We start from the raw sequence: 223,731 nt of genomic DNA on the forward strand, positions 1-223,731 counted from the left end.
GAGTTCGGATCCGATCTATCAGCGCTATTCCTTCGCTCACGGCCTGATCAAGGAGGCCGGTGCCCTGGCGCTCGGCTATTTCAACGAGCTGGACAGCCTGACGGTGAAGAGCAAAGGCTTGCAGGATGTCGTCAGCGAAGCCGATTTGCAAACCGAACTGCTGATCAAGAAACGCATCGCCGAATCCTATGCCGACGATGGTTTTTTCGGCGAGGAGACCGGGCCGAGCGGCATCGGCGACAAGCGCGGCATCTGGGTCGTCGATCCCATCGACGGCACCCAACCCTTCCTGAGCGGCATGTCGTGCTGGTGCGTGTCGATTGCGTTCGTCTATGATGGCGAGCTGCAATTCGGGCTCGTCTATGCGCCCAAGGACGACGAGCTTTTCGCCGGTGGATTGATGGCACCGGCCACGCTCAACGGGAGGCCGATCGCCCCTCACAAGGGCAACGCGCTCAGCGATGGCGTGGTCAGTGTGGGCTACAACAACCGCATCGAGCCCAGCGAGGTGCTGGCGGTGCTGGCGCGGCTGCTTGAGGCCGGTGGCATGTACCAGCGCAACGGTTCGGGCGCGCTGTGCCTGTGCTACGTGGCCTGCGGGCGCCTGCTCGGCTATGTCGAATCCCACATCAATTCCTGGGATTGCCTCGGCGCCATCGCCATCATCCGTGCGGCCGGCGGCCAGACCAGTGATTTCCTCGTGGATGACGGCCTGGTGAAGGGCAATGCCATCATCGCGGGAGGGCCGGCGATCTATCCGGCTCTCGCGCAACTGCTTGGTTGAAGGCAGATCCAGGCCGCTTGCTGCTGCGGCCTGGACCGAATGTCACCCGAGCACCATGGCGGTGAAGGGATAGACATAGGCCTGCAGGGTCACGAAAAGGCCGACCAGGCAGGCCAGGATGATCGAGTGCAGGAATACATAGCGCAGGATCGTGCCTTCATGGCCGTACCAGTTGGTGGCAGTTGAGGCCACGACGATCGACTGCGCATCGATCATCTTGCCCATGACGCCGCCGGAGGAGTTGGCGGCGGCCATCAGCACGGGTGACAGGCCCAATTGCTGCGAGGTGATCTTCTGCAGATTGCCGAACAGCACGTTGGAGGAGGTGTCCGAGCCTGTCAGCGCCACCCCGAGCCAGCCGAGCAGCGTTCCGAAGAAGGGATAGAACACGCCTGTGGCCGCGAAGGCGAGGCCGAGGGTGGCGTCAACGCCGGACAGGCGCGTCAGCGTGCCGATGGCGAGCATGGCCGAGATGGTAATCAGCGAGATCGAGCACACCTTGATGGTGCGGCCATATTCGACGATCAGCCGGGCGGGCGAGAACCCCATCAGCAGGCCGGACACGATGGCGGCCAGCAGCATGCCCGTGCCGGTGAAGGAGAGATAGGTGAAGGCGAACACCGCGCTTTCGGGCGTGGGCTTGGCGACTACGGGGGCGACCTTGTTGATCTGGTTGTGCAGCTCCGGCACCTGGTAATTCCAGGAGAAGATGGCGTTGGCCCAGGTCTTGAAGGCGCCGGTGCCCCAGACCAGCATGAAGATGCACACCAGGATCCAGGGAAGCAGGGCGCCCCAGAGCTGGGCCTGCGTCAAGGGCTTGCGATCGGCCTCCGTACGGGCCCTTGCAAGGTTCGCCGACGGATCGTTGCTGCGGAGCGCCGGCGACAGCCACAGCTCCCTCGGCTGCCAGACCTTCAGGAAAAGGATCAGCGAGCCCATCGAAACGAGCGAAGCCCCGATATCGACGATCCAGGGATTGATATAGTTGGAAATCAGGAATTGCGGCACGGCGAAAGAGATGCCCGTGACCAGGATCGCGGGCCACACCCCGATCATGCCGCGCCAGCCCGCGAAGGCGCCGATCACCCAGAAAGGGACGATCAACGAAAACAGCGGCAATTGCCGGCCGACCATGGCCCCGAGCACATAGGGATCGAGCCCGGTCACCGACGCAAGGCCCTGGATCGGCGTGCCCAGGGCGCCATAGGCGACCGGTGCGGTGTTGGCGATCAGAGAGAGGCCGGAAGCCGCGAGTGGCGAGAAGCCCAGGCCGATCAGGATCGCTCCGGTGATGGCGACGGGCGTGCCGAAGCCGGAAGCTCCTTCAAAAAAGGCGCCGAAGGAGAAGGCGATCAGCAGCAATTGCAGGCGCCTGTCTTCGGTGACGCCGCCGATCGCCCGTTGCAGCAACTCGAAGCGGCCGCTCTCGACGGTGATGCGGTAAAGATAGATCACGTTGAGAACGATCCAGCCGATCGGGAAGAAACCGGTGACGACGCCGAGCAGGGACGCCCGGATCGACAGGCCCGCGGGCATGGTAAAGATGAATATCGTGATGAGATTTGCGACGATGAGCGCGATCACCGCCGCGATATGAGCCTTGACCTTGCCGCTCGCGATCAGAACTAGCAAAGTTACCGCAGGGATGGCGGCTGCGATGGTGGACAGTACTTCGTTGTCGAGAGGGTTGTAAGTCTGGTTCCACATGTGATGGCTTCCCGATGACGACTTTTATCGTTGGGTATGCCACGCGGAAGTTCGGCCGATTTGACCGGAAAATCAAGATAGGTGCTCGGACGCGGCCCTGCCCATCTACGCAGGGCCGTGCGGCCGTTCAGTCCTAAGACTTCACGCGCACATAGCTGCCCGGTGCGTCGCCGAGGGGTTTGCGGCGCCCGCCGGGTTTGCGCTTGTCGGCGGGGACCTCCTCCGGCGCCTGCTTCTTGAGCCAGGTCAGCCAGTCCGGCCACCAGGAGCCGGGATGTTCGGTGGCAGCCTCCAGCCAGTCCTCATAGCGGCCCGTCGGAGGACCGCCGAGCCAATATTGATACTTCTTGCGGGCAGGTGGATTTACCACGCCGGCAATGTGCCCGGAGCCGGACAGGACATAGCGCACCGGCCCCCCAAAGGCCTGGGCTCCAGTGAAGACGGAATTGGGCGGGGCGATGTGGTCCTCGCGCGTCGCCAGTTCATAGATCGGGATCGTCACCTTCTTCAGATCGAGGGTCTCGTCACCGACCACCATCCGTCCGCGCGTGAGATTGTTCTCCAGATAGCAGTTGCGCAGATAGAACGAGTGGTTCTTTTCGGGCATGCGGGTGGCATCCGCATTCCAATAGAGCAGGTCGAAGGGTGTGGGCTGCTTGCCGCGCATGTAATTGTTGACGAGATAGGGCCAGATCAATTCCTGGCTGCGCAGCATGTTGAAGGCGGCGGCCATCTTGGAACCGGGAAAATAGCCGTGCTCGGCCATCATCTTCTCGATCCACTGGATATGATCCTCGTCGGCGAAGACCTTGAGATCGCCGGCCTTCTCGAAATCGACCTGCGTGGCGAACAGGGTGGCCGAGGTGATGCGCGTGTCGCCCTTGGCGGCCAGCCAGGCCAGCGTTACCGCGAGCAGCGTGCCGCCGACGCAATAGCCGATAGCGGAGACTTCCTTCTCGCCGGTGATCTTGCCGATTTCGTCGAGCGCCGCGATCGGGCCTTCCTTCATATATTCGAAGAAGCCCTTGTTGCGCTGCTTCTCGTCCGGGTTGACCCAGGAGATGACGAAGACGGTCAGGCCCTGGTCGACGCACCATTTGATGAAGCTCTTTTCGGGCGTCAGATCGAGCACGTAGAATTTATTGATCCAGGGCGGGCAGATCAGGATGGGCCGCTTCAGCACGCTGGACGTCGTCGGTGTATATTGCAGCAGTTCCATGGTGGCGTTGCGGAACACCACCTTGCCCGGCGTGGTGGCGAGATTGACACCCACCTCGAATTTCGAGGTGTCGGACTGGCGGATCTTCAGCTCGCCTTCGCCGGCATCGATGTCCTCCTTCAGCATCTCCAGGCCGCGCACCAGATTTTCGCCATTCTCGGCCAGTGTGTCGCGAATGAGCGAAGGATTGGTGGCGATGAAATTGCTCGGCGAAATCGCGGCCGAGACCTGCCGCACGTAGAAATCGGCCTTGTGGCGCATACGAGGCTCGAGTCCGTCGGCATCGTGCACCAGCTTTTCCGCCCAGCGGCTGGTGATCAGATAGGCCTGCTTGAGCAGGTCGAAATACTGGTTCTGGCTCCATTCGGGATCCCGGAAGCGGGCATCCTTGGGGTCGGGTTCCGCCACAGGCTTGGCGTCCTCCCCGGCCATGCGCTGCAGCGAGGAGGCCCAGAGGGACATGAAACCGCTGGCGAGGCTGGTCTGGGCCTGCAGGGCGCGCTGCGGATCGGACAGCCAATACTGGGCCAGGTGACCGATGGAATTGACCGCGTCGGCGACTTCCTCGCTGATGTCGCTCTTGACTCTGCCATCCTCCCGCGGGCGCAGATAGGCCGCGAGAGCCTTGCCGCCTTCCTCCACCGCGCGACCCATATTGCGGGCGAGCGTCTCGATATCGACCGGGCCGAAGGATGCCAGGGACTCAGCCGAGAGAAGCGGGTTGGAGTGTTTTTCGTTCTTCATCGCATCCGATCTTGGCTCTTAGGGCCCTTCATTAGAACATGTTTTTCCCTCCTGTGAATGCTTCTTCGCATCGCTTTGTGAACCATGCCGTCGATTTCATCGATTTTCCCTGTTTGCCGATGGGCCGGCGCTCTATAAGAGGGGGGAGAAATTGCGAGAACGTCATGCGGATCCATTCCTTCCTCGTCGTCGCCGCATTGGCCGGCATCGGGCTTGCCAGCTGTGCCGGAGGCTCCGGCCAGACCAGCAAACGCTTCGGGCTGACATCGGGTCCCTTGCCGACACCTCAACCCTTCGTGACGCAATCCCGCGCGAGCCAGCCCAATGTCTATCCGCGGATCGGCGCTCTGCCGCCGCCGCGCAGCGACCAGATTCTCTCCATGAGCGAGCGCAAGGCGCTGGAGGCCAGCCTGCTGGCGACGCCAGGGCGGCAGCCGAGTCCCGAGGAACTCAAGGCGCGTGCGCAAGCCAATCGCAAGGTGGCCCAGAAGCGCGTGCCGCCATCCCAGCGCAAGCATGTCGGCTTCTTCCCGCCGCAATGATTGGTATCGCGTTGCCGTAGATCGATTTTTCGGGGCGGGCGCAGATTTTTGGCATTTCTTTTGCCATCATTCATCGAAATGATTTAGAGCTTCGGTCCCCGCAACCCTGAATGCGCCGTCGCGCGAAAGCACCGTCATGTCCGACTTTTACTCAACCCGACGTTTGCCGCCCTATGTCTTCGAGCAGGTCAACCGGGTGAAGGCGGCAGCACGCGGGCAGGGGGCAGACATCATCGATCTGGGCATGGGCAATCCCGACCTGCCCACTCCGAAATTCATCACCGACAAGCTGATCGAGACGGCCCAGAAGCCGCGCACCAATCGCTATTCGGCGTCCAAGGGCATTCCGGGCCTGCGCAAGGCTCAGGCCAATTATTACGCCCGCCGCTTCGGTGTGAAACTCAATCCAGACACGCAGGTCGTCGCCACGCTCGGCTCCAAGGAAGGCTTCGCCAATATGGCGACCGCCATCACCGCGCCCGGCGACGTGGTGCTGTGTCCCAATCCGTCCTACCCGATCCACGCCTTCGGCTTCCTGATGGCGGGCGGCGTCATCCGTTCCGTGCCGGCCGAGCCGAACGAGGATTTCTTCCGCTCGGCCGAGCGGGCGGTGAAGCATTCGATCCCCAAGCCTATCGCGGTGATCGTCTCCTATCCCGCCAACCCGACGGCCTGCGTGGCCAGCCTCGATTTCTATCGGGACCTGATCGCCTTCGCCAAGGCGAACGACTTGTTCGTGCTCTCGGACCTCGCCTATTCGGAAATCTATTTCGGCTCGGAGCCGACACCGTCCGTGCTGCAGATTCCTGGGGCGATGGATGTCGCCGTCGAATTCACCACCCTGTCCAAGACCTTCTCGATGGCGGGCTGGCGCATGGGCTTTGCGGTGGGCAATGAGCGGCTCTGCGCCGCGCTCGCTCGCGTGAAGTCCTATCTCGATTACGGCGCCTATACCCCGATCCAGGTCGCTGCCGCCGCGGCGCTGAACGGACCCGAGGACTGCATCGCCGAGATGCGCGAGACCTATCGCAAGCGCCGCGACGCGCTGGTCGAGAGCTTTGCCCGCGCTGGGTGGGACGTGCCGATCCCGCCGGCCTCGATGTTCGCATGGGCGCCGATCCCGCCCAAGTTCAAGGAGCTGGGCTCCGTGGAATTCTCCAAGCTGCTGATCGAGAAGGCGTCCGTCGCGGTGGCGCCGGGAATTGGCTTTGGCGAGCATGGCGACGATTTCGTGCGCATTGCCTTCGTTGAGAACGAGCAGCGCATCCGTCAGGCGGCGCGCAACATCCGCAAGTTCATGGACGGTGCCGACCAGACTTTGCACAATGTGCTGCCGCTGACGAAATCGGCATGACGGGTGCTTTGGTGTGCCGGTCTTCTGACCGAGCGTGAGATTCCAAGCCGTTCCGAAGAGACTGACCCAATAAAGGCAAACCGAGCAGCGAAAAGCTCTCTCTTTGTCATGCCCTGGTTTTATCCCGGGCCACTGATACCGCTACCACCTAAGATTACGGCTCTGAATTGCCGCGACGAAGCCCGGCAATGACAAAAAGTCGAGTTCTATGGCTCAGTCTCTGAAGACCGGCACAACGATACCTAAAAATGCATGGCTGACAGGCAGTAAAAAGACGACTGCCTGTCTTTCCCTCGTCGATTTCAAATGGTAAACGATCGCGCCAACCCAGCTCCGGCGGCACGGATTCCAGCCCCCCGAAGCCGGATCGATTCCGCTTTTACTGATTGAGAGTTGGCAATGACACGCATCGTTGATTCATCGCTTTTCCCTGAAGCGCTCACCTTTGACGATGTGCTGCTGACGCCCGGGCACTCCGAGGTGCTCCCGGCCCAGGCCGACATCCGTTCGCGCGTCACTCGTTCCATCTCCGTCAACCTGCCGCTTCTGGCTTCGGCGATGGACACCGTCACCGAGGCGAACATGGCGATCGCCATGGCGCAGAATGGCGGCATCGGCGTGATCCATCGCAATCTTACCCCCGAAGAGCAGGCCGAGCAGGTCCGCCAGGTCAAGCGTTTCGAGAGCGGCATGGTGGTGAACCCGATCACCATTCCGCCGGAGGCGACGCTGGCCGATGCGCTCGCCCTGATGAAGCGCCATCGCATCTCCGGCATTCCGGTCGTCACCGGCGCGGCACCGGGCGTCCCGGGCATCCTGGTCGGCATCCTCACCAACCGCGACGTGCGCTTTGCCGACAAGCTCGACCAGCCGGTGGCCGAACTGATGACTAAGGAGCGCCTGGTCACCGTGAAGACGGGCGTGGCCCAGGAAGAGGCCAAGCGCCTGCTGCACCAATATCGCATCGAGAAGCTGCTGGTGGTCGATGAGGATTATCGCTGCGTCGGGTTGATGACCGTCAAGGACATCGAGAAGGCCACGCTCCATCCCAATGCCTGTAAGGACGAGCAGGGGCGCCTGCGCGTCGCCGCTGCCTCCACCGTCGGCGATGGCGGTCATGCCCGCTCCGAAATGCTGATCGATGCCGGGGTCGACATGATCGTGGTCGATACCGCCCATGGCCACTCGCAGAAGGTGCTGGATGCGGTCTCGCGTATCAAGCGCCAGTCCAATTCCGTCCAGGTGGTGGCCGGCAATGTGGCCACCGGCGAGGCGACCCGGGCCCTGATCGGGGCAGGCGCCGATTCCATCAAGGTCGGCATCGGCCCGGGCTCGATCTGCACCACCCGCATCGTTGCGGGCGTCGGCGTGCCGCAGCTCACCGCCATCATCGACTCCGCCAACGCAGCCCGCGAGCACGACGTGCCTGTCATCGCCGATGGCGGCATCAAGACCTCGGGCGATTTTGCCAAGGCGATCGCCGCCGGCGCCTCCGTCGCCATGGTTGGCTCGATGCTGGCCGGCACTGACGAGACCCCCGGCGAGGTCTATCTCTACCAGGGCCGTTCCTACAAATCCTATCGCGGCATGGGCTCGATCGGCGCCATGTCCGCCGGCTCGGCCGATCGTTATTTCCAGGCCGACATCAAGGATTCGATGAAGCTGGTGCCGGAGGGCATCGAGGGGCAGGTCGCCTATAAGGGGCCGGTCTCGGCCGTGCTGCACCAGCTCGCCGGCGGTCTGCGCGCCTCGATGGGCTATGTCGGCGCCGAGACGATCACCGATTTCCAGGAACGCGCCAAGTTCGTGCGCATCTCCAATGCGGGCCTGCGCGAAAGCCATGTCCATGACGTGACCATCACCCGCGAGAGCCCGAACTATCCGGGACGGAATTGATCCTTCCCGGGGGGCGCGGACAACAGCCACATTGAACCACGTTCAATGTGGCGGCGACGTCCGCCTCTTGTTTTTTACAAATGCCACGTTTCCAAGAGCGGGCAAGAGTCCGCGCTCCAGGTGATCCTTGACCCCCTCCGCCCGTCTGTCCGCCGCCATCGAAGTCCTGGCCGATATCGAAGCCCGCCGCCGTCCCGCCGCCGATGCGCTCAAGGATTGGGGGCTCTCGCATCGCTTCGCCGGTTCGGGCGATAGGGCGGCGCTGGCAGGACTGGTCTATGACACCCTGCGCCGCCGCGCTTCGGCACGCTGGCTGATGGACAGCGAGACACCGCGCGCCTCGCTGATCGGCATGCTGGTCCTGCAGCGCGGCGAAACGGTCGAAACGCTCGACACACTGTTCACCGGCGAGCGCTTTGCACCGGAGCCGCTGACGGCGGGCGAGCGCAAGGCCTTGGCCGGACGCAAGCTCGAGCAGGCGGCGCCCGATATCCAGGCGGATGTTCCGAACTGGCTGTGGTCTTCCTTCGAGGCGGCCTTCGGCGAGGACGCCATTGCCGAGGGACGGGCTTTGGCCGAGCGCGCGCCGGTGGATCTGCGCGTCAACACGTTGAAGGCTTCGCGGGACAAGCTCCTCGCCGAACTCGAGCCGCTCCACGCCAGTGCGACACCGCTGTCGCGCTGGGGCGTACGCGTGCCGCTCGGCCCTGACGGCCGCAGCCCGGCCATCCAGGCCGAGGAGAGCTTCCAGAAGGGCTGGTTCGAGATCCAGGACGAAGGTTCGCAATTGGCCGGCCTCGTCGCGGCCGCCAAGCCGGGCGAGCAGGTGCTCGATCTGTGCGCCGGCGGCGGCGGCAAGACGCTGGAATTCGCGGCGGCCATGGAGAACAAGGGCCAGATCTTCGCCACCGACAGCGACAAGCGCCGCCTAGCCCCGATCCACGATCGGCTGACCAGGGCAGGCGTTCGCAACGTCCAGGTCCGCACACCGCGAGGAGGCCTGGCAATCGACGACCTCGATGGCCGCATGGATCTGGTGCTGGTGGATGCGCCCTGCTCGGGAAGCGGTACCTGGCGCCGCAACCCGGATACGAAATGGCGCATGCGCCCCTCGAGCCTGGCCGACCGCCAGAAGGACCAGGCCGCGGTGCTGAGGGCAGGGGCCAGGGCGGTGAAACCGGGTGGGCGCCTGGTCTTCGTCACCTGCTCCGTGCTGCCGGAGGAGAACGATGCCTCGGTGAAGGCCTTCCTGGCCGATCATGCCGATTTCACTGCCGCGCCTTTGCCGGAACTGGCCAAGGGCGCCGGGCTCTCGGCCTTCGCGCGTTTCGGTTCGTCGGGCGGCACCGGCCTGCAGCTCTCGCCCCATCGCTCCAGCACCGATGGCTTCTTCATCGCCCTGCTGCATCGGAAGTGATCTCTCGGTGGGGAGATGGGCGCCACGGCACCGTCTCGTCCTTGTTCGACTGGTCGCGATGCGTAGGATGGCGTGAGTGCGCTGGCGGAGCGGTGGGCATGACAAACAGGGCTGGCCATTTTTTACTGGGTCTTGTGCTCGCTGCTTGGTTTGCCGCTGCACAGAGCGCGTGGGCGGGCAACGGGGGGCAAGCGCAGGCAGACGAACCGGCTGCGGCGGGTGAGACGCCCATGTTGAAGCTCATAGGCGAATTCCGCGCTCTGCCGTTGTTGAAATTCCTGGAGGCCCTCCGACTGCTTCATGCTTCGGAAACGGCGGAAGCGGCCGATTTTTCGATCACCGCGACCGGGCGGCAGTTTGCCTGGCAGTATGAATACCGGACCCCCTATGAGGAGAAACAGGCCGGGGCCTGCATCGTCACGGGACCGCTGGCGGTGCCGCTCGGGCAGAGCGTCGATGTCATGGTGACTTCCGAGGACGTCATCCACGAATGGAGCGTTCCGGCTCTCGGGATCGAGGTTGACGGCATTCCCGGCCGGCTGAACGTGGCCAGGCTGGACACTTCGAGACCGGGGCGTTTTATGGGAGGTGCCACGAAAACCTCCGGCAAGGGGTTCGAGGCCATGACCATCGAAGTGAAGGTTATGCAGCCGGAGGCGTATGCAGGCTGGGTGCGCGAGAACCTGGAAGCGAAGGGGATGTGCCAGGCAGGTCCGCGCGGACTGAGCCTCACGGTAGTCATGTTCACTGTCGATTTTGCATAAAACTCGCCTTTGATAGCTCTATTATTTTGCGAATTCGCAATAAAACGTCATTCCCTCGGTTGCATCGAAAGCTCCGGTCGACTACCTCCCTGCCATGACACACAGCGCCATCCTCATCATCGATTTCGGTTCTCAAGTCACCCAGCTGATCGCACGCCGCGTGCGAGAAGTCGGGGTGTACTGCGAGATCCATCCCTTCCAGAGCGCCGCCGAGGCTTTCGAGAAGCTGAAGCCGAAGGGGGTGATCTTCTCCGGCGGGCCAGCCTCGGTGACGACGGCGGGCAGCCCCCGCGCGCCGCAGGCGGTGTTCGATTCCGGCGTGCCGATCCTGGCGATCTGCTATGGCCAGCAGACTCTCGCGACCCAGCTCGGCGGCCAGGTCGAGGGCGGCCATGCCGCCGAATTCGGGCGCGCCGATGTCGAGATCCTGGAGGCGAGCCCGCTGTTCGAGGGCTTCTGGGAGCCGGGCAAGCGCTATCCGGTGTGGATGAGCCATGGCGACCGCGTCACCCAACTGCCCGCCGGTTTCAAGGTGGTCGGCACCTCCGAGAACGCCCCCTTCGCCATCGCGGTGAACGAGGAGCGGCGTTACTACACCACCATGTTCCACCCGGAGGTGGTGCATACGCCCGATGGCGGCAAGCTCCTGAAGAACTTCGTGCAGAAGATCGTCGGCATCGAGTCGGACTGGACCATGGCGGCCTATCGGGCCGAGATGATCGAGAAGATCAGGCTGCAGGTTGGCAAGGGCAGGGTGCTTTGCGGCCTGTCGGGCGGCGTCGATTCCTCCGTGGCGGCCGTGCTGATCCACGAGGCGATCGGCGACCAGCTCACCTGCGTCTTCGTCGACCACGGCCTGATGCGGGCCGGGGAAGCCGAGCAGGTCGTCGGCCTCTTCCGCGAGCACTACAACATTCCCCTGGTGCATGTGGATGCGTCCGAGCGCTTCCTCGGCGAGCTTGCCGGCGTCACCGATCCGGAAGTGAAGCGCAAGACCATCGGCCGCCTCTTCATCGAGGTCTTCGAGGAGGAGGCCCGCAAGATCGCAGGAAAAGGTGAAGGACCGGCCGAGTTCCTGGCCCAGGGCACGCTCTATCCCGACGTGATCGAGAGCGTCTCCTTCTCCGGCGGCCCCTCGGTGACGATCAAGTCGCACCACAATGTCGGCGGCCTGCCCGAGCGCATGAACATGAAGCTGGTGGAGCCGCTGCGCGAGCTTTTCAAGGACGAGGTCAGGGCGCTCGGGCGCGAGCTCGGCCTGACGGAAGCCTTCGTCGCGCGCCATCCCTTCCCGGGGCCGGGCCTCGCCATCCGCATTCCCGGCGAGATCACCCGGGAAAAGCTCGACACGCTGCGCGCGGCCGACGCGATCTATCTCGACGAGATCCGCAAGGCCGGCCTCTACGACAAGATCTGGCAGGCCTTCGCCGTGCTGCTGCCGGTGCGCACCGTCGGCGTGATGGGAGACGGCCGCACCTATGACAGCGTCTGCGGCCTGCGCGCCGTGACCTCGGTCGACGGCATGACCGCCGATTTCTTCCCCTTCGACATGAACTTCCTCGGCCGGGCGGCGACCCGCATCATCAACGAAGTGAAGGGCATCAACCGCGTGGTCTACGACGTGACGAGCAAGCCGCCCGGGACGATCGAGTGGGAGTGAGGGGCGTGGGATACCCTGGAGGGTGTTGGAGGGAAATAGCGTCGGAAAAATAGGGGGTTACGGGCTGGCCCGGGGACTATCTGCGGCAGATTGTCAATTGGGTTGCCTCGCTTTGCTAAGCTATTGATTTTTCGAGGAACGCCTCTCGCATGGCGAAAACTAGCTGGCGGCAGCAAATTTTCTTGACGGTGTTTCTGACGGTAGTTTATGGGCTGCAAAGAACGACGGACAAAACTACCGTCAGGTTGAATTGTTGGGCGTGACGGTAGTTTTCCAACCAACGCCGCACGCCATTTTCCGTTTGAACAAGAGGATGTCCGTTCGGATTTGTCCCTGACCCGCGCCGTAAACCGTCAGGCGCCTAGCGCAACGGCTCACCGTCAATGACCCGGCTCTCGAGCCACCTGCTAATCGATGGCAGTTGGCCGCAATTTCTGCGGATGTTTGGCGTTTCGCGCGTTCGCCTCTAGACACTTGCGCAGAGAAACGTGTATTCGTGTATCTGTGTATCCGTTTCGAGGAGCGAGATATGGCGCTCAAGGATTTAATTGCACAGAGGTCGGCTCTGGCTGAAGACGCGATCGAGCAGATCATCAAAAACTACGTCCGCTATGACCCGGACGAGAGGGAAATAGCCTTCACCCCCGAATTCGCCTCATTGGGCAACAAGGGGAAAATCCTCGTGTATCTAGTGGCAATCGAGGGTTGGAGCTTTGTCGTGGACAATCCGGTGGTGACGGAAACGAAACCCGCCGATCTGGAGGACAAGCTTGGTATTCCCGGCGGCAGTCTACGGCCCACGCTGAAAGACCTTAAGGATCGCCATCTAGTGGTATCCAAAGGGGCCGGCTATTCCGTGCGCGCTTCAAGTCTTAGCGCTATCCAACGGGAGTTGGACGCGCGCGCCGGGGATGCGCCCGCGCCTGTCCGAGGCCGCAAGACCACGAAGAAGGCGAAGACCACCGCGACGGATTCGATTGAGAAGTTGGCCAACGGCAACCCGGGCGAAGCAGGCGGGACGCCGGCGACCAAGGAACAAAAGAAGCGAAAGAGCGCCAGTGGCGGTGATCTCAAGCAGACTTTCAGTGGATGGATTGCCGAGGGCTTCTTCGACAAGCCAAAGACTCTCGCGGACGTTCAGGCCCGCTTCCATGAAGAGGCCATTCTGATTCCGCGCACCAGCATCCCAAAATACCTCTTGGCCGGTGTGCGAGATAAGGCGCTTTCGCGCAACAAACAGGACGTCAACGGCAAGCATTTGTGGGTGTATCAAACGAAGGCCAAGGGCTAGAGAATTGTGCAACGCTTCACATCAAGCCTCTTGTAGCTTGCCTTGCACTTTGAACTAATTCTCATTGGTCCCTACTTAATGGCGAGTTGAACTTTGGGGGAAGAGCATGACGGCTGTTGATCCTGAATTGCAGGCCATGCAGACTTTACTGAGTGCGCTCGAACCACTGGCGGCAGACGCCAGGGAGCGTGTGATTACTTGGGTCATAGGTCGCTACGACATGCCGCCGATGCGCTCACGAAAGACCGGCCACAAGGATGAGAACGAAGGGTCTGATGACGGCAGCGTCCAGCAACAATTTACGCCTGCCAACGGCACCGTCAGCTTCAATTCTCTGGCCCAACTTTTCGCGGCGGCGGATCCCCAAACGAACGGGCAAAAGGCTCTTGTAGTAGGCTATTGGCTCAAGAAGAGCGAAGGCATCGACGATTTCGAGTCCCAAAGTATCAATACTGAACTCAAGCATCTTGGGCACGGCGTCAGTAATATTACCGCTGCCCTTGAAGAATTGAAATCGACAAAACCGGCACTGGCGATCCAGCTTCGCAAATCCGGAACCAGCAGACAGGCCCGTAAGAAGTTCAGGATCACACACGAAGGTCTCAAGGCAGTGGACACGATGATCTGCGGAAAGGCCTGACCTTGGATGCTTCGCGCCTAGCCGCGGCGATTTCGCCTCTCGTGAGCACAACGCTTGCGACAGAGCTTGTCGCCGATTTCATCAAAATCAGACAGGACGCCGCGACCCAGACGCTTGAACGGGCTTCACCCGGCAAATTCGTTGAGACGCTGGTCCAGTGCCTTCAGCATATCGCCACGGGCAAGTACGACGCGAAGCCAGAGGTGGACGCCTACTTCAGCAAGCACGTCGAAGGCCAAACCAAACTGCCAGAGGACCTGAGAATCTGCGCAGCACGGATTGGCCGCGCGATGTACACTCTCCGCAACAAACGGAACGTCGCGCACAAGGGAGCGGTTGAGCCCAACACCATTGATCTGGCTTTCGCGCACGCTGCCAGTTCGTGGGTGCTCTCCGAGCTTCTGAGGCAGGCCTCAGGCCTGACCGCACAAGAGGCGGGCAACCTTATCGCTTTGGTCCAAGCTCCAGTCGGCACACTTGTGGAAGAGATCAGCGGAACTCGGATCGTCTTGGCGGACGTCTCCGTGCGAGTCGAGTTGCTTCTCTTGCTGCACAGCCACTATCCCGATCCACTTGGCGTGAAAGATGCCTTGAGTAGCCTCAGCCGCCGTGGGGCGACCACTGTTCGCAACCGGCTACGCGACCTTCATAACGAAAAGCTGGCGCACGGAAGCGCAAAGGGCGGATACCGCCTGACCCAGAGTGGCTATCTGGCTGCTGTGGAAGAGATTCGTCGCCTGCTTGCGGCTCGGGCCGCGTAGATGTCGCTACGGTAAGGAATGGCCCTGGGTCGATGGTGCCGACGAGGTAGGGATCCCTCGCTAAGGGGATCTCATGCGATTCCGACGGTAGTTTTTGGCCTTATTAATGGTGCGGTACTGATCGCGGGCACGACGAAAATCGATCGATTGATGTCGATAGTCGCCGGAAGCGGGAAATTCCCCAAACTGCCAAATTCTCCTTTGAAATCAAAAGCCATGTACATCTGACGGTTCGGGCGACGGGAGTTTTCGGGGCGAAGAAAATCTTTGTGCTTACAAATTAGTGCAGCATGCCTGATGAGAACAATCGAGTGGGAGTGAGGGGAAACGGCTGCGATAGGCGGCTTGATGATGTGCCCTGACGACGATCCCCAGCCAAGCTGCCAGGAGCAATCACATGCTTATTCGCCTGCCTGGCCGTTGCCACCGTGCGCGGCGATGAACATGGCGACGGCCGACCGGCAATAGGATTCAATTTCGGTGTCGTCCTCTGCTCTCGCCTCATCGAAGCGTGCGATAATCAGGAGATCGGATCCTTTGAAAAGCGCGGCAAACAAGCGGGCGGACCGGCGAGGATCGGGCACGTTCAGAACCGCCTTCGCGTGCAGCTGACGCAACAGGGCCTCGATTTGCGCGATGACATGGGCGGGGCCGGCTTCGTAATGGAGCTTGCTTAACGATTTTTGATTCGTCTTGTCGGCCATGACCATGGCTTCGACACTGCGGACGTCCGGGCTCAGCAGCGTGCGAAGCAGGGATGATCCCGCCGCCATGAGCTGATCTTCGGCCGATCCCTCGACGCCTTCAAAAAGAGCCTGCGGCGCGAACTGATGGCAGCGGGCCGCCATGGCCGCGCTGAACAGCGCCTCCTTGTTCTCGAAGTGCCGATAGATGCTGAGCTTGGATATCTTCGCCCGCTGGGCGACCTTGTCCAAGGTCGTCGCTTGAAAACCCAGTTCCACAAAGAGTTCGTACGCTGCGTCGACTATCGTTTGGCCAAGCGCCTCGTTGGCAGGCCGGCCGCGCCGGCCCTGGCTGTTTTTGGTCACGGCATTTCCAGTACTTGACAGTATCCTAATGTTTGCATTACGATACCACTCAGTATCTGAAATGTGCAAGCCAGTAGGTGGGTTTCAATCATGTCCTCCAAATCCGGGGCGCCGGCGATATCGACTGCGGCATCGTCCGGTCGGTCAACACAGTGATGGGCGACTTTCTCGCCGATGCCGAAGCCCTGCTCGCTGCCTGTCTCGAGCGCGTATCGCTCTACGATATCACGTGTCAGGCCCAACCCGACCCCCTCTCTCTACAACTCGGAGCCCATCACCATGGATGACGTCATCATCATCGGCGGCAGCTTTGCCGGTCTCGCCGCCGCCCTGCAGCTCGGCCGCGCCCGCCGCAAGGTCACCGTTCTGGATACCGGCCTGCCGCGCAACCGCTTCGCCGGCCGCTCGCATGGTCTCCTCGGTCACGATCACAAGCCGCCGCTGGACATCCTGGCCGAGGCGCGGCAGCAGCTGGCGCGCTATCCCACCATCAAGCTAGTCAATGCCCGGGCCGACGGCATCTCCGGCGTCATCGACGATTTCTCCGTCCTCACTGCCGATGGTGAAAGCCTCAGCGCGCGCCGCCTGATCCTGAGCTATGGCGTCGCCGACCAGATGCCTGATCTTCCGGGCTTTGCCGAAGGCTGGGGCAAGTCGATCGTGCCGTGCCCCTATTGCGACGGCTTTGAAGTCGCCGGCCAGCATTGGGGCCTCGTCTGGTCCGGCCGGCAGTCGCACAATCAGGTCAGGCTGTTCCACGATTGGACTGACAGGTTGACGGTCTTCGCCGATGGTCATGACATTCCGCCCGATATCCGGGCCGACCTGGCGCGCCGCAACACACCAGTCGTCGATGGCCGGATCATCGAGATCGTCAATCACGGGGGCCATGACGCCACCGTCAAGCTCGATTCCGGCTCCAATGTCGCGGTCGACATCCTGTTCGCGCATCCGCGCAACAAGCCGTCAGCAAGCCTGCATCAATCACTGGGCCTTGCCACGGTCGATACGCCCCTCGGCATCATCCTCAAGGTCGACGAGCGCCGCGAAACCAGCATACCCGGCATCTACGCCGCCGGTGACCTCGCCAACCCCCTTACGCCGCCATCGGTCACCCTGGCATCATCGCACGGCGCGATAGCGGGTATCTTTGCCCAGCAGTCGATGCTGGTTTGACAGCGCGGATTGGAGGATGAGCATGGCCGTCGAACCGGACAGTGCGGGCGTGCGCTTCCCTCCGCCCTTCGTCTATCTGGGAGCGCTGCTGTTGGGGCTGGCGGCGGAGCGGTTCGTCTCCCTGCGCTCTTTCGGCATCGACTGGCGGTTGCTGGTCGCGGCGGGCGCGCTGTTGTTCGTTGCAGGCGCGGCGTTGATGCTTGCGGCGGCGGGGCTGTTCCGGCGGCTGGGCACCAATGTTCCGCCGTCGCAGCCAACGACCCTCATCGCAACGACCGGTCCTTATCGGTGGACCCGCAATCCCATGTATCTCGGCATGGCGGTCATCTATACTGGCCTTGCGATCGGCTTCGACGGGCCGATCGCCTTGGCCTTGCTTCCGGTGGTGCTGATCGCGATCCAGACGCAGGTGATCGCCCGCGAGGAGCGCTATCTCGAAGCGAAGTTCGGCGACGACTACCGCCACTACAAGACCGAGGTTCGCCGCTGGCTCTGACTATTCCGCCGCTGCCGCCCGCGGGGCCTTCCGACAAACCGGCATCGACTTCCTTGCCGCGCCCCTTTCCGGGAAAAGTTCAGCAAGTGAGGCGCGACATTGCACCTTGAACCGTGCAGTCGCGCCCTCGGAGCGGGGGGCAGGTGCCCGGTTTATGCTGCCGGGAGTGTCCAGTTTGCACTGCCGGCGGTATCCAGTTCACCTGCAAATGGAGAGGGATGGTGCTGCCGCGGCGCCGGCTTGGCTGATCAGGCGGCGCGCGTCAGCGCGGCCTTGTTGGCGCTGAGGAATTCTTTCATAGAGACCGGCTTCCCGCCCCAGAGCGCTTCGACGGTATCGGTGAGCAAGGCGGCCTTGCCGGCGCGGGCGAACCGTTCGAACGGCAAGAGGAAGTTGTCGACGACGAAATCCGGCACGCCGGCGGCCTTGGCGCCGCCAGCGAGCTGCTCGTCGCTTACTTCGACCACGCTCAGCGGCTTGCCGGTGACTTCGCTGGCGAGTGCGCCAATCTCGGCATTGCTCAACGCCTCGGGGCCGGTGACCGTGTAGGTCTTGTTCTCGGCGCCCCTGAGCAGTGCACCCGCGGCGGCATGGGCGCAATCGAGACGGGCCGCATGGTTGGTCTTGCCGCCACTCGCGGAGGTGAACCACTGGCCGGATGCGAGATTGTTCGGCAGGGTGCCCAGCAGGTTCTCCATGTACCAGCCCATGCGCACGATGGTGTAGGGGATGCCTGTGGCCTTGATGGCGTCCTCTGTGCCGAGGTGCTCATGGGCGAAGGGGATCTCGGAGGGCGCCTCCGGATTGGGCATCGAGGTGTAGAAGATTTCCTTCACGCCCGCTTCCTTAGCCGCTTGCACGGCAGTGAGATGGGCCGGGAGGCGGTCGCCGATCTGGTCGGTGGAGATGATGAGGAAGCGGTCAACGCCCCGGAGCGATGCGACGAGACCGGGTTTGTCGGTAAAATCTGCATGCCGCACCTCCACGCCGGAAAGCCCTGCGAGCTTTGCGGGATCGCGCGTGCCGGCGACGATCTTGCCGGCATAGTCGCGGCTTTTCAGCGCCTCGATCACGAGCCGGCCAAGCTTGCCGCCCGCGCCCGACACGAAGAGGGTGGGAAGGGACATCATATACTCCATAATCAGGTTGATTGTTTGTCTCGTTTTGAGAGCAGCTTTAGGTTAGTAACCATCGCTGAAGAGACAAGACGGCAGTTTTCGGTCCCATAGTTACCTTCGGAGAACCACCATGCGGCCAGGGCTCAGCTTCAAGGAGAACATGCAGGAAGCGCGCCGGACCTATCCCGACGCGAGCCAGTGCCCCGTGCGCGGCGTGCTCGACCAGATCGCCAGCAAGTGGAGCGTGCTCATCCTCTCGGCGCTGGCGGAACGGCCTTATCGCTTCGGGGAATTGCGACGCGATATCGGCGACATTTCCCAGCGCATGCTCACCCAGACGCTGCGCGACCTGCAGGCCGACGGATTGATAGAGCGGACTGTGTTCCCGACCACCCCGCCAAGCGTCGAGTACAAGCTCTCGCCATTGGGGCGCAGTTTTCTCCTGCCGCTTTCGGCGATGGTGGACTGGGCCTTCGAGCACTTCCCGGCGATCGACAAAGCCCGGGCGGAGTTTCGGAAGGAAGCTTGAGGGGGCGTCCACGCAGGAGGTCCCGCAACTGATCGGTGGGGTTGAAGCAGAGGGGGCATTCCCATCGCCATCGGACCTGGAAAGAACGCTTAATTTGGGCCGAAGAGCAAAGCCGGAAAGCAAGTAAGGCGCGGGGGCGGGCGCAAGATCGGGTTTCGGCTGCCATCGGTAAACCGCCGAGCATCGAATGGCGTCATAGCACAGAGCCGAGTGCGGACGAGTCATACAAGCGCATCCTTGATACATTAGCATTGACTAATTCATTAGTCTTTGCTAATTAATTGCGCATGAGCGAAGCGACCATGATCGATGCCGTGATGCGGGCCCTGGCGGATCCGACGAGGCGAGCCGTGTTCGAGCGGATCGTCGGATGCGACGAGATCACCGTCGCGGAACTGACGCAGGGAAGCGGCGTCACGCAGGGGGCGGTTTCCCAGCACCTCAAGGCGTTGAAACAGGCGGGGCTCGTCGCTGAACGCCCGGAAGGGCGGAAGGTCTATTACCGCGCCGAGCCCGGCGGCCTCGAACCGCTGGCCGACTGGATGAGCCATTACAGCCTGTTCTGGCGCCAGCGCTTCGCCAATCTCAGAACCCTTTTGAAGGAGATCGATCCGTGAATGATCAAGCCCTTAAGCCGGATACGCAGGCGATCGTGGTCGACGAGATCTTCCCGCATGCACCCGAAACCATCTGGAAGGCGCTGACCTCGGGCGATCTCATCGCCCGCTGGATGATGGCGCCCGCCGATTTCGCCGCGGTGGAAGGACAGCGTTTTACCTTTCGCACCACGCCGGCCGGCGCCTGGGATGGCGTCATCCATTGCAGGGTGCTGGACGTAAAGCCGAACGAACGCCTCGCCTATGCCTGGCAGGGCGGTGACGAGAGCAATGCTGGCTACGGATCGCGCCTCGACACGGTGGTGACCTGGACGCTGGAGGCCGCCAAGGGCGGGACGCGGGTCCGCCTCGTCCATTCCGGCTTCGTCATGCCCAGGAACGAGACTGCCTTCAGGAATATGCGCGAGGGCTGGAAGAAGGTCCTGCGCAACCTCGGCACCGTCGTGGCTGGCAGCAAGGATTGAGGCGAGGGGAACGAGATGAACAAGGCCTATACCGGCGGATGCGCCTGCGGCGCGATCCGCTACGAGATCACCGCCGAACCGGTGTTCAGCAATGAATGCCAGTGCCGCGACTGCCAGCGCGAAAGCGGCACGGGCCACCAGTCCCATCTGACCTTTCCGCGGCAGAATGTGACCCTGTCCGGGGAAGGCCGCCCCTGGGACATGGTGGCCGACAGCGGCGTCAGGAAGACCCGCTATTTCTGCCCTACCTGCGGATCGCCGGTCTATCTGACCTTCTCGTCCATGCCGCAATTCTTTTCAGTCCGCGCTGCGAGCCTCGACGAGCCAGACCGCTACAAGCCGCAGGCGGTGACCTATACCAGCGGGGGATATGCCTGGGACCATCTCGATTCAGCCCTGCCGAAATTCGAGAAGATGCCGCCGCGCTGAGCGTGGCGCTCGTCAGGTGGGTCGATCTCCAGATCGACCATCGTGGAAACGCCGAGCTTGCCAGAAGGGAAATGCCGATCTGGAGATCGGCACACCGCGCAGCATTATGATGACGGCTATCAGCCGCTTTACAACCAAACACGATGCAGTTGACCATTGTTCTCTTTTTGTTCTAAGCACTAAGAGTGCCGATGGAGAACGCGAGGTCATCATGCAATTGGCGTTTGACTTCTATGGCGAGCTACCGCGGGGGCCGGTACGGGGCGAGAGATTGTTCTTCGCGGTGTTTCCCGGCGCGGAGGACGCTTTCCGGATCGAACAGTTCAGGCGGAGTTTTTTCGAAGCGAACCATTTTCGCGGCAGCATGTTGCGACAGGATCGCTTTCATGTCTCGCTCCACCATATCGGCGACTTCAAGCGTCTCAAGTCATCGCGTAGCTACGCCGCGGAGTTGGCCGGCGAACTCGTCCATTTGCCTGCTTTCGAGATAACCCTCAACGCACTCAAGAGTTTTGGTGCGTTCCCGAAGCCGGGTAGGGCCCTGCGCTATCCCCTCGTCCTGCTTGGAGAAGGGCCGGGTCTGGTCGAACTTCATGAAACATTAGGCGCGGCCATGACCAAGGTCGGCATCCGCGCCTTTCCTGACTTCACGCCGCATCTGACCTTGTCCTATGGCGAACGTTCAGTTTTGGAACAGCGGATCGACCCGATCCCCATTCACATCGCAAGTTTTTGCCTGGTTCACAGCAGGGTGGGGAAGACGGAATATCGCATCATCAAGCGCTGGCCGCTCCTGGAACCCAAGCCGCTCCTGCATTGACCCAGCGTGAGGAACCCTGATGCCGCCCGTCACCGTCGATCCCGCCAAGGTCCATGAATTCGCGGATGCCGAGAGCTTCTACGCCTGGCTCCGCGACCATCACGACAGCGAAAGCGAAGTCTGGATCAAGATCCACAAGGTGGGCTCGGGCCTTGCCTCGATCACGCCCAAGGAGGCGATCGACGTCGTGCTCTGCTGGGGCTGGATCGACGCGGTGCGCAAGGCCCTCGACGAGCGCAGCTTCCTGCAGCGCTATACGCCGCGCGGTCGCAGGAGCATCTGGAGCCGGATCAATGTCGACAATGTCGCCCGGTTGGTCGCCGAGGGGCGCATGACCGAACATGGGCTGAAGCAGGTGGAGGCCGCCAAGGCGGACGGCCGCTGGGATCGGGCCTATGAGAGCGGCAAGGATCTCAGAATTCCCGCCGATCTCCAGGCCGCGATCGAAGCCGAGCCGGATGCGCTGCAGATGCTGGGCACGCTCAGCGCGCAGAACCGTTTCGCACTCGCCTTTCGCATGCACAACACCAAGACCGAGGCCGGGCGGAAGAAAAAGATCGAGACCTTTGTCGCCATGCTCAAGCGCGGCGAGACGATCCATCCGCAACCGAGGAAATGAGGCGGCAGCGCCTGCGGATGTAGGACCGGGCCGAGTATGACGGGTCGAGCTCTAGGCGATCCCGTATCAGATCGGCAGTGCCTCGACCACGACACCGCTCTCGGCAACGACGACGCCACCCCGCAGCACCAGCTTGCGGGGCGGGCGGTTGATCACGGCCTCCTCGACGCTCGGCGTGTCGATCACGACGAGATCGGCCGGCGCGCCTGGTGCCAGGCCGTAACCCGCAATGCCGAGCGCCTTGGCCGGCTCGAGGGTGGCGAGGTCCAGCGCCAGGCGCAAATCCTGATTGGTGTAGAATTCCTGCCGGGCCGCGACGATTGCGGCCCGATCGAGCATGTCGCCATTGCCGAAGGGCGACCAGCAGTCGCGGATATTGTCGGACGCGGCGAAAAGGGTGACGCCGTGGCTGCGCAGCGCCTTCACCGGCGGCACCGGCACGGCGGCCGGGCTCGAGGTCATGATCGCCACGCCGGCGCGCGCCAGGACATCCGCGGTTCGGGCGAAGCTCTCGGGCGACAGATCGCCCAGCGCGAAGGCGTGGCTCACCACGACGCGCCCCTGCAGGCCGAGCGCCTCGGTGCGGCTGGCAATGTCGCGCAACTCGGAGCCACCGGTTTCGCCGCCGTCATGCAGATGGATGTCGACCCCCTTGCCGTGTTTTTCGGCGAGGGCGAAGACGATGTCGAGCTGGCCTGGCACGTCATGGTCGAAACCAGCGGGATCGAGCCCGCCGATCAGGTCGGCACCGGCGGCGAGGGCGGCATCGAGGAGGTCGGCCGCACCGGGCTCGCTCATGACGCCGCTCTGGGGAAATGCGACGATCTCGATGTCGACCCAAGGCCTCCATCGTTCCCGAACGGCGAGCAGGGCCTCCAGATTGGCGAGTTTCACGTCATTGTCGATGTCGACATGGCTGCGTACCCGCGTGGTGCCGTTGGCGACGAGGCGTCGCAGAAGGTTGGTGGCGCGCGCCTCGACGGGCAGAGGCACGGCATGCCGGGCGACACGTTCGGCGGCGATACGCTCGCGCACGCTTTCGCCCGGCACATGCGGCACCAGCGGAGCGCCCATATGGGTCTTGTCGAGGTGGATATGGCCATCGATGAAGGCCGGAAGCAGCAGGGCTCCGGCAAGATCGCGCCGATCCGGATCGCTCGATCGGGGGCGGGGCTCCTCGATCGAAGCGATATGCCCGTCGGCGATGAGAACATCCGCCCGGCGTCCGTCCGGCAGGGTGGCGTCAGCAAGCAGCATCACATCAGTCCGAGGCGTTTGGCGGCAACGTAGTTGTAGAGGGGATCGCGATAAAGCTTGAATTCCTCGGAGGCGGAGAAACTGAGGCTGAGATCGTGCTCGTCGTCGTGCCTGATGGCTTCGGCGAAAATCTCCGGCCAGTCCGGCACTTTCTGCCGCCGCCATTCTTCGACATGTTCGGCCGCCGGAAAGTCGGGAAAGCCGATCTTCGGTATGAGCGAGGCGATGGCCTGCCAGAAGCGCCGCATCGGCACGGTCGGGTCTGGCGACCGCGGCGCCATCATGCGCAGCCAATGCGTGCCGGTGAGGGCATGCAGGAGGGAAAAATCGCCCGTCGCGGCGAAGAGCGCCAGCGACAGGCGGGCGAAGCGGTCCATGGTATCGGGGCCGATGGCCAGCATGTCGTGAACGGGCGCGAATTCCGGCTTGGCGGCGACGGCGCGCATATTGTGCCAGAGCAGGTCGCATTCTGTGACGATATGGCGAAAGGAGGAAGGCCTATACATGTAGGCCAGCACTTCGACAGGGTCATCGGTTGTACCGGCTTCACCCCGGCCCGTGCCGAGATCGAGATAGGTCGCGGCCCAATAGGCGAGGGCGATGGCGGTTTCCTCGTCATTGTCCGTCAAGGTGGCGTAGGCCATGCGCATGAAGGCATGCATGGCGCTGGCGGCAAAGCCGTCGAACAGGACCGGCAAATAGAGCCGGGCGGCCGGCGTGGCACCGAGCCGCCGGACCTCTCCCTGGAAGAACTTGCGATAGTCACCTTCCCGTTCGCGATCACCCAGGGCGTCACGCCAGTTTTCCCGGGAGATCGTCTCTTTGGGAGCGGGCACGGGGACGAGGCCGTTCTGGACGCGGTAGATCTCGCAGAATTCTTCCAGTCTCCGGTCATCGGCGCCCATGCGCTGCATGGCGACCAGGATCATCGGCAGATGATTGGCGAGCCTATAGGGGAATTCGGCGCTCCACTGCTGCGACCAGCCGATGGCACGGGCGAGCGCATCGTCCTTCCTGTCCGCTTCTTGCGGTGCCGACATCGAACCCTCCCCATCCGGTCCTGCTCTGCGGGGCATGAGGAACCTTTTGGTTGCTCGCGGCCGCAGCTGGAATCTACCCTGTCCGCGCGGGGCAGAAAAGGGCTGGATGCAACAAACCAAACAAAATTATGTAATAATTTGTTCGATATTGCGAATGTTCGGCGCCGCCTTCTCATCAAGTTGCGAAAATATGTTTGAGTGTGCTCGAATTTCTCACATTCTGATTGCGCGTAAAAAATGCAATGATAGCCTCCCGGTTGCGAGGGTGTAACGAAGGGGATCCACGATGAACATGACGGCAAAATGCTGCTCTCTCATGCTGGCGGGATTTCTGGTGTTTGCGGGAGCGGCGCAGGCCCAGGAGCGTTTCGAGGGCGTCACGCTCAACCTGGCATCGCAGAACGACCAGTTCGCGGTGATCCTGGCCGCGATGGCGCCGGATTTCGAAAAGGCCACCGGCGCCAAGGTCAATGTCGAGATCCTGAGCTATCCGGAATTGCTGACCAAGATCACGGCCGATTATGTCGGCCATACCAAGGGCTACGACATCGCCACCACCGACATCGTCTGGTCGGGGCAGTTCGCCGAGGCCGGCTACACCGTCGACCTCACCGACTGGATCAAGCGTGATGCTGCCGAGATCAAGGTGGACGACATCTATCCCAGCCTGATGAAAGGCCTGGGAGGTTACAAGGGCAAACAGATCGCCTTTCCTTTCGCCGGCTATGCCAATGTGCTCGCCTATCGCAAGGACCTCTACGAGGCCGCCGGCCTGAAGCCGCCGGCGACGATGGAAGACTATATCGCCGCTGCGATCAAGCTGACAGATCCGGCGAAGAAGACCTTCGGCTTCGTCGCCAACGGCCAGAAGGGCCCCGCCGTAGCGCAAGACTGGATGCAGTACAATTTCCAACTCGGCGGCTCGATCCTGGGGCCTGACGGCAAGCCCACGCTCAATTCGGCGGCCAACCTGCAGAGCGTCATCGATTACAAGAAGCTGTTTGACAAGGCGGCACCGCCCGGCGCGGCCGATTATGACTGGGGCGCGCGCGAGGAGAGTTTCCGCCAGGGCATGGTTGCGAACATGCAGACCTGGTCGATCGGCGCCGCCGGCTACGACAATCCCGAGATCTCCAAGGTGGTCGGCAAGGTCGGCATCATGCTGACGCCGGCTCGGACCGGCAAGCAGCCGGAATACGGCATCGGCGGCTGGGGGCTCGGCATCAATGCCGACATCGACAAGCGCAAGCAGGAGGCGGCCTGGGCCTTCATCAAATGGATCACCAGCCCGGCCGTGCATAAGGAATTCAATCTGCGCGGCGCCGGCAGCTATCTGCGCAAGAGCGAGATGACCGACAAGGACCTCCTGGCGAAGTTCCCCTTCCTGCCCGTGCTGGCCACCTCCTTCGAACATGGCAATGTCGATTTCCGGCCGCGCATTCCGCAATATCCGGAATTGCAGGATCTGATCGGCTCGGCCGTCAACGGCGTGCTGGTCGGCAATGCCGATCCCAAGACGGCCCTGGACGAGGCGCAGGCCCAGGCGGAAAAGCTGTTCTGAACCGCTGGTTATCCGGGTGCGCGGATGCTCCGTCCGCCTCTTCCTTTCCGCAAACGGAGGGGTTTCAAGCGCGGACGGGACCTCCGCGCACCCGGGAAAAACGCCCTTACAGCCTGTTCAAGCAAGGTTGCATTGCCATCGAGGGCGGCGCGATCATGCTGGCGCCTGTCTTGTCGCCGACGATTCCGGAGAGCCTGGATTTGGAAAGCAGTTCAACGAGTCTCGCGAGAAGCGGCTCTCCAGCGAGGGCGCGGCCCCGGCGCCTGTCCTACGCACGCAAGCGCCAGCTTTTCCTGATCCTGCTGGCGGCTCCCGCCATACTCTATGTGCTGGCGATCGCCGTCTGGCCGATGGCCCAGGGGATCTTCTATTCCTTCCAGGAATATAGCCTTGTCCGCCCGGCAGGCCGGCGTTTCGTCGGGCTCGACAACTACATCGCCCTGTGGAGCGACAAGACCGCCCGACAGGCGTTGATCAATACCTTCGTCTTCACCATCGGTGCTGTTACGATAGAATTCGTCTTCGGGCTCGGCATCGCCCTGCTGCTCTGGCGGGACGATTTGTTCAACCGCATCGTCCTCGGCCTGTTGCTGATCCCGGCCACGGTGACGCCGCTGGTCGTCGGGCTGATCTTCAAGGCCATGCTCAATGCCGACTACGGCGTGCTCGGTTATTTCCTGGCCGAAGCAGGTATCTCCGGGCCCAGAGGCCTGCTCGCCGATCCGCTGCTCGCTTTGCCGACCCTGATCGCCGTCGACGTCTGGGAATGGACGCCCCTGATGGCGCTGATCCTGCTGGCGGGCCTCAAGTCCCTGCCGACGGATATCCTCGAGGCGGCGCAGGTCGACGGCGCCACCAGCGCGCAGCGCTTCGCCCTGATCATCCTGCCGCTCCTGCTCCCGGCGGCCTTCCTGGCCCTGGTGCTGAGAATGATGGATGCCTTCCGTGTCTTCGACATCATCTATGTCAGCACCAGCGGCGGGCCGGGCGACGCCACCACCACGCTGATGATTCATGGGGTCAAGCAGGGACTGGAATTCTTCAATATCGGCCGTGCTTCGGCCGTGAGCAATCTGATCACCGCCTGCATCGGCGTGATGGCGGTGATGTTCATCTTCCTGGTCAGGCCGGCGAGGAATCGCAATGCGTGAGGCCGCTGCCGATAGGGGATTATGGGCAAGGCGCGCCGCCCTGGTCGTCATTCTCGCCATCGCGCTCTTTCCGATCGTCTGGCTGTTCGCAACCGCCTACAAGCCGGCGAGGGACATCTTCACCACGCCGCCGCAGCTCTTCTTTGAGCCGACCTTCGCGAATTTCGAAAACGTCTTCCGGCTGTTCGACCTGTGGTCGCTGGTGAAATCGAGCCTGATCATCTCGATCGGCTCGACCTTGCTTTCGCTGCTGCTGGGCGTTCCCGCCGGCTATGCCCTGGCCCGCTCGAAGAATCCGAAAGCTGTGTGGCTCGCCTATTTCTTCCTGGCCATCCGCACCGTGCCCCCGGTGGCAACCCTGATCCCCTTCTATCTGATGATGCGTGATATCGGCCTGCTCGGCACCTGGTGGGCGGTGATCCTGCTCAACACGGCCCTGAACAGCGCCTTCGTGGTGTGGATGATGTTCTCCTATTTCCGCGCCTCGCCGGTCTCGATCGAGGAAGCGGCGCTGACGGACGGCAGCAATGACTGGAGCACCTTCCTGTTCACGGCCCTGCCGTCCGTTGTGCCCGGCATCATCGCCAGCGCCATCTTCTGCATCATGTTCTCCTGGAACGACTTCCTCTATTCGATGTTCCTGACCCGGGCCGACAGCAAGCCGATCTCGGTGGCGCTGCTCTCGGCCTATGGCACCAAGGACATTTCCTGGGGCACGCTCGGCGCGCTGGCGCATTTCTCCACTCTTCCCATCGTCTTGATGATGATCCTGCTCAACCGCTATTTCGTGCAGGGCCTGACCAAGTCGGCCCATTGAAGGTTCTGCCATGGCCGCAATCAGCTTTTCCCAGGTCAGCAAAGCCTATGCCGACGGGCATCTGGCCGTGAACAAACTGGATCTCGACATCGCCGACGGTGAGTTCCTGGTGCTGGTCGGCCCGTCGGGCTGCGGCAAGTCCACGGCCTTGCGCATGATCGCCGGTTTGGAGACCATTACCGGCGGCACGCTCTCGATCGGCACGGAGGTGGCCAACGACCTGTCGCCGCGCGAGCGCAACGTGGCGATGATCTTCCAGAGCTATGCGCTCTATCCGCATCTTTCCGTCGCCGACAATGTCGGCTTCGCCCTCAAGGTGCGCGGCGAGAAGCGCGAGGTGATCGAGGAGAAGGTGAAGGCCGCCGCCGCCATGCTTGAGCTGGACAAGCTGCTTTCCCGCCGTCCCGGGCAGTTGTCCGGCGGCCAGCGCCAGCGCGTCGCCATGGGGCGGGCGATCGTGCGCGAGCCCGCCGCCTTCCTGATGGACGAGCCCTTGTCCAACCTCGATGCCCGCCTGCGCGGCCAGATGCGCGCCGAGATCGCCCGCCTGCAGCGGGCAAGCGGGGTCACCACGGTCTATGTGACGCATGACCAGGTCGAGGCGATGACCATGGGCGATCGCGTGGCCGTGATGAATGCTGGCGTGCTGCAGCAATTGGCGCCGCCCCGCGAGCTCTACGACCGGCCTGTCAATCTGTTCGTCGCCACCTTCATCGGGGCGCCGCCGATCAATCTGCTGCCTGGCCGGCTGCGCCGAGGCGGGCAGGGGATGGAAGTTGCTCTGCCGGGCCTCGTTTTGCCCTTGCCGGCTGCTTTCGTGCAGGAGAGGCCCGGGCTTGCGAGCCAGGGTGATCGCGAGGTGGTGGTCGGCATCCGGCCGGAGAACCTGTTCCTGACCGACAGCGAAGGCGAGGCGCTTTCCGCCCGCATTGCTTTTCAGGAGGATCTGGGGGCGAGCCTGCTCATCCATGTCGATCTCGTCGAGCCCGGGACGGACGCAGAGCAGAGGCGCGCAGGGCTGGACGAACTGGACGAAAGCGCGCCGGTCGCAATTTCCACCCGCATGCGCATCAGCGCGCCCGTCAGTACGAGGCGCAAGGCCGGCGATGCCGTGAAGATCGGGATCCAGGCCGACAGCCTGCATTTCTTCGATCCGGCAAGCCAGCTGGCGATCCGCTGAGATCATCGGAAGCCATCTTGGCAAGGTGCTCGCGCTTGGCGGCTTTCCCAACCATGCCTATCTATGATTTAAGCTCGTCATTGCGAGCGCAGCGAAGCAATCCAGTTTTATGGTAGGCGGTTTCTGGATTGCTTCGCCACGCTCGCAATGACGGAAATATTGCCGGCCAGGCGGCCATACATCGTTTGGCCTCCGGCTTCATTGACAGGACCTCTTCTTTGTTCACAGGCATCATTCAGGGCGTCGCCACCATCGACGCCGTCAAGGACCATGACGGCTTGCGCACTTTCACGCTGCGCTTTCCCGAGGGCTTCAGCGAAGGGCTCGCCATTGGCGCCAGCGTCTCGGTGGACGGTGTCTGCCTGACGGTGACTGAATTGCTCTCGGCGCAGACGGCAACCTTCGATGTGATGCTGCAGAGCCTGAAGATCACTACTTTGGCCGACTATGTCGCCGGCGATCGCGTGAATGTCGAGCGGGCCGCCAAGGACGGAGCCGAAATCGGCGGCCATCCGATTTCGGGGCATGTCGATTTCTCCACCACCATCGAATCCGTGGGCACCTCGGAAGGCAACAAGGTCATCCGCATCGCCATCCCGCCGGATTTCGTGCGCTACGTCTTCGCCAAGGGCTATATCGCCATCAATGGCGCCAGCCTGACCGTGTCCGAAGTCGACAAGAAGGAAGGCTGGTTCGAAGTCTGGCTCATCCCCGAAACCCGTCGCATGACCGTGTTCGAGGACAAGCGGGCCGGCGACCGACTCAATATCGAGATCGAGCGCGACACCCAGGTGGTGGTCGATACCGTGCGCGATGCCGTGCAGGAGAGCCTGGGACGCCTGCAGCCAGTGCTGGAAGCCCTGCTCGCGGAAAAGGGCCTCAACCTCGAGGATTTCATGCAGGTTCCGCGCCAGATCGGCAAGGGCTGAGGCTCGAAGGGGCGGACAGTGTCTAACATCGTGCCCTTCGGTGGGAGAAAGCAAGACGGAGCGGACTCTGAAGGAGAGACGCAACGGCGGTTCGAGCTCCAACTCTTCATCAAACATCCAAGCACCGATCCAGCGGAAATCACGGCTGCGGTCGGACTTGAGCCGAAAATCCAGAGTCGGGTTGGAGATGCGCGTAAGACTCCAAAAGGCGCGCCACTGCCGGGCGTCTACCCGGACACCAGTTGGCGCTATAGCGAGCGGCATCATGTCGAAAAGCAATGGTTCGCCAGTCGTGTCGAAGAACTGGTTGATCGCCTCCTTCCCCACAAAGCCTTTCTGCTTAGCCTGAGGGAAAGTGGCGGCAGGACGTGGATCATCGTCGAGTTTCTTGGCGATGGCTACTTCGGCGATGAAATTCCGCTGCGGACATTGGCTAAATTAGTCGAGCTTGGCCTAGATTTCGGCATCGAGGTCTTCGCTGTTCCTCAAAACTGAAGCTTTCGCACCCGTCATCGCCCCATACCCAGCACCACGGCGCCCCCGGTCATGCCCGCGCCGGCCGCGGAAAGCAGCAGCTTTTCGCCCGGCCTGAACGGTTCGGCCTGATGGGCGAGCGACAGCGACAGCGCGATCGTGGCCGCCGAGGAATTGCCGTAATCCTTGATGCTGCGCACGGTTTTTGCTGCATTGAGCCCGAGTTCGGCCGCGACGGCATCGAAGATGCGGGCATTGGCCTGATGTGGCACGAAACGATCGATGTCCGCGGCCGTCAGCTCCGCGCGCGCCATGGCCCGTTCGGCGCTGCGGCTCATCATGTGTATCGCCTGCGAGAACACCGCCTTGCCGTCGCGCATGGTCATCAGGAAGTCCTGCGGGGCGATATCCGGGGCGAAGGGGCGATTGCTGCCGCCGGCCGGAACGGAAATCAGGTCGTATTGGCTGCCGTCGGAGGCAAGGTCGATGCCGAGGAGGCCGGTCTCTTCGTCGCGCGAAGGGCCGAGCACGAGGGCTCCCGCGGCATCGGCGAACACCACGGCGCTGGCGCGTTCTTGCGGATTGATGCGGCGGCTGAGGATGTTGGCGGCCACCACCAAGACGGCCTTCTCCTGGGTTCGCACGAAACCGTCTGCCAAAGTGAGGGCATAGAGGAAGCCCGAGCAGGCGCCGGCGAGATCGATGGCGCCCGTTTTCGGCAGCCCCAACCGATGCGCCAGCAGAGGCGCCGAGGGCGGCAGCAGATGATCGGGCGTCGAGGTCGCGAGCAGGACGAGCCCCACCGCATCGGGCGCAATGCCGGCATCCGCCAGGGCTGCGGCACCGGCCCCGGCGGCTAGGCCGCTCAGCGTGTCCCCGGCGCCAGCCCAATGGCGATGGCGGATACCCGTCCGCCGCTCGATCCATCCGGCCTCCAGGCCGAGGCTCGCCTCGATCTCGGCATTGCCGACCCGGCGTTCCGGGACGTGATGGCCGAAGCCGAGCACGCGGCTCGAACGGCAGCGGGTCATCGGCCGTCGCCGGCGACCAGGTCCACCGCCTCGTCGATGGTCGCATAGGCGCGGTCGAGATCGTCCGGCGTGACGCAATAGGGCGTCATCAGATAGATCACATTGCCGAGCGGGCGGATGAGCAGGCCGCGCGCCTTGAAGAAGGTGCGCAGCCGCGGCCCTGCATCGGAAAGATAGCCACTGGAGGGGGCATTGATCTCCATGACCGCGATGGTGCCGCATTGCCGGAGGTCGGCAAAACGCGGATCGCCCCGAAAACGCTTCAGGCGGCGGCCGTGTCCGGCGGCCAGGGTGGCGATACGTTCGGCAACCGGCTCGGAACGCCAGATGTCGAGATTGGCGCATGCCGCCGCGCAGGCAATGGGATTGGCGGTATAGGAACTGGAGTGGAAGAAGGTGTGGCTGCGGTCATCCGACAGGTGCGCCTCGAAGATCTCCGCCGTGCACAGGGTTGCGGCAAGCGGCACCGCACCGCCCGTGAGGCCCTTGGACAGACAGAGGATGTCGGGCGTGATGCCGGCCTGCTGGCAGGCGAAGAGCGAACCGGTGCGGCCCCAGCCTGTCATCACCTCGTCGGCGATCAGGAGGACGCCGTGCCCCTCTGCGATCCGTTTCAGTTCGGCGAGAACCCAGGGGGCATAGATGCGCATGCCCCCGGCGCCCAGCACCAAAGGCTCGATCAACAGGGCGGCGATATCGCCTTGCCGACAGAGGCGTTCGAAAGCATCGAGCGTGCTTTGTTCCTGCCCGGCGGCGGGAAAGGGCAGGCTGTCGACCGAGAACAGCAAGGGGCCATAGGCCGCATTGAAGACCCCGCGTTCGCCGGCCGACATCGTGCCGATGGTGTCGCCGTGATAGCTGTGCTCCATCACCACGATGCGGGAACGGGGCATGCCGCGATTGTGGAAGAAGCCGAGCGCCATCTTCAAGGCGACCTCGACGGAGGTCGAGCCGCTGTCGGAATAGAAGACATGGGCGAGGCCGGACGGCGCGAGTTCGATGAGCCCTCTGGCGAGCGTTTCGGCCGGCTCATGGGTGTAGTCGGCGAAGATGATCTGGTCGAAGCGTTCGCTGGCCTCCCGGATCGCCTGCATGATGCCGGGATGCCGGTGGCCATGGGTGATCACCCACCACGAGGAGATCGCATCGAGCACGGCCTGCCCGTCCTCCTCATAGAGGAAAGCGCCTTCCGTGCGGGCGATCCGGCGCGTCACCGGATCGAGCCGATGCTGGGTGAAGGGATGCCAGACCGGCGAGGGCAGGGATTTCAGCATGAGGCAAGCCCCTTCTTGATAGTGGATAGGTCGATCCAGTTCGGGAAGCCGGCATGCAGTCCGTCGGCAGTCAGGGGATCGAGTTTCGGCAGCCGGCCCAGGCTCCGGACATTGCCGAGGTCGGCAATGATGGATTGACTGTCCGGCTGCTCGTCGCCGATGAAGACGAGGCCGAGGAGGGGAATATCCCGGCGACGCATGGCTTCGAGCGACAGCAGCGTGTGGTTGATGGTGCCGAGCGCCGTGCGGGCGCAGAGGATCGCCGGATAGCGCCAGCGCGCGAAGACGTCGGCGAACACGGTCCAGCGTGTCAGCGGGACCAGCAACCCACCGGCACCCTCTATGACGAGGGGGCTGGCGACCGGCGGCGGATTGAGCATATCGGGATCGAGTTCCATGCCGTCGATGGCAGCCGAGAGATGCGGCGAAGCCGGCGTGGCGAGCCGGTAGGTCTCGGGCAGGATGCGCTCTTGTGGAAGCTTGCCCAGGCGCTGCACCGTCTCGCTGTCGGTCTCCTCATCGAGGCCCGATTGCACCGGCTTCCAGTAGCTGGCGCCGAGGGCATGGCTGAGGCCGGCCGAGAACACCGTCTTGCCGATGCCGGTATCGGTGCCGGTGACGACGATGCGTGGATGAGCCTTACTGATCATGGCACAGCTCCCGGGAGCTTCGTTTCATCAATTGTCCACCATCACCATCGCGAGGTGCTCGACCATTTGGGCGATAACCTCCTCGTCGACATTGGCCGTGATGGAAATGCGCAGGCGTGCCGTGCCGGCCGGCACCGTCGGCGGGCGGATGGCCCGGATGTCGAAACCGGCCGCCTGCATCCGCTCGGCGATGGCGAGGCAGCGCTCATTGTCGCCGATGACGACGGGCAGGATCTGCGAGCCGCTGCCTGCGATGCCGAGCCGCTCGGCCAGGAGCCGGTTGGCGAAGGCGATCAGTGCCAGTTCCCGCTCGCGCCGTTCCGGTTCATCCGCCAGCGCGCGGAGCGCCTCCCGCACGAGTGCGGCCTGGAACGGCGAGGGCGCGGTGGCATAGATGAAGGGCGCGGCGTGATTGACCAGGACGTCGCAAAGCACCGCGCTGGCGCCGATGAGCGCCCCCGAGGAGCCGAGCGCCTTGCCGCAGGTATGCAGCACCACGACATTGTCACGCCCCTCCAGGGCGGCGGCAAAGCCGCGCCCACCGAGCCCGTGAACACCGGTGGCGTGGGCCTCGTCCACATAGAGGAAGCCATCGTGGGCATCGGCCAGCGCCATCAGTTCCGCCAGGGGCGCGATGTCGCCATCCATGGAATAGAGGCTCTCGACCACGATCCAGGGATGGCCGCTGCCGCCGCCCGCCCGCCAGGCACGGATGGCCTGTTCGACGGCGGCGACGTCATTATGCGGCACGGCCACCGCCCGCGCGCGGCCGGCGGCGATGCCGGCATGGGCGCTGGCATGGATGAGCGCGTCGTGGACGATGAGATCGCCGCGCTGCGGCAAGGTGGAGAGGGCGGCGAGATTGGCGGCGTAGCCGCCATTGAAATAAAGCATGCGCTCCGAACCGAAGAACCCGGCGGCTTCGACCTCCAGGGCTTCGTGCTCGGGATGGTTGCCGCGCAGCAGGCGCGAGCCGCCGGCACCGGCGGGCACGCCGCGATCGACGGCGGAGACGACGGCTTCGCGCAAGCGCGATGACGACGCCAGGCCCAGATAATCGTTGGAGGTGAAATCGACACCGCTTTGCGGCGCCAGGACGCGCCGCCGTCCCTTGCGCTCGAACTGGCGGAGCCTTGCCGCATAGCGCGCCAGCCGGGGCGGTTCGCCCGGCAATGCCACGCTCATGGCGCTTCCTCCATTGGCGCCGCCGTCAGGCCGAGGCGACGCATCAGGCTGGTGTCCTTGTCGTCGCCCGGGTTGGCGGCGGTGAGCAGCGTGTCGCCGACGAAGATAGAATTGGCGCCGGCGAAGAAACACAGCGCCTGCATCTCGTCGCTCATCGCCGTGCGGCCGGCGGTCAGGCGCACATGCGAGGCCGGCATCAGGATGCGGGCGAGGGCGATGATGCGGATGAACTCGATCGGATCGACCGGCGGGGCATCCGCCAGCCGGGTGCCGGGTACGGGGATGAGCATGTTGATCGGCACGCTCTCCGGCGCCTCGGGCAGGTTGGCCAGGGTTACCAGCATGTCGATGCGGTCATCGACCGCCTCGCCGAGACCGAGAATGCCGCCCGAGCAGACCTTGATGCCAGCTTCGCGGACATTGGCCAGCGTATCCAGCCGCTCGGCGAAGCTGCGGGTGGTGATCACCTCGGGGTAGAAGCGCTCGGAGGTATCGATATTGTGGTTGTAATAATCGAGGCCGGCCTCGGCGAGCGTCCCGGCCTGCTGGGGCGACAGCATGCCGAGCGTCATGCAGGTTTCCATGCCGAGCGCCTTCACGCCTTCCACCATGGCGACAAGCATGGCCATGTCGCGCTGCTTGGGGCCGCGCCAGGCCGCGCCCATGCAATAGCGCGTGGCACCGCCCGCCTTGGCCTGCCGCGCTTCCTCGATCACCCGCTGCACTTCCAAGAGTTTGGAAGCCTTCAGCCCGCTGTCGTGATGGGCGGACTGGCTGCAATAGCCGCAATCTTCCGGACAGCCGCCGGTCTTGATGCTGAGCAGCTTGCTGAGCTGGATGCGGTTGGGATCGAAATGCCGGCGGTGGACGGTCTGGGCACGGAACAGCAGGTCGTTGAACGGCAGGTCATAGATCGCACGCGCATCGGCACGGTTCCAGGCCAGGGGGATAGCGCTGTCAGCGCCCGAACCGAGGATACCCGCTGTGGTTTCACGGCTCTGAACTCTCGATACCTGATCGTGCATATCGTCTCCTCGCATGACCACTCACGGATCCCATGGGGGAGACGCGAGTCTGGGAAGGAGAGGCAGCCAAATACCGGGCGCCTCAAATTATAGATAAAATTTGAAATCTATCTATCTAAAATCATCATAAGGTTGCGAATAGAGGATGCATCTGTTTTTATCATAGATAATCTATGGAGCTGCCATGGCTGAAACCGTCGCCGAGCGCATCGCGCGCACCCTGGCCGAACGCATCGTGCGGGGAGAACTGGGGCCTGGCACCCCGCTCCGGCAGGACAGGATCGCGGCGGAGTTCGAGGCGAGCCATGTGCCCGCCCGCGAGGCCTTCCAGCTGCTGCGCGCCCAGGGGCTCGCCGTCAGTGAGCCCCGGCGCGGCATGCGGGTGGCACCGCTCGACCGCAAGGCGGCGCAGGAAATCGTCGAGATCCGGGCGAACCTTGAAGTGTTGGCCGTCAGCCAGGCCATTCCCTGGCTGAATGCGGTGAGCTTGGAGCGAATGGAGCAGGCTCTTCGGGCAGGCGACCGGGCCGAGACCATCGAGGAGTGGGAGTTGGCCAACCGCGCCTTCCACCGTGAGATCGTGGCGCCCTGCCGCATGCCCCGGCTGCTGGCCATGCTGGACGGACTGCAGCTAGCCAACTCACGCATCATCTTCGCCGCGACACGCACGGCCGGTTGGCGGCCCGGCACGAGTCACGCCCACCGGCAGATCCTCGATGCCCTGAGGCAGCGCGACGCCGGCCGCGCGGCCACCCTGCTGCAGTCACATATCCGCGGGCTGGAGCAGGTCAGGGGAGGCGGGTTGGTTTCCATGCCCTGACCGCCAGGCCATGACCCTCCCGTGCGGGCTCATAAAGCCGCAGGGTCTTGGCCGAGACGCCCAGCGCCGGTATGAATCACCCCTCGCTGGCTGACCATCCTCTTATCGAGACGGCCCCAAGGGCAAGGTCAAGCCTGCCGGCTCTCCATCACGCCGCGCCGTCTTCCTCGACCTTGAGGATGACGGCATCCTTGGCATCGACGGCTCGCCCGTCGCTGGTGCGGATCTCGAGCTGGATGGCCTGTCCGGTCTCGCGTTCCACCAGCCGCGAATGCGGCTCGCCGGGTGCGAACAGATGCGCCTCGCCGAACTTCCGCAGGGCGACCATCACCGGGAAGAGATCCCGGCCCATCTCGGTGAGGTGATATTCCTGGTGTGCGCCGCCATCCGTCGCCGGCACGGCCTTGAGAATGCCGCGGGCGATCAGCGTCTTCAGCCGTTCGGACAGGATGTTCTTGGCGATGCCGAGACTCTTCTGAAACTCGCCGAAGCGCGTCAGCCCGTCGAAAGCATCGCGCACGATCAGCAGCGACCACCAGTCGCCGATCACATCGAGCGATCGCGCGCTCGGACAATAGTCCCCGGTAAGGCTCTTGCGCTTGACCATCGTCTCGTTTGTTTCCGGATGCTTTCCCCAATTTCGGTTGCATCATAAAACCTCATCGCCTATGAGGCAATGGTTTCATTATTAAACCTATTTGAGGTGGAGTTGCCATGCCCTCGGACGTGGAATTGGGGTCCTCCTGCACTGCCGCATTGAAGGCCGGCGCGCCGCAGCCTTCCGCGCTGCTGTCCCGCTCTCTCATTCTGCTTTTTGCGGTGGCGAGCGGCCTTGCCGTCGCCAATGCCTATTTTGCCCACCCGTTGCTCGACGTCATGGCGGACGATCTCGGCCTGTCGCGTGCCACCGCCGGCCTCATCGTCGGCGCGACCCAGCTCGGTTATGGTATCGGTCTCATCCTGCTGGTGCCGATCGGGGATCTGGTCGACCGGCGCAAGCTGGTCATCGGGCAGTCGCTGCTGTCAGTGCTCGCTCTCGTCTCGATCGCCTTTGCTTCGAGCGCTGCCATGCTGCTCGCTTCGATGGTCGTGATGGGCCTGCTGGCCGTGGTCACCCAGGCTTTCGTCGCCTATGCCGCCAGCCTGGCACAGCCATCGGCACGCGGCGAGGTGGTCGGTATCGTCACCAGCGGCATCGTGCTCGGCATTCTTCTGGCCCGCACCGTCGCCGGCGCGCTCACCGATCTCTCCGGCTGGCGCACCGTCTATGTCGTCTCCGCAGCTGCCACGCTCGCCATCGTCCTGGCCTTGTGGAAGATGCTGCCGGCGCAACAGCGACCAGCGCAGCGCCTGGCATACCCCAAGCTGATCGCCTCTCTCTTCAGCCTGTTCGTGCAGGAGCCGGTGCTGCGGATCCGCGCCATTATCGCCATGCTGATCTTTGCCGACATCACCACGCTGCTGGCGCCGCTGGTGATGCCCCTGAGCGCGCCGCCCTTTTCCTTCTCGCACAGCGTGATCGGCCTGTTCGGCCTAGCCGGCGCTGCTGGAGCTCTCGGGGCGTCCTGGGCGGGACGCTGGACCGACAGGGGCCATGGGCAGCGCGTAACCGGAATCGCACTCGGCCTGATGCTGCTTGCCTGGCTGCCGATCGGATTATTGCCCTATTCAATCCTGTGGCTGGTCCTCGGCGTTCTCGTCATCGATTTCGGCCTCCAAGCCGTGCATGTCACCAATCAGGGCATGATCTACCGCATCAGGCCGGAGGCGCAGAGCCGGCTGACGGCCGCCTATATGGTGTTCTATTCGATCGGCAGTGCCGTCGGCTCGTCGTCCTCGACGATGGTCTATGCCTATGCCGGCTGGACCGGCGTCAGCCTGCTCGGCGCTGCCATTGCGGCGACCACCCTGGTGTTCTGGGCGGCAACCCTGCGGGCAACCCCCAGGGAGGCGACGCAGGCGATCAATGCCGCTGAGTAATGGTGCGCGATCGAGGGGTTCAGGCCGAATGGCGCCGCTTCAGCTTGCCAAGCAGCGACGTCATTTCCCTGAGGGCCTGCAACTCGCCGCTGTCCTGGGCAACGGCGCAGCCCCTATCCCAGACGGTGATCGCCTCCGGCGCATTGCCTGCCTTGGCATGGGCGGCACCGAGCTGCTTGTAGGCGGCGGCATAATCCGGTTTCAGGGCGATGGCTTGCGTGAGGTGCATGATGGCTCCGGCCGGGTCGCCTTGTTCCAGCCGGGCGCGGCCGAGCGTGAAGCGCGCAAGGGCATTGTCGCGGCCGGAGGCAATCTGCTGTTCGAGGCGGGCGATCAATCCGCCTGCGTCGGCCATGGCTGAGGCTCCTCGCTCGAGAGTGTCGGCCATCCCGAAAGCGGGGTCGGCCGGTGATATTGCCGCCGGTGCCAGAGCAGCGGGGTCGCCTCCTTCACCAGCTTCGTTTCGACAACCGCGCCGGCGATGACGAGATGCGTGGGGATCGACATGCTGCCGATCAATTCGCACTCGATGGAAGCGGCGGCCGAGGACAGGCGTGGGGCGCCGGATTTCCAGTTCTGCCAGTCACCGACGCTGAAGCGGTCTATGTCGCCGAACTTGCCGGCGAAGGCATCGGCGATGGTTTCCTGGTTGCTGGCGAGCATCGCCACGGAAAAGCGGCCGGTGGCAAGAATGAGCTCAGCCAGGCGGCATGTCCGATTGATCGAAACCAGAACGGAAGGCGGGTCTGCCGAAAGGGATAGCACGGCCGTTGCCGTACGCCCCTGGCGTTCGCCCTGCCAATGAGCGGCGACGACGCACACCGTCGCCGCCAGGTTCGACATCGCCTCGGCGAACTCCGACCGGTCGATGGGAGACCGCTGCGGCGATGTCCATGCCATCGGGGTGACGGGGGCGGAACGGTCGATCTCACGCATGATACCTTCTCCCGCTCTGCCCGACATGCCCCGGCCAGTGGTCAAAGCGCAGCCAGATTAGCTTCGGCGAATTCGTAATTGGCCAGCTTGTCGAGGAAGTTCGCGACGTAATCGGGGCGACGGTTGCGGAAGTCGACGTAATAGCTGTGCTCCCAGACGTCGAGGCCGAGCAGGGGCGTGCCTTCGCCGGTGGCGAGCGGATTGGAGCCGTTGGGCGTCTTGGTGACCTTCAGCTTGCCGTCCTTGCCCGCGACGAGCCAGGCCCAGCCCGATCCGAACTGCGTAGTCGCCGCGGTCTTGAAGGCTTCCTTGAAAGCCTCGGTGCCGCCGAAATCGGCATCGATCCTGGCCTGCAGCTTGCCGGGAATGCCGCCGCCATTCGGGCTGAGCGCCTGCCAGAAGTGAATATGGTTCCAATGCTGTCCGGCATTGTTGAACACCGGTGCCGCCTCCGGCCGGTCCTTGACCAGGGCGATGATCTCCTCAAGCGTCTTGCCCGCGAGCGCAGGATCCTTTTCCACGAAACCGTTCAGGGCCGTGACATAGGCCTGATGATGCTTGCCGTGGTGGAGCTCCAGCGTTTCCTGGCTCATGCCGCGTGCGGCGAGGGCATTGATGCCATAGGGCAGGGCGGGCAGCGTGAAGGCCATGGTCTTTCTCCATCCTTGAGGACCGCGCCCGCCATCCACGGACGCGCAATCCATTTTCAAAGTTTTTTCTTTGAAAAACGAAATGCCTCATATGTCAAGCCGACGGTTGGAAAATCACCAGGCTTCGCCTCGGCATGGCTTCGGAAGTCCGACGCGCAGTCTATTCGCCCGCATCACGCAGGGCTGTCCGGCAGCAGGCGCATTATGTCCTCGAATATCTCCTGCCATTCGGCTTCGGTCATCTGCACGAATTGAAAGCTGTGCAGGAAGAAGAGGCCCTCGGAGGCGAGAAAGGCGAGGCGCGCGTTGCGTCCTTCGGGAGAAGAGGGATCGATAGCCGTCAGATAACGGCGGTACCAGGCCCGGGTATCGGCCAGCTGGTCCGGGCTCTGGATCAGGGTTGCCAGCATGGCGGCCGAACGGGAAGCATCTTTTTCGTCCGTATGGCGATTGGCCTCGACATAGGCCCGCACCATGGCGAGAGGACCTGGCTGTTTGGCCGCGATCCGGGCGACCTCGGCGTCGAAACCTGCAGTCCAACGCTCCAGCATGGCTTTGAGCAGGCCGTCCTTGCTACCGAAGCAATATTGCACGCCGCCCTTGGTGATGCCCGCTTCCTTGGCAACCGCATCGATAGTCAGGCCGGCGGGGCCGGTGCGCGCCACCACGGCTTCGGCCGCATCGAGAACCTTGTTGCGATCGATGCTGCGGGGCCGGCCGAGGCCACTTCTCTCTTTTGTTTCCATACGTATGTATTTATATTGACCGGGTGGGGTGGGCAAGCGGTCCGCTTTGCGCGGACAAGTTTCATTCAACGCTGAACTCGATCATGGCATATCACAATCGCTGGCTGGTTCTCGCAATCGTTTCGAGTGCCCTGTTCCTCATCGTCGTCGACCTGACCGTGCTCTACACGGCGTTGCCGCGGCTGACCCATGACCTGGCGGCGACCGCCTCCGAAAAGCTCTGGATCCTCAATGCCTATCCACTGGTCGTCGCCGGCCTGCTGCCGGGCTGCGGCACGCTGTGCGATCGCATCGGCGCCAAGCGCCTGTTCATGGCCGGCCTGATCGCCTTCGGGGCGGCCTCGCTGCTGGCGGCCTTCGCACCCGGTTCGGCCGTGCTGATCGCCGCCCGCGGCTTGCTGGCCGTCGGCGCGGCTATGATGATGCCTGCCACCCTTGCCATCATTCGCCTCACCTTTTCCAGCGAGAAGGAGAGGGCCTTCGCCATCGGTGTCTGGGCAGCCGTTGCCTCGAGCGGCGCGGCTTTCGGACCCGTGCTCGGCGGCCTGCTGCTCGAATTCTTCTGGTGGGGTTCGGTCTTCCTGATCAACGTTCCCGTGGTGATCGGAGCGTGGCTAGCGGCTTGGCTTGTGCTGGAAAACCGTCCGAGCCGTGCCACCCATCCTTGGGACCTCGTCGGCTCGCTGCAGATCATGGTCGGACTGATCGCCGCGGCCTATGCCATCAAGGAAGTGGGCAAGCGTTCGCCGAGCTGGGAGGCCGCCCTCGCGGCTGGGCTCCTTGCCGCTCTGGCATTCTTCCTTTTCAGGCGGCGGCAGCGCCGGAGCGAGATGCCGCTGATCGATTTCGGCCTGTTCCGCAATCCCGAATTCGCCGCGGGCGTCATCGTCGCCACCGTATCATCGGCGGCCCTGATCGGCGTGGAACTGGTGTTCAGCCAGCATCTGCAACTGGTGCGGGGTCTGTCGCCGCTGCAGGCAGGCCTGCTGCTGCTTCCCGTTCCCCTGGCATCGATCGTGGCGGGGCCATTGGCGGGCCTCGCTCTGCCGCGACTCGGGACCCGTCACGTGCTGTGGATGTCGCTGACACTGGCGGGTGGCGGTCTCGCCGCCTTCCTGCTGACACATGATGGAACGGCGGCGCTCTGGCTGACGGCGCTGAGCGCCATGGGGTTCGGCGTCGGGGCGTCGATGTCGGCCGCGTCCAGTGCGATCATGGTCAATGCGCCGGAGGAGCGGGCCGGCATGGCCGCCTCGATCGAGGAGGTTTCCTACGAACTCGGCGGCGCGCTCGGCGTGGCCGTGATGGGCACCATCATGTCGGCGATCTACACGGCAATGCTGGTGCTGCCGTCCGACTTGCCGGTTGCCGGTGCGGTGCGCGACAGCCTGGACGAGGCCCTGCTCGCGGCCGAAGGACTCCCTTCGCCCTCGGCCGACACGCTGGTGCGGCTGGCACGCGCGGCTTTCGAGCAGGCCTTTCTCGGCGTGATCGCCGTCTGCTCGCTGCTCTTCCTGCTGACGGCCCTCGTCGTCGGCCTGATGGGGCGCCGCCGGGATCGGATGGGTGACCGTCAACCGATCGGTTGACGATCAGGCCTGTTCTCCGGCTTCGCGGCGTCGACCTTCTGCTCGCGCAACTCGAACCACATGGCATTGAGAATGGCGAAGGAGCAGGCAAGGCCGACCCCGAGCATCCAGGAAAAGTACCACATGGACCGACCTCCTCAGTAGGCGTTGGGATTGCGGCCGATCGAGTCGGCCGTGACAGGGCCGCGCATCACGCGGAAGACCCAAGTGGTGTAGGCCAGGATCAGCGGCAGGAAGACCGCCGTCGCCAGCAGCATGACGAAGAGCGTCATGTGACTGGAGGACGCGTCCCACACGGTGAGGCTGACCTTGGGATCGAGCGAGCTCGGCAGCAGGAAGGGAAACAGCGCCAGGCCAGCCGTGGCGATGATGCCGATGATGCCGAGGCTGCTGCCGGCGATCGCGAGTTTACCCATGCGGGCCGACAGGCCGGCAAAAGCCACCAGCGGGCCAAGCAGGCCAAGGGTCGGCGCGGTCCACATCCAGCCGTGGCTATGGAAGTTGGCGAGCCAGCGCCCCGTTTCGAGCGCGACCGACTTGCCGAGCGGATTGGATGGCCCGAGCGGGTCCTGCTGGCTGGTGACGACATAGCCGTCTATGCCATAAGCGATCCACACACCGCCGAGGGCGAACAGCGCCAGGGTTGCCAGCGCGGCAAGACGGCCATAAGAGCGCGCTCGCTCCGTCATCGGCCCCTGCGTGCGGGCCGAAATCACGGTCGCGCCATGGGTGACCAGCATGGCGAGGCTGACCAGCCCGGCGAGCAGCGGGAAGGGCCTCAGGAGACCGAAGAAGGTGCCGCTATAGGACGGGCGTAGCGTGGCGTCGAGGCCGAAGGGCACGCCCAGCAGCACATTGCCGACGGCGACCCCGAAGATCAGGGCGGGCACGAAACCGCCGAGGAACAGGGCGCAATCCCACAAAGTGCGCCAGCGCGGGTCCTGGAGTTTGCCGCGGAACTTGAAACCGACGGGCCGCAGGATCAAGGCCAGCAAGATGGCGATCATTGCCAGATAGAAGCCGGAAAAGGACGTGGCATAGAGCGCCGGCCAGGCTGCGAAAATCGCGCCGCCGCCCAGGATCAGCCAGACCTGGTTGCCTTCCCAGGTCGGCCCCATCAGGTTGATGAGGATGCGGCGTTCCTCGTCGGTGCGGGCGGCAAAGGGCAGCAGGGCCCCGATGCCGAGGTCATAGCCATCCATGATGGCAAAGCCGATCAGGAGCACGCCCAGCAGGGCCCACCAGATCAGGCGCAGGGTTTCATAGTCGAGAGGGATCGTGTTCATGATTGCGTATCCTGATCTGGCTCAGCGCGGCGCGCGGGCGAAGGCGGGCTCGGGCAGGGGGCCTGCGCCCGCCGGCGCTTCGTCCAGTACGCTATGTTCGGACGGTCCCTTGCGGATGGCCTTCACCATCAGGAAGACCATGACGATGAGCAGGCTCGTATAGAGCGCCAGGAAGAAACCGAGGCTGATGACGAGATCGGTCAGGGTGAGGCCGGAGGCGGCGTAGAAGGTCGGCAGCACGCCCTCGATCGCCCAGGGTTGCCGGCCATATTCGGCGACCAGCCAGCCCGCTTCGATCGCCACCCAAGGCAGGGGCAGACTCCACAAGGCCACACGCAGGAAGGCCCGGTTCTCGCCGAGGCGGTGCCGGCAGCTCATCAGGAAGGCGAGGCCGAAGAAGGCGATGAAATAAAAGCCCAGTGCCACCATGACCCGGAAGCTCCAGAACAAGGGCGCAACGCCGGGTACGGTATCCAACGCCGCGCGCTGGATTTCCTCCGGCGTGGCGTTCTGGATATCGGGGCGGTAGCGCTTGAGCAGCAGGGCATAGCCGAGATCCGGCCATTGCTTGGCGAAGGCCTCACGGGCTGCCTTGTCGTTCGGGTCCTTGCGGATGGCGTCGAGGCTGGCCGAAGCCTGGATGCCGTTGCGGATGCGGAGTTCCGCATGCTCGACCAGAGGCCGGATACCCGGCAATTCCTTGTTCAGGCTGCGGGTGGTGATCAGGCCCAGTACCCAGGGCACCTTGACCTCGTAGCGGTTGCCGTCCTTGCCGGGCAGGGCGAAGAGCGTGAGGCCGGCCGGTGCGGGTTCGGTCTCCCACATGGCCTCGATGGCGGCGATCTTCATCTTCTGGTGCTCGGTGGCGACATAGCCGCTCTCGTCCCCCAGGACGACGACCGACAGGGCCGAGGCGAGGCCGAAGCTCGCCGCTACCACCATGGAGCGGCGGGCGAGCTCGCGGTGGCGTCCGCGCAGCAGGAAGAAGGCGCTGATCGCCATCACGAACATCGAACCGGCGACATAGCCGGCGCTGACCGTGTGCACGAACTTGGCCTGGGCGACCGGATTGAAGATGACCGCGACGAAATCGGTGATCTCCATACGCATCGTGTCGGGATTGAAGACCGAGCCGACCGGGTTCTGCATCCAGCCATTGGCGATCAGGATCCACAGGGCCGAGAAATTCGCGCCCAGTGCGACCAGCCAGGTAACGGCCAGATGCGCCACCTTCGACAGACGGTCCCAGCCGAAGAAGAACAGGCCGATGAAGGTCGCCTCCAGGAAGAACGCCATCAGGCCTTCGATCGCGAGCGGCGCACCGAAGACATCGCCGACATAGTGGCTGTAATAGCTCCAGTTCATGCCGAACTGGAATTCCATCACGATGCCGGTGGCGACGCCCATGGCGAAGTTGATGCCGAACAGCGTGCCCCAGAACAGCGTCATGCGACGCCAGATCGGGTTGCCGCTCATCACATAGACGCTCTCCATGATGGCCATCAGGAAGGAAAGGCCGAGCGTCAAGGGCACGAAGATGAAGTGATACATGGCTGTCGCTGCAAATTGCAGTCGCGACAGATCGACGATGGTGAAATCAATCATAGACGCCAAACCCGGTCCAATACTGGCATTGCGCCAGTTTCAAGTTTCTCTAAACGGGCAGCCCGCGTCGGGCATTGATCGAAATCAATGCCCCGAGCTGCCCACGGCGGCTAAAGATGGTGGAGATTGTGCTTCGGTCGGTTTTGCTTTTTCAAGACAAAATCTAAGGTGTGCAACACTTTGTGCAAGAAGAGCGATAGATAACTGGCGTCATTGGTAAACTATCGAAGTCAATATTGCTTGGAAGTTCAAATGAGGGGCGCGTGCAACAGGTGAGCGAGACATCCACCCCGGGGATCGCAGGAGGGGCGAGCGGGCAAGGTCGTTCCACGCTCACCAGCCTCGCGCGCAGTGCAGGGCGAGGACTGGCGATCGCGACCATACTGCCGCTCGCCTCCGGGGCCCTCCTGGTCGCTCAGGCCTACCTGCTGGCTTCGGTGCTGCATCGGGCCGTGGTGGAGGGCGAGAGCGTTGTCGCGCTGGCCGGTCCGATAACCTGGATTGCCATGCTGATCGTCTTGAGGCTGGGCCTGGCAGCTCTGGGAGAGCAGGCGGGCATCACTGCCGCCGAGAGCATCAAATTCAATTTGCGCAACCGGCTTGCCGCGAAATTGTCGGCAAGCTCGATCGAGTGGTCGGCATCCCGCTCATCCGGCGCCTTGAGCGCGGCGGTCGTCGACCAGGTCGAGGTGCTTGACGGCTTCTTCGCCCGCTTCCTGCCCGCGAGCATACAGGCGACCGTGCTGCCGCTGGCTTTTGCCGCCGCGGTCCTGCCGGTCGACTGGCTGGTCGGGCTGCTGTTCCTGCTGACGGCACCGCTCATTCCCCTGTTCATGGCGCTGGTCGGCTGGGGAGCGGAGGCGGCGACCAGGGCCCAGGCCGATGCGCTCGCGCGGCTGTCCGGGCATTTCGCCGATCGCCTGCGCGGCATGACCACGCTGAAGCTGTTCGGGCGTGCCGAGTTCGAGACCCGCGACGTCGAACGGGCGAGCGAGGATCTGCGCCGCCGGACCCTGCGGGTGCTGCGCATCGCCTTCCTGTCCTCCGCCGTGCTGGAGTTCTTCGCGGCCCTCGGCGTAGCCGGCGTGGCGCTCTATGTGGGCCTGACCTATCTCGGGTTTGTGGACCTGCGCGGCTCCTCCCTCACATTGCAGGCCGGTCTGTTCTGCCTGCTGATGGCGCCGGAGGTCTATCAGCCGCTGCGCCTGCTCGCCGCCCATTACCACGACAGGGCTTCCGCCAAGGCAGCCATCGCCGAGATCGAGACGCGCTTCGCAGGTTCGCCGGAAGCCGGTGCCGCCGCTGAGCGATCCGTTCATCTTCCCATGTCGTCCGGCGGGCTGCCGCTCCGGGTCGAGCACCTGACCATCCAGGTGCCCGAGACCGACCGCGTCCTGCTCGACGATGTCTCGTTGGAGATCGGCGCCGGCCGGCATCTGGCGCTGTTCGGCGAAAGCGGCATCGGCAAGTCGAGCTTGCTGGAAACACTGGCTCGCCTCAGGCCGGGAGACGGCATCCATATCGCCGGATTCGACCTCGCAACGATCGACGAAGCCAGCCTGCGGGCGGGCGTCGCCTTCATCAGCCAGCGCTCGCGCCTCTTTCATGGCTCGATCGCCGACAATATCCGGCTGGGCAAGCCTTCCGCCTCGGCCGCGGAAATCGCGCGCGCGGCGGAGCAGGCATGCGTTCGGGATTTTGCCTCGAAACTGCCGGAGGGGCTCGACGCCCCGGTCGGGGAAGGCGGCGTCGGCCTGTCGGGCGGGGAGGGACATCGCGTGGCGCTGGCCCGTCTGTTCTTGCGCGATCCCGGTCTGATTCTCCTGGACGAGCCGACCGCGCATCTGGATGCCGCCACGCAGGCTCGCGTGCTCGACGCGCTGCTCGATTTCGCAAAAGGGCGCACCATGATCGTCGCGACCCATTCGCCCGCCGTGGCCGCCCGGCTGAATGAAGCCTGGCGGCTGGCCGGCGGCAAGCTGCTGCCGATGCCCCATCCCCAGGCCGGCAGGCTGCAGAAACAGCCGAGGTGGACCGCATGACCGCCTTGCTGTCCTTCTGGCCGCTGTTTCGCCAGCATGTCGGCCGCATGGGATTGGCGCTGACCTTGTCCGTGCTCACCCTTGCCGCCGGCGTGGCCTTGCTCTGGGTCTCGGGCTGGTTCCTGACGGCGGCGGCTCTCACCACCGCGGCGGCGAGCTTCAATCTGTTCGGTCCGTCCTCCCTGATCCGGGGCCTGTCCCTGGTGCGGATCCTTTCGCGCTATGGCGAAAGGCTGGTCGGGCACGACGCGACCTTGCGCCTTCTGTCCGCTCTCAGGGGCTGGCTGTTCGCGCGCCTGTTTCCCCGCATTCCCCTGCCTTCGCGCGATCTCAGGCATGGCGATCTCGTCAGCAGGCTCACGGCCGACGTCGATACGCTCGACACGGTCTTCCTGACGGCGTTCGGCCCCATCCTCACGGCCTTGCTGATCGGGACCGCCATGACGGCCGGGCTTTTCGTTCTGCTGCCGGCCGCCGCTCCCATTTACGCAACGGCGATCATCCTCGCTCTTGCCGGCGTTCCGGCCGTGCTGATCCTGTTCTCGCACCGGCTGGGTGCGGACCTGGTGGAAGCCTCCGCCGCGCTGCGTATCGCCATGCTGGATCGCATCGATGGCCATGCCGATCTGGTCGCTTTCGGGGCGGTCGCGGCCGCGAGACAGGAATTCGAGGCAGCCGCCAGGCGGCTCGCCCGCGCCCGGCGTCGCTCGGCGCGGGCCGGCCTGGCGGCCGCAGCGGCCGTCCAGCTTCTGGCCGGGCTCGCCCTTGTCGGCGTGCTCTGGTGCGGCATCGACGCTCTGGGGCGGGCCGAGATCGGCGGTCCTCTGCTCGTCGGGCTGCTGCTTGCGGTGCTCGCCAGTTTCGAGGCGACGGCCATGCTGGTGCGCAGCGTCGCCAAATTCGGTGCCGCCTTGGCGGCGGCCGAGCGGGTACGGGCGATTGCGCAGATGGCGCCGGCGATCAACGATCCCCAACGGCCGGTTACGCTGCCGGGCGGCACGCTTGCCGTAAACCGGGTGACGTTCGGCTTCGATCCGGCGCGGCCGGTGCTGCGCGACCTCAGCCTCACCATCGCAGCCGGCGAACGCGTGGCGATCGTTGGCGAGAGCGGCAGCGGCAAATCGACCCTGCTCGCCTTGCTGCTCAGGCTGCACGATCCCCAAGCCGGATCGATCGCCATGGGCGGCACGGATATCCGCACCGTGCGCCAGGCCGATCTGCATGCGCGGATCGCCCTGCTGAGCCAATCCTCCCCCGTCTTTCTGGGGTCGGTGCGCGACAATTTGCTGATCGGCAGGCCGGAGGCGAGCGACGCCGAACTCTGGTCGGCGCTGGAGGCCGCACGGATCGCCGATTTCATACGGAGCCTCCCCGAAGGGCTCGATGCCTTCGTCGGAGAAGCCGGGCGCACTCTGTCCGTGGGGCAGGCACGGCGGCTCTGCCTCGCCCGTGTCCTGCTGTCACCGGCCGAAATCCTGGTCTTCGATGAGCCGACTACCGGCCTCGATCGTACCATGGAGGCGGATTTTCTCGCCGATCTCGCAGTCGCCGCCAAGGGACGCAGCGTCATCCTCGCCACCCATGCTGAGATCCCGGCGGGAGCGTGCGACAGGGTGCTCACGCTCGCCGACGGTCGCCTGGTACCGATGTCACTAGCAGGCGGTTGACCGCAACTGCTCAGGCTGTATGCCGATGCCGGCAATGTCGGCGAGCCGGTCCTCGTGCAGAATTTCCACCAGATGGGCGTCCGGCAGCCGGATCAGGCCCTGCATCTTCAGCCTGGTGAAGCAGCGACTGACGGTCTCGATGGTCAGGCCGAGATGGTCGGCGATATCGGTACGCGACATGGCCAGCTGCAGCGCCCGTCCACCGCGGGGCTGGCGATTGGCCCGGGCATCGAGCATGAGCAGGAAGCCGGCCAGCTTTTCGAGCGGCGCCAGCCGGCCGAGCATGAGCTGACTGTCGTGGGCCTGGCGCAAGGCCGCCCTGGTCATGCGATGGAGCCGGTCCCGCAGGCTCGGAAATTCGCCCATCAGCAGCTCGATCTGGCGGATGGGAAAGGAGCACAGTTGGGAGGCGACGACGGCTTCTGCCGATTGGGAATGGACGTGGTCGTCGACCAGGCCGAGATAGTCGCCCGGCAGCAGGAAACCGGTGATCTGGCGCCTGCCGTCCGGCAGATCGGTGAAGAGCCGCAGCATGCCGGATGTCAGGCTATAGACCTTGCGGCAGGGATCGCCCTGGCGCAGCAGCGTCTGGTTGGGCTGGAGCGCCGTCGGGCTCATGATGCCTTCGAGACGATGAAGATCGTCGTCGGCCATGGCCGCGCAGAGAGCCTGATGCCGAACGTCGCACTCGCGGCAGGCTCCGCAGGCCTTGCGGACAAGCGTGAGAGAAGAGCGGAAACCGGCTGCTGCGCCCATGATGGAACCAATCGCGTTGCGACCACGTCCTTGGGGTAGCAGGCGGGTGGAAACCGGGCGACTGGACATTTCGTCCAGTGGGACCACCCGTCAACCGCCGCCGAGGCCGGCATCGCGACCGCGCACTGGTCGCATGCGACAGCCTGCCTCATCCGGGTCGCCGAGGCGATCGAGGACTGACACGTTTTTGCGATTTGGCTGAATCGCCAAGAGGCGTAAAGACAGCTCGAAGCAAGGGGCCAGAGCTGCGAGGCGTTTTCATTGAAAACCCCGTTTTGCTCCAGAAAGGATCAGGCGTCATGGCCGATACACTCATCCGGGGCGCACGCATCATCGACGGCACGGGAGCGCCCTGGTATCGCGGCGATGTACTGATTTCGGGCGGTGCCATCGTCCGCATCGGCCAGGACCTCAAGGCCGACAACGGCACCGCGGTCGTCGATGCGGCTGAGCGCTATCTCGCACCAGGCTTCATCGACGCCCATTGCCATGACGACCTTATCTTCCTGCGCGAGCGGGACCGGCCGGAAAAGGCGTTGCAGGGCGTCACCAGCATCGTTGTCGGCAATTGTTCCTTCTCGCTCTATCCGGCGGTTCCGGCGTCGCGCGAAAACCTGCGGCTGCATTTTTCCGGCCTGCTCGGCGAGACCCTGGATAGCGAGATCTTCGAGGACCTCGACGGATATCGCCGGGCACTGACGGGGGAGGGCATCGCGCTCAACCTGGTATCGCTGGTCGGCCACGCGGCGCTGCGCCTTGCCGTGATGGGGCACGATCGTCGCCCGGCCGGAGCGGCCGAGATCGAGGCGATGTGCACGCTGCTCGCCACCCAGCTCGACCAGGGGGCGGCGGGCCTTTCGCTCGGCCTCGTCTATCCCCCGAGCGCCTTCGCCGAAGAGGACGAGCTCTTTGCCCTTGGAAGCACCGTGCGCAGCCGCGGCAAGGTGCTGGCCGCCCATGTCCGTTCCTACGAGGCCGGGCTGCTGGACGCGATCCAGGAGTTCGGCGCTATTCTCAGGCATTCCGGCTCGGCCGGCCTGCTCTCGCATCTGCAATCGGCCGGGCGGCCGAACTGGGGGCAGATCCCGGCGGCGATCGAAGTGCTCGAAGGCATGCGCTGCGAAGGCATCGACATCAGCTTCGACATGTATCCCTATCCGGCCGGCAGCACCTGGCTCCTGCAATTGCTGCCGCCTGCCGCCATGGATGGCGGGCTCGACGGCCTCAAGGCCCGCCTGCGCAATCCCGAGCAATTGGCGGTTTTGCGCGAATGGGTCGAACAGGGCGGCCCGGCCTTCCACGGCCAGAGCAAGGTATCGCTGATCGGTTGGGGCAATGTCCGCCTGTCGGCGGTCGGCACCGCCGAGCTCAAGCATCTGGAAGGCCTCGACATGGAAAAGGCGGCCGGGCAGCTCGGCGTCACGCCTTTCGACCTGATGCTGCGTTTCATCGAGGAGGATGACGGCCAGACCGGCATCATCCTGTTCCAGCTCGACGAAGACGATCTGCACGCAGCCTGCTGCCACCGGCTTTACATGGCGGGCTCCGATGGCCTGCCTCGGCCAGGCTCCAAGCCGCATCCGCGCGCCTTCGGCACCTTTCCGCGCATCGCCGGGCCGCTCAGGCGCGAGAAGAACTGGTTCAGCCTGGAAGATGCTGTGCGTCGCATGACTTCGGTCGCAGCGCAGCGTTTCCAGCTCGGCGACCGCGGTTTGGTGCGTCCGGGCCTTGCCGCCGACCTCGTGCTGTTCGAGGACGCCATCACCGATCGGGCGACCTTCGAGAACTCGACTCAGTTGCCGACCGGCATCTCCCATGTCTGGGTGAACGGAGGCGCTGTGGTGGCCGAGGGCCGTCAGACAGGCGAACGGCCGGGCAGGGTGCTTTAAACGCAAGCCGCCCGGCGACGCCGCTCCTGCTCTATGTCCGCGCCGATCGCTGCAGAAGTGGCGGACATAGGAGATAGAGCAGGGCGCCCGCCAGCCAGGCCCAGCCATTCCAGCTGGTTAGGGAAGCCGCATAGATCGCGGTAAAGAGCAGCGGGCCGATGATAGACGTCAGGCTGGTAAGGGCGGACAGCGACCCCTGCAACTGGCCCTGCCTGCCTTCTCCGGCCTCCCGCGACAGCATTGCCTGCAAAGCGGGGGCGCCGATGCCTCCAGCCGCCAGCGGAACCATGATGACGAAGGCCATCCAGCCTTGCGAGGCGAAGGCCAGCAGCACATAGCCGAGCGCGTCGGCAGACATGCCGAGAATGACGGCTCGGTGTTCCCCGAGCCGCCGCGCCAGGGGACCCGTCACGACTCCTTGCGCGACGGCATGGAGAATGCCGAAGACAGCCAAAGAAAGTCCGACGGCATCCGTATCCCAGTGGAAACGGTTTTCGCCGAAAAGGACCCAGATCGAGCCGGGCACCTGGCCGACCAGCTGCATGACGAAGAACACCGCCATCAAGGCCATCACCGCCGGCAAGCCACGCACCCAGCGGAAAGAGGCAATGGGATTAAGGGCAGCCCGGGAGAGCGGACGGCGCTCGCCTCGATGGGTTTCCGGGAGAAACAGCAGGGCGAGCAGGCCGTTCAGGCCATTCAGGGCGGCAGCCATGAGGAAGGGGGCGTGCGGGGAAAGGCCGCCGAGCAGGCCGCCGAGGGCGGGTCCGCCGACGAGGCCAAGCCCGAAGAATGCGCTCATCAGGCCGAAACGCCGCGCACGCTGTTCTTCCGGCGTGATGTCGGCGATCGCCGCGCCGGCCACGGCCGCCGTCGCGCTGGTGATGCCGGCGAGGGCGCGCCCGACATAGAGGATCCACAGAACCGGCGCTGTCGCCATGATGGCGTAGTCGATGGCCGCGCCGGCCAGCGAAGCCAGCAGCACCGGACGGCGGCCGAACCGGTCCGACAGGGCGCCGAGGGCTGGCGCGCACAGGAACTGCATCAGGGCATAGGTCGCCAGCAGCACGCCGTAATGTCCGGCCACCGCATCGGCATGGACGAGATTGCGCAAGAGCTCGGGTAAGACGGGCATGACCAGGCCAATGCCGACGGCATCGAGGGCCACGACGCCGAGTATGAGCGGGAGAGCAAATCTGGTTGTCATCGGCGCACCCCGGTCCATTCGATCATAATTTATCATTGATAAGCGGAACCATAGAACTTATCACCGATAAATAGTCAAGCCGGCCGCGATGGATCCGGCTTACTGAATCGGGATCGGTGAGGTAGTTCTGCATGGCCGCATCGCCGGGGCCGGAGGCCGGCGCCTTCTCGAGGCGATGCCGGGGAAGGACGTTATGGCGAAACTGCAGCGCGAAAAGGTCATCCGAGCCGCACTGGATCTCTTGAACGAGGTCGGCGTCGACGGCCTGACCACCCGCAGGCTGGCCGACCATCTCGGCGTGCAGCAGCCAGCCCTCTATTGGCATTTCAAGAACAAGCGGGCTCTGCTCGATGCCCTGGCCCATGCCATGCTCGCCGAACGGCACACGCATGCGGTGCCGAAGCCGGGTGAAGATTGGTGTTCTTTCGTCACCAACAATGCCCGCAGTTTCAGGCGGGCCCTGCTTTCCTATCGGGACGGCGCACGCATCCATGCCGGCACCAGGCCCAGCGGTGCGGAAACCGCAAATGCCGAGGCGCAATTGCGCTGCCTGACCGAGGCGGGGTTCACCATGGCCGACACCACCTACGCGCTGATGACCATCAGCTATTTCGTAGTCGGTTCGGTGATGGAGCAACAATCGGCGCAAGCGGATGGAGTCGAGCGCGGCGAGACGCGTTCCGCGGCCGCGGTGTCGCCCCTGCTGGCTGAGGCGATGGAGACCTTCGACCGGGATGGGTCCGAGGTGGCGTTCGAACGGGGATTGAGCTTCATCATTGCCGGCATGAGGGAGAGATTGCAGCGATGAATGCGATCGAGCAGGGACGTGCCTTGCGCAGGCTGCGCATGCTGAAAGGCATCAAGCAGAGCCATCTGGCCGAACTGTTCGGCGTGGACCAGGCCAGCATTTCCCGTTGGGAAAGAGGCATCATGCCGCTCGGGCAGGATCGTTGGGTGGCGGTCCTGGGTCTTCTTGCCGCTACGCCGGTTCCGGCGGAAGATGCCGCCTTGAAGCGCCTGGTGGCATCGTCGACCGCCAAGGTCCATCTCATCTGCGACCATAGCCATTGCCTTCTGGCGGCGTCCCTGCCGCGGCAGGCGGAATGGCATGTCGATCTGCCCGAACTGCTCGGCAGGTCGCTGCTCCCCTATGCCTCTGATGAAATCCTGGCGGCAGAGGAGAGGCTTGCTGCCCGGGGCTGGCATGAAGGCTACCTGGCGTCGCTGACGCTGGAGACGGGCGCCAATGGCGATCCCGTCCTGCCGATCGAGCCGAGCCGTGTGCTGTGGGAACGCGTGAGGCTGGCGGACGGCAGCGCCGGGCGGCTGGTCACCACCGTCACCTGATCGGCGCCTGCATATTTTATGCGTGGCCGGCGCAGCTTGCGATCGTTAGTCGTCGGTGCCGGATGCCAATAGCGGATAGTTCACCATGACGATTTTGGTAACGGGCAGTGCCGGACATCTGGGCGAGGGTCTGATGCGCACCTTGCGGGCGGCGGGCCGGCCTGCCATCGGCCTCGACCTCAAGGGCTCGCCCTTCACCGATATTGTCGGCTCGATCGGTGATCGCACATTTGTGGAGCGCCACCTGCCGGGCGTGCGCACGGTTCTCCACGCGGCGACGCTGCACAAGCCGCATGTGGCCACCCACGGCTACCAGGACTTTCTCGACGTCAATGTCCAGGGGACGCTGGTGCTGCTCGAGGCGGCCGCTGCCGCCGGCGTGGAAGCCTTCGTCTTCACCAGCACGACCAGCGCTTTCGGCTCTGCCCTGACGCCAGCGGCGGGTGAACCGGCCGCCTGGGTCACCGAGGACGTAACTCCGATCCCGAAGAACATCTATGGCGCCAGCAAGATCGCGGCGGAGACCTTGTGCGAGCTTTTCGCCCGCCGCCATCGCCTGCCGGTCATCGTGCTGCGCACTTCGCGCTTCTTCCCGGAAGCCGACGACGATCCCGAGATGAGACAGCGCTACGGCACGGACAATGCCCAGGCCAACGAACTGCTCAACCGCCGCTGCGACATCCAGGACGTGGTCGACGCCCATCTGGCGGCGGCGGACAGGGCGCCCTCGCTCGGTTTCGGCCGCTACATCATCTCTGCAACCACGCCGTTCGGCCCGGGCGACTGCGCGGCGCTGCGGACGACCGCACCGGCGCTCGTGCACCGTCTGTTTCCCGATTGCGCCGAACTCTATGCCGCCAAGGGTTGGAGCTTGTTTCCGCAGTTGGATCGCATTTACGTCAATGCTCGGGCACGGGCCGAACTCGGCTGGCGCCCGCGCTATGATTTCCGGCATATGCTCGACTGCCTGCGCGAGGGGCAGGATTTCCGCAGCTCCCTTGCAGGTCTGGTCGGCAGCAAGGGCTATCACGACACAGTGTTCTCGGAAGGGCCTTATCCGGTTCACGATTGATGGCCGGACAGGCAGGTTTTCCGGAAGCGCCGATGACCGCGCCTCTGGAAGAACGCTTCTGCCGGGGAACTACAGGCCGGCGAGCCAGGCCTTGGTCTGCTGGACATCCGCCTGCGTCAAGCCATGGCCGGCCGGCAACGTCTCGTGGCGCACGGAGGCTCCGCGTTCCCTGAGAACATCGGCCAGTGCGCCGGCGTTGGCGGCAGGCACGATTGGATCGGCGGCTCCGGAGAGCATCAGCACCGGCTTGCCGCCCAGTTCCGCCGGTGGCGGCGAGCGCAGGGGAGTCATCGGCCTGAGAAGCACCGCGCCGGCCAGGGCCTGCGGATGCAGCAACAGGAGCGCAGCGGCGATATTGGCGCCATTGGAAAAGCCCAAAGCGACGGGTGCCCCGAGGCCATAAGCCTCACTTGCCTCGGCAATGAAGCCAGCCAGGTCGGAGGCCCGCCGGCGCAGGTCCTCTTCATCGAACACACCTTCGCTCAGTCGCCGGAAGAAGCGGGGCATGCCGTTTTCCAGCACCTTGCCGCGCGGAGAAATGAGGGCCCGGCCGGGAGCGACCAGTTCGCCGAGGCCGATGAGATCGTTTTCGTCGCCGCCCGTCCCGTGCAGGAGCAGGAGAGGGGGGTGCTGCCTGTCCTGTCCGGGAACGAAGCGGTGGATATGCGATAAGTTGGATGTCGTCGTCATGATGATTGTCTCCTCGGATCGAGGGTGGTGGGAACTTAAACGGGACGCATCTAGGGCGCGCTTTGCCCGAGGCGGGGCAGGGAGGCTTCCAGAGCCGAACGGCGGGCTTCCAGGAAGGGAGGAAGTTTCAGGGTTTGGCCGAGCTCGGACGCAGGCTCGTCCACGGCAAAACCGGGAATATCGGTCGCGATCTCGAACAGAACATGCCCGGGTTCGCGGAAATAGACCGAGCGGAAATAGTTGCGGTCCTTCTGCTCCGTGGTGCGGATGCCATGGTTTTCGGCAAGCTTACGAACCATTGCCGCTTCCTCGGCATCATCGGCCGCGCGAAAGGCGATGTGATGTACGGAGCCGCCGCCGAGGCGAGCCGGCAGGTAGCCGCTGGCCTCGCGAATGTCGATGATGCTGCCGGCGCCGCCGTCTGGCACGCGATACCGCACCAGGCTGCCCTCGCGGCCGATTTCGCTGAAACCGAAGATGTCGGTGAGGACGGCACCGGTCGGAGCCGCCTGCGCAAGCAGCAGGTTGACGCCATGGAAACCGCGGATAGCGGCATCGGCAGGAATGCCGGCGTCGGTCCAACCGGTCTCATTCTCGATACCGGGCACGGCGGCGAGCGCGAGGCGCATGCCGTCCGGGTCCTGGAAGGACAGCACGGGGTCGCCAAAACGCCGGGTCAGCGGCTGATGGGCGACGCCGTTCTCGACGAAGCGCTGCGTCCAATAGGCGATCGAGCCCTCCGGCACCCGGAACACTGTTTCCTGCGTCTCGCCGAGACCGATGCGGCCCGGCGCGACATGCTCCCAGGGAAAGAAGGTGAGGATGCTGCCAGGATGGCCGGCCTCGTCGCCGTAATAGAGATGATAGGTGCCGGGATCATCGAAATTCACGGTCTTCTTGACCAGCCTAAGGCCAAGTATCCGAGTGTAGAAATCGAGGTTTCGCTGGGCGGGACCCGCAATGGCCGTGACGTGATGGATGCCTTTGCTGCTCATGGCGAAATTCCTTCCGGTGGGGATCGCTGGTTCCTTCGCCACCGAGATAGGCCCGATATGCCGGGAATTTCCATTGCGCCGATGCAATGAGATGGTTGGCATCCACGGTATTGAATTGTCGATATGAAAGGTAATATAGGTGCTGGATGGGTCGGAGGCGTCGCTGGGGAATTTAAGGTGGGGGACGGTTTTCCGAATTTGGCGTGGGACGATTTGCGCCTTGTAAAGGCGATCGCCGATACCCGTAACCTGCCCACGGCGGCAGCGCGCATCGGTATTGATCACTCGACCGCTTTCCGGCGGCTGCGCCAGATCGAGCAGACGCTGGGGGTCACCCTGTTTGAAAAGCACCGTACGGGCTACACGCTGACATCGGCGGGCGAGGAAGTGGCCGGGCTCGCCGACCGTGTCGACGAGGATATCGTCTCGGTGCTGCGCCGGCTCGCCGGCAGCGAACTCGACCTTGCCGGCGAGTTGCGCATAACCACCAACGACACCCTGCTGGTCGAACTGCTGACGCCGCTGTTGGCCCGGTTCGCGGAAGCCTATCCGGGTATGCGGCTCGACGTGGTCCTGTCGAATGCCGCGCTGAATCTTTCCAAGCGCGATGCCGATATTGCCATTCGTGCGTCCGATGCGCCGCCGGACACGCTGGTCGGCCGGCGCGTCGCCCGTATCGGCTGGGCTCTCTATGGCAGGGCGGAAGATTTTCCCGAGCCTGGCCTGCCGGATCTGGAAGCGCTGCATGGCCGGCGCTGGGTGGCACTCGGTGACAATCTCGCCACGCTTAAGGCCGTGCGCTATGTCAAGGCTCACGTCGCGCCGGAGCGCATCGTCTACCGCGTCAACTCGGTGCTCGGCCTGGCCGAAGCCGTCGAGGCCGGCATCGGTATCGGCCACCTGCCCTGTTTCATCGCCGGAACCCGGCCGGGGTTGCGGCGTATTGGATCGGTCAATCCGGAATTCGGGGCGGATCTCTGGCTGCTCACCCACCCTGATCTCCGGGACGCCCCGCGCATACGAGCGTTCCTCAATTTCATTGCGGCGGAGATCGTCCGGCGCCGCGCCTTCATCGAAGGGACCTAGAACCCACGTCGTGATTTGGCCGAGACATTGGACTCCAGAGGCTGAACACCCTCCGTTTCCTGCATTCGCAAACGCAGTCGTCGTGCTAGAGCAAAGTGCAATTTCTCCGAATTGCACTTTGCTCTCTAATTCCTTGTTTTGACGCGTTTTCTTAATCGAAAAGTCTATCAACTTTTCTGGAAAACGCTCTAGGTCCTCGTCATCGAGACGCCGCCATCCGCCAGCAGGGCCGTCCCCGTCACGAAGCTCGACAGGTCCGAAGCGAGATAGAGCGCGGAACGGGCGATCTCCTCGGGGCTGGCCAGGCGCTTGAGGGCGTGCAGCCCTTCGATGAAGGCGCGTGCCTCCGGGGTGTTGGAGACGCTTCGCCCCATTGGTGTATCGGTCCCGCCCGGCAACAGGGCGTTGGCGCGAATGCCCCTGGCGCTGTATTCGCTGGCGATTACCTGGGTGAGGCCGATCAGGCCGGCCTTGCTGGCGGCGTAGGCGGCCATGCCGGGAAAGCCGACGGTGTAGCCGACGAAAGTCGAGGTGAACACGAGGGTTCCGCCACCACGCGCCAGCATGGCGGGGATCTGGTGCCGCGCCGCCAGGAAGGCACTGGTCAGGTTGATCTCAATCGTATCGCGCCAGCTTTCCGAGGAAATATCGGTCAGCGGCGCCATTTCTCCGGTGGTGCCCGCATTGTTGAAGGCGATGTCGAGCCCGCCGAAATGCCGCTGAGCGGCATCTACCAGGGCAAGCTGGTGGTGCTCGTCCTGGATGTTGCCGGCGAGCGCGACGGCCTTGCCGCCGGCAGCGGCGATGTCCGCAGCGACCTTGCCGAGGGCATCGCGGCGGCGTCCCGACAGGACGACCGCAGCACCTTCGGCGGCAAACAGGCGCGCCGAGGCTTCGCCGATACCCGAACTGGCGCCAGTGATGATGGCAACCTTGTTTTCAAGCGTAGACTTCATTTCCCGAACCTCCAATTCGCTTGGGAGGTTCTTGTTCTCCAGGCATGAGCTGATCGCGACCCGTTTCCTCTGGTCTCGCTGTTTTCAGCCATTCCCTGTTTCCTGGGAAATCGCCAAGCGGGATAGCGGCCGCTAAAAGTCTCCATCCATCCGCATATCTGCCCGGACGCGGGCAACGTCTGAGAATGAACCCATGATCTCCTTTCCCTTCGGCCGCAGACGCCTCGCCGCTGTCCTGCTTGCGAGTCTTGCAGCTGGATTTCCCGCGGCGTCGGCGCTGGCCAGCGGGCGCCTGCCGCCGCTTCCGCTTCCTGCCCAGCACTTCGCCAGTTTCGAGGCCTGCCTCGAACATTTGGAGGCCGTGCAGCGCGCCGACATGGCCGGGGTGGCCGAGGGAGCGGTTGCCGATGGCGAGAACCGCACGCGCCAGAAACTGGTCGACAGCGAGGGTATCGTGCGTGTCGGCGCGCAGACCGCGCGCTACCGGGCTCGCGTCGGCAACCAGTTCCGCGTCACCGATCGCCAGAAGGGAATGATCGAAACGACCTTCAGCTATGAAGAGACCGCCCTCGAATGCCAGGGTGGTGAACTCACGGGGAACGCGACTTCGGGCTATATGCTGCCTGGCATTGAGCAATTGCCCGCTGCGGCCGAGCATCCGTAAGCCACAGACTGAGCCGATGGCGATGTCTTGCGCGCATTCGGCAACCGCGCCTCTGATGAGGCGCAGTCTGCATACCGATCACTGGCGCAATGTTGCTCCGTCGGCTGCCTTGCTCGCGGCTTCCTCTCTCGAGGCCACATTGAGAACGCGCAGCAGCAACGAGACGTGGTTGCGAACCGTAAAGGGGGAGATGGCCAGCGCCCGGGCGATCTCCTTGTTCGACTTGCCCTGGACGATCAGGTCCAGAATGTCCTGCTGGCGCGGCGTGAGCATCGGCGTCAGGTGCAGGCCCTGGTCCGGGCCGGCCCAGCTTTCGAGCGCTGCCATGACCTGTTCGGCCGCAACCAGCTTGCCGTCGGAACCGCCAGGCTGAGCCGTCAGCAGAAAGATCGTGGCATTGGGAAGGTGCCGGCGCAATTGCGCCAGGGCATCCTCGCCATCCATTTCAATGATCGCCATGACGGCGCGGCGGATTTGGACGGGAGGGGCGGAGGAGGAAGACGTCAAAGCAATGTGTCTCAATCGAAATGTCCCAGTCATCGCGGGCGAATTTCCTGGCGGCTGCCGGACCTGCGACCTTGCTTGGTCTCCTTCTGTCACGCCCGCACATGGCTGTCTGTTCCGCGCGTGACTCCGGAACAGGCGCGCCTTCTTGCCGTCGCCGCCCGCAGCGCAGGCGGGCAACCGATGGCTCAATCGTCGTTTTCGGCCGTGAGTTCTTCCGGCCGAAGACCGGATTGGCGCTCTCCCCGGCGCAGCCGCAAGCCCGGCCCCTGGCCGTCGTCGTCCAGGAACTGGATGCCGGCCTCCTCGAAGGCGAGCCGCATGGCTGCCAGGTCCTGTCTCTGCGGCATCCGGCCGCCCTTTTCGAACTCGGCGATGATGACTTTGGGCACGCCCGACCGCTTCACCAGATCGGCGACATCGAAATCCAGGAGGGCACGGGCGGCGCGGCTGAGGGAAGGGGTGAGGGACATCATGAACGCCTCATACAGATGAACAGGCCGATATCTGGCAACAGCCGGCCTTAACAGGAGATGTAGGAAGCAGCGAGGCGTTCAGCCAGTTCATCCGCCAATATTGCAGGGAAGAGTTTCCGTACCGGAGGCGATTTCTGAATCGGATCGGATGCTGTAGAGGAGAGCCCCGATTTCAAGGAAGGACACTCCCATGGTCAAGCGTCTCCATCCCGGCCCGCGTTTTTGCAAGGCGGTCGTCGCCAACGGCATTGTCACCACGGCCGGCATCACCGCCGCCGACACCAGCGGCGACACCGCGGCACAGACCGCCGACATCCTGGCGCAGATCGACGGCCTGCTGGCCGAAGCCGGCAGTTCCAAGTCGAACCTGCTCACGGCCAGCATCTGGCTGCGCGACATCGCTCATTTCTCCCAGATGAATGCCGTGTGGGACAAGTGGGTCGACATGGACAACCTGCCTGTCCGCGCCACCGTGGAGGCCCGCCTGGCCGCGCCGGAACTCCTGGTCGAGATCCAGGTCACCGCGACGGCCTGATCGCCCTTCCCAAGGCGCACTTTGCAATGACGAGTGCGCCTTCCTCTTCGAGCTGCGAAGGCCTCGGCGGTCCGAGCTATACCTGCAGCTCGGTTTCGAACGAGACGACCACCTCCCCTTCACGCTTCACCCGCGCAGAAAAGGCGTAATGCGAGAGAGCCCGGGATGCCGAAAGGCTTTCGACCTCGAAGAGCAATTCGCTGGCGGCGGAGACCAGCTTGAGAGCAGCGATATCGGTCCGGACCACGGAATAGTCGACCTCCCGCCCCACGATGTGGTGGAGAAGACGGGTCACCACCTGGGTGATGGTTTCAGCGATGATCGCAATCGGCCAAGCCGGATAGTCGAGGAAGTGACCGGCGCATCGGACTGGTGGGAGAGGCTGGCTGCGCGCTGTGAGCACTCTGCCGCGGGGTTCCTGAAACGTCAGGGCAATCGGATGCCGGTAAGGCGATCCGTCCGGAATGAAACGCTGCTCGGTTCGAAAGTCCTCGAACAAGCGGGCGAAGACCGGAGCCGACAGAGCCTGATATTCGCAATGAAGATGAGCGAAGGGCCCATCATCGCCTCCGACGACGGCCTGCGCCGCAAGCGACCGTCGATCTTGCTTCAAGACCTCCGAAAGGGCCTGGAACTCGCGGCCTGTTCCCTGGTATCGCGCATCGGAAAGCTTGCTGTAGCGTGCCTTGGTGGCCAGATAATAGATCCGCTCAGCCCCCGACCGGGCAGCTGCGGCACATGATCCGAGAATGGCCAGATGCCGGCCGATTTCGGCTGAGGCAATCGGCCCGCGTTCATAGCCGATCGCCTGTTCTGACGCGAACGCGCCATGGATAGTACCATCTTCTCCTTCTTCAAGGTCTCCAAAAGCAAAATAAGGTGCTTGCACGGCGATCCGCTCGCATATGTTCGCTATATTCAATCTGCGCACAGGATACCTACATCATATATTTTGTTTTTGATGTCGATTCGATAGCTACCGCTGCTACATTGCAACTTGATAACATTTGAATTGTAGGTATTCAAAATATTTCAGTTCACAATGCTAGAAAGTATTCTTGCTGCGAAAGTTTGTAAGGCGCAGATGGGCTTGCAAAGTTGCTGTTCCCACACTTATCGGCTCAACGCGTCTTTGCGATTCTTGGCATGACCGCCAAATCGCAAAGCGCTTCAGCTCCGCGCCACACGGGCGAAGGCATTTGCGGACATCCATTCGCCATTCTCGATCGGACAGCCCAGGAAGGCGCTGAAATAACGCTTCATGTCTCTCCTGTCGCTCGCCTCGGGATGTTCGGCCAGCATGCGCCAAGCCTGCATGATGTGGCCATGCGTGAAAATGACGATGCGATCGAGACCAAGCGCTTCGATATGGCGGGCTGCGGCGCGCACGCGCTCCAGCATCTGGGTGAATGATTCGGCGCCGGGGCCGTCGATCCGCTCCGGATCGGCGAGGTCCCAATAGGCCTCTACCAGCGGGCGACGCTGCTCCATCGTGGTGTTGGCGCAGCGGATAGGCGACAGATAGGTGAATTCCTGCACCGGCCAGGTTTCAATCGGCACCGCTGCAAAGCGCTCTGCCGTCGGGGCTGCGGTTTGGCGTGCTCGCAGATAAGGCGACACGACGATCAATTCCGGGGCACGTTCGAACGTGGCCGCTATCTGATGCGCCTGCTGCCAGCCCGTGTCGGTCAGCGGCGCCGATGAGGCGTCCTTGCTCGCCGCTCCCGCATTGGCAGTGCTTTCGCCATGGCGGATCAGCCAGAGCTCACGCGCCATGCCGCCTCCAGGAAACCGACAAGCGAACGGCCCTCACTCGAACACCTCGAATGGACGCCGCAGCCGATCTTCCCGGGTAACCTGGCGGGCGTTGAGCTTGAGTTCACAGCCACCGCAAATGTCCGGGCGAGCCGTGAAAGCCTTGGATGACTTGTCCTCGGCATCCGGAGCCCATTGTGAGGCGGGATTTCCCAAGGCAGGCGCCTTGCCGGCCGCAGGAGCCGGCTTCTTGTGCCGGGGTTGCTCCACCCTCAAATCCGGCAGTGCGAATTCCTCTGCCAGGACGGAGGTGCCCAGCAGTGGCAGGAGGAGGAGAGCGGTACAGGCGGACAGCTTCATTGGGGAGCCCCAGCGTCAGGCATTGCCGGCAGGACAAGGTCGATGAGTCGACGGCAATATCCCAACATAACATGCTCCCGACAAGGGAGGAGGGGCTGGCCGGCAGATCCGCTCCTCTGCTGCGGCTGTGGCTATTGCTTTGGCTCCGGCCTTGTGGCTTGCTTCGCCACGAGAATTGACAAGGAGCGACCAATGCCTGATCCGACACTCTGGGGACTGTTCGTTCTCGCATCGGTCACGCTGCTGCTGACACCTGGGCCGGCAGTGTTGTTCATCGTGGCGCGCTCGGTCGAGCGAGGCAAGGTCGCGGGCCTGGTTTCGGTCCTCGGCATCCATCTCGGCACCATCGTCCATATCGTCGCCGCGGCCGTCGGGCTGTCAGCCTTGGTCGTTTCCTCCACCCTGGCCTTTTCCGTGGTCAAATATCTGGGCGCGGCCTATCTGATCTGGATCGGCATCCGTACGCTGCTGGCGCCGGACCTGCCGCCGGAGATCTCTGCCAAATCGAACAAACCGCTGCATCGGCTCTTTCAGGAAGGCTTCATCGTCAACCTGTTCAACCCGAAGACCGCGATCTTCTTCCTGGCGTTCCTGCCGCAATTCGTCGATCCGGGCCGCGGCGCCCTGCATTGGCAGATTCTCGTGCTCGGCTTCACCTTCATGGGGCTCGGCATGCTGAGCGATGCCATGTTTGCACTGGCCGCCGGCGCGGCTGGGGATTTCCTGCGCCGGAGCCGCCGGTTCCTGCGGTTCCAGCGCTGGTTCGCTGGCCTGTCCTTCATCGGCCTCGGCGTAACGGCGGCGCTGGTCTCGCGGAAATAGGAATACCTCTGCCCGCGGCGGGCCACGTCGCGTGACACCTTCAACGGGGCGGATGGCTCCTTGCCGGCGCCATTGCCAGGGCCTCGCGGAGATGATCGGCGAGCAACGCGGCCGCCCGTGTCGGGCTGGGTCCGGCGTGTAACCGGATCTCGGCACCGGGCAGGGCGGGCAGACCATCCCGCGGCGACAGGCCGCGCAAACTGTGCGGCAGAAAACTCGCTTTCACCACCGTGACCGCCAATCCCTGGGCCGCAACGGCCTCCACCGTAGCCAGGTTGTGCGAGACGAAAGCCAGTCGCCACGGACGCCGGACGGCATCGAGGGCCTCGATTGCCCACTTGCGGAAGAGACAGCCCATTGGGTAGAGCGCCACGGGGAGAGGATCGATCAGCCAAGCCTCGTGCGACGCGCTGGCGGCCCAGACCGGTTGTTCGCGCCGCAGCAATTCGCCGTGTTCATGCCCCTCGGCATGCATGGCGATGACGAGATCATAGCTTTCGCCGAGGCGGCCGAGCATAGTGCTGGTCAGGCCGGTTTCCATCTCGATGTGAATGCGGGGATAGAGCGTGAGGAAGCGCGCCAGCATGGCGGGCAGAACGTGGCTCCCGTAATCGTCCATCACGCCCAGGCGAACGCGCCCCTCGATCCGATGCTCGCGAAGCTTGCCGACCGCCTCCTCGTTCAGGGCGAGGATGCGGCGTGCATAGGCAACCAGGCTTTCACCGGCCTGGGTCAGTTCGACCATGGTGGTGTTACGCCGGAACAAATCGGCAGCGACCCGCATTTCCAGGCGCCTGATCTGCATGCTCACGGCAGATTGCGTGCGATTGAGCCGGGCCGCTGCCCGCGTGAAGGAGCGGTGGTCGGCCACGGCCAGGAAGGCTCTCAATAGATCGGGATCGAGCATCGGTAACGTCATCACACATCATGATGATGTTCATCAATCAAATGCAATTCCCTTATGAGACTGGCTTCCGCTAGCCTGCGCTCGCAACGATCAACAGGGGAGCAGGGCGATGTGGGGTGTTCTGGCGGCCGTCCTGTCGAGCGGCATCGGGGGCACCGCCGTGGTCGCCACGCGTTCGCTTTCCCAAACGATCGATCCGATTACGCTCGGCGCCCTGCGTTTCGGTCTCGGCTTTGTTTTTCTCCTGCCGGTCGCGTGCCTGCGCCGCGAAGCCTGGCCGCCGCGGCGCGACTGGCCGGGCGTGGCCGGACTGGGCTTTCTGTTCTTCGGGCTCTTTCCGATCCTGTTCAATGCCGCGCTTTATTTCACCACGGCCGCGCGCGGCGCCATTGCCCTCTCGGCCCTGCCGGTCCTGACCATGCTGGCGGCCGCGGCGCTGAGAGCAGAGGCCATGACTTCACGCAAGGTGCTGGGCGTGCTGGTCACCATGACCGGGGTGGCACTGGCGCTGCTTTCGGGTCTCTCCGAAGCGCCTGCCGGCGCCTGGCGCGGTGATCTCCTGATGCTCGGAGCAGCGCTCGTGATGGCACTCTACACAATCTGGTCCCGGCCTTTTATCGCCCGTTCAGGCTCCGTTCGCTTCACCCTGGTGGCGATGGGAATCGGTGCCCTCTGCCTCGTTTTGGGGGCGGCGATCGGCGGGGGATTAGCGAATATTCGCGGGCTTCCGCCGGAAGCCTGGCTGGCTGCCGCCTATCTCGGCATTGCCGGCAGCGCGCTGGTCTTCTTCCTGTGGTCCTTCGCAGTCACCCATACGACGCCGACTCTGGTGGCGATCGCGGTGGCCGTCAATCCGATCACCGCCAGCCTTGCGGGGGAGTTCTTTCTCGCAGAAAGACTGGGCTGGAACTTCGCGGCGGGCCTCTTGCTGGTCTGCCTCGGCATTGTCATCGCGGCAACCAAGCCCGGCTTGCGTCCGGAAGGATCGTTCAGCGAGAAACGTCGGTTTCGCCTCCGAATACGACCCCGCGATTGAATTGGTAATTATAACCCGCATGCGCCCCGAAGGTGGAGCCGAGATCCGAGGAGGACCGGCTGGCGCCGTCCGTACTCCATTTCGACCTTCCCTGGGACAGGCCGCCATGGCCGCCGACATAGAACCCCGTCCAGTCATGAGGCCCGGGCGCCTTTTTGGCATCCAGGGGCGGCGGGGCGAATTTGTTCTCCTTGGGAGCAAAGCCGTCGGCAAGGGCGGTGCCGGTCAACAGCAGCAACGCGCCGGCAGCGATAGCAGGGATCTTCATGGTCGACTCCGGCAATTCGGCAGGTTGACCACTGAATCTACAGAAGAATGCGACCGAATGAAGATCATATCCGCTTCAGAGGCAGGTCGAAGAGCCATGGCAACAGCGCGCGTTCAGACCCAACGCCAATAGCTTCAGGCCCGACGATGGAGACGCAGGGGTTTGGTCGCTGCGCGCACCACGGTGCCCTTCGCCTCGAGATCGAGCTGAACGGCTTTCAGCCACCAGCCGGCTTTCGCTCCGCCGGGAAAGAGATCCTGCGACAGCAAGGGCAGCAAATGCTGCTTGGCTTCGGCTACGGTCAGGCCAGGCGAGATATCCGGCAAAACGGCGAGGAGTGCCGCTTTCATCGCCTCATATTTCGCTCTGTCGACGCGAACGACATGGCCGGGCGAAATCACGTTCTGGATCGCAATCCTCTCAACCAGCATAATGACCAACCCCGCCTTTCACATAATCGATCTTCGGCGCCCGAAAGCCCATGGCGATCCAGGCCAAAAGCAGCTTCCACATGAAACGGCCCGAATGCGAGGCATAGCTGGGCATGTCGCCTTCTCGGTCAAAGCCGCCCTGCCGATCCCCTGTCATCACGCGCATTTGCGGAGCGGGTCGATCGCTGGCGGCGAAGCGTTGCCTGTAGAGGCTGAGCCAGTGCCCGTTTTCGAATTCGAGAAACATGGGAGCGTTGCAACACTGCGCCAGAACACGCCTGGTCTTGGCGGCAGGTGTCAGGCGATATTCGCGCAGCAACTCGGCTCCCCTGACGTAACGAATCCGGTCCTTCCGGTAGAGCACGAAGGCGGTGCCCCCATCGTCCTCTGCCATGTTAGGCGCTCCCGGCAGAGCCTCGATCCGTTTCCGTGCGGTACGGCAACTCGTGCATTGACAAATGGCGGTGACGATAGGGGAATCGACCGTCTCGAGTACGACACGTCCGCACTGACAGGTGAAAGGGCGAACCCTTCCAGGTGAACGCGCCATGGTCAGCCCTCCAACATTGCCCTATAATTAGACTGTACCGTCTAGTTTGATTTGTCAATCCATATGGTCTATTCGCAAACCGGTGCTATCCAGCGGCAGGGGGCATGGCTACCATGAGCAACGGTGCAAGAATTCGGGTCGAGCGTACGCGCAAAGGTATCGTTGCGGCCGCAACCGAACTCTTCCTTAAGCATGGCTTCTTGGCCACCAACATGGACGAGATCGCCGCGACGGCCGACGTGTCCAAGCAGACCGTCTATGCCCATTTCCAAAACAAGGAGACCCTGTTCCTCGAAATAGCGAACGGCATGACGGGGCAGGCCGGCGACGAATTGCAGGAACAGGTGGCGGATCCACCCGACGACCTCCCGATTGAAAAGTTTCTGCTCAGGTTCGCTGATCTGCAGCTTGCCTTGGTGATGACGCCACGCCTGCTGCAATTGCGGCGCTTGGCGATTGCCGAGGCCGAGCGCTTTCCCGACCTCGGCAAGGTGCTGTACGAGCGCGGCCCGATGCGCTCGATCAACCGGCTGGCGACGATATTCGCGCGCTATGTCGAGTTGGGCCTCATCCAGACATCTGATGTTCGCGCCGCCGCCGCCTTCTTCAACTGGCTGGTGATGGGGGGGCCGGTCAACGACGTTATGCTCCTGGGCAATGGTGCGATACCAAAGCCGGAAGTGCTGCGGGCCCATGCCAGGGAGGCGGTTCGCATCTTCCTTGCTGCCTACCGGATCGACGCCGGGGGGAAAGCTCAGCCGACATGATCCCCATTCCGTCTCAGCCGCGCCGGTGCGTGATCCAGCCGCCCCAGAACAGGCTCGAAAAGAACAAGGTCGGTTCCTCAAAACCGGCCTGCGTCAACAACCCACCGACCTCCTGGTCCGAAGCGGGCGGATCGGCGCCCTGGCGGATCTTGCCCAGCTTTGCCTCGATCTCTGCAGCCGTTGCGCCATGCATGCGCCAGCGTTCCCCCCAGGCGGAGAGGAAGAGCGGCCTGCTTTCATAAGCATGGCGATTGCCCGCCAGGATCAGCGGCGCCTTGGGCTTGAGGCGTTTGGCCAGGGCGTCCAGAACGCTTTGCTTGGCTGCCTCGCCGGGCAGATGGTGCAACACCCCGATCAGGGTCGCGGCATCATAGATCGGCTCCTCGGGCAGGGCCGCGACCTCGCCCAGCACGGGCGCCGTTCGTGCCGTGAGACCCGCTTCGCCGACCGCGGCCATGGCGAGTTCGAGCATGGGGGCCGAAGGGTCCACGGCGGTGAAGTGCCAGAGACGCTCGAGGCGGGCGGCCGAGACGATTTCGCGGGCGGTGCCGCCGGCGCCCGCCACCAGAATCCGTGCCGGCCGGCCTGGGCCGAGGTCGGCGGCGAGCAGGCAGGCAGCAAGTTCGTGGCAGGCATCGTAGCCTGCCAGGGCTATCCGGCTCTGGACCGCATATTCGGCCGCCCTGCCGGCATCGAACTTTCCGGCGGCGTTCCCAGTCTTGGTCATGGTCTTCTCCCTGGACATCGCTCCTTTGCTCGGGAGGAGAGATGCCGGGAAGGCCGGTTCTTATGCTGGTATAAAAGCTGACTGCCGCCGGCTTGGGTCAGTTTTTGGCGAAACTCTCGGCGAGCCAGGCGTGCATCATCGCATAGGACCTCGCCGCGGCCTTGGCATCGTAGCGGCAATTGCCCGTCTTGCCGGTGGCCTCGGTTTCGGTGAAGCAATGCACGGCGTGGCCGATCTCGACGAACTGCCAGTCGGCCGGACTGCCTCGCATCTCCTCGGTGAATTTGGGTACGTCCGGCATGGTGGCGCTGTCGTCAGCCCCATTGATGGCGAGCACGCGCGCCTTGATGGACTTGGCCAGCGTCGGATCGTCGGTGCCGAGGCCGCCATGGAAGGAGATCACGGCCTTGGCGTCGGAACCGCTGCGCGCCAGGTCGAGTACGGCGCTGCCGCCGAAACAGAAGCCGATCGCCGCCAGCCGGGCCTGGTCGATCGGCGCGTTGGTGGCATTGGCCTTCAACTGCTCGAAGGCCTTGTCGATACGCTTGCGCATCAATGCGCGATTGCCATAGAGCGGCCCGATGGCAGCCTTGGCTTCATCGTCGTTCTTGGGGCGGACACCCTCGCCATACATGTCGGTGAGAAGGATGACGTACTCCTTGCCGGCGATCTTCTTGGCCTTCTCGACGGCGGTGTCGCCAACGCCGTACCAATTGGGCACCATGACCAGGCCGGGCCGTTTGGCTTTGGCGGCGTCGTCATAGATCAGCATGCTCTTGAACGTCGTGCCGTCCAGGGTCCAGTCGACGGGCTTGACCACCATCTTGGCAAGGGCGGGCGTGGCAACGAAAAGCGCGAGTAAAGGCAGAACGAAACGGGCAAGGCGCATGGGAGGTCCTCTTGGCGGCAGATGAAACCCTGTCGGGCCATCATGCTACCAGAGCGGGCCGGCTTTCAAACCTGGCGGGCAATGGTCCCGATCACATTGACGAGAAGCCGGGCGGCGGTCAGCGCCGACAAGCCGCTCCCGTCGGCGGGCGGATAGAGTTCGACGAGATCGAAACCCGCAATCCTGGCTCGCTGGCCGAGACCCGCGATCAGGTCGATCACCTGGGTGTAGCTGAGGCCGCCAGGCGTGCGGGCCGCCACCCCCGGCATGAGGCCGGGATCGAGGCCGTCGCAATCGAGGCTGATAACGACCTTGGCTCCCGCGGGAACGAGCTCGAGAGCGGCCTCGATGCCCCGGACGTGAATCTCGCGGGCGGTCACCATGCGGCTGGCATAGGCTCGAGCCGCTTCGATTTCCGACAGGCGAGCACTGCCGACGCCACGCATGCCCACCTGCACCATGCCGGCCACATGCGCCATCTCGCTGGCGCGGCGCATCGGGCTGGAATAGCCGTAACGTTCCCCGTGCACTTCGTCGCGCCAGTCGATATGCGCATCGATCTGCAGGATCCAGATCGGGCCGTGGTCGGCGAACCCAGCAAGGAAGGGAATGGGGACGGAATCGTCGCCGCCGATGAGGAGAGGGACGGCGCCCGCCGCCAGTATCGCGCGTGTCTTCGCCTCGATTCGGCCGCGGTTCGCGGCATTGTCATGCATGACCGTTTCGATATTGCCGATATCGACGCAGGAAGCAGGCTTGCCAGCGAAGAGCGGACCACCGAGGTCGAAATCCCAATGCTCGGCCAGACCGGCATCCTCCTGGCTGGCGACACGAATAGCATCCGGCGCCAGGGCATAGGGACTGCTGTCCTTGCCGGGATAGGTGCTGCCATGGCCGGCTCCGAAGATCACCATCGCGGGCTCGCGGTCGCCGGCAAGGTGTGCGGGAAAATCCAGGAAGGTGGGTGCGGCGGTCATGGGACGCGATCCTGTCGGCAGCAATTCAGGAAACGGAGGCCTCGACGATTTCGAGCGGGAATCCGGTCTGCTTGATGGTCTTGGTAACGATATAGGTGAAATAGCGGTCGATGCCGATCTCGGCCTCGAGCAAGGCGTCGATCAGGCGCTGATAGGAATCGATGTCGGTGGTGACCACGCGCAGGAGATAATCGATGCCGCCCCCGACAGCGTCGCAGGCGACGACGGCCGGCTCTCTGATCACGGCGGCTTCGAAACGCTGGAAGTCCGCCTGGCGATGGCTCTTGAGCGTGATCTCGACCAGCACGGTGGCAAAGCGCCCGAGCCGGGCCGCGTCGATGACGGCACCGTAACGGGCGATCACGCCGGCTTTTTCCAGACGGCGCAGCCGTTCCCAGCACGCAGCCGCCGACAGGCCGGCCTCGACGGCGAGGTTCAGCTTGGTGATGCGACCATCGCGCTGCAGGGCCGCGAGGATCTTCAGATCGATCTTGTCGAGTTTCAACATGGCGCCGGCGAATGGATTGGTATAATACGGATAGGCTCGGATATTGTATCAGGACAATTTCATGTCATTCTCCAATTCTGACCGGTCCGCGCGATTTGTCGAGTCGCGCGCGCCTCTGGCGGCAGCAGCAGAATGGCGGCCAGTCCTACCGCGCCGCAAGGGCGTGACCAAGCACAAGCTGCTCACCGACCTGATCATTGCCGATGTCGAGGCCGAGGTCCTGAAGCCGGGCACGCGCATGCCGACCCATCGCGATCTCGCCCACGCCCTCAAGGTTTCGGTGCAGACGGTCAGCATCAGCTATAAGGAAGCGGAACGGCGCGGGGTGTTGCGCGGCGAAGTCGGGCGGGGCACCTTCGTGCGGGACCGGGTGACCGAGCGGGCCGAGCGCTTCATGCTGGATCGCTCTCCCGGCCAGACGGCCGACCTCTCCATCATCCGCGCCGTCTATACGGAAGCCCATGAGCGCGCCTCGCGGCAGGTGATGGCCCGCCTGGGCGACGGGGACAACAGCGCTTTCATGCGCACCTGCCGCCCGATCGCCGGGCTCGACCGGCATCGCGCCGCGGCCAGGCTCTGGCTGCGCGGGCTCGGTGTGGAAGCGGAATCCGAACGCATCCTGATCACCAATGGCGCGGCTCATGGCCTCTTCCTGGCCGTGGCCTCGGTCGTCCATCCCGGTGACCTGGTGCTGACCGAAAACCTGACGGATCACGGCATCATCGGCCTGGCGTCGCTATTGGGCTTCACCCTGCGCGGCTTGCCGACGGATGCCGAAGGCATTCTGCCGGAGGCCCTCGAAGCCGCCTGCGCGGCGGGAGGCGTCAAGGCACTTGTCCTCATTCCCTCGCTGGGAAACCCGACCAGTCATGTGGCCGGCGCCGAACGCCGGCGTGCGATTGCCGACATAGCGGGCCGCTATGGCCTCTTCGTGATCGAGGACGAGGTCTACAAGCCCCTGCTCGACGAGCCCTTGCCTTCGATCGCCCAGATGTTGCCCGAGCTTGGCTTCTTCGCCACCTCGATGACCAAGTCGGTGATGACGGGACTGCGAGTCGGCTATCTCGTGGTGCCGCCGGCCTATTCGATCCGTGTCGGCAGCATCATGCGGGTCACGAGCTGGAGCGCCACCAATCTGCCGGCGGAAATCGCCTCGCTGTGGATCGAGGACGGCACGGCGCAGGCCCTCATCGGCCTTCAGCGCCAGGAAGCCCGGGCCCGCCAGGCCATCGTGGCCCAGGTGCTCGGCGACATCGTCGCCTCCAGCCATCCCCTCTCGCTTTGCGCCTGGCTGAAAGTGCCCTCGCGTTGGACGGAGGAGGGGCTGGTGCGCGCTCTTGCCCAGCGCGCGATCGCTGTGACGCCCTCCGATCCCTTCGTTGCCGGCGAGGTGGGCGGCGGCGGGATTCGCATCTGTCTCGGCGGACGGCTGTCGCACGCCGCCCTGGCGGAGACGCTCGCATCGGTCCGGGCCACCTTCGAACAACTGCCGCCTGTCTTCGACGCACGCCTGATCGCCTGATCGCGTCTGTATCATTACAATATAATAATTGACATGATTTTTGTATCGTAACACCATCCCTCCCAAGCCAGGAGGGGTGGGTTCGATGCCGGTTTCGGTCACCATCGACGAGATCAAGGCCGCCCAGGCGCGGATCGCGAGGCATGTGGTGCGCACGCCGCTGCGCCATGCGCCTTCGCTCTCGCATAACAATTCGCCGGTTCACCTCAAGCTGGAAACGCGCCAGACCACCGGCTCGTTCAAGCTGCGTGGCGCAACCAACGCGGTGCTCTCTCTCGAGACAGCGCCCACACGCGGGGCAACGGGGGTCGTCACCGCCTCGACGGGAAACCACGGCCGAGCGGTCGCGCATGCGGCCAAGGCTCGCGGTATCCGGGCCGTAGTGTGCATGTCCCACCTCGTGCCGGAAAACAAGGTCGAGGCCGTCCGCTCGCTCGGCGCCGAGGTGCGTATCGTCGGCCACTCTCAGGACGACGCGCAGGAGGAAGTCGACCGGCTGGTGGCCGAGGAAAATCTGGCTGAAATCCCGCCTTTCGACCACCCGGCCGTGATTGCCGGGCAGGGAACGATCGGGCTCGAAATCATAGAGGACATGCCGGAGGTCGAACTCGTGCTGGTACCGCTGTCGGGCGGCGGACTGGCAGGCGGGATCGCGGCAGCCGTCAAGGCGCTCCGCCCCCGGACCAAGGTCGTCGGCATCTCGATGGCCCGGGGGGCCGCCATGCATGCCAGCCTGCTGGCCGGCAAGCCGGTTCAGGTGGAGGAGTTGCCGACACTGGCGGATTCGCTCGGCGGAGGCATCGGGCTCGCCAATCACTACAGTTTCGCCCTGTGCCGTGATTTCCTCGACGAGGTCGTCCTGCTGACCGAAGAAGAAGTGGCGACCGGCATCCGACATGCCTTCACGGCGGAAGGCGAAATCGTCGAGGGAGCCGCAGGCGTGGGTGTCGCCGCTCTGCTGGCCGGCAAGGTCAAGCCGTCGGGGCCGACCGCGGTGGTGGTTTCCGGCCGCAATATCGACCTGGGCTTGCATCGCCGCATCGTCGAACAGGGAGTGGCGGCATGATCGTGCTGACCGAAGCCGAATTGCGCCATTGCGTGGCGCTCGATGCCGATGCCGTCGATTGCGTCGAGCAGGCTTTCCTGGCACTCGCCACCGAAGCGGTGGCGATGCCGCCGATCCTGCGGCTCGACATCCCCAAGCATCGCGGCGAGGTGGACGTCAAGACGGCCTATATTCCCGGTGTCGAGGGCTTCGCCATCAAGATCAGCCCCGGCTTCTTCGACAATCCCAAGCTCGGCCTTCCCAGCCTCAACGGCCTGATGGTGCTGCTGAGCAGCCGGACGGGTCTGGTCGAAGCCCTGCTGCTCGACAATGGCTATCTCACGCAGATCCGGACCGCCGCTGCTGGGGCAGTCGCCGCCCGCCACCTCGCACGGGCCGATGCCCGGACTGCCGCCATCATCGGAGCCGGCGAGCAGGCCCGGCTGCAACTCGAAGCGCTCCGCCTGGTCCGGCCGATCGATCGGGCTCGGCTCTGGGCTCGCGATGCCGCCAAGGCTGTGGCTACGGCCGAGGAGCTGTCGCAGCGCCTGGGCATCCCAGTCGCGCCGGCTGCCAGCGTCGAGGCGGCCTGCGCCGGGGCCGATATCATCGTCACCACCACACCGGCCAAGAGCCCGGTGCTCAAGGCCGAATGGCTGTCACCCGGCCAGCACGTCACGGCAATGGGCTCGGATTCCGAACATAAGAACGAAGTGGATCCGGCCGTCTTCGGCAGGGTGGTCTATGTCGCCGACAGTCTCGCGCAGACAAGGCGCCTCGGCGAACTGGCCCATGCCATCGAGGCGGGAACCGCGGACACCGATGCAATGTTTGCCGAACTGGGACAGGTGATCGCCGGTAAGGCGAAGGGGCGCCAAAGCGATGCCGACATCACCCTTTGCGACCTGACAGGCACCGGGGTGCAGGACACCGCCATCGCCACACTCGCTTTTCGCCGGGCCACCGCCGCCGGCGTTGGCCAAGCCTTCGAGACGACTGGAGCCAGGCGCGTTTAGGTGAAAACGCTTTCTATCTCCAGCCCCTGTTTGGACGCGTCTTTGCGGTTGGGGGGCCTTCCACCCCATCGCAGAGCATTACTGCAGAAAGTGACGGAATGATCGCTCCCACGCTTAATTTCAGCCGCGAGGAATATGCCGGGCGCCTGGCCAGGACACGCGCGGCCATGGCCCAGGCCGGCATTGATCTTCTTGTCGTCACCGACCCTTCGAACATGCACTGGCTTACCGGCTATGACGGCTGGTCCTTCTACGTGCACCAATGCGTTCTCGTCGCGGGCGAAGGAGAGCCGGTCTGGTTCGGCCGGGGACAGGACGCCAACGGCGCCAAGCGCACGACCTGGCTCAGCCACGACAATATCGTCGGCTATCCCGATCACTATGTGCAGTCCACCGAGCGCCATCCGATGGACTACCTGTCGGGCATCATCGAGCAGCGCGGCTGGGCCAAGGCCACGATCGGCGTCGAAATGGACAATTACTGGTTCAGCGCCGCGGCCTATGCCTCGCTGGTCCGGCATTTGCCCAATGCCCGCTTCAAGGACTGCCTGTCATTGATCAACTGGCAACGGGCCATCAAGAGCCCGACCGAGATCGACTATATGCGCAAGGCCGGCCGCATCGTAGAGGCGATGCATCGGCGCATTCTCGACAAGGTCGAGCCCGGCATGCGCAAGAGCGATCTCGTCGCCGAGATCTATGACGCCGCCATCCGGGGCGTCGACGGCTTCGGCGGCGATTATGCCGCCATCGTGCCGTTGTTGCCGTCGGGCGAGGAGGCCTCTGCGCCGCATCTGACCTGGAACGACCTGCCGATGAAAGCCGGGGAGGGCACCTTCTTCGAGATCGCCGGCTGCTACCGACGCTATCACTGCCCGCTGTCGCGCACCGTCTTCCTCGGCAAGCCGACCCAGGCGTTTCTCGACGCCGAGAAGGCAACCGTGGAGGGCATGGAGGCCGGGCTCGCCGCGGCCAGGCCCGGCAACACCTGCGAAGACATTGCCAACGCCTTCTTCGCCGTGCTGAAGAAATACGGCATCGTCAAGGACAACCGCACCGGCTACCCGATCGGCCTGAGCTATCCGCCCGATTGGGGCGAGCGCACCATGAGCCTGCGGCCGGGAGACCGCACGGAGCTGCGTCCCGGCATGACCTTCCATTTCATGACGGGTCTCTGGCTCGAAAACATGGGGCTGGAGATCACCGAGAGCATCCTGATCACCGAGAACGGCGTGGACTGCCTCGCCAATGTGCCGCGCCAGCTTTTCGTGAAACCATGAACGCCGATCCGATCCTGCGCCCGTCCCCCATCAGCGCCAGCGTCGATTTCGACGCCGATGGCATCCAGCACGGCCATCTGCGCCTGCCCTGGAGCCGGGACGATTCCGCCTGGGGATCGGTGATGATTCCGGTCACGGTGGTGAAGCATGGCGAGGGGCCGACGGCCCTTTTGACCGGCGCCAATCACGGCGACGAATATGAGGGACCGATCGCCCTGTTCGACCTCGCCCGCACGCTGCGGGCGGAGGCGGTGAGCGGGCGCGTCATCATCGTGCCGGCCTTGAACTATCCCGCCTTTCGGGCCGCCAAGCGCACCTCGCCGATCGACAAGGGCAATCTCAATCGCAGCTTCCCCGGGCGCCCGGACGGCAGCGTCACCGAGAAGATCGCCGACTATGTCACGCGGTCGCTATTGCCTCTGGCCGATATCGTGCTCGACTTCCATTCCGGCGGGCGGACGCTGGATTTCCTTCCCTATGCCGCAGCGCACGAATTGCCCGACAAGGCGCAGGAAGACCGCTGCTTTGCCGCTGTGGCCGCCTTCTCGGCACCCTGGTCGATGCGCATGATCGAGATCGACGCGGTCGGCATGTTCGACACCACGGCCGAGATGGCGGGCAAGGTCTTCGTCACCACCGAGCTCGGCGGCGGCGGCACCGCGACGGCACGCTCGGCCGGCATCGCCAAGCGCGGAGTCGCCAATCTCCTCAGGCATGCCGGCATCCTGGCGGGACGGCCTGAACTCGGCGAGACGCGTTGGCTCGATATGCCTTCCTCGGATTGTTTCGGTTTCAGCCCGGAAGAGGGGCTGGTCGAGTTCCTCAAGGATCTCGGCGAGCCCGTGGCCAAGGGAGAAGTCTTCGCTCGTATATATCCGCTCGGCCACACCGGCCTCGCCCCCTACGAGCATCGGGCAGCGCTGGATGGTCTGCTGGCGGCCCGCCATTTCCCCGGCCTCGTCAAGGCCGGTGACTGTCTCTCGGTGATCGCAACCACCGCGGAGAATGCCTGACAATCGACAACGACCTGCCGGACCCAACCAGGCAGGCAATCATACCAGACAGGAGAATGAGATGATGAAACTGCCCCGACTTGCCGGCCTCGCCGGATTGGTTCTCGTCATGAGCGCCGCCAGCGTTCAGGCCACCACTCTCGAGGAGGTCAAGAGCAACGGCTTCGTCCGCGCCGTCACGGCCAACGAGGTTCCCTACGGTTTCACCAAGGAAGACGGCACGGCCGCCGGCATTGGTCCGGAGGTGGCCATCGCCGTCCTCAAGAAGATGGGCGTCAGCGAGATCGCCTGGACGGTCGCGCCGTTCGGTACCCTGATCCCGGGCCTCAAGGCGCGGCGCTATGATTTCGTGGCGGCCGAGCAGAACATCTCCCCCGACCGCTGCAAGCAGGTCTCCTTCACCGAGCCGAACTCCAGCTATGGCGAAGGCCTCCTGGTCAAGGCCGGCAATCCCAAGAAGCTGACGACCTATGCCGACATCGCCAAGGATCCCTCGCTCAAGGTTGCGGTGGTGTCGGGTGCCAACAATATCGACTTTCTGCGCGCCGTCGGGGTCAAGGACAGCCAGGTCGTCTTCATCCAGGCCAATGCCGACGCCATCGCCACGGTGAAGAGCCGGGCCGACGCCTATGCTGCCACCGAACTGACGGTAGCCAGCCTGGCCAAGGGCCAGACGGAGGTGGAACAGGTCAAGCCCTTCACCGATCCGGTCGTCAATGGCAAACCGGTGCGTAACTATGGCGGCTTCGCCTTCCGTCCGGAGGACAAGGACCTGCGCGATGCCTATGACGCCGCCCTGGTGGAGTTCCGCAAGAGCGACGAGTACAAGGCGATCCTCACCAATTACGGGTTGAGCGAGGCCAGCATCAAGGCCGCGGCCGAAAAGAAGGTCGCGGATCTCTGCGCAGGCAAGTAGCCGGCGCTGGGTCGACACACAGTGTCGGGGTGGGTGGGGTGACCTTTTCACAAAATGAGAGGTCACAATCGTCAAAACTAGCGGCTTCTCACCCCGCACCGGCCTTCAGGCCGATCCTCCCCCTGCAGGGGGAGGTAAGACCATGCCAAGCCTCGAGCAACCGACGAGGGAGCCTCATGCATTGGATCTCCTATCTGCCCGCCCTCGGCCGGGGCGCGCTGATCACCGCCGAGATCACCCTGGCCTCGCTGGCCATCGGCGCCTTCCTGGCCTTCCTGGCCGGGATCGTCAGGGTCGAGGGCGGGCGCATCCTGTCCATCATCGCGCTTTGCTATACCGAGTTGTTCCGCGGCACCTCGCTCCTGGTGCAGCTGTTCTGGTTCTATTACGCCCTGCCTCTGGTCGGCTTTTCCTTCTCGCCGGTGTCCACCGGCATCCTGGTGCTCTCGATGCATGTCGGCGCCTATGGCTCGGAGATCGTGCGGGCCGGCCTCAAATCGGTGCCGCAACAGCAGCATGAGGCGGCCCGGGCCCTGAATTTCGGCCCGGTGCACAAATTGCTGCACATCACGCTGCCGCAGGCCATCGTCGAAATGATGCCGGCCTTCGGCAACCTCGCCATCGAGACCTTGAAGCTCTCCTCGCTGGTGTCCTTCATCTCGATCGCGGACATGACCTTCCGGGCGCAGACCCTGCGCAACCTGACGCAGGACAGCACCACGATCTACACCCTCACTCTCGTCGGCTACTTCCTGATGTCGCTGGTGATCATGGTTGCCATGCGCTTCCTGGAACGCCTGGCGCGTCGCGGCGCTGCCTTTCCGAAGGCGGTGCAATCATGATGTACGGCTTCGAATGGGACCCGTCGACACCGCTGACCTACGCGCAGTCGATCCTGCCGATCCTGCTCATCGGCCTCACCGTGACGCTGCAGGCCGCGGCGGCAGGCTTTGCCATCGCGCTGGTGCTCGGCCTCGTCTTCGCCCTGATGCGGCGCAGCCGCTTTGCCGTGGTGAGCTGGGGAACCGCCTTCGTCGTCGAATTCCTGCGCGACACGCCCCTCCTGGTACAGCTCTTCTTTCTCTATTACGTCCTGCCCGACTACGGCATCGCCTTGCCGGCTTTCCTGACGGGCGCGATCGCGCTCGGCCTGCAATATTCGGCCTATACCTCGGAGGTCTATCGCGGCGGTATAGAGGCAGTGCCGCGCGGCCAGTGGGAGGCCGCCACCGCGCTCAACATGTCACGCTGGCAGCTCTACCGGAACGTCATCATCCCCCAGATGGTGCCGCGCATCCTGCCCACCATGGGCAATTACCTGATCGCCATGCTCAAGGAAACGCCGGTGCTCTCGGTAGTGACCGTGCTGGAAATGCTCGGCCTCGCCAACATGATCGGTGAAAATACCTTCGAATATCTGGTGCCACTGAGCATGGTCGGCATCATCTTCCTCATCCTTACCCTGGTCTGTTCCGCCGGTGTCCACCGGCTGGAAAGGGCCTTGCCGAAAGCCGGGATACCGATGCGATGACCGCGAACGCCCAATCCGACATCATCCGCTTTTCCAATGTGACCAAGCGCTTCGGCACCCTGACGGTTCTGCATGATTTCGATTTCACCGTCGCGCCGGGCGAGAAGGTCTCGCTGATCGGCCCGTCGGGGTCGGGCAAGACCACGGTGCTGCGCATCCTGATGACGCTCGAGCCCTTTCAGGACGGCACGCTGGAGCTTGGCGGCATCGGCTATCACGAACCCGGCGGCCACGGCCCCTTCAAGGCCAGCGAGCGGCATCTGCGCCAGATCCGCACGCAGGTCGGCATGGTGTTCCAGAGCTTCAACCTGTTCCCGCACATGACCGTGCTGCGCAATGTGGTGGAGGCGCCCATTGCCGTGCTCGGCCTGAAGCGGGAGGAAGCGGAATGCCGGGCCCTCGATCTGCTCGGCATGGTCGGCATGGCCGACAAGAAGGACCATTTTCCCAGCCAGCTTTCCGGCGGCCAGCAGCAGCGCGTCGCCATCGCCCGCGCCCTCGCTATGCGGCCCCGCGTGCTGCTGTTCGACGAGCCGACATCCGCGCTCGATCCCCAGCTCGTCGGCGAAGTCCTCGGCGTGATCCGCTCGCTGGCCAGCGAGCACGATCTCACCATGCTGCTGGTCACCCACGAGATGCGCTTTGCCCGCGAAGTTTCCGATCGCGTCTGCTTCTTCGACAAGGGTCGTATCGTCGAGCAGGGGGAGCCCGAGCGCATCTTCTCTAGTCCGGAACAGGCGCGAACGCGCGAGTTCCTGCAATCGGTGCTGTGAAGCGGCCTTCGTTTGACGTGCGTCATTGCGAGCGAAGCGAAGCAATCCAGGGCCAAGGGGTATCGCGTTTCGGGCTCCTGGATTGCTTCGCTTCTATCGCAATGCCCCTGGCAGATCGATTGAGCGAAACGCCCCAGACAGATGCCGATATTCTGTCGGCGCGACCCGGCAAATACCGAGGCTTTGACGGCGAGGGCAGGGGGGAAGCGAGACATTCTCGCGGCGCCTCGCGCTAACCTTCAGGACATGACGCCACCGGATTTTCTTCGATGACCGCCACTGCCTTGAAACACACCGGCCATCCCGCCCTCGGCCGGCTCAACGACCGACGACTGCTCAGGGAACTCGCCTATGTCGACGGCCGCTGGGTCCAGGGCCGGCAAGCTGCGAGCTTCGAGCTGCGGGATCCCGGTTCGGGTACCGTCCTCGCCCATGTCGCCAGCCTGGGCGCCGAGGAAACGGGCCGGGCGATCGACGCCGCCGCGAGAGCCTTTCCGGCCTGGAAGGCCCTGACACCCCAGGAGCGGTCTGCGCGCCTGCGCACCTGGCACCAGCTCATCCTTGCCGCGCGCGAGGATCTTGCCCTGCTGATGACGCTCGAACAGGGCAAGCCCCTGGCCGAAAGCCGCGGCGAGATCGACTATGGCGCCTCCTTCGTCGAATGGTATGCGGAAGAAGCCAAGCGGGTGAACGCCGAGAGCGTGAGCAGCCACCTTCCCGGAGCGCATATGCAGGTTTCCCGCGAGCCGCTCGGCGTGGCCGCCCTGCTGACGCCCTGGAACTTTCCTTCGGCCATGGTGACCCGCAAGGCGGCGGCAGCCCTGGCGGCCGGCTGCACGATCGTGCTTCATCCTTCATCCTATACGCCGCTCTCCGCACTGGCGCTTGCCGAGCTCGCCGAACGGGCGGGCTTGCCCGCGGGCGTCTTCAACGTCGTCACGGGCGAGGCGGCTCCGATCGCCCGGCGCCTGTGCGAGGACACCCGCGTTCGGGTGGTCAGCTTCACCGGCTCGACCGAGATCGGACGCCTCATCGCGGCCCAGTGCGCGCCGAGCGTCAAGCGCCTGGTGATGGAACTTGGCGGCAATGCGCCTCTCATCGTCTTCGATGATTCGGATCTGGATCGCGCAGTCAAAATTGCGGTCGATGCGAAATTCGCTACGTCCGGCCAGGACTGTCTCGCGGCCAATCGCATCTTCGTGCAGCGCTCGCTCTATCCGGCTTTCTGCGAGGCTTTCACTCGCCGTGCCCGGGAACTCAAGGTCGGACATGGTCTCGAAGAAGAAACCGACATCGGCCCGTTGATGCATGAACGTGCCGTTGCGCGTACCAGGGAGCGCATCGCCGAGGCCTTGCAGCGGGGCGCCCGCAAGTTGACGGGCGGAGACATTGCGCCCGGATCGCTTTTCGTGGCGCCGACCGTCCTCGCCGACGTCCCCGACGAGGCCGCCATCATGCAGGAGGAGGTCTTTGCGCCGGTCGCCAGCATCACGCCCTTCGATGAGGAGGACGAAGTGGTGGCGCGTGCCAATGCCACGGAATATGGCCTCGTCGCCTATGTCGTCACCGAGAATGCCGGCCGGGCGCTGCGCCTCAGCAGTGCGCTCGACTATGGCATGGTGGCCGTCAACCGCGTGAAGCTGACCGGCGCACCCATCCCTTTCGGCGGCGTCAAACAATCCGGCATGGGGCGCGAAGGTTCACGCCACGGCCTCGAAGCCTTCACCGATCTCAAATATACCTGTCTCGACCTCGCTTGAAAGGAGCTGCCATGCTCGACCGCGCCGTTTCCGACAATGAACTCAACGCCTGGGATCGCGACCACTTCTTCCATCCCTCGACCCATATGGCCCAGCATGCCCGCGGCGAGACACCGAACCGCATCATCACCGGCGCCGAGGGGGTCTACATCACCGACCGCAACGGCAAGAGCAGTCTGGATGCCTTTGCCGGCCTCTATTGCGTCAATGTCGGCTACGGCCGCACCAAGATCGCCGAGGCGATCGCCGAACAGGCGGCGCAACTGCCCTACTACCATGCCTATGTCGGCCATGGCTCCCAGCCGTCGATCACCTTGGCCAAGATGATCATCGACCGAGCGCCGAAGGGCATGAGCCGGGTCTTCTTCGGCCTGTCGGGTTCGGACGCCAACGAGACCAACATCAAGCTGGTCTGGTACATCAACAATGTGCTGGGGCGGCCTGACAAGAAGAAGATCATCTCGCGCTGGCGCGGCTATCATGGTTCGGGCCTCATGTCGGGCAGCCTTACCGGCCTTGCCGCTTTCCACAACCTGTTCGACCTGCCCAAGCCGCCGATCCTGCACACCGAAGCCCCGTATTATTTCCGCCGGGAGGACCGCTCCCAGAGCGAGGAGCAATTCGCCGATCATTGCGCGGCCAAACTCGAGGAACTGATCCTGGCCGAAGGGCCGGATACGATCGCCGCCTTCATCGGCGAGCCCGTACTCGGTACCGGCGGCATCGTGCCGCCACCCCGGACCTATTGGGAAAAGATCCAGGCCGTTCTCAGCAAATACGACATCCTCTTGATCGCCGACGAGGTCATCACCGGGTTCGGCCGGCTCGGCTCGATGTTCGGCTCGGATCACTACGGCATCAAGCCTGACCTGATCACCATCGCCAAGGGCTTGACCTCCGCCTATGCCCCGCTTTCCGGCGTGATCGTCTCGGAAAAGGTCTGGCGCATTCTCGAGAAGGGTTCGGACGAGTTCGGCCCGATCGGCCATGGCTGGACCTATTCTTCCCACCCGCTCTGCGCGGCGGCAGGCGTCGCCAATCTCGAACTCGTCGACGAACTCGATCTGGTCGCCAATGCCGGCAGCGTCGGCGCCTACTTCAAGCAGGCGCTGACGGATGCGCTCGGCGCACACAACCATGTCGGCGAGATCAGGGGCGAGGGATTGATGGCGGCTGTCGAACTCGTCAAGGATCGTGACGACCGCATCTTCTTCGACGCGTCCGAAAAGGTCGGGCCGCGCGTGGTCGCGGCCATGCTGGAGAACGGCGTGATCGGCCGCGCCATGCCGCAAGGCGACATCATGGGCTTTGCGCCGCCGCTCTGTCTCACGCGCGAGGAAGCCGACATCGTGGTGTCGGCGGCTGCCAAGGCCGTGAAATCGGTGCTGGGGTAAGAGGTCATCCCGTGCGCGCTGCGGCATGCAATGCTGCAGCGCAGACGCGGGATCGCGTTGAATTGCGCTTTTCTCGTCTTGCGGTCCCGGATCTGCATCGCACCATTTCATGCTGCAATGCGTCCGGGATGACGCTCACGCCGGGAACTGATAGCCCGGCGTCGACTTCGACAGCGCGATCTCCTCGGCGTCCATTTCCGCCTCGATGCCGTCGAACAGAGGCGTCGTCATATAGCGCTCGCCGGTATCGGGCAGCATGCAGAGGATGACGGAGCCTGCGGGCGCCTTCTCGGCAATCTGGCGGGCGACGCCGAAGGTGGCTCCGGCCGAAATGCCGACGAAAATGCCTTCCTTCTGGGCCAGGGCCTTCGCCCATTTCACGCCCTCGGCACCGGCGATCGGAACGAGTTCGTCATAGAGATTGTTGTCGATCGCTTCCTGCAGCACCTTAGGAATGAAGTCCGGCGTCCAGCCCTGGATCGGATGCGGCTCGAAGGCGGGGTGGCCGACGGCGGGCGAGCCATCGGCCGTCCGTTCCTGCTTCTGGCCGCTGCCGACCAGCTGGGCATTGGCGGGCTCGCACAGGACGATGCGCGTCTCCGGCCGCTCCCGGCGCAAGACGCGCCCGACCCCGACGGCGGTACCGCCTGTGCCATAACCGGTGACGAAGACATCGAGCCGCTTGCCGGCGAAATCGTTGATGATCTCGCGCGCGGTCGTCGCCTCATGGATGGCGGCATTGGCCTCGGTCTCGAACTGATGGGCCAGGAACCAGCCATTGGCCTCGGCCAGTTCCACCGCCTTGCGATACATGCCGAAGCCCTTCTGGGCGCGCGGCGTCAGCACCACCTTGGCGCCGAGCATGCGCATGAGCTTGCGGCGCTCGATGGAGAAACTGTCCGCCATGGTGACGACCAGCGGATAGCCTTTCTGCGCACAAACCATGGCAAGGCCGATGCCGGTATTGCCGCTGGTCGCCTCGACCACGGTCATGCCCGGCTTCAGCGCGCCGGTGCGCTCGCCATGCTCGATGATGCTGAGCGCCAGCCTGTCCTTCACCGACGCGGCCGGATTGAAGAACTCCGCCTTGACATAGATCGTGGCGTGATCAGGGGCCAGGTTGTTGATCTTGATGACGGGTGTGTCGCCCACCGTCTCCAGGATGCTTTCGAAAAGGCGGCCGCGGCCGGATGTGGTTCTGGACTGGGGCTGTTGTGTCATCTCGCCTGTTCCTTGGCTTTTCGGTTCGTCACATTTTGCAAGCGCGTAATAGCATCAAGGCGTGAGCCGCTCGTGAAGGGGATGGCAAGGTCGGGAAATCGGCGGAGCCACCCAGGCACTTGGCGGTCCCGTCGGAAAAACGGCCGGTCGCCAATATCCTGCACCACCATATCCTCACCTTCAATATTTCAACGGGAGAGCCGTCACTCCGTTCCCGTTGCAGACAAGGTGGGGCCAGCTCTAACCGCCACTCGCGACCGCATCCGCGCAATCGGCCAGCAGCTCGACGCCCCGCTTGATCTGGCGCACATCCAGGCTGCCATACCCCATCACCAGGCCGGCCCGATCCGGCTTTGTCGAGCTGCTTTCGGCATAGAGCGGCGACAGAGGGTGGAGACCGAGGCCGGCCTGACCGGCTTTCCGGATCAGTTCTCCCTCTAGTGCCGCCGGAATATGACGGAACCAGGCGATGATGTGAAGGCCCGCCTTGGCGCCTTCCAGGACCAGCCTGTCACCAAAACGATGTCGCAGCCCATCGAGCAGGGCGTTGCGGCGTTCGGCCATCCGCCGGCGAATGCGCCGGATATGGCGTTCATAGGCCCCGTTCTCCAGGAGGGTGGCGAGAGCTTCTTGCTCCAGAGCCGGGCTGTGCCTGTCCATGATCTGCTTGGCCCGGGTGAAAACGGGGGCCAGGTTGGAAGGGACTACCAGATAGCCGATGCGCAGGGTTGGCGACATGGTCTTCGAAACCGTGCCGAGATAGAGAACGTTCCGGCCGTCGCCCAGGCCGTAAAGGGGCGGCACGGGATTGATGTCGTAGCGATACTCGCTGTCGTAGTCGTCCTCGATGAGATAGGCATCGCGCTCCTGGGCCCAGGCGAGCAGGCGGTGACGCCTCGCGATCGACAGTACACTGCCGAGGGGAAACTGGTGCGAAGGCGTAACATAGGCCAGCCGCGCCGCGACGTGGGCGAGCCGCGAGGTGTCCAGCCCGTCCTGATCGGCCGCAATCGGTGTGATCCTGGCACCGGCCGCCCTGAAAATATCCCGCGCCATCGGATAGCAGGGGTCCTCGATCACAGCGCCATCACCTGGGTCCAGCAGCAGGCGGGTGCAAAGATCCAATCCCTGCTGGGAGCCGTTGACGACGATGATCTGCTCGGCATCGCAACGCAGCGTACGAGCGCGCCAGAGATAACCCTGGAGGGCTCGCCGAAGCCGGTGGGAGCCTGCCGGATGGCCATAGGAAAGGCGATCCTGCCTCTGCGCGAGCGCTCCCAACAGGGCGCGCCGCCAGATCGGCGTGGGAAAATCCGACGCGGCAAGATCGCCGTAGCGAAAGTCGATGGCCGGCCGGGTTGCGGGCGAGAGCGAGGCCGGCTGCAGGGCCAGGCGCTCGCCATAGCCCGACAGGGGAAGGGGAACCAAGCCTGCCGGTGTTGGCGAGGTCGGCGGCATGCGGTCCAGAACGGCGGCCACTTTCGGCCTGGCGCCTCGCCGGCTGAGGATGAAACCTTCCGCCGACAACTGCTCATAGGCCGATGTGACGGTCGCGCGCGCCACGCCGAGTTCGGAGGCGAGGGCGCGCGAGGACGGCAGGGCGCTACCATCCCCATAGGTTCCCGCCAGAATCTGGGCCCGCAGCGCCTCATAGATCTGCCTGGCTCCCGGACCTCGCGCCTGCCGGTTCTGCGCCATCACAACTGGCCTAGCAAAAATCATACAAACTGGACGTTCTTGTTAAGCCAGTTTGCTCCTATTCTGACACGAAACCAAGCCGAGTTTCACAAGCTGAATTCCTGCGAGCCCTTGCGATGTACATACCGCCCGCCTTCCGTGAAGACGATCAGGCCATCCTCCACCGCCTGATGCGGGATACGCGCCTGTGCACGCTGGTGACCGCGACTGCAGCCGGCCCGATCGGCACACCCTTGCCTCTGTTCTTCGATCCGGACGAGGGAGAGCACGGCACCCTCTATGGCCACCTCGCACGGGCCAATCCGCAATGGCGGGCCGAACCCATCGGTGATGCCATGGCCATCTTCATGGGCGCCGACGCCTATGTCTCGCCCAGCTGGTATGCCGCCAAGCAGGAACATCACAAGGTCGTACCGACCTGGAACTACGAAGCCGTCCACGCTTACGGGCCGGTCGAATTTTTCGAGGATTCCCAGCGTCTGCTCGAGGCCGTCACCCGCATCACGGAGTTGCATGAGGGGACGATGACCACCCCCTGGCAGGTCGGCGATGCGCCGCCTGCCTTCATCCAAGCGCAACTGCGCGGTATCGTCGGTGTGCGCCTCTCAGTCAGCCGCCTGGAAGGCAAGCGCAAGCTAAGCCAGAACCGACCGGCCGCCGATCGGGCCGGCGTGGCTCGCGCTCTCGCCGAGAGCCCCGACCCCGGCGATCGCCGGATTGCCGCGCTCATTCCCCTCGATCCCGCCTGATGTGACGGCTCGCTCCGAGACTGGACGCTTGAAATGAACGAACACCACATGGACGCCGCCGACAGCCATGAGCCGGTTGTCAACGCCGCAGGGACGACCGAACTCGACGAAACGGACATCGCCCGCTTCGGTCCCGATCCGCAGACGAATTTTGCCGCCAACCTCGCCGCCGTGCAGCACAGGATCGAGACGGCCAGCCTGCGGGCGGGCCGGCAGCCGGCCGCGGTGCGCCTTCTTCCCATCACCAAGACCGTGCCGGCCCGCGTTCTGCGGCTCGCCTTCGCGGCCGGTATCCACGATTTCGGGGAAAACAAGATCCAGGAGGCGCTGAGCAAGCGCGATGACCTTGTCGACCTGCCGATCGCCTGGAGCATCGTCGGGCATCTGCAGACCAACAAGGTGAAATATCTCGCCCGCTTCGCCCGCGAGTTTCATGCCCTCGACAGTCTGCGGGTCGCCGAGATGCTGGACAAGCGCCTGGCCATCGAGGACCGTTTCCTCGACGTCTATGTCCAGGTCAATACATCGGGCGAGGACAGCAAGTTCGGCTTGCATCCCGATGCGCTGCTCGATTTCGTCGTTCGACTCGAAGGCTTTGCGCGCCTGCGCCCCCGCGGGCTGATGACATTGGCCCTGTTCAGCGACGACATGGCCCGCGTGCGCCCCTGCTTTCGGCTGCTGAGGGCGCTGCGCGATCGAGCGGTGAAGCGCAGTGCGGCCTTGACCGAGCTCTCCATGGGCATGTCCGGGGATTTCGAAGCCGCGATCGAGGAGGGGGCCGACGTGGTTCGCGTCGGCCAGGCCATCTTCGGCAAACGCCCGACCGCCGACGGGCATTATTGGCCCGGTTTTGCTCCAGGTTAAGGGAACCTCGCTGCTCCATGGCCGGAGGCGATCACCTCCAGGCCCTTGCTGTGGAGTGCGTGGTCAAATGGTACGGCAGGTAACCGAATCTACACCGCTCGGGTCGTGAATCCGTCTATCTCAAGACGGAGTTCGAACATGCCCGCAGCGCCCGCCATCGCCCAGACCTATAGGGGGCCATTTGCCGAAGAATTGGCCAAGCTTCAAAAATCCAACCCGATTGCCGATCCCAAGCGCTGGGAACAAGCCAAGCATGATGCGATCGAATTTCTGACCGATTGGGGTGACCAGGTGGCCGAACTCGGCTGGAGTGCCGATGACCTCTTCGGCCTCCATCCGACCGCGCCTCTCGCACGCTATGATGTGATGGGGCTGATCTGGCTGCTGCAGGGGCAGGCTGTTAGCGGGGTCACCGAGCGTAGCGCCAGTACCGGTGCAACGACGTTTTACAGGGCGGTGCGATAGGCTTGGACAGCGAGAAACGCGGTGAGGGTCCGCTGGAATCACGCCGAAGTCACAGGCTGTCGACACACTCGCGCCCGTCAACGGCCTTTCCGATAGGAGAGTCCGGTTGACGATAGTACCCCAATAGAACTCGCCCGGCGCATGGAGCGTCGGGCTTTTTTGTCGGCTGCCTCGGTCGGCGACATTGCGAGCGTGCAGCGATCACCAGCGGTGATGCCGGCCACCATGCCTGCGCCAGCCTTCATGACGACCGCGCCACCAGCCTCGATGCAAGCCATTGTCATGGTGCCGGCGCCAGCCGTGCTTCCTCCAGCCATACCAGCCGATCTGCTCGGCCTGCGTTACGCCGGGAGTACCCGGATGAACCGGAGCAAGGGCAGACGATGGCGCAACGCTGGCCGACAACGCGCCGACGGCAATAAGGGCAGCAAGAAGCATCTTTTTCATTGAACATCTCCAGTCGGATATGACGGCACTGACATTCCGTTACGTAATCTGAATGGATGCTGAATGAATTTCACTCTTCGGGCGCAATCGCCTTGCTTCTCGGTTCTTTGAAGAGCGCGAGCGAATTTCGATGCGGAGAATTCCCACCGGCAGCGGCCACGGGGTTCCTGTCTTATTTCGTTGCGGGCTTGCCGAACCAGGCTTCAAGGGCAGTCTCGAGGCCCGCGGCGCTTCCATTCCCGGCCCAGGCCACATGCCCATCGGGCCGGATCAACACGGCGGTTGGAGTTTGGACCGCGCCGACCACCGGAAGCTCGCATATCCCCTCGAATTTCGCCTTCACCAGCTTGACCCGATCTGCCCAGGCCTCGATGTCGTGGCTGCCCGTCTCGCCGAGATTGAGCAGCACGGGCCGGGCCTCGCGCAGAAGATCGAAGACCCGCATCGGTCCTTCGGCCCCCACAAGGTCGAGATCGGGCATGCGGCGGCCAAGCAAGGGATGTCCCTCGCCGAGGTCGTAGCGAATGTCGAGGCCGGACATCACGGCGCAATACCATCTGCGCGGCTCATCCATTTGCATCGCGGCCGCCATCATGTCGCGCAAGGCATTCGTGCGTTCATCGCCGCGATTGAGCGCCGTGAGTGCCAAAGTGTGCTTCAGCAGGGCCGCTCCCACCGGATGGCGTTCGGCGTGATAGGTATCGAGCAGGTCGTGCGGCGAGATGCCCTTGATCACCTGCGCCAGTTTCCATCCGAGATTGACCGCATCCTGCAGGCCGATATTCAGACCCTGTCCGCCAACCGGAGAATGCACATGGGCGGCATCGCCGGCCAGCAATACCCGTCCCTGCCGATAGGAGGACGCCTGCCGCGCAGCGTCGGTGAACCTGGACAGCCAGGTGATGTCATCGACCCCGAAATCCGATCCGTAGGCCGCGACGAGCGCCTTGCGAAGTTCGTCGATTGTGGGTTTGCTGCCCCGTTCGAGGCGCGGCTCCGTCACCACGCCGCGGATCCGCTTGCCGTCTTCCAACCTGCCGAGGGCATAGACACCCCTTGTGCCATGGCGCATACCCAGCGCTGGCTCCTCGGCCATGTCGGCTTCGAAAATCAGGTAGCTGATATCGGGGGCCCATCCGGGGAAATCTATGCCCGCCGTCTTGCGGACAAGGCTGCGACCGCCATCGCATCCGGCAAGGTATTTTGCCCGCATCGTCCGGCCGTCGTTCAAGCCGATGGTGACGCTGGTGTCGTCCTGCGTGAAGCCCGTCACCTCACAGCCGCGATAGACCGGCACCGCCAGTTCACCGATCCAGTCGGCGAGAATGCGCTCGATCTTGGCCTGCCAGAGCGCGAGCGTGTAGTTGTGACGGGTCAGCCGGTCGCTGGCATCCAGAACGGTTCCGGCAAACGGCACGACCCGATGTTTTTCGCCCTGTGAAACGAAGCGGTCGGCGATGCCGCGCTGGTCCAGCACCTCGATCGATCGCGGATGCAATCCGCTTGCGCGAGAGCCCTCGACATCCTGATTCACGCGCCGTTCGACAATGGCGACATCGACGCCCGCCAGGGCCAGCTCACCCGCCAGCATCAATCCGGTCGGGCCACATCCAGCGATAACCACATCATGTCCGGATGAGCTCATCTGCCACCTCCTCAATCACGGTTGGGGCCCGTTTTCTACGCGATGACCTGCGTCTTGAAGCAAGAGGGGTGGGCGCCCTATATCAAGAGTGGAGGGGAGCGGTATTCGCCTGACAAAGACAGGCGGCCTGCAGATCGAGGCCGTTTCAACGTCCCCCGATGATGGGCAGGGCAACTGAGGGGCGCCGAGCGGGAGTCTCCTGCCCGCCGACGCAGCGACAGTATCTCCTGTCAGGCTCACGCGGTAAAATCGGTCGAACGGGAGACCTCTTCCCAAGCCGCCATTTCCGCCTTCATCGCTTCGATCTTATCTTGGACGAGCTTGAGCGCATCGGCCCCGAGATAGAGCCGGACAGGCGGGTTCTCAGCCGAAACCAGCTTGAGCAGCGCCTGTGCCGCCTTGGCGGGGTCACCCGGCTGATTGCCGCTTTTGGCCCGCCGGGCAGCGCGGATCGGGTCCATGATCGCATCGTAGTCGGCAAGGCTGCGCTCGGAGCGGACCATCGAACGCCCAGCCCAGTCGGTGCGAAACTGGCCCGGCGCCAGCGCCGTCACATGAATGCCAAGCGGTTTCACTTCCTTGCCGAGGGCTTCGGAGATGCCTTCGAGGGAAAACTTGCTGCCGCAATAATAGGTAATGCCCGGCATAGTGATGAAGCCGCCCATGGAGGTGACATTGACGATATGGCCGGAACGCCGCGCCCGCATGCCTGGCAGCACCGCCTTGATCATCGCGACCGCGCCGAACACATTGACATCGAACTGGCGGCGCATCTCGTCCAGCGACGATTCCTCCAGGATGCCCTCATGGCCGTAGCCGGCGTTGTTGACGAGGACGTCAATCGGACCAATTTCGCTCTCCGCTCGGGCGACGGCCTTCGGCACGGAATCGAAATTCGTTACGTCGAGGAGCATGGCGTGCGCGCGATCGGGTGCGAGTGCCAAGAATGTCGATGCCGCGTCCGCATTGCGGACCGTGCCGATCACGCGGTGGCCGGCTGCGAGCGCGCCTTCGGCGAAGGCTTTGCCCAACCCCGAACTCACGCCCGTAATGAGAAAAGTCTTGTTGCTGCTCATGGAGCCTCCTTTTTGCAGCGTGCCATCTGGCTCGCGGTTTTGTATCTAGATCTTAATTATATATCATGATATAAATTTTCAAGCAGTGTTCGAAACAGGGAATTGAACGGTCATGGCCGAAACGGAGCGACAGCCCCTCAGGGAAAGGAACCGGCAGCTTGCTCGCGAAGTCGTGCTCGACGCGGCCGAGCGGCTGCTTGAGAGGGGAGAAACGGCGGACTTCTCGATGCGCGCGCTGGCGGCCGAGGCGGGCGTAGGGTTCGCAACGCCCTTCAATCATTTCGGCAGCAAGAATGCGATCATGCAGGCCCTTTCGGCCCGTCTGATCCAGCGAATGGCGGCGCAGTTCTGCGAGGAGGCGGCCGACGGAGACGCGATCGACCATGTGTTGGTGATGGGACGGATCAGCGTCGCGCTTCTGCTGGAGAAGCCGGATGTTCACAAGGCGGTGGTGGGATCGCTCGGCGTCGCCAATTCCGAGCCAGGGCCCGTCCGGCAGAACTCGCGGGAACTCTGGTCGCTTGCATTGGGGGATTACGTCGGGGTGGCCACCGAGATGAAGGCGCTCGCCCAGAGCGTGCTGGCGGACCAGCTTGCCTTCACTTTTCGGGGTTGCGTCTCGTTCTGGATCGCAGGCGAACTTCAGGGCGAGGACCTCGCTATCGCCTTCCGGTCCGGCGCTTCCGCGCTTCTTCTCGGCTTCGCCAGCCCGTCGCGTCGCAAAGACCTTGTCGAGCAGATCAAGCGTCTCTAACATTCCGCTGGACGAGGTTTCGTCGCGTGTCGGTTCGAAGGACTTGACAGCCATCCTACCAGAAGGTAGGTGGAGTCATGGGCAATTTATCGACCACCGCCGATGACATTCTGGCCTGCGCGCGATCCTTGATCATCGCCGGCGGCTATAACGGCTTCAGCTACGCTGACATCGCGGCCGTGGTCGGGATTCGCAAGGCGAGCATCCATCACCATTTCCCAAGCAAGGTCGATCTGGTCCGAACACTGGTTGCCCGGTATCGGGAAGAGGCTGAAGCAGGGCTGGCAAATCTCGAAGGTCAAGTGTCCGACCCGCTCGAACAGATTCGGTCCTACACCGGCTATTGGGAAGCCTGCATCGCAGATGCCAGCGCTCCGTTCTGTCTCTGCGCGCTGCTGGCTAGCCAACTCCCGGTCCTGCCCGAGGAAATAGGCGTGGAGGTCCGGGCGCATTTCCGTTCCCTGTCGCAGTGGCTGGCATCCGTATTGGAGCGCGGCGCGCAGCAGGGGCGACTGCGACTGACGAGTTCCGCTCATGACGAGGCCGAGGCGTTCATGGCGACGGTGCACGGCGCGATGCTCTCGGCACGCGCCTATGGCGATCCGGCGATCTTCGGTGTGGTGACAGGCCCCCACCTGCGGCGTCTCGCGCTGCGGACGGACTGAGCCGCCCTTTATCGCTGAAACGATCGGAATCGCCCCATCCAGCGATCCGGTTCGGACTTTCAAAAGATCCTCTAGAGTTCGCCCTGCATATCTACCTACTAGTTGGAAGCCTATCATCATTTAAACTTTAGGAGACTGAGATGTTTGGAATCTCTCCCATTGGCTGGGTGCATACGCTCGGCAGCCTGCCCGCGATTCCGCTCGCCCTGTATATGTTCGTTCGCTACGGACGGATCGTGCCGCGCTCGACGGCCGGCATCGTTTATTTCGTTTCGATGCTGATCGGTGCGGCAACAGTGTTCCTAGTCGCCCATCAACCGGTGAGCTACGTCATCGGTGCATCAACCATCGCATTGCTGGTCGCCGGCTATGGTGTCGGGCGTCTTCATTGGCTGGGGCGTACCGGGCGATTTATCGAGACGGTCTGCTTGAGCCTGACCGTATTTCTGCTGATGGTGCCAACCGTCACCGAGACCCTGCGCCGCGTGCCGGACGGCCATCCCCTCGTCACCGACTTGAAGTCGCCGCTCCTCCTCGGGGCTCAGGGCAGCCTTCTTGTCATGCTGATCATAGGCCTGACGGCCCAGATCATCTACCTTCGCAGATCGGGGAGGGGTGCGGCGGGACAATCCTATTGACGGGACAGCCATCGCAGATGGGCGATGGCCAAGGATGCCGGTGGGCAGGGGCATGCCATCGATGTCCCATTAACCATGCTTCGGCAGTGCCCGCTATGGCGCGATCCATACCGTCATTTTTCAGAAACCGTTCATCTTTGTCTCGCTAGCTTGCTGCCAGAGCTGGGGGCGGCTTCTCTAGGACAATATTAATGAAAAAACTTATTTGCGCCGCCGTTCTTTGCATTGCGGCACTTGGCGGGACAACTCTTTCTGCTTCGGCTGCCCCGCGGCATGACTGGCGACATCCGGGTTTTGATCGACACCACCACCGGCCGGTATGCAAGATCGTCAAGACGAAGACCTTCAAACATGGCCGGCCGATCTGGGTGACGCGGCGCGTTTGCCGATAGGAGTATCTGCAAAGCACCAATGCAAACAAAACCCCTCTGGCCTCAGGGCCAGAGGGTGGCCGGGGGAATGGGCCGACGCTGCAGGTGGGCATTGGATCGCAGGCGGCCACCGTCATGTTGCCGGCGTGGATGAAAGGCCGGCAGGCTGCAATTGCAGCCCGCCTGCTTGGAACCAACGCCGGGCGAGACTGTTTAGCAGTAACTTTGACGTGACGCTGACATGCCCTTCTTGCCGGGCGACCGGCGGTATTGAGAGACTTGCATCATGAATATTTCGTCCAGATTTCGTACGATCGTGGCTGCGCTTGTCGCTACGGCGGGAGTCGGCCTCGCGAGTTCCGCACAGGCCGACAGCGGTACGATCCGCTTCTACGTCTACAAGGCTGCCTTCTTTGTCGGCGGCTCGGGAGGCGAGGGCACTTTGACCTTCCACGGCCGCCGCTATCCCATCTCCATCGGCGGTGTCTCGGGTGGCCTCGCCTTCGGGGCTTCCAAGACCTATTTCCAAGGCCGCGTGCGCAACATTCAGCGTGTCCGAGACGCGACAGGGGTCTATGGCGCGGCGGGTGGCGGTGGTGCCGTCGGCAAAGGGGCGCAAGTGATCGTCATGACCAATGGAAAGGGCGCCCAGCTCGAACTTCAAGGCAGGCAGGTTGGCTTGCAGGTCAACGCCGATGTCACCGGCCTTGCAATCTCGCTCAAGTAAGGGCGATTGAGTGGCTGAAGGCGGCCGTATCGGAGGACGGCGGGTATGTTCCCCTTCGCGTTCCGTGTCGGCCGCCAGCTTTGTTCGCGATAACCCGCGAGCCTATTGCGGCCCGCGCAGCGTAGCCCGCCCTCCCGTTCAGCCTTAGCGCGGGCTTACGACGCCATGGTGGAATAGGCTCCGGGCGGTGTCGACGATGGTTTCTTCACGGGCCCGCGGACGCCATCCCAGAACTCGCCTGGCTTTCTCGCTGGTACTTCTGCGAATTGGCGTGCCTGTCGCCTGTTCCTTCTGTGGTGTCTGTATCTTCGCAGCGAGATTGCCCAGGTTTTCCTTGAGGATGCGGGCGATATCGAACAGCGTGACGACATCGCCACTCACCCCAATGAAACGCTGTCCTTTTGCCGCTTCCGCCATCATCGCGAGGATGTGGAGATCGGCTAGATCGCGGACGTCGACCATGCCGAAATTCAGGCCGGGCAGGGGCGCAGCCCCTTCAAGGATCTGCTTGATGAAGGCGACGGAAGCGGAAATATCGGGCCCCAGAACCGGCCCGAAAACGCCGACCGGATTGATGACCGACATTTCGAGGGAGCCACCCTCCCTGTCGATGAAATCCCAGGCCGCCCGCTCGGCAAGGACCTTGGATTTGATGTAGGGCTGCATGCCCGGGCCGTTCGGATCCGTCCAATCCTCCTCGTTGAAGACCTTGTCATAGGTCGTGTGGCCGTAGCCGATCGCCGCAAACGAGGAGGTCAGCACGACACGCTTGACGCCGGCGTCCCTCGCGGCGCGCAGAACTCGCAAGGTACCATCGCGCGCGGGTACGATCAGTTCGTCCTCGTTCTCTGGCGCAGTCTGCGGAAATGGGGATGCCACATGCAGAACATAGTCACATCCGGCGACGGCGGCGGCCCAGCCACGGTCGTCGGTCAGATCCGCCTGGCTGAAGGAAAGTCCCAGACCGGGTTCGACACCGCCGTTGCGCACCATCGTCCGGACATCGGTTTCACGCTGGACGTTCCTCACAGTTGTTCGAACCTGATGACCTTCGCTCAAAAGCCTCGCAACGAGGTGACTGCCGACAAAACCCGAACCGCCGGTAACCAATATCTTGCCCATGGCACTACTCCGATCGTTTTCTTTACTGCAACATCGAGCTGTAATATGAAAATGGCAAGTAGGATGAATTTTCGGACCTAGTATGAAAAATCAAACTATAGAGCCACGAATCTATGACGAAGATGAATGCGCCGGGTGCAGAGGCCCGGACGCGATCGATATTCTGCGTTTCCAGCGAGCCATTCGCGCCATCACGGGCAAGTGGAAGATCGAGATCGTTTGCATCCTGGTCGAAGGGCCGTTGCGTTTCGGTGAGTTGCGGCGACGCCTTCCGGGGATCACCCAGCACATGCTGACCGAGCAGCTGCGCGATCTGGCCAACAACGGCATCGTGATCCGCAATGCCTTTGCAGAGATTCCGCCACGCGTGGAGTACGAACTGTCGCAGGCCGGGATTGATTTGATGCCGACGCTGCGGGAGATGCGAGACTGGATGCTGAAATATGAGCATCAACTGACGGCTTCCTGATTGCTCCGCTCTCACGGGTCCGGCTGCCGCGGCGCCCTCACTCGTCGAATGGAGCGTTCAGGACGAAATCCACCACCGAGGGAGCTCTGTAGCCCTGAACGAACCGTTCGCCGAAGTCACGGGCGAAGTTGTCGTAGGTTGTTTCCGGATTCTTCTCGGCGATACAGCAAAAGCACCTCGTCATCATCTTCTTCATGCCGAGGCGCGGGAATTCCGAGACGATCCTCGACATCTCGGCGGCGGGAATGGCATCGTAGCGCCACCCGATGACATCGACGCCGATGCCGGCGGTACAAAGCGCGACCTCCGGCTCTTTGTGCAGACCGATCGAGGGCGTCGAGTTGAGAGCGACGCTGTCCCAGACCAATTGTGCGCGCCGGCTATCGACACCGCTCTGCCTCGCGAATGTCCGGGCCAGATCCGCCCCTTCCACCTCGAAGCGGCGCGGACCGGCAAAGCTTTCGTTCAGCGTGATGTCGTGCAGCAGCGTCCCCACGGCGATGACTTCCGGGTCGTGCTCAATGCTTTCGAGTTGTCCGAGCCGCGCCGCGAAAAGCCAGGAGCGGACCACATGATTGAACAGATAAGGTTCGCATTTCTCCCGCGCATATCCGATCGCCTTGTCCACCAGCGGCGTGTCGGGGACGGACACCCCCGCGAGCATTCGGCTGGGAATTTCGGTCATGGCCGGCTCCGCTTCTTTCTGGATGGTGGTCCGCCGGACGCGGCGAGGGGGAGCCGCGTCATTTCTGATCCGGAATCGTCAGCACCTTCTCGTCGGTATTGACGACGAACACCGCCAACAGTTTCGACGGCTGCGTGTCGCTGGCATTTGCACTGACGCCATGGTGGTCGCCCGGCAACTCCGTGAAGCTTTCGCCGGCCTTGAAGGTGCGAACCGGCCCCCCATTGATCTGGCTTTTCACCGCGCCTTCCAAAACGGTCGCGTAGATGATCGCCGATTTCGCGTGGGTATGTGCCGGCGAGTAACCGCCGGGACCATATTCGACAAGGACGCCGCGAATGCTCTTATCGGGTACATCCGGAAGCGCATGCTCATAGACGAGCGTGATCTTTGCGTTCTTGGCTCCCGGCACTTCGTCGGCCAGCGCCGGTGTGGCGAGCGCGGCAGCCAGGAGCAATGGAGGAAGACAGTACTTCATGGGCGTGTCCTCGGAGGTTGGGAACATCAGGCGGGGCGGTGGGCGCCCAACCAACTGTCGAGTGAAATGCGGCCGATTATCGCCTCTCCGAGCGGCACCAGCGACGTCTCCACGACGGTGCCGCCGAAATATCGAGCTTGCGGGTCGCTCACCACGCTACGGCTATCGCCTGTCGCCTCCAGATAGCGCGCGATGATCCGATCGAAGGGCGCCCGGTCAGGACCGGCGATGTCGAAATGGCCACCGCGTGGAGTTCCGGTCGCTGTCTCCGCCACGATAGCGGCGACATCGTCAGCGGCGATCGGCTGGAACAGGCCGGCAGGTAGACGCACGCTGCCATCAGCCATGCTGCCGTCGGCGATGGCACCCAGAAATTCCATGAACTGAGTGGCGCGCACGATGCTGTAGGGGATGCCCGAGCCTTCGATGAGCCTTTCCTGCGCCATCTTGGCCAGAAAATAGCCGTTGTCGGGCATGCGGTCTGTGCCGACGATGGAAAGAGCGACGTGATGGCGGATACCGGCGGCGCGTTCGGCGGCGAGCAGATTGCGGCCCGAGGTCTCGAAGAAGGCGAGCACCGCTTGCGGCTCGAAGGAGGGGGAATTGGCAACATCGACCACCACCTCCGCACCGGCGAAGGCTTCAGAGAGTCCCTCGCCGGTGAGCGTGTTGACGCCAGTGCTGGGCGAGGCGGCAATCGCTTCGTGACCCGCTTCGCGCAGGAGAGCCACGGTGCGCGACCCGATCAGTCCGCTGCCGCCGATAACGACGATCTTCATGAAACTGTCTCCGTTGGAACGCGGGTCAAAAGCCGGCGCTCCAGAGCGCCGGCTTTGGGAGACTCAGCCCTTCACGAAAGCGAGGAGGTCCGGATTCACCACATCGGCATGGGTCGTGCACATGCCGTGCGGGAACTTCTCATACACCTTCAGCGTGCTGTTCTTCAGAAGCTTGGCCGAAAGGAGCGCGGAGTCCGCAATCGGTACGATCTGATCGTCGTCACCATGCATGACGAGGGTCGGCACGGTGATGATCTTCAGGTCTTCCGTGAAATCGGTCTCGGAGAATGCCTTGATGCCGTCATAGTGGGCCTTGGCACCGCCCATCATGCCCTGTCGCCACCAATTGTCGATGACGGCCTGAATCGGCTGTGCGCCGGGGCGGTTGAAGCTGTAGAAGGGACCGGCAGGCAGGTCGACGTAGAATTTGGAACGGTTGTCGGCGAGTGCCTTGCGCAGGCCGTCGAATACCTCGATCGGCAAGCCACCGGGATTGGCCGCCGTCTTCACCATGATCGGGGGAACCGCGCCGATGATGATCAGCTTGGCGACGCGGCCTTGCGGCTGCCCATGCCTAGCCACGTAATGCGTCGCCTCGCCGCCGCCGGTCGAGTGGCCGATATGCACGGCATTCTTGAGATCGAGATGCTCGACGACCGCCGCGGCGTCGGCCGCGTAGTGGTCCATGTCATGGCCTTCGCTCACCTGTGCCGAGCGCCCATGCCCACGCCGATCATGCGCCACGACGCGATAGCCATTGTGCAGGAAGAACAGCATCTGGGTGTCCCAGTCGTCCGAGGACAGCGGCCAGCCATGGTGGAACATGATCGGTTGGGCCGTCTTCGGGCCCCAGTCCTTATAGAAGATCTCGACGCCGTCACGCGTGGTGATGGTGGCCATGCTTTGGTCCCTTTCAGAGGTTGGGCCTTGAGTTGTGGTTGATTGCGCTGCGGCCGGCCAGGCCGGAAGCATTGCCAGCGTCGCCGCGCCGAGCCCGAGGGCAAGCAGTTCGCGACGGCCGGGATCGGCCTGTTCATGTGGTCTTATGTCCGTCATCATCATCCCCGTTTTCGCTCATGACAGAGCGGCTATTCTTCGTTGGGCCTGCTTTGCCGGATGGGATGATCGCTTTGCTTCGCACCTGAGCATGCTCAGCGCGCAGCAACAATCGACGAGCAATTTTGGCAATCCCAAATAAACCGCACCAGAAAAAGCCGAGCTTTTTCGAATTAAGCTAGTCAGGCGCGGTTCTATAAATCGATATATTCATGAATTTCGCTGCCCCCGCTGCGTTGATTTGCATCTTTGAATATTTGTTGCAAAGCAGCAAGTAGGATGGATTTTATGACCTGGTCTGAAGAATCAGACTATGGCACGCCCGGCGGCGGCCTGGGCAGGCGGCCGCAAGTGATTGCCACGATCAAGGGAAAGGACGCTGGGCGCGAAAGTCCCAGGCGGGTGTTGGGCAGAGGCGTCCGCTTCCATCCAGTTGGGATGCCGGCGCACTCTATCTTTGGAAACAGGCGCAACAGCCTGCGTCCAAGCCCCTGGACCGAAGTAATTGTCCAGGGATAACCGGCAGGTACGCCGGCGATCTTCATGGTTGCTGCATGCGGCCCGTCAGCGGTCGCCACAGGAAACCTCCGAAGTAGATGATGGCAGGTGTTGCGGACGCGACTTCGGCGTATTGAGCGCGACTGGTGCGGCAGGCTCAAAGGCGTTGTGAAGTGGCGGAAGGGGTGGGATTCGAACCCACGGTAGACTTGCACCTACGACGGTTTTCAAGACCGTTGCCTTAAACCACTCGGCCACCCTTCCGCGCCTTCGCACCGCTGCGTGCGAATAGGGGCGGTCTAGCAGAGTAGGGGGCTTCGTCAAGACCTTCCGCATCGAGAAGGGGCTTTGATCGTCCCATGGCTGGTGACGCATGGTGGGGCGCGCCGCGGTTTGGCTTGTGCCATGAGCGGCCCCCATATTCTACCGACAGAAACACGCTTGACTCACTTAAATTCATCAATTTAACTAAATCTCGGCGGGACGAACCAAAAGCATGAAAAAACCGCCTCTCGAACAACGAGATCCGAGGAGGAATTGTCCAATGGCTTCTAGCCTTGAATTCATTGAGGCGGCCCTGATCGAACGCCGCCGTTTCCTGATCGGCTCGGCCCTCGCGGCCGGGTCGCTGTTGCTGCCTGCCGGGGCAAGACGCGCCTTCGCGGCTTCAGACCTTCAGCTCGCCAGCTCGATCCGTTCGCTGTCGAACGCCTTTCACGTCGCCTGGGACAAAGGATCGAAGGCCTATGCCGATACGGTGAGTGCGCCCTATGCGGCCCTGGTGACGGAGGGCAACAGTGAAAAGGGAATCGCCGACATCAAGGCCATGCTCGCCAAGGTCGGCAACAAGCTGGTGCTCGGCGTCGATCCCAACGATGTCCCCGATGCCCGGCCGATCGTGGAAGCCGTCACCAAGGCCGGCGCGCATGTCGTGACGGTGTGGAACAAACCGGACGACCTGCATCCCTGGGATTTCGGCGACAATTACGTCGCCCACATGTCGTTCAACGGCGTGCCGGCTGGTGAGCAGACGGCCAAGGCCCTGTTCGACAGTTTCGGCGGCGAGGGCGGCATCGTGGCGCTTGGCGGCATTGCCTCCAACGCCCCGGCCATCCAGCGCAAGCAAGGCCTGATGAATGCGATCAAGGCCAATGGCAAGGTGGAACTCCTCGATTTCCAGGATGCCGACTGGGATTCCACCAAGGCCAACAATGTCGTGGCCGCCTGGATCACGCGCTTCGGCGACAAGATCAAGGGCATCTGGGCCGCCAATGACGGCATGGCCGTCGGGGCGCTCGAGGCGCTGCGCGCCGAGGGCCTGGCCGGCAAGGTCCTGGTGACCGGCATCGACGGCACCAAGGATGCAGTCACGGCAATCCGCAACAAGGAGATGGCCGCGACCGTCGACTGGAACCCCTACTGGATCGGCGGCATCGCCCTTTCCCTCGGCTATCACGCGGCGACCGGTGCTTTCTCTCCTTCCAAGGAACCCAAGGAGCACCGAGAATTCTACGGTACCGGCGTCCTGATCACGCAGGCGGATGTCGAGGCCTATTGGAAGGCCAATATCGACGAGACCCCCAAGGTCGACTGGAACGATCTGTGGGGCAAGGTTACGGGCCAGATCACCTATTGAGATCGCGCCCGTCGGCGATGCGCGGTCCGCGGGGCAAGGTCTCTCCCAACCTTTCCTCACCGGCGGCCGCGCATCGCCCCTCTCGCAGGGATCCAGGCGGAATTCTCGAACCGAGACTGTCGAAATGGTGATCTCCAGACAATCCTTCGCGCGTGCCGCGCCGGTCATGGTCCTGTTCGGCCTCTGCCTCGGCATTTCGCTGCTGGATGCCCAGTTCCTCTCGCTCGGCAACCTCATCCGCGTGGCCGCATCGGCGGCAGCGCCGCTGACCCTGGCTCTGGGCGTGACTTTCATCATCCTGATGGGGTCGATCGATCTATCGATCGAGGGATCGATGGCCGTGACGGCGGCCGCGCTCTGTGCCTTCGTGGCCAATTCCACCGGCAGCGGATTCAATCTCGGCCTGCTGGCGCTGCCGCTGGCGTTGGCGACGGCTGCCATCTTCGGCTGCATCGTCGGGACCATCCATGTGGTCATGAAGGTGCCGTCCTTCATGGTCAGCCTCGGCATGGGCTTCGTCGGCACCGGCCTTGCCACGGTCCTGCTCGGCGGCGAGAGGGTGCAGATCCTCGATCCGTCGATCCGTGCTCTTGCGCTCTCTCGCCTGGGCGGGGTTCCCCTGGCCGTCTATGTCGCGGCCTTCATGCTGCTCGTCGCCTGGTATGTGCAGGATCATACCCGCCTCGGCCGCCACATCATGGCGCTGGGAGGCGGCGAGGACCTCGCCAGGGCTTCCGGCGTGGCCGCCGGCCGCGTCCGCATCCTGGCCTTCACCCTGGCAGGCGTCTTCTTCGGGGTCGGAGCCGTCCTGGCCTGCGCGCGGCTGGGAGCCGGCAGCGCCCTGATCGGCAGCGGACAGCTCTTCACCGCCGTCAGTGCCGTCGTGGTGGGCGGAACTGCCCTGACCGGCGGCAAGGGCGGGGTGTTCAACACGCTCGTCGGTGTGCTGATCGTGATGGTGCTCAACAACGGCATGATCATCATCGGCCTGCCGACTTTCGTGCAGCAGGGCGTGCTCGGCGTGGTGATCATCGGGGCGGTGCTCTTGAACACGCCCCTGCGCGCGCTCTCCGTGGTGAAGTGAGGGTCGGCGCCATGCTCGAACTTCTCGGCATCACCAAGCGCTTCGGCAAGGTCGAAGCCCTCAAGAATGTATCGATTACCGTGTCGGCCGGCGAAGTCGTCGGCCTGGTCGGCGAGAACGGGGCCGGCAAATCGACGCTGATGAAGGTGCTCAACGGCATCAATCAACCCGATGCCGGCGAGATCCGCATTCACGGCAAGGCCGGCTCGATCACCGGCCCCAAGGATGCGGCGGCTCGCGGCATCGGCATGGTGTTCCAGGAGCAATCCCTGATCACCAACCTGTCGGTGGCGGAGAACATCTTCCTCGGAAACGAAACCCCGTACATCCGCCTCGGCCGCATCGATTGGCGGCGCATGGCCGCGGCCGCCAGGCATCAGCTCGCAAAAGTCGGCCTGGACATCGATCCCCTGACCATCACCTCCGAACTCAGCTTCGTGCAGCGCCAGATGGTCGAACTCGCCAAGGTCCTGACCCTGGAGGAGGCAGTGGAGGGAAGCCTGTGCATCCTGCTCGACGAACCGACGTCGGTACTGGAGCAGGCGGAGATCGACATCCTCTTCGATGTCATCCGCAAGCTGAAGCAGCGGGCTGGCATCATCTTCGTCTCGCACCGGCTCGACGAGGTCATCGACATTTCCGACCGGATCTACGTTCTCAAGGATGGCGTGGTCGTCAGCCAGATGAGCAAGGATGAGGCAAGCCCGGAACGCATCCATCACCTGATGGTCGGGCGCGCCGCCACGGGCTCCTATTACAAGGAGGACAGACGGGCGCCATATGGGGCGGAAATAGCCCTGAAGGCCAGGGGGTTGGCGCGGGCTCGGGCTTATGCCGACATCGATCTCGACCTTCATGTGGGTGAGGTCCTCGCCCTTGTCGGCACCGAGGGGGCCGGCAGCGAGGCCCTGATCCGCAGCCTGTTCGGCCTGGAGAAGATCCACCTCGGCAGTGCTCATTATCGTGGACGCAATCTGCGTTTCGTCTCCCCCAGCCAGGCGGTGTCCCTCGGGCTCGGTTATGTCCCGCGCGAGCGCAAATTCGAAGGCATCGTCGAAGAAATGACGGTCGAGGAGAACATCAGCCTCGCTCATCTCGGCGGCATGAGTCGCTTCGGCATCCTCAAATTCGGCGAGATCGGCCGCGCGACGCACAGCCTCATCGACCGCATGCGGATCAAGACCCCCGGCGCCGATACGCTTTGCGCAAATCTGTCGGGCGGCAATCAGCAAAAGGTCGTGCTGGCAAAATGGTACAATGCCGGGGCGCGCATCTTCCTGCTCGATCATCCCACCCGTGGCCTCGATGTCGGCGCCAAGGAGGATGTCTACGGCCTGATCCGCGAGCTTTGCGCCAATGGCTGTTCCGTCATCCTGATCGGCGACACCCTGGAAGAGGCCCTCGGACTGGCCCACACCATCATCGTGATGAAGGACGGGCGCCAGACAGCGCGCTTTGACACGCTGGCGGTCCCGCCGCCTGAACCGCTCGACCTCATCCGGCACATGGTGTGAGCATGGTGCGCCTGCGTTCCCTTACGCCCTATCTGCCCTGGATTGCGCTGATCCTCGCCATCCTCGTCGTGGGCCTGTTCGACGCGCGCTTTCTCGATCCCATGACCCTGATCGGCCTGATGGCGGACAATGCCACGCTGTTCGTGATGGCCCTCGGCATGACCCTCGTGATCTATGTCGGGTCGGTCGATCTGTCGATGCAATCGGTGGCGGCCGTCGCCTCCATCGTGCTCGCCCTTCTGCTGCCCGGATATGGCTTGGCCGCCATTCCGGCCGCCATCGTCATAGGCGGGATGTTCGGCCTGCTTTCAGGCTTCGTGCATGGCAAGCTGCGTATCCCGAGCTTCGTCGCCACCCTTGCCACCGGCGGCATCGCGGCGACGGCGGCTTTGTGGATTTCGGGCCAGAGGGCCGTCGGCATTGCCGGCGACGTCCGCAGCGACACCCTGGGCTGGATCATCGGCTCCACGCTCGGCCTGCCCAATGAAATCTGGGTCGGCCTGGTCGTCTTCGTCCTGGCCTTCGTGCTGGAGCAGGCGACGCCTTTCGGCAAGATGATGAAGGCCGTGGGCTGCAGCGAACCTGCCGCGACCGTGTCCGGCATTCGCGTCATCCGGATCAAGCTTGCCGTCTTTGCCCTGGCCGGCGCCTTTGCCGGGCTGTCCGGGATCATGCTGGCGGGCCGCCTGTCGAGCGGTACGCCCACCATCGCCAACGAATTCCTGCTCCCGGCCATTGCCGCCGTCGTGCTGGGCGGCACCTCGCTGACCGGCGGCAATGGCGGCGTCCTGCGTACGCTGGCGGGCACCATGCTGATCGCAGTCTTCCGCACGGGCATGACCTTCGTGGGCGTCAACGCCCTCGCTCAACAGATCGTCTTCGGCACGATCTTGATCCTGGCTGTCTGCCTCAACAGCGGCCACGCGCCCAAGGGCGTGATGAAATAGCCACCACCACATAGGAAATACGGATGCTCGAGAAATTTCGTCTGGACGGCAAGACCGCTCTCATCACCGGCGGCAATCGCGGCATTGGGCTCGCGGTCGCTCACGCTTTGGGCGAGGCAGGCGCGAAGCTCCTGATTTCAGGACGAAGCAAGGTCGAGGAGGCCGAGAAGAGCCTGGCTGATGCCGGCTATGATGTCGCCTTCGTCCAGGCCGACATTCGCGATCCGGCCGCGCCGCAGCAACTGGTCGATGCCGCCCTCGCGCGCTGGGGGCGGCTCGACATCCTCGTCAACAATGCCGGCATCGCCAGCCACGGCGATACCCCCGATTTCGACGAGGAGCGCTGGCGCCAGGTGATGGACACCAATGTCGATGCCGTCTTTCGCGGCTGCCGCGCCGCCCTCGTGCCGATGCGCAAGCAAGGCAGCGGCGCGATCGTGAATGTCGGCTCGATTTCCGGCTTCATTTCCAACGTGCCGCAGAACCAGGTCGCCTACAACGCCTCCAAGGCCGCGGTTCACATGATGACGAAGAGCCTGGCCAGCGAGTTCGCCGCCGAGAACATCCGCATCAACGCGGTGGCGCCCGGCTATATCGACACCAACATGTCGCGCGGCGGCATCGAAAACCCGGAGTGGTTCCCGATCTGGCGCGACATGACCCCAATGGCAAGGGTCGGGCAGCCGGAGGAAGTCGCCGCCTGCGTGCTGTTCCTGTGCGCGCCGGCGTCGAGCTATGTCACCGGCGAGGTGCTGGTCGTGGACGGCGGCTATCTGACGCGCTGATGCCGCTATCGACCTCTTTTTGCGATTCTTGGCAATTCCGCCGAACCGCAAAGCGTTTTAGGGTGTAGACAGGAATGTCTCGTAGGGGCAGGGCTGACACCCTGCCGGTATCGGTCGCGTCATGAATGAGTCCAGCCGGGAAGGACCGGTCCCATCGTCCGCCGGGCGACGCAGGCAGCGAGGCTACAATGCCTCGCGGGTCGGCGATCTCAATCGTGGCCTGGTCATCGAAGGCATCCGGCAGTCACCGGGGATCGGACGCACGCATCTCGCCGCCGAGACGGGCCTGACCCCTTCTGCCATCACCCAGATCGTCGCGGCGCTGATGGAAGAGGGGCTGGTGGCGGAAGTGGCCGCCACGCCGGCTGCGGATGGTGCCGGGCGTCCCCGCCTTGGGCAGCCTATCCGTGGATTGCGCCTGATCTCGGGCTATGCCGCCACGATCGGCCTGCATTTCGACCATGAATTCGCCCGGGCCGTGCTCGTCGATGTGGCCGGCAACATCATTGCGCATGAGAAGGAGCAGTTGCGTATCGAGGAGCCTGAAGCGTCCACCCATCTCCTCGCCACGCTCTTCTCCCGTCTCGATGCCCACCCGCTGCGGCCGAATCGCCTCTTGGGCGTCGGTGTCTCGGTCATGGGGCCGGTCGATCACGACAGGGGCGCCGTCGGGCAATCGAGCCAATATCCCGCCTGGCGCAACTATCCCTTCGAAAAGGCCCTGTCCGAACGGATCGGGCACGATGTCTTCATCGCCATCAACGGGGCGGCCGCCGGTCTAGGCGAATACTGGTTCGGCGGCGGCCACCATCTGCCGAGCTACATCTATGCCTTTGTCGGCTATGGCCTTGGAGGCGCCCTGATCTTCAATCGCCGGGCCGTGCGCGGCTCCTATGGCAATGCCGGCGAGATCGGCCATATCCACACCTATCCCGACGGCGAGATCTGCTATTGCGGCGCCCGGGGGTGCCTGGAAACGGTGGTGTCGCTGCGCGGACTGGCGCGTTTCCTGGGCAAGCCTACCGTCGAGGCCCTTGATTTCACCGCACCGGACTTTTGTGACGATCCAGATCTCGGCCGCTGGGTCGAGCAGGCGGGCACCGATCTCGGCCGCGCCCTGACCAGCGTCTCCAACATCGTCGACATATCCAACATCCTGATGAGCGGCCTGCTGCCCGAACCCGTACTGGGACGCCTGGTCGAGCGCACACGCCGGACTGTTGCTGCCTATCAGATGAATGCACGCCCCAGGCCCATCGTGCTGGAACGGGCGCAGGCACCGAGCGATTTGGTCGCGGCCCTCGGCGCCGCCGCCATGCCGCTCTACGGCAACCTGTTCTGACGCCGTCCATTTTCTTTAAGTCGAGCGTCATTGCGAGCGAAGCGAAGCAATCCAGCGCGGCGCGGCGAGGCCCCCGTGGATTGCTTCGCTTCGCTCGCAATGACGAGTTTCGATCAGCGGGAAGCTTCGAGCCGATGCCGGAAAACCGTGCTTCAGCTCTGCATGGCCTCCTGCTGGGCCTGGATCACGGTGGTCTTGGCCAGAGTCCGCTCTTCGGTACGGGCCAGGGCTTCCTCGCTGAAGATGCGGAAACCGAGATCAGGGCGGTAGCCGTGGATCTCGTGCACGTCCAGCGCCGACATGAACTGGAGGATCTCCATGCTGATGACCTGGCCGGGCACCAGGATGGGAAAGCCCGGCGGGTAGGGTATCACGAACAGGGCCGAGACCAGTTCGCGCCCCGCCTGGATCGCCCGCGAGGCCTCCATCATGTTCACGTACTCGCAATTGCTGTCGTCATAGGACAGGAAGAAAGCGCTGCGGATATCGCCATTGCGGGTCTGGGTATTGCTGGCGAGATTGTCGCCGCGGAAAGCCCGATGGAAGCTGGAAAAGTCCGGCAGCGGCGGATGTTCAAGCGTCAGAGAACGCACCTTCTTGGCATGGATCCGCCGCTCGATGCTGCTCATGTCTGCGGCGCGGCGGTCGAGATCCCGGGCGATCTTGACCAGCACCTCGATCAGATAGGCCACCGCCGAACGTGTCGAACCGATATTGGTCATGAACAACACGGTGTTTCGGGAGGTCTTGTTGATCTGGATGCCGTATTTGTCCATCAGCTCCTTGTTCTTGAAAGTGTCGCCGTCGAGACCGGTGGCGCCGATCGCCAGCGTCGCCCTGGTCGGGTCGAGCGCAAACTCGTCGGTGCGCCACGCCAGCTCGAAATTGTTCCAGCCCGTATCCTCGTTAAAATAGCTTTCGACACCGGATTCCCGGTGCTGTAGCGGCACGAGGTCGCCGACGGCCAGGAAGCGGAAATAACGCTTGAGCAGGGGATGGGCCTGCACCTGGTCGCGCAGGTTCATGGCGAGCTCGAGCTGGCGCTGCACGAGCTCGTAGCCCTCCAATTCCACCTGCCGCCGCCCGACATCGAGGGAAGCCAGGATCTGGTAGTTGGGCGAGGTCGAGGTATGGGTCATATAGGCTTCGTGGAAAGCCTCTTCCGCCTTGTCGCGGAAATCCTGATCCCAGACATGGATCATCGAGCCCTGGCGCAGGGCCGTCAGGGTCTTGTGCGTGGAATGGGTGGCATAGGCGCGTATGCGCACCTTGTCGGGATCCGGGATCAACCGCCGTTCGAGCAGCGCCTCCTCGTCGTCCCAATCGACGCTGGCCGAGAACTCCTCATAATGCTTGGCGTAGGCCGGATCCTTGAACATCTCGGCAAGGCGCGCCGCCGTCGCCATGGCCGTGCGCGGACGATAGACGGGATGGCAGCGCGCGAACGCGAACCAGGCCTCGTCCCACAGGAAGACCAGATCGGGCTTGATCGCCAGACATTCCAGCATGACGCGCTCGACGTCGTAGACGATGCCGTCGAAGGTGCAGTTGGTCAAAAGCACCATGCGGACGCGATCGAGCGTGCCGGCCCGCTTGAAGCTCAGCAGCTGCTGCTTGATATGGCGGATCGGCACCGCGCCATACATCGAATACTGATCGAGCGGATAGGAATCGAGGTAGGCGACCTGCGCGCCTGCCAGCACCAGGCCGTAATGATGCGATTTATGGCAGTTGCGGTCGACCAGCACGATGTCGTCGGGCCGCACCAGGGCCTGCACCACGATCTTGTTGCAGGTCGAGGTGCCGTTGGTGGCAAAATAAGTGCGCCGGGCGCCGAAGGCACGCGCCGCGTGTTCCTGGGCGATCTTGAGAGGGCCGACCGGATCGAGCAGTGAATCCAGGCCGCCGGAGGTCGCCGAGGTCTCGGCCATGAACAGGTTCATGCCGTAGAATTGCGAGAGATCGCCGATCCAGCTCGAATTGAGGATCGCCTTGCCACGGGCCAGGGGCAGGGCATGGAACACGCCCGTCGGCTGCTTGGCATAATCGCGCAGGGCATCGAAGAAGGGGGTATGGTAACGCTCGCCGACGCCTTGCATGATGGCGCCGTAGAGCTCGACATGGTCCTCTTCGCCGAAGAAGATGCGCTTGAACACTTCCCCCGCCGTCGCCGCGATGTCCTCCACCTTCATGTCGGTGACGAGATAGAGGTCGAGCTCCGGGCGCAAGCGCGCGATCTGGCGGCCGAGCAGGGGCCCTCGCTCGAATTCGGGTATGGTTTCGATGCCGTCCTGAACGCCGTCGAGGAAGCGGCGCAGCATGTCGTCGCTATAGATCGAGCGGAAGGGAAAGCCGTGGCGGATCACCACCGCCTGCAGATTGAAGTTCACCAGGGTGGCGATCAGGGCGTCTTCGAAACTGGGCACGATGACGATGTCGAAGATGAACTCGTCCTCGGCATGGCGCTTGCGCTGAACGCGCCGGCGCAGCGCGGCCTCCTCGCTCGCCGACATCTCGTCGACGATGAGCACCTCGAAATAGGGGCGCGACAATTGGGCCTGGCGTTCGCTTTCGGTCTCGATCTGCGAGGGTAGTTCGCCATCGCCTTCGAGGGAGCTCGCCTCATGCCGATAGGTCCGGGCTACCAGCACGCGATGGATGCGGCGCGCTGTCTGATGCGCACGCGCCAGTTCACCCCGTTCGATCCAGCTGCAGAGATCGGCGAAAACCCTTCCACCCGGAAAGGCCCAATAGCTTTCGATCGGCGCCAGGGCGGCGATCAGCTCGCCGATATGGGTCAGGCGGGACTGGCGTTCGGGATGATCAGGCGGGAGGGCCACCAATCGGCTCAGATCGTCGACAAGGCCGATCCAGCTTTCCGAGCGCATTTCCCATACGCTCCGATGACGGCTCAGCGAATTCTTGCTTTTGTCGAACGAGACCCCGGCATTCATATATTCCTCCAACGCCTTATCGTTATATTTTGTAATTTCTTCGCGAGAGGTGATCGCGGACATCACAGGTTGGTCTTCCGAAGGAAAGGCTTTGAAGGTGCTTCATACACATTCCTTCAGGCAACCGCCGCGCTCGTCACGCATCGTCGAAGATACTGATCGGCTCAATGTCGAATCTGTCGGCCAATTCTCCCTGGATCTCCTGATGCCCACAGGCAGATTACAGTCAGCGGGATGTCGCACAAGCGGATTTCAACGGGCATTCGAGCTATTTCCAAGGAGACGGCGGGTCGTTCCATTCATCTTCCGCATAGGCAGGTATCATGGGATGGCGGGATAAAGGCGAGCCCCCCTCAGGCATCCGACCTGCCGTGGGTATTCGCCCATGCGCCTGCCTTTCAAAGGCGCCTGGAACCACGCAGGCGGAGGGCACCACCGTCGCTCTCCTCCATCGTTTGACGCATTCCGAGGCTTCTTCGATGAGTATCTCTATTCCACTTTCAGCCATATTGTTCGATGCTTACGGCACGTTGCTCGATCTCGGCTTCATTACCGAAAGAGCAGAACAGGCTTTTCCCGGTCACGGCGCCCAGCTCTCCGCGCTCTGGCGCGACAAGCAGCTCAACTACACATGGCTGCGTACGATCGCCGGTCACTATGCCGATTTCGCGACCGTAACGGCCGACGCCCTGGACTATTCGATCGAGCGGCTCGCCCTGACCGCGTCTCCGCAAAGCCGGGACGAATTGCTGGCGGCCTATTGGTCCTTACCGAGCTTTCCCGAAGCCGCCGCGGCCCTGACCCATCTCAGGCACAAGGGTCTGCGGCTCGGCGTCCTTTCGAATGGCACGCCGGCCATGCTCGAGGCCGCCTTACGGTCATCGGGCCTTGATGGCCTCTTCGACGACGTCCTCAGTGTTGACGCGGCCGGCAGCTACAAGACGGCGAGAGCTGCCTACCAGCTGGGCCCGGACCGCCTGAACCTGCCACTCGAGCGCATCCTCTTCGTCTCGTCGAATGGCTGGGATATTTGCGGCGCAACCTGGTTCGGCTATCGCACTTTTTGGGTGAACCGTGCCGGTCACCCTCCTGAAAGACTGGGTGTTTCTCCCAATGCCACTGGTAGAAGCCTGACGGATCTCATGCCCCTGTTCGTTTAACCCGGATTGGGGGCGGGTCTGGTGTCTTCCACCGGCCGCTGGGGCTTGACGCTCCAGCGGCGATGAAGGCGCGACAGCATCAGATAGATCACCGGCGTGGTATAGAGCGTGAGGATCTGGCTGACGATCAGGCCGCCGACGATGGTGACGCCGAGCGGGCGGCGCAGTTCCGTGCCGGGGCCGGTCGCCAGGATCAGGGGCAGGGCGCCCAGGATAGCGGCGAGGGTGGTCATCAGGATTGGCCGGAATCGCACCAGGCAGGCCTCGAAGATGGCATCCCTGGCGCTGAGATTACGGTCCCGTTCGGCTTCCAAGGCGAAATCCACCAGCATGATGCCATTCTTCTTGACGATGCCGATCAGCAGGATGATGCCGATGAAGGCGACGATCGTCAGTTCCATATTGGCGAAATGCAGGGCAAGCAGCCCTCCCAATCCGGCCGAAGGCAGGGTCGAGAGAATGGTGAGCGGATGCGCGAGGCTCTCATAGAGCACGCCGAGCACGATGTAGACCGCCAGCAAGGCGGCCAGGATCAGCAAGGGCTGGCTTGAACCGGCTTGGGCCGCCTGCTTGGCATCGCCGGCAAATTCCCCCCTGATCTCGGCGGGCAGGTGCATGCCGGCGACCGCCGCCTCGATGGCCTCCGAGGCTTCCTGGATCTTGGTGCCCGGCGCGAGATTGTAGGACAGGGTAATGGCTGGATATTGTCCCTGGTGGTTGACTTGTTGCGGCGCTAACCCGCGTTCCACCGAGGCAACCGCCGAAAGCGGCACCAGGCCCGACCGGCCGGGCACGTAGAGGCCGGTCATGTCGCTGGGATCGCGGCTCTGTTCGGGGGAAGCGGCAAGCACCACGCGATACTGGTTGCGCTGGGTGTAGATCGTCGAGATCTGCCGCTGCGAAAAGGCATTGTTGAGGGCGCTGTCGATGGACGTGATGGCCACACCGAGACGCGCCGCCGCCTCGCGGTCGATGACAAGTTTGGCTTGCAACCCGTTGCGCTGCCTATCGGAATTGACATCGGTCAAACCCGGTACGGTCTTCAGCCTCTCCATCACCTTCGGGGCCCATTCGACCAGGAGATCGGCATCACCGGACCAAAGCGTATACTGATATTGTGACTGGGACTGACGCCCGCCCGCCGACACATCCTGCGGCGAGAACATGAAGACGTTCAGTCCGGCCACCGCTCGCACGCTCTTGCGCAACTGCGCGATGACATCCTCCGTGGGCGGACGCTGGTCCGGAGGGAGCAAGGAAATGCTGAGCTGGCCGGAATTGGTGCCGCCAAAGGGGCTCGAGCCGATGGAGGAGCCCACGCCGGTAACGTAGGGATTGCGCTGGATGATCGCCGCGACCTCGCGCTGCCAGGCTACCACCGCTTCGTAGGACGCATCTGACGATGCTTGAGAAAAACCTTGAATGAAGCCGCCATCATCCTGAGGAACCAGGGATTTCGGCAGGGCGTAATAGAGCCATGCGGTTCCGAAGACCGTGGCGAAGATCACCAGCAGCGTCAGGAAGCCGTGATTGAGCACACCGCGCAGGCTGGCGCCGTAGAGGCTCACCACCCGCCGCAGTGCGCCCTCGATCGCACGGTCGAACAGTCCCCGCCTGGCCTCGATGCCGTCATGACCGCGATGGGCCAGGATCATCGGGGTCAGGGTGAGGGAGATCGCGGTGGAGGCGATCACCGCAAAAGCCAGCGTCATTGCGAATTCGAACAGGAACTTGCCGGTAATTCCTCCGGCAAAGAGCAAGGGAATGAAAACGGCCAGGAGCGAAAGGCTGATCGACACCACGGTAAAGCCGATCTGCCGGGCGCCCTCGATGGCGGCTTGCAGCGGCGGCAGGCCGGCCTCTCGTTTGGCATGCACATTCTCGACCATGACGATGGCGTCGTCGACGACGAAACCGACCGAGACGACCAGCGCCATCAGGGAGAGATTGTCGATGGAAAAATCGGCAAGCCACATAGCGCCGAAGGTGGCCGCCAGCGAAAGCGGCACGGTGACACCCGCCGCCAGGACCGGCGTAGTGCGGCGAAGAAAGACGAAGACGACAAGCACGACCAGGATGACCGAAGCCATCAGCGTCCATTGCATGTCGTCGACGCTGGCGCGGATCGTGGTTGTCCGATCGGTCAGGATGTCGATGTCGATGCCGGCCGGAATTCGTGTCTTCAAAACCGGCAATAACGCCTTGATAGCGTTCACGGTATCGATGACGTTGCCATTGGCTTCCTTGGTGATGTTGAGCAGGATCGCCGGCTTGCCGTTATAGGTCGCGCTGGAATTGAGGTTGCGTACACCGCGCTCCACCGTGGCGATGTCGCCAAGCCGCACGGCGGTGCCGTTGCCGGCCCGTATGATGATGGAGGCATAATCCTCGGGGGCCGACATCTGGCTCCCGGTATCGAGCGCCATGACGATGTCGGGGCCATCCAGCGAACCGAGGGGGCTGATGGCGTTGGCCGCCACGATCGCCTGGCGCACCGCCTCCATCGACAGGCCCATGGCAGAAACGCGGTCGGGGTTGAGTGTGACCCGGATTGCCGGCTGATCGGCCCCGCTGACCGCGACCTCGCCGACCCCCTCGACCTGGGAGATGCGCTGCACGATCACGCTGTCGGCGGCATCGAACATGTCGCTGGCACCGACCGTGTCGGAAGTCATCGCCAGGATCAGGATCGGACGGGCATTCGGGTTGAACTTGCGGAAGGAGGGTGCCGTCGACAAGTCCGACGGAAGGTCGGAGGCTGCGGCATTGATGGCCGCCTGCACATCCTGGGCCGCGCTGTCGACGTTCCGCGAAATATCGAACTGGATGATGATGAGGGTGGAGCCGAGGGACGAGCGTGAGGTGATCTCGGTCACCCCCGCGATCGACCCCAGCTTGCGTTCGAGCGGCGCTGCCACACTGGCAGCCATGGTCGACGGGTCGGCGCCAGGGCGGCTCGCCGTCACCACGATGGTCGGCAGGTCGATGGCAGGCAGGCTTGAGACCGGCAATTGGCGATAGGCGGCGAGCCCCACCAGCAGGAGCCCCATCGCCAGCAGGATGGTGCCGATCGGCCTGCGGATGAAGGGCTCCGAGATGCTCATGTCTGCGGCATCGCCTGCGGCTTGCGGGCAAAGCGCTCACGCAGCCGCTCGAAGCCGAGATAGATCACCGGCGTGGTGTAGAGCGTCAGCAGCTGGCTGAGCAGCAAACCGCCGATGATGGTGATGCCGAGCGGTATGCGCAGTTCCGATCCCATGCCGTGGCCGAGCGCCAGGGGCAGGGCGCCGAACAGGGCGGCCAGGGTGGTCATCATGATGGGGCGGAAGCGCAGGGCGGATGCGGTGACGATCGCCTCATGCGGATCCAGGCCCTGCTCGCGCTGCGCCTCGATGGCGAAGTCGATCATCATGATGGCGTTCTTCTTCACGATGCCCATCAGGAGCACGATGCCGATCAGCGCGATGAGCGAAAGCTCGTGGCCGGTATATTCGAGCGCGAGCAGGGCGCCGACGCCGGCCGATGGCAGTGTCGAGAGGATCGTCACCGGATGGATCGCGCTCTCATAGAGGACGCCCAGCACGATATAGATGGTGATCACCGCCGCCAGGATCAGCCAGGGCTGGTTGGCGAGCGAGGAGGAGAACTCCGCCGCGTCGCCGGTGAAGCGGGTGGAGATCGACGCCGGCATGCCGATCGCGGCCTGTGCCTTGCGGATCGCGGCGACGGCGTCGCTGAGCGAGGCTCCATGAGCGACATCGAAACTGATGGTCGCCGAAGGGAACTGATCGTCGTGCTCGACCACCAGCGGTGCCGTCTCATGACGGATGCTGGTGAAGGCGCTGAGGGGAACCTGGTTGTCGGTGGCGCCCGATGCTGTCGGTATGTTGGTTGCCGTGCCGCTGGCGCCGACCGTCCCCGCGGTGGGATTGGTGGTGGTGGCAAGCCCCGACGTGCTGGCGGAACTGGCAACATAGATCCGGCTAAGCACGCTCGGCCCCACCTGGTCGTCCGGCCCCGCTTCCAGGATGACGCGATACTGGTTGGCCTGCGCATAGATGGTGGCGATCTGGCGCTGGCCGAAAGCGTTGTTCAGGGCGTTGGAGACGTCTTGCATGGAGACGCCGAGACGGGACGCCGTGTCCCGGTCGACATCCACGAACAGCTTGGCACCGCCATTCTGCACTTCCGAGGTGACGTCGCGCATCACGCCGGAGCGTTCGAGCTCGGCGGCCAACTGATCGGCCCAGCGATCGACGTCGCCCGCATCGGTTCCGGTCAGCGTATATTGGTAGGGCGCCCGGCCGGCCCGGGCGGTGATGCGGATATCCTGCACGCTCTGATAGGTCACGCGCAGGCCTGGCAGCCGGTTGGTCTGCGCCTGCAGGCGCTGAATGATATCCGTGGCGTCCGCCTTGCGCGCGCTGCGCGGCTTGAGCACCAGGGAGAGCGAGCCGGTATTGGAGGTCAGATTGCTCCCGGAGACGCCGATGCTCGCCACAGTGGAGAGGATATCGGGGTCTTTGCGGGCAATGTCGGCAATGATCGCCTGGGCCTTCTTCATGGCATCGAAGGAGGCGGTCGGCTCAGCCTGGATCACAGCCGTGATCAGCCCGGTGTCCTGCTGGGGCAGGAAGCCCTTCGGCATGGCGATATAGAGCCAGATCGTGGTCGCCAGCGTGCCGAGCGTCAGAAGCAGCATCAGGAAGCCATGGCGCAACGTCCACACGAGGCTGGCTCGATAGCCGCGGATGACGGTGTCGAAGCCGCGGTCGATCCAATCCAGCAGCCCCTTGCGTTCGCCATGGCCCGATTTGAGCAGGCGCGCGCACATCATCGGCGTCAGGGTCAGCGAGATCACGGCCGAGACCACCACGGCAATGGTCAGGGTCAGGGCGAATTCGCGGAACATGCGCCCGACGATACCGGTCATGAACAGCAGAGGAATGAAGACGGCGATCAGCGACACGGTCAGCGAAATGATGGTGAAGCCGATTTCCTTGGCGCCCTTGAGCGCGGCATCGAAAGGCTTCTCCCCTTCCTCGATGTGCCGCACGATGTTCTCGATCATCACGATGGCGTCGTCGACCACGAAACCGGCGCCGATGGTGAGCGCCATCAGCGAGAGATTGTCGAGACTGAAGCCGCAGAACCACATGACGCCGAAGGAAGCGATCAGCGAGAGCGGCAGCGCGACGCCGGCGATGATGGTGGCGCGCAGGGTCCTGAGAAAGATGAAGACGACGAGGATCACCAGGCCGACGCTGAGGGCCAGCGTCATCTCCACTTCGTCGATCGAGGCCTGGATGGTCTGGGTGCGATCGTTGACGACCTCGAGCGAAACATCGGCCGGGAGGCTGCGGCGAAGCTCGGGCAGCGCCGCCAGCACGCTGTTGACCGTGGCGATCACATTGGCGCCCGGCTGGCGCATGATGTCGATCACCACTGCCGGCTGGCCGTTGTAATAGGCGCCCACGCGCGCGTTCTCCAGGCCCTCGACCACATTGGCGATGTCCTTGAGCCGCACGGGAGCGCTGTTGCGGTAGGCGATCACCACGTCGGCGAAGGCATCGGCCGCGCTGATCTGGTCATTGGCCGCGATCGTATAGGACTGGGCCGCGCCGTTGAGCGAACCCTTGGCGCCGGCAACGGTCGAAGTGGTGATGGCGAGCCTGATGTCCTCCAGGCCGAGGCCATAGGCAGCAGCCCGGGCCAGGTTGACCTGCACCCGCAAGGCCGGGCGCACGCCCCCCTGCACGTCGACATGGCCGACGCCGCTGACTTCGGCGAAACGCTGGGCCAGCAGGGTATCGGCCATGTCGGACAGGTTGCGGATGGTCTGCGTCTTCGAGCGCAGCGCCAGCGTCAGGATCGGCGTATCGGCCGGGTTCACCTTGGCATAGCTCGGCGGATAGGGCAGTCCCGAGGGCAGGGTGGAGGCCGAGGCATTGATCGCCGCCTGCACGTCCTGGGCCGCCCCGTCGATGTCGCGATCGAGATTGAACTGCAGCGTGATCTGGCTGATGCCGAAAGCCGAGGACGACACCATGGTCGCAATCGACGGGATCTGACCGAGATTGCGCTCCAAGGGCGCCGTCACCAGTTTTGCCATGGTTTCCGGTTCGGCCCCCGGCAACTGGGTGGTGATCTGGATGGTCGGGAAATCGACCTGGGGCAGGGGGGCGATCGGCAGGGCAAAATAACCGAGCAGCCCCCCCAGCAGCACGGCGATGCCGAGCAGCGAAGTGGCGATCGGCCGAAGGATGAAGGGGGCCGATACCCCGTTCATGGCGCTGGCGCTGCGCCGCCGCCCTGCTGGCGACGATGCCCTTTGCGTTGCGGCTGGCCATCCCCACCCTCGGCCTTTCCGCCGGTCTCGGGCGTGGCAGCGGGCGTACCCAGGCCTTCGTCGTCCTCGGCCGGCACGGCTCCCGGCTTGGAAACCTCGACCTTGGCGCCGTCGCTCAACCTGGCGAAGCCGGTGGTGATGATCTTCTCGCCATTCTTCAGGCCGTTATCGACCACAACCTGCTCATCGCCTTGCTGGCTGACGGTGACCGGACGCATCTTGGCGGTGCTGTCATCACCGAGCACATAGACGAAGGTACCGTTGGGACCACGCTGGATTGCGGCGGTCGGCGCAACCACGACGCCTGCCAGTGTTCTCACCTTCAGCTTGGCGTTTACGAACGCGCCCGGCCACAACCCCAGCGTATCGTTGGGAAAAATGGCCTTGAGCTGAATCGTGCCGGTGCTGGCATCCACCTCGTTGTTGATGACTTCGAGCTTGCCCGTGTCGATCAGGACCTTGTTGTCGCCGCGAAGGGCCTCGACCTGCAGCGGCTCCTTGCCGCTGGCCGGGGCGATCTCGGCCAAGGCCTGTTGCGGCACCGAGAACAGCACGGCGATGGGCTTGAGCTGCGTCAGCGTGACCAGGCCCGTGCTGCCCGATGCCTGGACGACATTACCCACATCCACATTGCGAATACCGGCGCGGCCGTCGATCGGCGCGGTAATGGTGGTGTAGGCCAGGGTTGCCCGGGCGCTGGCAATGGCTGCGTCATCGGATTTGAGCTGCGCCTCGTATTGCGCCACGGTGGCGCGCTGCGTATCGGCTGTCTGCCGGGTTACCGAATTGCTGGCGGCCAGGCCGACATAGCGTTCGAGGTCGCGCCTGGCATTATCGAGCAGGGCTTGGTCCTGGGCTCTCTTGGCGATGGCCTGGTCCAGCGCAGCCTTGTAGGTCGAATCGTCGATGCGGGCGATCACGTCCCCCTTTTTGACGTCCTGCCCCTCCCGAAAAGGCATGTCGACGATCTGTCCGCTGACCTGGGGCGTGATCGTCACGGTATTGTAGGCCTTCACAGTGCCGACCCCGTAGAGATAGACCGGCACGTCGGCCGTCTTGGCCTCGGCAATCAGCACGGGCAGGGGGCCGCCATCGAAGCTGCCGCGGCGCCCGCGGCGCCCGCCGCCCGCCCTCGATACCGCGGGCGTACCCTGGCCCGCGCTCTCGGCCGGCGGCAGATAGGCCTGCAGCCATGGCGGAGCCGAGGCGCGCCAGCGGTCGCGCGTCACATAGGCCGCCCCAATTCCGGCAGCCAGCAGAACGGCCAATGTCGCGAGGCTGCGCGAAAATCTGGGCATTTCAACTCACTCGAATCGGCAACGGGCGCGAGCAGGGTTTCGCATCACCACGAACGCCCTAGTTTTACGGCATTTGCGCGGCGGATGCGGTCCAGCCGCCGCCCAAAGCCTGATGCAGGCTGATCAACGCCTGCAGACGCAGCAGCTTGACCTGTATCAGCGTGTCCTGGGCGTTGAAGAGGGTTTGTTCGGTCTGCAACACGGTGACCAGATCGACCGTGCCTTCGCGCAATTGCTGCTCGGAGATGCTGTAGGCCTTGCGCGAACTTATCACCACGGCCTGCTGCAACGCCTCCTGGCGGGCGTATTGGCGCACGGCCGCCAAGGCGTTCTCGACATCGACGAACGCCTGCACCACCGTCTTGCGATAGGCCGCGACCTGGGCGCTCTGCACGCCGTTGGCCCGTTCGACATTGCCGCGCAGGGTTCCGCCATCGAAAATGGGTTGTGTCAGGCCTGCCGCGATCGAATAGAAACCCGAGGCCGGGTCGAACAGGCTCTTGAGCGCAGCACTCTGCACGCCGCCTTGGCCGGTCAGGGAAATCGAGGGGAATTGGGCGGCTCGCGCCGACAAGGCATCCTGATGGGACGCCATCAGACTGGCTTCTGCGGCCGCGATATCGGGCCGGCGCGTCAGCAATTGCGAGGGAAGTCCTGCCGCGACGACCGGCACGCGCAAACGTCCCAGGCCGCCGCCCTTGATGTCTACCAAGGCGGGAGGCTTGCCGACCAGGAGGGCGACAGCGGCCTTGTTCTGCGCTACCGATAGTTCGAGGGGCGGGATGCTGGCGCGCTGCTGGTCGAGCAGGCTCTGCTGCTGGGCGACCTGCAGCGACGTCGCCGTCCCGGCTTTGAGCTGGTTGTTGATCAGCGCCATGATCCGGCTCGCACTGGCGACGTTCTCGCGCGCAATGCGCAATCGATCCTGCGCTGCAAGGATGGAGAAATAGGCATCCGCCACGTTGGCGATCGCCGTCAGCTCCACGGTATCGCGGTCGAAGCGACTTGCCGCCTCGCTCGACCTGGCACTGGCCAGGGCCTGGCTGTTCTTGCCCCAGAAATCGATCTCGTAGCTGGCGCTCGCCGACAAGCCATAGGTGGCGCGACCGCGCCCGACGCGCCCCGTCGCGGAGGCAGCACGGGCTCGCTGCGCCGAGACGTCGCCGTCGATCTGGGGAAACAGCGGCGCCCTGGCGATCGTAATGCCCGCCTGCGCCTGTTCGATATTGGCGATGGCGGTCGCGATGTCGAGATTGCCCATCTGCGCCTGAGCGACCAGTGCCGTCAGCTCGGGGGAGCCGAAACTGCGCCACCAATCCGTCCGCAGCGGCTCGGACGGCTTGGCTTTCGCAGCCTGGTCGTAGGCGCTCGGCACGGCAATCGCGAGATTGAGCGGGCGAACATCGGCGCAACCCGCCAGGATCGCCGTAAGCCCGGTCAACGTACCGACTGCCATTGCTGAAGTACGCATCTGACGAAGAGAAAACTTCACGATGGAGCCTTCAAAAAGGGGCGATCCAGCGAAACTAGGGCAGGAATCACCAACATGCCAAACACATAGCCAAGTCACTGGCCTTGTGCGAGCGACGCGGGAGCCCCTGTTTGCTGTCGAGCGCCATTCCTCGATTCCTTTCCGTCATCCGTCCGGCCTCAAACTGGTGGGGTGACTATGGCAGCACCGTGTTTGCGGGGGTCGTTCTGCTCTGTAAAGTTGTGTGAAGTGAACTTTTTTGCCGGCAATCGAACAGTGCTCGCCTGCACTGGTTAACTGCCCTTTTCTTACTGATTTTGCTCAGAAAATATTGGCTTCACCGCAGCGGCTACGACGCCTGGGTCAGTGTCCTGGTGCCGCAAGGGCCCGTTCGGGGGCTTTCAATTTGTCAGATCTTGCGCTATCGGCTGTTTACGGTTTGGAAACCCTGCCGCAATTTGGACGCAATGTCAGGGCGTCTTTATGGCGAAATTCGGGGAATTTCATAACCGGACACGAAGCGCAGAACGGCTTCGTGCTTCGAAATGAAACAGCAGGTTGCGTTCGTACTGCGCCCCGCCATGTCGTGTTGACACGCCATGGCCGCACGCAGACCACGGCGCCTCTTTGCTCCATAAGAAGGGTTCTGAGATGGCGGAAAACCTCTCGGCTGTTCCAAATTGCGTCGAGTTGCGTATTTCCGACACTTCATCTCCTTCCCGGGTATCCGGAGCGGTCGCCAAGGCGACCATTGCCCTTGTTGGCTGCGCCGCATTGGCCAGCTGCGCAGCGCCCAATCAGGCCTACGCCCCCAAGCCTGCCACCACGCAGGTTGCCGCCGCCACAAGCACGACCGTGGTGCCCCCGCCTGCCGGCATGCGCGTTGCCACCCCTCCTGTCCGCAGCAAGAACGGCACGGACAAACCCTATGCCATCGGCGGCAAGCGCTATGTGCCGGCAAGCCATGATTCCAAATACACCGCCGTCGGCCTGGCATCCTGGTACGGTCCGGGCTTCAACGGCCGCAAGACGGCCGTGGGCGAGCGCTTCGACATGATGGGCCTTTCGGCCGCACACAAGACCATGCCGCTGCCGAGCTATGCGCGCGTCACCAATCTGAGCAATGGCACCTCGATCGTCGTTCGTGTGAACGATCGTGGCCCCTATGTGCATGGCCGCCTGATCGACCTGTCGAGCCGGGCCGCCGACCTGCTGCAATTCAAGGGCTCCGGTGTGGGGCGGGTGAAGGTCGAATATGTGGGTCGTGCCCCCGAATCCGGGTCCGACAACAAGATGCTGATGGCGACCTTGCGGACCGATGGTACGCCGGCACCGCTGCCGGCCGGTGTCTCCAACACAATGGTTGCCGACGCGGCGCCGCCAACGCGCCCCACCGCGACACCGATCCTGCCGGTCCAGCCGGTGACGCAGGTCGCTTCGGCAACCGAAGCCAAGCCCTCCAGGCTCGCAACCCCCGAGATCAAGCCGGTGGTGGTGCCGCCGGTCATCGCCCAGGCCGATCCGATGGATCCGCCGGTTGCAACGACCGAAGTGGCTGGCCTCAGCAACATGGCGTTCACGCCGCTGCCCCCCTCGCGCCCGCGCAGTTCGGATGGTGTCCTGGGCAAGGTGCCGGCCGGTTCGATCGGTCAGGTCAACCTGGCGAAGGCCAAGGCCCCGGACGCTTCGGTGGAGCCCGCCATGGCCGTGCAGCCGACAGCCCAGGCCTTTGCCGCGACACCGGCTCATGCGCCTGCGGTTCTGGTGCCGACCCCGCCGGTCACCGCTTCGATGGCCGGTCAATAGGCTAAAACGCCAGTCATACGAAAAATCAAAAAGCTCGCACATGCCTTTGTGCGAGCTTCTTTTTTTGGAGATGGAGCAATTCCCGCCGGTGCGCGGGCAAGCGGTGCGGGCGGGCCATGAAACCTGCAGCGAAGTGGTCGAATGAGGCGCTTCAATCGCCCTTTGCCAGAGGCAGATCCGGCCGAGCTCCCCATTCGGCCCAGGACCCGTCATAGATGCCTTGGACCGGTTTGCCGACGGCATCGAAAGCCAGGGCCAGAATGGCAGCCGACACGCCCGAGCCACAACTCGTCACCAACGGCTTCTGAGTATCGATGCCGGCAGCCTTCATCGCGTTGTGGATCGCCTCGGGAGAGGCCAAGCGGCCGTTTTCGACAACAGCAGCATAGGGCAGGTTACGGGCGCCCGGCATGTGCCCCGGCCGTACACCCGGACGCGGTTCCGGCGCGTCGCCGCGGAAGCGCTCGGCGGGCCGAGCATCGACGATTTCCGCACTGCCTTCCGCCAAGGCTGCCTGGACCTCGCCGACACTCTTTACCTGGCTGCCGTCGAAACGCGCGGTGAAGCGAGCCGGCACCGGATGCGGCTCACCAGTTTCGATCGGACGGTTCTCGGCCTGCCAAAGCGGAAAGCCGCCGTCGAGGATGGAGACCTTGGATGCACCGAAGATCCGGAAGGTCCACCAGACCCGTGGGGCCGAGAACAAACCCGCACCGTCATAGACGACGATATGCTTGTTCTCGCTGATGCCGAGGGCGCCGACGGCTGCAGAGAAAACCTCGGGACTTGGGAGCATGTGAGGCAGCCCGCTGCTCGCATCGACGATCTTGTCGATATCGAAGAAGACGGCACCGGGAATATGGGCAGCCAGATATTCCGCATGGCCATTGCGATTGGTCGCCGGCAAATGCCATGAGCCATCGACGATCGCCAAATTCTCGTCGCCGAGATGCGCGGCCAGCCAGGCCGTGGAAACCAGATGGGGAGAGGAGGTCATGGTGTATTCCTATGCCTTCTTGCGGGTTTTCTTGCCGGTAAGCCGGTCTAGAGCCAGCTTGGCTTTCTCATGCCCCTGGGCTGCAGCTTTGCGATACCAGGCGATGGCGTCCTTCTTGCTGGCGCGGGTTCCGCGCCCTTCCTCATAGAAAACACCGAGATTGAACTGGGCGACCGGTTCGTCCTGCTCAGCCGCCAGCTTGAACCATTTCAATGCCTCGGCTTCGTCCTTGGGCGCACCGGTACCATCGGCGAGCTGCACGGCAAGATTGGTCTGGGATGGAATGTAACCGTCCTCGGCAGCCTGCCGATACAGCGAAACCGCCACGGCCGGATCCTTTGGCACGCCCTTGCCCTCGGTATAGAACAACGCCAGATTGTGCCGGGCTGCGTTGTACCCCTTGTCCGCGGCCCTGGCATACCATTTGGCCGCCTCGGCCGGCTCGGGAGACAGGCCCACCCCCTCGTCATAGGCATAACCGAGCTCCATCTGGGCCGAGCTCAGGCCCTGTCGCGCTGCCTTGGTGTACCAGACCACGGCAAGGGTCGCATTCTTCTCGACACCATCTCCCTTGGCATAGCGCCGAGCGAGTTCATATTGCCCGTTGGCGCTGCCGGCCGCCGCAGCCTTGCGATAATAGTCGATGGCAGCGGCAGTGTCGGCTTCGACGCCGTTGCCTTGTTCGTAGAGGCCCCCCAAATTGTAGGCCGCTTCGCCGTCGCCATGCTCGAAGGCCTTGCGATAGAGAGCCAGAGCCTGCTCGAAACTCTGTTCGACGCCGTCGCCTCTCAGATAAAGGCCGGCCAGATTGTTCTGGCAGCCGCTTTCGCCGGCATCGGCGCCCTTCCTGTACCATGCCACGGCCACCGCAAGATCCGGTTCCACGCCATGGCCTTCCTCGTAGAGATTACCCAGGTTGAGGAACGCTCGTTTCTCGCCGAGGTCGACGGCCTTGAGGTAGGACTGGCGCGCCTTCTCATACAGCCCGGCCGCCTCCAGGGACCGCCCGAGCATATAGGCAAACCGGCCTTCCTGCGGCCGCTCGGCCAAGGCCTGCTCACAAGCCGGGATCGCCTTGGCGTGATCGATGTCCGCCATGGTGAAACCGGGAGCGAGGGAGAGCGGATCGGCTCCGCCGCGCGAAGCCAAGCGATCACACTCGGTCACTGGCCCGCCGGTGCCGGGTCGGGACCGAGCGGCGATCTCACGCTGGGTACAAGCCAGGTGCCTGGCGTAGGAGCCGGCTCCCGTTTCGACTTTGGTCCGGCCCTCCCCATAGCACGAGCCTTGGATGTCTTCCGGTACCTTGGCCCAGATGTCGTTCAGTTCGACATAGGCCAGCGATTCCCGGTTGAAACAGGCGACCATTTCCGGGCTGTCCAACGTCGCCTTCGGCGGCCGGCCGACCGTATCGAGACAATAGTCGTCGGACCGATAGACCGGGAACATCTCCGCCGAGGCCTGCCCGGCGAGCACTGTCATCAACGTCGCGGCCAGTGCGGCCACGCCTCTACTTCCTGCCATCACGTCCCCAAAAGCCAAACCGTCTACGCACGAGCCAAATTGCCGGCCGGTCACTCCGGTGCGGCGGCCTTGTCCAGGAACCAGTGGATCGGCCCGGCGGCCTCGACATGGGCCGACGGCAGATCGGCCCCTGCGAAGACCTTTGACAGCGTCTCTCGCTTGTCGGCCCCTGCTGCGAGAAAGGCGACGGCCCGGCTGGAGGCGATGGCCGGGAAGGTCAGGGTCACCCGCGGCACGAACGGATCCAGGCCGGGATCGGAATGGGTAACCCAGCGATCCCTCACCGTCAGGGCCGGCTTGCCCGGAAAGAGCGAGGCGGTATGCCCGTCGGATCCGACGCCGAGCAGCATGATATCGAAGAGCGGCCGATCCGGATCGAGCGCGTCGGCGCCGTAATAAGCCTTGAGCGCCTGCTCATAGGCCTGCGCCGCGACCTCGGGCGAGGTCGGTGCGGCGGCGACCTCATGAATGTTCCGCTCGGGTGCCGGGACATGATCGAGCAAGGCGGCCTTCGCCATCAGCGTATTGCGCCTTGCATCGTCGGCGGGCACGATGCGTTCATCGCCCCAGAACCAATGAATGCGTTCGAAGGGCAGGGCGGAGCGCCAGGGATCGCGGGCCAGGCGTTCGTAGAGCCGCTTGGGCGTCGAGCCCCCGGATAGCGCCACTGCGATGGGTCCCGGCCGCCCTTTGAGTTCGGCGACGAACCAGTCGGCCGCTCGGTCGGCCAGGGCGTCGGCATTATCCGAGATGTCGATGATGCGCTCGCTGCTCATGCGATCGGTCGCCAGCTGCGCCCGTCGCGGGCAAGCATGACCTCAGCCGCCGCCGGGCCTTCGGAGCCGGCGGCATAGGTGGCAAGCCCCCGATCGCCGGCATTCGCCCAGGCATCGAGGAAGGGCTGCACAGCAGCCCAGCCAGCCTCGACCCCATCGGCACGCTGGAACAGCATGGCGTCGCCGATCATGCAATCATAGATCAGCGTCTCATAGCCAGTGCTCGCGGCCGCCTCGAAATAGTCCTTGTATTTGAAGTCCATGCCGACCCCGGCCAGATCGATCTTGGGGCCCGGCACCTTGGCGTTGAAATGCAGCGTGATGCCTTCTTCCGGCTGGATGTCGAGCACCAGCGTGTTCGGGCCCATGCCGGACAGCGCCGTGTCGCGGAACATGGCGATCGGCGCGTCCTTGAAACGGATCGCCACCTCCGTCTTGCGCTTGGCCAGCGCCTTGCCGGTGCGCAGATAGAAGGGCACGCCCGCCCAGCGCCAATTGTCGATGGCGAATTTGATCGCGGTGTAGGTCGGCGTGACGCTCTTGGGGTTGACGTCCTGAGAGGCGCGATAGGCGGTGATCGGCGTATCCCTGATGATTCCGGGACCGTATTGCGCACGCACCGAGTTCAGGATCGCCTGTTCGGGCGTGTATTGGGTGATTGCCGCCAGGGCCTCGGCCTTTTCCGAACGCACCGAATTGGCCGAATAGCGGGCCGGAGGCTCCATGGCGATCAGCGACAGCAGCTGGCACAGATGGTTTGGCACCATGTCGCGCAGGGCGCCGGTCGCGTCGTAGAAGGCGCCGCGGCGCTCGACCGTGACGGTTTCGGCCACGCTGATCTGGACATGATCGATGTGATCACGGTTCCAGATCGGCTCGAACAGGCCGTTGGCGAAGCGCAGGATCATGATGTTCTGGACCGTCTCCTTGCCCAGATAATGATCCATCCGATAGATCTGGTCTTCGCTCAGCACACTCAGAAGCTGGCGGTTGAGAGCCTGAGCCGAGGCGAGATCGGTGCCGAAGGGCTTTTCGACGATGACACGCCGCCAGGGCCCACCTTCCACCTCCTGGCTGAGGCCGACCTCCTGCAGGAGCCGGGTGATCGGCGCAAAACCCGAAGGCGGCGTCGCCAGATAGAAGAGGCGATTGCCGCCGGTGTTGCGTCCGCTCTCTACCTTTTCCAGGTGCCGAGCGAGGTCGCGGAAGCTGTCGGGATTGTCGACCTCGGCAACCACGCTGGTGACGCAGGCGAACAATTTGTCGGCGACCGCCTGATCGACGGGCCGGGTGGCGAACTGCTTGAGGCCATCCACCAGGGATTGGCGGAAGACGTCGTCCTCCATAGGCCGACGCACCACGCCGACGATGGCGAAGTTCTCCGGCAGCAGGCCAGTGGCCGCAAGATTATAGAGAGCGGGGACGAGCAGGCGCTTGGTCAGGTCGCCATTGGCGCCGAAGACGACGAAGCAGCAAGGGCCGGCGGCGCCGCCCTTGTTGATGTGGTGGGCATTCATAACTCAGGCCTTTACGGAATTCTTCGGCTCGACGTGGCCACCGAACCCCTTGCGCATGGCGGAGAGGATCTTCTCCGCATAAGTATGCTCCTGACGGGAGCGGAAACGGGTGTAGAGTGCGGCGGTAAGCACTTCGGCGGGCACCGCCTGGTCGATGGCGGCCTCGATGGTCCAACGCCCTTCGCCGGAATCCTCCACGAAGCCGGAATATTCGCTCAGCTCCTCGTCGGCGGCGAGGGCCGTCGCCGTGAGATCCAGCAGCCAGGACGTGACGACGCTGCCGCGGCGCCAGACTTCGGCGATGTCAGCCATGTTGAAATCGAATTTCTCGCCTTCCGCCCGGCCCTCATTGGCAGCGGAGCGCAGAATGTCGAAGCCTTCCGCATAGGCCTGCATCAGGCCGTATTCGATGCCGTTGTGGATCATCTTGACGAAATGTCCGGCGCCACACGGGCCGGCATGGATATAACCCTGCTCGGCACGCGGATCGTGCTTGTCGCGTCCCGGCGTGCGAGGAACGTTGCCGATGCCCGGCGCCAGCGTGGCGAAGATCGGATCGAGGCGGGTGATCGTCTCGGGCTTGCCGCCGATCATCATGCAATAGCCGCGCTCCAGGCCCCAGACCCCGCCGGAGGTGCCGACATCGACATAGTCGAGCCCCTTTGCAGCCAGTTCCTTGCCGCGGCGGACGTCGTCCTTCCAATTGGTATTGCCGCCATCGATGATCACATCGCCGGGAGACATGAGGCGCGAAAGCTGGTCGATGGTGCCCTGGGTGATGGCCCCCGCCGGCAGCATTACCCAGACGGCGCGCGGCGGCGTCAGCTTGGAGACGAGATCGGCAAGGTCTCCCGCACCAATCGAGCCTTCGGCCACCAGTGCCTGAACCGCCTGAGGAGCGCGGTCATAAACGACGGTGGTGTGGCCGTTCTTCATCAGGCGGCGGGCAATGTTGCCGCCCATGCGGCCCAAGCCGATGATTCCCAATTGCATTGGCTGATCTCCTTTTGCCGCCCCCGGCAGCTTATCGTCCGTACGTGCTTAGCACCGTTTTCAGCTGTCGCAAGCGCATGTATTCATCACTTCATGAGCATGACGAGGGGATGACGCGCCATTTTTGCATGGCACGCCGCAATGTCAGCTTGACCCACCCGCTCATGACGCTTAGAGACACCGCCATTGCGGGACAAAGTCCCGCCTGGTGAGAGCTCGTAGCTCAGTCGGTAGAGCACGTGACTTTTAATCATGGGGTCGTGGGTTCGAATCCCACCGAGCTCACCACTGATTTTCCTGACATTATCAATGAAACGGCTGATCATCCCAACACCGGATCCAGCCCGCACTATCTGCAAGCCCGTCCGCACAAAGAATGTTAGATTCTGCGACGGGATCAGAGCAGGTGGGGACTTATGGCAAGCGAGAAAGCCGCGCTGGAGCAGGCACGTCGCGATTTTGCCAGATCGATGCTGAAGGAAAGCGGATCGGCTGACCCGCGCATCGAGAGGGCGTTCGAACTTGTGCCGCGCGAAGCCTTCTTGCCGCCCGGCCCGTGGCTGACGACGCATCATGGCGGTTACGTCGAGACCCCGGATGCCGACCCGATTCATCTCTACAGGAATCGCCTGGTTGCGCTGAAGGCCGACAAGCAGATCAACACGGGCGAACCCGCCCTGCATGCGGCTTGGCTCGGGGCAGTGGCTCCCAGGGCAGGGGAGAGGGTCAGCCATATCGGGGCTGGCCTGGGATATTACACCGCCATATTGTCGGTGCTGACATTGCCCGGCGGACGCGTAACCGCGTTCGAAATCGAGGAGGATCTCGCCGAGCAGGCAAGGCGCAACCTCAAGCCGTTCGATGGCGTCAGTGTGATTCACGCCGATGCCACGCGCGTCGCTCTGCCGCCCTCCGACCTCATCTATGTCAATGCCGGCGTGGTCGCTCCGCCGCTTGCCTGGCTGGCCGCGCTGCAGCCCGGCGGTCGCCTGATCTTTCCCTGGCGTCCGCGCGAGGAGATCGGCATCGCCCTGCGGGTGGATGCCAGCCCCGCCGGCTTTGCCGTCAGGGCCCTGATGCCGTCCTGGTTCATTCCCTGCACCGGCGCGTCGCGCGAAATCCCAACGATTCGTCCGCCGCGTTCCTCTCGCCAAGCCTCGGCCGTACGCTCGCTTTGGCCCATGGCTGCCAGGGTTCCTGATGAGAGCGCGATTGCCGTCTATCCTGATCTTTGGTTTTCTTCGGCCGCCCTGGACGCCTGACCGTCCGCACGAATGTGGTCCTCAAAAGACGCTTGACCTTACAATGATGGGAAGTCCTACAAGGTCTTCATCGAACGGAGACCTCACATGATCACGCTGAAAGTACCGGAAATGAGCTGCGGCCATTGCGCCAAGACGATTACGGGGGCGCTGCAGGCGATCGATCCCGGCGCAGCCGTCGAAATCGACCTCGGCACGCAGACCGTCAAGGTGGCAAGCGCCGCCGACGAGGCGAGATTGCGTGCGGCGATCGCCGAAGCCGGTTACGAGAACGAGAAGCTGCCGGCTTGATGACCGAGCCGCCGGAGCAGGGGCCGGCTCTTGCCGGCCCCTGCTCCGCGCGCGGGAGAATTGCGGTGCCGCGGGATCGCAGTCACTCCCGGGTTTAGCCGTGAGCTCCAAACTCGAGCGCGATAGCGGCGCCGATGGCGAGAATCGTCCGATAGGTTCTTTCGATCGGATCGATGAGATTGCGTGTCAGCGCAGCGTAGTTCGAGGGTGAATCGCCGGGATAGGTGAAGGGCTCGGCGAGGCTGTAGCCCTCCATGGTCAATCCATTCACCGGATAGGCATCGCGCAGCAGCGCCACCGCTTCGGGAATGCGCAGGCTGAAGATCAGTTCCATGATGTCTTCGCGCGAGACGTCGTTGCGCGTGGAGAATTTCGGCACCCGCGCCGCCATCAGCAATATGTGCTGGAGCAGGGCAAGCCGAACCGCCTGCAGCATGTCGAGCCTCTCCCGGTTTTCCGAGATCGACTTGCCCAGGTCCTGTCCTGCAAGGTCGAGCAGGCGATGAAGCGAGATGGCATCGAGCCGCAGCTTCACCGCCAATTCGCTGAGTGAAGCGGCCCGGTCATCCTCTTCCAGCAATTGCGTGATGAACAGGCAGGGTTCTGCCAGATGTGGTTCGGCGCCGGCATAGGGACGCGTCGACCAGAAGGAACGGTCGAACAGGGTGGAGAACGCCGCGAGCGCCTTGATGCTGGAGCGCCGCTTCATATGCACGACATGCGAGGTCAGGCGGCGCAGCCGGTCCGATTTGGCGAAGGTATCGATGAAACGGTCCTCGTCGCCCCGCAGCGCCGTGCCGAAGCCCGCGATCACCGTGGCAGGGTGGCCGAGCTGCTGCAGGATGGCATTGTGCGGAATGGCCCTGATACGGCGGACCTGATGCACCTCGCCGCCCGAAACGTCGAACTGGCGCCGCGACTTGCGCGAGCCGGTTTCGTTCAGCAGGCCCTGGGCAAAAGAACCGAGCGCCCGGTGGTAGGCATGATCATCGAGCAACTTGCTATGAAAAGAGGCAAGCCTGCGGAAGAAGTCGAAGGAGAAGGTGGTATTGGAATAGAAGGGATCGTCACTGGCCGGCTGCTCGCGCCAGGCCACTTCGGCCTCCAGCATGCGCGTCAGCGTGGCGAGGGCAAGTTCCGGCGTCTCGAAATAGACGAAGCCGTCGCCGCCCTGGAAGCTGATCTCGTGCTTGAGGGCAATGCCCCGGCTCTCGAATTCGCGGCGCGCCCAGGGGCTCATTACATAGAAGGCCCGGTCCTCGAAATTGCCCTGATGGGCGCCGCGCCCTGCCGACTCGCCATGGGTGTCGAAGATCAGGACCTCGACATCCGTCAGCCGGTGGCGCTCGCAGGCACGGGCCAATTGCCCATGCAGGCGCTCGATCGCCAGCGCCGCGGTGATCTGACCCATGAAGCGGCCCGAATCCGAAAAACCGGTCTGGATCGCCAGCCGGCCACGCCGGCGCACCGCCTGGCGATATTCCTCGATGCCGAATAGCACGTCGAAGAACCGCGAGGCGCCTTCCAGCGCCGTCGGCGTCTCGAACAGAGGCGAAACGTCGAGCTTGTCCTCGACACCGAACAGGCGCGCGAAATAGACCGCGGCCATCACCGTCGCCGGCGCCTCGCATTCGGCAATGAGCAGACGGATGCTCGAATCCTGGTCGATATGCTTGAGGATTTGCGCCGCCAGCACGAATTGGCGCAGCGCCGTCTTCTGCTCGATGTCGAGCGAACCGAAGTTGACGGACACCGGCTGGGCGTCGCGAATGAACGTCGCCAGACGTTCCAGCATCGAGCGGGAGGTGATGTTCTCCTCCGAATCGATATCGAGATGCTGGCGCATGGCATTGTGCAATTGCGTGGCATTGATGCGCATATGCACTTCGCCGACTCCGAAGCCGAGGGTCAGCATTTCACTGCGCAGGGCAACGAGGTCGAGCGCGATCTCGGGCGGGGCATCGGCGATCGCGATGTCGATCAAGGCGATGTAAGGCCGGACGCTGGTGGCTGCATCCGGATGGCGCGCGGTGAGAAGGTCGGCAGCCTGCCGGAGTGCGGGTCGGTCGAGCGGCGACTGGCCGAAAGCCTCGAGAATGCCGGCGTTCCAGGCGCGCGTGCGCTCGATGCGCGCGGTCAGTTCCTCGAGACGTTGCGCGGTCTGCGAATCCGGCCCGACCTGAGCGGCAATGCGAAGGACCTCGCCGAGATAGCGGTCGATCTGGTGCTGCTTTTCCGCGAGGCGGAAACGGAAGGAATCGATCCACTGGATATCGGTGCGCCCGTCGAGGTCATAGCCGATCCAGGTGCCGAGGCCGGCATAGCCGACGGTAACGGTGCGCCATTCGGGCGACCGCCGCTCGCGCAGGACTTCGGCGACGACACGGGCGAATTCACCGATCGCCGTCTTGGCGGCATCCAGGGCAACCATTGCGGCGCCATGCTCGACCTGCAGCGTAATGGGATTGTCCGGTGCCATCAGCGCATCCGGCAGCGTTGCCTCGCTACCGCAGGCCATCCGGGCCAGGCGCGCCCGATTGGCGCTTGAAAGCAGGAAGGTCGGATGCCCGGTAAAGACGATGCCGAGCTGGGTGCGCGCCAGCGGAGAGGCATTGGAAACGCTGCGACGACCCGTTGCGAGCAAATGTTCGGCAACACGGCGCAGGCTCTTGCGATTGCCTGGCATGTCGAGCGGACCGACATAGTCCCGCAAGGCCTTCGCGCGCGCCGAGAAGGTCTCCTGGCTGAGCCGCAGGGCGAGGGCTTCGAAATCCTCCCGCGTCAGGCGTCCGGCTTCGAGCTCACGCGACAGCTCGAAGGCCAGTTGGGCCACCGGATTGTAGCGAGGCTCGTCAACCAGCTTGGCGCGAGCGCTGTCGAGCTTGTCGCGGCAGAAACGTTCGAGCTCGATGATACGATCGTCAGGTCCAGGCTGCGGCAAGGGTGCATCCATCTGGGTTCTCGGTCGACAGGTTCTTCAGGCGGTCCCATAAACCACCCGCGCGTTCGAAACGAGCAAAAATCGTGCCGCCGACACAGCAAAAATGAAAGAAACGATCGGCGGCGGCGGCGGGCGCATACCGATTGCATCGCATTTGCTCGCGCAAGGCGGGCGTCAGCTGCGATCAGGAAGCCAGCCCAGTCCCTCGACCGTGCCCCGCAACGGCCGGTATTCGGCGCCGATCCATCCCCGATAGCCGATCCGGTCGATATGCCCGAACAGGAAGGGATAGTTGATCTCTCCGGTTCCTGGCTCATGCCGTCCGGGATTGTCGGCAAGCTGCAGATGCGCGATGCGGGCGAGCTGGCTTTCGATGGAGCGGGCCAGATCGCCCTCCATCACTTGCATATGATAGATATCATACTGGAAATAGAGGTTGTCCGAGCCAACCTCCTCGATGATCTCGATCGCCTGCCGCGATCGGTTGAGATAGAAGCCCGGCATGTCGATCGTGTTGATCGCCTCGACCAACAGGCGGATACCGGCGCGCCCGGCTTCGTCAGCGGCAAAGCGCAAATTGTCCAGGAGCGTGTCGCGGATGAGCTTGGGGTCCGCCCCCTTGGGCGGGATTCCCGAGAGGCAGTTCACCTGACTACAGCCGAGCAAGGTGGCGTGATCCAGAGCCAGGGCGACGCTTTCGCGAAACTCCGCCTTGCGATCCGGCAGGCAGGCCAGCCCCCGCTCGCCGTCCCCCCAGCGCCCCGGCGGCAGATTATGCAGCACCAGCGCAAGACCGTTGGCGTCCAGCCGCCGACGCAATTCCTGCCTGTCGAAATCATAGGGAAACGGGAATTCCACGCCGGCAAACCCCGCCTTGGCGGCCGCTTCGAAGCGATCATAGAAGTTGAGTTCGCTGAACAGCATCGAGATATTGGCGGCAAAACGCGGCATGGCTGACGATAGGCCCTAGGTCTTGGCTTTGACGAAACGCGAAAAGGCATCGAGGGTGGCCTTGCTGACATGGTGCTCGATGCCCTCGGCATCCCGGCGGGCGGTATCGGCATCGATTCCCAGGGCCAGCAGGAAAGCCTCGACGATATGGTGGCGCTCACGGCTCGCCTCGGCGAGCGCCTGGCCGGCTTCGGTGAGAAAGACGCCGCGATAGGGGCGTTGCGCCACGAAGCCTTCATCCGCCAGCCGTTTCAACATTTTGGCGACGGTCGGCTGAGCGACGCCGAGACGGGCAGCGATATCGACCTGCCTGGCTTCACCGCCATCGCTGATCAGGTCGGCGATCAGTTCGACATAATCCTCGATCAGTTCCAGGCGGCGCGCCTCGCGCGCCTGGCGGAAGCTCTCGACATGTACGACGGCGTCGACCAGCCCGGGTTCGGGGGGCGAAAGCGCAGCGGAACGTTTCATGCCGGCTCTCCTTAGCTGATTCCGATATGCAACCCAGGGCAGCAAGAAATCGCTACCCCGGTTTGCGGCATTGCAATTGCGGGTATGCCCGATCCGCGAGGCCTTATCAATGCCGGCGATGAAATACAGCCCCGGCGTTTATCTATTGACCAATCTTTAGAGTATAGCATATGCTATATTGACCGATAGGAAGATGTGCGGAATGCCGTGGTGGAGAAGAGCATGGGTGCGGACGGTGCAGGAGCGGCCTCAGCTGGCCAAGGGGGCTGGCGAGCGGCTTCCGACGAAGAAAGGCGGCCAAGCCTGGGGACGATGAATGCCAGCATTCCCGTACCGAAGACGGGTTTGTGGGTACGCCGATTCCTGGCCTTTCTGGGCCCGGGCTACATGGTGTCCGTCGGCTATATGGACCCGGGGAATTGGGCGACCGACATCGCCGGCGGCTCGAAGTTCGGCTACACGCTGCTGAGCGTGATCCTCTTGTCGAACCTGATGGCTATCGTGCTGCAGGCTCTGGCGGCGCGGCTTGGCATCGTCACCGGCCGCGATCTCGCCCAGGCCTGCCGCGACCATTATTCCCGCCCGGTGAATCTGATGCTCTGGTTCGCCTGCGAACTGGCGATCATCGCTTGCGACCTGGCCGAGGTCATCGGCACGGCCATTGCCCTCAATCTCCTGTTCGGCATCCCCCTGGTCTATGGCGCCATCATCACGGCCGTCGACGTCTTCCTGGTGCTCATGCTGATGCAGCGCGGCTTCAGGACGCTGGAAGCCTTCGTCATCGCGTTGCTGATCGTGATCTTCGGCTGCTTCATCGTCCAGATCGTCCTCGCGGCTCCGGCGATCCACGATATCGTCGGCGGGTTCCTGCCGCAGGCCAAGATCGTCACCAACCCCGAGGCCCTCTACATCGCCATCGGCATCATCGGTGCCACCGTGATGCCGCACAACCTCTACCTGCACTCATCGATCGTGCAGACCCGCGCCTATGAGCGCACGGATGAGGGCAAGCGCTCGGCCATTCGGTGGGCCGTGACCGACAGCACCATCGCGCTGATGCTCGCCCTGTTCGTGAACGCCGCCATCCTGATCACGGCTGCGACCGTATTCCATCAGAATGGCCGGACGGATGTCGAGGAGATCGAGCAGGCCTATCAATTGCTGTCGCCGATGCTTGGTGTCGGCATCGCCTCCACGCTGCTGGCCGTCGCCCTGCTGGCCTCCGGCGTCAACTCGACGGTAACGGCCACGCTCGCCGGGCAGATCGTGATGGAGGGCTTCCTCCACCTGCGCATCCCGGATTGGGCGCGCCGGCTGATCACGCGCGGCATCGCCATCGTGCCGGTGGTCGCCGTCACGGCGCTCTACGGCGACCAGGGCACCAACAAGCTGCTGGTGCTCAGCCAGGTGATCTTGTCCATGCAGTTGCCCTTCGCGATCATTCCGCTGGTTCGCTTCGTTTCGGACAGGCGCAAGATGGGAGCCTTCGTCACGCCGATCTGGCTGACGGTCCTGTCCTGGGTGATCGCTGGTGTGATCCTGGTGCTGGATATCAAGCTGCTGGTCGACACCTTCACCGGGGCTTGAACTCAGAGACAGGCGCGAGGCCTGCCGCAATCGTCCCTACAGCGTTGGACCCGATCTCGAAATCGGCTCCGACGCTGTAATTGTTTCCGCTATAGCGTTTTGCGATTAGACGGAGTCACCAAGAATCGCAAAGACGCGTCAGAACAATGAGCTAGAGCAAATAAGCGTTCACGCTTGAACGCGCTTTGCTCTAAGACCCGCTATGCCACCGAGGACGACAGATCAATTGGCATGAACCAAGGCGAGGCGGGCAAGGCGCTCGGCTGAATCCTGAGAGCCTGCCTTCGCTGCAGCCTCGTAGAACGCCTTTGCCTGGGCCGCATTCGCCTGAGAAGGATCCTTGACGATGGCCGGGTCATAGGTCTCGGCCAAGGCGAACAAGGCCCGCGGATCAGACCCGCTGCGATAGGATTCGAGAGCTTCCCTCGCGCCGATCACGTCACCTCCCGCCAACAATTCACGCGCCGTTTGCACCGCCTGATCGACCTCGTCCACGGTAATGGCAATGGTGCTGACGCTGCGCGTCGCGTCCGGTGAGGCAGGGGCGGCTGCGGAGGCCGGCGGCGGAGGCGCGACACTCTGTGCCGGCGCTGCAGCCGGAGGCGGAGCCGGTGGGGGCGCAGCGGCAACCTTCGTTTCGGGCGACGTCGAGGCCGGCGGCGCAATCATGCTGCCCAAGGATTGCAGCTTTTCCGGATTGGCCCAGAAATAGGCGCCGACCGCGGCAATGCCGGCGGCAAGCAGCACGGAGGCGATGAGGGCCGGCGGAACCTTGATCCTTGCCAAGCTTCGCCGGAAAAACCGCGTCTCATTGGCATTGGCCGCCGGATTGACGCCGAAGCGCGTGGTTTTTCGCGCCGGCGCCGGGCGGGGCGGGGCCGATCTTTCGTCCTGGACCGTAGGAGCTGCGGGCGTCGCGGAGGCCTCGGCATGAGCCATGGCCGAGCTGCTGCCACTTCGCTGGTCCAGATCCTGCGGTGGCCCGGCCGTCGCGCTCACCGTCGACATGCGCGGCCGCTCGCGGGAAGGCGGGCCGCGGAATTCGAAGATTTCATCGGTCTCGGAAGCCGGCCGCTCGGGGGCCGGCGTGTCGAGCGAGGCCGCACGCGGCATTTTCGGCGGCTCGGCCTGTGCCTTCTTCTCCGCCTCGGGGGCGATTTCTATGAAAAGCGCTTCACCAAAATCAAAGCCGCTGTCGTCAGCGTTGTCCTCGACGACCGGCGCGAGATCCGCCTGTGGGGCAGCGAACGGGGAAGAGGGTTCGGGTGCTTGGACGGGTTTCGCTTCGGCTTCGGCAGGCGGCACCTCGGCGGGGCGCGGTGCAGCCTCCGTCGGCGGCGACGCCAGCGCAACCAGGCGATCGAGGGAAGGGGAAGAAGCCTTGACGTCGCTCTGGCTCGACTCGGCCGGCTTGGCTTCCGGCAATTTGGCCTCGGCCGGCTCAGCAATCGCCTTTGCCTCGGCGGGACCGGCCTCATTGGCCGGTTTGGGCACGATCAGGCGCGGATCTCGAGCAGGCGGGGATACACCACGCTGCGCCGCGGCAGCGGCCTGCTTTTCTTTCAAAGCCTCGGCAGCCAAGCGCGCATTTTCCATATGGCGCTGAAATGCTTCGCGAACAGCGGCCGCGAGAGCCTCGTCTTTCTTCAGGGGTTCAGCCATATCGTTCCCACCCAAACGCTACACGGGCACCCACTGTGACGTGAAAAAAGGCTATCCAGCCGCGAGAGCGGAAAAGATAGCGTCCGGAGGAGTGCCTGCGCAAACAAATTCTTTAACCATTTGTTAACGAAGAAGCAGCCCGGTCCATCGGGCCACCCTGAAAAGTTGACGAATATGGTTACGACGCCTCGCCGCAGCCGAGCAAGGCCCGTTTCGAAGTGCTACGATGCCGCAATGCGACAAGAAGGTGCGGCAGGGTGCGGGAATATTCGGGTTCGGTGCTTTACGCCATGACGCTTTTCGAGGATTGCTGTGTCGTCCTCGGGCCAGGCTGTGTCGGGCTTAGGCCGTTTTAGAGGACTGCGTGTGTCGTCGGAAGGAGCGCCATGCCCTTCCGGCCCGTGATTGGAGCGTCGCAGCCGACCTGTAACACCAGCATCGGCCCCGGGCGCCCAGGAGGAATTTCGTGTCCGTTCAAAATCAGTCCCAACGAGTCACCGCCCCTCAGATTCGCCTGCGCAAGGGAGGAGAACCGATCGTGGTCCTCACCTCCTATCACACCCATACCACGCGCATCATCGATCCCTTCGTCGACTGCATCCTGGTCGGCGACAGTCTGGGCATGGTCATGCACGGCATGGAAACCACCCTGCCGGTGACGCTGGAGATGATGATCCTGCAAGGCAGGGCGGTGATGCGTGGCTCCTCGCATGCCCTGGTGGTGGTCGACATGCCGTTCGGCTCCTATGAGGAATCGCCGCAGCAGGCCTTCCGTAACGCGGCGCGCATTCTGAAGGAAACCCGCTGCGGTGCCATCAAGCTCGAAGGCGGCGAACGCATGGCCGAGACCATCCGCTTTCTCACCGAGCGCGGCGTGCCCGTGATGGCCCATGTCGGTCTGACGCCGCAATCGATTATGGCGCTCGGTTCCTTCAAGGCCCAGGGGCGCGAGGAGACCGATTGGGCTCCGATTGAGCGCGATGCCAAACTGGTTGCCGAAGCCGGCGCCTTCGCCGTGGTGCTCGAAGCGATCGCCGAGCCTCTCGCCGCCAAGATTTCGGCCAGCATCCCGATCCCGACCATCGGCATCGGGGCCTCGCCGGCCTGCGACGGACAGGTGTTGGTGCTGGAGGACATGCTGGGCCTGTCCGACCGGGTGCCGAAATTCGTCAAGCGCTTCGGCTCGCTCGGCGACCAGATCCGCGAAGCCGTCCAGGGCTATGCCGATGCGGTGCGTGACCGCAGCTTCCCGGCCGCCGAACACACCTATGGCATGAAGAAGAAATAGGGTGAAGCTCCGGGCAAGCGCAGGGTCATTTTCCGGAAGCGCTGCCCATCACAATATCACCAGGCCCCCGTGCCGCGAACGAGCCTTACTGGAAGGCCACTTCGTTGAAGCTCCGCAGCTTGCGCGAATGCAGTTGGCGCTTGTCCGTCTCGCGCAGCAGCGCCATGGTCTCCAGTCCGACGGCCAGATGTTGGGAGACCCGTTCACGATAGAAGGAATCCGCCATGCCCGGCAGTTTCAGCTGGCCATGAAGCGGCTTGTCGGAAACGCATAGAAGCGTGCCATAGGGGACGCGGAAGCGGAAACCATTGGCCGCGACGGTGCTCGATTCCATGTCGAGGGCGATCGCGCGGCTCTGGATGAAGGGCAGATTCTGCACCGTCGAGGGACGCAGTTCCCAGTTGCGGTCGTCGACGGTGGCGACGGTGCCGGTCCGCATCACCCGCTTGAGGTCATAGCCGGTCAAACCCGTGACCCGCCCGACGGCGCGTTCGATCGCGATCTGGATTTCGGCAAGGGCCGGCACGGGCACTTCGCGCGGCAGATCCGCGTCCAGCACCTGGTCCTGGCGCAGATAGGCGTGGGCGAGCACATAGTCCCCCAGCATCTGCGAATTGCGCAGGCCCGCGCAATGGCCCAGCATCAGCCAGGCATGCGGCCTGAGCACAGCGACATGGTCGGAGATGTTCTTGGCGTTGGACGGGCCGACGCCGATATTGATCATGGTGATACCGGAATCATCCGCACGCTTGAGATGATAGGCCGGCATCTGGGGCAGGCGCGGAGGATGATGGCCCGTCACGTCGAGTTGCTGGGTCTCTTCTCCCAGTTCGGTGACGACATTGCCCGGCTCGACGAAGGCTGTATAGCCGGAGCCCAGCGAACCGCCTTCGCCCTTGGCCAGAATGGCCTGCGCCAGCCGCACGAATTCGTCGATATAGAACTGGTAGTTGGTGAAGATCACGAAATTCTGGAAATGCCGCGCCGAGGTGCCCGTATAGTGCTTCAGGCGCATCAGCGAGAGGTCGATACGCGGCGCGGTGAACAGCGCAAGAGGCTTGGCCCCGTCCGCCGCGCGCACATCGATGCCGTTGGCGATGCGGTCGTCCATGATGGTGAGATCGGGCACATCGAAGATCTGCGGCAGCAGGGCAAGGCGCCCGTAGTCGAGGCCGCTTTCGGCATGATAATCCTCGCCGAGGGCGAAATGGATCGGGATCGGCGTCGAGCTCTCGCCCACCTCGACGTCGACACCCGTATTGCGCAGCAGCAGCGCAATCTGTTCCTCCAGGTAGCGGCTGAAGATGTCCGGCCGTGTCAGCGTCGTTGCATAGGTACCGGTATCGGCCACGAATCCGAACGGGGTGCGCGCATCGAGCGTGGGCAGGCTCTCGGTATTGACGCTGACATAAGGATAATAGGCGCGAACGCGATGGTCGAAGTCCTTGCCACGGGTGAAAGCCGTGAAGGCTTCCCGCAGGCGGGCGGTGTTCGCGTCATAAAGCTGCGTGATCGCCGCTACGGCCGCTCTCGCATTGTCGAAGCGGCGGGGCTTAGTGGTCATTCCAATTCCGAAGCCGCGATGCGGCTCTCCCTTTTCAACCTTCTAGTTCAGCCCAAGTGACATCGCAACGACATGACATCGCGTCACCGATGAAATTTCCAACGGCGACATGGACTGCAAAGGATTTGGCGCTATAGGGCATGACCATCGATCGGAGACCGCCCATGTTCGCCAGCTATGTGTTCGCCAGGCATCTGCTTGCCATCGCTACGGTGGCTTTCCTGCTGCTGCCCGGCCCCGCATCGGCACAGGAGGATGAGGGCGCGCGTAAGGCGCAGGTCCTCCAGCAGGCTGTCGAGGCGATGCAGAAGGTGCTGCAGCCGGGCCCCGCCGTGACGGCCCTGGGCGATCGAGCGACCCTGAAGGTTCCGCAGGGCGCCGGTTTCGTGCGCCAGCCGGAAGCGGGCGTCTGGGCCTCCGCCTCCGGCTATCCCGGCGATCCCAACCTCGTCGGCATGCTGGTGCCGACGAGCGAACAGAATTGGGTCGTCTTCATCGATTATCGCTCCGGCGTGCGCTTCGACGATGACGAGGCCCGCAATTGGAACGCCGAGGATCTGCTGGCACGCCTCAAGGCGGCCACGGAAGAAGGCAATCCCGCCCGTGAAAAGCGCGGCGAGCCCCAACTCGAGGTTCGCGACTGGCTGGTCAGGCCACGTTATGACGAAGGGCAGCATACGCTGATCTGGGGCGCGAATACCCCCGAAAAGGGCGGGGAAGCCGATGAAGGCACGGGCAATATCCACGGCTATGTGCTCGGCAATGAGGGCTATTTCGAGCTGACTCTGGTCTCACCGGCCGCCGAGGTGGCCTCCCACGTGCCGATCGCGCAATCCCTCGTCGCGGGCCTGCAGTTCACCGCCGGCCATCGCTACCAGGATGCGGTGAACGGACAGGCCGAAGTGCGTCCCGTCACGAGCCTGATAACCCCCACCTCGCCCGACCTTCGCGCCACGGTGTTGGCCTATCTCAAGGCGAACTGGCTGTGGCTATTGGCCGTGCTCCTGGTACTGGCCATCCTCGCCGGCAGCGCGTTGCGAGCCCTGCGGCGATGAAAACCGCTGGAATACCGAGATTTAATCTCGGTTTGGGCGGCCAAGAGCGCTGTTTGCTTGACGGCAAGGGGCCGCTCCTCTACGCCGAAATCACATCTCGCGCCAGCGCGAACCAAAGCGTTTTGCGATCGGGCAGAATCGCCAGGAATCGCAAGGACGCGTCCAACCAAAGAAACAGGGCAAGGGGCGTTCTTGCTACAGCGCGCTTTGCTCTAGAGGATACGAGCCGGGTCTATGACCGATATCTTCCAGGAAGTCAGTGAGGACATGCGCCGCGAAAAGGCGCAGAAACTCTGGGCGAAATACGGCAACTACGTTCTCGGCGGCGCTCTCGCCGTGGTCATCGGCGTGTCCGGCTATGTCGCCTATCAGCACTACCTGAAGCAGCAGGCCGAAGCGACCGGCGCGCGTTTCCAGCAAGCGATTGCCCTGGCCCAGAGCGGCAAGACCAAGGAAGCCGCGGCCGCGCTCAGCACGCTGATGAAGGACGGCACCGCCGGCTATCAGACCCTTGCCCGTTTCCGCCTCGCGGCTGAGACCGCCAACGACAAGATCGAGGACGGCATCAAGGCCTATGAGGCTCTGGCCGCCGATTCTTCGCTCGGTCCGGTGCTGCAGAGCCTTGCCAAGATACGCGGCGGCTATCTCATGGTCGACACCGCCTCCTATGCGGATCTCGCCGGCAAGATCGAGCCGCTGACTGCGGCGGGCGAGCCCTGGCGTCATTCGGCGCGGGAAGTGCTCGGCCTTTCGGCCTGGAAAGCCAAGGATCTCGCCAATGCCTCCAAATGGTATCAGGCCGTGATCACCGACAAGGATGTGCCGCCGGCGCTGCGTCAGCGGGCCGAACTGATGCTGCAGCTCATCGCCTCCGACCAGCCCGCCAAGGCCTGATCATGGCTGTTTCCATCGCCATCGTCGGCCGGCCCAATGTCGGCAAGTCGACCTTGTTCAATCGTCTGGTCGGCCGCAAGCTTGCCATCGTCGACGACCGCCCGGGCGTGACGCGCGATCGGCGCGAGGGTGATGCCAAGCTCGGCAGCCTCCACTTCAAGGTGATCGACACGGCCGGCCTCGAGGTTGCCGACGACGCTTCGCTCGCCGGGCGCATGCGCGCCCAGACGGAAGCGGCCATCGCCGAATGCGACCTGATCCTGTTCATGTTCGATGCCCGTGCCGGCGTGACGCCGGCCGACGAACATTTCGCGGAAGTCGCACGGCGCTCGGGCAAGCCCGTCATCGCGGTCGCCAACAAGACCGAGAGCCGCACCGGCTTCCAGGGCGCCTACGAAGCCTATGCACTTGGGCTCGGCGATCCCGTACCGATCTCGGCCGAGCATGGCGAGGGTATGGCGGATCTTGCCGAAGCGATCGTCGCCATCGCGCCGGCCACCGGTTACGAGCGGGAGGAAGAGGTCGCGGAAACCGACGCGGTCGTCAGCGGCGAGGAAGGCGAGGAAGAGGCGATCGATCTCGGCGCGGGCGTGATCCGCCCGCTGCGCATCGCCATCATCGGCCGGCCGAATGCCGGCAAGTCTACCCTGGTCAACGCCCTGATCGGCCAAGACCGCATGCTGACAGGGCCGGAGGCCGGCATCACCCGCGACACCATTTCGGTGGACTGGACCTGGCGCGACAAGCGCATCAAGCTCTTCGATACCGCCGGGATGCGCAAGAAGGCGCGCATCGAGGACAAGCTCGAAAAGCTCTCCGTTTCGGATGGCCTGCGCGCCGTGCGTTTCGCCGAGGTCGTGGTCTTGCTGCTCGACAGCGCCACGCCCTTCGAAAAGCAGGATCTGCAGATCGCCGATCTGGTGGAACGCGAGGGCAGGGCGGTCGTGATCGGTCTCAACAAATGGGATCTGGTCGAGGATCGCCACAAGGCGCTGGCCAGCGCCCGCGAGATGTTCGAGCGCCTGCTGCCGCAATTGCGCGGTGCGCCCGTGGTGACCTTGTCCGGCCTGTCGGAGCAGGGCCTGGACCGCCTGATGGAAGCCGCCTTCCGCGCCTTTACCACCTGGAACCGGCGTGTGCCGACCGCTCGCCTCAACCGCTGGCTCGGGGGCGTGCTGGAACATCATCCGCCGCCGGCCGTGTCGGGACGCCGCATCAAGATCCGCTACATGACGCAGGTGAAGACCCGCCCGCCGCACTTCGCCATCTTCGGCAACCAGCTCGACGCTCTGCCCGACAGCTTCCAGCGCTATCTGGTCAATGGCCTGCGCGAGACCTTCGACATGCCCGGCGTGCCGATCCGGCTCAGCCTGCGGTCGCCGAAAAATCCATTCGACCGGAAAAAGTAAGTTTCCAGGGACGGGCGCGCTCGCTGGCGGACGTCAACCTTGCGGGAGAGGTCACATTAAACGCGGAGTGTCGATCTCCGGATCGACCATCTTGAAGCTTGACCGATCAAGCACCGTCATTGCGAGCGCAGCGAAGCAATCCAGGGTCCGAAAACGCGGCCGCCATGGGTCCTGGATTGCTTCGCTGCGCTCGCAATGACGTATGCATCAAATATCGCGATCGTTGGTGTTATTCCGGCGCCCGGAAGCTGAGGAAGCGCGCCTGCCGCATCTCGTAGACCTGCCCGGTTTCCGTCAGATCCGGGCTTGCGAGCTTCAGGATCGAGGGCGCGATGCTGGAGGGATGCGGCAGGGTATCGGCATCTTCACCTGGCATTGCCGCCGCGCGCATATGGGTACGGACGGGGCCGGGCGAGAAGAGGTTGGCCCGGATGGGTGAATTCACCGTCTCGGCCGCATAGGTCGCCACCATGGAGTTGAGGGCCGCCTTGGTGGCCGCATAGAGCCCCCAATAGGCCGTCGATTTCCAGGCCGCGCCCGAGGTGATGAAGATCGCGCGTCCGGCATCGGATTTGCGCAGGAGGGGATCGAAGGAGCGGATCAGGCGCCAATTGGCGGTGACGTTCACCGCAAATACATTGTCCCAATCCTTGGGCTCGATGTGGCCGAGGGGAGAGATCGCGCCGAGGGCACCGGCATTACCGATCAGGATATCGAGCTTGCCATAGCGCTCGAACAGCGTGTAGCCGAGCCGATCGATGCCGTCGCCGTCCTTGATGTCGAGAGGAACCAGGGTCGCCGCGCCGCCCTTCTCGCGGATTTCATCGTCGAGATCCTCGAGCGCGCCGACGGTACGCGCCACGGCGATGACATGCGCCCCCGCCTCGGCCAGGGCCACGGCCGTGGCACGGCCGATGCCGCGCGATGCGCCGGTGACGAGCGCCAGGCGGCCTTTGAGAAGATCGGACATCGGAAAACTCACAGGATAGAAAAGGCTGCTGTGTCCCACCCCGGACCGGGGTGGGGACGCGTCAGCTCGCTTCGGCGAGCAGGGAGAACTGCTGCTTGGCGCCTTCGCCGACCACGTCGGTCAGGAAGGTCGGATAGTCGCCGGTGAAGCAATGATCGGTGAATTGAGGGCGCACGGGGTCGCGCTGGTCGTAGCCGCATGCCTTGTAGACGCCGTCGACCGACAGGAAGGCCAGTGAGTCCGCACCCATATAGGCACGCATCGCTTCGAGGTCCATCCGCGCCGCCAGCAGGTTTTCCCTGTCGGGCGTGTCGATGCCGTAATAGTCGGGGTGGGTGATCGGCGGGCTGGAAATGCGGAAATGCACTTCCTTGGCTCCGGCATCGCGCATCATGCGCACGATCTTCACCGAGGTGGTGCCGCGCACGATGGAATCGTCGATCAGCACGACCCGCTTGCCTTCGATGACCGAACGATTGGCGCTGTGCTTCATGCGCACGCCCATTTCGCGGATGGCCTGGGTCGGCTGGATGAAGGTGCGTCCGACATAATGGTTGCGGATGATGCCGAGCTCATAGGGCAGGCCGGCGGCCTGGGCATAGCCGATCGCCGCGGGGACGCCGGAATCCGGCACCGGCACCACCACGTCGGCCTCGATGCCGGCTTCGGCGGCAAGCTGCGCGCCAAAGCTCTTGCGCACGGCATAGACACTGCGGCCGTGAACGATCGAATCCGGGCGGGCGAAATAGATATATTCGAAGATGCAGGGGCGGGGCGGCACCCGCGGGAAGGGCTTCAACGATTCTACGCCGTCCTTGGTGATGACGACGACCTCGCCATTCTCGATGTCGCGTACGAAGCGGGCCCCGATGATGTCGAGGGCGCAGGTCTCCGAAGCAAGGATGTAGCAGCCATCGAGTTCGCCCAGCACCAGGGGGCGAATCCCGAGCGGATCGCGAGCACCGACCAGCATGTGGTTGGTCAGACCGACAAAGGCATAGGCTCCCTCGATCTGGAACAGGGCGTCGATGAAGCGATCGATGAACTTTTCCCGCGTCGAGCGCGCGACCAGATGCAGGATCACCTCGCTGTCCGAGGTAGCCTGGAAGATCGAGCCGCGAGCGATCAATTCACGCCGCAGCGTCAGTCCATTGGTGAGATTGCCGTTATGGGCGACGGCGAAGCCGCCGCCCTCGAGTTCCGCGAACAGGGGCTGCACATTGCGCAGGATAGTGCCGCCCGTGGTCGAATAGCGGGTGTGGCCGATGGCCTGGGAGCCGGGCAAGCGCTCGATGACCTCGCGCCTGGAGAAGGTGTCGCCGACCAGCCCGAGCCGCCTTTCCGAATTGTAGCGAGCGCCATCGAAGGTGACGATGCCGCAGGCTTCCTGCCCGCGATGCTGCAAGGCATGGAGACCAAGAGTGGTGATGGCCGCGGCCTCGCTGTGTCCGAAGATGCCGAACACACCGCATTCCTCACGCAGGCGGTCGGCGTCGAGATCCAGATCGTCGTTGTCACGGGCCATGGCGCTCACTTGGATTTCTTCTCCAAAAAGGGGTGAGCGGCCCGAAACCAGGTTTCGCCGCTCCGTTCGACACTGAGATAATACCACTGATCGACTTTTCCAGCATGCCTGCGTGGAAGTTTACTGTGGCAATGCAATCGCCTCATTGCGCGGGCGCCGCCGGAGCCGGGGTTGCCGGCTGGGTCTGCGGCGCGGTGGGCGCACCGGCAGCATCCGGATCGGGCTCCTGCGTATTGGTGTTGGTGTCCGCGCCAGGTCCGATGACCTCATTGGCCCGCAGCTGCTTGAGGATCACGTTCTCGGGATCGCTGGGCAGCAGGGTGAGGATCCAGTCACGACCGGACACCAGGAGCTGACGTGATTTGGCATCCTGCACCCAGGCAGGCTCGGACTTGGGCGGCACCAGATAGCTGAAGAAGATGAAGGCAACGATGGCGAGCAGCAGGCCGCGGGCCGCACCGAACAGAAACCCGAACGTCCGATCGATGGCCCCGATGCGGCTGTCCAGGATCATGTCGGAGATGCGGATCGTGATGAAGGAGGCGATCAGGAGAACGAGCAGGAAGATGCCGGCGCCCGTGGTGATCCGCGCCAGCGTATCGTTCTTGATATAAGGCGTGACCAGCGGCAGCACCCGGGAGAACAGCAACAAGGTCGCCACGGCAGCGGCAGCCCAGGCCGCGATGGCCAGAACTTCGCGGGTAAAGCCACGCACCATTGCGAGAAGGGCCGAAATCAGCATGACGCCGATGACGATCAGATCCAGCAGCGTTACGGGCATTGGCGGTCTATCCTGATTTGCGAGCAGTGTTTCCCGGCGAGGCCGATGCGTGGCCTTGCCGGGAAATACTGCAAATACCTGACATCTCGCGGGTTCCTCTTGATCGCGCTGCGGGCGCGATCAAGAGGAACCCGCGTAGGCGGCGCGACAGGCAGAGCCGCGCGCCTTTCTATAACGAGGGTTCGATACGGCGTCACCCATTTGCTGCAGCGCAATCGGCGGAAATGCCCGCTTCATGGCGAAACTTTGGTGGATTTCCGCCTTTGGCTCTCTCCAGAGGCGGCAATATCCGCAACAAGTGTCGCAAGTGAGGCAACGCCGTTCACCCGCATGCCGCTATCCGAACCCGACTCATTGCCGGGCACGGGACAGACGGCGCGATGGAAACCGAGCTTGGCCGCTTCCTTCAGGCGCGGCCCCATATGAGCCACCGGCCGAACCGATCCCGACAGCGAAATTTCGCCGAAATACACGGCATCCGCAGGCAGGGGCGCGCCCGTGAGAGAGGAGATCAGGGCCGCCGCCACGGCAAGATCGGCCGCCGGTTCCTGGATGCGCAGGCCGCCGGCCACGTTGAGATAGACATCATGCCCGCCCAGCTTGACGCCGCAATGGGCCTCGAGCACTGCAAGCACCATGGACAGGCGGCTGGAGTCCCACCCCACCACCGCCCGCCGTGGCGTGCCGAGGCTCGTCGGCGCCACCAGGGCCTGCATCTCGACCAGGAGCGGCCTCGTACCCTCCATGCCACCGAACACGGCCGTGCCCGGCGACCCGAGATCGCGCTCCGACAGGAACAGGGCGGAGGGGTTGGTAACTTCGCGCAGGCCGAGCCCGGTCATTTCGAACACGCCGATCTCGTCTGTCGGGCCGAAGCGGTTCTTCACGCCGCGCAGGATGCGGAAATCACGCCCGCCATCCCCCTCGAACGACAGCACGGCATCGACCATATGCTCGACGACGCGCGGGCCGGCGATCTGCCCGTCCTTGGTGACATGGCCGACGAGGATGACGGTGCTGCCGGAACGTTTGGCGTAACGGATCAGGGCCTGCGCCGAGCCGCGCACCTGCGTGACGGTGCCGGGCGCCGATTCGACCGTGTCTGTCCACATGGTCTGGATTGAATCGATGACCACCAGACGCGGCGGCGGACCGTGTTCGAAGGTCGCCAGGATATCCTCGACCGAGGTTTCGGAAGCCAGTTCCACCGGCGCGCTCGCCAGCCCCAGCCGCTCGGCCCGCAGGCGCACCTGCGCCGCCGCTTCTTCGCCTGAAATATAGATGACCCTGGCGTTGCGGTTGGCGAGCGCGGCGCAGGCCTGGATCAGAAGGGTGGATTTGCCGATGCCGGGGTCGCCGCCCAGCAGAAGGACGGAGCCCCGTACGAAGCCTCCGCCGGTGACCCGGTCGAGTTCACCGATCCCCGAGACGAGACGCGGCGCTTCGTCGGTCGATCCCGTCAGGCTTTCGAGTGCAAAGACGCGCCCCCGTCCCCTTGGACGCTGCGAGGCGGGAACGGCGGCGATGGCGCTGGTTTCCTCGGCGATCGAGTTCCACTCGCCGCACGCATCGCATTTGCCCTGCCAGCGATTATAGGCGGCACCGCAATTCTGGCAGACATAGGAGGGGCTTCGTTTGGCCATGACGCCCTTCTAGAGCGCTTTCCAGAAAAGGTGATAGGCTTTTCGATCAAGAAAACGCGTCAAAACAAAAAGTTAGAGACAAAGTGCGATTCGGAGAAATCCTACTTGCTCCAGCGGGGGGAGGCCGAGTCTGATCAAGTCGGACAGGCCAAACCGGGGCTGCCGCTATAGGATCTTGAATGGGCCACAAGATTGAAGGCGACTCAATGCAGGCCGAACCCGCTAGTTCACCCCATAGGCCGGGAACGACTGCCCCTTGCAGGTAAGCCGGACCACAACCTATATGGTTCCAAACACGTCGTCCCGGAACAGTCCATGTCACGCCCGCTGACCGTCACCATCCCTCACAGCCTCGGCCGTGCAGCCGCCCGCAAACGGGTCGAGGACGGCATCGCGCAATTGCGCGACAGCTATGCCGGGCAATTCACCTCGCTCGAAGAAAAATGGAACGGCGACAGGTTCGAGTGCCGGCTGAGCGTGTTCAAGCAAACCATTTCCGGCAGCGTCGATATCGGTGACGACACGGTAACGGTGAGCGTCCTATTGCCGGTCTTCCTGACCATGCTGGCAAACAAGGTGACCACGCTGATACAGCAGCGCGGTCAGGTGCTGCTGGAGCACAAGAGCTAAAGCTCGAACGTATTCCCGCCGCCGCCATCACTCGCCGCCGGCTCTCTCCGGGTGCAGCATCATACGCTTGGTACGCGCGGCGGCACGCCGGATGGCGGCTGAGCACTTCACGATCGGGCCAAGAAAGCACCACCAGATTCTCTGATAGTCGCCACGCTCGTCCTCGATCCCGCCGATACCGTATTTCTGCACCTCATCCCGTGTTGCCAGATAGGCCGTGCCGGCGATCCAGTCCCAGATCGACAATCTCGAACCCATGTTCTTGTCCCAGTGCTTGCGTGCCACGCTGTGGTGGACCTGATGCATGCGGGGACTGATGAAGATGCGGTCCAGGATCCCGAAGCTGATGGGGAAATGCGTGTGCTGGAGCGTGCCCAATGTCAGCAGTGAGAAGATCAACGATGTGCTCGCCTGCATCGCCAGTAGCTCGACGATGGAGAAACCATAGAAGAATACGATCAACGTAACCGGTACGACGCGGCACACGCCGATGCACAAAGCATCGAGAAGCACCCCCACCGGATGCACGCGGAAGGCGGTGAAAGGAGACAAAAAAGTTGCCGAATGGTGAACCTTATGGAATTCCCAAAGGTAACGATTCTTATGCTGGATATAATGACTTATGAACTCTCCAAGATCGGAAAACATGAACATAATGATGCATAATATTACAACTGTAATCGGCCCAGCCTGGATTTTTTGATCGAACTGCAGCCAAGCACCGAGCGTCGCCCCAGCTTTCTCCGCCAGGAACGTCGTCAGAATCGCGGCGAAAAACGCCACCCATCGAAACGAAAATTTGATGATAAAGTATAAGAGAACATCGATTTTCGTCGAGTGACTGAACCACCCCGAAACAGGCATAAAAAAACGAATAAATCCCCGAACATTTCGGCTGGAAATCGTTCTCGTCAATAGGAACAGGAAAGCAAACACTCCGCCAGAAACGAATGTCGCCATCATCAATAATATATTGATGTGCGTCATCACAAAATCTGTGATAATAGCGACTACACTCGAAATCGACAGCATGAGATTACTTTCCGTAAGCTCTCAAATGAAAGATTAAGAGCAACATATCGCAAAATCTCGATTGTCAAAGAAGGCGATGAAAGTCAACACCGCCAGGCAAGTCTAGATCCTTGGGAACAATCATGTAGAAAATATGTTCGGTGGCCCGGCCACCAGCGTGAAACCGAGGCGCGAAGGCGTCGATCGTCGCGGGAATGCGGAGGGACGGCTTCCGTTAGCCGGGCAGGTGGCAAACCGCCTCGATATTATGGCCATCCGGATCGAGCACGAAGGCTGCATAGTAGTTTGGATGGTAATGGGCGCGAATGCCCGGCGCGCCATTGTCGCGCGCACCGGCAGCCAATGCAGCGGCATGAAAGTCCTCGACGGCTTTCCTGCTTTTCGCGACAAAAGCAATGTGAAAGCTGCCTTCCCGGGCCTCGCCATCACCGATCCAGAACTGGGGTCGCCCGTCCTCGCCATAGCCGCAATGGGCATTGCTGCCGGTCATCTCTCGCGTGACCTCCATTTGCACCGAATAGCCGAGCGGAGCGAGAACCAGATCGTAGAAGGCGCGGGAACGTTGATAGTCACGAACAGGAAAACCAAAATGGTCGATCATCGCATTCTTCCCAAGCAGTGGCTGTGGTGATCGAGGGCTGGCGCCGCGCTATCGCCTAGACCGCAAGGTGCCGATCGTAGCGCGTACCCAGGCTGGTGAGTATCTCATAACCGATCGTGCCGGCACGTCGGGCCACCTCGTCGACGGGCAGATGCGGCCCGATCAATTCAACCCAATCACCCCGTTTGACCGTGCCGGACGGCAAATCCGTCACGTCAATCGCCGTCATGTCCATCGAGATCCGCCCGGCGATGAGGCAGTACTTGCCCGCGACGACGGCCACCGCCGTGTCGAAATCGTCGGAGGAAGACCCCGAGCGCAGATAGCCATCGGCATATCCGATCGCCACCATGGCGATGCGCGCAGGCCGGCGGCTCGTCCAGGTCGCACCATATCCGACATATTCGCCCGGCAGCACTTCGCGGACCTGCAGGACCTGGGCCGCAAGAGTGATCACCGGCCGCATCGGATTGGGCCGGCCGGGCTGGGGATTGGAGCCATAGAGCGCCACGCCGGGCCGCAGCAGATCATAGCCTATATCAGCCGGCAGGAAGGTACCGTAAGAATTGCAGAGCGAGGCGGGGACATCCGGATAGAGCGATCTGACGCCGGCAAAAGCCTCGAACTGCCTCGCATTGAGCGGATGTTCGGGCGTGTCGGCGCAGGCGAGATGGCTCATCAGCAGGGAAGGCCTGAAGAGCTCTCCCTCCGCGGCCAGGGTCTGGGCTTCGTCGACGCGGAGCCCGAGCCGGGACATGCCGGTGTCCACGTGCAAGGCGGCGCCTCCCTGCCAGCCGGTGGCGGCAACGAAGGCGGACCATTCCCGCAATTCCTCGAGCGAGCCCAAAGCGGGCCTCAGAGCGTTCGCCGCAAACCTGTCGCCATGGCCCGGCGCAAGGCCGCTCAGGACATAGATCGCCGCATGCGGAGCGAGTTTTCGGACGCGAATGCCTTCGTCGATCTGGGCCACGAAGAAGGTACGGCAACCCGCCCGGGTAAGGGCGGGTACGACATTATCGATGCCCAGGCCATAGCCATCGGCCTTGACCACGGCCGCGCATTCGGCCTTTGGCCGCTGCTGCCCGCAGCGCCGCCAATTGTCGGCGAGCGCATCGGTGTCGATGGTCAGACGGGCATAAACGGGAGGCAGGGAATCGCTCATGCGCGGACCATAGGGCTGACTTGAAGCCGGCGGAAGGCGGAGCGGCAAATATTGCGCTCCGCCCGCCGCGGTCTATTCGCCGGTCTGTATCGGCAGGTGATCGGTACGGGCAAGATTGCCGAAACGGGTGACGTCGGCGTCGAACTGAACCTTGACGGTGCCGGTCGGACCGTGGCGCTGCTTGCCGATGATCACTTCGGCGACACCGGCCAGACTTTCCATCTCGGCCTGCCACTTGAAGAACTCCTCGGTGCCTTCCTTGGGCATCTTGTTCTTCACGTAATATTCCTCGCGGAACACGAACATCACCACGTCGGCGTCCTGTTCGATCGAGCCGGATTCACGCAAGTCCGACAGCTGTGGGCGCTTGTCGTCACGCGATTCCACCTGGCGCGAAAGCTGGGACAGGCCGATGAGCGGCACGTTCAGTTCCTTGGCCAGCGCCTTGAGACCCGTTGTGATCTCGGTGATTTCCTGCACGCGGTTTTCACTGCCCTTCTTGCCCGAGCCGGTGAGCAGCTGAATATAGTCGACGATCAGGAGATCGAGGCCGCGCTGGCGCTTCAGGCGGCGCGAGCGTGCGACCAGCTGGGCGATGGAGATGCCACCGCTGTCGTCGATATAGAGCGGCGTCGTCTGCATGTCCTGGCTGGCGGTGACGAGACGGCTGAACTCATCCTCCGAAAGGTCTCCGCGCCGGATCTTGTAGGAAGGCACGTTGGCCTGCTCGGCCACGACGCGCGTGGCGAGCTGTTCCGCCGACATTTCCAGGGAGAAGAAGCCGACCGAGCCGCCATCGATGGTCTTGCGCGAACCGTCGGGCTGGATCTCGAACTTGTAGTTCTTGGCGACATTGTAGGCGATATTGGTGGCAAGCGACGTCTTGCCCATGCCGGGACGTCCGGCGAGCACGATGAGATCGGAGGGCTGTAGCCCGCCCATCATCCGGTCAAGATCGTCGAGACCAGTGGACAAGCCTGACAACTGCCCGTCGCGCTGATAGGCGGCGGACGCCATGTCGATGGCATCCTTCAGCGCATCCGAGAAGGTCGCGAACCCGCCTTCGTTGCGCCCGGTCTCGGCGAGAGCGAACAGCCGGCGCTCCGCCTCCTCGATCTGGTCCCCGGGTGTCATGTCGACAGGAGCGTCATAGGCGACGTTGACCAGCTCCTCCCCGACCTGGATCAGGGAGCGTCGGAGCGCGAGATCGTAGATGATCTGGCCATAGTCGGCCGCGTTGATGACCGTGGTGGCCTCGGTGGCAAGGCGAATGAGATACTGCTGAGTGGTGAGCCCGCCAATGTCCTGGTCCGGCCCGAGAAAGGTCTTCAGCGTGATCGGCGTCGCCATCTTGCCCGCACGCACCAGGCTCGAGGCGATTTCGAAGATCCTGCGATGGAAGGGATCGAAGAAATGCTCGGGCAGCAGGAAGTCGGAAACCCGGTAGAACGCCTCGTTATTGACCAGAATGGCGCCGAGCAGGGCCTGTTCGGCCTCGACATTGCTGGGAGCCTGCCGGTAGGTCACGGCTTGCCCGGTCTCGAGCTTGTGTACGGTGGCTTCGACAGGTGTGGACATCAGGCTCTTGGAATCGTGATTCGTCGGGCGGCAAGCTTAGCACGCCGGCCGCCCCCCTTGGCCTTCGATCGGCAATTCACAGTGATTCACAACCCGGACAAAATAAAAGCCGGGCGACAAGCGCCCGGCTCTTGATCGTGTCGAATGGCCGAGAATCAGACTTCGGGCTGCTCGCCGGTACCGGGAACGCCGGGGATCTCGATGTCCTCGGGGTTCTCGAAGGTGTCTTCGTCGTCCTGCGGGGCCAGCACGTCCTCGCCGCGGATCTGACGCTCGGCTTCTTCGGGCGAGCGGGCGATATTGGCGGTGATGGTGACTTCCACCTCCGGGTGCAGGTGGACGAGCACCTTATGAAGGCCGATCGTCTTGATCGGGGTGTTCAGCACGAACTGCGAGCGGGCCACGGTGAAGCCGCCGGCGGTCGAGGTCTCGGCGAGATCGCGGGCCGTGACCGAGCCGTAGAGCTGGCCGGTCTCGCCGGCCTGGCGGATCAGCGTGAAGGTCTGGCCGTCAAGCTTGGCGGCAACGGCCTCGGCTTCTTTCTTGAGCTCGAGGTTGCGGGCTTCGAGCTGCACGCGCTCCTTCTCGAAGCGCTCCTTATTGGCCTTGGTGGCGCGCAGGGCCTTGTTGTTGGGCAGCAGGAAGTTACGGGCATAGCCGTCCTTCACCTTCACCGTCTCGCCCATCTGGCCGAGCTTGGAAACGCGCTCCAGCAGAATGACTTCCATGTTTGTCTCCTTTGTTCGTCTATCGGGGGGTACTGGGGGTATTGGAGCGGTCGCTGAAGCGGCCGCGCAGATTGAAGAGAGTTTCGACCAGGCCGAGCACGATCATCAGCGGCAGCGCGAGCCAGGACAGGACCACGCACAGCAGATAGGCCAGAGCCAGGATCAGGGGACGCAGGGCGCCGCCGCGGGTAAGGAAATGCAACACGGCAAAACCCTGGATCAGGAAGGCGCCGAGCAATGCCGCCAGCAACAACTGCCCGGCAAAGCCGACCGTGCCGGAAAGCAGGGAAATCGCACAGGTGACCGCCACCAAGCCCAGCGACCAGGTCGGCAGGAAGAGTTCAGCCGCGATGTCGGGCCAGCGCCGGGGCAGCCGGCCCGAGATCAGGGCGATACGTGCCGACAGCCAAAGGCCGCCAAGATTGGATACTGTTGTGAGCAGGGCCGCGAGCGGCAGCAGGATCACGCTGAAAACCTGCAGCAACGCCTCCGGATCCACGCCGTCCTTGGCGGGAATGGGTTGATCCTTCGATCCGCCCATCATGATGCGAACGGCCTGCATCAAGTCGGTACGCAGATTGGCCAATGCCTGTTCAGGAGTCGAGCCGAGTGCCAGAATACCAAAGAACGTCCCCGCCATGCCCAGCACGGCAGCGACGATTGCCAGAGTACCGAGCGGGAGAGGGGCACGATCACCCGCCCTGTCGCCGAAGCCGGCGACCGCGAGATAAGCCAGGCCCCAGGCAGGCAAGGCGCGGGAAACGCCGAACTGCAGGGCAAGTCGGAACCGGGAGGCATCGGGGGATTGGGCGTCAAGGCCCGAGGTGACCAGCGCCAGCACCGCCATGGCGGCGATAGCGGCGGCGAGGCCGGCGCGGTATCCCCAGCACAACGTAGCCAGGGTGATCGGCAGCGCGGACAAGACCGACAGCAGGGCGCCGAAACCAGAACCGCTCGCGGGAGCGAGCGTCAGGATGGCTGCAGCAAGGCCGGCACCGAGGCCGATCGGAATATCGCGTTGCATCGTCGAGCTGTCCCGCTGTCGCGGTTAGAGGCCTTGCCGTGAAGACCCCAGCCATGGCCGAACTATCCGGCTGACTGTGTTGGAGAGGGGCGGCGAGGCATGTGAACGCCTCGCCGCAGAAGCATCAGCCGATCACGTAGGGCAGCAGGCCCAGGAAACGGGCGCGCTTGATGGCCTGAGCCAGCTCACGCTGTTTCTTGGCCGAAACCGCGGTGATACGGGAAGGAACGATCTTGCCGCGCTCGGAAATGTAGCGCTGCAGGAGCTTGACGTCCTTGTAGTCGATCTTCGGCGCATTCGGGCCCGAGAAGGGGCAGGTCTTGCGGCGGCGGAAGAAGGGACGGCGTCCAGGTGCGGTAGCCATGATCACTCTTCTCCCTGCTGCTCGTCCGAGGAGCCTTCGAAGCGGTCACGGCGCGGACCGCGGTCATTGCCGCCGGAACGGGGACCGCCGCGGCCGCCACCGAAGCCGAAGCCACGGTCATCGTCGCGACGCTCGTCGCGATCGGACTTGCGCAGCATGGCCGACGGACCTTCCTCGAGTTCGTCGACGGAAAGGGTGAGGAAGCGCAGAATGTCTTCGGAGATCGACATCTGACGCTCGACTTCTGCCACGGCCGCATGCGGCGCGGTGATGTTCAGCAGCGTGAAGTGAGCCTTGCGGTTCTTCTTGATGCGATACTGCAGGGACTTGACGCCCCAATATTCGGTCTTGCCGACGGTGCCGCCATGCGCTTCGATGACACCCTTGAACTGGGCGGTCAGCGCTTCGACCTGCTGGGAGGTCACGTCTTGGCGAGCCAGGAAGACATGCTCGTAATTCGGCATGAGATGGCCTGTCCTTTGGTTACAACGCGTCGTGGTTGTCACGTTCGCCTGGCGCGAAGCCCCTCGTGACCCGGCAGGCCGTCGAGGAATGTCTTAAGAGGGCGAAGACACGGGATGCAGGAACCCTGGGGTTCCACTGCGCGAGCGCAGCCATCCGTTCAGCCTCCGGCCGAAGCGAAGCCGGGTGCATACAGAGTTTGCCGCATCAGCGCAAGGACTAAGTTGTCTATACCAGGTGCAGGCCACCGTCGCATGCGATCACGGTGCCGGTGACATAGCCGTTCTCGACCAGGAACTGAACCGCATGGGCGATCTCGTCAGCGCGCCCGACCCGGCCGACCGGCAGTATCTCCCGCTGTTCGCGGAAAAGATCGTCCTTGAAGCTCGCGGGAAAACGATCCCACCAGGGGGTATCGACCACGCCAGGGGAAACGGCGTTTACCCGGCTCGGCTTCAATTCACGCGCGAGGCTCCCGATCATGGCTTCGATTGCCCCATTGATGGCGCCGAGGCCGGCGGTCCCGGGTCGGGCGATCCGGGCAGAGATCGCGGTGATGAAGGTGATGCTGCCTCCCGCCCGCAGATGGGCTGCTCCTGCCTGCGCCGCCTGGATCTGCGGCCAGAACTTCTCCTCGAAACCGGCTCTCAGGCTTTGAAGGTCGAGCTCGGCCAGGAGACCGGCTCCCTGGCCGCCACTCAGAGCCAGGATCAGGTGGTCGATGGGTCCCATCCGGTCGAAAAACTGCTCGAGTGCGCTGCGCTCTCGAGCATCGAAGGCCGCAATCTCAATGGCATGGCCGGCCGTCGCCGCCCGCAACTTGGCGAGATCGCGACCAGTGGCGACAACCTCGGCCCCGGCAAGGCTCAGACGAAGTGCGGTGGCGAGGCCGATGCCCGACGAGCCGCCGATGACGATGATCTTTTGCCTGCTGCGTTCCATGGTTGCTCTCCGGTGCTGCAAGGCCCAGTCCGCCTTGCCTTGTTTCGGGCACAAGCCTAGGAATTGCTTGATTATCATTCAAATCGTTTGGATTTATAATGACTATCATCGATAGTGATTTAAGGAGGCTGGATCTCAACCTTCTCCTGGCCTTCCATGCCCTCATGAAAGAGCGTAACGTCACGCGCGCCGCCGAGAGGCTGTGCATCGGCCAGCCGGCGCTCAGCGGCGCGCTCAAGAGACTGCGGTCGGCTTTCAACGATGAATTATTCGTTCGTACGCGACAGGGCATGACGCCCACGCCTCGCGCCGTCGAACTCGCCGGCGCGATCGATCCCTTGCTCTTCTCTTTACAGCAGGCCCTTCACCGTAAACCCAGTTTCGATCCCGGTACGGCCGAACGGGTCTTTCGCATCGGGCTCAGCGACGCCCTCGAAGTGGCCTTGATGCCCAAGCTGGTCGAGCAATTCGCGCATAGGGCGCCGGGTATCAGGCTGATATCCTCCTTTACGGATCGAACGCGCGCTTCGTCCATGCTGGACGCGGGCGAAATCGACCTCGCGATCGGCGTCTTCGACGAGGCATCCGCCTGGCATCGACGCCATGCCTTGTTCGACTGGACCTTCGTCTGCGTCTTTGATCCCCGTCACATCGCCTTGCCCGGCGGTCGTCTGACATTGCAGGACTATCTGGCCTATCCGCACCTGCTGACCTCCTTCAGCGGCGAATTGCATGGCTTCATCGACGAAAAACTCGAAGGGCTGGGGCGTAGACGCAACGTGCTGTTCGCCAGCCGTAACTTTGCGACCAATCCCCTGATCGTCCGACAGATGGCCGCTTTCGCCACTGTGCCGTCCTTTGTCGCCGATGCCTGGGCCGAAACCTTGCAGCTTTCAACCGCCAGCCTGCCTTTCGAAAGCCTGACCACGCAAGTCAGCCTGCTATGGACGGCCATCAGCGATGCTGACGCCGGCCTTGCCTGGCTGATCGCACAATTCGAGCACCTCTACGGACGCGGCGCCGCGCGATCCTATTGAGGCGATCAGGTTTTCGCGGATGTCAGGATCGAGGCGATGACGGCGGTCGTCAGCGTCGCGAAGGTGACGGCCATGGTCAGCACATTGTCGAACTCGCCAATGAGGCGTTCGTAGAAAATCACGACGCCGATAAAAACCAGTAGCGCCGCCAGCGTGACCTTCAGATAGCGAAATTTGGCGATGAGCGCGTCGATGACGAAATAGAGCGCCCGCAGGCCGAGAATGGCGAAGATGTTCGAGGTGTAGACGATGAAGGGGTCCTGCGTCTGGGACAGCACCGCCGGAACGCTGTCCACGGCGAAGACGATGTCCGCCACATTGATCACGGCGAAGGCGGCGAACAGGGGCGTCGCGTGCAGGACGGGGTTGCCGTCACCATCGGGCAAACGAACGAAGAAGCTCTCACCGGCAATCTTCGTCGTCATGCGCATATGGCGCATGAACCAGGCAACCGCCCGGTTGCGCTCGAGGTCCATCTGTTCGTCCCCGCCGCGAAGCATGCGCAACCCGGTCACGATCAGAAAGAGACCGAACAGATAGAGTACCCAGGCAAAACGCGCCACGATCGCCGCGCCCAAACCGACGAAGACGGCCCTGAGGATGACGGCGACGACGATGCCCCAAAAGAGAACCCGGTGCTGATATTGGCGAGGCACGCCGAAAAAGGCGAAGATCACCGACATCACGAAGACATTGTCGATCGAGAGCGACTGCTCGAGCGCATAGGCGGTGAAGAACAGCGATCCTTTCTCCGCCCCGAAATACAGCCACGCGCCGCAGCCGAACATGGCGGCCAGGACGGCGTAGGCCATGGTCACGGCAATCGACTGGCCAAGCGACAGAACCGGAATGCGGCGATTGAGATAGCCCAGATCGAAGACGAGAATGCCGGCAATGGATGATGCGAAGATCGCCCAGAACCAGGGCGGCGCTCCCAGCATGTCGGTGGACGCCAGAGAAAGTTCCGACCATTCCATGAATCGCGCGCTCGTTTCTGATTCCGGCTCGGCGATGTGGGTGGTTCATCCAGTGTCGGTGCCGGGGAGGGGATGTGTCAATCGCCGACTGGCCCCTCGCAGGAACGTGACGGCGGCCGTGCCGGCTCGGAGGTTCTTGTGGGCACTCCCGGTGGAGGGTGAAAATATTCTAGCGCCGACGTTGTGTGGCGATATGATGACGCTCCTTCAGTAGAGAATCCGAGCAGCGTTGGCCTCATCACCTCCAATACCTTCCGGCAATCCGATAACCCCGCAGCAGAAGCGGCTGGCTTTCGGTGTGCATCTGTTTACGGCCAGCGGCGTGCTGTGGGGGTTTCTTGCCCTGATAGCGGCTGTCCAGCACGATTGGCGTACGATGTTCGCCTGGCTGGCGCTTGCCCTGTTCGTGGACGGCATCGACGGCACGATTGCCCGCAAGATCAACATCACCGAAGCCTCGCCCCGCTGGTCCGGCGTCGCTCTGGATCTGATCATCGACTACCTGACCTATGTCATCGTTCCGGCATATGCCCTCTACAGTTCAGGCATGCTCGGCGGTGCGAACAATGTGCTCAATCTCCTCGCCATGGCCGTGATTCTTCTCACCAGCGCGATGTATTTCGCCGACAACGAGATGAAGACGGAGGACGCCTGGTTCAAGGGCTTCCCGGCGGTGTGGAACCTGATCGTGTTCTATTTCTTCCTGCTCAGCCCGGCCGAGCCGACGATCCTTTCCATGACGATCATCTTCCTGGTGGTGCTGGCACTCGGCCTGACGACGTTCGCTTCCTTCGTGTTCGTGCATCCGCTGCGGGTGGCCAAGCTGCGCATGCCGACGCTGGTCCTGCTGGTGGTATGGTCGGTGCTGGCGATCAAGGCGATCTGGGAGAATGTCGACCCGGCCCCTTGGGTCACCTGGGGGCTTTGCATCATTGGTGTCTATTTCCTGATCCTCGGATATTTCCGCACGGCGCCGGTTCATGATCGCATGGCCGGATGATGAGGCCCGGCCCCGTTCACGCCACGTTCGGCGGCGCTGGACATCATCGCGAGTGTCGGTAACATCGTCGGGCGGCCAGTGCCGAGCCGTGATGCATGCCGCATGAAGGCCCCCCTCCGTTTCATGTTTTGATTTCAACGACAGGTATTTGCCATGCCCGCAGCCATTCGCGTTCACCGGACCGGCGGCCCGGAGGTTCTGACCTATGAGGAGATCGCTACGCCACTGCCCGCCCCAGGCGAGGTCCTGCTTCGCCAGCATGCCTGCGGCGTGAACTATATCGATACCTATTACCGGTCCGGCCTCTACAAGGCGCCGTCCCTGCCTTTTATCCTCGGCGCGGAGGGCGCGGGGGAAGTGGTCGCAATCGGCGAGGGTGTGAGCGAATTCAAGCCCGGCGACCGCGTCGCCTATGCCGGCGCTATCGGCAGCTATGCCTCGGAGCGCACCTATCCGGCCAATCGCCTCGTGCCCCTGCCGGAGGCGATTTCCTATGAGCAGGCAGCCGGCATGATGCTCAAGGGCATGACGGCGCAATATCTGGTCCGGCGCACTTTCAAGGTCTCAGCCGGCCAGACGGTGCTGGTGCATGCGGCCGCGGGCGGCGTCGGACTGATCCTGTGCCAATGGGCCAAGGCGCTCGGCGCGATGGTGATCGGCACGGTGGGCTCGGAAGAAAAGGCGGCCCTGGCGCGCGCCAACGGCGCCGACCACACCATTCTCTATCGCAGCGAGGACTGGGTGAAGCGCGTGGCCGACATTACTGACGGCCGCAAATGCGATGTGGTTTATGACGGAGTCGGCAAGGACACTTTCCCCGGCTCGCTCGACTGTCTGAAGCCGCTCGGCATGTGGGTTTCCTTTGGCAACGCCTCCGGCCCGGTCGAGCCGGTTCCCATGCTGCTCCTGTCCCAGAAGGGCTCGCTCTTCGCCACCCGCCCGACACTGGGAACCTATGTCGCCGAACGCGCCGATCTACTGGCGACAGCCGACGACCTGTTCGAGACTGTCGCTTCCGGCAAGGTGAACATCCCGGTCAACCAGCGCTACCGGCTCGAGGACGCCCGCAAGGCGCATGAGGAGCTGGAAGGACGAGGCACGACGGGATCCTCGATCCTGTTGCCCTCGTCGTAAAGCTGCGATTTTCCCCTGGATGGATTTTGCAGTGTCGACGCCTTCGCCTTCGTCGCCGCTCGCCTCATGCATGCCATGTTTTCCGGCTCCAGAGCCTTCGGTAAGAGTCACGAATAACCCTTTGAAAGACAAATCGAAGAATGCTGTTGGCACCGGGAGCGCCAGGGTGGCACCGGGGGGCGGAATGGGCTAAAGCGTTTGGCGATTTAATGGAATCACTGAGAATCGCCAAAGCGTTTTGCGATTTGAATGGACGACTTCAGATCGCAAGGACGCGTCGAAACAAGGAGCTGGAGCAAATTGGCGTTCATGCTTGAAGGCCCTTTGCTTTAGGACGCGTCGAGAACGAAGAGCGTGAGCAAGAAGCGTTTGCCAAAACGTGACTTGGTCATGAGGACGCCGCAGAATCGGTTTGAGGCCGTGCATTGACTGACGAAAACGACAAGAGACCGGATGACGGGGAACCGTCCGACATCCGCTCGACTTCCATCACCGACGAGATGAGGCGCAGCTATCTCGATTACGCCATGAGCGTGATCGTGAGCCGCGCTCTGCCGGACGTGCGTGACGGCCTGAAGCCAGTCCATCGGCGCATCGTGCATTCCATGTACGAGAACAACCACACGCCCGACCGCAAATACGTCAAGTCGGCAAACATCGTCGGCGCCGTCATGGGTCAATATCATCCCCATGGCGACCAATCGATCTATGACGCCCTGGTCCGCATGGCCCAGCCCTTCTCCATGCGCCTGATGCTGGTAGACGGGCAGGGCAATTTCGGCTCGGTGGACGGCGATCCTCCGGCGGCGATGCGCTATACAGAGTCGCGCATGTCGAAGGCCGCCGTGGCGATGATCGACGACATCGACAAGGACACCGTCGACTTCCAGGAAAACTATGACGGCACCAAGGAAGAGCCGACGGTCCTGCCGGCACGTTTTCCCAACCTGCTCGTCAACGGCGCCGGCGGCATCGCCGTGGGCATGGCCACCAATATCCCGCCCCACAATCTGGGCGAGGTGATCGACGGCTGTCTGGCCTATATCGACAATCCGGCCATCACCATCGACGATTTGATGGAACTGATACCGGGGCCCGATTTCCCGACCGCAGCCACCATCGTCGGCCGTTCCGGCATCCGCTCGGCCTACAACACCGGGCGCGGTTCGATCATCATGCGTGCAAGCGCCACGATCGAGGAAATTCGCAAGGATCGCGACGCCATCATCGTCACTGCCATTCCCTACCAGGTCAACAAGGCGACGCTGCAGGAACGCATCGCCGAACTGGTGCGCGAGAAGCGGATCGAGGGCATTGCCGAAGTGCGGGACGAGTCGGACCGCCAGGGCATGCGCCTGGTCATCGAGCTCAAGCGCGATGCGGTCGGCGAAGTGGTGCTGAACCAGCTCTACCGCTTCACCTCGCTGCAGACGAGCTTCGGCGCGAATATGGTGGCGCTGAACGGCGGCCGCCCCGAACTGCTCAACCTCAAGGACATGATCTCGGCCTTCGTCGACTTCCGCGAGGAGGTGATCAGCCGCCGCACCAAATATCTGCTGAGCAAGGCGCGCGACCGCGCCCATATCCTGTGCGGCCTTGCCACCGCCGTCGCCAATATCGACGAAGTGATCCGCATCATCCGCACCAGCCCCGACCCGAACACGGCCCGCGAGGCCCTGATGGGCCGCGACTGGCCGACGGGCGACATCGCGCCGCTGATCCTCTTGGTCGACGATCCCAAGCACCCGATGAACGAGGACGGCACCTACCGCCTCTCGGATGCCCAGGCCCGCGCCATCCTGGAACTGCGCCTGGCTCGCCTCACGGCTCTCGGCCGCGACGAAATCGGCGACGAGTTGCAGACGCTGGCCGACCAGATCCGCGATTATCTGGATATTCTCCGCTCCCGCGCCCGCATCATGGCGATCGTCCGCACGGAGCTCGAGGAAATGAAGGCGCTGCATGCCACGCCGCGCCTGACCGAAATTCTCGATTCAGACGCCGATTTCGAGGACGAGGACCTGATCCAGCGCGAGGACATGGTGGTGACCGTGTCCCATGCCGGCTATGTCAAGCGTGTGCCGCTCTCCACCTATCGGGCGCAGCACCGCGGCGGCAAGGGCCGCTCCGGCATGCAGACCAAGGAAGAGGATTTCGTCACCTATCTGTTCGTGGCAAATACCCACACGCCGGTGCTGTTCTTCTCCTCCAAGGGGCGCGTCTATAAGGAGAAGGTCTGGCGTTTGCCCCTGGCGGCGCCGCAGGCCCGCGGCAAGGCCTTCATCAACCTGCTGCCGATCGAGGCGGATGAGCGTATCACCTCGATCATGCCGCTGCCCGAGGACGAGAACCAGTGGGCGACGCTGCACATCATGTTCGCGACATCGTCCGGCACGGTACGGCGCAACGACCTCAGTGACTTCGTCCAGGTCAACCGCGCCGGCAAGATTGCGATGAAGCTGGAAGAGGGCGAACAGATTCGGGACGTCTCGATCTGCACCGAGGCCGACGACGTGCTGCTCACCACAGCGCTGGGCCAGTGCATCCGCTTTCCCGTGCCTGACGTGCGTGTGTTCAAGGGGCGTGACTCCATGGGCGTGCGCGGCATCAAGCTGGAGGGCGAGGACACCGTCATCGCCATGGACATCATCGCCCATCGCGAGATTTCTCCCGAGGAGCGGGCTGCCTATTTCAAGATGCGGCGCGCGGTGGCAGGCGAAATCGAGAACGGCGACAATGGCGTCGAGGAGGCGGAGGAGACGGGCGAAGCCTCGGTGGAGATCTCCACCGAGCGTTATGCACAACTCTCGGCCGAGGAGCAGTTCATCCTCACCATTTCCGAAAATGGCTATGGCAAGCGCTCTTCGTCCTACGAGTATCGCATCACCGGCCGCGGCGGCAAAGGCATCGTGGCCATGGCCGTCAACCAGCGCAACGGCAAGCTGGTTTCCTCCTATGCCGTCGAGCACAGCGATCAGATCATGCTGGTGACCGATGGCGGCCAGCTCATCCGCTGTCCCGTAGATGGTATCCGCATCGTCGGCCGCGGTTCGCAGGGCGTGATCGTCTTCAACACCGCCGAAGGGGAAAAGGTCGTCTCCGTCGAGCGCGTCAGCGATGAAGGTGACGAGGACGAGGAAGGCAGCGAGGAATAATCCCAGAAAAAAAACGGCACCCGCGAAGGGTGCCGTTTGTAAGTTCCGGAAGGGCTTTGCGATCAGCCGAACCGGCGGTCTTGGAGGGCGGAAGCCTTCGCATCACCACTGGTTGCGGGCGATGCGAGGGATAATGGGGATCACTGCGGCAGCTTGGTCTTGACCAGCGTGGTCTTGCCGGTTTCCTGGTAGACCTGGATCAGCGTCACCGGCGGCATCGCCTGCTTGGCAGCGGCGTCGCCTGCGCAGGCGGCAATGATTGAATTCTTGCTGCAATCGGCAGCGAGGGATGCAACGTTCAGCCTGTCGCCGCGGCTGGCGGCAACCTGCTGGGGCTGCATGCGGGCCACGTCGAGAAGAGAAGCGGCGGCGAGGGCGAAGAGGCTTGCACCGATTGCCAGGGCTGGGCGAAGGGTTGTCATAGCCATGCATCCTATCAGTTCAGGTATGTCTCAACCTTGTTTGATCACTTATGACCTATTAACCATGATGCGACCGTGACTCGCCGTGCGCTTTCGCACACGCTGTCCTCGCGGGGCCCGCTTTGCGCGGGAACGGCGGTGGAAACGAGAATAGCGAGGGCCATGTGCATCAACCGTTCTGGGGTCAGAATTATCCGTTGAACTGCAAATTCCGGGGCATTTCGCTTGAACTGTGTCGTGCCTCAGTCAATGCGGAGTCGGCCAGAAAGTTCCCTGGACGGGCGACCATGGCGGTGATTTTCAAAGTTCCGGCAAGCCGGCCTCGCCACCGTGATCGGCAGCAAGTGTACCAAAACGAAACATTTCGGCTGCCTGGATATTCGGCTTAAGCCTTTACAATGAGAGAGCCATGATCTCAGCCCACACCACGCCCAGGACGGCCTTCTACGCCGGCTCCTTCGACCCCCTGACCAACGGCCATGTCGATGTCATCCGGCATGCCGCGGCCGTGGCCGATCGGCTGGTGGTCGCCATTGGCGTTCATCCGGGCAAAGCACCCTTGTTCACTGCCGAAGAACGTATGGACATGATCCGCGAGGATTGCGGCCCGTTGCTCGGTCCCGACCGGCTGGACGTGGTTACCTTTGCCGATCTTGCCGTCGATGCGGCACGGCGTGTGGGAGCAACCTTGCTGATCCGCGGCCTCAGGGACGGCACCGATCTCGATTATGAAATGCAGATGGCCGGCATGAATGCCGCCCTGGCACCCGGCGTGCAGACCGTCTTCCTGCCGTCGTCGCCGATCGTGCGCCCTATCACCGCCACGCTTGTGCGCCAGATCGCAGCCATGGGCGGCGACGTTTCCGGATTCGTGCCGGCGGGCGTGCTGCGGCGCCTGAAGGCGCGGTTCGCCAAATCGAAGCCCTAGGGGCAAAGCGCGTTTAGACGGAAACGCTCGTTTGCTCTAACTCTTTGGTTCGACGCGTCCTTGCGATTCCTGGCGTGACCGCCAAATCACAAAACGCCTTGGAGCAAAATCCCGCAATCCATTCCGTCTTCGAGGGAGACAATCCTTGCTTCGTTTTCTTTCCGCTTTGGCCGTGATGATCGGTCTCTTCGCCGTCACCCCTGCCCAGGCTGCTCAGGCCGATGCCAACACGGTCTATCTCGACACCCAGTATGGGCGCGCCACCATCAAGCTGCGTCCCGATCTCGCGCCCAAGCATGTCGAGCAGATCAAGGCGCTGGTGAAGCGCGGCTTCTACAACGGCGTCGTCTTCCATCGCGTCATCGAAGGCTTCATGGCGCAGACCGGTGATCCCACCGGCACCGGCACCGGCGGCTCGGACCTGCCTGACCTCAAGGCGGAGTTCACCAACAAGGCCAAGTTCGTGCGCGGCGTGGTCGGCATGGCCCGCTCTTCCGACCCGAATTCGGCGAACTCGCAGTTCTTCATCATGTATGCTCCGCAGGCCAGCCTCGATGGCCAATACACCATCGTCGGCGAAGTGGTGTCGGGCATGGAAGCCATCGACAAGATCAAGAAGGGTGATGCCAGCGACAACGGCATGGTCAGCAACCCTGACAAGATCATCAAGATGCAGTTGGCCAAGTAAGAACTGTTATCCCGTGCGCATTGCAGCATGAAATGGCGCAATGCAGACGCGGGACCGCGCTCCAAAATAATGCGCATCTTACGGTTCCGGATCTGGGCAGCGGCACTTCGCGCCGCGGCGCGCCCGGGATGACAATGAAAATTCGCCAATTGCAAGAAGGCCGGCCAGAGACTATCTAGCCGTCATTCCACTCCGCTTTCCGATAGAAAGGAGCGTGCCGATGGCCGCTGATCCCGAAAACACGATCGTCATGGAAACCACGCAGGGCCGTGTCGTCATCGAACTGCGCCCGGACCTCGCCCCTCAGCATGTCGAGCGCATCAAGCTGCTCGCCCGCGAGAAGTTCTATGACGGCATCGTCTTCCATCGCGTGATCGATGGCTTCATGGCGCAGGCCGGCTGCCCCGATGGCCGCGGCACCGGCGGCTCCAAGCATCCGAACCTGCCGGCCGAGTTCAACGACGAGTCGCATGTGCGCGGCATCTGTTCGATGGCCCGCTCCTCGATGCCGAACTCCGCCAACTCGCAGTTCTTCATCGTGTTCGACAACGCCAAGTTCCTCGATCGTCAGTACACGGTCTGGGGCAAGGTCGTGGAAGGCATGGAGAATGTCGACAAGATCAAGCGCGGCGAGCCGGTGGTGAACCCCGACAAGATCGTCTCCATGCGCGTTCAGGCCGATATCGCCTAAGCACGTTCTGAGGCAAGAGATCGGGCATCACCGGAGAAATCCGGTGGTGCCCATCATGTTTTCGACGTCATTGCGAGTGCAGCGAAGCAATCCAGGCTCGGTGCTTCACGACCTCCGGGTTGCGTCGCTTCGCTCGCAATGACGTCCCACTGGCAAAGCAAGACCAGATTGTCTGCCCGAACGTTGACCATGCGCGTTTCCGATTTCGATTTTCATTTGCCGCCTGAAAATATCGCGCTTCGCCCCGCCGAGCCGCGCGATCGGGCGCGCCTGCTCGAAGTCGATCCTGCCGGCAACACGCTCGCCGATCGCATCGTATCCGACCTGCCGACGCTGCTGCGTCCGGGCGACATGCTCGTCTTCAACGACACCAAGGTCATCCCCGCCAGGCTCGATGGCCTGCGTCGCCGCCCGGGCGGGGCAGGGGCCGCCATAGAGGCGATGCTGCACCAGCGCCTCGGCCCGGCCCAGTGGAAGGCTTTCGCCCGGCCCGGCAAGCGCCTGGCCGTGGGGGACACCATCGAGTTCGGCGAAAATCTGAGTGCCGATGTCGAGGAGAAGGGTGAAGGCGGCGAGGTCACGCTGCGCTTTTCGCTCAAAGGCGCTGCACTCGACATTGCGATCGCCATGGTCGGCCATATCCCGCTACCGCCCTATATCGCGTCCAAGCGCGCGGACGATGCGCGGGACCGCGAGGACTACCAGACCATCTATGCCAAGGCCGACGGCGCCGTCGCCGCCCCAACGGCCGGCTTGCATTTCACCCCCGACCTGTTCGCCAGGCTGGACGCAGCGGGAATAGCCCGGCATTTCGTCACGCTGCATGTCGGCGCCGGTACGTTTCTGCCGGTGAAGGGCGAGGATCTTTCCGAACACAGGATGCATGCCGAGTTCGGGATCGTGACCGCCGAAACGGCGCAGGCGCTCAATGCGGGCAGGGCGCGGGGAGGGCGCATCATCGCCGTCGGCACCACCTCGCTGCGACTGCTCGAAAGCGCCGCAGCGCCGGACGGCACGCTGGAGCCCTTCGCCGACGAGACCTCGATCTTCATCACGCCGGGCTATCGATTCCGCACGGCCGATGCCCTGATGACCAATTTCCATCTGCCGCGCTCGACGCTGATGATGCTGGTCTCGGCCTTCGCTGGCTACGACACCATGAAGGCGGCCTATGCCCACGCCATCGCCGATGGCTACCGCTTCTATTCCTATGGCGATGCCAGTCTGCTATGGCGGGCGCCATGCTGAAAACTCCTGAAACGACGACCGCCGGCGAGGTCTCCTTCGCCATCCATGCCACCGAGGGTACGGCTCGCACCGGCGCCCTGCATCTGGGGCGCGGCAGCGTGCGTACGCCGGCTTTCATGCCGGTCGGTACCGCCGGCACGGTCAAGGCGATGTATGTGGACCAGGTCAAGGATCTCGGTGCCGACATCATCCTCGGCAACACCTATCACCTCATGCTGCGCCCCGGGGCGGAGCGGGTGGCCGCCCTTGGCGGCCTGCATGAATTCTCGCGTTGGCAAGGCCCCATCCTCACGGATTCAGGCGGTTTCCAGGTGATGTCCCTGGCGGGACTACGCAAACTCGACAAGAACGGCGTCACCTTCAGGAGCCATATCGACGGTTCCCATCATCGTCTCACGCCGGAGCGCTCGGTCGAGATCCAGACCCTGCTCGATTCCGACATCATCATGCAGCTCGACGAATGCGTGCGCCTGCCCTCGACCCGCAAGGATATCGAGCGGGCCATGCGGCTGTCGCTCGATTGGGCCGAGCGCTCGAAGAGCGCCTTCGGCACCCAGCCCGGCAAGGCGATCTTCGGCATCGTGCAGGGCGGCGACATTCCCGATCTGCGTATCGCCTCGGCCGAGGCTCTCTCGAGCATGAATTTCCCCGGCTATGCCATCGGAGGCCTTGCCGTCGGCGAACCGCAGGCCGTGATGCTGGACATGATCGAAACCGTCGAGCCGCATCTGCCACGTGAAAAGCCGCGTTATTTGATGGGCGTCGGCACGCCGGACGACCTGATCGAAAGCGTGTCGCGCGGCATCGACATGTTCGATTGCGTGATGCCGACGCGGGCAGGACGTCATGGCCTGGCCTATTCGCGCTTCGGCAAGGTCAATCTCAAGAATGCCCGCCATGCCGAGGATCCACGTCCCCTCGACGAGGCCTCGTCCTGCCCTGCCGCACGCGACTACAGCCGCGCCTATCTGCATCATCTCACCAAGGCCAACGAGATCCTCGGCATGATGCTGCTGACCTGGATCAACCTGGCCTACTACCAGGATCTGATGGCCGGCATGCGCGCCGCCATCGCCGAGGGGCGCTTTGCCGATTTCAAGGCCAAGACCAAGGAAAACTGGGCGCGGGGCGACATCGCCAAGCTGTAGAACCCCTTCCTGGGTGCGCGGACGTCACAGCGACATGCGTGCATGTCGCGCCGTCCGCCTCTTTCTTCTCCCTGGCGAGTCGCTTTCAAGAGCGGACGAGACTTCCCCGCGGCCGGGAAGAAATCATTGCCGTCGACCTTTGATCGATATACCCTACCCCCCTATGCTATAGAGGTTGTCATGAGCCATACGATCCAAGAAAAGGCCAAGCTGCTGGCGCGGGTTCGTCGCATCAGGGGGCAGGTGGAGGCCATCGAGCGGGCGCTCGAGAATGAACTGGGCTGCGATCCCATCATGCACATGCTGGCCGGGGTGAGGGGCTCGGTGGCCGGCATGATGGCGGAAGTCATCGAGGACCATGTCCGTGACCACATCATGGCGCCCGGACTCGACGAAGCGGGCCGTCGCGAAGCCGCCGAACATCTGATCGATGTCGTCAGGAGTTACTTGAAATGACCATGCCGACCGCCAATGCTCCCTTCGAGCACAGCCATGTCTTTCTCGGCGCCGACCATGATTCCAATGAACGCCGGACCTGGGCCGTCATCATCCTCTGCGTGGCGACCATGGGCGTGGAAATCGTGGGCGGCGCCATCTACGGCTCGATTGCCCTGATGGCGGATGGCCTGCATATGTCGACCCATGCCGGCGCCCTGCTCCTGACGGCTCTGGCCTATCGCTACGCACGCCGGCACGCGTTCGATCGGCGCTTCACCTTCGGCACCGGCAAGGTCGGCGACCTCGCCGGCTACACGAGCGCCGTCATCCTGGCGATGATCGCGCTGCTGATCGCCTATGAAGCGGTGATGCGCCTGCTGGCCCCGGTTCCGATCGACTATGGCCAGGCGATCGTCATCGCCGTGCTGGGCCTGATCGTGAATATCGTCAGCGTGTGGCTGCTCAACGGGGGCAGCCACCACCACCACCACCATCATCATCACCCGCATGGCCATGCACACGATCATGGCGGCCATCACCATCACGATGAAAATCGCCGTCTTACGACGGCTGGCGGCGCGCTCGAACTGCGCATCTTCGAGGACGGTGTTCCGCCGCGTTTCCGCCTGCACGCTCCGCATGGCTTCATGCCGGCTGCCGATAGGATTGGCCTGGAGACCATCCGGGAGGATGGCACGCGACAGCACTTCACCTTCGCCAACCACGGCGCCTATTTGGAATCACGGGAGGAAATCCCCGAACCCCATGCCTTCGCCGTCAGGCTCGATCTCGGTGACGAAAAGCTGACCACGGCCTTCGCCGAACCCCATAGCCATGGCGGGCACCATGACAACAACATGCGTTCCGCGATTGCCCATGTCATGGCCGACGCAGCGGTTTCCGTATTGGTGATCGTGGGTCTCCTGCTCGGTTTGGTGGCCGGTTGGAGCTGGATGGACCCGGTCGCCGGCCTGGTCGGCGCCGCCGTAATCCTCAGTTGGTCCTATACGCTGATCCGCGACACCGGCGGCATCCTGGTCGACATGCTGCCCGACCGCCGGATGGCGGACGCCATGCGCCGGACGATCGAAGCGGAGGGCGACACGGTCGCGGACCTGCATCTGTGGCGGCTCGGCCCCGGTCATCTCGGGGCCATCCTGGCGATTGCCTCGGCCCATCCCCGTGAACCTGACTTCTATCGCGGCAAGCTGGCGATGTTTCCTTCGCTCTCGCATGTCACGATCGAGGTTCAGCCGAAAGCGCATGCGGCTGCCTGAGGTAACGCGCCGATCACGATCGCGCACATCGATTTTACCGACGATCTTACGCGATCGTGAGAAACATCGACCACGGCACGGGCGTATAAGGGGGGTAAGTCCACGCCCATCGACCAGGGAAGATCATGCTGATCCGCCATGCCCCCGACCTCACCGAGGCCCATGTCACGCCGAAGCAGGCCTATGTCGACCGCAGGCATTTTCTCGCCGGCATCGGAGCCGCTGCCGGTGCAGCCCTTCTGCCGGTCTCGGCCGAGGCGGCCAAGCTGTCGGGAGCCAAGAGCGTCTATTCCACCGACGAGAAGCAAACCAGTCTGGAAGACATCACCAGCTACAACAATTTCTATGAATTCGGCACCGACAAGGCCGATCCGGCCACCTATGCCGGCAAGCTGACCACGACGCCCTGGAGCGTCAAGGTCGATGGGCTCGTCAACAAGCCGGCGACCTATGCGCTGGAGGATTTCGTCAAGCCCTACCGCCTCGAAGAGCGCATCTACCGCCATCGCTGCGTCGAGGCCTGGTCGATGGTCATTCCCTGGCTCGGTTTCGCGCTGGCCGACGTGATCAAGAAGGCGGAACCGCGGGGAAGCGCCAAGTTCGTCGCCTTCGAGACGCTGGTGCGCCCCTCGGAGATGCCGGGCCAATCGGCTTTCTTTCCGGCCCTGAAATGGCCCTATGTCGAAGGGCTGCGCCTCGACGAAGCCCTAAATCCGCTCACCATACTCGCCGTAGGCCTCTATGGCGAAACACTGCCGAACCAGAACGGCGCGCCGCTGCGCCTGGTCGTGCCGTGGAAATATGGTTTCAAGGGCATCAAGTCGATCGTGCGCATCAGCCTGGTCGAAAAGCAGCCGCCCACCTCGTGGAACCTGGAGAATGCGAGCGAGTACGGTTTCTACTCCAACGTCAATCCTGAAGTCGATCATCCGCGCTGGAGCCAGGCGAGCGAGCGGCGCATCGGTGCCGGTCTGCTGGCCGGCCGGCAGCCGACCCTGATGTTCAACGGTTATGGCGATCAGGTGGCCTCGATGTATGCCGGCATGGATTTGAAGGCCTATTACTGATGCAGCTCACGCGCGCCAGCCTGCAAGCCGTACTCAAATGGCTCATCTATATCGTCGGCATGCTGCCGGCCGTCTGGCTGTTCTATCTCGCCTTCACCGGGCGCATCGGCGCCGATCCCGTGGCCCAGCTCGAATGGGGGCTGGGGCTGTGGGCCCTTCGCTTCCTGATCGCCTGCCTCTGCATCACGCCGCTGCGCCAGCTTCTGCGCATCAACCTCCTGCGCTACCGGCGCGCGCTCGGTCTGGTGGCCTTCTACTACGTCCTGCTGCATCTGAGCGTCTGGCTCTGGCTCGACCGCGGCCTCGATCTGCATGCCGCCGTTCAGGATATCCTGCGCCGGCCCTACATCACCATTGGCATGGCCGCCTTTGTCCTGCTCGTCCCCTTGGCGCTGACGTCCACTAACTGGTCGATCCGCAAGCTCGGCGGGAAGGCCTGGTCGAAACTGCACAAGCTCGTCTACCCCGCCATCGCACTCGGGGCCCTGCATTTCATTATGATCAAGAAGGTCTGGCTGATCGAGCCGCTGGTCTATGCGGCGATCGTGCTTGTGCTGCTGGCCTGGCGCCTGCTGTGGCCGTTAATCGGCAACCGTCGCCCAAGAAGCGCAAGGCGGGTTGCGTCAACGTAATGCAAGCAACGCGCTGCCGCCCCTCATCCCCCTGCCGGGACCTTCTCCCGCAAGGGGAGAAGGAACAGGATTGGGATACGGCGCGTCAGCGGAACAGCTTTCAAATGGTTCACCACCTGCCAGATGAGATGCCTTCTCCCCTTGCGGGAGAAGGTCCCGGTAGGGGGATGAGGGGTAGCTGCACATCGGATCGGCCGAAAAAATCGGTTGCCTCGACGCGAATCTCCACCTATTTTGCCCTTCCCGGTTCACACTCAGCATGAGGGAGAATTGCATGACCACAGTTCTGATTCTCGCTCACATGTCGAACGTTCGGCCGTATGAGATCCTGACGCGTTAGGTCGCGTCTTTTCCGCCGAAAACCCCACCGGGTCATTTTCCTGAACATATTTTGCGCCGCACGTTCGTGCGCGCCTTGCATTTTGGAGACGGCGCGGGGCTGCGCCGGTTACCCCCATGACTCTTTCTCGCAAAGAGCCCGGCCGCAATCCCATGGCGGCTGTGCTTGGATTCACTTTTGATCACTGGCGCAGCCAGGGCGATCTCGTCAGCCTGATCGTGATCGCCGTCGGCGTCGCCACGGTCGCCGAAGTGGTCGTGCCGATTTATGCCGGCCAGATGGTCGACGCCGTCACTGCCGGCCTCGGCAGTGCGAACGAGGCTTGGTGGGCTCTTGGCGCCATGCTGGTCCTGGGTGCGGTCGCCGTGGGCTGCCGGCAGTTGTTCTTCTTTGCCATCACCATCCTGACCACGCGGATGATGAGCACGGTCGCCCGCGAAGCTTTCGCTCGGGTACAGCGTTTCTCCACCGACTGGCACGCCAACAATTTCGCCGGCTCGACAGTCAGGCGCATCACCCGCGGCATGTGGGCGCTCGACATGCTCAACGACACGCTGCTGGTGGCCATTCTTCCCTCCATCCTCGTCCTGCTCGGCTCGACGGTGGTGCTGGCCACGGTCTGGCCGACCCTCGGCCTGGTGGTCTTCATCGGCTCCATCGCCTTCGTGGCGATGACGGTGGTGCTGTCGGTGAACTATGTCGCCCCCGCCGCACGCCTCGCCAACAGCTGGGATACGCGCGTGGGCGGCGCGCTCGCCGATGCCGTCACCTGCAACGCGGTGGTCAAGGCCTTCGGCGGCGAAACGCGCGAGGATGCCCGCCTGACGGCGGTGCTGGCCAAGTGGCGTTCGCGCACCAATCGCACCTGGATGCGCGGCACCAATGCCGGCACGGCGCAGAATCTGTTCCTGCTGGGGCTGAGAGCCGCTGTACTGGGCGTGGTTCTGTGGTTGTGGATGCGTGGCCAGGCCAGCGTCGGCGACGTCGCACTGGTCCTGACCAGCTATGCGGTCGTGCATGGCTATCTGCGCGATATCGGCATGCATATCCATAACCTCCAGCGTTCGGTGAACGACATGGAGGAGTTGGTGGCGTTCCATGACCAGCCGATGGGGGTGAAGGACAGGCACGATGCCATGCCGGCCATGATCACGGATGGCCGCATCGCCTTCGAGCATGTCACCTTCCACTATGGTGGCCATGCCGATGCCCTCTACCGCGACTTCTCCGTCGAGATTGGGGCAGGGGAGAAGATCGGCCTGGTAGGCCGCTCGGGCTCGGGCAAGACCACCTTCGTGAAGCTGATCCAGCGTCTCTACGACGTGAATGCCGGCCGGATCAGCATCGACGGGCAGGATATCGCCGACGTGACGCAGGCCAGCCTGCGCAGCCGGATCGCCATCGTGCAGCAGGAGCCCATCCTGTTCCACCGTTCGCTGGCCGAAAACATCGCCTATGCCAGGCCCCAGGCCAGCATGGCCGAAATCGAGCACGCGGCAAGGCTCGCCAATGCGCATGCCTTCATATCGGCCTTGCCCAAGGGCTATGGCACGATGGTAGGCGAACGCGGCGTGAAGCTGTCCGGCGGCGAGCGCCAGCGCGTGGCGCTTGCTCGGGCCTTTCTGGCGGATGCGCCGGTTCTGATCCTGGACGAGGCGACCTCCAGCCTCGATTCCGAATCCGAGCATCTGATCCAGGAGGCGATGGAAAGGCTGATGGCAGGCCGTACCACCATCGTCATCGCCCACCGGCTCTCCACGGTTCAGGCGATGGACCGCATCCTTGTCTTCGACAAGGGCAGGATCGTCGAGGAGGGGGATCACGCCAGCCTGATCCGCCACCCCGACGGCATCTATCGCGGCCTGTTCGAGCGCCAAGCCCTGGAACTCGCCAAGGGCTGGGCGGCGTAAGACGACATGACAAGATGAGGATGGGGCATCGACGATGCCCCATCCTCACGATTGATCCTATGACGCCGATCAGACAGCGTTTTCAGCCAGAACTCTAGCGATGATCTCGGCACGAGCGGAGCCGACTTTCAGCACAGCTGGCCGCGAACAGCTCACTCTGATCACTACTTCCTGCTTCTCGCCGAGCTATCCTGGAAAGAAGACGGCAACGTTTTTGCGCTCCTCTCTGGCCAGAGACGTCGTGAGCGCGCCACATGATCGAGCAATGGCGCCAGCTGGCTTCGGACAGACCATCAGGCCAGGGCGATCCGCACCCGCCGGTTCTGCTTGCCCTTCTTTTCGATCTGGGTCACCACGATGCGGCCGATCTCCTCGGTGTTGCGGACATGGGTGCCACCGCAGGGCTGCAGGTCGAGGCCTTCGATCTCGACCAGCCTGATCACCCCCGAACCGCGTGGAGGCTTGACCGACATGGTCTTTACCAGGCCGGGATTGGCGTCGAGTTCCGCATCGGTAATCCAGCGTTCGCTGACCTCGGCGCCCTGGCCGATCATCGTATTGATCTTGTGGGCGATCTCTTCCTTGTCGAGGCCGGCATCCTGAATGTCGAAATCGAGCCGCCCCTCGCCATCGCCGATGGATCCGCCCGTGACGGGATAGGGCAGAGCGACCGAAAGGAGATGCAAGGCCGTGTGCACCTTCATACGAGCATAGCGCCGCGACCAGTCCAGTGCCAGCTCGACCGTGTCACCGACGGCCGGCAGCAGCCCTTCCGGCGGCACGACATGCGCGATTTCGGTCTTGGTCTCGTCGTTCCATATTGCGTTTGTAATGCCGATGGTGCGCCCGTCGGGCAGCGTCATGGTGCCGACATCACCCGGCTGGCCCCCGCCCATGGCGTAGAAGACGGTGCGGTCCAGGATGATGCCATGTTGCGACAGTCCGATCACCGTTGCGCTGGCGCCAGGTCTGTATGGATCGTCTCTGAACAGCAGGTCTGTCGCCATGTCGTCACCTATTCCAATGGAGCCTTGATGGTGGAACGCTTTTCGAGCCATTCCGGCACAGGCAGGTTCTTGGAACGCATGAAAGCAGGATTGAACAGCTTGGACTGGTAGCGCGAGCCGTGGTCGCACAGAATGGTCACGACAGTGTGGCCCGGCCCGAGTTCCTTGGCCATGCGGATGGCGCCAGCAATGTTGATGCCGGTCGACAATCCCACGCACAGCCCCTCTTCCTGGAGAAGATCATAGACCAACGGCACCGCTTCTTCATCAGGGATCTGAAAAGCGAGGTCGACGGGGGCGCCCTCGATGTTCTTGGTGACCCGGTTCTGACCGATCCCTTCCGACATCGACGAACCGGAAAACTTCAGCTCGCCCTCGGTAAACCAGGAATACATGGCAGCCCCCATGGGATCGGCGACGCCGATCTTGATGGCGGGATTGGCCGCCTTCAGGGCGATGCCGACGCCGGCAAGCGTGCCGCCCGAGCCGATCGAGCAGATGAAGCCGTCGAGCTTGCCGCCGGTCTGTTCCAGGATTTCTGGCGCCGTCGTCTCGATATGGGCCTGTCGGTTGGCGACATTGTCGAACTGATTGGCCCAAACCGCGCCGCCCGGTTCGGTTTTCGCCAGTTCGGCCGCCAGCCGACCGGAAACTTTCACGTAATTGTTGGGGTTGGCATAGGGCACTGCGGGCACTTCGACCAGTTCAGCCCCGGCCAGGCGCAGCATGTCTTTCTTTTCCTGGCTCTGGGTCTCGGGAATCACGATCACCGTGCGGAAACCCATGGCATCGGCGACCAGCGCCAGGCCGATACCCGTATTGCCTGCGGTGCCTTCGACGATGGTGCCGCCGGGCTTCAACTCGCCCCGCGCCACCGCATCCTTGATGATGAACAATGCCGCCCGATCCTTCACCGACTGGCCCGGATTCATGAATTCGGCCTTGCCGAGAATGGTGCAGCCCGTCAGCTCGGACGCGCGATTGAGCCGAATGAGGGGCGTATTGCCGATGGCGTCGACGAGACCAGTACGGAAAGCCATGTGTGATCGTCTGCTGATTGGAGGGGATGCGACCCTAACCCGACTTTCCGGATCGGCATAGGGGAGAGACATGTCGACGACGGGTTTTCCAGGCCGGGGTGCCATGATAGCTCTCGCCCCGGCAGGCTGGCCGTCTGGACCGGGACTGCCGCGCTCGACCGTCGCAAGGAAGCCAATCATGTCGAAGGTGACACGCGCCACCCAGATGCTCGCCAAGGCTGGCGTCGCCTTTTCCGTCCACAGCTATGACTATGATCCCGACGCCGACAGCATCGGCCTGCAGGCCGCCGAGGCCCTCGGCGAACCGCCCAGCCGGGTGTTGAAGACCCTGATGGCCCTGGTCGACGGCAAGCCGGTCTGCGCCATCGTGCCGTCGGATCACGAGGTTTCCATGAAGAAGCTGGCTGCCGCCTTCAATGGCAAGTCTGCGCAGATGATGAAGCCGGCCGATGCCGAGCGCAGCACGGGATACAAGATAGGCGGCATCAGCCCCTTCGGCCAGATGCGCAAAGTGCGCACGGCCATCGAGGAAGCCGCGCTCGGCGCAGACTATGTCTATGTCAATGGCGGCCAGCGCGGCCTGCAGATCCGGCTCGCTCCCGGCGATGCCAAAACCGTCCTCGACGCGACTGCCGCCGCCCTGATCTCGGCCTGAGCCTTCTCAGGCTTTCGCCAGCCGCGAGCCTCGACAGCTGGTTGGAGCCCCCCGTGCGGAAGCTCCGGGCGACGATGGAGTGCTGCAAATCCGGCCGAACGCGAATGACTGGGAGCAGAGCAGGATCAAGCGCCAATAGGTGACGCGCCTCGCCGAGGCGTACAATAGAACCGAATGTCAGGTGAGAAGGAGAATGGCTCCGCGAGCAGGCGCCAAGCTACTGATTTTGTTGACTTTATTGGCAATCTAGTCATAGAAAAAGTCAGTATCGACGCCTATCGTGACAGTACCGACTATAGAGACAACCCTGTCGGGTATGCACAAAGTTATGAACCAATGGCCCGCCATAAGCTTAAAGATCTAGGGATTCGAGCCTTAACCGAGCCGGGAATCTATGGCGATGGTGACGGCCTCTACCTGCGGGTGCAAACCGGTGGTCGACGATCGTGGGTCTTCATTTGGAAACGATTCGGCATCAGGCGCGAAATCGGTCTCGGGCCGTATGGTAGCGGGACCGGTGCAGTTTCTCTAGCCGCGGCTCGTGCGAAAGCTGAAGAGGCCCGGGAGATCGTTGGAAGGGGAGGAGATCCGAAAATCGAGATGGCCGAACGGCAGGCTGCCAAGCGAGTGGCGACCTTCGGCCAGATCACCGAGGAATATATCGAGACGATGAAGCCGAAATGGCGCGGTGACAAAACCGTTGCCGCTTGGGAGCGATTTTCGAAGACCTACACCGACAAGATTCGGAAGGTGCCAATAGATAAGGTATCGACGGAGGACGTGCTTTCAGTGCTCCGGCCGTTCTGGCACGACAAGCCAGAAACGGCGACCAAGGTTCGAGAGCGGATCAAGCTCGTCTTAGACCACGGAAAGGCTAGGGGGCTTCGCCAGGGTGACAACCCGGCCGAATGGCGAGGCCACCTTGACCAGATCCTGCCGCCGCCGAAGAAGCTGGCAAAAGGGCATCACGCATCTTTGCCCTACACGGATGCCCCAGCGTTCGTGAAAAAGATCCGGCGGGCTTCCGGCGTCGCTGCACGAGCCCTTGAGTTCATCATTCTCACGGGCTCTCGCAGTCTGGAGGTGAGGGGCGCTGAGTGGCAGGAGATCGACATGGCAAAGGCCGTGTGGACGGTGCCGGCCGCGCGCATGAAGACGGGAAAAGAGCACCGCGTTCCACTGGCGGCCAGGGCGATCGAGATCCTAACCGAAATGCAGGAGTCCCGGCGTGGCAACCTGGTGTTTGAGGGGCGAGTCGACGCGTCACCAGTATCTGATGTTGCGCTCGCCAAATGCATGAAGACGTATGGAGCAGGGGATTTTACGATCCACGGCTTCAGATCGACATTCCGGGAATGGACTGCGGACGAGACGCAACATCAGCGTGAAGTGGCCGAGGCAGCTTTGAGCCATGCCGTGGGCGATCAGGTGGAACGAGCATACCGTCGCGGTGACGCCCTGGCGAAGCGGCGGAGACTGATGGACGATTGGGCGGCATATCTGGGGGGGGCAGATGGCACCGCTGGGATTTAGGTTTTGTGTCCTGACTGTACGGCTTCGCGAGATGTTGGCGGGGGCAACAAAAGAGGAAACTCGCGGCGACAAGGCGGCAGCGAAGGCCATAAAGGACGAAGTCACAGCGCTGGCGATTAAGTCTTTGCGCGAGGGCTACCACTCGGCTGACTTTCTGAATTTCGTAGCTGACCTGCTCGAACCAAAGAGAGGTCGCCCTGCGAAGCCCGAGCCAAAGTGGTGGCGAGACATCGGCGAGGTCTACGACGAACTGACAGACGCCGGCATGAAACCAATGCAGGCCTATGCCGAATTAGAACGACAGACTGGCATTGTAGTCCGCCAGCTACAACGAACCGTGAAATTTTACCGGGGCGTAATTGAGGCCGAAGAGGAAGCAAGGGAGGTCTAACTGACGACAGAAAAGACGCCGATTTATTGTCGCTGAAGTTACGCTCGCAATAGACAATATAGGGGACATGGCCAACAAGGAGACGCCGCCATGCCATCCGCCTCGAACGACAACGCGCCTTTGATTTCAATGAACGAGACCGTCCGCGCGACATCGCTCAGCCGCACGATGATCAACCGATACCGCGCCGAAGGCCGGTTCCCCCAGGCTGTGCCCCTGGGTGACCGTCGCTTCGCATTCGTGCGCCAAGAAGTTTACAACTGGATACAAGAGCGCATTAACGCTCGCCAAGCCGCCTAACCTCTACCAACCAAGCAAATCTTCTGCCCAACCCGCATTTGCGGGAACGACATCGCTTTGCCCGTACGCGGGCCGACGGCTTCACCCCAACCCCAATCGAAGGAAGGTCACCATGACCAATACCGCCAAGAAGGCGCTCGCCTACGCAATCGGCATGATTCAGTCGATGCCGTCATACCGGCAAGACGACGACGCATTGCACGACATGCGCACCGACATCATGAACGAGATCAGCGCTACGGACCTCGCCGAGATCGTCACCGACGTCGAGATGCGATCCGGCAAGGCGGTGCGCCTGTATCACGACTACATAGAGCCTACCGATCCCGCCGGTGCTCTTTTCAAGGCAACCTATGATCGCGCTCGCGGACTGGCATATGCAGGGTTGATTCAGTGGCACGAACGGCACCCGCTGATCGGCAAGAGCCCGGATCCAACCGTTATGGCAAAGCGCGCCGCGGTGTGCCTCGATGACGAGACCAACAAGACGGTACACATCAAGGCTCACAACGAAGCGGTGGACGCCCTCGCGAAGCTCCATGCTACCTTGGAGGTGTCAGCAACACTGATGGACCTCCATGCGGAGCCGGAAGCCCCGGAAGAGCAGGACGATGACGCAACTGTTCCGTTCCAGACGGCAGAACTCATCGACTTCGACGATCTGCCGATCAGCAGCACCGAGCACTAAAGCCTAGACCACCGCCCCGCGCCAATCGCCATGTGAGTCCCCTGGAACACCTGCCGGGGCGTTCCTTCTGAAAACCAAGCCCACCAAAACGCGCTTCGGCGCGGACGATACCGCCTTGTCCGCACGCGGGGAGAACACCCTTCAACACGCCACGATGGCGGCGAACGAATGGAGATTCAAATGTCGGTACATCTAGATAGTCGTGTTGCGGCTTGGCAGTCCAAAGCGGGCCTAGTCCTTCCCAGCAGAGACCAGATTGCTGCCTACGACGCGATCAGCGAGACAGCGTTCAAGTTGATCAAAGCAATCGAGCTGGAGAAGTCCGGCATTCGAGATGGGAATAGTGCTTGGCACGGGAGCGACCCGCTTCTCGCCTATGGCATGGACCTCGTGCGCGGGTTGCTCAAGGCCAAGTGCATTTTCGCCTTCGACATCGAAGGAGTCCTGCTCGATGCTAACGCCGCGGAGACGGGGTGATGCACGTCACCGACATTACCTACCTCGATGGAGACGGCCCCACCTTGGCCCGCTTCTCTGTCGCGTTCGACACTGACCTAATCCTGCACGGACTGCAGCTGCGCGTTGCCGAAGACGGCAGCTTGCGCACTCACCCGCCGCATGCTCGGCGCCTGGCGCGAGCCTATGGCATCAGCATGCCACTTTCCCAGAAGCTCACCGACCTCGCCATCGCCGCTCTCGCCGAGCGCGGCGTCGTCGTTCGATAGGAATAACCATGGAAATCTGTCATCTCCGCCGCCCCGATCCGGGGTATCGGCCCGACATTGAGTGGCTCGTAGATCTGCAGCTCGATTGCGGTATTCGGCTATTTGGCCTGGCCGTTACTCGTACCGACAAGGGGCTGCGCGTTCGGCCGCCACAATCCAAAAGGCACCTGGCCACGTCTTTCTTCACCAAAGAGGCCGCCACCAAGATCCTTGATCTCACGCAGAAGGCCATCGCCCAGCATGACCGCGCAGCCTGAACCCCAATACAGCGCTCCTGCCTTCGATCGCGGCACCGGCAGTATGACGGCGGCCCCCAAGTTCAGCCCACCATACGGTTGCCTGGAGAACGTGCCGGAGCCGTTGCTTGATCGGGCGCAGCATTTCATGGTGTGGGGCGTGCCGCCCTACTCAAAATCTGCGCGGTATTCTCGCATCCTTATGGACGTGGTGCACTTCTGGATGCTGCAAGGCGGACCAGCCGTTGTAGTGCCCACCGCCATGGCCAAGTCCTACGGCATGCCGCGCCGTACCATCTGCCGCTTCCTCAATCGTCTAAGGGATCACGGAGCGCTGACGCAGATCGGCCGCACTTCGACCGGCAGCCCCATCTTCCTACCCAATCTGGATCTCACCGAGGAGAGCTATCTGGAGAGCCGGCGCGAGCTGGAAGAGCACTTCCGTGAGCGGGAGTTGGAGGCGGCTAATGGCGAAGCCTGATGTCGACGACGGCCTGCTTGCCCAGCATAAGCTCATGGTTGCGGTGAACCTCAGCGAATGGGCAACCCGGCTCGACACGAAGGTGGCCACGGTCGTGATCGAGAAGTACATGAGGGTGCACAAGAACGCTCGGGTCTCATTGCGCTATCTTGAGCAGGCAACCGGCGCGACCCGTCCAAACATCATCGCATCAGTACGCCACCTCTGCGCCCAAGGCGCTCTCGCGGTGCTCCGCGAAGGTAGGGGAACCCGGCCGACTGAGTACAGGCTGAACTTTGACTACCCGATAAAATCAGCTAGCGGTATTGTGGGCGATACCTCTACTAGCGGTATTGTACACGATACCTCATGCGGTATTGCAGGCGATACCTCTAGCGCCTGTAGCGGTATTGTGAGCGATACCCAAACCTACTTACCTAGCCTGCCTACAGGCAGGCGTACTGGAAGTAGGAACCCCGAAGGGGAAGGCACCCACGCCCCGGCTTCCGGGGACGGCGCGGCGGTCGCTGACGCTCCCTTGCCCGCCCCTCCACCGGGCGCGCGGGACCCGAAGAAGACAGAGAGCGGCTTCGAACAGCTCTGGGCGGCCTGGGGCAACAAGCGGGACAAGCACAAGGCAAAGGCGGCCTATACCAACCTGAAGCCTGCCCCCGAGCTGCACGAGCGGCTTGTTGCCCAGGCCACGGCGTGGACCGAGGCATATGCTCGCAATGGTACCGAGAAGCGCTTTCAGACGAGCTTGGGGAACTGGCTGGACCGAGAGCGGTACGACGAGGATCTTCCGGAAGCGTATGTCGATGCCAAGGACGCAGCAGTCAGCCGCAGCCGAGCCAATGGCAAGACCAAGGTCAGCAACCCCGGAGCCAGAGAAACAGGCGACGCCGGCCACAATCTCCCGAAAGGTACAAACCGCTTCACGGTGAGTGCCGTCGAGCACGTGGGAAGCGTGTTCGACGCATGGGCAGTCAAGCTGACCCTGACCGCCACCACCGGCCAGGAGTTCGAGCACACCTTTTGGCCAATCAACAATCACGACGCCGGGCTTATGGAAGAGGGCCAGCGGATCAACGGCGCCCTCTGCCGTGCGGTCAACAACAACTTCTCGACCGACTTCAAGGACTGCATCGGTCGATCGGTAGTGGCGACCGTCGGAAAGGGTGGCCGCGTGGACTATACGGCGTCTGGCGAAAAGTTCGATTTCCCACCAGACGGCGAGCCCGCCCAGCCGGCAGGCGGTCATACTTCAAGGCGAGCCGAACACGACCTTCCGAGAGGGCGGCGGAAGCTCACCATCGCCAGTATCGACGAGCCCGACGACGGCATGGTCGAACTGGATCTTACCGACTGGGACGGCACCACCTATACGCACGAATTTTTCGTGGAACACAGCGACCCCGCCGAGGCGCTTCACGGCCGAGACATCCTCGATCGCATCCTCGCCGCCACGAACAACGGCCAGCGGCCTGACAACCTGGGCGCTCTCATCGGGCGGACGCTGGAGGTCATCGTGGCCGACGGCGAAGCCCGGTACCTGGCCGCTTCCTAAACCATCCCAGGCCCGCCATCCCGGCGCGACCGCAACCATAGGACAACACCATGACCACCTCATTCTCCCTTCCCCCGATCGATGCCGCTCTCGCCGACGGCACCCCGGCCCAGATTGTCGGCGTGCACATTTCCAGCGGCGCGCCCCAATTCGTATGCATGCGGCTCGCTGCCGACGGCAAGGTCACGCTGTCGCTTGAAGCCACGGTCACCGGCATCGAGATCGAAACCGGAGCAGCCGCCGATGAGTGACGAGATCCTGAAATTTGACTTCAGCTCGTTCCACCGCATGGCCGATCGGCTCGGCGTCGCTGCCAAGCAACTGCCCTATGCACTGAGCCGTGCACTCAACGAGTCGGCATTCGCATCTCGATCTGCGATCATCCAAGAATGGCCTTCCCATGTGAAGGCCAAGAACCCGGCGTTCATCGGCTGGGCCTTGGGTGTCGAGAAGAGCAACAAGCACAACCTGCGTGTCGCGATCACCGACGCCAGGTCGCAGGGCCGCGGGCATTTGTTCCTGCATGCCACCGGCGGCACCAAGTCGTCCCGCGGCAGGCTCGCCATTCCCTCGCTCAACGTGCGGCGTGGCAGGACGGGCGTCGTGTCGGGCCAACGGCCCAAGAACCTACGCAGGAGCTTCCGCCGCGGCGATGTCGTCTATGCCGTCACCGGCCGGGGTAAGCGCAAGAAGTTGAAGCTCATGTACACGCTCAAGACAGGAGCCCAGATCAAGAAGGACATGCCGTTCTTCGAGATCTTCCGCGAGACGATGACGCGCGAGATGCAGCAGAGGGCACCGAAGGCAATGCTGGAGGCGATGAAGACCGCCATTCGGAAGTGACATGCAGAAATGCATGCCTCGATGGCGACCAATGCAAAAAAGTGACGGGTCCTCCCGGCGATATAGGCACGTAGGTAACGCCCGACCGCGATCCATTTTTAGATGGAAGATTTTCGTAGAGGCGTGGCGTCGTCGCTCTGGGCCTCAGGCGACAAAACAATCCAGCCATAACAACGGAGCCCACCACCGGGCTCCACAAGCCAACAGAGAGGATATTCTATGGCTTCTATTGATCAAGTTGCAGCCCATCTTAACCTGTCCGCTCGGACGGTCGATCGACTGATCTCCAAGGGCGTGCTGCCTCGCGCAGCTCCCGGCGAGCACGACCTGCAGGAATGCACACGCCACTACATCCAGCACGAACGCGCTCAGGCCGTCCGGCGCGTGCTGGAACTCCGGCCCGACGCCGTTGCGATCTTCGAAGACCTGCTCGATACCATCCGGCGCGGCGGCCCGGTGCCAATCTTGCCGTGAACCGGGCAGAGACCCGGGGCCGGTATCGACCTAGGGCTGCTTAGATTCGCCGCTAGCCTGCCGGCGCCACTACCGGCAGGCGCACTCAGCTACGCGAGATCAGAACTTGTAGTTAACCCCGAGGCGCACAACGTTGGTTTTAACGTCGTGCTTATGTGAATAGCAGAGGTCTGGAGCGGCATTATTGCAGGACGAGGACTTTGTGCTTCCAAAATCCGCGTATAGGTATTCCAGCTTCACGGACCAGTGCTCGTTAACTGCTTGCTCCACGCCCGCGCCAACGGTCCAGCCGGATTTAAATTCGGACTTCGACACCCCTTGGAAGCTGGCCGGATAAGCCGAAGAGTCACGGAAATCTAGTTGCGTTCCCGCCCAACCGCCGGTGGCATAAATCAGTGTCCTGTCAAATGCATAACCAAGACGAACGCGCGCGGTGTAAAATCCCGTCACCTTGCCAGTCTGCGTTACTGAATTGCCGGGGAAATTAGGAAGGAGGCTGCGGGTTTTGGAGAACGATTTTTGGTAGAAATCGGCATCGGCTTCCGCACCGACCACGAAATGACCTTGCTGCCAATTGTACCCGATCTGAGCGCCGCCAAGGAAGCCGTTAAGGTCATAAGAGTGATTGGTTAGCGACTGGCGCAACGCAATGGCGTCAGGGGCGTCGCCTCCGCTGGTGTGACGCCATCCTTCATCTGACTGTGTCCATCCGTAACCCGCGTTCAGACCAGCGTAAAAGCCCGTCCAGCTGAACGGAGCTGCTACCGGTGCGACCGGCTCAACAGCAGTCGGAGCGAGATCGGCGGCCATAGCCACACCTGACAGGCACACAAGAGCAGAAGAGGCGAGGAGAAGCTTGCGCATGGCCATAGTCCAAATGAGTGTGCGACTATTCATAACTTCGATTGCCGGTGAAAGCCGTTGCTAATTGGCAACATTTCGAAAAAATTCTCTGTATTAAAACTTGAACGACTGAATGACGCAGCGAAAAGCACGGCGAAGTGAAAAATAAAAAGGGAGATACCCCTAAATAAGCCGCAATCGAACAATATAATTAAATATCGTCGTGCCGCACTCAAGAGGAATGCCAGAGCGACCAAGACCAAGAGCCCACATAGGGCCTGTGTTTGTTTTCCTATCATCCATTGTGAGGGTTTTGCATGCCGAAGACGGCACGTTTCTCTATTCCTGCTGCGGCCAACGACAACAGTCCACGGCTAGACCACCCAGACCTATACGATGTCGAATTCCGGCCAGATCCTCCGCTCCCTCCTGGCGCCGCCAACTGGCATGGCGGGCCAACGGTCCCGTACTTGATCACCCAGGCCGCTGCCTTGAATGCTGCGAATGATAATATTCCGCTGGTCCCGGACGCTATTGTATCCCGCGCTCGCAAGCGCAGTGTCGCAGCCGAATACGCCCTCGGATGGCTCGCCGATGTGCTGGAAACGGCACGCCACGCTCCGAAACACCCGATAGCAGTAGCTGCCATGATCGATGCCCAGAAGCGTCTCGCGGCCATTGCTGATGGCATCGGCAGCGAGGCTTTCTATACACTGGTCGCCGGATTGGATGGCGCGACCGCCGAAGATGTCGGGCGTTGTTACGGCAAGACCTACAAACGTGCGTCGGCTCTTGGTAGCAATATGACCGAATTGGCCATTGATGCTCTGGTTTCATACTTTTGGGACAGAGTACCTCGGGCAGCGTGATTTATGCTATTCTGAAATTATGAGGTGAGCAGTTCTTTGTCGTCCTGCCATCTCTCCTTTTGGTAGGGTTACTAAAAGCCGGTGTCCTTCGGGGCACCGGTTTTCTTTTGCCCTCATTAATCTTCAAACGGAGGAAATTGCCCAATGGCCAGCGTTGGACGTCTGGTCGAGATTATCGACACGACACTAAACTTGAGAGGATCGGCGCTATATCAGCGCAAGCGGCTTGTTGAAGCAGGTGTTATTCAGGGAAAGCAAGGCCCAGGCGGCGACGCGCCTCTAGCTGACGTGGCCATGGTGTTGACCTCCGTCATGATCGGCACGACCGCCACGACGAGGCCGGACACTGTCCGGGCCTATATGGCGCTGCAGGCCCCTGACAGAAGCACCTTCGGCGATGCTCTGACCGGCTATCTGGCCGATCCTCATGACCTCCTTGAGCTTGCCATTGATGCCGTCGCCCCCGCCGCCGCCATCCGACACAGGGACGGTACAGGGAACGTGATCTCGACGCTGTTCCTGTCCGAAGAGGACGACCCACGGCCAGGGTTTACCCGCATGGCCGTTCTGACCGCCAATACCTTCACGCAACTTGCCGAGGCCATCAGGCAGGCGCCCCCAGCTACAAAGCGCCGCCGCCGGCGCAGGAGATCCGTATGAACAACACCCCCACGATCGGCGAGATCATCAACGACGACGATTTGCTCGTCGTCATTTCGTCTGCCTTCGCCGTAGCCGCCTATGCCGCGGCCAAACCGGCAGAACGTCGCAAAATGCTGAAGTCGGCCCACACCCTCATTGAGGCCGCCAATGCGGCCCGGGAGAACGTGCAATGATGCAGCCTGTCGGAATTTCAGACTGTGATTTCATCCTGACCGGCTTTCAGCATGCCCATGCAGACGGCGAGCCGATCCGTATCTATTTCCGGGGCGGCAAGAGCCTCGTGATTGACCCGGACGAACTCCTTGAAGTCGCCCATGTCAACTATCGCGAATTATTTGGATTCCCCGAGCCTGCCTCGCTTGAGGTGCCGCGGTGGCGGACGCCGCGCGAGATCCGGCTTGATGAAGAGGAACACGCAGAATGACATTTAAGTCTTATGACTGCTTCTATCTCGATGCCACGCCTCCAGCGAGCTTTCAGGAAGCAAATCACATCATCGATATCTGCAAAGCAGCCAATACTACGATCCGGATCAGTGGAATTGGTGTCGTCGTCCACGTTCAGTCACCAGCATCACCTGAGCTTCTTTTGGCCATTGCTGAAGCGGTGAATGACGACAGGGCGAAGAAGCTTCGTAATCGAGAAGCAGAGAGATTTACACAATGAAGATCCTGAATGTGATTTCCGAGACTTTCAGGGCGAAGAAAGCCCCCGACTCCGCCAAGCTAGCCGAACTTCTAACGCAAACCGAAGTCGAGACTGCTGCGGCCCGCACGCGCCTGGCCGACCTTGAGGCCAAGCGCTCTGAAATGGCCTTGGCGAGCGAGAGCGAACGGCTTGCATATCGCTCTGATCTTACCTCGACCCGTGACGATATTGCCGACGGTGACGCCGCTATCGAGGCCCTGCGTACCCGGCACGCCGCCGCCGTGGAAGCCGAAGCCGAAGACGGGCGGAAGCAGGTATATAAGGCTGCGAAGGCCGAAGCCGACAAGTTGCCTGGCCTAATCGACGAATACGCGAAGGCCGCCCAGGCCGTGCTCTTGGCTGTCGCCAAGATCGCCGATATCGATCGCGTCGTACGCGCTGCCAATTCGGATCTGCCGGCCGGTGCCGCACCGATTGCCGACTCCGGCAGGCTGCGCTCCGTTCCGGCAGCGCCTCGTGAGATCGTCAAGGAGAAGACCGTCGACCTCTGGGTGCGCGAAGGTCGGCGCGAGCCGGCCTCCGAGATCGTCCAGGCCAAGGTGCGGGAAGAAAGCAATGGCAGGGGCTATCACCGTCCCGAACACTCGCCCGTGCCGGAGTATTACGCCAAGCAGTGGTTCACCCGTCGCGAATATCGCGAGGCGCGGGCTGTAATTCGTGCCACAGGCTTCGATTCAGTTGTCTTGCCCGACGCCTACGCACCCAAGCCCGCGAACGACCGTCCCGTGCTTGTCGAGCACGTTCCATATAGGGAGGCAGCATGAACGAGATTTGTATTTTCGACCCTATCGGAGCCGACCCCGAGACCGGCGTCGGCATGACCGCCAAACAGTTTGACGCAAACCTGAAGGCGCTGGGATCTCCCGGCGCCTTTCTTCTTCGCATCAACTCGCCCGGCGGCGACGTTATGGACGCGATGGCGATCTATTCGATGCTCAAGGCCAGCCGCGCACGCATTACGGCCAGGATCGAAGGCATTGCGGCCAGCGCGGCATCTCTCATTGCCATGGCCGCCGATTACATCGAAATCGCGCCGAACGCATTCATGTTGATCCATATGCCGTACACGACGGCAACGGGCAGCGCGGACGACCTCGCCACTGCGGCCGGCGACCTGAAGCGCATGTCTGACTCATACGCCAAGATCTATTCGGCCCGGTCCGGCCAGTCTGTGGCTGCCGTGAAGGCTTTGATGGACGAAGACAGACTTATGTCGGCCGACGAGGCCATCCGGCTCGGCTACGCCGACAACCTGGCGGGTGGAATGGGCGACGCCCCCAACATGTCGTCCCTGCCGCGAAAGCACTGTGCGACCATCAAAGCTGCTCGTCGTGATCGGTCGTTCGGCTGGGACGCAGCTCTCGCTCTCGCATCGGGCAAGCGCAAGTTTAACCTGCAGCGCGATAGGTCGATCAACGCGAGTTGGGAGCGGGCAATCAATAGCGTGAAAGCGGAATCCGCTGACGCGGCCGGCAATGGTTGGGACAAGGCGCTCGCCAAAGCCTTCGGGAAACGCTGATGCCAACCATGAGCGAGAAGCATCGAGCGCAGGCTATTCGAGCTGCGGGTAGAGAGGTCGAGCGCCCTCGGCTCGCAGAAAGGCTGATCGCCGAGGGCTGTTCCATCAACGAGGCGAAAGCTCGAATCGAAGCCGCGCATTCGCGTGCCGTCGCGCGGAACCTTCGGGAAGCGCTTGATGTGCTTGTGACCAACGGCCCGAAATCCGGCAACGAGCAGTCATGGACTGACGCTGTCGAGTCGCTGCGTGGCGAAATAGCGGCCATGGAGGCAGGAGAGCAGCATGCCAAAGCCCAGTGAAACCTGCGTCGTCACAATCAACGGCCGAGAGTTTCGCGATTGGGAATCGGTGCAGGCATCGAGCAGCTACAGCACGGCAACGAGAGTCGTCGTGCTTACAGTGACGGAAAGCCCTGGCACCAATGGCAAGGTTGGCCAAGCTCTCCAGATCAGACCAGGCGATCAGGCGACTGTGACCCTGGGCGGCCAGCTGTTTCTGTCTGGCAGAGTCTATGAACGCCAGGCCGCATTTGACGCCAACAATCATTCGGTGCGCATTGCAGTCGCTTCGAATGTCCAGCCGACCACGCGCGCGTCCGTTCCACTCAAGGATGGCAATTTCAAAGGCTATAGCTTTCAGGCGATTGCCAACAAGGTGCTGGCTCCGCTCGGTGTCAAATTCAAGGTCCAGAACCCTCCGCCTGGTTTCGACAAACCATTCAAGAACGTGCAGACCGAGCCGGGCGAGTCCGTCTGGACGTTGCTGGAGCGTTTGTCTCGCTACCGTGGAATCCGCCTGATCGATGACGCCGAAGGCAACTTGGTTGCCCATGGCTCGGCGTCAAAGGACAGCAAGGGCGGCTTGGTCGAGGGGCAGAACATCCTCTCGGCATCTGCACAGATCGAATACGTGATCGACACCAGCGCTGACGTTGTCGGCAGTCAGAAGGGCAGCGATACGACAACGCCGGACCAAAACCGCGGCAGCGCGGCGAAATACGAAATGTCGGGCGGAACCTACAAAGTGCACTCCGTGGCCCATATGGACATCCCTGGCGACGCCGACGACGCGCGTCGGCTTGCTGAGACTCACCAGCTTCTAAGCGGAGCACGCCAGGCAACCGCGCAGATCGTGTCGCAGGGCTGGCTGTTGGCCAATGGCAAGTTGCCGGCCGTTTATGACTCGATCGACATCGATAGCCCGATGCTCATGCTGAAGACCAACGAGCTTCCTGTCGCCGAACTGCTGTTCTCGCAGGATCAGTCTGGCACCCGTACGCAGTGGCTGTTCCAAAAAGTCCTGTCGAAGAACCCCGACGTCAACGGCTCGCCGCCGCCCCAGACGCCAGCACAGGAAGCCACGCAAACCAACATCCAGCCCGGAACCCCAACTGTTGTAACCGACGGTCCTAAGGGCAACGAGACAGTCACGGTGAATTAATGGCAGAAGAACTTGTACTCCCGGCGAGCGTAACTGACCGCTTCAGTAAGCCGCTGCAGGACCTCCAAAAGAAACTAAAGGACTTCCGCCCTTCCGACGGCATGCGTGCTGTGGAGCGGAACTTTCGAACGCTGCGAGATCAGGTCAACCAGGCCAGCCGGGCAATCAAGGAAGCCGGCAACGGTCTCGCGGGTGGCATGGGCCTGCCCGGCCTGTCGATCGGTGCTCTGTCGGCGGCCGGCGCCATTGCGGCACTCACGGCCAACACCCGGCAGTTTGCTACTCAGACGGTCGCAATGCGGAATTTCGCGCGCGACACCGGCATCGCCACCGCGAAGCTGAAAGAACTGCAAGCCGTATCGGCCGGCCTGGGTATCGATTCTGACGCCATGAAGCAGGCAGTGACTTTCTCGGCGCAGAATGCCGATGCCATGCGGCGCCACCAGGGCACGTTTCAGGAACTGTCCGCGCTCGGCCCCGGCGGTCGCAGCATCGCAAATGATCTGGCGGGCACGAAGTCGAACGATGAAGTTCTGGAAAAATCGCTGAGGTATCTCCAAAACCAGAAGGACGCCCAGCAGAGGCGCACCCTGGCTAGGATGCTGTTCGGCGACGAGTCCATGGGGGCTCTCGGCAATGAGAGCCCCGCAGACCTGGCAAAGCGCCGATCCGCGGCCCGCGCCTCGATCAGTCAGCAGAACACCGCTGACGAAGAGAAGGCCAAGGCGTTTCTGGACAGCACTGAACGCGTCTCGGCGGCGTTGGACAAGATCAAGCTGAGCGTTGGCGGTGCTTTGGCGCCCAACCTGACGGCAGTTGCGGACGCAATGGCTGCTTTCGCGAACAATCATAGCGGTGACGCTGCGAAATTCTTCAACGGCGTGAGTGAAGCCTTGAAGGGACACAATTGGTCGGAAGACGCCGCTGCTATCGCAGTGGTGTTTGAGAAGACCAAGGCGTTTATCGACTATATGACGGGCCTGTCGCCCAAGATGGAGCAGTTCAAGAAGGACCGTGGATCGGCAGCGGATGGCGAGAATTATTCCCTTTTTGGCAACACCCTCGGCGCGCGCAAGGGATCGGTGTTCGATTGGCTGCTTCAGCATGCGCCCCAATGGGATAAGCTGGATGGAAAGCCTTTCATTGGCGTGACACCCAAGCCGTCTGCATCGGGCTCCGGACAACCAGATAGCTCGGCCCGGGATGACTATTCGCCAATTGCCTATAGACCAGGCGCCCGTGCAGCTTTCACCGGCATGGCGCGCGCGCAAGACACCGTCGCCACCATCGCAGCCGGCGTTACGAAAGGCATGCAGGATTTCGCGCAATCGCTGCAGGGTGGAAGCGCCGAGTCAGGTCCGGGTGGCAGTGGTGGTGGCGGTTTTATGAAGGCTAGCTATACACCGCCCCCATCCGCCAAGGCGGCCATCAACGGCATGCGAGCCGTCCGACAATCCCTAGGCGTCACCACGCCACAATACGACGCTGGCGTGCCCGACAACGGCGAAAGGCGGTTCGGCGGCTCTCGATCCTGGCGCAACCGCAACCCCGGCAATATCGAATATGGGCCGTTTGCTCGTTCGCATGGCGCCATAGGCAGCGATGGAAGATTCGCAATTTTTCCGAGTGAGGATGTTGGCACCAGGGCGCAAGAATCGTTGCTGTTCGACTCCAAGGGCTATCGCAATCTGACGCTGGCCCAGGCTATTCACCGTTGGGCGCCAGGGTTCGAGAACGACGTGCCGGCGTACATTCGCGCCATGGGGCTCGATCCGAATACGAAGATGTCGGACTTCTCGCCAGAGCAACGCAGGCAGCTCCTAGCCAACATGCGTAAGCATGAAGGATGGAAGATAGGGCGCACCAGTGGCGGCACGCAGTCCGCCCCGACGGCAAGCGCCGCTCCCAGGCCGTCCGCTTCCCGGTCGAAGGCCAAATCCGACGCCGCAGCAGCCGGCCGGGATGGTCTGCACGGTCGTGTTTCGATCGACGTGAGGTCGAAGGACCACCCCGTTGACGCCAAGACGGACGGAAGCCCTTTGTTTCAGGAGTTGTCGATCAAGCGTGGGAATTTGATGTCGATCTGAGAGAGGGAGGCCCGGGCGGACGGTTGCTGAGGCTGTCATCCGGGCCTCCGGCCTCCTGGTGGGGAAGCCTGGAAAGGCTACGTCGACATGCAGACCAGGGGCAATCACCTCTTTGGTACTAGTGCTTTAAAGCGAAGGCCCGGCAGTTCCACATATGCCGGGCCTTCGGCCTCAGATACGCAACGGGGGTGTGCTCCCTCAACCAGACATGTTAGTCTATAGAGTGCTCCGAGGTCCTTTTTTGGTTCATAATTGAGTTCAGCTCTTTTTTGATAGGCCGTAATTTAAAGTAGGCGATTATCTGAACGATACCGAATATAAGCACATACGAGAAGATGGAAGAAAATATTGCCCCGTAATTGAAGCATCTTCCTGATTCCACACCGGAGTTCAAGCTGACGTATATCAGCCCTCCGGTATTAATTAACGCAAATATTACTGACGCAACCATGTACGGAAGTTGTGCCTTTTCCAAATCTCTGCTCACCTCTTCCAAATTAAATTTCAAAGACAGAATCGACCTATATTTAACTTTCGCAAATTCGGTATCTATTAATTGAAGAATTCGAAGTTCACTTGCAATATTTCTTTTAATCCGATCGAGGCGAAGATCCACCGGAGAGCGAAATAGAGACAGGCCGATCCCGAGGCCTGCGCCGAGCTGAAGAAGACTTGAGAAATCAGCGTAAATCGTCATACTTGGAGCCCATGGGAGCTATGGAAAGCAAAAATTCTCTACGAATTATTCGTGAGCAGCTAGGACTGCAGCTCAGCGATGTTGCTGATTTTGCATCGATTTCACTTCCGCGCCTTGAGAACTTCGAGTCGGGTCAAATTAGGCCATCCCGAAAGCAAATGGAACGCCTAGCAGACACATATGGTGTCCCTGTTTACGCTCTATACTCGGATAAATTGCCCCCGACGAGCCCATTACCGGTAGATTTTCGCAAATCAGATCCAAGACCCGCAGCCTTGTCTCCTAAGGGTTTGCAAGTCTTTTTCGCATCCGAAAAGATTGCAAAATTCACCAAACAACTAGCTAAAGTTGTTGGCTACAAACCTCTTGACCTCGCGGTATCCGCCAGGAAGGCGAACTCGTCGAATAGACGAGCCTCCGAATTGCGCGCCGCGTTCGATGAATGGTTCGCGAAAAGGAGTACCTCGCTTAAGCTCTCAGGGAGCAATGAACAGCAATTCATGGGCGCCTTAAGGTTATTTTTTGAAATTCAAGGTGGTGTACTACAGATTAACGACGCGCCACCCTCAGATTATTTAGGATTCTACACATACAAAGAGGAAAAATTTCCTACAATATTTGTAAATAGAAGCATATCCTCAAAGAAGGCGCAACTATTCACGTTGGCGCACGAATATTGCCATGCTCTCATGGATCTGGAGGGAGTCTCTAATCCATTTAATGCACGCAATAAAATCGAGCGGAACTGCAACATCTTTGCTGCGGAATTCTTGGCGCCAATTGAAAATTTTACAAGGACAGTTGAGTCACTTCCTGCCGGTGTCCGTCGAGATGCAGCATCACTAATCGAGGCAACATCCCGCGCTACATTACTCAGCAAGCATGCGGCAGCGATTCGCCTTGTGGAGACCGAGTATCTAGTTCAGCAGCAACTTGTAACGTGGCGTCGGATTTTCACGAGAAACCCGAAAGAAGAAAAAGAAGAAGAGAAGCTGGTTTCTCCGCGCGCAGGCGGCGGTGCTCCGCATGCGAAAAGATTGAGCGAAATTGGGCAGCTACCGGTTTACCTCGCGTGCAAGGCAATGGAGGCGAAGTTTATTGACTCGTATGATGTCGAAGTCGGCTTGGGCCTGTCAGCCAACCTTCAAGAGAAAGCGTTTTCTCTTGTAACAAAACGATTCAAGGCGGCGTTATCCTGATGGCGCTTCCAAAAGTACGAGGTTGGATTATTGATTATAGAACAGCCAGCATAATTTATGGCTCTCAGAGTAATCAGCGCATCGATCATTGTACGGATCTTTGTACGGCTAACCAACTGTATATATCTCATATTGAAGAAACTATTTTTAAAAGAGATCCGCCGTTACGTGCGGCCTTTATACACCCAAATTCACGAGTTATAGAGCCAGATGAGGCGCTATTTGATCTATGTTCCGACATCTCGAATAGACCAAACGGAAAAACTATACTCGAAGGTAATCAAATAGCCATCTTTTTGACGGCAGCCGCATCTGTGCGGAGGTTGGGAGTTATTTCAGATCACAAGAGTGATACTTTTTGTACCGTGCACGATCTGTGTGGATATTATGGACTTCCAGTATATACATCTGACGAGTACTTCAACGAAGTTTAGTTTTGAAGTGTGCTTGGTTCGCTGGAACGGCCCGTCATGCTCCGAGCTTTCCTTCTGCGCATTGCGCTATTGCACCGATCCACACCACCATAGCCGCCGCTCTTCGCGCGCGGCGGCCCCAGCTTTCCAGGGGCGCGCTAGGTCTTCGCGGACAAGCTGCATGCCGGCGTTGACACCCGACGAGCTGCCGATACGCAGGGCGCCCAGCGTGCGGCCGTATATATCCTTGTGCCCGTCGCGCTCCACATAGACGACCTTGCCCCTGATCAGTTGGGCCAGCCTCTCTTTGGCCTTCAGGCCTTGCTGCAGCCCCTCCGCGCAATCGGGATGGAATACCTCGGGCGCGTCGATGTCCCGCAGCCGCACTCGTTCCGCGCAGCCTCGGCCAGGCTTCTTGCAGGGCAGGGCAACCGTATCGCCGTCGAGGACGATGATGCGGTTACCGTCGACGGCCTCATAGGTGGCGGCGCCGGCTTGTGGGGCGACCAGGAGGAAGGCAAAGGCGATACGCAGAACTGATTTCATTCCTTCCTCATACCATCAGCCGCCGGCCGGTTTCGATATCGGCACCCATCGACCGCGAACCTTGTGCAGACCTTTGCGTGCCATGTAGGCGGCCCGCTCCTCGTCGTTCCAGGCCTTGCGGTTGAACCAGTCGCCCCCGAAGCGATCCTTGAAACGTTCGGCGTGTTCTTTCTCGGCAAAGCAGAAGACGACGTAGTGCACGGCATCCCGGCTGACCGAGTGCCCCCGTGGGCAAAGGCTCAAGCCTTCGTCCCGGCAAAAGCCATGGACCACGTTATAATTTCTGCCTCCGCAGGTTTCCTGAGGGATGCGAATCTGGTGGGGCCAGCCGTAGTCTATTCCCGACGATGTTAGCTCGTTTCGCCTCATGCTATTCGCGTCCCGGCCGGAGGGTCATGCCTTCGTAGAAATCGACTCGCTTTGAATGCCAGCTTTCTTGCCCATCGACGTTCTGTGCCTTGGCAAGCGAGCCGGTCACCGGCCTGAGATTGCATCTGCTGCACTTGCAGCGATTGAATACCTCCCACAGGGTCATGTCTCGAAATCCCCGTCGGATGTTGAAGGGTGCCAGCGGAACGCGACCGATGTGTTGGCAGCTTTTCCGCTTGCATGTGAATTCGAGGTGGGTCCAACCCCAGTCCAGGGCCTGGTCCACTGTCTGAGGTGGCTTGTCGAGTGCCATATCACTCGTCCGGTTTGTACGGGATTGGCACCTCGGCGCGCGTCAGGAAATCCTCCCAGCGCCCGCGGGAATATCCCCGAGAGATATCCCGCGCGAGCTGCGCAATCTCTTCGTCTCGTTTTTCAAGCTCGGTCTGGCAATGATGCAATGCCACCAGCAGGACGCGCACGGCCGCTCTCGCATCACCTTCACAGGCTGCGATTATATCGTCCACACTGGTTTCGAGATCATCGGCCGCCGGCTCCTGGGCCGGCTGGGTCATTCTCTGACGATGTGCAGTTCGGGGCCGCGCTTCGGCGTCGTCGGCTGGGCATCCCGCTCCGCCAAATAGGCCTCAGGATCCATACCGGTATCGTGCAGGAATGTCAGCTCTTCTGTGGTGAGCCCATCATCGTCATCGGGCTCGCCGTTCTCCTCGGCTTGGCGCGCCCTTAGCCTCGCTCGAGCTGTGAAGTGTGCCTCTCGCCGCTCCCGGTCATGAACAAGGGGCGGCTGCCCCAGCTTTTCGCGGGCATCGTCCAACATGAGACGGGTCGCATCCAACTCGTCATCCATCTCGATCGCTCGCTCGATTAAGAGCTGCAGGGCGACTGTCGGATCGCCGTCACCAAGAAGGATCCAGTCCCGCAGAATTTCCTGACGGGTGCGATTGATATCGAAGAGGTCCAGGCGATCCGTCCGCCCAAAATCAAAGCCCTCCATTACGGCCTCCATTCAGGGATCATCATGACCGAAACGCTACGCTCGCTTTTTTCGCGAGTCGAGTCTTTTGTTCTCATTTCGTTCACGGTATAGGGAAGGGGTTGCGCGCGGTCCGTTGGCGCAGCATGCTCGCCGCAAATGAGGGACCAGCGATGTGCAATCTGTTCAACCAGCAGATGACCCAGGAAGAGCTTCGCCAGCTCGGTCCGGTCGTTCGAGACACCGTCAACTGGCCGGACGCCGTCGACGTCTATCCAGACTATCCGTCGCCGATCATTCGTGACGGAGCCGATGGCGTCCGCGAGCTCGTAGTGGCGCGCTGGGGAATGCCGACGCCTCCGAAGTTCCTGGAGGGCAAGAAGACCGATCCTGGCGTTACCAACATCCGTAACGTTGCCTCGCCTCACTGGCGCCGGTGGCTGGGCCCGGAAAACCGTTGCCTGGTGCCGTTCACTGCCTTCTCCGAATACTCGGACAGCGAGAAGAACGAGAAGGGCGGCAAGGCGCTGAAGTGGTTCGCGCTCAACGACAATAAACCCCTAGCCGTCTTTGCCGGCATCTGGACGAACTGGACGTCGGTTCGGAAGGTAAAGGAGGGTGAGGTAACAGCCGATGTCTTCGGCTTCCTGACGACCGCGCCGAACGCGGTTGTGAAGCCCCATCACGACAAGGCGATGCCCGTGATCCTGACGACCGCCGAAGAGCGCGATGTCTGGATGCGAGCGCCCTGGTCTGAAGCGAAGGCGCTCCAGCGGCCGTTGCCAGACGATCAGCTTGTGGTGGTGCCTCGGCCGGCGAATGCGAGTGTGGGATAGACAATGAGGCTCACCTCTCTAGGTCTGTCCGCCGCCCAGTCCCCTTCGCCAGCTTCTTGGTAGCCTTTATTGGGTCTCCCCACCACTCCAGCGCACGCCATTCCTCCGGCACCGGCAGCGTGTTGATGGCCTCGATTAGCGGCTTCTGCGGCACGTTTGTATAATGCCGGCTCATGTCATCGACGGCGTGTCCCAGGATCTGGTCTTTGATATGCGGGTGAACGCCGTTTACCACCAACTGCGTCGAGACGGTATGGCGCGCCGTATATGGCGAGATGCCTGGCACCTTGGATCGCCTACGGGCGCCAAGGATGGCTGACTTCATCTGGCCGCCGCCCTCGTCCTTCTCCTCGTATGGAAGGCCGCGTTGCGTCCTGAAAACACGACCGCCGCGACTCACTAGCGCCTCCAGCAGCGGCACCAGAAATTCATGCATCGGCACTCCGCGCGGCTCTCCTGTCTTTGTGTGCGACAACGATATCCAGCGCCCAGGCACGTTAACGTCCGATGCCTCCAGCATGAACGCCTCGATCGGACGCATACCGGTGTAGAACAAGAACGTCATGAGCATGCCGGCGGCCGGAGACATTGCCTCCACGAACTTGGCGGCTTGGTCGTAGGTGGTTGGCTTGCTGCCCGCCCTGGTGGACTGCGCGCGGATAACCCGGGTGCCCTTGGGCTTGCGTGGTCGCAACCACTTGCGGGCAGGCACCCACTGATTGACGGCGGCATAACCCCATACGACGATGAAAGGTGTGAAAAGCTGCCTGTTCACAGTCTCTGGGCTGCAGCTCGGATAGAGTGATCGTCCTGCGGCTTCAAGGTCGAACTGCCGGATAGATGACAAGTCCCGCTTGCCGAAGTGCTTGGATATCCGGTCGACGAATCTCAGAGAGCCACCACGCTCGCCGTACGCCTTGGCGGCATCTGCGAAGGTGCGCGGTCCTTCCAGCAAGGAATTGACTATTTCAGCCTCCCGGTTGCGGAGGTACCGTCTGGCCAGCTTCTTATCCCGCAGTCTTGTGGTCTCGTAGATGGCTCGGCTCTCTTTGCCGGCGCCCACGGTGCCGCGGATGTACCAAACGTCAGAGCCTTTGCGCTGGATAAGCTTGAGGGGCATTAGCCGGCTCCCTGCGGGCAATATTCCGTCAACCCTGAATAAGGTCTTCGCGACGCAACTTCGCCAAGGCGCGCCGCTGGAAGCAGAATAACTAATATATAAAACAATGGAGTCGCAAGCTCGATAATCGCATAGAAAATGCGATTATCGCATAAACATATTTCGTGATCGAGCAACACGATTCATGATGCTCATCAACACGTTTTATGATGCTGCGATTTCATAATTGCATCGTAGATTCTTTTTTAGAATTATTACTTTCATTTTTTCGAGGTGAGCATGTCCGATGAAAGCAAACTCGCACCCCGCCTCCTGACTCGCAGGCAGGCGGCGGCATACTGCGGCGCGTCGATTCCTACGTTCAACAAGTGGGTGCTGGCCGGCGTTCTGCCGCAGTCTGTGTCAATCACAAACCGATGGGTCGTCTCGCGCTCGACGCTGAGCTGAACAAGTGCAGTGGCATTGGCGACAATAGCCCGAAGGAAAGCGCCTTCGATAGGTGGGAGCGCGAGGAAGCTGAGCGGCGGACTGCCCGGCCTCAGTTGCGGACGGCGGCCAGCCGTTAGACTGGCCGCTGCGCTCTTATTTGAAGTTTAGGCGCTCAAACGCCTCGTCGAGCTGACGAACCTGATCGTGCAATTCGGCAAGGCGCTCGCGCCGCCCAGCCTTCTTGGCCCGGTCGACCGCCTGGATCTCAAGGAAAGTCGCACGAAGGGCGCGCTCAATCTGCTTGCGAACGATATTGGTGGACATGGTTATTCTCCAACGCAAAGCACCGTATACCCGGTGCGGGCTGTCTCGTTGCGTTGGCGCGCTTGCCAGTGGTTCCAGACAGAGAACCCGGTCAGTGGCTGCAGAGGGCGCGTGCCTCTTTTCGAGAAATGCTTGCGGGCAAGAATTTTGTCAAGTGTTCTTCCGCAAACGCACACCAGGCCCTTCGCCGTTTTCGTCGACGAAGATTACACCAGCCGTTTCGAGGGCGCCCCGGATAGCGGCGAGGTTGTTAGGCATGGGCGTGCGCTTGCCCAGCTCGAAGTTAGCAAGTGTCGCTGGCGCCACCTTCGATGCAGCGCTTAATTGAGCCTGTGACCATCCAAGAAGGCCTCTGGCTGCTCTGCACTGGCTAGGCAAGAGTGACATATTTTATATAACCTTGTAAAAATATGGTTGACGGCACATTTCTAGTCACGTTATATAAATCATATAACATGCGTTGGCAACAAGAGGTGCTCCAATGACCGAACACAAGGTTAACGAATCCACCGACCAGCCGATCGCCGGCCTTCCTACCGACGGCACGGCGCCCGTCACCTGGGCCGAACTCGCTAAGGTCTTCCTGTATCTGAATGTCATGTGGGACGACGAAAAAAAGCCCAGCCGGTTGTTCGGACAGCTCTCGCAGGCCTGTCAGGAGATCGCGGAAGGCAAGTGACCCCAGGCCACGTAGCTCAAGGGATAGAGCGCCAGCCTTCTAAGCTGTAGATCCCGGTTCGATTCCGGGCGTGGCTGCCACCATCATGGCGCAAACAAGCACCATCGCTCGTTATGAACAAAAGTATGAAGCAGGGCAGGGGATATTCAAATTCCTAAGGCTTATCAGCATCTTAGGGAAGGAGAATGGCTCCGCGAGCAGGACTCGAACCTGCGACCCAGCGATTAACAGTCGCTTGCTCTACCGGCTGAGCTATCGCGGAACAGAGGGTGTCCCCCGGTGGAGCGGGTGTATAGCTCCAAGAATCTGACTTGCCAAGGCCTATCCTGCCCTCATTGCATCTTCTTTTCGGATTAATATCTAAGGGTAAGAGAACACAACCGGATCAAAGGTCCGCTTTTGACCGCCTGGAGGGCTTTTTGGCACCCAATGAACAGATCAATCGTCCGAAGGTGAAACTCGGTGGGCGACATTTTCATCTGCCGGCCTCGCGAGGCATGCGAGTGATTCTGGGCGGCTTGCTGGTGATCGGCGGTTTTCTGGGGTTCCTGCCGATTCTGGGCTTCTGGATGATTCCGCTCGGCCTGCTGATTCTATCGATCGATATCGCGCTGGTTCGCCGTCACCGCCGCAAGCTCGCAGTGTGGTGGGGGCGCCGGCGCCAGGCACGTCCTGCGGATGATCGCTGATCCCGCCGCCCTTCAGGCGTTGCCAGCCACAACGCGCATTTCCTCGACGGCAACCAGGTGATCGACGGTCCGCTGGAGTTCCTTCAGCGCCACCAGCCGATCCCGGCGGGGAACCTGATCGAGATCGTCATTGCCCTCGACGGCACAGGCGCGGCCAAGGAAATCGGCCAGTTTGATCTGGCCAAGGAAGAGCTCAAAGGCAAACACTTCCAGATAGAGGGCATAGGGTTGATCCGGAGCCGCATGACAGGGGCAGATCTTGATTTCCAGCTCGCTCGCCTCGAGCAAGTCCAGATCGTTCTGTGTCGGCATGGCGGGTTTGCCACGGTTGCGCCTCAACCATTCCCTCTGGCGGTCGACTTCATTGGGAGCACGATCCCGGCCGAGCGGAAAATAGCTGTCATTGGCATCTGTCATGCACCGCGATCCCCAAACTCACCACGCCGCTCGAATCGAAAGGCGGCCGGCTGGAAGGCCGACGGTGGAAAACAATGGACCGGCTTGCGTTAACAGTCCCTCACCCCACGCCGTTCAAACAGCCTCTCTTCTCCATGACCCATAGCGGGTTACCAGGCGTGACGCCAAGCCCGAATGGCGGTATCATGCTGCACCAAGAAGAGCCTGGCTATCACGCACCGGTCACGGCCATGGTCTCCTGATAATAAAAAAGGGAGGTATCCAATGGTGGACGACTTCAGCACGCTGCAGCAAAAAGCGCAGACGCTGCAGGTCGAGATCGAGAGCCTGTATGCATTGCTGGGCGCAATGGCGCGGGCGCTCGAAGAAACCGACCAGGATTTCAAGCAACGCGTGGCCCGATCGGCGGGAGCCGCCATTCGAGCTCAGATGGTCGACGACGATGCGCAAGTGATGCGGAACCACTGCCTCCATTTCATCGCAAGCACGCTGAAAGTGCCGCTATATTGCGTCATTCGATGACGATAGGGGTCTTTCAGCACTCCTCCGGTTCGGCATAGCGAAAGCGTCAGCGCCCTCATCAAGACGATAGCTATCATGACGGTGACGACGGATCGCCGTTGCGGCGCCGGCGGGCTGTATGGCCGGTTCGCTCGGGCCGAGATCCCGATTGCTTCAGCCGGGAAGGGGCTCGACGTCTTTTCACCGCTCTTTCGGTCTGGCGCAGCCGAGGCCCGGCCGGTCGAATTATCCGAGGCATCATACTCGGGCTAGGTCGTCTTGAGAGCGGCCCAAATCGCCATGTGGTGGCGCGACGGCCTGGGAATAGCGTGCCCGAGATTCCTTGAATTCTCGATCCATGCCCGAATTGCGTCCCGCGCCTTGGCGACTGCCCCCTCGGGAGTTTCGCCACCGCTCATGCAGCCGGGAAGATCGGGGACGATGGCCGCAAAACCGCCCCCATCCGCAACAGACCGTGGCTCGACCAGAATTGGGTATTCCAGATCGTCCATGTTCGCCCCCTAAGCGAGCACACCATACCGCCCGTGAGCGTCATTTGGATGTCAGTGAGCGTGGCGTGGCTGGCAACCGCCTCGCTGTCGTGAAGACCCGCCGCGAATAGAGCCTGTCATCGAGGGGTAAGCCTGATAGCCAAATTGCCGGACGTCCGGGCGGGCCTTAGGTTCCGGACGCTCACAAGCGGCCCGGTTGTTCGAGCAGGGAGGTCTGGAAGGCGATCCTGCAAATCCGCCCTTCCGGGCCTCCTGTTTCCTCGGCAGCTCACGGCGAGGGACCCGGACCCTGTCCGAATTGCTCGCATGACCAACCACCCCAGCCGTTCCCGACTTTCTCAATTGGCGGAAGGCAAAATCGAACAACGCACATATATGTGCCGCCGCTGTCGGCAGCGGCTTTGCAGGGGTAGAAGCGATATGTCGATGCATCAGGAAAAGTGGAGGCCACGCCCGGAATCGAACCGGGGTGCAAGGATTTGCAGTCCTCTGCGTAACCACTCCGCCACGTGGCCATCCATTGTCGCGCTGTGCAGGACAAAGCGGAGGCAGGCGCTATAACAAGCAAGCCGGACGGGTTCAACCGGTTTTCTCAGCCGAGGCGATATTTCCGTGAATGCGGATTGCCGGCTGCAAAACTGAAGCCTCCGGCCCGGCTGCAAGGCCAGCCTTCTTGCCTTTTTCGAGGCCATGCCGCAAACAACGCTGTGACAAACAGAGATATCGAGTGATGACCGACTTCGTCCAAGCGCGCCGCACCATGGTGGATTGCCAGATTCGCACCAATGACGTGACCGAGGCGCGTGTCGTGGATGCCTTCCTTACCGTGCCCCGCGAGACCTTCGTGCCGGCCGCCAAGCAGCCCCTGGCCTATCTCGACGCCGATCTGGCGGTAGGCGGCGAGGCGGGCCAGCGCTATCTCATTCAACCGATGTATCTGGCCAAGCTCGTCCAGGCCGCTGGTATCAAATCCACCGACACGGTGCTCGATATTGGTGCGGCCACCGGCTATTCGTCCGCGATTCTGGCCGAACTCGCTGAGAAGGTGGTGGCGCTGGAGAGCGATGAAGGGCTTGCGGCTTCGGCAAAGACCGCGTTGGCGTCCTACCCCAATGTGACGGTGGTGAACGGCCCGCTCGAGCAGGGCGCGGCCGGTTCGGGACCCTACGACGTGATCCTGATCGAAGGTGCCGTCGAAGAAATTCCCCAGGCTTTGTTCGCCTCCCTCAAGGAGGGCGGCCGCCTTGTCGCTGTCGTCGGTCGCGGCCGGCCCGGACGTGCCACCGTCTTCGTCAAGGTCGGGCCAGATCACACCGGTCGCATCGCCTTCGACGCCTCCGTGCCAGCCCTGGCCGCCTTCGCCAAGGCTCCCGCCTTTTCATTCTGACCAGCAAAACAGCATGTTAGGAGAAAATTAACCATTAATTAACCGAACCCGGGGTTCACTGTCTCTTTTTTGCTTCAACCTCGGATTTATCACTCGGCAGCCGAAATCAGTTGTTGGTGAAAGCTGCCTGACAGGCTATTTTTTTGAAAAATATGGCGGTTTGTCCGCTTCTTTTAATTTGGGTCGGGTCGAGTCATGAAAACTGTAAGCGTATTTTCCTTATTGACTGCAAGTGCTTCGCTTGTTTTCTTCATGGGCGGAGCGCAGGCTCAATCGTTGCAGTCGGCCCTTGCCCAAGCCTACGCAGCCAACCCAACCCTGAATGCCCAGCGAGCCGGCACCCGCGCCAATGACGAAACCGTTTCGCAGGCGCTCAGCGGCTACAGGCCCAACATTTCCGCCTCTGCCAGCATCAGCGCCGAACGGGATTTCACCAAGTCGCTGCAGGGGAGGCGGTCCAACGACACGCGATTTCCGCGCGGCGCCGACATCACGGTGACGCAGAATCTGTTCAACGGCTTTCAAACTGCGAATTCCGTGCGCGCCGCCGAGTCGGGCGTGCTCAGCCAGCGCGAGACGCTGCGCGACACCGAACAGTCGGTCCTGCTCAACGCCGTGACCGCCTATATGAACGTCCTGCGCGATGCCGCGCTGCTCAACCTGCAGAAAAACAACGTCGAGGTTCTCGAGGAGCAGCTTAAGCAGACCAAGGATCGCTTCAACGTCGGCGAGGTGACGCGCACCGACGTCGAGCAGGCCAATTCCAGCTTGGCGAGTGCGCAGTCTCAACGGGTGGCCGCCGACGCCCAGCTCAAATCGTCGGTCGCCGTCTATCGGCAGATCATCGGCTCGCAGCCCAAGAAGCTGCAGCCGGTCAAGCTGCCGCGTTTCCTGCCCAAGAACCAGAACGCCGCGATCCAGGCCGGACTTGCCAACCATCCCGGCATCACGGCCGCGCTCCACGCGGTCGACCAGGCCGCCATGCAGGTGAAGGTCGCCGAGGGGGCGCTCTATCCCACCCTGAACGCCCAGGGCTCTTTCTCGCATAATTACGAACCGTCAGGCGCGAAGATGGCCACCTCGGCCTCGATCGGTGCCTTCCTCTCCGTGCCGATCTATTCGGGCGGCGGCGACTATTCCAAGATCCGCCAGGCCAAGGAACTGCTCGGGCAGGCGCGCATCCAGGTCGACGTCAACCGCGAATTGGTGCGCTCCAACGTCATCCAGGCCTGGGGCTCGCTGGACGGCGCCCGCGGCGAAATTCAGGCTTTCCAGGCAGCCGTCAATGCGCAGGGCGTGGCACTCGCCGGCGTGCGCGAGGAAGCCAAGGTCGGCCAGCGCACCACCTTCGACGTCTTGCAGCAGCAGCAATTGCTGCTGCAGGCGCGTGCCAGCCTGATCCAGGCGCAGCGCGACCAGATCGTGGCTGCCTATACCGTGCTGTCGACCATCGGCAAGCTCAACGCCACGGCACTCGGCCTGAAGGTTGCCCGCTACGATCCCACCACGCATTACAACCAGGTCCGCGACAAGTGGATCGGCACCGACATTCCGGACGGGCGCTAAGACGCGCCTACCCACAGGAAGATGACGCCAACGCCCTCCGCATCCTTGCGATCGGAGGGCGTTCTTGCTTGAAGTGCCGGCGAGGCCTTTCGTGCTCGGGTGGAATCATCGAGAATCGCCAAGAGGGGCTGGCCAACGAACTGGCGTAACGCGCCATTCGAAGACATTGCACTTTGTTCCAGTGCGCCATGGGGGCACGGCGCGCTCGATGCGGAAGGAGTAGCCCGATGTCGTCACCTACGCGGGCAGATCCGCCTCGTACCCTCAAGGAGCCCTCGATGGACGAGATTCTCACCTCCATTCGCCGTATCATCTCGGACGATCCGCCGGCGAAGCCCGGACGCCGCTCCACAGCAGAGACCTCTTCGCTGGCGGACCTGCCTGGTCCGGCGGTCTCCCCTCGCGAAGAGCCGGTTTCGTCTCCCATGCCGGCCGGTCCAGAGCGGAGCACTACCGGTTTGCTCTCGGCGGAGTCTCATTCCGAGGCGGCGTCCGCCTTCGCCTCCCTCAATCACACGGTGTTTTCCAAGAACGCACGAACGATCGAAGACGTCGTGCAAGACATGCTGAAACCCATGCTGCAGACTTGGCTCGATGCCCATCTGCCATCGCTGGTCGAGCGCCTGGTCCGCCAGGAAATCGAACGCATCTCCGGGCGGTCGTGACGGGCTAAGGCCCTGTGTCACAAACCGTCAGGCATTTTGATTTCTTTCCTCATTCACGAAGCCCTAAATCCCTCCCGTCTAGAGTTTGTCTCGAATCGATGAGGGATAGGGCGTATGTGCGGCATTGTCGGTATTCTGGGTAAGGAGGCGGTTGCGTTACCCCTGGTGGACGCGCTGCGGCGCTTGGAGTATCGCGGCTATGATTCCGCCGGCATCGCCACGCTGGAAGAGGGCACCATCACGCGCCGCCGGGCCGAAGGCAAACTGCGCAATCTCGAAAGCAAGCTCGACCGCGCCCCGCTCGCAGGCCTGATCGGCATCGGCCACACGCGGTGGGCGACGCACGGCCGGCCGACCGAAGAAAACGCCCACCCGCATGCCACCGCGCGAGTCGCTGTGGTCCATAACGGCATCATCGAGAATTTTCGCGAATTGCGCGAGGAATTGAGCGCCGAAGGCGCGCGCTTCCAGAGCGAGACCGACACCGAGGTCGTGGCCCACTTGGTCACCCGCGAGCTCGAGCGCGGCCTGCCGCCGATCGAAGCGGTGCATGCCAGCCTCAGGCGCCTGCGCGGCGCCTTCTCGCTGGGCTTTCTCTTTACCGGCCAGGATGACCTCATCATCGGCGCGCGCCTGGGTTCGCCGCTGGCGATCGGTTACGGCGAGGGCGAAATGTTCCTCGGATCGGATGCCATCGCTCTGGCTCCGTTCACCAACACCATCGCCTATCTCGAGGATGGCGACAGCGTTGCCCTGACGCGCGGCTCGGCGACCATCTTCGATGCGGCCTTCAAGCGCGTTCACCGCCCGATTCAGAAATCGCAGGCGTCCGCCACCATCGTCGACAAGGGTAATCACCGGCATTTCATGGCCAAGGAGATCCATGAACAACCCGAAGTGGTTTCCCACACCCTGGCCTCTTTCGTCGACATGGTCGGCGAGACGATCCGACTGCCCGAGAATCTGCCCTTCGATTGGAAAGAACTAGGCCGTATCACCATATCGGCCTGCGGCACGGCCTCCTTCGCCGGCATGATCGCCAAATACTGGTTCGAGCGGTATGCGCGGCTTCCGGTCGAAGTCGATATCGCCTCCGAGTTCCGCTACCGCGAAGCGCCCCTCGACAAGGGAGGGCTGTCGATCTTCGTGTCTCAATCGGGTGAGACGGCCGATACGCTCGCCGCCTTGCGCTATTGCAAGGAACAGGGGCAGCACACACTCGCCATCGTCAATGTGCCGACTTCGACCATCGCTCGCGAGGCGTCGGTGATGGTGCGCACCCTGGCAGGCCCCGAGATCGGCGTCGCCTCCACAAAGGCCTTCACCTGCCAGCTTGCAGCCCTGGCGGGCCTCGCCATCGGCGCCGGCAAGGCGCGTGGTGTCCTGTCAGCCGAGGAAGAAGGCGAACTCGTGCACGCGCTGATCGAGGCGCCGCGCCTGATGTCCGAGGCACTGCGGCTGGAACACGAGATCGAGACCTTTTCCAGGGATCTCGCCAAGGCCAAGGACGTGCTCTATCTCGGCCGCGGCACCAGCTTCCCCCTTTCGCTGGAAGGCGCCTTAAAACTCAAGGAAATCAGCTACATACACGCGGAAGGTTATGCAGCAGGCGAACTCAAGCACGGCCCGATCGCCCTGATCGACGAGACCATGCCGGTGGTGGTGATCGCGCCTTTCGACGCGATCTTCGAAAAGACGGTTTCGAACATGCAGGAAGTCGCCGCGCGGGGAGGCCGCATCATCCTGATGACCGATGAAGCCGGAGCGGCAGCGGCTGCGATGACGACGCTGAAGACGATCATCCTGCCGTCGATGCCCACGATCCTGACGCCGCTGGTCTATTCCATTCCGATCCAGCTTCTCGCCTATCACACCGCTGTGATCATCGGCACCGACGTCGACCAGCCGCGCAATCTGGCCAAGAGCGTCACCGTCGAGTAGGAATACTGACGGGTATTGCCCGATTGGACCAATTGCACAAATTTGCATCGACAGGCGGTGACAAGGGCGTGCTAGAAGCGTGACATGGTACGAGATGCGCCTCCCCACACGGTAATGCCTGCTGGCCCGCCTCAGCGGATCAGCAGATTTGGCGGCCTGCACAGCTATTTTCTCACCGGCCTTGTGGTCACCGGGCCGGTGGCGATCACGATCTACCTGATCTGGACCTTCATTCAGTGGGTTGATGGCTGGGTCAAACCGTTCATTCCCGCGCGCTACCTGCCTGAGACCTATCTTCCATTTCAGATCCCGGGCTTCGGCCTGGTCGTGGCGATCATCGGCCTTACCCTGATCGGTTTCTTCACCGCCAATCTGGTCGGCCGCACTTTGGTGCGTCTGGGTGAGAAACTGCTCGACCGTACGCCGGTGGTGCGCGGCATCTACAAGGCTCTCAAGCAGGTGTTCTCGACGATCTTCTCGCAATCCGGCACCTCGTTCCGCAAAGTGGGATTGGTCGAGTTTCCCCAGGGGGCCTGGTCGATCGTCTTCATTTCGGCAGAGCCGAGCCCGGTGGTCGAGGCGAGGCTGCCCGGCGGCAACGGCGAAGCCTGGGTTTCGGTGTTCATGCCCTGCGCGCCCAACCCGACCACAGGATTTTTCTTCCTGCTGCCGAAGGCAAAGGTGATCGAACTGCCGATCAGCGTCGAGCAGGCCACCAAGCTGGTGATCTCGGCCGGCCTGATCCAGCCCGAGACGTTGACGGTCTCCGAGGAATTGCGGCCAAGCTGAGCTCGCCGATGGCGCCCTTGCTTCAGGCCTCGATCAGGGCGTTGTTCCAGGCCGTGTCGAGCATGGCCGCAAGGTGCTCCTGGGCACAGGCCGCGATATCGGCCTCGTCGCTGACACGCTGCCCGTTGCGCTGGAAATGGAGCGCGTCCCCTGCGGCCTTTGCCTTGAGGTGATCGAGCAGTTCGGCCCGGGTTCGCGTGCCGTCCATCACCGGCAGGACATGCTGGGCCACCACGCCGAGATCGAAATTCTCGTGGCGCCTGTTCACCGTGCGTGTTCGGCCGCTGGCGGCATCCATGCGTGCCAGGGTGGTTGCCTTCGGCCGGTCGGCGTCGGCAGCACCGATTGCGACCGCCTCGGTCGAAACAATTGTCAGCCCAGAAAGAACTCCTTGGAGGAGGGCACCGCGAAGCTCACTTCTCTCCTGCGGCGTGAGCGTCTTCTGGTCGGCCGCCTCGATATCGGCAACCAGCTGCCGATAGTTCGAGGTCGCAGGACGCCTCGCGGCGATCAGCTGGTAGCCCTTGCGCACGACCTCAGCCCGCGTACGGATCTGCCGGCCCGAGCGGTTTTCGAAGCAGTAGGGCATGTCAGGCTCGCTCGAGGGAACCTGCGTGATATCTGCGATGAGATGCAGATCCTCGATCCGCTCCGCATCGATGTTGCGCTTGGTCGCCGCTGCCCGGGCGGGCGGGATCAGCAGCGTCTGCCGGAAGGTGCGTCCGGTCAGCACGTCGATATAGTTCTCGGTCTCGAGCAGGGTATTGCCGCCCAGCATCCTCAGGGCCTTCGCCGCTTCGGCGCCGAAGTTCTCGGGCACCATCATGTGAACATCACTCTCGCCGAGATAGGCGAGCTGATGCTGTCCGGCCGCATACATGAAGTCGTGGAACGAGCAGGGCGCATTTTCGAGCTCCAGGAACTCATGTGCGAGATAATCGTCGGAGACCTTCTGCAGCTGCCCAACCCCTTCCTTGACCGCAGCGCCATAGGGTCCCGGCGGTGTATGCTCGGCCAGGAAGCCCATGAACTCCCGCGCTTTGGCGATGCGCTCGCGCTGATTGGCGGCCTTGCCCACATGCGCCATCAGGGCATCGCGCAGGATCTGCTTGGGCCGCCAGCCGGGCAATACGTTGAAGCTGACATAGGCGATGCCCTGGAATTCGAGAAATTTCGAGCAGATTTCCAGGATGGCGTGGCGCACCGGTTCGGGCACCCAGGAATAGACGCCATGGCAGAGGATGAAATCGAAGCGATGGCCAGGATCCGCGAAGAATGTGATGTCCTGCTGGCGCAATTCGATGTTGGTCAGGCCGATCGCCTCGATGCGCCTGCGCCCATCGGCGATCTGGATGCCGGAAAGATCGATCCCGAGAAAGCGCCCCTCGGGATAGGCGGCGGCCAGCGGAATGAGGTTGCCGCCGCTGGCGCAGCCGATTTCGAGCACGCGCATCTTGTCGAGCGAGGGCATTTCGAGGGCCGAACAGCCTGGCGATGGCGGCGAGCCTCGCCGGATGGGTCTGGGGAAAGGCATGGGAAACATAGGGTATCTCGTCATAGCTCGCCTGGGTCCTGGCCTGGGCTTCGGCGAAGTTGGCCGGACGGGCATCGGATGTCATGACGATATTCCCCGGTTGAGGCTGGCATGACCTGAGAATACACACCGGCTTCCCTTACGCTACCCCGATCGCAGCAGGCGCACAGCTTCATCGCGCTCGAACAGATAGAGCAGGGTTCGCAGAGCCGCACCGCGCGGCGAGACGAGTTCCGGATCGCGCGCCAGCACCAGCCTGGCATCGTCATTGGCGGGAGCGAGAAGATGGCGATGGCTGTCGAGGTCGGCCACCCGGAAACCCGGCATGCCGGACTGGCGCGTCCCGAGCACGTCGCCTTCGCCGCGCAGTTTCAGATCCTCCTCGGCGATGCGGAAGCCGTCCTCCGTCTCGCGCATGATCTCGAGCCGCTTGCGGGAAATCTCGCCGAGCGGGCCCTTGTAGAGCAGGAGGCAGGTCGATTTGTCCGAACCGCGCCCGATGCGCCCGCGCAGCTGATGCAACTGGGCGAGGCCGAAGCGTTCGGCATGCTCCACCACCATCACGGTGGCCTCCGGCACGTTGACGCCGACCTCGATCACGGTGGTCGACACCAGGACGCGCAAATCGCCGGCCACGAAGCGGGCCATCACCTCGTCCTTGGCCGCGCCTTTCATCTGGCCATGCAGCAGGCCGACCTTGTCCCCAAAGAGCGAAGCAAGGTGGGCGAAGCGATCTTCGGCGGCCGCGACATCCAACGTCTCGGATTCAGCGATGAGCGGACAGACCCAATAAGCCCGCGCGCCGGTCTGCAACAGGCGCCCCAGCCCGCTCACCACCTCGTCGAGCCTTTCGAGCGAGATCAGGCGGGTGTCGACCGGCTTGCGCCCCGCCGGCTTCTCGCGAAGCTGGGAGGAGTCCATGTCGCCGAAATAGGTCAGCACCAAGCTGCGGGGGATTGGCGTGGCCGTCATCACCAGGACGTCGATGCCGGCATTCTTGCGGCTCAGGGCCAGGCGCTGATGCACGCCGAAGCGATGCTGCTCATCGACGATGGCAAGGCCGAGATCGCGAAACTCGACATCCTCCTGGAACAGGGCATGGGTGCCGACCACGATATCGATGCTGCCGTCCTTCAATGCGGCCTGCATGCGTGCTCGCTCGCGCGCCTTGTCCCGCCCGGTGATCAGGCCGATGCGCAAACCGCCGGCCTCGGCAAGCGGCTGGATGGTGGCCAGATGCTGGCGGGCCAGGATTTCGGTCGGCGCCATCAATGCCGCCTGCCGGCCGCCTTCCACCATGGTCGCCATGGCGAGCAGGGCCACCACCGTCTTGCCCGAACCGACATCGCCCTGCAGCAGCCGCAGCATCCGGGTCGGGGCCGCCATGTCGGCCCGGATGTCGGCCAATGCCGTGACCTGGCTCGCCGTGAGCTTGAAGGGCAGGGCGGCCTCGATCCGGGCCGAAATCACACCCGTTCCGGTGACGGCGAGGCCGGGCAGGGCCTTGTTTTGGGCACGCACCATGGCGAGGGCGAGCTGCGAAGCCAGGAGCTCGTCATAAGCGAGCCTCAATCGGGGCGCCGAGTCCGGCGCAATCACCTGCGGTGTCTCCGGCGCATGCAGGGCGGCCAGCGCCTCGCGGAACCCTGGCCAGCGCTGGGCCTTGAGCCACGCCGTATCCTGCCACTCGGCAAGTTCGGGGGTGCGCGCCAAAGCCTCCTGGGCAGCCTTCTGGATCTGGCGCGGATAGAGCCCCTCCGTCAGCGGGTAGACCGGCTCGACCAAGGGCAGCGATTTGAGCCCTTCCTCATCGACGATGCGGTCGGGATGCACCATCTGGCGCATGCCGTCGAACAGCTCGATCTTGCCGCTCAGCCAGCGCCTTTCGCCGACGGGCAGGGCATGTTCGATCCAGCTCGTCTGCGCGGCAAAGAAGACGAGGGTGAGATCACCCGTGTCGTCATGGACATAGACGCGATAGGGGCCTTTGCCACCGCTGGGGCGATGGCGCTCCACGACGATCTCGACCATCACCAATTCGCCGATCGGCGCATCGATCAGTTTAGGACGGCGACGGCGGTCGAGGACGCTCGCCGGCAGGTGAAACAGGGCGTCGACCACCCGTGCGCCCATCGGCTCCGCCCCGCCGAGAAGGCGGGTGAGCAGCTTCACCAGCTTCGGCCCGATCCCTGGCAGGGACGAGACGGAAGCGAATAAGGGGGTCAGAATCGCCGGACGCATGAAAGCCTCGCCCGTTGTTTTGGCCGGACAGCACGCGGGAGGCAAGCTTTGGCGCCCCGAAAGAGTGGATGGCTGTGACGACCGCAGGGCTGTTTCTTCGCTCCCTCAACGCTTAAAGAGGCGTGTGCTCCAAGACCCTTTTGGTGACGATCGCATGGGTGTGTTCGACATCCCTGGCGGCATAGATCAGGGTGGCGGCCTTGTCGCCGATCAGGCGCCGGAGCGCGACGACAGCCTCCTCGTTGCGCGCGAGCTCGCTTTCGTAGCGAGCCTGAAACTCCTGCCATTTGGCCGGATCGTGACCGAACCATTGCCGCAGCGCCGGGCTCGGCGCCACATCCTTGGCCCAGACGTCGATATGCGCCTCTTGCCTGGACAGGCCCCGAGGCCACAGGAGATCGACCAGAACGCGCAGGCCGTCGGTGGAACCGGGCGGATCATAGGCGCGTTTCAATCCGATCGTCATGGCGGGTCCCGTCGCCTTCCATTCTCATCTTCGGGGATTTGACCGCACGGATGATATTTCGATCTTCCATGGTTTTCACGCGGCCCCTTACTCTCTATACAGCGTGCCAACAGGATCGAGAACATGTCCGGAACGATACGCACTTCTGAGGAACTTGACCCGCGTCGCAGACGGATCGTCTACCGGGCCTGGCATCGCGGTTTTCGCGAGATGGACCTCATCATGGGCAGCTTCTGCGATGCCGTCATCGTCGAGCTGTCGGAACAAGAGGTCGCCGATTTCGAGACCCTCATCGATGCTCCCGATCACGAGCTCTACGCCTGGATCAGGAGTGCGGAGCCGGTGCCGGCCGAATTCGATACGCCCGTGTTCCGGCGGCTGCGCGATTACCATTTCACCATGAAGCCGATGTTTGCATGAAAGCCGCCGATCGACTCGCCGAAGTTCTGAATCGCCCCGGCGGACAACTCTTTTTCTCCAATTGCGCCGATGGCCAGGATGGCCTCGTCCTGGCCGACCTGGCACGCAAGCTGGTTGCTCAGGCCCGCGAGCGGCCGGCCGCCCTCCTGCATGTTGCGCGCGACGGCACACGCTCCGCTACCTTGGAAGCGGCCCTCCAGTTCTACGCGCCCGATATCGACGTGATCAGTTTTCCGGCATGGGACTGCCAGCCCTATGACAGGGTTTCCCCCAATGCCACCGTCGTCGCCCGGCGCATGACCGCGCTGTCGCGGCTGGCGACCACGAGGGGCGGGGACAGGCCCCGCATCGTGCTCACCACCGTCAATGCCGTGCTGCAGCGCGTGCCGTCCCGCGATCTCATCGCCGCCCAGTCGCTTTCGGCGGCTCCGGGCAACGCGGTCAACATGGACCGGCTGTCGGCGTGGCTGGAGCACAATGGCTATCTGCGCTCCTCGACGGTGCGGGAGACCGGCGAATATGCGGTGCGCGGCGGCATCCTCGATCTCTACCCGCCTGGCCTTGCCATTCCGGTGCGTCTCGACTTCTTCGGCGACACGCTGGAATCCATTCGCAGCTTCGACGTCGAGACACAGCGCTCCCAGACCCAGTTGCGCATGCTCGACCTCGTGCCGATGAGCGAAGTCCAGCTTACCACCGAGACGATCAAGCGCTTCCGCCAGGCCTATCTTGCTGAATTCGGCGCCCAGACACGCGGCGACCCGCTCTATGAGGCGATCTCCGAAGGCCGGCGCTATGTCGGCCTCGAACATTGGCTGCCGCTATTCCACGCCAAGCTCGACACGCTGTTCGACTATCTGCCCGAGGTCCCCGTCGCGCTCGATGCACTGGCCGAGGATGCGGCCGGCGAAAGACTGGCGCAGATCAAGGACTATTACGACGCCCGCCGCGACGTGCTGGGCAAGCCCGGCGAGAACGTGCCCTATAAGCCGCTGCCGCCGGATCGCCTCTACATCGCGCCCGAGGAATGGCGCCGCAGGCTCGACGAGGCGGCCCTGGCCCGTCTGACGCCTTTCGCGTCGCCTCCGGCGCCCGGCCGCGAAATCGTCGATTGCGGCGGCCGGCAGGGCCATAATTTCGCAGCCGAACGCGCTGCCGAGGACGCCAACGTCTTCGACGCCGTCGTCCGCCACATTCGTGCCCTGCAGGCCAATGGCCAACGAGTCATCGTGGCGGGCTGGACCGACGGCTCGCGCGAAAGGCTCGGCGCAGTGCTTGCCGATCACGGCCTTACCCAAGCCAAGCCGGTTCCCGACTTCGCCCGTGCCCTGGCCTTGCCGAAAAGCGAGATCGCCCTCGGCGTATTGCCGCTGGAGACAGGCTTCGAGACTGCCGACCTGGCCATCATCTCCGAGCAGGACGTTCTCGGCGACCGTCTGGTGCGCCGCACGTCCAAGCGCAAGCGTGCCCAGAATTTCCTGACCGAGATCGGCACGCTCTCGCCCGGCGACATCGTCGTGCATGTCGAGCACGGCATCGGGCGCTTCGTCGGCCTGCAGACGGTGACCGCCGTGGGCGCGCCGCATGACTGCCTCGAAATCCACTATGCGGGCGGCGACAAGCTGTTCCTGCCGGTGGAGAACCTGGAGCTGCTGTCCCGCTACGGCTCGGAAGACGCCGAAGCCCAGCTCGACAAGCTTGGCGGCCGCGGCTGGCAGGAACGCAAGGCGCGCATGAAGAAGCGCATCCGCGAAATGGCGGGTGAGCTGATCAAGATCGCCGCCGCACGCGCACTGCGCGAGGCGCCGAAGCTGATCCCCGCGCAAGGCATCTATGACGAGTTCGCCGCGCGCTTCCCCTATAGCGAGACCGAGGACCAGCAATTCGCCATCGACTCGGTGCTCGAGGATCTCGCTTCCGGCCGTCCGATGGATCGCCTGGTCTGCGGCGACGTCGGCTTCGGCAAGACGGAAGTGGCCCTGCGCGCCGCCTTTGCTTGCGCGATGACGGGCAGGCAGGTTGCCGTCGTGGTGCCCACCACGCTGCTCGCGCGCCAGCACGCCAAGACCTTCGCCGACCGCTTCAAGGGACTTCCCGTCAAGGTCGCGCAGCTCTCCCGCTTCGTGCCGGCGGACGAGGCCCGCAAGACCAAGGCAGGCCTGGTCTCCGGCGATGTCGATATCGTGGTCGGCACCCATGCCCTGCTGGCCAAGACCATCGCCTTCCGCGATCTCGGCCTGCTCATCATCGACGAGGAACAGCATTTCGGCGTGGCCCACAAGGAGCGCCTCAAGCAGCTGCGCTCCGAGGTGCATGTGCTCACCCTCTCGGCGACGCCGATCCCGCGCACCTTGCAGCTCGCCCTCACGGGCGTGCGCGAATTGTCGATCATCGCCACGCCGCCCGTCGACCGCCTGGCGGTGCGCACCTTCGTCACGCCATTCGATCCGGTGGTGCTGCGCGAGGCGCTGATGCGCGAGCGCTACCGAGGCGGCCAGAGTTTCTTCGTGGTGCCGCGCATCGAGGACATCGCGGACGCCAAGGCCTTCCTCGACGAATATGCGCCGGAGGCCAAGGTCGCCATCGGCCACGGCCAGATGGCTGCCGGCCAGCTGGAAGACGTGATGACGGCCTTCTATGAAGGCAAATACGACATCCTGCTTTCGACGACGATCGTCGAATCCGGCCTCGACATTCCTACCGCCAACACGTTGATCGTCTGGCGGGCCGATATGTTCGGCCTCGCTCAGCTCTACCAGCTGCGCGGGCGTGTCGGACGTTCGAAGACAAGGGCCTATGCCCTGTTCACCCTGCCGGCCAACCGCACGATCACGCCGGGCGCCGAGCGCCGGCTCAAGGTGCTGCAGTCGCTGGACACGCTGGGCGCGGGCTTCCAGCTCGCCTCGCACGATCTCGACATTCGCGGCGCCGGCAACCTGCTCGGCGACGAACAGTCCGGCCATATCAAAGAAGTCGGCTACGAGCTCTACCAGCAGATGCTGGAAGAGGCGGTCGCCGCTCTCAAGGAGGGCGGCGTCGAAACCGAGGTCGAGGAACAATGGTCGCCGCAGATCACCATCGGCACGCCGGTGATGATCCCCGAGGATTATGTGCCGGACCTGACGCTTCGCCTCAGCCTCTATCGCCGCCTGTCGTCGCTGGATACCGATGCCGAGATCGATGCTTTCGGTGCCGAGCTGACCGATCGTTTCGGCGAGCGGCCCGCCGAAGTCGACCAGCTTCTCAAGCTGATGTCGATCAAGGCCCTGTGCCGGCGTGCCAATGTCGAGAAGGTCGATGCCGGGCCGAAGGGCGTGGTGGTCTCCTTCCGCGACAATGCCTTCGCCAATCCGGACGGACTGGTTCGCTACATTGCCGAGCAGGGCTCTTTCGCCAAGGTCCGCCCCGACATGCGCATCGTGTTCCAGCGCGATTTCGACAAGCCCGACGATCGGCTCAAGGGCACGGCCGTCATTCTCAAGAATCTCGCTCGCATCGCCGAGACGAAGAAAGCCGCCTGATCGGACACAACGATGGCAACATCCTCCCTCTCTTCCGTCGAAACCCCGTTCGTCCAGGTCGATCTGGATATTGCCGAACGCAACATCGTGCGGCTCCAGGCCTATTGCGACGAACACGGCCTCAAGCTGCGGCCGCATATCAAGACGCATAAACTGCCGCGCCTGGCCCGCTTCCAGGTCGAGCAGGGCGCGGTCGGCATCACCTGCCAGAAACTGTCGGAGGCGGATGCCATGACCGACGGCACCGGGCTCGAGGATGTGCTGATCACCTATAATCTGGTGGGGGAGGCCAAGCGCGAGCGCCTGAGGGCTCTTTCCGAACGCATCCGTCTCAGCGTCGTGGCCGACAGCGCCGCCGTGGTCGACGAACTGGCGGCTGCCATGAAGGGGACGGGGCGCAAATTGACCGTGCTGGTCGAGTGCGACACCGGAGCCCGGCGCTGCGGGGTTCCCACGCCCGAGGCGGCGGCGGAACTGGCAAACCGCATCGCCGCGTCATCCGAGCTCACTTTCGGCGGCCTGATGACCTATCCGCCGGTCGGTGGAACGGAAGCTGTCCAGGTTTTCATGCAAAGAGCGAAATCTCTGATCGAAGCTTTTGGAATTCCTGTCGAAACGATCACGAGTGGCGGATCGCCCGACATGTGGCGGGCGCATGAGGCCCCCATCGTTACCGAATACCGGCCCGGCACCTATGTCTATAATGACCGTTCCCTCGTCACCCGCGGCGTCTGTGGCTTTGATGACTGCGCCCTCAACGTGGTCGCCACGGTGGTGTCGGTGCCGGATCCGCACAGGGCCATCATCGATGCCGGCTCGAAAGTGCTGACCTCCGACCTGCTCGGCTTGACGGGGCATGGGCATGTCCTCGGCCGCCCGGATATCGCGATCGACCAGCTCTCCGAAGAGCACGGCAGGCTGGTCACCGAACAGCCGATCAACCTGTCAGTGGGCGACCGGGTACGCATCGTGCCCAATCACGCCTGTGTCGTCGCCAATATGCTGGATTTCGTAGTCCTCTGCCGCGGCGAGACCCTCATCGGCCCCGAACCTGTCGCAGCGCGCGGCCGGGTTTGGTGAACGGCATGTTTTAAGCACGAAATGGAGGTCGATCTCCCGGGTTCCATCGAGAGACGGAGCGGGATCGACCATCTTTGAAACGTCGAACGACGCGGTCGATCCGGAGATCGCCGCTCCACGTCTTCGATCCACCATCAGGCCGCGCCTGCGAGCGGCTGGCTGGATTTTGAGGTGCCGAGGCCCTGTCCGCGCTCATGGAATTGAGCCGTTTCCTGCCCTTCCATGGGCTTGCCATAGCGCGCGCCCGTGACTTCGACGAGGCTGACGCCCCGCTCCGTGTATCCTGAAGCGGGATAGGAGGTCGATACCCACCCGTCCGCTGCGAGGGGATAGGAAGCCTCCCTTTCGCTGACGTCGAAACCCACACCCGACACCTCCTGGCCGCGCAGGGCGAGATAGCCGCTTTCCTCGATCCCAGCCTCCACAAGCGGCGGGGCAGCGTCATCCTGGGACGAAACCAGGGCTTCGAGCCCGAACCCGCCATCTTCCAGCGCCCGCATCGGCACGATGCCGATCTCGCCGAGCACGGCGAAATGAGGAGTGGGGCAGGGAGCATCCCCCGGAATGACGGCGGCATGCGGGGCCCTGGCGAGGCCGGCGACCTTCTCGAGCTTGCGGCTGTCGAACAAGCCATCGACGAGGCCCGCACGCAATACCGTATCGGGCAGCAGGGCATGGGTAACGCCATGCATCGTCATCTGAACGGCGAACACCGTCGCATCGAAAGCCTGGTGCAAAATGAGCTGGCAGCCCGTGCTGAGCCATGACACCAGGCCGCCGGCAAGCCCAGCCAGGCCCGAGGGAGCCATTGGGCACAGCAGGCGCGAAGTCCGCGACAAGCCGAGTTCGGCCACCAGAACGGAGGAGGCCGCCTGCCATTGGCGATGATTGCGGGCGACGGCGAAATCGCCGTCCGGTCCCCGGTCGATCGTCATGATCGCCAGGCTTTCCTCGGGACGTTCCCGCCGCGACAGACGGGTGATCACGCCCGTGCGCGGATAGCCGATGCAGTCCTCGAAAGAAACGGTACCTCCCGGCAGATCCGCACCGAAGGCTCCGATGAAGCGAATATCGGCAATGGATTCATCGACGAGATGACGCAGCGGCCGAAGGGATTGAACATCGCCCATCCGACGCGCCGCCAGGATCGCCTTGGCGTTCAAACGCTCGGCGACGCCGACGATTTCGGCCGGCGAGAAATCGATCGGAACGATCACCGCCACCAGACCTGCCCGTATGCAACCGAGCAGCGCGATCAACGTATCCGTCACGTTGAGCCCCTGCACGCAGACCAGAGCCTCGCTCGGCAGCCCCATCTCGAAAAAGCGGCCGGCAACCGCGGAAACGGCGGCATCGACCTGGTTCCAGGTCAGCCGGCGGGGTGCGCCGTCGGCCCAGAGCGGGCGGTCCGGTGCATCGACCAGGGCCAGCGTATCGCCGCCGGGCTGGGCACTGATGCGCAGCAACTGGTCGAGGGTAGAGGGGGCGGGGGCAATCCTGGGCGTGATGTCTGACGTCATGGGGCCTCAGGCGTATTCACGGGGCACGAATCAGATCCAGACGAGTCTAACGCTGGATGACGGCAAAGCCATAGCCGGTTTGTCGGTCCGGGTCGTCCCGCCCGCGATCACCATCCACACCTTGAGCGGATATCATCCGCATGCCCATGCAGGCGGGAGATCTTGGACATCAAAGCATTTGGCCTGCCTCGCCGGGCGATCCATAATCGCGGACATGATTCCCGGTCAGAAATTCCTCACGCTCCTGCGCGACATCGCCGCCGACAAGCGCCTCGCCTTCATGCTGTTGCTCGGCTTCAGTTCGGGCCTGCCCTTCCTGCTGGTGTTCTCGACGCAATCGGCCAGGCTCCGCGAGGTCGGGATAACGCGCACCGACATCGGCCTGATGTTCTATGCGACGCTGTTCTACAGCATCAAATTCCTCTGGGCTCCCTTGCTCGAGCGCTTCGACCCGCCGGTGCTGGGACGGATGATGGGCCGATGGCGCGGTTGGTTGCTGATTACCCAGCTGGGCGTCATCCTGGGCCTGTTCGGCCTTGCCGGCAGCAATCCGGCAAGTTCGCTGGGAATGACGATATTTTGGACGACCGTCACGGCCTTCTTCGCTGCCAGTCAGGACGTGGTGATCGACGGCTGGCGTATCAATGTCATCCCGCGAGACCGACAAGGCATCATGCTGGCGGTTTCTCAACTCGGCTATCGCGTTGGCATCTTGTGCGCAGGCGCCGGCGCCCTTTATCTAGCAGAATATTTCGACTGGCACGCGGCTTACGGCACGATGGCTGGATTGATGCTCATCGGCATCCTGGCCGCCTTGTTCGCGCCTGACCCGCCGCCCGTAGAGAAGGAAGCCGCGTCGCACTCCGCCGCCGCGGCGAGCAAGTCTGACAAGGCTGCTGCAACGCGTCCCCCATCCGGGTGGCCCGATTGGCTGATCGCCTATAAGGAAGCGCTGAGCGACCTGTTCCTGCGTCGAGGCTGGATTCTCGTGCCGATCATGCTGCTCATCGCACTTTATCGTCTGCCGGACTTCCTGGCTGGCGTGATGTCCAATCCGCTCTATATCGATCTCGGCTTCTCCAAAGCCGAGATCGCGAATATTTCGAAGATCTATGGCTTCGCCATCGGCCTTACGGCTCCGTTCGTCGGCGGCTTATGCATCTGGCGCTTCGGCTTGATGCCCTCACTGCTCTTCGGCGGCATAGCCGCAGCTACGTCGCATTTGAGCATGGCCCTTTTGGCAGCCAAGGGGGCGGATTCGACCTATCTTGCCCTGGCGGTGAGCGTCGAGAGCTTCGCGGGTGGCTTTGCGGGAACGGCTCTGATGGCCTACATGTCCTCGCTGACATCGCCCGCCTTTGCCGCCAGCCAATACGCCCTGCTGAGTTCTCTTTATGCCCTGCCTGGCAAGTTGCTGGCGGGCATGTCGGGCAAGATGGTCGATCTGTTTGGCTATCCGGTGTTTTTCTCGGCAACGTCCACCATCGGCTTGCCGGTTGCGATCCTCTGCCTGATCGTCTGGCGCTCGGCCGACAAGGAGGACCCCGCCCAAGCCAAGGAGGAGCAGGACCGGGCCTCGCTGGCGGGCGAGGGAGGGCGGCGTTGAGGTGTCGGGAAAACGAATCGCCGCCGGGAAAGGGCGCGATGTTTCGCTCCAGGCAATTTTCGCAACGACGAGGCCGGATATAGCGGGGCCGGTCACGTTTTCTTCAATTTGTCATGCACAAGCTGCGCCACCGTCGCCATAGGTCGTTTTCGAGGCTGGAAACCAGTGCCCGCTTCGTTTATGGACCTTTCCCGAAATCGTCATCTTGGCGCCTTCGCCGGCGATGAGAGACATTCAGCCCCATCGGTGCGCTGCCAACCCGCGCTTGCCCGGCGCGTTGCGGCGGCGGACTTAGGATCCAAGGATTTTGCATGATGTCGTTCCGCCTCCTTGCGACTGCAGCTGTTGCGGCGCTCAGCCTTGCGGTGACGCCCGCTTTGGCACAGGAAACGCCCGCCAAGCCGGCCGCACCCGCCACGAAGCCGAAGGCACCTGCAGCCAAGCCGGCGCAAAAGCCCGCAGCGGCCGCGCCCGCGGCAGCTGCGGCCGCCGCTGAACCGGTTCCGGGCCTGGAAGGCGCAACCACCCCCGCGATCTCCAGCTCCCAGCCGGACTGGGTGAAGCTGTGCCAGACCGATCAGGCCAAGAAGGAGATCTGCCTGACCCGCCGTGACCTGCGGTCCGACACCGGGCAGACGATGATGACGGCCATCCTCATGCAGAACGTCACCGACAAGAAGCAGATCCTGCGCCTCGTCCTGCCGGTCGGCGCCCTGATCCAGCCCGGCGTCGGCCTCTATCTCGACAATGCCGCCTTCACCAGCGGCAAATATGCCGTCTGCTCTCCCGAGGGCTGCTTGGTCGAACTGCCGATCGACGAAGCGCAGCTCAAGGCCCTCCGCAGTTCCAAGACCCTGGCGATCGCCTTCAAGACCCCCAACCAGGGCGTCCAGCTGCCACTGGGCACCGAAGGCTTCGCCAAGGCACTCGACAACAAGCCGCTCGATCCCCAGTCGATCGTCGACGAGCAGAAGAAGCTGCAGCAGCAGCTGCAGGACGCCGCCGAGAAGGCGCGCCAGCAGCTCAATGCCAATCCGGCGCCTGCTCAATAAGACCGCCCAGGAACAGGAATCCAGATTATGCGAAACTCTCTGATCGCTGGCGCTGCGGCAGCCTTGATCCTGTCGGCCGGTACCGCGCTGGCCCAGCAACAGCCCCAGCCAGCTGGCCAGCAGCCCGAATTGCCCAAATTCGACCAGCCGGAATGGACCAAGATCTGCGCAAAGACCCCTGACGGCAAGGACACCTGCCAGACCGTGCGTGATCTTCTGGCGCCAACGGCCGCCTGGATGATGACGGCACAGGTCGGCCAGGAAAAGGGCGGCAAGCCCAAGCTCACCGTGATCATTCCGGCCGGCGTGGTGCTGCCGCTCGGAGCCCGCGTCCTCGTCGACGACCAGACCATCGACACGGCGAAATATCGCATCTGCACGGGACCGAGCTGCATCGCCGACATGCCCTTGACCGACGCCAATGTGGCGAGCCTCAAGAAGGGCAAGAAGCTGAAGGTGCAGGCGATCACCTTCCAGGGCCAGCCCATTGCGTTGGAGATCGGCCTGGATGGCCTCGGCAAGGCGCTCGACGCCGAAGGCATCGACCAGGCCGGCTACGCCGCCAAGCAGAAGGCCTATGGCGAGAAACTGCAGGCGATTTTCCAGCCCTTGATCGATGCCCAGCGCAAGCAGCAGCAACAGCAGGGCGGTGCCGCCCCCGCGGCACCGGCAGCGCCTGCGCAATGAAATGAAAAGGCCGACCTTCGGGTCGGCCTTTTCATATTGGAACGTGCTGCCTCTCGCCAATTCGCAGAAGGCACCGATACGCTTGCCGGACCCGAGGGTCCATCAGTGACGCGTCCCGGGTTTCAGCCGGTAGCCGCCATCGTCATCACGGTCGAAGAGCTCCTCGATCTGCGTGTTCCGAACCGGCCTGCCGCTATCATCGATCACCAGATTTTGCTCGGAGACATAGGCGACATATTCAGTCTCCTCATTCTCCGCAAACAGATGATAGAAGGGCTGGTCTTTCGAAGGACGCACATCTTCCGGGATGGACTGCCACCATTCTTCCGTATTGGCGAATTCCGGATCGACATCGAAGATGACGCCCCGGAATGGATAGATGCGGTGGCGCACCACTTGACCGATAAAGAACTTTGCTTCCCGCGCTTTATTCATACGCCGTTCAATCGTCATCTGTGCTCGGAAAGCTTGCATAGTGACGCTTGCAAACCGAGCGATACCGAAGCTCGCCGCAACCGGACGAACCTGCTATCCTGTGATCAGGATAGCAGTATTATCGTCAAAGTCGCCCCATATTTCATTAATTTCTCGCAGGGGGA

At 62.9% G+C, this 223,731-nt stretch carries 222 protein-coding genes and 5 tRNA genes (1 of these 227 running past the window's edge); 129 read left to right on the forward strand and 98 right to left on the reverse strand.

Annotated features, from left to right (window positions below):
• Positions 1-784, forward strand: the 3' portion of a protein-coding gene (locus tag C5L14_RS15770; RefSeq protein WP_181161190.1) for an inositol monophosphatase family protein. 2 nt of this gene lie to the left of the window's left edge; the window shows 784 of its 786 coding nt (coding positions 3-786); its start codon straddles the left edge of the window (only 1 of its three bases is visible, at position 1); it ends in the stop codon at positions 782-784.
• Between the two features lie 42 nt (positions 785-826).
• On the opposite strand, the gene C5L14_RS15775 is transcribed toward C5L14_RS15770, so the two are convergent.
• Together C5L14_RS15775 and C5L14_RS15780 are read right to left on the reverse strand one after the other, a co-directional pair.
• On the reverse strand, positions 827-2,491 hold the full coding sequence (locus tag C5L14_RS15775; RefSeq protein WP_105862985.1) for an L-lactate permease: 1,665 nt from the start codon (positions 2,489-2,491) through the stop codon (positions 827-829).
• Between the two features lie 133 nt (positions 2,492-2,624).
• Positions 2,625-4,454: a PHA/PHB synthase family protein gene (locus tag C5L14_RS15780; RefSeq protein ID WP_105862986.1), complete on the reverse strand. Its 1,830-nt coding sequence runs from the start codon at positions 4,452-4,454 to the stop codon at positions 2,625-2,627.
• A gap of 164 nt (positions 4,455-4,618) precedes the next feature.
• On the opposite strand from C5L14_RS15780, the gene C5L14_RS15785 reads away from it, so the two are divergent.
• From C5L14_RS15785 to C5L14_RS15825, 9 genes are all read left to right on the forward strand, one after another.
• Positions 4,619-4,996 (forward strand): hypothetical protein, encoded by a 378-nt coding sequence (locus C5L14_RS15785; protein WP_105862987.1) that lies wholly within the window; start codon positions 4,619-4,621, stop codon positions 4,994-4,996.
• A 136-nt stretch (positions 4,997-5,132) separates the two neighbouring features.
• Positions 5,133-6,350, forward strand: coding sequence for an LL-diaminopimelate aminotransferase (locus C5L14_RS15790; RefSeq protein WP_105862988.1), 1,218 nt, complete (start codon positions 5,133-5,135; stop codon positions 6,348-6,350).
• Between the two features lie 399 nt (positions 6,351-6,749).
• Complete coding sequence (guaB, locus tag C5L14_RS15795) at positions 6,750-8,246, forward strand: IMP dehydrogenase (protein WP_105862989.1); 1,497 nt, start codon at positions 6,750-6,752, stop codon at positions 8,244-8,246.
• A gap of 127 nt (positions 8,247-8,373) precedes the next feature.
• Complete coding sequence (locus C5L14_RS15800; protein ID WP_105862990.1) at positions 8,374-9,663, forward strand: RsmB/NOP family class I SAM-dependent RNA methyltransferase; 1,290 nt, start codon at positions 8,374-8,376, stop codon at positions 9,661-9,663.
• A gap of 230 nt (positions 9,664-9,893) precedes the next feature.
• Complete coding sequence (locus C5L14_RS15805; RefSeq protein WP_181161191.1) at positions 9,894-10,427, forward strand: hypothetical protein; 534 nt, start codon at positions 9,894-9,896, stop codon at positions 10,425-10,427.
• 94 nt (positions 10,428-10,521) lie between these two features.
• Entirely contained in the window at positions 10,522-12,087 is a 1,566-nt protein-coding gene (gene guaA, locus C5L14_RS15810; protein WP_105862992.1) for a glutamine-hydrolyzing GMP synthase, read from the forward strand.
• 529 nt (positions 12,088-12,616) lie between these two features.
• A complete protein-coding gene (locus C5L14_RS15815) occupies positions 12,617-13,378 on the forward strand; it encodes a hypothetical protein (RefSeq protein ID WP_105862993.1) in 762 nt (253 codons plus the stop codon).
• A 106-nt stretch (positions 13,379-13,484) separates the two neighbouring features.
• On the forward strand, positions 13,485-14,018 hold the full coding sequence (locus tag C5L14_RS15820) for a hypothetical protein (RefSeq protein WP_105862994.1): 534 nt from the start codon (positions 13,485-13,487) through the stop codon (positions 14,016-14,018).
• 2 nt (positions 14,019-14,020) lie between these two features.
• Positions 14,021-14,779, forward strand: coding sequence for a hypothetical protein (locus tag C5L14_RS15825; protein ID WP_105862995.1), 759 nt, complete (start codon positions 14,021-14,023; stop codon positions 14,777-14,779).
• A gap of 401 nt (positions 14,780-15,180) precedes the next feature.
• Here the strand turns inward: C5L14_RS15825 and C5L14_RS15830 are convergent, their stop codons facing one another.
• Both C5L14_RS15830 and C5L14_RS30380 read right to left on the reverse strand, forming a co-directional pair.
• Entirely contained in the window at positions 15,181-15,828 is a 648-nt protein-coding gene (locus C5L14_RS15830; RefSeq protein WP_105862996.1) for a TetR/AcrR family transcriptional regulator, read from the reverse strand.
• Positions 15,825-16,070 carry a hypothetical protein gene (locus tag C5L14_RS30380; protein ID WP_181161192.1) on the reverse strand — a complete coding sequence of 82 codons (246 nt, stop codon included), beginning with the start codon at positions 16,068-16,070 and terminating at the stop codon, positions 15,825-15,827. Before C5L14_RS30380 ends, C5L14_RS15830 begins: the two co-directional genes overlap by 4 nt.
• Positions 16,071-16,107: 37 nt before the next feature.
• On the opposite strand from C5L14_RS30380, the gene C5L14_RS15840 reads away from it, so the two are divergent.
• Together C5L14_RS15840 and C5L14_RS15845 are read left to right on the forward strand one after the other, a co-directional pair.
• Positions 16,108-17,004 carry an NAD(P)/FAD-dependent oxidoreductase gene (locus C5L14_RS15840; protein ID WP_105862997.1) on the forward strand — a complete coding sequence of 299 codons (897 nt, stop codon included), beginning with the start codon at positions 16,108-16,110 and terminating at the stop codon, positions 17,002-17,004.
• 22 nt (positions 17,005-17,026) lie between these two features.
• The gene (locus tag C5L14_RS15845) at positions 17,027-17,500 is read left to right on the forward strand and encodes a methyltransferase family protein (protein ID WP_105862998.1); all 474 of its coding nucleotides are present in this window, start codon (positions 17,027-17,029) and stop codon (positions 17,498-17,500) included.
• A 248-nt stretch (positions 17,501-17,748) separates the two neighbouring features.
• Here C5L14_RS15845 and C5L14_RS15850 read toward each other — a convergent pair whose 3' ends face one another.
• Positions 17,749-18,627, reverse strand: coding sequence for an SDR family oxidoreductase (locus C5L14_RS15850; RefSeq protein ID WP_105862999.1), 879 nt, complete (start codon positions 18,625-18,627; stop codon positions 17,749-17,751).
• Positions 18,628-18,748: 121 nt separating this feature from the next.
• Between C5L14_RS15850 and C5L14_RS15855 the strand changes: the two genes are divergently transcribed.
• The 6 genes from C5L14_RS15855 to C5L14_RS15880 all read left to right on the forward strand — a co-directional run bounded on the left by C5L14_RS15855 (position 18,749) and on the right by C5L14_RS15880 (position 22,096).
• Positions 18,749-19,147, forward strand: a complete 399-nt coding sequence (locus C5L14_RS15855; RefSeq protein ID WP_105863000.1) for a winged helix-turn-helix transcriptional regulator — start codon at positions 18,749-18,751, stop codon at positions 19,145-19,147.
• 287 nt (positions 19,148-19,434) lie between these two features.
• Complete coding sequence (locus C5L14_RS15860) at positions 19,435-19,764, forward strand: ArsR/SmtB family transcription factor (RefSeq protein ID WP_105863001.1); 330 nt, start codon at positions 19,435-19,437, stop codon at positions 19,762-19,764.
• Positions 19,761-20,228 (forward strand): SRPBCC family protein, encoded by a 468-nt coding sequence (locus tag C5L14_RS15865; RefSeq protein WP_105863002.1) that lies wholly within the window; start codon positions 19,761-19,763, stop codon positions 20,226-20,228. Before C5L14_RS15860 ends, C5L14_RS15865 begins: the two co-directional genes overlap by 4 nt.
• A 15-nt stretch (positions 20,229-20,243) precedes the next feature.
• Complete coding sequence (locus tag C5L14_RS15870) at positions 20,244-20,657, forward strand: GFA family protein (protein ID WP_105863003.1); 414 nt, start codon at positions 20,244-20,246, stop codon at positions 20,655-20,657.
• Positions 20,658-20,766: 109 nt separating this feature from the next.
• The gene (locus C5L14_RS15875; protein WP_181161193.1) at positions 20,767-21,477 is read left to right on the forward strand and encodes a 2'-5' RNA ligase family protein; all 711 of its coding nucleotides are present in this window, start codon (positions 20,767-20,769) and stop codon (positions 21,475-21,477) included.
• A gap of 19 nt (positions 21,478-21,496) precedes the next feature.
• Positions 21,497-22,096: a YdeI/OmpD-associated family protein gene (locus C5L14_RS15880; protein ID WP_105863005.1), complete on the forward strand. Its 600-nt coding sequence runs from the start codon at positions 21,497-21,499 to the stop codon at positions 22,094-22,096.
• A gap of 66 nt (positions 22,097-22,162) precedes the next feature.
• Here the strand turns inward: C5L14_RS15880 and C5L14_RS15885 are convergent, their stop codons facing one another.
• On the reverse strand, positions 22,163-23,353 hold the full coding sequence (locus C5L14_RS15885) for an amidohydrolase family protein (protein ID WP_181161194.1): 1,191 nt from the start codon (positions 23,351-23,353) through the stop codon (positions 22,163-22,165).
• Positions 23,353-24,393, reverse strand: a complete 1,041-nt coding sequence (locus C5L14_RS15890; RefSeq protein ID WP_181161195.1) for a questin oxidase family protein — start codon at positions 24,391-24,393, stop codon at positions 23,353-23,355. Before C5L14_RS15890 ends, C5L14_RS15885 begins: the two co-directional genes overlap by 1 nt.
• Positions 24,394-24,679: 286 nt before the next feature.
• Between C5L14_RS15890 and C5L14_RS15895 the strand changes: the two genes are divergently transcribed.
• From C5L14_RS15895 to C5L14_RS15920, 6 genes are all read left to right on the forward strand, one after another.
• Positions 24,680-25,954 (forward strand): ABC transporter substrate-binding protein, encoded by a 1,275-nt coding sequence (locus C5L14_RS15895; protein ID WP_105863008.1) that lies wholly within the window; start codon positions 24,680-24,682, stop codon positions 25,952-25,954.
• A gap of 194 nt (positions 25,955-26,148) precedes the next feature.
• Positions 26,149-27,105 carry a carbohydrate ABC transporter permease gene (locus C5L14_RS15900; protein ID WP_428832630.1) on the forward strand — a complete coding sequence of 319 codons (957 nt, stop codon included), beginning with the start codon at positions 26,149-26,151 and terminating at the stop codon, positions 27,103-27,105.
• The gene (locus C5L14_RS15905) at positions 27,098-27,922 is read left to right on the forward strand and encodes a carbohydrate ABC transporter permease (protein WP_105863010.1); all 825 of its coding nucleotides are present in this window, start codon (positions 27,098-27,100) and stop codon (positions 27,920-27,922) included. Before C5L14_RS15900 ends, C5L14_RS15905 begins: the two co-directional genes overlap by 8 nt.
• Before the next feature lie 10 nt (positions 27,923-27,932).
• Positions 27,933-29,102: an ABC transporter ATP-binding protein gene (locus C5L14_RS15910; RefSeq protein WP_105863011.1), complete on the forward strand. Its 1,170-nt coding sequence runs from the start codon at positions 27,933-27,935 to the stop codon at positions 29,100-29,102.
• A 218-nt stretch (positions 29,103-29,320) separates the two neighbouring features.
• A complete protein-coding gene (locus C5L14_RS15915) occupies positions 29,321-30,031 on the forward strand; it encodes a riboflavin synthase subunit alpha (RefSeq protein WP_105863247.1) in 711 nt (236 codons plus the stop codon).
• 18 nt (positions 30,032-30,049) lie between these two features.
• Positions 30,050-30,526 (forward strand): DUF4279 domain-containing protein, encoded by a 477-nt coding sequence (locus C5L14_RS15920; RefSeq protein ID WP_105863012.1) that lies wholly within the window; start codon positions 30,050-30,052, stop codon positions 30,524-30,526.
• A gap of 14 nt (positions 30,527-30,540) precedes the next feature.
• Here the strand turns inward: C5L14_RS15920 and C5L14_RS15925 are convergent, their stop codons facing one another.
• The 5 genes from C5L14_RS15925 to bioB are packed head-to-tail and all read right to left on the reverse strand — an operon-like array spanning position 30,541 to position 35,670.
• Positions 30,541-31,536 (reverse strand): beta-ketoacyl-ACP synthase III, encoded by a 996-nt coding sequence (locus tag C5L14_RS15925; protein ID WP_105863013.1) that lies wholly within the window; start codon positions 31,534-31,536, stop codon positions 30,541-30,543.
• The gene (locus C5L14_RS15930; protein WP_105863014.1) at positions 31,533-32,810 is read right to left on the reverse strand and encodes an adenosylmethionine--8-amino-7-oxononanoate transaminase; all 1,278 of its coding nucleotides are present in this window, start codon (positions 32,808-32,810) and stop codon (positions 31,533-31,535) included. The genes C5L14_RS15925 and C5L14_RS15930 overlap by 4 nt, the downstream gene beginning before the upstream one ends.
• Positions 32,804-33,460 carry a dethiobiotin synthase gene (bioD, locus tag C5L14_RS15935; RefSeq protein WP_105863015.1) on the reverse strand — a complete coding sequence of 219 codons (657 nt, stop codon included), beginning with the start codon at positions 33,458-33,460 and terminating at the stop codon, positions 32,804-32,806. The genes C5L14_RS15930 and bioD overlap by 7 nt, the downstream gene beginning before the upstream one ends.
• 27 nt (positions 33,461-33,487) lie before the next feature.
• Complete coding sequence (locus tag C5L14_RS15940) at positions 33,488-34,645, reverse strand: 8-amino-7-oxononanoate synthase (RefSeq protein ID WP_105863016.1); 1,158 nt, start codon at positions 34,643-34,645, stop codon at positions 33,488-33,490.
• Positions 34,642-35,670 (reverse strand): biotin synthase BioB, encoded by a 1,029-nt coding sequence (gene bioB, locus C5L14_RS15945; protein WP_105863017.1) that lies wholly within the window; start codon positions 35,668-35,670, stop codon positions 34,642-34,644. The genes C5L14_RS15940 and bioB overlap by 4 nt, the downstream gene beginning before the upstream one ends.
• A gap of 184 nt (positions 35,671-35,854) precedes the next feature.
• Here bioB and C5L14_RS15950 point away from each other — a divergent pair, with 184 nt between their 5' ends.
• Complete coding sequence (locus C5L14_RS15950; protein WP_105863018.1) at positions 35,855-36,490, forward strand: GntR family transcriptional regulator; 636 nt, start codon at positions 35,855-35,857, stop codon at positions 36,488-36,490.
• 148 nt (positions 36,491-36,638) lie between these two features.
• Here C5L14_RS15950 and C5L14_RS15955 read toward each other — a convergent pair whose 3' ends face one another.
• Positions 36,639-37,097 carry a winged helix-turn-helix transcriptional regulator gene (locus tag C5L14_RS15955; protein ID WP_105863019.1) on the reverse strand — a complete coding sequence of 153 codons (459 nt, stop codon included), beginning with the start codon at positions 37,095-37,097 and terminating at the stop codon, positions 36,639-36,641.
• Between the two features lie 107 nt (positions 37,098-37,204).
• Between C5L14_RS15955 and C5L14_RS15960 the strand changes: the two genes are divergently transcribed.
• Positions 37,205-38,470 carry an MFS transporter gene (locus tag C5L14_RS15960; RefSeq protein ID WP_105863020.1) on the forward strand — a complete coding sequence of 422 codons (1,266 nt, stop codon included), beginning with the start codon at positions 37,205-37,207 and terminating at the stop codon, positions 38,468-38,470.
• 19 nt (positions 38,471-38,489) lie between these two features.
• On the opposite strand, the gene C5L14_RS15965 is transcribed toward C5L14_RS15960, so the two are convergent.
• The 4 genes from C5L14_RS15965 to C5L14_RS15980 all read right to left on the reverse strand — a co-directional run bounded on the left by C5L14_RS15965 (position 38,490) and on the right by C5L14_RS15980 (position 40,802).
• A complete protein-coding gene (locus C5L14_RS15965; protein WP_181161197.1) occupies positions 38,490-38,825 on the reverse strand; it encodes a tetratricopeptide repeat protein in 336 nt (111 codons plus the stop codon).
• Complete coding sequence (locus tag C5L14_RS15970) at positions 38,804-39,406, reverse strand: flavin reductase family protein (protein WP_245443405.1); 603 nt, start codon at positions 39,404-39,406, stop codon at positions 38,804-38,806. The genes C5L14_RS15965 and C5L14_RS15970 overlap by 22 nt, the downstream gene beginning before the upstream one ends.
• 41 nt (positions 39,407-39,447) lie before the next feature.
• Positions 39,448-40,056: a superoxide dismutase gene (locus C5L14_RS15975; RefSeq protein WP_105863022.1), complete on the reverse strand. Its 609-nt coding sequence runs from the start codon at positions 40,054-40,056 to the stop codon at positions 39,448-39,450.
• Positions 40,057-40,229: 173 nt separating this feature from the next.
• Positions 40,230-40,802: a TetR/AcrR family transcriptional regulator gene (locus C5L14_RS15980; protein WP_105863023.1), complete on the reverse strand. Its 573-nt coding sequence runs from the start codon at positions 40,800-40,802 to the stop codon at positions 40,230-40,232.
• A gap of 83 nt (positions 40,803-40,885) precedes the next feature.
• On the opposite strand from C5L14_RS15980, the gene C5L14_RS15985 reads away from it, so the two are divergent.
• On the forward strand, positions 40,886-42,391 hold the full coding sequence (locus C5L14_RS15985) for an MFS transporter (RefSeq protein ID WP_105863024.1): 1,506 nt from the start codon (positions 40,886-40,888) through the stop codon (positions 42,389-42,391).
• Here C5L14_RS15985 and cydX read toward each other — a convergent pair.
• From cydX to C5L14_RS16000, 3 genes are read right to left on the reverse strand one after another with little or no spacing between them, the layout of a single operon-like run.
• On the reverse strand, positions 42,376-42,516 hold the full coding sequence (cydX, locus tag C5L14_RS15990) for a cytochrome bd-I oxidase subunit CydX (protein WP_105863025.1): 141 nt from the start codon (positions 42,514-42,516) through the stop codon (positions 42,376-42,378). The two genes, C5L14_RS15985 and cydX, sit on opposite strands and share 16 nt — an antisense overlap.
• Before the next feature lie 12 nt (positions 42,517-42,528).
• A complete protein-coding gene (cydB, locus tag C5L14_RS15995) occupies positions 42,529-43,677 on the reverse strand; it encodes a cytochrome d ubiquinol oxidase subunit II (protein WP_105863026.1) in 1,149 nt (382 codons plus the stop codon).
• Positions 43,678-43,698: 21 nt separating this feature from the next.
• A complete protein-coding gene (locus C5L14_RS16000) occupies positions 43,699-45,282 on the reverse strand; it encodes a cytochrome ubiquinol oxidase subunit I (protein WP_105863027.1) in 1,584 nt (527 codons plus the stop codon).
• Between the two features lie 272 nt (positions 45,283-45,554).
• On the opposite strand from C5L14_RS16000, the gene cydD reads away from it, so the two are divergent.
• Positions 45,555-47,324: a thiol reductant ABC exporter subunit CydD gene (gene cydD / locus C5L14_RS16005; protein ID WP_105863249.1), complete on the forward strand. Its 1,770-nt coding sequence runs from the start codon at positions 45,555-45,557 to the stop codon at positions 47,322-47,324.
• A complete protein-coding gene (cydC, locus tag C5L14_RS16010) occupies positions 47,321-48,991 on the forward strand; it encodes a thiol reductant ABC exporter subunit CydC (RefSeq protein WP_105863028.1) in 1,671 nt (556 codons plus the stop codon). The genes cydD and cydC overlap by 4 nt, the downstream gene beginning before the upstream one ends.
• Here cydC and C5L14_RS16015 read toward each other — a convergent pair.
• The gene (locus tag C5L14_RS16015) at positions 48,977-49,747 is read right to left on the reverse strand and encodes a Crp/Fnr family transcriptional regulator (protein ID WP_105863029.1); all 771 of its coding nucleotides are present in this window, start codon (positions 49,745-49,747) and stop codon (positions 48,977-48,979) included. The genes cydC and C5L14_RS16015 overlap by 15 nt on opposite strands.
• Before the next feature lie 299 nt (positions 49,748-50,046).
• Here C5L14_RS16015 and C5L14_RS16020 point away from each other — a divergent pair, with 299 nt between their 5' ends.
• On the forward strand, positions 50,047-51,636 hold the full coding sequence (locus C5L14_RS16020) for an N-acyl-D-amino-acid deacylase family protein (protein WP_105863030.1): 1,590 nt from the start codon (positions 50,047-50,049) through the stop codon (positions 51,634-51,636).
• A 31-nt stretch (positions 51,637-51,667) separates the two neighbouring features.
• Here the strand turns inward: C5L14_RS16020 and tet are convergent, their stop codons facing one another.
• The gene (gene tet, locus C5L14_RS16025) at positions 51,668-52,843 is read right to left on the reverse strand and encodes a Tet(A)/Tet(B)/Tet(C) family tetracycline efflux MFS transporter (RefSeq protein WP_105863250.1); all 1,176 of its coding nucleotides are present in this window, start codon (positions 52,841-52,843) and stop codon (positions 51,668-51,670) included.
• Positions 52,844-53,036: 193 nt separating this feature from the next.
• On the opposite strand from tet, the gene tetR reads away from it, so the two are divergent.
• The 3 genes from tetR (at position 53,037) to C5L14_RS16040 (ending at position 55,262) form a co-directional block, all read left to right on the forward strand.
• Positions 53,037-53,651 carry a tetracycline resistance transcriptional repressor TetR gene (gene tetR, locus C5L14_RS16030; RefSeq protein WP_105863031.1) on the forward strand — a complete coding sequence of 205 codons (615 nt, stop codon included), beginning with the start codon at positions 53,037-53,039 and terminating at the stop codon, positions 53,649-53,651.
• On the forward strand, positions 53,648-54,190 hold the full coding sequence (locus C5L14_RS16035) for a helix-turn-helix domain-containing protein (RefSeq protein ID WP_105863032.1): 543 nt from the start codon (positions 53,648-53,650) through the stop codon (positions 54,188-54,190). Before tetR ends, C5L14_RS16035 begins: the two co-directional genes overlap by 4 nt.
• Before the next feature lie 85 nt (positions 54,191-54,275).
• Positions 54,276-55,262, forward strand: a complete 987-nt coding sequence (locus tag C5L14_RS16040; RefSeq protein ID WP_105863033.1) for an NAD-dependent epimerase/dehydratase family protein — start codon at positions 54,276-54,278, stop codon at positions 55,260-55,262.
• A 69-nt stretch (positions 55,263-55,331) separates the two neighbouring features.
• Here C5L14_RS16040 and C5L14_RS16045 read toward each other — a convergent pair whose 3' ends face one another.
• Complete coding sequence (locus tag C5L14_RS16045; RefSeq protein WP_105863034.1) at positions 55,332-55,952, reverse strand: alpha/beta hydrolase; 621 nt, start codon at positions 55,950-55,952, stop codon at positions 55,332-55,334.
• A 50-nt stretch (positions 55,953-56,002) separates the two neighbouring features.
• Positions 56,003-56,947: a ring-cleaving dioxygenase gene (locus C5L14_RS16050; protein ID WP_105863035.1), complete on the reverse strand. Its 945-nt coding sequence runs from the start codon at positions 56,945-56,947 to the stop codon at positions 56,003-56,005.
• Between the two features lie 177 nt (positions 56,948-57,124).
• On the opposite strand from C5L14_RS16050, the gene C5L14_RS16055 reads away from it, so the two are divergent.
• Entirely contained in the window at positions 57,125-58,033 is a 909-nt protein-coding gene (locus tag C5L14_RS16055) for a LysR family transcriptional regulator (RefSeq protein WP_245443407.1), read from the forward strand.
• 188 nt (positions 58,034-58,221) lie between these two features.
• Here C5L14_RS16055 and C5L14_RS16060 read toward each other — a convergent pair whose 3' ends face one another.
• Positions 58,222-58,989 (reverse strand): SDR family oxidoreductase, encoded by a 768-nt coding sequence (locus tag C5L14_RS16060; protein WP_105863037.1) that lies wholly within the window; start codon positions 58,987-58,989, stop codon positions 58,222-58,224.
• A gap of 193 nt (positions 58,990-59,182) precedes the next feature.
• On the opposite strand from C5L14_RS16060, the gene C5L14_RS16065 reads away from it, so the two are divergent.
• Positions 59,183-59,653 (forward strand): hypothetical protein, encoded by a 471-nt coding sequence (locus C5L14_RS16065; RefSeq protein WP_105863038.1) that lies wholly within the window; start codon positions 59,183-59,185, stop codon positions 59,651-59,653.
• 78 nt (positions 59,654-59,731) lie between these two features.
• Here the strand turns inward: C5L14_RS16065 and C5L14_RS16070 are convergent, their stop codons facing one another.
• Positions 59,732-60,112, reverse strand: a complete 381-nt coding sequence (locus tag C5L14_RS16070) for a response regulator transcription factor (protein ID WP_245197087.1) — start codon at positions 60,110-60,112, stop codon at positions 59,732-59,734.
• A 233-nt stretch (positions 60,113-60,345) separates the two neighbouring features.
• A complete protein-coding gene (locus C5L14_RS16075) occupies positions 60,346-60,633 on the reverse strand; it encodes a transcriptional regulator (protein WP_245197086.1) in 288 nt (95 codons plus the stop codon).
• Between the two features lie 190 nt (positions 60,634-60,823).
• On the opposite strand from C5L14_RS16075, the gene C5L14_RS16080 reads away from it, so the two are divergent.
• Entirely contained in the window at positions 60,824-61,168 is a 345-nt protein-coding gene (locus C5L14_RS16080) for a RidA family protein (protein ID WP_105863040.1), read from the forward strand.
• Between the two features lie 76 nt (positions 61,169-61,244).
• Here C5L14_RS16080 and C5L14_RS16085 read toward each other — a convergent pair whose 3' ends face one another.
• From C5L14_RS16085 to C5L14_RS16095, 3 genes are all read right to left on the reverse strand, one after another.
• Positions 61,245-62,057: a hypothetical protein gene (locus C5L14_RS16085; RefSeq protein WP_105863041.1), complete on the reverse strand. Its 813-nt coding sequence runs from the start codon at positions 62,055-62,057 to the stop codon at positions 61,245-61,247.
• Between the two features lie 281 nt (positions 62,058-62,338).
• A complete protein-coding gene (locus C5L14_RS16090) occupies positions 62,339-62,944 on the reverse strand; it encodes a histidine phosphatase family protein (RefSeq protein ID WP_105863042.1) in 606 nt (201 codons plus the stop codon).
• Positions 62,945-62,977: 33 nt separating this feature from the next.
• Positions 62,978-63,283, reverse strand: coding sequence for a hypothetical protein (locus C5L14_RS16095; protein WP_105863043.1), 306 nt, complete (start codon positions 63,281-63,283; stop codon positions 62,978-62,980).
• A gap of 192 nt (positions 63,284-63,475) precedes the next feature.
• Here C5L14_RS16095 and C5L14_RS16100 point away from each other — a divergent pair, with 192 nt between their 5' ends.
• Positions 63,476-64,105 (forward strand): LysE family translocator, encoded by a 630-nt coding sequence (locus C5L14_RS16100; RefSeq protein WP_105863044.1) that lies wholly within the window; start codon positions 63,476-63,478, stop codon positions 64,103-64,105.
• A gap of 40 nt (positions 64,106-64,145) precedes the next feature.
• On the opposite strand, the gene C5L14_RS16105 is transcribed toward C5L14_RS16100, so the two are convergent.
• Positions 64,146-65,024: a LysR family transcriptional regulator gene (locus tag C5L14_RS16105; protein WP_105863045.1), complete on the reverse strand. Its 879-nt coding sequence runs from the start codon at positions 65,022-65,024 to the stop codon at positions 64,146-64,148.
• 97 nt (positions 65,025-65,121) lie between these two features.
• Between C5L14_RS16105 and C5L14_RS16110 the strand changes: the two genes are divergently transcribed.
• On the forward strand, positions 65,122-66,048 hold the full coding sequence (locus C5L14_RS16110) for a DMT family transporter (RefSeq protein ID WP_105863046.1): 927 nt from the start codon (positions 65,122-65,124) through the stop codon (positions 66,046-66,048).
• On the opposite strand, the gene C5L14_RS16115 is transcribed toward C5L14_RS16110, so the two are convergent.
• From C5L14_RS16115 to C5L14_RS16125, 3 genes are all read right to left on the reverse strand, one after another.
• Entirely contained in the window at positions 66,002-66,316 is a 315-nt protein-coding gene (locus tag C5L14_RS16115; RefSeq protein WP_105863047.1) for a hypothetical protein, read from the reverse strand. The genes C5L14_RS16110 and C5L14_RS16115 overlap by 47 nt on opposite strands.
• 134 nt (positions 66,317-66,450) lie before the next feature.
• On the reverse strand, positions 66,451-66,747 hold the full coding sequence (locus C5L14_RS16120; protein WP_245197083.1) for a DUF6958 family protein: 297 nt from the start codon (positions 66,745-66,747) through the stop codon (positions 66,451-66,453).
• Positions 66,737-67,141 carry a hypothetical protein gene (locus tag C5L14_RS16125; protein ID WP_245443408.1) on the reverse strand — a complete coding sequence of 135 codons (405 nt, stop codon included), beginning with the start codon at positions 67,139-67,141 and terminating at the stop codon, positions 66,737-66,739. Before C5L14_RS16125 ends, C5L14_RS16120 begins: the two co-directional genes overlap by 11 nt.
• A 269-nt stretch (positions 67,142-67,410) precedes the next feature.
• On the opposite strand from C5L14_RS16125, the gene C5L14_RS16130 reads away from it, so the two are divergent.
• Positions 67,411-68,064 carry a TetR/AcrR family transcriptional regulator gene (locus tag C5L14_RS16130; protein ID WP_105863253.1) on the forward strand — a complete coding sequence of 218 codons (654 nt, stop codon included), beginning with the start codon at positions 67,411-67,413 and terminating at the stop codon, positions 68,062-68,064.
• Positions 68,065-68,077: 13 nt separating this feature from the next.
• On the opposite strand, the gene C5L14_RS16135 is transcribed toward C5L14_RS16130, so the two are convergent.
• The 4 genes from C5L14_RS16135 to C5L14_RS16150 all read right to left on the reverse strand — a co-directional run bounded on the left by C5L14_RS16135 (position 68,078) and on the right by C5L14_RS16150 (position 71,162).
• Positions 68,078-68,791, reverse strand: a complete 714-nt coding sequence (locus tag C5L14_RS16135; protein ID WP_105863254.1) for a class I SAM-dependent methyltransferase — start codon at positions 68,789-68,791, stop codon at positions 68,078-68,080.
• A gap of 97 nt (positions 68,792-68,888) precedes the next feature.
• Positions 68,889-69,680 carry a dienelactone hydrolase family protein gene (locus tag C5L14_RS16140; protein ID WP_105863049.1) on the reverse strand — a complete coding sequence of 264 codons (792 nt, stop codon included), beginning with the start codon at positions 69,678-69,680 and terminating at the stop codon, positions 68,889-68,891.
• Positions 69,681-69,745: 65 nt separating this feature from the next.
• Positions 69,746-70,657, reverse strand: coding sequence for an agmatinase (locus tag C5L14_RS16145; protein WP_105863050.1), 912 nt, complete (start codon positions 70,655-70,657; stop codon positions 69,746-69,748).
• A gap of 25 nt (positions 70,658-70,682) precedes the next feature.
• Positions 70,683-71,162, reverse strand: a complete 480-nt coding sequence (locus C5L14_RS16150; RefSeq protein ID WP_105863255.1) for an Lrp/AsnC family transcriptional regulator — start codon at positions 71,160-71,162, stop codon at positions 70,683-70,685.
• A 118-nt stretch (positions 71,163-71,280) separates the two neighbouring features.
• Between C5L14_RS16150 and C5L14_RS16155 the strand changes: the two genes are divergently transcribed.
• The 11 genes from C5L14_RS16155 to C5L14_RS16205 all read left to right on the forward strand — a co-directional run bounded on the left by C5L14_RS16155 (position 71,281) and on the right by C5L14_RS16205 (position 83,415).
• The gene (locus tag C5L14_RS16155; RefSeq protein ID WP_245443414.1) at positions 71,281-72,687 is read left to right on the forward strand and encodes a PLP-dependent aminotransferase family protein; all 1,407 of its coding nucleotides are present in this window, start codon (positions 71,281-71,283) and stop codon (positions 72,685-72,687) included.
• Between the two features lie 85 nt (positions 72,688-72,772).
• Entirely contained in the window at positions 72,773-73,753 is a 981-nt protein-coding gene (gene eutB, locus C5L14_RS16160) for a hydroxyectoine utilization dehydratase EutB (protein ID WP_105863051.1), read from the forward strand.
• Complete coding sequence (gene eutC, locus C5L14_RS16165) at positions 73,750-74,748, forward strand: ectoine utilization protein EutC (RefSeq protein ID WP_105863052.1); 999 nt, start codon at positions 73,750-73,752, stop codon at positions 74,746-74,748. The genes eutB and eutC overlap by 4 nt, the downstream gene beginning before the upstream one ends.
• Before the next feature lie 101 nt (positions 74,749-74,849).
• Positions 74,850-76,028, forward strand: a complete 1,179-nt coding sequence (gene doeA, locus C5L14_RS16170; RefSeq protein ID WP_105863257.1) for an ectoine hydrolase DoeA — start codon at positions 74,850-74,852, stop codon at positions 76,026-76,028.
• Entirely contained in the window at positions 76,025-77,041 is a 1,017-nt protein-coding gene (gene doeB / locus C5L14_RS16175) for a N(2)-acetyl-L-2,4-diaminobutanoate deacetylase DoeB (RefSeq protein WP_105863053.1), read from the forward strand. The genes doeA and doeB overlap by 4 nt, the downstream gene beginning before the upstream one ends.
• Positions 77,042-77,105: 64 nt before the next feature.
• Positions 77,106-77,957: an ectoine/hydroxyectoine ABC transporter substrate-binding protein EhuB gene (gene ehuB, locus C5L14_RS16180; protein ID WP_105863258.1), complete on the forward strand. Its 852-nt coding sequence runs from the start codon at positions 77,106-77,108 to the stop codon at positions 77,955-77,957.
• A 176-nt stretch (positions 77,958-78,133) separates the two neighbouring features.
• Entirely contained in the window at positions 78,134-78,799 is a 666-nt protein-coding gene (gene ehuC, locus C5L14_RS16185) for an ectoine/hydroxyectoine ABC transporter permease subunit EhuC (RefSeq protein ID WP_105863054.1), read from the forward strand.
• Positions 78,796-79,488 carry an ectoine/hydroxyectoine ABC transporter permease subunit EhuD gene (gene ehuD, locus C5L14_RS16190; protein WP_105863055.1) on the forward strand — a complete coding sequence of 231 codons (693 nt, stop codon included), beginning with the start codon at positions 78,796-78,798 and terminating at the stop codon, positions 79,486-79,488. The genes ehuC and ehuD overlap by 4 nt, the downstream gene beginning before the upstream one ends.
• A complete protein-coding gene (gene ehuA, locus C5L14_RS16195; RefSeq protein ID WP_105863056.1) occupies positions 79,485-80,261 on the forward strand; it encodes an ectoine/hydroxyectoine ABC transporter ATP-binding protein EhuA in 777 nt (258 codons plus the stop codon). Before ehuD ends, ehuA begins: the two co-directional genes overlap by 4 nt.
• A gap of 269 nt (positions 80,262-80,530) precedes the next feature.
• The gene (locus C5L14_RS16200) at positions 80,531-82,021 is read left to right on the forward strand and encodes an NAD-dependent succinate-semialdehyde dehydrogenase (RefSeq protein WP_105863057.1); all 1,491 of its coding nucleotides are present in this window, start codon (positions 80,531-80,533) and stop codon (positions 82,019-82,021) included.
• Between the two features lie 11 nt (positions 82,022-82,032).
• Positions 82,033-83,415: an aspartate aminotransferase family protein gene (locus tag C5L14_RS16205; protein ID WP_105863058.1), complete on the forward strand. Its 1,383-nt coding sequence runs from the start codon at positions 82,033-82,035 to the stop codon at positions 83,413-83,415.
• A 135-nt stretch (positions 83,416-83,550) separates the two neighbouring features.
• On the opposite strand, the gene C5L14_RS16210 is transcribed toward C5L14_RS16205, so the two are convergent.
• Positions 83,551-84,636 (reverse strand): PLP-dependent cysteine synthase family protein, encoded by a 1,086-nt coding sequence (locus C5L14_RS16210; protein ID WP_105863059.1) that lies wholly within the window; start codon positions 84,634-84,636, stop codon positions 83,551-83,553.
• 240 nt (positions 84,637-84,876) lie between these two features.
• Positions 84,877-86,334 carry a PLP-dependent aminotransferase family protein gene (locus C5L14_RS16215; protein ID WP_105863060.1) on the reverse strand — a complete coding sequence of 486 codons (1,458 nt, stop codon included), beginning with the start codon at positions 86,332-86,334 and terminating at the stop codon, positions 84,877-84,879.
• 116 nt (positions 86,335-86,450) lie between these two features.
• Between C5L14_RS16215 and C5L14_RS16220 the strand changes: the two genes are divergently transcribed.
• The 3 genes from C5L14_RS16220 (at position 86,451) to C5L14_RS16230 (ending at position 88,412) form a co-directional block, all read left to right on the forward strand.
• Positions 86,451-87,083: an FMN-binding negative transcriptional regulator gene (locus C5L14_RS16220; RefSeq protein ID WP_105863061.1), complete on the forward strand. Its 633-nt coding sequence runs from the start codon at positions 86,451-86,453 to the stop codon at positions 87,081-87,083.
• A 33-nt stretch (positions 87,084-87,116) separates the two neighbouring features.
• Positions 87,117-87,947, forward strand: coding sequence for a YggS family pyridoxal phosphate-dependent enzyme (locus C5L14_RS16225; protein ID WP_428832627.1), 831 nt, complete (start codon positions 87,117-87,119; stop codon positions 87,945-87,947).
• Positions 87,948-88,085: 138 nt separating this feature from the next.
• Positions 88,086-88,412, forward strand: coding sequence for a hypothetical protein (locus tag C5L14_RS16230; RefSeq protein ID WP_105863063.1), 327 nt, complete (start codon positions 88,086-88,088; stop codon positions 88,410-88,412).
• Positions 88,413-88,613: 201 nt separating this feature from the next.
• On the opposite strand, the gene C5L14_RS16235 is transcribed toward C5L14_RS16230, so the two are convergent.
• From C5L14_RS16235 to C5L14_RS16245, 3 genes are all read right to left on the reverse strand, one after another.
• On the reverse strand, positions 88,614-88,859 hold the full coding sequence (locus tag C5L14_RS16235) for a hypothetical protein (protein WP_105863064.1): 246 nt from the start codon (positions 88,857-88,859) through the stop codon (positions 88,614-88,616).
• A gap of 172 nt (positions 88,860-89,031) precedes the next feature.
• Positions 89,032-90,504, reverse strand: coding sequence for an FAD-dependent monooxygenase (locus tag C5L14_RS16240; protein ID WP_105863065.1), 1,473 nt, complete (start codon positions 90,502-90,504; stop codon positions 89,032-89,034).
• 236 nt (positions 90,505-90,740) lie between these two features.
• Complete coding sequence (locus C5L14_RS16245; protein ID WP_105863066.1) at positions 90,741-91,580, reverse strand: oxidoreductase; 840 nt, start codon at positions 91,578-91,580, stop codon at positions 90,741-90,743.
• 112 nt (positions 91,581-91,692) lie between these two features.
• Between C5L14_RS16245 and C5L14_RS16250 the strand changes: the two genes are divergently transcribed.
• The 4 genes from C5L14_RS16250 (at position 91,693) to C5L14_RS16265 (ending at position 94,735) form a co-directional block, all read left to right on the forward strand.
• On the forward strand, positions 91,693-92,334 hold the full coding sequence (locus tag C5L14_RS16250) for a TetR/AcrR family transcriptional regulator (protein ID WP_105863067.1): 642 nt from the start codon (positions 91,693-91,695) through the stop codon (positions 92,332-92,334).
• Between the two features lie 77 nt (positions 92,335-92,411).
• On the forward strand, positions 92,412-92,999 hold the full coding sequence (locus tag C5L14_RS16255) for a TetR/AcrR family transcriptional regulator (protein ID WP_105863068.1): 588 nt from the start codon (positions 92,412-92,414) through the stop codon (positions 92,997-92,999).
• Positions 93,000-93,139: 140 nt separating this feature from the next.
• A complete protein-coding gene (locus C5L14_RS16260) occupies positions 93,140-93,637 on the forward strand; it encodes a hypothetical protein (protein WP_105863069.1) in 498 nt (165 codons plus the stop codon).
• A 657-nt stretch (positions 93,638-94,294) separates the two neighbouring features.
• A complete protein-coding gene (locus C5L14_RS16265; RefSeq protein ID WP_105863070.1) occupies positions 94,295-94,735 on the forward strand; it encodes a hypothetical protein in 441 nt (146 codons plus the stop codon).
• Between the two features lie 144 nt (positions 94,736-94,879).
• Here the strand turns inward: C5L14_RS16265 and C5L14_RS16270 are convergent, their stop codons facing one another.
• A complete protein-coding gene (locus C5L14_RS16270) occupies positions 94,880-95,857 on the reverse strand; it encodes an SDR family oxidoreductase (RefSeq protein ID WP_105863071.1) in 978 nt (325 codons plus the stop codon).
• An 82-nt stretch (positions 95,858-95,939) separates the two neighbouring features.
• Between C5L14_RS16270 and C5L14_RS16275 the strand changes: the two genes are divergently transcribed.
• Positions 95,940-96,326, forward strand: a complete 387-nt coding sequence (locus C5L14_RS16275; protein WP_105863072.1) for a winged helix-turn-helix transcriptional regulator — start codon at positions 95,940-95,942, stop codon at positions 96,324-96,326.
• 37 nt (positions 96,327-96,363) lie between these two features.
• Here the strand turns inward: C5L14_RS16275 and C5L14_RS16280 are convergent, their stop codons facing one another.
• From C5L14_RS16280 to C5L14_RS16300, 5 genes are all read right to left on the reverse strand, one after another.
• Positions 96,364-97,011, reverse strand: a complete 648-nt coding sequence (locus C5L14_RS16280; RefSeq protein WP_105863073.1) for an HD domain-containing protein — start codon at positions 97,009-97,011, stop codon at positions 96,364-96,366.
• Between the two features lie 58 nt (positions 97,012-97,069).
• Positions 97,070-97,489, reverse strand: coding sequence for a cupin domain-containing protein (locus C5L14_RS16285; RefSeq protein ID WP_105863074.1), 420 nt, complete (start codon positions 97,487-97,489; stop codon positions 97,070-97,072).
• Between the two features lie 26 nt (positions 97,490-97,515).
• Positions 97,516-98,268, reverse strand: coding sequence for an SDR family oxidoreductase (locus tag C5L14_RS16290; protein ID WP_105863075.1), 753 nt, complete (start codon positions 98,266-98,268; stop codon positions 97,516-97,518).
• A 63-nt stretch (positions 98,269-98,331) separates the two neighbouring features.
• Positions 98,332-99,168, reverse strand: coding sequence for an alpha/beta fold hydrolase (locus tag C5L14_RS16295; protein ID WP_105863076.1), 837 nt, complete (start codon positions 99,166-99,168; stop codon positions 98,332-98,334).
• Positions 99,169-99,996: 828 nt separating this feature from the next.
• Positions 99,997-100,086 (reverse strand) — tRNA-Ser (locus C5L14_RS16300).
• 280 nt (positions 100,087-100,366) lie between these two features.
• Between C5L14_RS16300 and C5L14_RS16305 the strand changes: the two genes are divergently transcribed.
• The 6 genes from C5L14_RS16305 to C5L14_RS16330 all read left to right on the forward strand — a co-directional run bounded on the left by C5L14_RS16305 (position 100,367) and on the right by C5L14_RS16330 (position 107,130).
• Positions 100,367-101,458 (forward strand): sugar ABC transporter substrate-binding protein, encoded by a 1,092-nt coding sequence (locus tag C5L14_RS16305; RefSeq protein WP_105863077.1) that lies wholly within the window; start codon positions 100,367-100,369, stop codon positions 101,456-101,458.
• A gap of 124 nt (positions 101,459-101,582) precedes the next feature.
• Positions 101,583-102,542 (forward strand): ABC transporter permease, encoded by a 960-nt coding sequence (locus tag C5L14_RS16310; protein WP_105863078.1) that lies wholly within the window; start codon positions 101,583-101,585, stop codon positions 102,540-102,542.
• A gap of 11 nt (positions 102,543-102,553) precedes the next feature.
• Positions 102,554-104,056: a sugar ABC transporter ATP-binding protein gene (locus C5L14_RS16315; protein ID WP_105863079.1), complete on the forward strand. Its 1,503-nt coding sequence runs from the start codon at positions 102,554-102,556 to the stop codon at positions 104,054-104,056.
• A 2-nt stretch (positions 104,057-104,058) separates the two neighbouring features.
• Positions 104,059-105,003 (forward strand): ABC transporter permease, encoded by a 945-nt coding sequence (locus tag C5L14_RS16320; protein ID WP_105863080.1) that lies wholly within the window; start codon positions 104,059-104,061, stop codon positions 105,001-105,003.
• Positions 105,004-105,026: 23 nt separating this feature from the next.
• Positions 105,027-105,788, forward strand: coding sequence for an SDR family NAD(P)-dependent oxidoreductase (locus C5L14_RS16325; protein WP_105863081.1), 762 nt, complete (start codon positions 105,027-105,029; stop codon positions 105,786-105,788).
• Between the two features lie 121 nt (positions 105,789-105,909).
• Positions 105,910-107,130: an ROK family transcriptional regulator gene (locus C5L14_RS16330; RefSeq protein WP_105863082.1), complete on the forward strand. Its 1,221-nt coding sequence runs from the start codon at positions 105,910-105,912 to the stop codon at positions 107,128-107,130.
• A 152-nt stretch (positions 107,131-107,282) separates the two neighbouring features.
• Here the strand turns inward: C5L14_RS16330 and C5L14_RS16335 are convergent, their stop codons facing one another.
• Positions 107,283-110,084 carry an aminotransferase class I/II-fold pyridoxal phosphate-dependent enzyme gene (locus C5L14_RS16335; RefSeq protein ID WP_105863259.1) on the reverse strand — a complete coding sequence of 934 codons (2,802 nt, stop codon included), beginning with the start codon at positions 110,082-110,084 and terminating at the stop codon, positions 107,283-107,285.
• A gap of 479 nt (positions 110,085-110,563) precedes the next feature.
• Between C5L14_RS16335 and C5L14_RS16340 the strand changes: the two genes are divergently transcribed.
• Positions 110,564-111,244 (forward strand): haloacid dehalogenase type II, encoded by a 681-nt coding sequence (locus C5L14_RS16340; protein WP_105863260.1) that lies wholly within the window; start codon positions 110,564-110,566, stop codon positions 111,242-111,244.
• Here C5L14_RS16340 and C5L14_RS16345 read toward each other — a convergent pair.
• The 4 genes from C5L14_RS16345 to C5L14_RS16360 form a co-directional block, all read right to left on the reverse strand.
• The gene (locus tag C5L14_RS16345; RefSeq protein WP_105863083.1) at positions 111,241-114,348 is read right to left on the reverse strand and encodes an efflux RND transporter permease subunit; all 3,108 of its coding nucleotides are present in this window, start codon (positions 114,346-114,348) and stop codon (positions 111,241-111,243) included. The genes C5L14_RS16340 and C5L14_RS16345 overlap by 4 nt on opposite strands.
• Entirely contained in the window at positions 114,345-117,533 is a 3,189-nt protein-coding gene (locus C5L14_RS16350) for an efflux RND transporter permease subunit (RefSeq protein WP_105863084.1), read from the reverse strand. The genes C5L14_RS16345 and C5L14_RS16350 overlap by 4 nt, the downstream gene beginning before the upstream one ends.
• Positions 117,530-118,891 (reverse strand): efflux RND transporter periplasmic adaptor subunit, encoded by a 1,362-nt coding sequence (locus C5L14_RS16355; RefSeq protein ID WP_105863085.1) that lies wholly within the window; start codon positions 118,889-118,891, stop codon positions 117,530-117,532. Before C5L14_RS16355 ends, C5L14_RS16350 begins: the two co-directional genes overlap by 4 nt.
• Positions 118,892-118,955: 64 nt before the next feature.
• The gene (locus C5L14_RS16360) at positions 118,956-120,362 is read right to left on the reverse strand and encodes an efflux transporter outer membrane subunit (protein WP_105863086.1); all 1,407 of its coding nucleotides are present in this window, start codon (positions 120,360-120,362) and stop codon (positions 118,956-118,958) included.
• A gap of 651 nt (positions 120,363-121,013) precedes the next feature.
• On the opposite strand from C5L14_RS16360, the gene C5L14_RS16365 reads away from it, so the two are divergent.
• Positions 121,014-122,168, forward strand: coding sequence for a septal ring lytic transglycosylase RlpA family protein (locus C5L14_RS16365; RefSeq protein WP_245197078.1), 1,155 nt, complete (start codon positions 121,014-121,016; stop codon positions 122,166-122,168).
• Positions 122,169-122,319: 151 nt separating this feature from the next.
• Here the strand turns inward: C5L14_RS16365 and sseA are convergent, their stop codons facing one another.
• From sseA to gnd, 5 genes are all read right to left on the reverse strand, one after another.
• Positions 122,320-123,165 carry a 3-mercaptopyruvate sulfurtransferase gene (sseA, locus tag C5L14_RS16370; protein WP_105863087.1) on the reverse strand — a complete coding sequence of 282 codons (846 nt, stop codon included), beginning with the start codon at positions 123,163-123,165 and terminating at the stop codon, positions 122,320-122,322.
• 9 nt (positions 123,166-123,174) lie between these two features.
• Positions 123,175-124,671 (reverse strand): SEL1-like repeat protein, encoded by a 1,497-nt coding sequence (locus tag C5L14_RS16375; RefSeq protein ID WP_181161199.1) that lies wholly within the window; start codon positions 124,669-124,671, stop codon positions 123,175-123,177.
• A 68-nt stretch (positions 124,672-124,739) separates the two neighbouring features.
• The gene (pgl, locus tag C5L14_RS16380; protein WP_105863089.1) at positions 124,740-125,465 is read right to left on the reverse strand and encodes a 6-phosphogluconolactonase; all 726 of its coding nucleotides are present in this window, start codon (positions 125,463-125,465) and stop codon (positions 124,740-124,742) included.
• A complete protein-coding gene (gene zwf, locus C5L14_RS16385) occupies positions 125,462-126,982 on the reverse strand; it encodes a glucose-6-phosphate dehydrogenase (RefSeq protein ID WP_105863090.1) in 1,521 nt (506 codons plus the stop codon). The genes pgl and zwf overlap by 4 nt, the downstream gene beginning before the upstream one ends.
• Before the next feature lie 3 nt (positions 126,983-126,985).
• Complete coding sequence (gene gnd / locus C5L14_RS16390) at positions 126,986-127,975, reverse strand: phosphogluconate dehydrogenase (NAD(+)-dependent, decarboxylating) (protein ID WP_105863091.1); 990 nt, start codon at positions 127,973-127,975, stop codon at positions 126,986-126,988.
• 212 nt (positions 127,976-128,187) lie between these two features.
• Between gnd and C5L14_RS16395 the strand changes: the two genes are divergently transcribed.
• The 3 genes from C5L14_RS16395 to C5L14_RS16405 all read left to right on the forward strand — a co-directional run bounded on the left by C5L14_RS16395 (position 128,188) and on the right by C5L14_RS16405 (position 129,528).
• Positions 128,188-128,263, forward strand: a tRNA-Lys gene (locus C5L14_RS16395).
• A 128-nt stretch (positions 128,264-128,391) separates the two neighbouring features.
• Positions 128,392-129,237: a protein-L-isoaspartate O-methyltransferase family protein gene (locus C5L14_RS16400; protein ID WP_105863092.1), complete on the forward strand. Its 846-nt coding sequence runs from the start codon at positions 128,392-128,394 to the stop codon at positions 129,235-129,237.
• Positions 129,238-129,324: 87 nt separating this feature from the next.
• Positions 129,325-129,528 carry a heavy-metal-associated domain-containing protein gene (locus C5L14_RS16405; protein WP_105863093.1) on the forward strand — a complete coding sequence of 68 codons (204 nt, stop codon included), beginning with the start codon at positions 129,325-129,327 and terminating at the stop codon, positions 129,526-129,528.
• Between the two features lie 94 nt (positions 129,529-129,622).
• Here C5L14_RS16405 and C5L14_RS16410 read toward each other — a convergent pair whose 3' ends face one another.
• The 3 genes from C5L14_RS16410 to mntR all read right to left on the reverse strand — a co-directional run bounded on the left by C5L14_RS16410 (position 129,623) and on the right by mntR (position 133,891).
• Complete coding sequence (locus C5L14_RS16410) at positions 129,623-132,481, reverse strand: phosphoenolpyruvate carboxylase (protein ID WP_105863094.1); 2,859 nt, start codon at positions 132,479-132,481, stop codon at positions 129,623-129,625.
• Positions 132,482-132,643: 162 nt separating this feature from the next.
• Positions 132,644-133,420, reverse strand: coding sequence for a hydroxypyruvate isomerase (gene hyi, locus C5L14_RS16415; RefSeq protein ID WP_105863095.1), 777 nt, complete (start codon positions 133,418-133,420; stop codon positions 132,644-132,646).
• 15 nt (positions 133,421-133,435) lie between these two features.
• Positions 133,436-133,891: a manganese-binding transcriptional regulator MntR gene (gene mntR, locus C5L14_RS16420; RefSeq protein ID WP_105863096.1), complete on the reverse strand. Its 456-nt coding sequence runs from the start codon at positions 133,889-133,891 to the stop codon at positions 133,436-133,438.
• Positions 133,892-134,113: 222 nt separating this feature from the next.
• Between mntR and C5L14_RS16425 the strand changes: the two genes are divergently transcribed.
• Complete coding sequence (locus tag C5L14_RS16425) at positions 134,114-135,478, forward strand: Nramp family divalent metal transporter (protein ID WP_105863097.1); 1,365 nt, start codon at positions 134,114-134,116, stop codon at positions 135,476-135,478.
• A gap of 222 nt (positions 135,479-135,700) precedes the next feature.
• Here the strand turns inward: C5L14_RS16425 and C5L14_RS16430 are convergent, their stop codons facing one another.
• Entirely contained in the window at positions 135,701-137,140 is a 1,440-nt protein-coding gene (locus tag C5L14_RS16430; protein ID WP_105863098.1) for a hypothetical protein, read from the reverse strand.
• A 466-nt stretch (positions 137,141-137,606) separates the two neighbouring features.
• Between C5L14_RS16430 and panB the strand changes: the two genes are divergently transcribed.
• Entirely contained in the window at positions 137,607-138,428 is an 822-nt protein-coding gene (gene panB, locus C5L14_RS16435; protein WP_105863099.1) for a 3-methyl-2-oxobutanoate hydroxymethyltransferase, read from the forward strand.
• An 85-nt stretch (positions 138,429-138,513) separates the two neighbouring features.
• Here the strand turns inward: panB and C5L14_RS16440 are convergent, their stop codons facing one another.
• Complete coding sequence (locus C5L14_RS16440) at positions 138,514-139,992, reverse strand: AMP nucleosidase (RefSeq protein WP_105863100.1); 1,479 nt, start codon at positions 139,990-139,992, stop codon at positions 138,514-138,516.
• A 164-nt stretch (positions 139,993-140,156) separates the two neighbouring features.
• Between C5L14_RS16440 and C5L14_RS16445 the strand changes: the two genes are divergently transcribed.
• The 3 genes from C5L14_RS16445 (at position 140,157) to der (ending at position 143,350) form a co-directional block, all read left to right on the forward strand.
• Positions 140,157-141,047, forward strand: a complete 891-nt coding sequence (locus C5L14_RS16445; protein WP_181161200.1) for a DUF2167 domain-containing protein — start codon at positions 140,157-140,159, stop codon at positions 141,045-141,047.
• Positions 141,048-141,281: 234 nt separating this feature from the next.
• On the forward strand, positions 141,282-141,941 hold the full coding sequence (locus tag C5L14_RS16450) for a tetratricopeptide repeat protein (protein ID WP_105863102.1): 660 nt from the start codon (positions 141,282-141,284) through the stop codon (positions 141,939-141,941).
• A 2-nt stretch (positions 141,942-141,943) separates the two neighbouring features.
• Positions 141,944-143,350, forward strand: coding sequence for a ribosome biogenesis GTPase Der (der, locus tag C5L14_RS16455; protein ID WP_181161201.1), 1,407 nt, complete (start codon positions 141,944-141,946; stop codon positions 143,348-143,350).
• A gap of 229 nt (positions 143,351-143,579) precedes the next feature.
• On the opposite strand, the gene C5L14_RS16460 is transcribed toward der, so the two are convergent.
• The 4 genes from C5L14_RS16460 to radA all read right to left on the reverse strand — a co-directional run bounded on the left by C5L14_RS16460 (position 143,580) and on the right by radA (position 148,269).
• A complete protein-coding gene (locus C5L14_RS16460; protein ID WP_105863103.1) occupies positions 143,580-144,320 on the reverse strand; it encodes an SDR family NAD(P)-dependent oxidoreductase in 741 nt (246 codons plus the stop codon).
• A gap of 61 nt (positions 144,321-144,381) precedes the next feature.
• Positions 144,382-145,845 (reverse strand): amidophosphoribosyltransferase, encoded by a 1,464-nt coding sequence (gene purF / locus C5L14_RS16465; RefSeq protein ID WP_105863104.1) that lies wholly within the window; start codon positions 145,843-145,845, stop codon positions 144,382-144,384.
• Positions 145,846-145,987: 142 nt separating this feature from the next.
• Positions 145,988-146,626 (reverse strand): CvpA family protein, encoded by a 639-nt coding sequence (locus tag C5L14_RS16470; protein WP_105863105.1) that lies wholly within the window; start codon positions 146,624-146,626, stop codon positions 145,988-145,990.
• Between the two features lie 233 nt (positions 146,627-146,859).
• The gene (radA, locus tag C5L14_RS16475) at positions 146,860-148,269 is read right to left on the reverse strand and encodes a DNA repair protein RadA (RefSeq protein ID WP_105863106.1); all 1,410 of its coding nucleotides are present in this window, start codon (positions 148,267-148,269) and stop codon (positions 146,860-146,862) included.
• A 315-nt stretch (positions 148,270-148,584) separates the two neighbouring features.
• Between radA and C5L14_RS16480 the strand changes: the two genes are divergently transcribed.
• Complete coding sequence (locus C5L14_RS16480; RefSeq protein ID WP_105863107.1) at positions 148,585-148,899, forward strand: polyhydroxyalkanoic acid system family protein; 315 nt, start codon at positions 148,585-148,587, stop codon at positions 148,897-148,899.
• A 27-nt stretch (positions 148,900-148,926) separates the two neighbouring features.
• Here C5L14_RS16480 and C5L14_RS16485 read toward each other — a convergent pair whose 3' ends face one another.
• The 9 genes from C5L14_RS16485 to C5L14_RS16525 form a co-directional block, all read right to left on the reverse strand.
• Positions 148,927-149,931, reverse strand: a complete 1,005-nt coding sequence (locus C5L14_RS16485) for a sterol desaturase family protein (RefSeq protein ID WP_105863108.1) — start codon at positions 149,929-149,931, stop codon at positions 148,927-148,929.
• A 214-nt stretch (positions 149,932-150,145) separates the two neighbouring features.
• Positions 150,146-150,532, reverse strand: coding sequence for a VOC family protein (locus C5L14_RS16490; RefSeq protein ID WP_105863109.1), 387 nt, complete (start codon positions 150,530-150,532; stop codon positions 150,146-150,148).
• Between the two features lie 55 nt (positions 150,533-150,587).
• Positions 150,588-151,694, reverse strand: a complete 1,107-nt coding sequence (gene alr / locus C5L14_RS16495) for an alanine racemase (protein WP_105863110.1) — start codon at positions 151,692-151,694, stop codon at positions 150,588-150,590.
• Positions 151,695-151,766: 72 nt separating this feature from the next.
• Positions 151,767-153,272 (reverse strand): replicative DNA helicase, encoded by a 1,506-nt coding sequence (locus C5L14_RS16500; RefSeq protein WP_105863111.1) that lies wholly within the window; start codon positions 153,270-153,272, stop codon positions 151,767-151,769.
• A gap of 155 nt (positions 153,273-153,427) precedes the next feature.
• A complete protein-coding gene (gene rplI / locus C5L14_RS16505; protein WP_105863112.1) occupies positions 153,428-154,000 on the reverse strand; it encodes a 50S ribosomal protein L9 in 573 nt (190 codons plus the stop codon).
• A 19-nt stretch (positions 154,001-154,019) separates the two neighbouring features.
• Entirely contained in the window at positions 154,020-155,024 is a 1,005-nt protein-coding gene (locus C5L14_RS16510) for a hypothetical protein (protein ID WP_105863113.1), read from the reverse strand.
• A gap of 124 nt (positions 155,025-155,148) precedes the next feature.
• Positions 155,149-155,388, reverse strand: a complete 240-nt coding sequence (gene rpsR / locus C5L14_RS16515) for a 30S ribosomal protein S18 (RefSeq protein WP_068295067.1) — start codon at positions 155,386-155,388, stop codon at positions 155,149-155,151.
• Positions 155,389-155,390: 2 nt separating this feature from the next.
• On the reverse strand, positions 155,391-155,852 hold the full coding sequence (rpsF, locus tag C5L14_RS16520; RefSeq protein WP_105863114.1) for a 30S ribosomal protein S6: 462 nt from the start codon (positions 155,850-155,852) through the stop codon (positions 155,391-155,393).
• Between the two features lie 226 nt (positions 155,853-156,078).
• The gene (locus tag C5L14_RS16525) at positions 156,079-156,792 is read right to left on the reverse strand and encodes an SDR family oxidoreductase (protein ID WP_105863115.1); all 714 of its coding nucleotides are present in this window, start codon (positions 156,790-156,792) and stop codon (positions 156,079-156,081) included.
• 98 nt (positions 156,793-156,890) lie between these two features.
• Between C5L14_RS16525 and C5L14_RS16530 the strand changes: the two genes are divergently transcribed.
• Complete coding sequence (locus tag C5L14_RS16530; RefSeq protein ID WP_210203248.1) at positions 156,891-157,829, forward strand: LysR family transcriptional regulator; 939 nt, start codon at positions 156,891-156,893, stop codon at positions 157,827-157,829.
• 5 nt (positions 157,830-157,834) lie between these two features.
• Here C5L14_RS16530 and C5L14_RS16535 read toward each other — a convergent pair whose 3' ends face one another.
• Positions 157,835-158,806 carry a TerC/Alx family metal homeostasis membrane protein gene (locus tag C5L14_RS16535; protein ID WP_105863117.1) on the reverse strand — a complete coding sequence of 324 codons (972 nt, stop codon included), beginning with the start codon at positions 158,804-158,806 and terminating at the stop codon, positions 157,835-157,837.
• A gap of 298 nt (positions 158,807-159,104) precedes the next feature.
• Here C5L14_RS16535 and C5L14_RS16540 point away from each other — a divergent pair, with 298 nt between their 5' ends.
• The 3 genes from C5L14_RS16540 to gyrA all read left to right on the forward strand — a co-directional run bounded on the left by C5L14_RS16540 (position 159,105) and on the right by gyrA (position 164,095).
• Complete coding sequence (locus C5L14_RS16540; RefSeq protein WP_245443409.1) at positions 159,105-159,806, forward strand: CDP-alcohol phosphatidyltransferase family protein; 702 nt, start codon at positions 159,105-159,107, stop codon at positions 159,804-159,806.
• A 153-nt stretch (positions 159,807-159,959) separates the two neighbouring features.
• Positions 159,960-160,940: a quinone oxidoreductase family protein gene (locus C5L14_RS16545; RefSeq protein WP_105863118.1), complete on the forward strand. Its 981-nt coding sequence runs from the start codon at positions 159,960-159,962 to the stop codon at positions 160,938-160,940.
• A gap of 425 nt (positions 160,941-161,365) precedes the next feature.
• A complete protein-coding gene (gene gyrA / locus C5L14_RS16550; RefSeq protein ID WP_105863119.1) occupies positions 161,366-164,095 on the forward strand; it encodes a DNA gyrase subunit A in 2,730 nt (909 codons plus the stop codon).
• A 140-nt stretch (positions 164,096-164,235) separates the two neighbouring features.
• On the opposite strand, the gene C5L14_RS16555 is transcribed toward gyrA, so the two are convergent.
• On the reverse strand, positions 164,236-164,517 hold the full coding sequence (locus C5L14_RS16555; RefSeq protein ID WP_105863120.1) for a hypothetical protein: 282 nt from the start codon (positions 164,515-164,517) through the stop codon (positions 164,236-164,238).
• A gap of 409 nt (positions 164,518-164,926) precedes the next feature.
• Between C5L14_RS16555 and coaD the strand changes: the two genes are divergently transcribed.
• The 10 genes from coaD to C5L14_RS16605 all read left to right on the forward strand — a co-directional run bounded on the left by coaD (position 164,927) and on the right by C5L14_RS16605 (position 174,884).
• Positions 164,927-165,445 carry a pantetheine-phosphate adenylyltransferase gene (coaD, locus tag C5L14_RS16560; protein ID WP_105863121.1) on the forward strand — a complete coding sequence of 173 codons (519 nt, stop codon included), beginning with the start codon at positions 164,927-164,929 and terminating at the stop codon, positions 165,443-165,445.
• A gap of 145 nt (positions 165,446-165,590) precedes the next feature.
• Positions 165,591-166,133: a peptidylprolyl isomerase gene (locus C5L14_RS16565; RefSeq protein ID WP_105863122.1), complete on the forward strand. Its 543-nt coding sequence runs from the start codon at positions 165,591-165,593 to the stop codon at positions 166,131-166,133.
• Between the two features lie 220 nt (positions 166,134-166,353).
• Complete coding sequence (locus tag C5L14_RS16570) at positions 166,354-166,824, forward strand: peptidylprolyl isomerase (protein ID WP_068295034.1); 471 nt, start codon at positions 166,354-166,356, stop codon at positions 166,822-166,824.
• 189 nt (positions 166,825-167,013) lie between these two features.
• A complete protein-coding gene (gene queA / locus C5L14_RS16575) occupies positions 167,014-168,072 on the forward strand; it encodes a tRNA preQ1(34) S-adenosylmethionine ribosyltransferase-isomerase QueA (RefSeq protein ID WP_105863123.1) in 1,059 nt (352 codons plus the stop codon).
• Positions 168,066-169,220, forward strand: coding sequence for a tRNA guanosine(34) transglycosylase Tgt (gene tgt / locus C5L14_RS16580; RefSeq protein ID WP_105863264.1), 1,155 nt, complete (start codon positions 168,066-168,068; stop codon positions 169,218-169,220). The genes queA and tgt overlap by 7 nt, the downstream gene beginning before the upstream one ends.
• Positions 169,221-169,400: 180 nt before the next feature.
• A complete protein-coding gene (locus tag C5L14_RS16585) occupies positions 169,401-169,676 on the forward strand; it encodes a metal/formaldehyde-sensitive transcriptional repressor (RefSeq protein ID WP_105863124.1) in 276 nt (91 codons plus the stop codon).
• Complete coding sequence (dmeF, locus tag C5L14_RS16590) at positions 169,673-170,935, forward strand: CDF family Co(II)/Ni(II) efflux transporter DmeF (RefSeq protein ID WP_210203249.1); 1,263 nt, start codon at positions 169,673-169,675, stop codon at positions 170,933-170,935. Before C5L14_RS16585 ends, dmeF begins: the two co-directional genes overlap by 4 nt.
• Before the next feature lie 125 nt (positions 170,936-171,060).
• Positions 171,061-172,002 (forward strand): protein-methionine-sulfoxide reductase catalytic subunit MsrP, encoded by a 942-nt coding sequence (gene msrP, locus C5L14_RS16595; RefSeq protein WP_105863126.1) that lies wholly within the window; start codon positions 171,061-171,063, stop codon positions 172,000-172,002.
• The gene (gene msrQ / locus C5L14_RS16600; RefSeq protein WP_105863127.1) at positions 172,002-172,634 is read left to right on the forward strand and encodes a protein-methionine-sulfoxide reductase heme-binding subunit MsrQ; all 633 of its coding nucleotides are present in this window, start codon (positions 172,002-172,004) and stop codon (positions 172,632-172,634) included. Before msrP ends, msrQ begins: the two co-directional genes overlap by 1 nt.
• 456 nt (positions 172,635-173,090) lie before the next feature.
• On the forward strand, positions 173,091-174,884 hold the full coding sequence (locus tag C5L14_RS16605; RefSeq protein WP_105863128.1) for an ABC transporter ATP-binding protein: 1,794 nt from the start codon (positions 173,091-173,093) through the stop codon (positions 174,882-174,884).
• Between the two features lie 293 nt (positions 174,885-175,177).
• On the opposite strand, the gene C5L14_RS16610 is transcribed toward C5L14_RS16605, so the two are convergent.
• Positions 175,178-175,891 carry an alanyl-tRNA editing protein gene (locus C5L14_RS16610; protein ID WP_105863129.1) on the reverse strand — a complete coding sequence of 238 codons (714 nt, stop codon included), beginning with the start codon at positions 175,889-175,891 and terminating at the stop codon, positions 175,178-175,180.
• Between the two features lie 8 nt (positions 175,892-175,899).
• Positions 175,900-176,931, reverse strand: coding sequence for a cysteine synthase A (locus C5L14_RS16615; RefSeq protein WP_105863130.1), 1,032 nt, complete (start codon positions 176,929-176,931; stop codon positions 175,900-175,902).
• 178 nt (positions 176,932-177,109) lie between these two features.
• Between C5L14_RS16615 and ybaK the strand changes: the two genes are divergently transcribed.
• The 13 genes from ybaK to C5L14_RS16680 all read left to right on the forward strand — a co-directional run bounded on the left by ybaK (position 177,110) and on the right by C5L14_RS16680 (position 184,803).
• On the forward strand, positions 177,110-177,586 hold the full coding sequence (gene ybaK, locus C5L14_RS16620; protein WP_105863131.1) for a Cys-tRNA(Pro) deacylase: 477 nt from the start codon (positions 177,110-177,112) through the stop codon (positions 177,584-177,586).
• A 174-nt stretch (positions 177,587-177,760) separates the two neighbouring features.
• Positions 177,761-179,119, forward strand: a complete 1,359-nt coding sequence (locus C5L14_RS16625) for a tyrosine-type recombinase/integrase (RefSeq protein WP_245443410.1) — start codon at positions 177,761-177,763, stop codon at positions 179,117-179,119.
• Positions 179,100-179,510 (forward strand): hypothetical protein, encoded by a 411-nt coding sequence (locus C5L14_RS16630; RefSeq protein ID WP_146126928.1) that lies wholly within the window; start codon positions 179,100-179,102, stop codon positions 179,508-179,510. The genes C5L14_RS16625 and C5L14_RS16630 overlap by 20 nt, the downstream gene beginning before the upstream one ends.
• 90 nt (positions 179,511-179,600) lie before the next feature.
• Complete coding sequence (locus tag C5L14_RS16635) at positions 179,601-179,810, forward strand: helix-turn-helix transcriptional regulator (protein WP_105863134.1); 210 nt, start codon at positions 179,601-179,603, stop codon at positions 179,808-179,810.
• Positions 179,811-179,922: 112 nt separating this feature from the next.
• Positions 179,923-180,498: a hypothetical protein gene (locus C5L14_RS16640; RefSeq protein ID WP_105863135.1), complete on the forward strand. Its 576-nt coding sequence runs from the start codon at positions 179,923-179,925 to the stop codon at positions 180,496-180,498.
• A 180-nt stretch (positions 180,499-180,678) separates the two neighbouring features.
• On the forward strand, positions 180,679-180,975 hold the full coding sequence (locus C5L14_RS16645; RefSeq protein ID WP_146126929.1) for a hypothetical protein: 297 nt from the start codon (positions 180,679-180,681) through the stop codon (positions 180,973-180,975).
• Positions 180,975-181,223 (forward strand): hypothetical protein, encoded by a 249-nt coding sequence (locus tag C5L14_RS16650; protein WP_105863137.1) that lies wholly within the window; start codon positions 180,975-180,977, stop codon positions 181,221-181,223. The genes C5L14_RS16645 and C5L14_RS16650 overlap by 1 nt, the downstream gene beginning before the upstream one ends.
• Before the next feature lie 8 nt (positions 181,224-181,231).
• The gene (locus C5L14_RS16655; RefSeq protein WP_105863138.1) at positions 181,232-181,480 is read left to right on the forward strand and encodes a hypothetical protein; all 249 of its coding nucleotides are present in this window, start codon (positions 181,232-181,234) and stop codon (positions 181,478-181,480) included.
• Positions 181,464-181,940, forward strand: a complete 477-nt coding sequence (locus tag C5L14_RS16660; RefSeq protein ID WP_105863139.1) for a hypothetical protein — start codon at positions 181,464-181,466, stop codon at positions 181,938-181,940. The genes C5L14_RS16655 and C5L14_RS16660 overlap by 17 nt, the downstream gene beginning before the upstream one ends.
• The gene (locus C5L14_RS16665) at positions 181,927-183,486 is read left to right on the forward strand and encodes a hypothetical protein (protein WP_105863140.1); all 1,560 of its coding nucleotides are present in this window, start codon (positions 181,927-181,929) and stop codon (positions 183,484-183,486) included. Before C5L14_RS16660 ends, C5L14_RS16665 begins: the two co-directional genes overlap by 14 nt.
• Before the next feature lie 50 nt (positions 183,487-183,536).
• Complete coding sequence (locus C5L14_RS16670; protein WP_105863141.1) at positions 183,537-183,737, forward strand: hypothetical protein; 201 nt, start codon at positions 183,537-183,539, stop codon at positions 183,735-183,737.
• Positions 183,730-184,329: a hypothetical protein gene (locus C5L14_RS16675; RefSeq protein WP_105863142.1), complete on the forward strand. Its 600-nt coding sequence runs from the start codon at positions 183,730-183,732 to the stop codon at positions 184,327-184,329. Before C5L14_RS16670 ends, C5L14_RS16675 begins: the two co-directional genes overlap by 8 nt.
• A 219-nt stretch (positions 184,330-184,548) precedes the next feature.
• A complete protein-coding gene (locus C5L14_RS16680; RefSeq protein ID WP_105863143.1) occupies positions 184,549-184,803 on the forward strand; it encodes a DNA-binding protein in 255 nt (84 codons plus the stop codon).
• Between the two features lie 99 nt (positions 184,804-184,902).
• Here C5L14_RS16680 and C5L14_RS16685 read toward each other — a convergent pair whose 3' ends face one another.
• Positions 184,903-185,667, reverse strand: coding sequence for an outer membrane protein (locus C5L14_RS16685; RefSeq protein WP_181161202.1), 765 nt, complete (start codon positions 185,665-185,667; stop codon positions 184,903-184,905).
• A gap of 296 nt (positions 185,668-185,963) precedes the next feature.
• Here C5L14_RS16685 and C5L14_RS29980 point away from each other — a divergent pair, with 296 nt between their 5' ends.
• The 11 genes from C5L14_RS29980 to C5L14_RS16740 all read left to right on the forward strand — a co-directional run bounded on the left by C5L14_RS29980 (position 185,964) and on the right by C5L14_RS16740 (position 194,828).
• Complete coding sequence (locus C5L14_RS29980; protein ID WP_146126930.1) at positions 185,964-186,515, forward strand: hypothetical protein; 552 nt, start codon at positions 185,964-185,966, stop codon at positions 186,513-186,515.
• A gap of 144 nt (positions 186,516-186,659) precedes the next feature.
• Entirely contained in the window at positions 186,660-187,175 is a 516-nt protein-coding gene (locus C5L14_RS16695; protein ID WP_105863146.1) for a hypothetical protein, read from the forward strand.
• On the forward strand, positions 187,172-187,351 hold the full coding sequence (locus tag C5L14_RS16700; RefSeq protein ID WP_105863147.1) for a hypothetical protein: 180 nt from the start codon (positions 187,172-187,174) through the stop codon (positions 187,349-187,351). The genes C5L14_RS16695 and C5L14_RS16700 overlap by 4 nt, the downstream gene beginning before the upstream one ends.
• Positions 187,348-187,602 (forward strand): hypothetical protein, encoded by a 255-nt coding sequence (locus C5L14_RS16705; protein WP_105863148.1) that lies wholly within the window; start codon positions 187,348-187,350, stop codon positions 187,600-187,602. The genes C5L14_RS16700 and C5L14_RS16705 overlap by 4 nt, the downstream gene beginning before the upstream one ends.
• Positions 187,599-187,844, forward strand: coding sequence for a hypothetical protein (locus C5L14_RS29985; protein WP_146126931.1), 246 nt, complete (start codon positions 187,599-187,601; stop codon positions 187,842-187,844). Before C5L14_RS16705 ends, C5L14_RS29985 begins: the two co-directional genes overlap by 4 nt.
• Complete coding sequence (locus C5L14_RS16710; RefSeq protein WP_105863149.1) at positions 187,841-188,650, forward strand: hypothetical protein; 810 nt, start codon at positions 187,841-187,843, stop codon at positions 188,648-188,650. The genes C5L14_RS29985 and C5L14_RS16710 overlap by 4 nt, the downstream gene beginning before the upstream one ends.
• Entirely contained in the window at positions 188,647-189,405 is a 759-nt protein-coding gene (locus C5L14_RS16715) for a head maturation protease, ClpP-related (RefSeq protein WP_105863150.1), read from the forward strand. Before C5L14_RS16710 ends, C5L14_RS16715 begins: the two co-directional genes overlap by 4 nt.
• Positions 189,405-189,704, forward strand: coding sequence for a hypothetical protein (locus C5L14_RS16720; protein WP_105863151.1), 300 nt, complete (start codon positions 189,405-189,407; stop codon positions 189,702-189,704). Before C5L14_RS16715 ends, C5L14_RS16720 begins: the two co-directional genes overlap by 1 nt.
• Positions 189,688-190,845 carry a phage baseplate assembly protein gene (locus C5L14_RS16725; RefSeq protein ID WP_146126932.1) on the forward strand — a complete coding sequence of 386 codons (1,158 nt, stop codon included), beginning with the start codon at positions 189,688-189,690 and terminating at the stop codon, positions 190,843-190,845. The genes C5L14_RS16720 and C5L14_RS16725 overlap by 17 nt, the downstream gene beginning before the upstream one ends.
• Positions 190,845-192,932 carry a hypothetical protein gene (locus C5L14_RS16730; protein WP_105863153.1) on the forward strand — a complete coding sequence of 696 codons (2,088 nt, stop codon included), beginning with the start codon at positions 190,845-190,847 and terminating at the stop codon, positions 192,930-192,932. The genes C5L14_RS16725 and C5L14_RS16730 overlap by 1 nt, the downstream gene beginning before the upstream one ends.
• 717 nt (positions 192,933-193,649) lie before the next feature.
• On the forward strand, positions 193,650-194,828 hold the full coding sequence (locus tag C5L14_RS16740) for a helix-turn-helix domain-containing protein (protein WP_181161203.1): 1,179 nt from the start codon (positions 193,650-193,652) through the stop codon (positions 194,826-194,828).
• A 500-nt stretch (positions 194,829-195,328) separates the two neighbouring features.
• Here the strand turns inward: C5L14_RS16740 and C5L14_RS16745 are convergent, their stop codons facing one another.
• The 4 genes from C5L14_RS16745 to C5L14_RS16760 form a co-directional block, all read right to left on the reverse strand.
• A complete protein-coding gene (locus C5L14_RS16745; RefSeq protein WP_105863156.1) occupies positions 195,329-195,787 on the reverse strand; it encodes a thermonuclease family protein in 459 nt (152 codons plus the stop codon).
• A gap of 15 nt (positions 195,788-195,802) precedes the next feature.
• A complete protein-coding gene (locus tag C5L14_RS16750; RefSeq protein ID WP_105863157.1) occupies positions 195,803-195,988 on the reverse strand; it encodes a hypothetical protein in 186 nt (61 codons plus the stop codon).
• Positions 195,989-196,470: 482 nt separating this feature from the next.
• Positions 196,471-196,731, reverse strand: a complete 261-nt coding sequence (locus C5L14_RS16755) for a hypothetical protein (protein ID WP_105863158.1) — start codon at positions 196,729-196,731, stop codon at positions 196,471-196,473.
• Positions 196,728-197,171, reverse strand: a complete 444-nt coding sequence (locus C5L14_RS16760) for a hypothetical protein (RefSeq protein ID WP_146126935.1) — start codon at positions 197,169-197,171, stop codon at positions 196,728-196,730. The genes C5L14_RS16755 and C5L14_RS16760 overlap by 4 nt, the downstream gene beginning before the upstream one ends.
• 152 nt (positions 197,172-197,323) lie before the next feature.
• Here C5L14_RS16760 and C5L14_RS16765 point away from each other — a divergent pair, with 152 nt between their 5' ends.
• A complete protein-coding gene (locus C5L14_RS16765; RefSeq protein WP_105863160.1) occupies positions 197,324-197,986 on the forward strand; it encodes an SOS response-associated peptidase in 663 nt (220 codons plus the stop codon).
• A 10-nt stretch (positions 197,987-197,996) separates the two neighbouring features.
• Here C5L14_RS16765 and C5L14_RS16770 read toward each other — a convergent pair whose 3' ends face one another.
• The 3 genes from C5L14_RS16770 to C5L14_RS16775 all read right to left on the reverse strand — a co-directional run bounded on the left by C5L14_RS16770 (position 197,997) and on the right by C5L14_RS16775 (position 200,246).
• Positions 197,997-199,106, reverse strand: coding sequence for a tyrosine-type recombinase/integrase (locus tag C5L14_RS16770; RefSeq protein ID WP_105863161.1), 1,110 nt, complete (start codon positions 199,104-199,106; stop codon positions 197,997-197,999).
• Between the two features lie 582 nt (positions 199,107-199,688).
• Positions 199,689-199,859 carry a hypothetical protein gene (locus C5L14_RS30385; protein WP_181161204.1) on the reverse strand — a complete coding sequence of 57 codons (171 nt, stop codon included), beginning with the start codon at positions 199,857-199,859 and terminating at the stop codon, positions 199,689-199,691.
• A gap of 150 nt (positions 199,860-200,009) precedes the next feature.
• Positions 200,010-200,246, reverse strand: a complete 237-nt coding sequence (locus tag C5L14_RS16775) for a helix-turn-helix domain-containing protein (protein WP_105863162.1) — start codon at positions 200,244-200,246, stop codon at positions 200,010-200,012.
• Between the two features lie 94 nt (positions 200,247-200,340).
• Here C5L14_RS16775 and C5L14_RS16780 point away from each other — a divergent pair, with 94 nt between their 5' ends.
• On the forward strand, positions 200,341-200,538 hold the full coding sequence (locus C5L14_RS16780) for a hypothetical protein (protein ID WP_105863163.1): 198 nt from the start codon (positions 200,341-200,343) through the stop codon (positions 200,536-200,538).
• Positions 200,539-200,543: 5 nt separating this feature from the next.
• Positions 200,544-200,618 (forward strand) — tRNA-Arg (locus C5L14_RS16785).
• Between the two features lie 106 nt (positions 200,619-200,724).
• On the opposite strand, the gene C5L14_RS16790 is transcribed toward C5L14_RS16785, so the two are convergent.
• A tRNA-Asn gene (locus C5L14_RS16790) sits at positions 200,725-200,800 on the reverse strand.
• 157 nt (positions 200,801-200,957) lie between these two features.
• Between C5L14_RS16790 and C5L14_RS16795 the strand changes: the two genes are divergently transcribed.
• A complete protein-coding gene (locus C5L14_RS16795; protein ID WP_105863164.1) occupies positions 200,958-201,227 on the forward strand; it encodes a hypothetical protein in 270 nt (89 codons plus the stop codon).
• 12 nt (positions 201,228-201,239) lie between these two features.
• On the opposite strand, the gene C5L14_RS16800 is transcribed toward C5L14_RS16795, so the two are convergent.
• The gene (locus tag C5L14_RS16800; protein WP_105863165.1) at positions 201,240-201,644 is read right to left on the reverse strand and encodes a hypothetical protein; all 405 of its coding nucleotides are present in this window, start codon (positions 201,642-201,644) and stop codon (positions 201,240-201,242) included.
• A gap of 264 nt (positions 201,645-201,908) precedes the next feature.
• On the opposite strand from C5L14_RS16800, the gene C5L14_RS16805 reads away from it, so the two are divergent.
• Positions 201,909-202,166, forward strand: a complete 258-nt coding sequence (locus C5L14_RS16805) for a hypothetical protein (RefSeq protein WP_105863166.1) — start codon at positions 201,909-201,911, stop codon at positions 202,164-202,166.
• A gap of 248 nt (positions 202,167-202,414) precedes the next feature.
• On the opposite strand, the gene C5L14_RS16810 is transcribed toward C5L14_RS16805, so the two are convergent.
• Together C5L14_RS16810 and C5L14_RS16815 are read right to left on the reverse strand one after the other, a co-directional pair.
• Positions 202,415-202,657, reverse strand: a complete 243-nt coding sequence (locus C5L14_RS16810; protein WP_105863167.1) for a type II toxin-antitoxin system HicB family antitoxin — start codon at positions 202,655-202,657, stop codon at positions 202,415-202,417.
• A 441-nt stretch (positions 202,658-203,098) separates the two neighbouring features.
• Positions 203,099-203,172 (reverse strand) — tRNA-Cys (locus C5L14_RS16815).
• A gap of 215 nt (positions 203,173-203,387) precedes the next feature.
• Between C5L14_RS16815 and C5L14_RS16820 the strand changes: the two genes are divergently transcribed.
• The 5 genes from C5L14_RS16820 (at position 203,388) to C5L14_RS16840 (ending at position 209,005) form a co-directional block, all read left to right on the forward strand.
• Entirely contained in the window at positions 203,388-204,044 is a 657-nt protein-coding gene (locus tag C5L14_RS16820; RefSeq protein ID WP_105863168.1) for a protein-L-isoaspartate O-methyltransferase family protein, read from the forward strand.
• Positions 204,045-204,320: 276 nt separating this feature from the next.
• Positions 204,321-205,610 (forward strand): TolC family outer membrane protein, encoded by a 1,290-nt coding sequence (locus tag C5L14_RS16825; protein WP_245197075.1) that lies wholly within the window; start codon positions 204,321-204,323, stop codon positions 205,608-205,610.
• Between the two features lie 278 nt (positions 205,611-205,888).
• A complete protein-coding gene (locus C5L14_RS16830; RefSeq protein ID WP_105863170.1) occupies positions 205,889-206,275 on the forward strand; it encodes a PopZ family protein in 387 nt (128 codons plus the stop codon).
• A 114-nt stretch (positions 206,276-206,389) separates the two neighbouring features.
• Positions 206,390-208,216 carry a glutamine--fructose-6-phosphate transaminase (isomerizing) gene (gene glmS, locus C5L14_RS16835; RefSeq protein WP_105863171.1) on the forward strand — a complete coding sequence of 609 codons (1,827 nt, stop codon included), beginning with the start codon at positions 206,390-206,392 and terminating at the stop codon, positions 208,214-208,216.
• Between the two features lie 84 nt (positions 208,217-208,300).
• Complete coding sequence (locus tag C5L14_RS16840) at positions 208,301-209,005, forward strand: DUF502 domain-containing protein (protein ID WP_105863172.1); 705 nt, start codon at positions 208,301-208,303, stop codon at positions 209,003-209,005.
• A 22-nt stretch (positions 209,006-209,027) separates the two neighbouring features.
• Here the strand turns inward: C5L14_RS16840 and C5L14_RS16845 are convergent, their stop codons facing one another.
• The 3 genes from C5L14_RS16845 to C5L14_RS16855 form a co-directional block, all read right to left on the reverse strand.
• On the reverse strand, positions 209,028-210,548 hold the full coding sequence (locus tag C5L14_RS16845; RefSeq protein WP_181161205.1) for a methyltransferase regulatory domain-containing protein: 1,521 nt from the start codon (positions 210,546-210,548) through the stop codon (positions 209,028-209,030).
• Positions 210,549-210,683: 135 nt separating this feature from the next.
• Entirely contained in the window at positions 210,684-212,780 is a 2,097-nt protein-coding gene (gene recG / locus C5L14_RS16850; protein ID WP_105863174.1) for an ATP-dependent DNA helicase RecG, read from the reverse strand.
• A gap of 112 nt (positions 212,781-212,892) precedes the next feature.
• Positions 212,893-213,246 carry a DUF488 domain-containing protein gene (locus C5L14_RS16855; RefSeq protein WP_105863175.1) on the reverse strand — a complete coding sequence of 118 codons (354 nt, stop codon included), beginning with the start codon at positions 213,244-213,246 and terminating at the stop codon, positions 212,893-212,895.
• 123 nt (positions 213,247-213,369) lie between these two features.
• Here C5L14_RS16855 and C5L14_RS16860 point away from each other — a divergent pair, with 123 nt between their 5' ends.
• Genes C5L14_RS16860 through C5L14_RS16870 form a run of 3 tightly spaced genes read left to right on the forward strand, consistent with a single transcriptional unit; the run spans position 213,370 to position 218,267 of the window.
• Entirely contained in the window at positions 213,370-213,666 is a 297-nt protein-coding gene (locus tag C5L14_RS16860) for a succinate dehydrogenase assembly factor 2 (protein ID WP_105863176.1), read from the forward strand.
• Positions 213,663-217,187 (forward strand): transcription-repair coupling factor, encoded by a 3,525-nt coding sequence (mfd, locus tag C5L14_RS16865; protein WP_105863177.1) that lies wholly within the window; start codon positions 213,663-213,665, stop codon positions 217,185-217,187. Before C5L14_RS16860 ends, mfd begins: the two co-directional genes overlap by 4 nt.
• A gap of 12 nt (positions 217,188-217,199) precedes the next feature.
• A complete protein-coding gene (locus tag C5L14_RS16870; protein ID WP_105863178.1) occupies positions 217,200-218,267 on the forward strand; it encodes a D-TA family PLP-dependent enzyme in 1,068 nt (355 codons plus the stop codon).
• Between the two features lie 134 nt (positions 218,268-218,401).
• Here C5L14_RS16870 and C5L14_RS16875 read toward each other — a convergent pair whose 3' ends face one another.
• A complete protein-coding gene (locus tag C5L14_RS16875; protein ID WP_105863179.1) occupies positions 218,402-219,787 on the reverse strand; it encodes an AMP-binding protein in 1,386 nt (461 codons plus the stop codon).
• Between the two features lie 214 nt (positions 219,788-220,001).
• Between C5L14_RS16875 and C5L14_RS16880 the strand changes: the two genes are divergently transcribed.
• The 3 genes from C5L14_RS16880 to C5L14_RS16890 all read left to right on the forward strand — a co-directional run bounded on the left by C5L14_RS16880 (position 220,002) and on the right by C5L14_RS16890 (position 223,132).
• Positions 220,002-221,393 (forward strand): AmpG family muropeptide MFS transporter, encoded by a 1,392-nt coding sequence (locus C5L14_RS16880; protein WP_105863180.1) that lies wholly within the window; start codon positions 220,002-220,004, stop codon positions 221,391-221,393.
• 311 nt (positions 221,394-221,704) lie between these two features.
• Positions 221,705-222,445, forward strand: coding sequence for an invasion associated locus B family protein (locus C5L14_RS16885; RefSeq protein ID WP_105863181.1), 741 nt, complete (start codon positions 221,705-221,707; stop codon positions 222,443-222,445).
• A 27-nt stretch (positions 222,446-222,472) separates the two neighbouring features.
• A complete protein-coding gene (locus tag C5L14_RS16890) occupies positions 222,473-223,132 on the forward strand; it encodes an invasion associated locus B family protein (RefSeq protein WP_105863182.1) in 660 nt (219 codons plus the stop codon).
• Positions 223,133-223,234: 102 nt separating this feature from the next.
• On the opposite strand, the gene hspQ is transcribed toward C5L14_RS16890, so the two are convergent.
• A complete protein-coding gene (gene hspQ, locus C5L14_RS16895; protein ID WP_245197071.1) occupies positions 223,235-223,585 on the reverse strand; it encodes a heat shock protein HspQ in 351 nt (116 codons plus the stop codon).
• Positions 223,586-223,731: the final 146 nt, after the last annotated feature.

Source organism: Labrys okinawensis (assembly GCF_002982075.1).
In the GTDB taxonomy this organism is placed as follows: Bacteria; Pseudomonadota; Alphaproteobacteria; order Rhizobiales; family Labraceae; genus Labrys; species Labrys okinawensis_A.

Bases quoted from the DNA above. Each gene is read 5' to 3' on its own strand.
- C5L14_RS16330 (WP_105863082.1), top strand. From the start codon at position 105,910: ATGAATGAGTCCAGCCGGGAAGGACCGGTCCCATCGTCCGCCGGGCGA.
- doeB (WP_105863053.1), top strand. From the start codon at position 76,025: ATGAACGCCGATCCGATCCTGCGCCCGTCCCCCATCAGCGCCAGCGTC.
- C5L14_RS16635 (WP_105863134.1), top strand. From the start codon at position 179,601: ATGCCATCCGCCTCGAACGACAACGCGCCTTTGATTTCAATGAACGAG.
- C5L14_RS16235 (WP_105863064.1), bottom strand. From the start codon at position 88,859: ATGAAAAAGATGCTTCTTGCTGCCCTTATTGCCGTCGGCGCGTTGTCG.
- C5L14_RS16145 (WP_105863050.1), bottom strand. From the start codon at position 70,657: ATGACCGCCGCACCCACCTTCCTGGATTTTCCCGCACACCTTGCCGGC.
- C5L14_RS16485 (WP_105863108.1), bottom strand. From the start codon at position 149,931: ATGCTGTCGATTTCGAGTGTAGTCGCTATTATCACAGATTTTGTGATG.
- C5L14_RS16100 (WP_105863044.1), top strand. From the start codon at position 63,476: ATGCCTGATCCGACACTCTGGGGACTGTTCGTTCTCGCATCGGTCACG.
- C5L14_RS16555 (WP_105863120.1), bottom strand. From the start codon at position 164,517: ATGACAACCCTTCGCCCAGCCCTGGCAATCGGTGCAAGCCTCTTCGCC.
- C5L14_RS16445 (WP_181161200.1), top strand. From the start codon at position 140,157: ATGTTCGCCAGCTATGTGTTCGCCAGGCATCTGCTTGCCATCGCTACG.
- C5L14_RS16625 (WP_245443410.1), top strand. From the start codon at position 177,761: ATGTCAGGTGAGAAGGAGAATGGCTCCGCGAGCAGGCGCCAAGCTACT.
- C5L14_RS16770 (WP_105863161.1), bottom strand. From the start codon at position 199,106: ATGCCCCTCAAGCTTATCCAGCGCAAAGGCTCTGACGTTTGGTACATC.
- C5L14_RS15905 (WP_105863010.1), top strand. From the start codon at position 27,098: ATGCGTGAGGCCGCTGCCGATAGGGGATTATGGGCAAGGCGCGCCGCC.
- bioB (WP_105863017.1), bottom strand. From the start codon at position 35,670: ATGCACGATCAGGTATCGAGAGTTCAGAGCCGTGAAACCACAGCGGGT.
- C5L14_RS16270 (WP_105863071.1), bottom strand. From the start codon at position 95,857: ATGGGCAAGATATTGGTTACCGGCGGTTCGGGTTTTGTCGGCAGTCAC.
- cydB (WP_105863026.1), bottom strand. From the start codon at position 43,677: ATGAACACGATCCCTCTCGACTATGAAACCCTGCGCCTGATCTGGTGG.
- cydX (WP_105863025.1), bottom strand. From the start codon at position 42,516: ATGTGGTACTTTTCCTGGATGCTCGGGGTCGGCCTTGCCTGCTCCTTC.
- tetR (WP_105863031.1), top strand. From the start codon at position 53,037: ATGGCGAAACTGCAGCGCGAAAAGGTCATCCGAGCCGCACTGGATCTC.
- C5L14_RS15985 (WP_105863024.1), top strand. From the start codon at position 40,886: ATGGCATATCACAATCGCTGGCTGGTTCTCGCAATCGTTTCGAGTGCC.
- C5L14_RS16140 (WP_105863049.1), bottom strand. From the start codon at position 69,680: ATGCGCCTTGCCCGTTTCGTTCTGCCTTTACTCGCGCTTTTCGTTGCC.
- C5L14_RS16405 (WP_105863093.1), top strand. From the start codon at position 129,325: ATGATCACGCTGAAAGTACCGGAAATGAGCTGCGGCCATTGCGCCAAG.
- eutC (WP_105863052.1), top strand. From the start codon at position 73,750: ATGATCGTGCTGACCGAAGCCGAATTGCGCCATTGCGTGGCGCTCGAT.
- C5L14_RS16745 (WP_105863156.1), bottom strand. From the start codon at position 195,787: ATGAAATCAGTTCTGCGTATCGCCTTTGCCTTCCTCCTGGTCGCCCCA.
- coaD (WP_105863121.1), top strand. From the start codon at position 164,927: ATGATCTCAGCCCACACCACGCCCAGGACGGCCTTCTACGCCGGCTCC.
- eutB (WP_105863051.1), top strand. From the start codon at position 72,773: ATGCCGGTTTCGGTCACCATCGACGAGATCAAGGCCGCCCAGGCGCGG.
- C5L14_RS29980 (WP_146126930.1), top strand. From the start codon at position 185,964: ATGCCGAAGACGGCACGTTTCTCTATTCCTGCTGCGGCCAACGACAAC.
- purF (WP_105863104.1), bottom strand. From the start codon at position 145,845: ATGGCCCGTGACAACGACGATCTGGATCTCGACGCCGACCGCCTGCGT.
- C5L14_RS15845 (WP_105862998.1), top strand. From the start codon at position 17,027: ATGGCCGTCGAACCGGACAGTGCGGGCGTGCGCTTCCCTCCGCCCTTC.
- C5L14_RS15855 (WP_105863000.1), top strand. From the start codon at position 18,749: ATGCGGCCAGGGCTCAGCTTCAAGGAGAACATGCAGGAAGCGCGCCGG.
- C5L14_RS16710 (WP_105863149.1), top strand. From the start codon at position 187,841: ATGAAGATCCTGAATGTGATTTCCGAGACTTTCAGGGCGAAGAAAGCC.
- C5L14_RS16460 (WP_105863103.1), bottom strand. From the start codon at position 144,320: ATGTCCGATCTTCTCAAAGGCCGCCTGGCGCTCGTCACCGGCGCATCG.
- C5L14_RS16215 (WP_105863060.1), bottom strand. From the start codon at position 86,334: ATGGCGCAGAACCGGCAGGCGCGAGGTCCGGGAGCCAGGCAGATCTAT.
- guaA (WP_105862992.1), top strand. From the start codon at position 10,522: ATGACACACAGCGCCATCCTCATCATCGATTTCGGTTCTCAAGTCACC.
- C5L14_RS16585 (WP_105863124.1), top strand. From the start codon at position 169,401: ATGAGCCATACGATCCAAGAAAAGGCCAAGCTGCTGGCGCGGGTTCGT.
- tet (WP_105863250.1), bottom strand. From the start codon at position 52,843: ATGACAACCAGATTTGCTCTCCCGCTCATACTCGGCGTCGTGGCCCTC.
- C5L14_RS16605 (WP_105863128.1), top strand. From the start codon at position 173,091: ATGACTCTTTCTCGCAAAGAGCCCGGCCGCAATCCCATGGCGGCTGTG.
- C5L14_RS15780 (WP_105862986.1), bottom strand. From the start codon at position 4,454: ATGAAGAACGAAAAACACTCCAACCCGCTTCTCTCGGCTGAGTCCCTG.
- C5L14_RS16280 (WP_105863073.1), bottom strand. From the start codon at position 97,011: ATGACCGAAATTCCCAGCCGAATGCTCGCGGGGGTGTCCGTCCCCGAC.
- C5L14_RS29985 (WP_146126931.1), top strand. From the start codon at position 187,599: ATGACATTTAAGTCTTATGACTGCTTCTATCTCGATGCCACGCCTCCA.
- C5L14_RS15950 (WP_105863018.1), top strand. From the start codon at position 35,855: ATGGCTGAAACCGTCGCCGAGCGCATCGCGCGCACCCTGGCCGAACGC.
- C5L14_RS16830 (WP_105863170.1), top strand. From the start codon at position 205,889: ATGGACGAGATTCTCACCTCCATTCGCCGTATCATCTCGGACGATCCG.
- mntR (WP_105863096.1), bottom strand. From the start codon at position 133,891: ATGAAACGTTCCGCTGCGCTTTCGCCCCCCGAACCCGGGCTGGTCGAC.
- C5L14_RS16705 (WP_105863148.1), top strand. From the start codon at position 187,348: ATGATGCAGCCTGTCGGAATTTCAGACTGTGATTTCATCCTGACCGGC.
- C5L14_RS16650 (WP_105863137.1), top strand. From the start codon at position 180,975: ATGCACGTCACCGACATTACCTACCTCGATGGAGACGGCCCCACCTTG.
- C5L14_RS16630 (WP_146126928.1), top strand. From the start codon at position 179,100: ATGGCACCGCTGGGATTTAGGTTTTGTGTCCTGACTGTACGGCTTCGC.
- C5L14_RS16820 (WP_105863168.1), top strand. From the start codon at position 203,388: ATGACCGACTTCGTCCAAGCGCGCCGCACCATGGTGGATTGCCAGATT.
- sseA (WP_105863087.1), bottom strand. From the start codon at position 123,165: ATGACCTCCTCTCCCCATCTGGTTTCCACGGCCTGGCTGGCCGCGCAT.
- C5L14_RS16645 (WP_146126929.1), top strand. From the start codon at position 180,679: ATGTCGGTACATCTAGATAGTCGTGTTGCGGCTTGGCAGTCCAAAGCG.
- rpsR (WP_068295067.1), bottom strand. From the start codon at position 155,388: ATGGCTACCGCACCTGGACGCCGTCCCTTCTTCCGCCGCCGCAAGACC.
- C5L14_RS16870 (WP_105863178.1), top strand. From the start codon at position 217,200: ATGGCAACATCCTCCCTCTCTTCCGTCGAAACCCCGTTCGTCCAGGTC.
- C5L14_RS16775 (WP_105863162.1), bottom strand. From the start codon at position 200,246: ATGTCACTCTTGCCTAGCCAGTGCAGAGCAGCCAGAGGCCTTCTTGGA.
- C5L14_RS16450 (WP_105863102.1), top strand. From the start codon at position 141,282: ATGACCGATATCTTCCAGGAAGTCAGTGAGGACATGCGCCGCGAAAAG.
- C5L14_RS16265 (WP_105863070.1), top strand. From the start codon at position 94,295: ATGAATATTTCGTCCAGATTTCGTACGATCGTGGCTGCGCTTGTCGCT.
- C5L14_RS16290 (WP_105863075.1), bottom strand. From the start codon at position 98,268: ATGAAGATCGTCGTTATCGGCGGCAGCGGACTGATCGGGTCGCGCACC.
- C5L14_RS16660 (WP_105863139.1), top strand. From the start codon at position 181,464: ATGACCGCGCAGCCTGAACCCCAATACAGCGCTCCTGCCTTCGATCGC.
- C5L14_RS16110 (WP_105863046.1), top strand. From the start codon at position 65,122: ATGTGGGGTGTTCTGGCGGCCGTCCTGTCGAGCGGCATCGGGGGCACC.
- C5L14_RS16255 (WP_105863068.1), top strand. From the start codon at position 92,412: ATGGGCAATTTATCGACCACCGCCGATGACATTCTGGCCTGCGCGCGA.
- msrP (WP_105863126.1), top strand. From the start codon at position 171,061: ATGCTGATCCGCCATGCCCCCGACCTCACCGAGGCCCATGTCACGCCG.
- C5L14_RS16760 (WP_146126935.1), bottom strand. From the start codon at position 197,171: ATGGAGGGCTTTGATTTTGGGCGGACGGATCGCCTGGACCTCTTCGAT.
- C5L14_RS16200 (WP_105863057.1), top strand. From the start codon at position 80,531: ATGACCGCCACTGCCTTGAAACACACCGGCCATCCCGCCCTCGGCCGG.
- C5L14_RS16035 (WP_105863032.1), top strand. From the start codon at position 53,648: ATGAATGCGATCGAGCAGGGACGTGCCTTGCGCAGGCTGCGCATGCTG.
- C5L14_RS16685 (WP_181161202.1), bottom strand. From the start codon at position 185,667: ATGCGCAAGCTTCTCCTCGCCTCTTCTGCTCTTGTGTGCCTGTCAGGT.
- C5L14_RS16780 (WP_105863163.1), top strand. From the start codon at position 200,341: ATGACCGAACACAAGGTTAACGAATCCACCGACCAGCCGATCGCCGGC.
- mfd (WP_105863177.1), top strand. From the start codon at position 213,663: ATGAAAGCCGCCGATCGACTCGCCGAAGTTCTGAATCGCCCCGGCGGA.
- C5L14_RS16040 (WP_105863033.1), top strand. From the start codon at position 54,276: ATGACGATTTTGGTAACGGGCAGTGCCGGACATCTGGGCGAGGGTCTG.
- C5L14_RS16425 (WP_105863097.1), top strand. From the start codon at position 134,114: ATGGGTGCGGACGGTGCAGGAGCGGCCTCAGCTGGCCAAGGGGGCTGG.
- C5L14_RS16535 (WP_105863117.1), bottom strand. From the start codon at position 158,806: ATGGAATGGTCGGAACTTTCTCTGGCGTCCACCGACATGCTGGGAGCG.
- C5L14_RS16740 (WP_181161203.1), top strand. From the start codon at position 193,650: ATGGAAAGCAAAAATTCTCTACGAATTATTCGTGAGCAGCTAGGACTG.
- rpsF (WP_105863114.1), bottom strand. From the start codon at position 155,852: ATGCCGAATTACGAGCATGTCTTCCTGGCTCGCCAAGACGTGACCTCC.
- C5L14_RS16090 (WP_105863042.1), bottom strand. From the start codon at position 62,944: ATGGCGCGTGAGCTCTGGCTGATCCGCCATGGCGAAAGCACTGCCAAT.
- C5L14_RS16570 (WP_068295034.1), top strand. From the start codon at position 166,354: ATGGCCGCTGATCCCGAAAACACGATCGTCATGGAAACCACGCAGGGC.
- msrQ (WP_105863127.1), top strand. From the start codon at position 172,002: ATGCAGCTCACGCGCGCCAGCCTGCAAGCCGTACTCAAATGGCTCATC.
- C5L14_RS16860 (WP_105863176.1), top strand. From the start codon at position 213,370: ATGTCCGGAACGATACGCACTTCTGAGGAACTTGACCCGCGTCGCAGA.
- gnd (WP_105863091.1), bottom strand. From the start codon at position 127,975: ATGCAATTGGGAATCATCGGCTTGGGCCGCATGGGCGGCAACATTGCC.
- C5L14_RS16315 (WP_105863079.1), top strand. From the start codon at position 102,554: ATGCTCGAACTTCTCGGCATCACCAAGCGCTTCGGCAAGGTCGAAGCC.
- C5L14_RS16410 (WP_105863094.1), bottom strand. From the start codon at position 132,481: ATGGATGCACCCTTGCCGCAGCCTGGACCTGACGATCGTATCATCGAG.
- C5L14_RS16000 (WP_105863027.1), bottom strand. From the start codon at position 45,282: ATGATTGATTTCACCATCGTCGATCTGTCGCGACTGCAATTTGCAGCG.
- C5L14_RS16840 (WP_105863172.1), top strand. From the start codon at position 208,301: ATGGTACGAGATGCGCCTCCCCACACGGTAATGCCTGCTGGCCCGCCT.
- C5L14_RS15895 (WP_105863008.1), top strand. From the start codon at position 24,680: ATGAACATGACGGCAAAATGCTGCTCTCTCATGCTGGCGGGATTTCTG.
- C5L14_RS16880 (WP_105863180.1), top strand. From the start codon at position 220,002: ATGATTCCCGGTCAGAAATTCCTCACGCTCCTGCGCGACATCGCCGCC.
- C5L14_RS15980 (WP_105863023.1), bottom strand. From the start codon at position 40,802: ATGGAAACAAAAGAGAGAAGTGGCCTCGGCCGGCCCCGCAGCATCGAT.
- C5L14_RS16120 (WP_245197083.1), bottom strand. From the start codon at position 66,747: ATGCTGGTTGAGAGGATTGCGATCCAGAACGTGATTTCGCCCGGCCAT.
- C5L14_RS15910 (WP_105863011.1), top strand. From the start codon at position 27,933: ATGGCCGCAATCAGCTTTTCCCAGGTCAGCAAAGCCTATGCCGACGGG.
- C5L14_RS16070 (WP_245197087.1), bottom strand. From the start codon at position 60,112: ATGGCGATCATTGAAATGGATGGCGAGGATGCCCTGGCGCAATTGCGC.
- hspQ (WP_245197071.1), bottom strand. From the start codon at position 223,585: ATGACGATTGAACGGCGTATGAATAAAGCGCGGGAAGCAAAGTTCTTT.
- ehuB (WP_105863258.1), top strand. From the start codon at position 77,106: ATGAAACTGCCCCGACTTGCCGGCCTCGCCGGATTGGTTCTCGTCATG.
- C5L14_RS16360 (WP_105863086.1), bottom strand. From the start codon at position 120,362: ATGCGTACTTCAGCAATGGCAGTCGGTACGTTGACCGGGCTTACGGCG.
- C5L14_RS16845 (WP_181161205.1), bottom strand. From the start codon at position 210,548: ATGTTTCCCATGCCTTTCCCCAGACCCATCCGGCGAGGCTCGCCGCCA.
- C5L14_RS15790 (WP_105862988.1), top strand. From the start codon at position 5,133: ATGTCCGACTTTTACTCAACCCGACGTTTGCCGCCCTATGTCTTCGAG.
- C5L14_RS15890 (WP_181161195.1), bottom strand. From the start codon at position 24,393: ATGTCGGCACCGCAAGAAGCGGACAGGAAGGACGATGCGCTCGCCCGT.
- C5L14_RS16855 (WP_105863175.1), bottom strand. From the start codon at position 213,246: ATGACGATCGGATTGAAACGCGCCTATGATCCGCCCGGTTCCACCGAC.
- C5L14_RS16670 (WP_105863141.1), top strand. From the start codon at position 183,537: ATGACCACCTCATTCTCCCTTCCCCCGATCGATGCCGCTCTCGCCGAC.
- C5L14_RS16805 (WP_105863166.1), top strand. From the start codon at position 201,909: ATGGTGGACGACTTCAGCACGCTGCAGCAAAAAGCGCAGACGCTGCAG.
- der (WP_181161201.1), top strand. From the start codon at position 141,944: ATGGCTGTTTCCATCGCCATCGTCGGCCGGCCCAATGTCGGCAAGTCG.
- dmeF (WP_210203249.1), top strand. From the start codon at position 169,673: ATGACCATGCCGACCGCCAATGCTCCCTTCGAGCACAGCCATGTCTTT.
- C5L14_RS15775 (WP_105862985.1), bottom strand. From the start codon at position 2,491: ATGTGGAACCAGACTTACAACCCTCTCGACAACGAAGTACTGTCCACC.
- C5L14_RS16245 (WP_105863066.1), bottom strand. From the start codon at position 91,580: ATGAGCAGCAACAAGACTTTTCTCATTACGGGCGTGAGTTCGGGGTTG.
- C5L14_RS16715 (WP_105863150.1), top strand. From the start codon at position 188,647: ATGAACGAGATTTGTATTTTCGACCCTATCGGAGCCGACCCCGAGACC.
- C5L14_RS16525 (WP_105863115.1), bottom strand. From the start codon at position 156,792: ATGGAACGCAGCAGGCAAAAGATCATCGTCATCGGCGGCTCGTCGGGC.
- C5L14_RS16665 (WP_105863140.1), top strand. From the start codon at position 181,927: ATGGCGAAGCCTGATGTCGACGACGGCCTGCTTGCCCAGCATAAGCTC.
- C5L14_RS16350 (WP_105863084.1), bottom strand. From the start codon at position 117,533: ATGAACGGGGTATCGGCCCCCTTCATCCTTCGGCCGATCGCCACTTCG.
- C5L14_RS16325 (WP_105863081.1), top strand. From the start codon at position 105,027: ATGCTCGAGAAATTTCGTCTGGACGGCAAGACCGCTCTCATCACCGGC.
- C5L14_RS16400 (WP_105863092.1), top strand. From the start codon at position 128,392: ATGGCAAGCGAGAAAGCCGCGCTGGAGCAGGCACGTCGCGATTTTGCC.
- C5L14_RS16725 (WP_146126932.1), top strand. From the start codon at position 189,688: ATGCCAAAGCCCAGTGAAACCTGCGTCGTCACAATCAACGGCCGAGAG.
- C5L14_RS16675 (WP_105863142.1), top strand. From the start codon at position 183,730: ATGAGTGACGAGATCCTGAAATTTGACTTCAGCTCGTTCCACCGCATG.
- C5L14_RS15870 (WP_105863003.1), top strand. From the start codon at position 20,244: ATGAACAAGGCCTATACCGGCGGATGCGCCTGCGGCGCGATCCGCTAC.
- C5L14_RS16045 (WP_105863034.1), bottom strand. From the start codon at position 55,952: ATGACGACGACATCCAACTTATCGCATATCCACCGCTTCGTTCCCGGA.
- C5L14_RS16345 (WP_105863083.1), bottom strand. From the start codon at position 114,348: ATGAGCATCTCGGAGCCCTTCATCCGCAGGCCGATCGGCACCATCCTG.
- C5L14_RS15785 (WP_105862987.1), top strand. From the start codon at position 4,619: ATGCGGATCCATTCCTTCCTCGTCGTCGCCGCATTGGCCGGCATCGGG.
- recG (WP_105863174.1), bottom strand. From the start codon at position 212,780: ATGCGTCCGGCGATTCTGACCCCCTTATTCGCTTCCGTCTCGTCCCTG.
- C5L14_RS15960 (WP_105863020.1), top strand. From the start codon at position 37,205: ATGCCCTCGGACGTGGAATTGGGGTCCTCCTGCACTGCCGCATTGAAG.
- C5L14_RS16720 (WP_105863151.1), top strand. From the start codon at position 189,405: ATGCCAACCATGAGCGAGAAGCATCGAGCGCAGGCTATTCGAGCTGCG.
- C5L14_RS16890 (WP_105863182.1), top strand. From the start codon at position 222,473: ATGCGAAACTCTCTGATCGCTGGCGCTGCGGCAGCCTTGATCCTGTCG.
- C5L14_RS16340 (WP_105863260.1), top strand. From the start codon at position 110,564: ATGAGTATCTCTATTCCACTTTCAGCCATATTGTTCGATGCTTACGGC.
- glmS (WP_105863171.1), top strand. From the start codon at position 206,390: ATGTGCGGCATTGTCGGTATTCTGGGTAAGGAGGCGGTTGCGTTACCC.
- C5L14_RS16125 (WP_245443408.1), bottom strand. From the start codon at position 67,141: ATGGCAGAGGACGATGGGGGCACCGCCTTCGTGCTCTACCGGAAGGAC.
- C5L14_RS16240 (WP_105863065.1), bottom strand. From the start codon at position 90,504: ATGAGCTCATCCGGACATGATGTGGTTATCGCTGGATGTGGCCCGACC.
- bioD (WP_105863015.1), bottom strand. From the start codon at position 33,460: ATGATCAGTAAGGCTCATCCACGCATCGTCGTCACCGGCACCGATACC.
- C5L14_RS15940 (WP_105863016.1), bottom strand. From the start codon at position 34,645: ATGAGCGTGGCATTGCCGGGCGAACCGCCCCGGCTGGCGCGCTATGCG.
- C5L14_RS16510 (WP_105863113.1), bottom strand. From the start codon at position 155,024: ATGCAACGCGATATTCCGATCGGCCTCGGTGCCGGCCTTGCTGCAGCC.
- C5L14_RS15850 (WP_105862999.1), bottom strand. From the start codon at position 18,627: ATGTCCCTTCCCACCCTCTTCGTGTCGGGCGCGGGCGGCAAGCTTGGC.
- C5L14_RS16205 (WP_105863058.1), top strand. From the start codon at position 82,033: ATGCTCGACCGCGCCGTTTCCGACAATGAACTCAACGCCTGGGATCGC.
- C5L14_RS16640 (WP_105863135.1), top strand. From the start codon at position 179,923: ATGACCAATACCGCCAAGAAGGCGCTCGCCTACGCAATCGGCATGATT.
- C5L14_RS16115 (WP_105863047.1), bottom strand. From the start codon at position 66,316: ATGAAGATCCCTGCTATCGCTGCCGGCGCGTTGCTGCTGTTGACCGGC.
- C5L14_RS16335 (WP_105863259.1), bottom strand. From the start codon at position 110,084: ATGAATGCCGGGGTCTCGTTCGACAAAAGCAAGAATTCGCTGAGCCGT.
- C5L14_RS30385 (WP_181161204.1), bottom strand. From the start codon at position 199,859: ATGTCCACCAATATCGTTCGCAAGCAGATTGAGCGCGCCCTTCGTGCG.
- C5L14_RS16530 (WP_210203248.1), top strand. From the start codon at position 156,891: ATGACTATCATCGATAGTGATTTAAGGAGGCTGGATCTCAACCTTCTC.
- C5L14_RS16730 (WP_105863153.1), top strand. From the start codon at position 190,845: ATGGCAGAAGAACTTGTACTCCCGGCGAGCGTAACTGACCGCTTCAGT.
- C5L14_RS16875 (WP_105863179.1), bottom strand. From the start codon at position 219,787: ATGACGTCAGACATCACGCCCAGGATTGCCCCCGCCCCCTCTACCCTC.
- C5L14_RS16885 (WP_105863181.1), top strand. From the start codon at position 221,705: ATGATGTCGTTCCGCCTCCTTGCGACTGCAGCTGTTGCGGCGCTCAGC.
- C5L14_RS15925 (WP_105863013.1), bottom strand. From the start codon at position 31,536: ATGACCCGCTGCCGTTCGAGCCGCGTGCTCGGCTTCGGCCATCACGTC.
- guaB (WP_105862989.1), top strand. From the start codon at position 6,750: ATGACACGCATCGTTGATTCATCGCTTTTCCCTGAAGCGCTCACCTTT.
- ybaK (WP_105863131.1), top strand. From the start codon at position 177,110: ATGTCGAAGGTGACACGCGCCACCCAGATGCTCGCCAAGGCTGGCGTC.
- C5L14_RS16015 (WP_105863029.1), bottom strand. From the start codon at position 49,747: ATGGGCGCAGCAGCCGGTTTCCGCTCTTCTCTCACGCTTGTCCGCAAG.
- hyi (WP_105863095.1), bottom strand. From the start codon at position 133,420: ATGCCGCGTTTTGCCGCCAATATCTCGATGCTGTTCAGCGAACTCAAC.
- rplI (WP_105863112.1), bottom strand. From the start codon at position 154,000: ATGGAAGTCATTCTGCTGGAGCGCGTTTCCAAGCTCGGCCAGATGGGC.
- C5L14_RS16275 (WP_105863072.1), top strand. From the start codon at position 95,940: ATGAAAAATCAAACTATAGAGCCACGAATCTATGACGAAGATGAATGC.
- C5L14_RS16135 (WP_105863254.1), bottom strand. From the start codon at position 68,791: ATGACCAAGACTGGGAACGCCGCCGGAAAGTTCGATGCCGGCAGGGCG.
- ehuA (WP_105863056.1), top strand. From the start codon at position 79,485: ATGACCGCGAACGCCCAATCCGACATCATCCGCTTTTCCAATGTGACC.
- C5L14_RS15930 (WP_105863014.1), bottom strand. From the start codon at position 32,810: ATGCTGAAATCCCTGCCCTCGCCGGTCTGGCATCCCTTCACCCAGCAT.
- C5L14_RS16810 (WP_105863167.1), bottom strand. From the start codon at position 202,657: ATGGACGATCTGGAATACCCAATTCTGGTCGAGCCACGGTCTGTTGCG.
- C5L14_RS15885 (WP_181161194.1), bottom strand. From the start codon at position 23,353: ATGCTGCTTGCTGACGCCACCCTGCCGGACGGACGCCGGGCGGATGTT.
- C5L14_RS16260 (WP_105863069.1), top strand. From the start codon at position 93,140: ATGTTTGGAATCTCTCCCATTGGCTGGGTGCATACGCTCGGCAGCCTG.
- C5L14_RS16610 (WP_105863129.1), bottom strand. From the start codon at position 175,891: ATGGCGACAGACCTGCTGTTCAGAGACGATCCATACAGACCTGGCGCC.
- C5L14_RS16075 (WP_245197086.1), bottom strand. From the start codon at position 60,633: ATGATGTCCCTCACCCCTTCCCTCAGCCGCGCCGCCCGTGCCCTCCTG.
- radA (WP_105863106.1), bottom strand. From the start codon at position 148,269: ATGGCCAAACGAAGCCCCTCCTATGTCTGCCAGAATTGCGGTGCCGCC.
- C5L14_RS16225 (WP_428832627.1), top strand. From the start codon at position 87,117: ATGAACGAACACCACATGGACGCCGCCGACAGCCATGAGCCGGTTGTC.
- pgl (WP_105863089.1), bottom strand. From the start codon at position 125,465: ATGAGCAGCGAGCGCATCATCGACATCTCGGATAATGCCGACGCCCTG.
- C5L14_RS15955 (WP_105863019.1), bottom strand. From the start codon at position 37,097: ATGGTCAAGCGCAAGAGCCTTACCGGGGACTATTGTCCGAGCGCGCGA.
- C5L14_RS16655 (WP_105863138.1), top strand. From the start codon at position 181,232: ATGGAAATCTGTCATCTCCGCCGCCCCGATCCGGGGTATCGGCCCGAC.
- tgt (WP_105863264.1), top strand. From the start codon at position 168,066: ATGCTGAAAACTCCTGAAACGACGACCGCCGGCGAGGTCTCCTTCGCC.
- C5L14_RS16305 (WP_105863077.1), top strand. From the start codon at position 100,367: ATGGCTTCTAGCCTTGAATTCATTGAGGCGGCCCTGATCGAACGCCGC.
- C5L14_RS15820 (WP_105862994.1), top strand. From the start codon at position 13,485: ATGACGGCTGTTGATCCTGAATTGCAGGCCATGCAGACTTTACTGAGT.
- C5L14_RS16250 (WP_105863067.1), top strand. From the start codon at position 91,693: ATGGCCGAAACGGAGCGACAGCCCCTCAGGGAAAGGAACCGGCAGCTT.
- C5L14_RS16695 (WP_105863146.1), top strand. From the start codon at position 186,660: ATGGCCAGCGTTGGACGTCTGGTCGAGATTATCGACACGACACTAAAC.
- C5L14_RS16365 (WP_245197078.1), top strand. From the start codon at position 121,014: ATGGCGGAAAACCTCTCGGCTGTTCCAAATTGCGTCGAGTTGCGTATT.
- zwf (WP_105863090.1), bottom strand. From the start codon at position 126,982: ATGAATGCCCACCACATCAACAAGGGCGGCGCCGCCGGCCCTTGCTGC.
- cydC (WP_105863028.1), top strand. From the start codon at position 47,321: ATGACCGCCTTGCTGTCCTTCTGGCCGCTGTTTCGCCAGCATGTCGGC.
- C5L14_RS15805 (WP_181161191.1), top strand. From the start codon at position 9,894: ATGTTGAAGCTCATAGGCGAATTCCGCGCTCTGCCGTTGTTGAAATTC.
- C5L14_RS15975 (WP_105863022.1), bottom strand. From the start codon at position 40,056: ATGGCCTTCACGCTGCCCGCCCTGCCCTATGGCATCAATGCCCTCGCC.
- C5L14_RS16430 (WP_105863098.1), bottom strand. From the start codon at position 137,140: ATGGCTGAACCCCTGAAGAAAGACGAGGCTCTCGCGGCCGCTGTTCGC.
- alr (WP_105863110.1), bottom strand. From the start codon at position 151,694: ATGAGCGATTCCCTGCCTCCCGTTTATGCCCGTCTGACCATCGACACC.
- C5L14_RS15965 (WP_181161197.1), bottom strand. From the start codon at position 38,825: ATGGCCGACGCAGGCGGATTGATCGCCCGCCTCGAACAGCAGATTGCC.
- C5L14_RS16310 (WP_105863078.1), top strand. From the start codon at position 101,583: ATGGTGATCTCCAGACAATCCTTCGCGCGTGCCGCGCCGGTCATGGTC.
- ehuD (WP_105863055.1), top strand. From the start codon at position 78,796: ATGATGTACGGCTTCGAATGGGACCCGTCGACACCGCTGACCTACGCG.
- C5L14_RS16060 (WP_105863037.1), bottom strand. From the start codon at position 58,989: ATGAAGTCTACGCTTGAAAACAAGGTTGCCATCATCACTGGCGCCAGT.
- C5L14_RS16615 (WP_105863130.1), bottom strand. From the start codon at position 176,931: ATGGCTTTCCGTACTGGTCTCGTCGACGCCATCGGCAATACGCCCCTC.
- C5L14_RS16285 (WP_105863074.1), bottom strand. From the start codon at position 97,489: ATGAAGTACTGTCTTCCTCCATTGCTCCTGGCTGCCGCGCTCGCCACA.
- C5L14_RS15880 (WP_105863005.1), top strand. From the start codon at position 21,497: ATGCCGCCCGTCACCGTCGATCCCGCCAAGGTCCATGAATTCGCGGAT.
- C5L14_RS16355 (WP_105863085.1), bottom strand. From the start codon at position 118,891: ATGCCCAGATTTTCGCGCAGCCTCGCGACATTGGCCGTTCTGCTGGCT.
- C5L14_RS16095 (WP_105863043.1), bottom strand. From the start codon at position 63,283: ATGAAGCTGTCCGCCTGTACCGCTCTCCTCCTCCTGCCACTGCTGGGC.
- C5L14_RS16050 (WP_105863035.1), bottom strand. From the start codon at position 56,947: ATGAGCAGCAAAGGCATCCATCACGTCACGGCCATTGCGGGTCCCGCC.
- C5L14_RS16210 (WP_105863059.1), bottom strand. From the start codon at position 84,636: ATGACACAACAGCCCCAGTCCAGAACCACATCCGGCCGCGGCCGCCTT.
- C5L14_RS15860 (WP_105863001.1), top strand. From the start codon at position 19,435: ATGAGCGAAGCGACCATGATCGATGCCGTGATGCGGGCCCTGGCGGAT.
- C5L14_RS16490 (WP_105863109.1), bottom strand. From the start codon at position 150,532: ATGATCGACCATTTTGGTTTTCCTGTTCGTGACTATCAACGTTCCCGC.
- ehuC (WP_105863054.1), top strand. From the start codon at position 78,134: ATGCATTGGATCTCCTATCTGCCCGCCCTCGGCCGGGGCGCGCTGATC.
- C5L14_RS16295 (WP_105863076.1), bottom strand. From the start codon at position 99,168: ATGGCCACCATCACCACGCGTGACGGCGTCGAGATCTTCTATAAGGAC.
- queA (WP_105863123.1), top strand. From the start codon at position 167,014: ATGCGCGTTTCCGATTTCGATTTTCATTTGCCGCCTGAAAATATCGCG.
- C5L14_RS16105 (WP_105863045.1), bottom strand. From the start codon at position 65,024: ATGACGTTACCGATGCTCGATCCCGATCTATTGAGAGCCTTCCTGGCC.
- C5L14_RS16800 (WP_105863165.1), bottom strand. From the start codon at position 201,644: ATGACAGATGCCAATGACAGCTATTTTCCGCTCGGCCGGGATCGTGCT.
- C5L14_RS16765 (WP_105863160.1), top strand. From the start codon at position 197,324: ATGTGCAATCTGTTCAACCAGCAGATGACCCAGGAAGAGCTTCGCCAG.
- C5L14_RS16680 (WP_105863143.1), top strand. From the start codon at position 184,549: ATGGCTTCTATTGATCAAGTTGCAGCCCATCTTAACCTGTCCGCTCGG.
- C5L14_RS16065 (WP_105863038.1), top strand. From the start codon at position 59,183: ATGATCTCCTTTCCCTTCGGCCGCAGACGCCTCGCCGCTGTCCTGCTT.
- C5L14_RS15840 (WP_105862997.1), top strand. From the start codon at position 16,108: ATGGATGACGTCATCATCATCGGCGGCAGCTTTGCCGGTCTCGCCGCC.
- C5L14_RS16755 (WP_105863158.1), bottom strand. From the start codon at position 196,731: ATGACCCAGCCGGCCCAGGAGCCGGCGGCCGATGATCTCGAAACCAGT.
- C5L14_RS16440 (WP_105863100.1), bottom strand. From the start codon at position 139,992: ATGACCACTAAGCCCCGCCGCTTCGACAATGCGAGAGCGGCCGTAGCG.
- C5L14_RS16320 (WP_105863080.1), top strand. From the start codon at position 104,059: ATGGTGCGCCTGCGTTCCCTTACGCCCTATCTGCCCTGGATTGCGCTG.
- C5L14_RS16220 (WP_105863061.1), top strand. From the start codon at position 86,451: ATGTACATACCGCCCGCCTTCCGTGAAGACGATCAGGCCATCCTCCAC.
- C5L14_RS15970 (WP_245443405.1), bottom strand. From the start codon at position 39,406: ATGCGTGAGATCGACCGTTCCGCCCCCGTCACCCCGATGGCATGGACA.
- C5L14_RS15815 (WP_105862993.1), top strand. From the start codon at position 12,617: ATGGCGCTCAAGGATTTAATTGCACAGAGGTCGGCTCTGGCTGAAGAC.
- C5L14_RS16020 (WP_105863030.1), top strand. From the start codon at position 50,047: ATGGCCGATACACTCATCCGGGGCGCACGCATCATCGACGGCACGGGA.
- C5L14_RS16700 (WP_105863147.1), top strand. From the start codon at position 187,172: ATGAACAACACCCCCACGATCGGCGAGATCATCAACGACGACGATTTG.
- C5L14_RS16500 (WP_105863111.1), bottom strand. From the start codon at position 153,272: ATGTCCACACCTGTCGAAGCCACCGTACACAAGCTCGAGACCGGGCAA.
- C5L14_RS16470 (WP_105863105.1), bottom strand. From the start codon at position 146,626: ATGCCCGTAACGCTGCTGGATCTGATCGTCATCGGCGTCATGCTGATT.
- C5L14_RS16545 (WP_105863118.1), top strand. From the start codon at position 159,960: ATGCCCGCAGCCATTCGCGTTCACCGGACCGGCGGCCCGGAGGTTCTG.
- C5L14_RS16480 (WP_105863107.1), top strand. From the start codon at position 148,585: ATGTCACGCCCGCTGACCGTCACCATCCCTCACAGCCTCGGCCGTGCA.
- C5L14_RS16080 (WP_105863040.1), top strand. From the start codon at position 60,824: ATGGTCAAGCGTCTCCATCCCGGCCCGCGTTTTTGCAAGGCGGTCGTC.
- C5L14_RS16230 (WP_105863063.1), top strand. From the start codon at position 88,086: ATGCCCGCAGCGCCCGCCATCGCCCAGACCTATAGGGGGCCATTTGCC.
- C5L14_RS15875 (WP_181161193.1), top strand. From the start codon at position 20,767: ATGACGGCTATCAGCCGCTTTACAACCAAACACGATGCAGTTGACCAT.
- C5L14_RS16130 (WP_105863253.1), top strand. From the start codon at position 67,411: ATGAGCAACGGTGCAAGAATTCGGGTCGAGCGTACGCGCAAAGGTATC.